The sequence below is a fragment of the Pararhizobium gei genome, from assembly GCF_029223885.1.
GTDB classification, from domain to species: domain Bacteria; phylum Pseudomonadota; class Alphaproteobacteria; order Rhizobiales; family Rhizobiaceae; genus Pararhizobium; species Pararhizobium gei.
Window position 1 is genome coordinate 2,426,862 of the sequence record NZ_CP119409.1, and the last position, 227,141, is coordinate 2,654,002.

At 60.0% G+C, this 227,141-nt stretch carries 216 protein-coding genes, 2 pseudogenes and 1 riboswitch (2 of these 219 cut by a window edge); of the genes and pseudogenes, 108 read left to right on the forward strand and 110 right to left on the reverse strand.

Annotation, left to right across the window (positions count from 1 at the left end):
• From PY308_RS11920 to PY308_RS11935, 4 genes are all read left to right on the forward strand, one after another.
• Positions 1-176, forward strand: the 3' end of a protein-coding gene (locus PY308_RS11920; RefSeq protein ID WP_275782677.1) for a TnsB C-terminal domain-containing protein. It extends 2,077 nt beyond the left edge of the window; only the last 176 of its 2,253 coding nucleotides appear in the window; the start codon falls outside the window, past its left edge; the stop codon is at positions 174-176.
• Between the two features lie 9 nt (positions 177-185).
• Entirely contained in the window at positions 186-1,238 is a 1,053-nt protein-coding gene (locus PY308_RS11925; RefSeq protein WP_275782679.1) for an ATP-binding protein, read from the forward strand.
• On the forward strand, positions 1,165-3,081 hold the full coding sequence (locus PY308_RS11930) for a TniQ family protein (protein ID WP_338051066.1): 1,917 nt from the start codon (positions 1,165-1,167) through the stop codon (positions 3,079-3,081). The genes PY308_RS11925 and PY308_RS11930 overlap by 74 nt, the downstream gene beginning before the upstream one ends.
• A gap of 480 nt (positions 3,082-3,561) precedes the next feature.
• Positions 3,562-4,227, forward strand: coding sequence for a hypothetical protein (locus PY308_RS11935; protein ID WP_275782684.1), 666 nt, complete (start codon positions 3,562-3,564; stop codon positions 4,225-4,227).
• Between the two features lie 444 nt (positions 4,228-4,671).
• On the opposite strand, the gene PY308_RS11940 is transcribed toward PY308_RS11935, so the two are convergent.
• Positions 4,672-5,055: a VOC family protein gene (locus PY308_RS11940; RefSeq protein ID WP_275782686.1), complete on the reverse strand. Its 384-nt coding sequence runs from the start codon at positions 5,053-5,055 to the stop codon at positions 4,672-4,674.
• A gap of 145 nt (positions 5,056-5,200) precedes the next feature.
• Here PY308_RS11940 and PY308_RS11945 point away from each other — a divergent pair, with 145 nt between their 5' ends.
• Positions 5,201-5,542, forward strand: a complete 342-nt coding sequence (locus PY308_RS11945) for an ArsR/SmtB family transcription factor (RefSeq protein WP_275782690.1) — start codon at positions 5,201-5,203, stop codon at positions 5,540-5,542.
• The gene (locus PY308_RS11950; RefSeq protein WP_275782693.1) at positions 5,526-5,957 is read left to right on the forward strand and encodes an SRPBCC family protein; all 432 of its coding nucleotides are present in this window, start codon (positions 5,526-5,528) and stop codon (positions 5,955-5,957) included. The genes PY308_RS11945 and PY308_RS11950 overlap by 17 nt, the downstream gene beginning before the upstream one ends.
• Positions 5,958-5,992: 35 nt before the next feature.
• Here the strand turns inward: PY308_RS11950 and PY308_RS11955 are convergent, their stop codons facing one another.
• From PY308_RS11955 to PY308_RS11965, 3 genes are all read right to left on the reverse strand, one after another.
• Positions 5,993-7,036, reverse strand: coding sequence for a L,D-transpeptidase family protein (locus PY308_RS11955; RefSeq protein WP_275782696.1), 1,044 nt, complete (start codon positions 7,034-7,036; stop codon positions 5,993-5,995).
• 142 nt (positions 7,037-7,178) lie between these two features.
• Positions 7,179-7,880, reverse strand: a complete 702-nt coding sequence (locus PY308_RS11960) for a L,D-transpeptidase (protein WP_275782697.1) — start codon at positions 7,878-7,880, stop codon at positions 7,179-7,181.
• Positions 7,881-8,131: 251 nt separating this feature from the next.
• A complete protein-coding gene (locus PY308_RS11965) occupies positions 8,132-9,046 on the reverse strand; it encodes a hypothetical protein (RefSeq protein WP_275782699.1) in 915 nt (304 codons plus the stop codon).
• Positions 9,047-9,275: 229 nt separating this feature from the next.
• Between PY308_RS11965 and PY308_RS11970 the strand changes: the two genes are divergently transcribed.
• Positions 9,276-9,629: a hypothetical protein gene (locus PY308_RS11970; RefSeq protein ID WP_275782702.1), complete on the forward strand. Its 354-nt coding sequence runs from the start codon at positions 9,276-9,278 to the stop codon at positions 9,627-9,629.
• 55 nt (positions 9,630-9,684) lie between these two features.
• Here PY308_RS11970 and PY308_RS11975 read toward each other — a convergent pair whose 3' ends face one another.
• Both PY308_RS11975 and PY308_RS11980 read right to left on the reverse strand, forming a co-directional pair.
• Entirely contained in the window at positions 9,685-10,662 is a 978-nt protein-coding gene (locus tag PY308_RS11975; RefSeq protein ID WP_275782704.1) for a copper chaperone PCu(A)C domain-containing protein, read from the reverse strand.
• A 75-nt stretch (positions 10,663-10,737) separates the two neighbouring features.
• Positions 10,738-11,127 (reverse strand): hypothetical protein, encoded by a 390-nt coding sequence (locus PY308_RS11980; RefSeq protein WP_275782707.1) that lies wholly within the window; start codon positions 11,125-11,127, stop codon positions 10,738-10,740.
• Between the two features lie 156 nt (positions 11,128-11,283).
• A riboswitch (glycine riboswitch) is annotated at positions 11,284-11,371 on the forward strand.
• 140 nt (positions 11,372-11,511) lie between these two features.
• Here PY308_RS11980 and gcvT point away from each other — a divergent pair.
• From gcvT to PY308_RS12005, 5 genes are all read left to right on the forward strand, one after another.
• Complete coding sequence (gcvT, locus tag PY308_RS11985) at positions 11,512-12,651, forward strand: glycine cleavage system aminomethyltransferase GcvT (protein WP_275782710.1); 1,140 nt, start codon at positions 11,512-11,514, stop codon at positions 12,649-12,651.
• Positions 12,652-12,666: 15 nt separating this feature from the next.
• Positions 12,667-13,029, forward strand: coding sequence for a glycine cleavage system protein GcvH (gene gcvH, locus PY308_RS11990; protein ID WP_275782713.1), 363 nt, complete (start codon positions 12,667-12,669; stop codon positions 13,027-13,029).
• Positions 13,029-15,893 carry an aminomethyl-transferring glycine dehydrogenase gene (gene gcvP / locus PY308_RS11995; protein WP_275782716.1) on the forward strand — a complete coding sequence of 955 codons (2,865 nt, stop codon included), beginning with the start codon at positions 13,029-13,031 and terminating at the stop codon, positions 15,891-15,893. Before gcvH ends, gcvP begins: the two co-directional genes overlap by 1 nt.
• Positions 15,894-16,346: 453 nt before the next feature.
• Positions 16,347-16,703 carry an ArsR/SmtB family transcription factor gene (locus PY308_RS12000; protein WP_275782719.1) on the forward strand — a complete coding sequence of 119 codons (357 nt, stop codon included), beginning with the start codon at positions 16,347-16,349 and terminating at the stop codon, positions 16,701-16,703.
• On the forward strand, positions 16,687-17,190 hold the full coding sequence (locus tag PY308_RS12005) for an SRPBCC family protein (protein WP_275782720.1): 504 nt from the start codon (positions 16,687-16,689) through the stop codon (positions 17,188-17,190). The genes PY308_RS12000 and PY308_RS12005 overlap by 17 nt, the downstream gene beginning before the upstream one ends.
• Before the next feature lie 312 nt (positions 17,191-17,502).
• Here the strand turns inward: PY308_RS12005 and sufA are convergent, their stop codons facing one another.
• The 8 genes from sufA to PY308_RS12045 form a co-directional block, all read right to left on the reverse strand.
• On the reverse strand, positions 17,503-17,895 hold the full coding sequence (sufA, locus tag PY308_RS12010) for a Fe-S cluster assembly scaffold SufA (RefSeq protein ID WP_275782724.1): 393 nt from the start codon (positions 17,893-17,895) through the stop codon (positions 17,503-17,505).
• A gap of 110 nt (positions 17,896-18,005) precedes the next feature.
• Complete coding sequence (locus tag PY308_RS12015; RefSeq protein ID WP_275782727.1) at positions 18,006-18,386, reverse strand: SUF system Fe-S cluster assembly protein; 381 nt, start codon at positions 18,384-18,386, stop codon at positions 18,006-18,008.
• A gap of 12 nt (positions 18,387-18,398) precedes the next feature.
• Positions 18,399-19,640 (reverse strand): cysteine desulfurase, encoded by a 1,242-nt coding sequence (locus PY308_RS12020; RefSeq protein ID WP_275782729.1) that lies wholly within the window; start codon positions 19,638-19,640, stop codon positions 18,399-18,401.
• Positions 19,641-19,679: 39 nt separating this feature from the next.
• Entirely contained in the window at positions 19,680-20,954 is a 1,275-nt protein-coding gene (gene sufD, locus PY308_RS12025) for a Fe-S cluster assembly protein SufD (RefSeq protein ID WP_275782731.1), read from the reverse strand.
• A gap of 11 nt (positions 20,955-20,965) precedes the next feature.
• Positions 20,966-21,721: a Fe-S cluster assembly ATPase SufC gene (gene sufC / locus PY308_RS12030; protein WP_275782733.1), complete on the reverse strand. Its 756-nt coding sequence runs from the start codon at positions 21,719-21,721 to the stop codon at positions 20,966-20,968.
• 43 nt (positions 21,722-21,764) lie between these two features.
• Positions 21,765-21,986: a hypothetical protein gene (locus tag PY308_RS12035; protein WP_275782735.1), complete on the reverse strand. Its 222-nt coding sequence runs from the start codon at positions 21,984-21,986 to the stop codon at positions 21,765-21,767.
• A complete protein-coding gene (sufB, locus tag PY308_RS12040; RefSeq protein ID WP_275782738.1) occupies positions 21,986-23,455 on the reverse strand; it encodes a Fe-S cluster assembly protein SufB in 1,470 nt (489 codons plus the stop codon). Before sufB ends, PY308_RS12035 begins: the two co-directional genes overlap by 1 nt.
• Before the next feature lie 142 nt (positions 23,456-23,597).
• Positions 23,598-24,764, reverse strand: coding sequence for a cysteine desulfurase family protein (locus tag PY308_RS12045; RefSeq protein WP_275782741.1), 1,167 nt, complete (start codon positions 24,762-24,764; stop codon positions 23,598-23,600).
• Between the two features lie 224 nt (positions 24,765-24,988).
• Between PY308_RS12045 and PY308_RS12050 the strand changes: the two genes are divergently transcribed.
• Entirely contained in the window at positions 24,989-25,666 is a 678-nt protein-coding gene (locus PY308_RS12050) for an alpha/beta hydrolase (protein ID WP_275782744.1), read from the forward strand.
• 61 nt (positions 25,667-25,727) lie between these two features.
• Here the strand turns inward: PY308_RS12050 and PY308_RS12055 are convergent, their stop codons facing one another.
• Together PY308_RS12055 and PY308_RS12060 are read right to left on the reverse strand one after the other, a co-directional pair.
• On the reverse strand, positions 25,728-26,921 hold the full coding sequence (locus PY308_RS12055; RefSeq protein WP_275782747.1) for a GGDEF domain-containing protein: 1,194 nt from the start codon (positions 26,919-26,921) through the stop codon (positions 25,728-25,730).
• Positions 26,922-27,035: 114 nt separating this feature from the next.
• A complete protein-coding gene (locus tag PY308_RS12060; RefSeq protein WP_275782750.1) occupies positions 27,036-28,181 on the reverse strand; it encodes an anhydro-N-acetylmuramic acid kinase in 1,146 nt (381 codons plus the stop codon).
• A gap of 136 nt (positions 28,182-28,317) precedes the next feature.
• On the opposite strand from PY308_RS12060, the gene tyrS reads away from it, so the two are divergent.
• Positions 28,318-29,571, forward strand: a complete 1,254-nt coding sequence (tyrS, locus tag PY308_RS12065) for a tyrosine--tRNA ligase (protein WP_275782751.1) — start codon at positions 28,318-28,320, stop codon at positions 29,569-29,571.
• A 47-nt stretch (positions 29,572-29,618) separates the two neighbouring features.
• Here the strand turns inward: tyrS and PY308_RS12070 are convergent, their stop codons facing one another.
• Complete coding sequence (locus PY308_RS12070) at positions 29,619-33,017, reverse strand: YhdP family protein (protein WP_275782754.1); 3,399 nt, start codon at positions 33,015-33,017, stop codon at positions 29,619-29,621.
• Between the two features lie 332 nt (positions 33,018-33,349).
• On the opposite strand from PY308_RS12070, the gene PY308_RS12075 reads away from it, so the two are divergent.
• The 5 genes from PY308_RS12075 to PY308_RS12095 all read left to right on the forward strand — a co-directional run bounded on the left by PY308_RS12075 (position 33,350) and on the right by PY308_RS12095 (position 38,228).
• A complete protein-coding gene (locus PY308_RS12075; protein ID WP_275782757.1) occupies positions 33,350-33,832 on the forward strand; it encodes a peroxiredoxin in 483 nt (160 codons plus the stop codon).
• A gap of 1 nt (position 33,833) precedes the next feature.
• Positions 33,834-34,661 (forward strand): ferritin-like domain-containing protein, encoded by an 828-nt coding sequence (locus PY308_RS12080; RefSeq protein WP_275782760.1) that lies wholly within the window; start codon positions 33,834-33,836, stop codon positions 34,659-34,661.
• Positions 34,662-34,758: 97 nt separating this feature from the next.
• Complete coding sequence (locus PY308_RS12085; RefSeq protein WP_275782763.1) at positions 34,759-36,063, forward strand: M23 family metallopeptidase; 1,305 nt, start codon at positions 34,759-34,761, stop codon at positions 36,061-36,063.
• Between the two features lie 196 nt (positions 36,064-36,259).
• Positions 36,260-37,783 carry a DEAD/DEAH box helicase gene (locus PY308_RS12090; protein WP_275782765.1) on the forward strand — a complete coding sequence of 508 codons (1,524 nt, stop codon included), beginning with the start codon at positions 36,260-36,262 and terminating at the stop codon, positions 37,781-37,783.
• Between the two features lie 16 nt (positions 37,784-37,799).
• Positions 37,800-38,228, forward strand: coding sequence for an NUDIX domain-containing protein (locus PY308_RS12095; protein ID WP_275782767.1), 429 nt, complete (start codon positions 37,800-37,802; stop codon positions 38,226-38,228).
• Here the strand turns inward: PY308_RS12095 and PY308_RS12100 are convergent.
• Both PY308_RS12100 and PY308_RS12105 read right to left on the reverse strand, forming a co-directional pair.
• Positions 38,212-38,529: a TfoX/Sxy family protein gene (locus PY308_RS12100; protein ID WP_275782769.1), complete on the reverse strand. Its 318-nt coding sequence runs from the start codon at positions 38,527-38,529 to the stop codon at positions 38,212-38,214. The two genes, PY308_RS12095 and PY308_RS12100, sit on opposite strands and share 17 nt — an antisense overlap.
• A gap of 54 nt (positions 38,530-38,583) precedes the next feature.
• Positions 38,584-39,033, reverse strand: coding sequence for a flavin reductase family protein (locus tag PY308_RS12105; protein WP_275791105.1), 450 nt, complete (start codon positions 39,031-39,033; stop codon positions 38,584-38,586).
• Positions 39,034-39,259: 226 nt separating this feature from the next.
• On the opposite strand from PY308_RS12105, the gene PY308_RS12110 reads away from it, so the two are divergent.
• The 8 genes from PY308_RS12110 (at position 39,260) to PY308_RS12145 (ending at position 47,541) form a co-directional block, all read left to right on the forward strand.
• Complete coding sequence (locus tag PY308_RS12110; RefSeq protein ID WP_275782772.1) at positions 39,260-40,336, forward strand: branched-chain amino acid ABC transporter substrate-binding protein; 1,077 nt, start codon at positions 39,260-39,262, stop codon at positions 40,334-40,336.
• 150 nt (positions 40,337-40,486) lie between these two features.
• Positions 40,487-41,164: a ribulose-phosphate 3-epimerase gene (gene rpe, locus PY308_RS12115; RefSeq protein WP_275782775.1), complete on the forward strand. Its 678-nt coding sequence runs from the start codon at positions 40,487-40,489 to the stop codon at positions 41,162-41,164.
• Positions 41,161-41,898 carry a DUF2259 domain-containing protein gene (locus PY308_RS12120; RefSeq protein ID WP_275782778.1) on the forward strand — a complete coding sequence of 246 codons (738 nt, stop codon included), beginning with the start codon at positions 41,161-41,163 and terminating at the stop codon, positions 41,896-41,898. Before rpe ends, PY308_RS12120 begins: the two co-directional genes overlap by 4 nt.
• On the forward strand, positions 41,895-42,446 hold the full coding sequence (locus tag PY308_RS12125; RefSeq protein WP_275782781.1) for a hypothetical protein: 552 nt from the start codon (positions 41,895-41,897) through the stop codon (positions 42,444-42,446). The genes PY308_RS12120 and PY308_RS12125 overlap by 4 nt, the downstream gene beginning before the upstream one ends.
• A 61-nt stretch (positions 42,447-42,507) precedes the next feature.
• Positions 42,508-43,809, forward strand: a complete 1,302-nt coding sequence (purB, locus tag PY308_RS12130; RefSeq protein WP_275782785.1) for an adenylosuccinate lyase — start codon at positions 42,508-42,510, stop codon at positions 43,807-43,809.
• A gap of 151 nt (positions 43,810-43,960) precedes the next feature.
• Entirely contained in the window at positions 43,961-44,266 is a 306-nt protein-coding gene (locus tag PY308_RS12135; protein ID WP_275782788.1) for a PilZ domain-containing protein, read from the forward strand.
• 109 nt (positions 44,267-44,375) lie between these two features.
• On the forward strand, positions 44,376-44,930 hold the full coding sequence (locus PY308_RS12140) for an RBBP9/YdeN family alpha/beta hydrolase (RefSeq protein WP_275782791.1): 555 nt from the start codon (positions 44,376-44,378) through the stop codon (positions 44,928-44,930).
• An 88-nt stretch (positions 44,931-45,018) separates the two neighbouring features.
• Positions 45,019-47,541, forward strand: a complete 2,523-nt coding sequence (locus PY308_RS12145; RefSeq protein WP_275782793.1) for a sensor domain-containing protein — start codon at positions 45,019-45,021, stop codon at positions 47,539-47,541.
• Between the two features lie 85 nt (positions 47,542-47,626).
• Here the strand turns inward: PY308_RS12145 and PY308_RS12150 are convergent, their stop codons facing one another.
• Positions 47,627-47,944 carry a DUF1476 domain-containing protein gene (locus tag PY308_RS12150; RefSeq protein WP_275782796.1) on the reverse strand — a complete coding sequence of 106 codons (318 nt, stop codon included), beginning with the start codon at positions 47,942-47,944 and terminating at the stop codon, positions 47,627-47,629.
• 229 nt (positions 47,945-48,173) lie between these two features.
• On the opposite strand from PY308_RS12150, the gene purC reads away from it, so the two are divergent.
• From purC to PY308_RS12175, 5 genes are read left to right on the forward strand one after another with little or no spacing between them, the layout of a single operon-like run.
• Positions 48,174-48,938, forward strand: a complete 765-nt coding sequence (purC, locus tag PY308_RS12155; RefSeq protein ID WP_275782799.1) for a phosphoribosylaminoimidazolesuccinocarboxamide synthase — start codon at positions 48,174-48,176, stop codon at positions 48,936-48,938.
• Between the two features lie 16 nt (positions 48,939-48,954).
• Positions 48,955-49,197, forward strand: a complete 243-nt coding sequence (purS, locus tag PY308_RS12160) for a phosphoribosylformylglycinamidine synthase subunit PurS (protein WP_275782802.1) — start codon at positions 48,955-48,957, stop codon at positions 49,195-49,197.
• An 18-nt stretch (positions 49,198-49,215) separates the two neighbouring features.
• Positions 49,216-49,473, forward strand: a complete 258-nt coding sequence (locus PY308_RS12165) for a hypothetical protein (protein WP_275782805.1) — start codon at positions 49,216-49,218, stop codon at positions 49,471-49,473.
• Positions 49,470-50,141: a phosphoribosylformylglycinamidine synthase subunit PurQ gene (gene purQ, locus PY308_RS12170; protein ID WP_275782808.1), complete on the forward strand. Its 672-nt coding sequence runs from the start codon at positions 49,470-49,472 to the stop codon at positions 50,139-50,141. The genes PY308_RS12165 and purQ overlap by 4 nt, the downstream gene beginning before the upstream one ends.
• A 50-nt stretch (positions 50,142-50,191) precedes the next feature.
• A complete protein-coding gene (locus PY308_RS12175) occupies positions 50,192-50,596 on the forward strand; it encodes a hypothetical protein (RefSeq protein ID WP_275782811.1) in 405 nt (134 codons plus the stop codon).
• Between the two features lie 71 nt (positions 50,597-50,667).
• Here PY308_RS12175 and PY308_RS12180 read toward each other — a convergent pair whose 3' ends face one another.
• A complete protein-coding gene (locus tag PY308_RS12180; RefSeq protein WP_275782813.1) occupies positions 50,668-50,907 on the reverse strand; it encodes a DUF1127 domain-containing protein in 240 nt (79 codons plus the stop codon).
• An 89-nt stretch (positions 50,908-50,996) separates the two neighbouring features.
• On the opposite strand from PY308_RS12180, the gene PY308_RS12185 reads away from it, so the two are divergent.
• The 7 genes from PY308_RS12185 to PY308_RS12215 all read left to right on the forward strand — a co-directional run bounded on the left by PY308_RS12185 (position 50,997) and on the right by PY308_RS12215 (position 58,808).
• Positions 50,997-52,415, forward strand: a complete 1,419-nt coding sequence (locus PY308_RS12185; protein WP_275782816.1) for an aminotransferase-like domain-containing protein — start codon at positions 50,997-50,999, stop codon at positions 52,413-52,415.
• A 177-nt stretch (positions 52,416-52,592) separates the two neighbouring features.
• Entirely contained in the window at positions 52,593-54,824 is a 2,232-nt protein-coding gene (purL, locus tag PY308_RS12190) for a phosphoribosylformylglycinamidine synthase subunit PurL (RefSeq protein WP_275782818.1), read from the forward strand.
• Between the two features lie 170 nt (positions 54,825-54,994).
• On the forward strand, positions 54,995-55,228 hold the full coding sequence (locus tag PY308_RS12195) for a BolA family protein (protein ID WP_018324712.1): 234 nt from the start codon (positions 54,995-54,997) through the stop codon (positions 55,226-55,228).
• Positions 55,229-55,231: 3 nt separating this feature from the next.
• Positions 55,232-55,444: a hypothetical protein gene (locus PY308_RS12200; RefSeq protein ID WP_275782820.1), complete on the forward strand. Its 213-nt coding sequence runs from the start codon at positions 55,232-55,234 to the stop codon at positions 55,442-55,444.
• Between the two features lie 134 nt (positions 55,445-55,578).
• Positions 55,579-55,914, forward strand: coding sequence for a Grx4 family monothiol glutaredoxin (grxD, locus tag PY308_RS12205; protein WP_275782822.1), 336 nt, complete (start codon positions 55,579-55,581; stop codon positions 55,912-55,914).
• Between the two features lie 358 nt (positions 55,915-56,272).
• Complete coding sequence (locus tag PY308_RS12210; protein ID WP_275782825.1) at positions 56,273-57,508, forward strand: multidrug effflux MFS transporter; 1,236 nt, start codon at positions 56,273-56,275, stop codon at positions 57,506-57,508.
• A 22-nt stretch (positions 57,509-57,530) separates the two neighbouring features.
• Positions 57,531-58,808, forward strand: a complete 1,278-nt coding sequence (locus tag PY308_RS12215) for a multidrug effflux MFS transporter (RefSeq protein ID WP_275782827.1) — start codon at positions 57,531-57,533, stop codon at positions 58,806-58,808.
• A gap of 65 nt (positions 58,809-58,873) precedes the next feature.
• On the opposite strand, the gene PY308_RS12220 is transcribed toward PY308_RS12215, so the two are convergent.
• The 9 genes from PY308_RS12220 to PY308_RS12260 form a co-directional block, all read right to left on the reverse strand.
• A complete protein-coding gene (locus tag PY308_RS12220; RefSeq protein ID WP_275782829.1) occupies positions 58,874-59,698 on the reverse strand; it encodes an inositol monophosphatase in 825 nt (274 codons plus the stop codon).
• On the reverse strand, positions 59,695-60,585 hold the full coding sequence (ttcA, locus tag PY308_RS12225) for a tRNA 2-thiocytidine(32) synthetase TtcA (RefSeq protein WP_275782831.1): 891 nt from the start codon (positions 60,583-60,585) through the stop codon (positions 59,695-59,697). Before ttcA ends, PY308_RS12220 begins: the two co-directional genes overlap by 4 nt.
• A 124-nt stretch (positions 60,586-60,709) precedes the next feature.
• On the reverse strand, positions 60,710-61,654 hold the full coding sequence (locus PY308_RS12230) for a glutaminase (protein WP_275782833.1): 945 nt from the start codon (positions 61,652-61,654) through the stop codon (positions 60,710-60,712).
• A 92-nt stretch (positions 61,655-61,746) separates the two neighbouring features.
• Positions 61,747-62,364 (reverse strand): 30S ribosomal protein S4, encoded by a 618-nt coding sequence (rpsD, locus tag PY308_RS12235; protein WP_275782834.1) that lies wholly within the window; start codon positions 62,362-62,364, stop codon positions 61,747-61,749.
• A 268-nt stretch (positions 62,365-62,632) separates the two neighbouring features.
• Positions 62,633-64,147, reverse strand: a complete 1,515-nt coding sequence (locus tag PY308_RS12240) for a helicase HerA domain-containing protein (protein ID WP_275782836.1) — start codon at positions 64,145-64,147, stop codon at positions 62,633-62,635.
• Positions 64,148-64,337: 190 nt separating this feature from the next.
• Positions 64,338-65,294 (reverse strand): IS481 family transposase, encoded by a 957-nt coding sequence (locus PY308_RS12245; protein ID WP_275782838.1) that lies wholly within the window; start codon positions 65,292-65,294, stop codon positions 64,338-64,340.
• Between the two features lie 120 nt (positions 65,295-65,414).
• Complete coding sequence (murI, locus tag PY308_RS12250; protein WP_275782841.1) at positions 65,415-66,212, reverse strand: glutamate racemase; 798 nt, start codon at positions 66,210-66,212, stop codon at positions 65,415-65,417.
• Complete coding sequence (locus PY308_RS12255) at positions 66,199-67,032, reverse strand: RNA methyltransferase (protein ID WP_275782844.1); 834 nt, start codon at positions 67,030-67,032, stop codon at positions 66,199-66,201. Before PY308_RS12255 ends, murI begins: the two co-directional genes overlap by 14 nt.
• A 67-nt stretch (positions 67,033-67,099) precedes the next feature.
• On the reverse strand, positions 67,100-67,633 hold the full coding sequence (locus tag PY308_RS12260; protein WP_275782847.1) for a hypothetical protein: 534 nt from the start codon (positions 67,631-67,633) through the stop codon (positions 67,100-67,102).
• Positions 67,634-67,833: 200 nt separating this feature from the next.
• Between PY308_RS12260 and PY308_RS12265 the strand changes: the two genes are divergently transcribed.
• Complete coding sequence (locus PY308_RS12265; RefSeq protein ID WP_275782849.1) at positions 67,834-69,048, forward strand: NADP-dependent isocitrate dehydrogenase; 1,215 nt, start codon at positions 67,834-67,836, stop codon at positions 69,046-69,048.
• Between the two features lie 346 nt (positions 69,049-69,394).
• On the opposite strand, the gene alaS is transcribed toward PY308_RS12265, so the two are convergent.
• Together alaS and recA are read right to left on the reverse strand one after the other, a co-directional pair.
• On the reverse strand, positions 69,395-72,058 hold the full coding sequence (gene alaS, locus PY308_RS12270; RefSeq protein WP_275782851.1) for an alanine--tRNA ligase: 2,664 nt from the start codon (positions 72,056-72,058) through the stop codon (positions 69,395-69,397).
• A 212-nt stretch (positions 72,059-72,270) separates the two neighbouring features.
• A complete protein-coding gene (recA, locus tag PY308_RS12275) occupies positions 72,271-73,362 on the reverse strand; it encodes a recombinase RecA (protein WP_275782853.1) in 1,092 nt (363 codons plus the stop codon).
• 237 nt (positions 73,363-73,599) lie between these two features.
• On the opposite strand from recA, the gene PY308_RS12280 reads away from it, so the two are divergent.
• Together PY308_RS12280 and PY308_RS12285 are read left to right on the forward strand one after the other, a co-directional pair.
• The gene (locus PY308_RS12280) at positions 73,600-74,547 is read left to right on the forward strand and encodes a carbohydrate kinase family protein (RefSeq protein WP_275782855.1); all 948 of its coding nucleotides are present in this window, start codon (positions 73,600-73,602) and stop codon (positions 74,545-74,547) included.
• A gap of 47 nt (positions 74,548-74,594) precedes the next feature.
• Positions 74,595-75,518: a pseudouridine-5'-phosphate glycosidase gene (locus tag PY308_RS12285; protein WP_275782857.1), complete on the forward strand. Its 924-nt coding sequence runs from the start codon at positions 74,595-74,597 to the stop codon at positions 75,516-75,518.
• Positions 75,519-75,585: 67 nt separating this feature from the next.
• On the opposite strand, the gene cckA is transcribed toward PY308_RS12285, so the two are convergent.
• Positions 75,586-78,189 carry a cell cycle histidine kinase CckA gene (gene cckA, locus PY308_RS12290; RefSeq protein ID WP_275782859.1) on the reverse strand — a complete coding sequence of 868 codons (2,604 nt, stop codon included), beginning with the start codon at positions 78,187-78,189 and terminating at the stop codon, positions 75,586-75,588.
• Positions 78,190-78,541: 352 nt separating this feature from the next.
• Between cckA and PY308_RS12295 the strand changes: the two genes are divergently transcribed.
• The gene (locus tag PY308_RS12295) at positions 78,542-79,573 is read left to right on the forward strand and encodes a flagellar biosynthetic protein FliO (protein WP_275782861.1); all 1,032 of its coding nucleotides are present in this window, start codon (positions 78,542-78,544) and stop codon (positions 79,571-79,573) included.
• A gap of 32 nt (positions 79,574-79,605) precedes the next feature.
• Here PY308_RS12295 and folK read toward each other — a convergent pair whose 3' ends face one another.
• The 3 genes from folK to folP are packed head-to-tail and all read right to left on the reverse strand — an operon-like array spanning position 79,606 to position 81,390.
• Entirely contained in the window at positions 79,606-80,088 is a 483-nt protein-coding gene (folK, locus tag PY308_RS12300) for a 2-amino-4-hydroxy-6-hydroxymethyldihydropteridine diphosphokinase (RefSeq protein WP_275782863.1), read from the reverse strand.
• Positions 80,089-80,146: 58 nt separating this feature from the next.
• Positions 80,147-80,515, reverse strand: coding sequence for a dihydroneopterin aldolase (gene folB / locus PY308_RS12305; RefSeq protein ID WP_275782865.1), 369 nt, complete (start codon positions 80,513-80,515; stop codon positions 80,147-80,149).
• Between the two features lie 8 nt (positions 80,516-80,523).
• Positions 80,524-81,390: a dihydropteroate synthase gene (gene folP / locus PY308_RS12310; protein ID WP_275782868.1), complete on the reverse strand. Its 867-nt coding sequence runs from the start codon at positions 81,388-81,390 to the stop codon at positions 80,524-80,526.
• Positions 81,391-81,608: 218 nt separating this feature from the next.
• Here folP and PY308_RS12315 point away from each other — a divergent pair, with 218 nt between their 5' ends.
• Positions 81,609-82,205 carry a DUF922 domain-containing Zn-dependent protease gene (locus PY308_RS12315; protein WP_275791106.1) on the forward strand — a complete coding sequence of 199 codons (597 nt, stop codon included), beginning with the start codon at positions 81,609-81,611 and terminating at the stop codon, positions 82,203-82,205.
• 77 nt (positions 82,206-82,282) lie between these two features.
• On the opposite strand, the gene PY308_RS12320 is transcribed toward PY308_RS12315, so the two are convergent.
• The 3 genes from PY308_RS12320 to PY308_RS12330 form a co-directional block, all read right to left on the reverse strand.
• Entirely contained in the window at positions 82,283-83,203 is a 921-nt protein-coding gene (locus tag PY308_RS12320) for an alginate O-acetyltransferase AlgX-related protein (protein ID WP_275782871.1), read from the reverse strand.
• Positions 83,204-83,364: 161 nt separating this feature from the next.
• A complete protein-coding gene (locus tag PY308_RS12325) occupies positions 83,365-83,685 on the reverse strand; it encodes a 2Fe-2S iron-sulfur cluster-binding protein (RefSeq protein ID WP_275782873.1) in 321 nt (106 codons plus the stop codon).
• A 177-nt stretch (positions 83,686-83,862) separates the two neighbouring features.
• Complete coding sequence (locus PY308_RS12330) at positions 83,863-84,231, reverse strand: Hpt domain-containing protein (protein ID WP_275782875.1); 369 nt, start codon at positions 84,229-84,231, stop codon at positions 83,863-83,865.
• 631 nt (positions 84,232-84,862) lie between these two features.
• Here PY308_RS12330 and PY308_RS12335 point away from each other — a divergent pair.
• Positions 84,863-92,488, forward strand: coding sequence for an apolipoprotein A-IV repeat region-like domain-containing protein (locus PY308_RS12335; protein WP_275782878.1), 7,626 nt, complete (start codon positions 84,863-84,865; stop codon positions 92,486-92,488).
• Positions 92,489-92,699: 211 nt separating this feature from the next.
• On the opposite strand, the gene dksA is transcribed toward PY308_RS12335, so the two are convergent.
• Positions 92,700-93,119, reverse strand: coding sequence for an RNA polymerase-binding protein DksA (gene dksA / locus PY308_RS12340; protein ID WP_275782880.1), 420 nt, complete (start codon positions 93,117-93,119; stop codon positions 92,700-92,702).
• A 421-nt stretch (positions 93,120-93,540) separates the two neighbouring features.
• Between dksA and PY308_RS12345 the strand changes: the two genes are divergently transcribed.
• The 3 genes from PY308_RS12345 to PY308_RS12355 all read left to right on the forward strand — a co-directional run bounded on the left by PY308_RS12345 (position 93,541) and on the right by PY308_RS12355 (position 96,719).
• A complete protein-coding gene (locus PY308_RS12345; protein WP_275782883.1) occupies positions 93,541-94,068 on the forward strand; it encodes a SixA phosphatase family protein in 528 nt (175 codons plus the stop codon).
• A 96-nt stretch (positions 94,069-94,164) separates the two neighbouring features.
• A complete protein-coding gene (locus PY308_RS12350; protein ID WP_275782886.1) occupies positions 94,165-95,640 on the forward strand; it encodes a YcjX family GTP-binding protein in 1,476 nt (491 codons plus the stop codon).
• A complete protein-coding gene (locus PY308_RS12355) occupies positions 95,637-96,719 on the forward strand; it encodes a YcjF family protein (protein ID WP_275782888.1) in 1,083 nt (360 codons plus the stop codon). Before PY308_RS12350 ends, PY308_RS12355 begins: the two co-directional genes overlap by 4 nt.
• A 6-nt stretch (positions 96,720-96,725) precedes the next feature.
• On the opposite strand, the gene PY308_RS12360 is transcribed toward PY308_RS12355, so the two are convergent.
• Both PY308_RS12360 and PY308_RS12365 read right to left on the reverse strand, forming a co-directional pair.
• Positions 96,726-97,517, reverse strand: a complete 792-nt coding sequence (locus tag PY308_RS12360) for a molybdopterin-binding protein (RefSeq protein WP_275782890.1) — start codon at positions 97,515-97,517, stop codon at positions 96,726-96,728.
• Entirely contained in the window at positions 97,514-98,377 is an 864-nt protein-coding gene (locus PY308_RS12365) for a cytochrome b/b6 domain-containing protein (RefSeq protein ID WP_275782891.1), read from the reverse strand. The genes PY308_RS12360 and PY308_RS12365 overlap by 4 nt, the downstream gene beginning before the upstream one ends.
• A 241-nt stretch (positions 98,378-98,618) precedes the next feature.
• Between PY308_RS12365 and PY308_RS12370 the strand changes: the two genes are divergently transcribed.
• A complete protein-coding gene (locus tag PY308_RS12370; RefSeq protein ID WP_275782893.1) occupies positions 98,619-99,170 on the forward strand; it encodes a hypothetical protein in 552 nt (183 codons plus the stop codon).
• A 151-nt stretch (positions 99,171-99,321) separates the two neighbouring features.
• Here PY308_RS12370 and PY308_RS12375 read toward each other — a convergent pair whose 3' ends face one another.
• The 5 genes from PY308_RS12375 to PY308_RS12395 all read right to left on the reverse strand — a co-directional run bounded on the left by PY308_RS12375 (position 99,322) and on the right by PY308_RS12395 (position 106,313).
• Positions 99,322-100,218, reverse strand: a complete 897-nt coding sequence (locus PY308_RS12375) for a cytochrome c1 (protein ID WP_275782894.1) — start codon at positions 100,216-100,218, stop codon at positions 99,322-99,324.
• A gap of 29 nt (positions 100,219-100,247) precedes the next feature.
• Complete coding sequence (locus PY308_RS12380; RefSeq protein WP_275782895.1) at positions 100,248-101,519, reverse strand: cytochrome b; 1,272 nt, start codon at positions 101,517-101,519, stop codon at positions 100,248-100,250.
• 14 nt (positions 101,520-101,533) lie between these two features.
• Positions 101,534-102,112, reverse strand: a complete 579-nt coding sequence (gene petA / locus PY308_RS12385; protein WP_275782897.1) for a ubiquinol-cytochrome c reductase iron-sulfur subunit — start codon at positions 102,110-102,112, stop codon at positions 101,534-101,536.
• A gap of 354 nt (positions 102,113-102,466) precedes the next feature.
• The gene (locus PY308_RS12390; protein ID WP_275782898.1) at positions 102,467-104,335 is read right to left on the reverse strand and encodes an ABC transporter ATP-binding protein; all 1,869 of its coding nucleotides are present in this window, start codon (positions 104,333-104,335) and stop codon (positions 102,467-102,469) included.
• A 127-nt stretch (positions 104,336-104,462) separates the two neighbouring features.
• Positions 104,463-106,313, reverse strand: coding sequence for an ABC transporter ATP-binding protein (locus PY308_RS12395; protein WP_275782900.1), 1,851 nt, complete (start codon positions 106,311-106,313; stop codon positions 104,463-104,465).
• Positions 106,314-106,679: 366 nt separating this feature from the next.
• On the opposite strand from PY308_RS12395, the gene PY308_RS12400 reads away from it, so the two are divergent.
• Positions 106,680-107,153 (forward strand): tRNA (cytidine(34)-2'-O)-methyltransferase, encoded by a 474-nt coding sequence (locus PY308_RS12400; protein WP_275791107.1) that lies wholly within the window; start codon positions 106,680-106,682, stop codon positions 107,151-107,153.
• 38 nt (positions 107,154-107,191) lie between these two features.
• Here the strand turns inward: PY308_RS12400 and PY308_RS12405 are convergent, their stop codons facing one another.
• Positions 107,192-107,452: a hypothetical protein gene (locus PY308_RS12405; RefSeq protein ID WP_275782901.1), complete on the reverse strand. Its 261-nt coding sequence runs from the start codon at positions 107,450-107,452 to the stop codon at positions 107,192-107,194.
• A gap of 189 nt (positions 107,453-107,641) precedes the next feature.
• Between PY308_RS12405 and hemF the strand changes: the two genes are divergently transcribed.
• Entirely contained in the window at positions 107,642-108,553 is a 912-nt protein-coding gene (gene hemF / locus PY308_RS12410; protein ID WP_275782902.1) for an oxygen-dependent coproporphyrinogen oxidase, read from the forward strand.
• A gap of 44 nt (positions 108,554-108,597) precedes the next feature.
• On the opposite strand, the gene PY308_RS12415 is transcribed toward hemF, so the two are convergent.
• On the reverse strand, positions 108,598-108,987 hold the full coding sequence (locus PY308_RS12415; protein ID WP_275782903.1) for a hypothetical protein: 390 nt from the start codon (positions 108,985-108,987) through the stop codon (positions 108,598-108,600).
• A gap of 23 nt (positions 108,988-109,010) precedes the next feature.
• Between PY308_RS12415 and PY308_RS12420 the strand changes: the two genes are divergently transcribed.
• Positions 109,011-109,274 (forward strand): BON domain-containing protein, encoded by a 264-nt coding sequence (locus tag PY308_RS12420; RefSeq protein WP_275782904.1) that lies wholly within the window; start codon positions 109,011-109,013, stop codon positions 109,272-109,274.
• Here PY308_RS12420 and PY308_RS12425 read toward each other — a convergent pair whose 3' ends face one another.
• From PY308_RS12425 to PY308_RS12440, 4 genes are all read right to left on the reverse strand, one after another.
• Positions 109,275-109,889, reverse strand: coding sequence for an ABC-type transport auxiliary lipoprotein family protein (locus tag PY308_RS12425; protein WP_275782905.1), 615 nt, complete (start codon positions 109,887-109,889; stop codon positions 109,275-109,277).
• A 208-nt stretch (positions 109,890-110,097) separates the two neighbouring features.
• Positions 110,098-111,468, reverse strand: a complete 1,371-nt coding sequence (locus PY308_RS12430; protein ID WP_275782907.1) for an MlaD family protein — start codon at positions 111,466-111,468, stop codon at positions 110,098-110,100.
• Positions 111,469-111,522: 54 nt separating this feature from the next.
• Positions 111,523-112,359: an ABC transporter ATP-binding protein gene (locus PY308_RS12435; protein WP_275782909.1), complete on the reverse strand. Its 837-nt coding sequence runs from the start codon at positions 112,357-112,359 to the stop codon at positions 111,523-111,525.
• A gap of 23 nt (positions 112,360-112,382) precedes the next feature.
• Positions 112,383-113,525 carry an MlaE family ABC transporter permease gene (locus tag PY308_RS12440; RefSeq protein ID WP_434064149.1) on the reverse strand — a complete coding sequence of 381 codons (1,143 nt, stop codon included), beginning with the start codon at positions 113,523-113,525 and terminating at the stop codon, positions 112,383-112,385.
• 140 nt (positions 113,526-113,665) lie between these two features.
• On the opposite strand from PY308_RS12440, the gene dgcA reads away from it, so the two are divergent.
• On the forward strand, positions 113,666-114,649 hold the full coding sequence (dgcA, locus tag PY308_RS12445) for an N-acetyl-D-Glu racemase DgcA (RefSeq protein WP_275782913.1): 984 nt from the start codon (positions 113,666-113,668) through the stop codon (positions 114,647-114,649).
• On the opposite strand, the gene PY308_RS12450 is transcribed toward dgcA, so the two are convergent.
• Together PY308_RS12450 and PY308_RS12455 are read right to left on the reverse strand one after the other, a co-directional pair.
• On the reverse strand, positions 114,619-115,821 hold the full coding sequence (locus tag PY308_RS12450) for an MFS transporter (RefSeq protein ID WP_275782914.1): 1,203 nt from the start codon (positions 115,819-115,821) through the stop codon (positions 114,619-114,621). The genes dgcA and PY308_RS12450 overlap by 31 nt on opposite strands.
• 91 nt (positions 115,822-115,912) lie before the next feature.
• A complete protein-coding gene (locus tag PY308_RS12455; RefSeq protein WP_275782915.1) occupies positions 115,913-116,746 on the reverse strand; it encodes a UDP-2,3-diacylglucosamine diphosphatase in 834 nt (277 codons plus the stop codon).
• A 200-nt stretch (positions 116,747-116,946) separates the two neighbouring features.
• Here PY308_RS12455 and PY308_RS12460 point away from each other — a divergent pair, with 200 nt between their 5' ends.
• Both PY308_RS12460 and PY308_RS12465 read left to right on the forward strand, forming a co-directional pair.
• Positions 116,947-119,259, forward strand: coding sequence for an NADP-dependent malic enzyme (locus PY308_RS12460; protein ID WP_275782916.1), 2,313 nt, complete (start codon positions 116,947-116,949; stop codon positions 119,257-119,259).
• A 214-nt stretch (positions 119,260-119,473) separates the two neighbouring features.
• Entirely contained in the window at positions 119,474-120,544 is a 1,071-nt protein-coding gene (locus PY308_RS12465) for a DUF2865 domain-containing protein (protein WP_275782918.1), read from the forward strand.
• Between the two features lie 45 nt (positions 120,545-120,589).
• On the opposite strand, the gene PY308_RS12470 is transcribed toward PY308_RS12465, so the two are convergent.
• Positions 120,590-121,411 carry an SDR family oxidoreductase gene (locus PY308_RS12470; RefSeq protein WP_275782920.1) on the reverse strand — a complete coding sequence of 274 codons (822 nt, stop codon included), beginning with the start codon at positions 121,409-121,411 and terminating at the stop codon, positions 120,590-120,592.
• Positions 121,412-121,485: 74 nt separating this feature from the next.
• Positions 121,486-122,679 (reverse strand): phytanoyl-CoA dioxygenase family protein, encoded by a 1,194-nt coding sequence (locus tag PY308_RS12475; protein ID WP_275782922.1) that lies wholly within the window; start codon positions 122,677-122,679, stop codon positions 121,486-121,488.
• Between the two features lie 103 nt (positions 122,680-122,782).
• Between PY308_RS12475 and PY308_RS23070 the strand changes: the two are divergent.
• Positions 122,783-122,914 (forward strand): annotated as a pseudogene (locus PY308_RS23070) (helix-turn-helix domain-containing protein); the annotation flags it as partial.
• Between the two features lie 87 nt (positions 122,915-123,001).
• Here PY308_RS23070 and PY308_RS22970 read toward each other — a convergent pair.
• The 3 genes from PY308_RS22970 to PY308_RS12490 form a co-directional block, all read right to left on the reverse strand.
• On the reverse strand, positions 123,002-123,742 hold the full coding sequence (locus PY308_RS22970; RefSeq protein ID WP_350339845.1) for an NYN domain-containing protein: 741 nt from the start codon (positions 123,740-123,742) through the stop codon (positions 123,002-123,004).
• Between the two features lie 97 nt (positions 123,743-123,839).
• Positions 123,840-124,670, reverse strand: a complete 831-nt coding sequence (locus PY308_RS12485; protein ID WP_275782924.1) for a TolB family protein — start codon at positions 124,668-124,670, stop codon at positions 123,840-123,842.
• An 18-nt stretch (positions 124,671-124,688) separates the two neighbouring features.
• The gene (locus tag PY308_RS12490) at positions 124,689-126,368 is read right to left on the reverse strand and encodes an NAD+ synthase (protein WP_275782926.1); all 1,680 of its coding nucleotides are present in this window, start codon (positions 126,366-126,368) and stop codon (positions 124,689-124,691) included.
• A 309-nt stretch (positions 126,369-126,677) separates the two neighbouring features.
• On the opposite strand from PY308_RS12490, the gene PY308_RS12495 reads away from it, so the two are divergent.
• From PY308_RS12495 to PY308_RS12505, 3 genes are all read left to right on the forward strand, one after another.
• A complete protein-coding gene (locus tag PY308_RS12495; RefSeq protein WP_275791108.1) occupies positions 126,678-128,576 on the forward strand; it encodes an LTA synthase family protein in 1,899 nt (632 codons plus the stop codon).
• 76 nt (positions 128,577-128,652) lie between these two features.
• Positions 128,653-129,204, forward strand: a complete 552-nt coding sequence (locus tag PY308_RS12500; RefSeq protein WP_275782927.1) for a DUF1003 domain-containing protein — start codon at positions 128,653-128,655, stop codon at positions 129,202-129,204.
• A gap of 130 nt (positions 129,205-129,334) precedes the next feature.
• The gene (locus PY308_RS12505; RefSeq protein ID WP_275782929.1) at positions 129,335-130,267 is read left to right on the forward strand and encodes a hypothetical protein; all 933 of its coding nucleotides are present in this window, start codon (positions 129,335-129,337) and stop codon (positions 130,265-130,267) included.
• On the opposite strand, the gene PY308_RS12510 is transcribed toward PY308_RS12505, so the two are convergent.
• Together PY308_RS12510 and PY308_RS12515 are read right to left on the reverse strand one after the other, a co-directional pair.
• Positions 130,243-130,641, reverse strand: a complete 399-nt coding sequence (locus PY308_RS12510; RefSeq protein ID WP_275782930.1) for a GFA family protein — start codon at positions 130,639-130,641, stop codon at positions 130,243-130,245. The two genes, PY308_RS12505 and PY308_RS12510, sit on opposite strands and share 25 nt — an antisense overlap.
• Before the next feature lie 113 nt (positions 130,642-130,754).
• Entirely contained in the window at positions 130,755-132,128 is a 1,374-nt protein-coding gene (locus PY308_RS12515) for a class II 3-deoxy-7-phosphoheptulonate synthase (RefSeq protein WP_275782931.1), read from the reverse strand.
• A gap of 512 nt (positions 132,129-132,640) precedes the next feature.
• Here PY308_RS12515 and PY308_RS12520 point away from each other — a divergent pair.
• Positions 132,641-133,534, forward strand: a complete 894-nt coding sequence (locus PY308_RS12520) for a LysR family transcriptional regulator (protein ID WP_275782934.1) — start codon at positions 132,641-132,643, stop codon at positions 133,532-133,534.
• Here PY308_RS12520 and gor read toward each other — a convergent pair.
• The 3 genes from gor to rpiA all read right to left on the reverse strand — a co-directional run bounded on the left by gor (position 133,512) and on the right by rpiA (position 136,469).
• Positions 133,512-134,900, reverse strand: coding sequence for a glutathione-disulfide reductase (gor, locus tag PY308_RS12525; protein WP_275782936.1), 1,389 nt, complete (start codon positions 134,898-134,900; stop codon positions 133,512-133,514). The genes PY308_RS12520 and gor overlap by 23 nt on opposite strands.
• A 150-nt stretch (positions 134,901-135,050) precedes the next feature.
• A complete protein-coding gene (locus tag PY308_RS12530) occupies positions 135,051-135,602 on the reverse strand; it encodes a DUF2059 domain-containing protein (RefSeq protein WP_275782938.1) in 552 nt (183 codons plus the stop codon).
• A 174-nt stretch (positions 135,603-135,776) separates the two neighbouring features.
• Complete coding sequence (gene rpiA / locus PY308_RS12535; RefSeq protein ID WP_275782940.1) at positions 135,777-136,469, reverse strand: ribose-5-phosphate isomerase RpiA; 693 nt, start codon at positions 136,467-136,469, stop codon at positions 135,777-135,779.
• Positions 136,470-136,703: 234 nt separating this feature from the next.
• On the opposite strand from rpiA, the gene PY308_RS12540 reads away from it, so the two are divergent.
• Positions 136,704-137,381 (forward strand): HAD family hydrolase, encoded by a 678-nt coding sequence (locus tag PY308_RS12540; protein ID WP_275782943.1) that lies wholly within the window; start codon positions 136,704-136,706, stop codon positions 137,379-137,381.
• Between the two features lie 51 nt (positions 137,382-137,432).
• Here PY308_RS12540 and PY308_RS12545 read toward each other — a convergent pair whose 3' ends face one another.
• Entirely contained in the window at positions 137,433-139,313 is a 1,881-nt protein-coding gene (locus PY308_RS12545; protein ID WP_275782946.1) for a L,D-transpeptidase family protein, read from the reverse strand.
• A gap of 205 nt (positions 139,314-139,518) precedes the next feature.
• Positions 139,519-139,803, reverse strand: coding sequence for a hypothetical protein (locus PY308_RS12550; protein WP_275782948.1), 285 nt, complete (start codon positions 139,801-139,803; stop codon positions 139,519-139,521).
• Positions 139,804-139,842: 39 nt separating this feature from the next.
• On the opposite strand from PY308_RS12550, the gene fumC reads away from it, so the two are divergent.
• From fumC to PY308_RS12565, 3 genes are all read left to right on the forward strand, one after another.
• Entirely contained in the window at positions 139,843-141,234 is a 1,392-nt protein-coding gene (gene fumC, locus PY308_RS12555) for a class II fumarate hydratase (RefSeq protein WP_275782950.1), read from the forward strand.
• 155 nt (positions 141,235-141,389) lie between these two features.
• The gene (locus PY308_RS12560; RefSeq protein ID WP_275782952.1) at positions 141,390-142,451 is read left to right on the forward strand and encodes a GGDEF domain-containing protein; all 1,062 of its coding nucleotides are present in this window, start codon (positions 141,390-141,392) and stop codon (positions 142,449-142,451) included.
• 155 nt (positions 142,452-142,606) lie between these two features.
• On the forward strand, positions 142,607-143,248 hold the full coding sequence (locus PY308_RS12565) for a L,D-transpeptidase (RefSeq protein WP_275782954.1): 642 nt from the start codon (positions 142,607-142,609) through the stop codon (positions 143,246-143,248).
• Between the two features lie 63 nt (positions 143,249-143,311).
• On the opposite strand, the gene mobB is transcribed toward PY308_RS12565, so the two are convergent.
• The 4 genes from mobB to moaA all read right to left on the reverse strand — a co-directional run bounded on the left by mobB (position 143,312) and on the right by moaA (position 146,711).
• Positions 143,312-143,824 carry a molybdopterin-guanine dinucleotide biosynthesis protein B gene (mobB, locus tag PY308_RS12570; protein WP_275782957.1) on the reverse strand — a complete coding sequence of 171 codons (513 nt, stop codon included), beginning with the start codon at positions 143,822-143,824 and terminating at the stop codon, positions 143,312-143,314.
• A complete protein-coding gene (mobA, locus tag PY308_RS12575) occupies positions 143,821-144,465 on the reverse strand; it encodes a molybdenum cofactor guanylyltransferase MobA (protein ID WP_275782960.1) in 645 nt (214 codons plus the stop codon). Before mobA ends, mobB begins: the two co-directional genes overlap by 4 nt.
• A gap of 21 nt (positions 144,466-144,486) precedes the next feature.
• The gene (locus PY308_RS12580; RefSeq protein WP_275791109.1) at positions 144,487-145,395 is read right to left on the reverse strand and encodes a DMT family transporter; all 909 of its coding nucleotides are present in this window, start codon (positions 145,393-145,395) and stop codon (positions 144,487-144,489) included.
• 326 nt (positions 145,396-145,721) lie between these two features.
• Positions 145,722-146,711, reverse strand: a complete 990-nt coding sequence (gene moaA / locus PY308_RS12585; protein WP_275791110.1) for a GTP 3',8-cyclase MoaA — start codon at positions 146,709-146,711, stop codon at positions 145,722-145,724.
• A 233-nt stretch (positions 146,712-146,944) separates the two neighbouring features.
• Here moaA and PY308_RS12590 point away from each other — a divergent pair, with 233 nt between their 5' ends.
• Positions 146,945-147,319, forward strand: a complete 375-nt coding sequence (locus PY308_RS12590; RefSeq protein ID WP_275782962.1) for a gamma-butyrobetaine hydroxylase family protein — start codon at positions 146,945-146,947, stop codon at positions 147,317-147,319.
• A 123-nt stretch (positions 147,320-147,442) separates the two neighbouring features.
• Here the strand turns inward: PY308_RS12590 and PY308_RS12595 are convergent, their stop codons facing one another.
• Positions 147,443-149,578 (reverse strand): OmpA family protein, encoded by a 2,136-nt coding sequence (locus PY308_RS12595; protein ID WP_275782964.1) that lies wholly within the window; start codon positions 149,576-149,578, stop codon positions 147,443-147,445.
• Positions 149,579-149,946: 368 nt separating this feature from the next.
• On the opposite strand from PY308_RS12595, the gene PY308_RS12600 reads away from it, so the two are divergent.
• From PY308_RS12600 to PY308_RS12615, 4 genes are all read left to right on the forward strand, one after another.
• Positions 149,947-150,729: an ABC transporter substrate-binding protein gene (locus PY308_RS12600; RefSeq protein ID WP_275782966.1), complete on the forward strand. Its 783-nt coding sequence runs from the start codon at positions 149,947-149,949 to the stop codon at positions 150,727-150,729.
• A 118-nt stretch (positions 150,730-150,847) separates the two neighbouring features.
• Positions 150,848-151,648 carry an ABC transporter permease gene (locus PY308_RS12605; RefSeq protein WP_275782969.1) on the forward strand — a complete coding sequence of 267 codons (801 nt, stop codon included), beginning with the start codon at positions 150,848-150,850 and terminating at the stop codon, positions 151,646-151,648.
• On the forward strand, positions 151,645-152,475 hold the full coding sequence (locus PY308_RS12610) for an ABC transporter permease (protein WP_275782971.1): 831 nt from the start codon (positions 151,645-151,647) through the stop codon (positions 152,473-152,475). The genes PY308_RS12605 and PY308_RS12610 overlap by 4 nt, the downstream gene beginning before the upstream one ends.
• Positions 152,476-152,620: 145 nt before the next feature.
• Positions 152,621-152,887, forward strand: coding sequence for an usg protein (locus PY308_RS12615; RefSeq protein WP_275782973.1), 267 nt, complete (start codon positions 152,621-152,623; stop codon positions 152,885-152,887).
• A gap of 25 nt (positions 152,888-152,912) precedes the next feature.
• On the opposite strand, the gene PY308_RS12620 is transcribed toward PY308_RS12615, so the two are convergent.
• Together PY308_RS12620 and PY308_RS12625 are read right to left on the reverse strand one after the other, a co-directional pair.
• On the reverse strand, positions 152,913-153,617 hold the full coding sequence (locus PY308_RS12620; RefSeq protein WP_275782975.1) for an SDR family oxidoreductase: 705 nt from the start codon (positions 153,615-153,617) through the stop codon (positions 152,913-152,915).
• A gap of 105 nt (positions 153,618-153,722) precedes the next feature.
• Positions 153,723-154,451, reverse strand: coding sequence for a DUF2270 domain-containing protein (locus PY308_RS12625; RefSeq protein ID WP_275782976.1), 729 nt, complete (start codon positions 154,449-154,451; stop codon positions 153,723-153,725).
• A 137-nt stretch (positions 154,452-154,588) separates the two neighbouring features.
• Between PY308_RS12625 and PY308_RS12630 the strand changes: the two genes are divergently transcribed.
• The 3 genes from PY308_RS12630 (at position 154,589) to PY308_RS12640 (ending at position 158,189) form a co-directional block, all read left to right on the forward strand.
• Entirely contained in the window at positions 154,589-155,404 is an 816-nt protein-coding gene (locus PY308_RS12630) for a class I SAM-dependent methyltransferase (RefSeq protein WP_275782979.1), read from the forward strand.
• A 173-nt stretch (positions 155,405-155,577) separates the two neighbouring features.
• Entirely contained in the window at positions 155,578-157,182 is a 1,605-nt protein-coding gene (locus PY308_RS12635) for a hypothetical protein (protein WP_275782982.1), read from the forward strand.
• Positions 157,183-157,319: 137 nt separating this feature from the next.
• Positions 157,320-158,189 (forward strand): NAD(P)-dependent oxidoreductase, encoded by an 870-nt coding sequence (locus PY308_RS12640; RefSeq protein ID WP_275782985.1) that lies wholly within the window; start codon positions 157,320-157,322, stop codon positions 158,187-158,189.
• 40 nt (positions 158,190-158,229) lie between these two features.
• On the opposite strand, the gene PY308_RS12645 is transcribed toward PY308_RS12640, so the two are convergent.
• The 3 genes from PY308_RS12645 to PY308_RS12655 form a co-directional block, all read right to left on the reverse strand.
• Positions 158,230-158,718, reverse strand: coding sequence for an Lrp/AsnC family transcriptional regulator (locus PY308_RS12645; protein ID WP_275782988.1), 489 nt, complete (start codon positions 158,716-158,718; stop codon positions 158,230-158,232).
• A 64-nt stretch (positions 158,719-158,782) separates the two neighbouring features.
• Positions 158,783-159,415 (reverse strand): uracil-DNA glycosylase family protein, encoded by a 633-nt coding sequence (locus tag PY308_RS12650; protein ID WP_275782990.1) that lies wholly within the window; start codon positions 159,413-159,415, stop codon positions 158,783-158,785.
• Positions 159,408-160,007 carry a thermonuclease family protein gene (locus PY308_RS12655; protein WP_275782992.1) on the reverse strand — a complete coding sequence of 200 codons (600 nt, stop codon included), beginning with the start codon at positions 160,005-160,007 and terminating at the stop codon, positions 159,408-159,410. The genes PY308_RS12650 and PY308_RS12655 overlap by 8 nt, the downstream gene beginning before the upstream one ends.
• Positions 160,008-160,135: 128 nt before the next feature.
• On the opposite strand from PY308_RS12655, the gene PY308_RS12660 reads away from it, so the two are divergent.
• Entirely contained in the window at positions 160,136-161,671 is a 1,536-nt protein-coding gene (locus PY308_RS12660; RefSeq protein ID WP_275782994.1) for a sensor histidine kinase, read from the forward strand.
• A 37-nt stretch (positions 161,672-161,708) separates the two neighbouring features.
• On the opposite strand, the gene PY308_RS12665 is transcribed toward PY308_RS12660, so the two are convergent.
• The 6 genes from PY308_RS12665 to cobT all read right to left on the reverse strand — a co-directional run bounded on the left by PY308_RS12665 (position 161,709) and on the right by cobT (position 167,759).
• A complete protein-coding gene (locus PY308_RS12665; RefSeq protein ID WP_275782996.1) occupies positions 161,709-162,095 on the reverse strand; it encodes an ester cyclase in 387 nt (128 codons plus the stop codon).
• 89 nt (positions 162,096-162,184) lie between these two features.
• The gene (locus PY308_RS12670) at positions 162,185-163,243 is read right to left on the reverse strand and encodes an ABC transporter ATP-binding protein (protein WP_275782999.1); all 1,059 of its coding nucleotides are present in this window, start codon (positions 163,241-163,243) and stop codon (positions 162,185-162,187) included.
• The gene (locus PY308_RS12675; RefSeq protein WP_275783002.1) at positions 163,240-164,907 is read right to left on the reverse strand and encodes an ABC transporter permease; all 1,668 of its coding nucleotides are present in this window, start codon (positions 164,905-164,907) and stop codon (positions 163,240-163,242) included. Before PY308_RS12675 ends, PY308_RS12670 begins: the two co-directional genes overlap by 4 nt.
• A 41-nt stretch (positions 164,908-164,948) precedes the next feature.
• A complete protein-coding gene (locus PY308_RS12680) occupies positions 164,949-165,974 on the reverse strand; it encodes an iron ABC transporter substrate-binding protein (RefSeq protein ID WP_275783004.1) in 1,026 nt (341 codons plus the stop codon).
• A gap of 147 nt (positions 165,975-166,121) precedes the next feature.
• Positions 166,122-166,532, reverse strand: coding sequence for a diacylglycerol kinase (locus PY308_RS12685; RefSeq protein WP_275783007.1), 411 nt, complete (start codon positions 166,530-166,532; stop codon positions 166,122-166,124).
• A 210-nt stretch (positions 166,533-166,742) separates the two neighbouring features.
• Entirely contained in the window at positions 166,743-167,759 is a 1,017-nt protein-coding gene (gene cobT, locus PY308_RS12690) for a nicotinate-nucleotide--dimethylbenzimidazole phosphoribosyltransferase (RefSeq protein ID WP_275783010.1), read from the reverse strand.
• A 169-nt stretch (positions 167,760-167,928) separates the two neighbouring features.
• Here cobT and PY308_RS12695 point away from each other — a divergent pair, with 169 nt between their 5' ends.
• The 4 genes from PY308_RS12695 (at position 167,929) to PY308_RS12710 (ending at position 170,970) form a co-directional block, all read left to right on the forward strand.
• Complete coding sequence (locus PY308_RS12695) at positions 167,929-168,717, forward strand: adenosylcobinamide-GDP ribazoletransferase (RefSeq protein ID WP_275783013.1); 789 nt, start codon at positions 167,929-167,931, stop codon at positions 168,715-168,717.
• Positions 168,718-168,765: 48 nt separating this feature from the next.
• The gene (locus PY308_RS12700; protein WP_275783016.1) at positions 168,766-168,990 is read left to right on the forward strand and encodes a DUF1289 domain-containing protein; all 225 of its coding nucleotides are present in this window, start codon (positions 168,766-168,768) and stop codon (positions 168,988-168,990) included.
• A complete protein-coding gene (locus PY308_RS12705; protein WP_275783020.1) occupies positions 168,987-169,688 on the forward strand; it encodes a retropepsin-like aspartic protease family protein in 702 nt (233 codons plus the stop codon). Before PY308_RS12700 ends, PY308_RS12705 begins: the two co-directional genes overlap by 4 nt.
• Before the next feature lie 145 nt (positions 169,689-169,833).
• On the forward strand, positions 169,834-170,970 hold the full coding sequence (locus PY308_RS12710; protein ID WP_275783023.1) for a ceramide glucosyltransferase: 1,137 nt from the start codon (positions 169,834-169,836) through the stop codon (positions 170,968-170,970).
• Positions 170,971-171,022: 52 nt separating this feature from the next.
• On the opposite strand, the gene PY308_RS12715 is transcribed toward PY308_RS12710, so the two are convergent.
• The 4 genes from PY308_RS12715 to ampC all read right to left on the reverse strand — a co-directional run bounded on the left by PY308_RS12715 (position 171,023) and on the right by ampC (position 174,992).
• The gene (locus PY308_RS12715; protein ID WP_275783026.1) at positions 171,023-171,784 is read right to left on the reverse strand and encodes an ABC transporter permease; all 762 of its coding nucleotides are present in this window, start codon (positions 171,782-171,784) and stop codon (positions 171,023-171,025) included.
• Complete coding sequence (locus tag PY308_RS12720) at positions 171,781-172,707, reverse strand: ABC transporter ATP-binding protein (RefSeq protein ID WP_275783029.1); 927 nt, start codon at positions 172,705-172,707, stop codon at positions 171,781-171,783. Before PY308_RS12720 ends, PY308_RS12715 begins: the two co-directional genes overlap by 4 nt.
• 102 nt (positions 172,708-172,809) lie before the next feature.
• Positions 172,810-173,631 carry a sulfite exporter TauE/SafE family protein gene (locus PY308_RS12725; protein ID WP_275783031.1) on the reverse strand — a complete coding sequence of 274 codons (822 nt, stop codon included), beginning with the start codon at positions 173,629-173,631 and terminating at the stop codon, positions 172,810-172,812.
• 203 nt (positions 173,632-173,834) lie between these two features.
• On the reverse strand, positions 173,835-174,992 hold the full coding sequence (gene ampC / locus PY308_RS12730) for a class C beta-lactamase (protein WP_275783034.1): 1,158 nt from the start codon (positions 174,990-174,992) through the stop codon (positions 173,835-173,837).
• A gap of 186 nt (positions 174,993-175,178) precedes the next feature.
• Here ampC and PY308_RS12735 point away from each other — a divergent pair, with 186 nt between their 5' ends.
• A complete protein-coding gene (locus tag PY308_RS12735; protein ID WP_275783036.1) occupies positions 175,179-176,048 on the forward strand; it encodes a LysR family transcriptional regulator in 870 nt (289 codons plus the stop codon).
• Positions 176,049-176,050: 2 nt separating this feature from the next.
• Here PY308_RS12735 and PY308_RS12740 read toward each other — a convergent pair whose 3' ends face one another.
• Together PY308_RS12740 and PY308_RS12745 are read right to left on the reverse strand one after the other, a co-directional pair.
• Positions 176,051-177,271: an extensin-like domain-containing protein gene (locus tag PY308_RS12740; RefSeq protein ID WP_275783038.1), complete on the reverse strand. Its 1,221-nt coding sequence runs from the start codon at positions 177,269-177,271 to the stop codon at positions 176,051-176,053.
• Positions 177,272-177,694: 423 nt separating this feature from the next.
• The gene (locus PY308_RS12745; RefSeq protein WP_275783041.1) at positions 177,695-179,509 is read right to left on the reverse strand and encodes a methyl-accepting chemotaxis protein; all 1,815 of its coding nucleotides are present in this window, start codon (positions 179,507-179,509) and stop codon (positions 177,695-177,697) included.
• A gap of 208 nt (positions 179,510-179,717) precedes the next feature.
• On the opposite strand from PY308_RS12745, the gene PY308_RS12750 reads away from it, so the two are divergent.
• Positions 179,718-180,098: an acyl-CoA thioesterase gene (locus PY308_RS12750; RefSeq protein WP_275783044.1), complete on the forward strand. Its 381-nt coding sequence runs from the start codon at positions 179,718-179,720 to the stop codon at positions 180,096-180,098.
• Positions 180,099-180,230: 132 nt separating this feature from the next.
• Here the strand turns inward: PY308_RS12750 and PY308_RS12755 are convergent, their stop codons facing one another.
• Together PY308_RS12755 and PY308_RS12760 are read right to left on the reverse strand one after the other, a co-directional pair.
• Positions 180,231-180,941: a DNA helicase gene (locus tag PY308_RS12755; RefSeq protein ID WP_275783047.1), complete on the reverse strand. Its 711-nt coding sequence runs from the start codon at positions 180,939-180,941 to the stop codon at positions 180,231-180,233.
• 225 nt (positions 180,942-181,166) lie between these two features.
• Entirely contained in the window at positions 181,167-181,520 is a 354-nt protein-coding gene (locus tag PY308_RS12760) for a DMT family protein (protein ID WP_275783049.1), read from the reverse strand.
• 262 nt (positions 181,521-181,782) lie between these two features.
• Between PY308_RS12760 and PY308_RS12765 the strand changes: the two are divergent.
• From PY308_RS12765 to uvrB, 3 genes and pseudogenes are all read left to right on the forward strand, one after another.
• Positions 181,783-182,999: pseudogene (locus PY308_RS12765) on the forward strand (MFS transporter).
• Positions 183,000-183,099: 100 nt separating this feature from the next.
• The gene (locus tag PY308_RS12770) at positions 183,100-185,115 is read left to right on the forward strand and encodes a putative bifunctional diguanylate cyclase/phosphodiesterase (RefSeq protein ID WP_275783052.1); all 2,016 of its coding nucleotides are present in this window, start codon (positions 183,100-183,102) and stop codon (positions 185,113-185,115) included.
• Positions 185,116-185,225: 110 nt separating this feature from the next.
• Complete coding sequence (uvrB, locus tag PY308_RS12775) at positions 185,226-188,393, forward strand: excinuclease ABC subunit UvrB (RefSeq protein ID WP_275783054.1); 3,168 nt, start codon at positions 185,226-185,228, stop codon at positions 188,391-188,393.
• Between the two features lie 583 nt (positions 188,394-188,976).
• On the opposite strand, the gene PY308_RS12780 is transcribed toward uvrB, so the two are convergent.
• From PY308_RS12780 to PY308_RS12790, 3 genes are all read right to left on the reverse strand, one after another.
• Complete coding sequence (locus PY308_RS12780; RefSeq protein ID WP_275783057.1) at positions 188,977-189,480, reverse strand: hypothetical protein; 504 nt, start codon at positions 189,478-189,480, stop codon at positions 188,977-188,979.
• Between the two features lie 121 nt (positions 189,481-189,601).
• Positions 189,602-190,702 carry a DUF262 domain-containing protein gene (locus tag PY308_RS12785; protein ID WP_275783060.1) on the reverse strand — a complete coding sequence of 367 codons (1,101 nt, stop codon included), beginning with the start codon at positions 190,700-190,702 and terminating at the stop codon, positions 189,602-189,604.
• On the reverse strand, positions 190,699-191,889 hold the full coding sequence (locus PY308_RS12790) for a DNA methyltransferase (protein WP_275783063.1): 1,191 nt from the start codon (positions 191,887-191,889) through the stop codon (positions 190,699-190,701). Before PY308_RS12790 ends, PY308_RS12785 begins: the two co-directional genes overlap by 4 nt.
• A 939-nt stretch (positions 191,890-192,828) precedes the next feature.
• Here PY308_RS12790 and PY308_RS12795 point away from each other — a divergent pair.
• Complete coding sequence (locus tag PY308_RS12795) at positions 192,829-193,215, forward strand: hypothetical protein (protein ID WP_275783066.1); 387 nt, start codon at positions 192,829-192,831, stop codon at positions 193,213-193,215.
• A gap of 175 nt (positions 193,216-193,390) precedes the next feature.
• Here the strand turns inward: PY308_RS12795 and PY308_RS12800 are convergent, their stop codons facing one another.
• Positions 193,391-193,975 carry a J domain-containing protein gene (locus PY308_RS12800; protein WP_275783069.1) on the reverse strand — a complete coding sequence of 195 codons (585 nt, stop codon included), beginning with the start codon at positions 193,973-193,975 and terminating at the stop codon, positions 193,391-193,393.
• A gap of 507 nt (positions 193,976-194,482) precedes the next feature.
• On the opposite strand from PY308_RS12800, the gene PY308_RS12805 reads away from it, so the two are divergent.
• A complete protein-coding gene (locus PY308_RS12805) occupies positions 194,483-194,695 on the forward strand; it encodes a cold-shock protein (protein ID WP_037095903.1) in 213 nt (70 codons plus the stop codon).
• Between the two features lie 83 nt (positions 194,696-194,778).
• Here PY308_RS12805 and dusA read toward each other — a convergent pair whose 3' ends face one another.
• On the reverse strand, positions 194,779-195,798 hold the full coding sequence (gene dusA, locus PY308_RS12810; protein ID WP_275791111.1) for a tRNA dihydrouridine(20/20a) synthase DusA: 1,020 nt from the start codon (positions 195,796-195,798) through the stop codon (positions 194,779-194,781).
• A gap of 168 nt (positions 195,799-195,966) precedes the next feature.
• Here dusA and PY308_RS12815 point away from each other — a divergent pair, with 168 nt between their 5' ends.
• From PY308_RS12815 to PY308_RS12835, 5 genes are all read left to right on the forward strand, one after another.
• Positions 195,967-197,064 (forward strand): tyrosine-type recombinase/integrase, encoded by a 1,098-nt coding sequence (locus tag PY308_RS12815; RefSeq protein WP_275783079.1) that lies wholly within the window; start codon positions 195,967-195,969, stop codon positions 197,062-197,064.
• Positions 197,065-197,795: 731 nt separating this feature from the next.
• Positions 197,796-198,041, forward strand: a complete 246-nt coding sequence (locus PY308_RS12820) for a hypothetical protein (RefSeq protein WP_275783082.1) — start codon at positions 197,796-197,798, stop codon at positions 198,039-198,041.
• An 80-nt stretch (positions 198,042-198,121) separates the two neighbouring features.
• Positions 198,122-198,361, forward strand: coding sequence for a hypothetical protein (locus tag PY308_RS12825; protein ID WP_275783085.1), 240 nt, complete (start codon positions 198,122-198,124; stop codon positions 198,359-198,361).
• Complete coding sequence (locus PY308_RS12830) at positions 198,358-199,527, forward strand: AAA family ATPase (RefSeq protein WP_275783088.1); 1,170 nt, start codon at positions 198,358-198,360, stop codon at positions 199,525-199,527. The genes PY308_RS12825 and PY308_RS12830 overlap by 4 nt, the downstream gene beginning before the upstream one ends.
• Positions 199,528-199,676: 149 nt before the next feature.
• Complete coding sequence (locus PY308_RS12835) at positions 199,677-199,946, forward strand: hypothetical protein (protein WP_275783091.1); 270 nt, start codon at positions 199,677-199,679, stop codon at positions 199,944-199,946.
• Between the two features lie 47 nt (positions 199,947-199,993).
• On the opposite strand, the gene PY308_RS12840 is transcribed toward PY308_RS12835, so the two are convergent.
• Positions 199,994-200,644 (reverse strand): hypothetical protein, encoded by a 651-nt coding sequence (locus tag PY308_RS12840; RefSeq protein WP_275783094.1) that lies wholly within the window; start codon positions 200,642-200,644, stop codon positions 199,994-199,996.
• Positions 200,645-200,737: 93 nt separating this feature from the next.
• On the opposite strand from PY308_RS12840, the gene PY308_RS12845 reads away from it, so the two are divergent.
• A complete protein-coding gene (locus PY308_RS12845; protein ID WP_275783096.1) occupies positions 200,738-201,043 on the forward strand; it encodes a hypothetical protein in 306 nt (101 codons plus the stop codon).
• 1,062 nt (positions 201,044-202,105) lie between these two features.
• Here the strand turns inward: PY308_RS12845 and PY308_RS12850 are convergent.
• Positions 202,106-202,606, reverse strand: a complete 501-nt coding sequence (locus tag PY308_RS12850) for a hypothetical protein (protein WP_275783098.1) — start codon at positions 202,604-202,606, stop codon at positions 202,106-202,108.
• Between the two features lie 630 nt (positions 202,607-203,236).
• Between PY308_RS12850 and PY308_RS12855 the strand changes: the two genes are divergently transcribed.
• The 9 genes from PY308_RS12855 (at position 203,237) to PY308_RS12895 (ending at position 210,343) form a co-directional block, all read left to right on the forward strand.
• Positions 203,237-204,127 (forward strand): hypothetical protein, encoded by an 891-nt coding sequence (locus PY308_RS12855; protein WP_275783101.1) that lies wholly within the window; start codon positions 203,237-203,239, stop codon positions 204,125-204,127.
• Between the two features lie 285 nt (positions 204,128-204,412).
• Positions 204,413-204,934, forward strand: a complete 522-nt coding sequence (locus PY308_RS12860) for a hypothetical protein (RefSeq protein WP_275783104.1) — start codon at positions 204,413-204,415, stop codon at positions 204,932-204,934.
• An 8-nt stretch (positions 204,935-204,942) separates the two neighbouring features.
• Complete coding sequence (locus PY308_RS12865; RefSeq protein WP_275783106.1) at positions 204,943-205,560, forward strand: hypothetical protein; 618 nt, start codon at positions 204,943-204,945, stop codon at positions 205,558-205,560.
• Entirely contained in the window at positions 205,557-205,748 is a 192-nt protein-coding gene (locus tag PY308_RS12870) for a hypothetical protein (protein WP_275783109.1), read from the forward strand. The genes PY308_RS12865 and PY308_RS12870 overlap by 4 nt, the downstream gene beginning before the upstream one ends.
• On the forward strand, positions 205,748-206,227 hold the full coding sequence (locus PY308_RS22975) for an HK97 family phage prohead protease (RefSeq protein ID WP_350339835.1): 480 nt from the start codon (positions 205,748-205,750) through the stop codon (positions 206,225-206,227). The genes PY308_RS12870 and PY308_RS22975 overlap by 1 nt, the downstream gene beginning before the upstream one ends.
• A 592-nt stretch (positions 206,228-206,819) precedes the next feature.
• Complete coding sequence (locus PY308_RS12880) at positions 206,820-207,251, forward strand: hypothetical protein (protein WP_275783113.1); 432 nt, start codon at positions 206,820-206,822, stop codon at positions 207,249-207,251.
• Positions 207,251-208,939, forward strand: a complete 1,689-nt coding sequence (locus PY308_RS12885) for a tape measure protein (RefSeq protein ID WP_275783116.1) — start codon at positions 207,251-207,253, stop codon at positions 208,937-208,939. Before PY308_RS12880 ends, PY308_RS12885 begins: the two co-directional genes overlap by 1 nt.
• Positions 208,936-209,616, forward strand: coding sequence for a hypothetical protein (locus PY308_RS12890; RefSeq protein ID WP_275783118.1), 681 nt, complete (start codon positions 208,936-208,938; stop codon positions 209,614-209,616). The genes PY308_RS12885 and PY308_RS12890 overlap by 4 nt, the downstream gene beginning before the upstream one ends.
• Positions 209,617-209,674: 58 nt before the next feature.
• Positions 209,675-210,343: a hypothetical protein gene (locus PY308_RS12895; protein WP_275783120.1), complete on the forward strand. Its 669-nt coding sequence runs from the start codon at positions 209,675-209,677 to the stop codon at positions 210,341-210,343.
• Positions 210,344-210,398: 55 nt separating this feature from the next.
• Here the strand turns inward: PY308_RS12895 and PY308_RS12900 are convergent, their stop codons facing one another.
• From PY308_RS12900 to PY308_RS12910, 3 genes are all read right to left on the reverse strand, one after another.
• Positions 210,399-210,629: a hypothetical protein gene (locus tag PY308_RS12900; RefSeq protein WP_275783122.1), complete on the reverse strand. Its 231-nt coding sequence runs from the start codon at positions 210,627-210,629 to the stop codon at positions 210,399-210,401.
• 600 nt (positions 210,630-211,229) lie between these two features.
• On the reverse strand, positions 211,230-211,514 hold the full coding sequence (locus PY308_RS12905; protein ID WP_275783124.1) for a hypothetical protein: 285 nt from the start codon (positions 211,512-211,514) through the stop codon (positions 211,230-211,232).
• The gene (locus tag PY308_RS12910) at positions 211,511-211,894 is read right to left on the reverse strand and encodes a hypothetical protein (protein WP_275783126.1); all 384 of its coding nucleotides are present in this window, start codon (positions 211,892-211,894) and stop codon (positions 211,511-211,513) included. Before PY308_RS12910 ends, PY308_RS12905 begins: the two co-directional genes overlap by 4 nt.
• 185 nt (positions 211,895-212,079) lie before the next feature.
• Here PY308_RS12910 and PY308_RS12915 point away from each other — a divergent pair, with 185 nt between their 5' ends.
• Both PY308_RS12915 and PY308_RS12920 read left to right on the forward strand, forming a co-directional pair.
• Positions 212,080-212,232 (forward strand): hypothetical protein, encoded by a 153-nt coding sequence (locus PY308_RS12915; RefSeq protein WP_434064150.1) that lies wholly within the window; start codon positions 212,080-212,082, stop codon positions 212,230-212,232.
• On the forward strand, positions 212,229-212,867 hold the full coding sequence (locus PY308_RS12920) for a hypothetical protein (RefSeq protein ID WP_275783130.1): 639 nt from the start codon (positions 212,229-212,231) through the stop codon (positions 212,865-212,867). Before PY308_RS12915 ends, PY308_RS12920 begins: the two co-directional genes overlap by 4 nt.
• Before the next feature lie 153 nt (positions 212,868-213,020).
• On the opposite strand, the gene PY308_RS12925 is transcribed toward PY308_RS12920, so the two are convergent.
• A complete protein-coding gene (locus PY308_RS12925; RefSeq protein ID WP_275783133.1) occupies positions 213,021-213,926 on the reverse strand; it encodes a hypothetical protein in 906 nt (301 codons plus the stop codon).
• Between the two features lie 625 nt (positions 213,927-214,551).
• Between PY308_RS12925 and PY308_RS12930 the strand changes: the two genes are divergently transcribed.
• The 3 genes from PY308_RS12930 (at position 214,552) to PY308_RS12940 (ending at position 218,480) form a co-directional block, all read left to right on the forward strand.
• Positions 214,552-215,667: an ABC transporter ATP-binding protein gene (locus PY308_RS12930; RefSeq protein WP_275783136.1), complete on the forward strand. Its 1,116-nt coding sequence runs from the start codon at positions 214,552-214,554 to the stop codon at positions 215,665-215,667.
• A 65-nt stretch (positions 215,668-215,732) separates the two neighbouring features.
• On the forward strand, positions 215,733-216,755 hold the full coding sequence (locus PY308_RS12935) for a Fe(3+) ABC transporter substrate-binding protein (protein ID WP_275783139.1): 1,023 nt from the start codon (positions 215,733-215,735) through the stop codon (positions 216,753-216,755).
• 51 nt (positions 216,756-216,806) lie between these two features.
• Complete coding sequence (locus PY308_RS12940; RefSeq protein WP_434064151.1) at positions 216,807-218,480, forward strand: ABC transporter permease; 1,674 nt, start codon at positions 216,807-216,809, stop codon at positions 218,478-218,480.
• Positions 218,481-219,146: 666 nt separating this feature from the next.
• Here the strand turns inward: PY308_RS12940 and PY308_RS12945 are convergent.
• From PY308_RS12945 to PY308_RS12955, 3 genes are all read right to left on the reverse strand, one after another.
• Positions 219,147-219,299, reverse strand: coding sequence for a hypothetical protein (locus PY308_RS12945; protein WP_275783143.1), 153 nt, complete (start codon positions 219,297-219,299; stop codon positions 219,147-219,149).
• Between the two features lie 426 nt (positions 219,300-219,725).
• Complete coding sequence (locus PY308_RS12950; protein WP_275783144.1) at positions 219,726-219,968, reverse strand: DUF982 domain-containing protein; 243 nt, start codon at positions 219,966-219,968, stop codon at positions 219,726-219,728.
• A gap of 247 nt (positions 219,969-220,215) precedes the next feature.
• Entirely contained in the window at positions 220,216-220,461 is a 246-nt protein-coding gene (locus PY308_RS12955; protein ID WP_275783146.1) for a hypothetical protein, read from the reverse strand.
• Positions 220,462-220,725: 264 nt separating this feature from the next.
• Here PY308_RS12955 and PY308_RS12960 point away from each other — a divergent pair, with 264 nt between their 5' ends.
• From PY308_RS12960 to PY308_RS12970, 3 genes are all read left to right on the forward strand, one after another.
• Positions 220,726-220,929, forward strand: a complete 204-nt coding sequence (locus PY308_RS12960; RefSeq protein ID WP_275783149.1) for a hypothetical protein — start codon at positions 220,726-220,728, stop codon at positions 220,927-220,929.
• Positions 220,930-220,996: 67 nt separating this feature from the next.
• Positions 220,997-221,683, forward strand: coding sequence for a fumarylacetoacetate hydrolase family protein (locus PY308_RS12965; protein WP_275783152.1), 687 nt, complete (start codon positions 220,997-220,999; stop codon positions 221,681-221,683).
• A 71-nt stretch (positions 221,684-221,754) separates the two neighbouring features.
• Complete coding sequence (locus PY308_RS12970) at positions 221,755-222,051, forward strand: hypothetical protein (protein ID WP_275783155.1); 297 nt, start codon at positions 221,755-221,757, stop codon at positions 222,049-222,051.
• Positions 222,052-222,087: 36 nt separating this feature from the next.
• On the opposite strand, the gene PY308_RS12975 is transcribed toward PY308_RS12970, so the two are convergent.
• Genes PY308_RS12975 through PY308_RS12985 form a run of 3 tightly spaced genes read right to left on the reverse strand, consistent with a single transcriptional unit; the run spans position 222,088 to position 224,232 of the window.
• Positions 222,088-222,489 (reverse strand): Fur family transcriptional regulator, encoded by a 402-nt coding sequence (locus PY308_RS12975; protein WP_275791112.1) that lies wholly within the window; start codon positions 222,487-222,489, stop codon positions 222,088-222,090.
• Positions 222,486-223,319, reverse strand: a complete 834-nt coding sequence (gene znuB, locus PY308_RS12980) for a zinc ABC transporter permease subunit ZnuB (RefSeq protein WP_275783157.1) — start codon at positions 223,317-223,319, stop codon at positions 222,486-222,488. Before znuB ends, PY308_RS12975 begins: the two co-directional genes overlap by 4 nt.
• A complete protein-coding gene (locus tag PY308_RS12985) occupies positions 223,309-224,232 on the reverse strand; it encodes an ATP-binding cassette domain-containing protein (protein WP_275783159.1) in 924 nt (307 codons plus the stop codon). The genes znuB and PY308_RS12985 overlap by 11 nt, the downstream gene beginning before the upstream one ends.
• A 116-nt stretch (positions 224,233-224,348) precedes the next feature.
• Here PY308_RS12985 and znuA point away from each other — a divergent pair, with 116 nt between their 5' ends.
• Entirely contained in the window at positions 224,349-225,323 is a 975-nt protein-coding gene (gene znuA / locus PY308_RS12990; RefSeq protein WP_275783161.1) for a zinc ABC transporter substrate-binding protein ZnuA, read from the forward strand.
• Between the two features lie 72 nt (positions 225,324-225,395).
• Here the strand turns inward: znuA and PY308_RS12995 are convergent, their stop codons facing one another.
• Together PY308_RS12995 and PY308_RS13000 are read right to left on the reverse strand one after the other, a co-directional pair.
• Positions 225,396-225,788, reverse strand: a complete 393-nt coding sequence (locus PY308_RS12995) for an RcnB family protein (protein WP_275783164.1) — start codon at positions 225,786-225,788, stop codon at positions 225,396-225,398.
• 141 nt (positions 225,789-225,929) lie between these two features.
• Positions 225,930-227,141: the 3' portion of a glycoside hydrolase family 43 protein gene (locus PY308_RS13000; RefSeq protein WP_275783166.1), read on the reverse strand. Its footprint extends 405 nt past the window's final position; only the last 1,212 of its 1,617 coding nucleotides appear in the window; its start codon lies off the right edge, out of view; its stop codon occupies positions 225,930-225,932.

Consider the following 227,141-nt stretch of genomic DNA (forward strand, 5'->3'; position numbering starts at 1 on the left):
TGAAGCCCCTTAGCGTCCATCGCACGATGCCGGAAGGACGCCAGGCCATCCGGCCCGCGCCTGACGACCTTGCTTCTGTCCCGGCTGCGCCCAAGCCGACGCCTGATATGGACACACCGCCAGTCAATCCAGATACGCAAACGCCTTCGAGGCGTTGGACTTTCGACAAGAAGTAGGAACGCGCGATGCCGGACGAAAGACTCAGCCCGCAAGACATCGTTATGCGCGCCATGGCCGAGGGGTTATCGGCGGAAGACGCCCGCATCTCGAGGATTATGGAGGCTGTCGAAACTACCTACGTCAACACCGAAAACGACGATATCGTCGGTAGCGAGATTCAACTTCTGGTGCGCGCCGCCTCGCGGAAAACACGCGATGGACACGTCCTCATCATCACTGGGGAGTCTGGTGCGGGCAAATCGACGACTATCATGCATCACTTAAACAAATTTGAGGCGCTGCGGCCGACGACGGATCAGTATGGCGACATGCTGTTGCCACTGGTAAGGGTAAAAGCGCCCACCGACTGCACCATGCGTGAACTCGGCTACGAGCTGCTGGCCAAGATGGGATATGATCTGAAAAGTGACCTTAGCGAAGCTGCCGTGTATCGGAGGGTTCGGGAGCGTATGAAGTTGCTCGGAACCAAGGTCGTTTTTATCGATGAGTTTCAGCACATTTTCGACGCCCCTAAGATTAAGGGCGTGCAGCATCTAACCGATACGTTGAAAAACCTTCTGCAAGAGGAGGGATATCCGATCTACGTCATCGTCGCTGGCCTACCGGAAATACAAGGTGTGGTGCATCGCGATCCCAAAGAGCAGATGGAGGGGCGGACAGTAGTCCGGAACCTCCCGGACCTATCGTTCGAGGGCCATAGAGAGCTCGTGGCCGAGGTGGTAAGGCACTATTTGACCGTGGCGGAGCTAGAGTTGTCGGTGGAGCCATCAGACGAATTTCTACGACGGATGCTGCATGCAGGGCGAAACAGGCTTGGTATTATCATCCGAATCGTCATGTTTGCTATCGAGGACAGTCTCGACCGTGGTGACCGGACGGTAGGCTCCGAACATTGGAAACGAGCCTACATGCGATTAGCCAAGCGCGGGCGCAATGTCTTCGATGACCCTGAATGGTGGACGATTGTGCGATCTGTGATGCGAGATGGCTCGCTCGGTCCTGAGGTGGTCGGTGCCACCGCCCCGAGCGCTCAAAAGAAATCTCGCAGGAAAGCCTGAGATTTTGCTCCTGCGATCCGCAAAACATCACGACGGAGAGACGCTAACGAGCCTGTGCTCGCGGGTCGCAGCAGCGAACGGCAGGACGATGAATGAATTCTGTCGTGACATCGGCCTCAAAACTCAGGATGTGATCAACGGCCAGGCAGATGCGGTCCAGATGGTGGCAGAAACGTTGCGGATGCCGATGATCGATCTAACGCGGATGGCGATTGTCCGCAGCGGAAATAGCTTCGGGTGTATGGGGGAAAGTTTCTTACCCAGATATTTCAATCGAACGAATTTCCGGTTTTGCCCTAAGTGCCTTGAACAGGATATTGATGACACATCCGCCAGGCCGAATATCAGAAGGTACGGTAGGGCAGTCTGGTCGTCCCGTTTCATTCGTACTTGTCTCACGCATCAGTGGACGATGGCGGATGCTGGTCCCGCTCCGAATGCTCGCTGGAACCATGACTTTTGCCTTCTGCTCGACAGATTGCGACCAGAAATTCAGGCGGTGTCGGAACAGTCGCACGCGCAGCTACCTACCGCATTTGAGTGCTTTGTCACTGATCGGCTCTCGGGGATTAAGGGGCACGGAGACTTCCTAGATTCTCTTGGGCTCCAAGCTGGAGCCGATCTATGTGAGCTGTCTGGCATGGCGCTTCGCGACGGTAAAGAATATGACAGCCTTGGGCGTTCTGAACAGGAATGGCACGAAGCCGCCCAGCTCGGATACGAATTTCTGAGTTGCGGTGTCGCGGGTTGGTGTCAACTGCTGGAGTTCCATTGCAATAGCGCCGATCGCAGTAAGGCCTTGCTCGGTGGAAACGCGATTTATGGTCAATTGCACCGCAACCTTGCCCGCGTGCGAACCGGAGCAGACTATGATCGCATTCGGCACGACATGCGGAGTTTCGCCATTGAGAATCTCAACCTGACGAGCGAAACCGTCATCTTCGGCAAAAAGGTTGCTACCTCACGAATCTCGTCCCGCCAGGTGCTTGAGCGTCACGGACGCGATAGTCGGGTTGTGCGTAAATTGCTGCTCGCAAGCGGTTCTCTAGGCGGCGCTGAAGACGGAGAAAGTGGCACGACCTTTGATGAAGTCGCCGCGACACTTGCAGCAGAGAAGCTCGCAAACGCGGTAAAGGGTCTCGAAGCTGGCAGGCTGCTTGGTGTCGGCATTGCGACCCAAAAGATCATCATGGACGACAAATATCTTGTGCCGGTGGTTGAGCGGAACCGATCCATTAAGCTTGGCAGGCTTTTCTCGCGAGCTGATATCCGAGACCTTTTAGACAGCCTTCTTCCCAAAAATCCGTGCGTAGACGTCGTCGGTTTGTATCAGTTTGAAATCGCGACACGACGGGCGAACGCCACGCAAAGCGAAGTCTTAAAGCTCTTGATTCAGCGGAAGCTCGTGCGTGTGGGGGTAGACAAAGAAGTGTACGGTATTCGAGGTCTTCTCCTCGATCCATCCGAGATCGCCCTCCACACGAGACTCCCTAATCACGGCTGCCTGACACTTGACGAGGTCAGGATCGCGATGACGACCAGCTGGTATGTGGTCAAAGCGCTCGTTGCTGAGGGCTGTATTGTGACACGCATCGAGCGGAATCCTGTGACCAGGATGCGTCAGACCGTCGTTGATCCAGCTGAACTTGACCGCTTTCGTTCCGAATACATTTCGTTCGATGGAATTATGACCGAGCGTGATATCACCAGACCGAAGCTTGTATCGCTCTTAAAGTCGAACTCGATCAAGCCTGCCCTTCCCGTCGAAACGATCAGGGTATCATTCTACCGGCGTTCGGATGTAGCGGTCCTATTCGCCGCTCAAGAGCCCCTGAAGTCCTAAGATCATCATTTTATGAAAGTTGGCGTTATTTTTAGCGCCAGATTGAAAACGTGCGAACTCGCGCCCGTCTCATTTTCCCAAACGCCACTCGATTGTTGTGTCAAACCGATCTGTCGTTGTGTCACCCGGCTTGTCGTAACCGATTCCGAAAAGCCTTGATTTCCGGGGGCTCGGTACTCGCTTTATGTCAAACTGCTTGTCGCTCCACAGAGGGACAGTGTCGAATCCACGCGTTAAATGCCCCTGCGAAATTTGTTTGGACGAATCCAGAAAAGACGGGCGTAGGGAATGAAATAGCGCCGCCGAGCAAACCAAACACAACTCTGGCCGGTACGAACGAAACTGGCCAGAGCTTCGGTAGTAATTACGAGATGAAAGACCCAGGCAGGCTTGCCCTGCCTGGGAAGACAAACAAAACAAGAAGCAGTTCAGGGATCGCGGGAGCCACTTCAGATCAATAGACCATAGGAATTCAGCAATATGAGCCAAGTGCCCAAGTTCGGATTTTCCGCCTTTCTTAAACTGATCAATGCCAATCCCAAGCCGCAGAAACGCCTTGTACGTGACCGCTTTCGTCCAAGCACGGGCGGGTACGATTTTCATAAAAGCCTTCGGAAACGCGTTCAGCGAATCGCGTTCGAAAATCTCGGTCTTCAGGAAGCGTTGGTGTCGATGGCTGAGATCGGCAAAAGAGCCGAGCGCGAGTCTGCCATTAGCGGTATTCGCCAATTCTTCGACTGGAGACAGAAGAACCTCGGCGACCTCTCGACTTGCGAGAGTTTCCTGTTCAGCAGCCCCAAGGGACTTTTCAAGGTTGAGTTTACGCCGAACTTCCTCATCGAGTTGAACGGCCGTCGCACAGCGGTCCACATTTGGAACACACGCCAAGCTTTGAGCGCTGGCCTGGTAAATGCGTCTCTTTGCATGGTAGCGAACCGCCATCCGGTCGAAGGCCGACCCGATGATTTTGCTGTGCTGTCTTTACAGGACGGGCGTCTTTTTAAGTGGTCTGACGCGACCAAGGAGACTGCAGCATTCGGCGAGAAATTGCTTGAGGTGCTTGATCTAGACTTTGCAAACGCGCGGCTGGAATTCGGCCTGCCAGGAGCGGTCGAAGGAGACTCGCCGGACACCCCGACCCCGTGAACGATTCGTGATGGACGGTTAAAATGTAAGGCGGGGCGGGCTCATAACATGCCTTGACTTTCTATGCTCTCACGTTTGAGGTGAGCCCGACGCCCTACGAATAGGCCGCCTCGAAAGATCAGAAGTATCATCGGTGATTATCAAGCATTCGAAGCTACTCGCCGAAGGGCCTGGATTTCCTAGGTCGGAGCGGCGTCCAGGCCATTTCTTGCCTGATTCGACAAGGACGATAGTTTGCGCTTGCTAACGAAGCTGCTGTAGCAACCAGACCAACCCGCCAGTGACTGGCGGGTTGGTTGGAAAAAAGTGAAGACATTTAAGAAATTAACGTTCAACACGTTTCAGGGGATTGTTGTCCTAACTGCGCTTCAGGTTGCGCTCGACAAACAAAAGCGGGAGGAGTGTTAGCTTCCGGGGGCCGTACAGGCGCTCCATTGAACCCCCTCACCCATTGTCATTCACCTCGACCCAATACCCATCCGGGTCCTGCACATAGGCCTGCCGCACCCCGTCGCCTCTTGTCCCGACCTGTCCCAAATTCCCCGGCCAATCGTAGAACGTCACGCCCTTTTCCCTGATATCGGCGACATAAGCGTCGAAATCCGCGACCCTCAGGGCAAAATGCGTGTCCTTGGTCAGCCGCGTCGTGCTGGCATCACCCTCGATCAGGTGGATCGCGTCGATGCCGCCGATGGTCAGCCAGGCGACATTTGGACTGCCTGCCCGTTCGATCAGCTCGAAGCCCATGATGTCGCGATAAAAGGCTGTGCTGCGCTCGAGATTGCTCACCAGAAGTGCGACATGGTCGAGGCTAAATGTGTGGCGCATGGCAGATCCCCCCGGTGGCAAGGCGCCATCATGCCGCCGGTCGCGCGGGAATGCCAGCTTGAAGAAGCCGCATGTCCGAAATAATATTCATCCAAACGGTTGACTATCAGCGATACCTACGATATTCAACCATTAGGGAGAACAAATGGACGAAGATGCGCTGTCACAGATCCTGAAGGCCGCCGGCGATACCACGCGGCGGAAAATCCTCACCCTGCTCGTACAGGAGGGGGCCCTGAGGGTAACGGCTGTCGCTGCCCATTTCGACATGTCGCTGAATGCCGTTTCCAAGCACATCAAGGTGCTGGAAGAGGCAGGACTTGTCACCCGCCGCACGTTGGGCCGCGAGCACTTCATCGCGGCCGAGCTTGAGCCGCTGACGCTGACGGAACGCTGGTTCACACAACTGAAATCCATCTGGGACCTGCGCCTGACGGCGCTGGAAACCACACTCTTATCAAAGGATGAAGATGATGAACGGTCTTGAACTCACAGTCCGCCGGACCATTGCCGCCCCGCGCGAAACGGTCTTCAACGCCTGGCTTTCGCCCGATCAGCTGGCGAAATTCATGGGGCCTCCGTCAGGCGGCGCTGCCCCGGCGCGGGTCGCCACGGATCCGGTGAAGGGCGGCCGCTTTTCGATCGTCATGATCACGCCGGACAAGGAAATTCCCCATGCCGGCACCTATCTGGAGATCGATCCCTATTCCCGCCTCTCCTTCACCTGGGAATCGCCCTTCTCCTTATCCGACAGCGTCGTCACCATCGATTTCGTCGAGCGCGAGGCAGGCACAACGGAACTGACGCTGAAACATGTCAAATTCCGCAGCGAGGAGGCCCGCGACGGTCACGAAAAAGGCTGGACAGCCATCATCGGCAATCTCGCTGGAAGTGTAGCCTGAAAGCCGAGATGGCCGCTCGCCCCTTGGGCTGCCTGTTACCGCCCGTCAAACGGGTCGGCCAAGGCCGCATCCGGGCGGCTGATCGGGTATTTCGTGGCCGAAATACTGGCGGCGAGCTGCTTGGCGCCCTTCTGCTTCAAAAGCGCCCTGAAGCTCGGATGCATGCCGCCATCGACATAGGCATTCATCGAACTGCTCATCGGCAGATCGCCGGTCACGGCACCGTCGGCCTTGCGGCTTTCGGCTTCGACGCGGGCCATCAGCTGCGTATCGATGGCGCTTTGCGCCGGCGGGCATGCGGCAAGCGGATCGGCGGGTTCGCCGCCCTCGAAGGTCCGGTTGAAGACATAGCGGCCGCCACAGACGGACACCGCCGGCTGCCGGCGCGTCACCTCGAAGGCATCATAGCCTTCCTTCAGCGTGCGCCAGAAGCTCATATTCTCATTGCCGCGATAGGTGGCCATGTTCTTGGCCGTCATGCGGAAGGGATAGGCCTGGACCTGAAACCGCTCCTGACCGCTCGACAGCGCCTTCTGGACGACCGCATATATTTCGCCGACACCCTGATCCGTCATGGCATAACAGCCGGAGGAGGAGCAGGCGCCGTGCACCATCAGGGCCTCGCCCGTATAGCCCTTGGCTTTTTCGAGCCTGTTGGGATAGCCGAGATTGAACGAGACGTAGAACTTCGAGTTCGGGTTCAGCATGCCAGCGGAGACATGGTAAAACCCTTCGGGCGCATGCCGGTCGCCGGTCTTGGTTTTCGGTCCGAGTTCGCCGGACCAGCGGCAGATCGGATAGGTCTTCAGAAGCGCATAGGCGCCTGTCCTGTCGACCTTCCAGACCTCCAGCTCGCTTTCCTGCTTGAAGATGCGCACGAGAACCGGGCTTTCCGGCTTCATGCCCTTCTTCGACATCTCGGCCATCATCTTGCCGGTCAGCTTGGGCGGCGCCTCGGAAAGATCGTCGAGCGACATGCAGCCGGACAGCGCCACACCCAGTGCAAGCACGGCCAGCGCCCGGGAAAGTTTCCAGCGGGACGGGGTTGCGGCGTTGCGAAGGGCTGATGGAAAACGCATGGATGCTCTATTGATCAGAATCACGACAAAGTTTGGACGAACGCACCGAATCGAAACATTCGGTGCGTCCCCCATGCAAATTCCCTCAACGCGGTTACCGCATCGTTAATCATGCGGCAGCACCTTTGGGCCTGCCCTGCCTCTATTGCCAGACGACGATCTTCGCCTTGGCCGGCACCCTCTCGTAGAGGTCGATGACATCCTGGTTCATCAGCCGTACGCAGCCGGACGAGACCGCCTTGCCGATCGACTGCCATTCCGGGTTGCCATGAAGTCGGTAGAGCGTGTCTTCGCCATTCTGGAAAATATACAGCGCCCGGGCGCCGAGCGGATTGTCGAGACCCGGCGGCATGCCGCCATTCTCTATCGAATATTTCGCAAGCTGCGGCTGGCGCGCCACCATCTCGTTCGGCGGCTTCCAACGCGGCCAGGGCTGGCGCCAGTGAATGATCCCGTCGCCCTGCCAGGCAAAGCCGTCGCGACCGATACCCACCCCATAGCGCATCGCCGTGCCGCCCGGTTCGACGACATAGAGGAAGCGCGACGGCGTATCGACAACAACCGTGCCCGGCGCTTGCCCCGTCCGGTCGTAAACGCGCTGACGGTAAAACTGCGGATCGATCTCGCGATAGGGAACGGCCGGGATCACATATCCGCCGTCTTCGACCGGCCCATACATGACCTGCAACTCCGTCTCGGAGGGCGGGCCGACCGGCCTCTGGATCACGGCTGGCGTGGGTGCCGGGCCGCCGCGCAGAGGCCCCGTGGTGCAGCCGGACATGGCTGCGGCAGATACCCCGAGCGCCGCGAGAAAACCGCGGCGCGACAATGTCTGTTCGTTCATAGGCTCTATCGATCGCTTTCCTGAGACGCCTGCCGCGCCCACCATCCGGCACCGAATCTCCACATGCGAAAACCGGCGCCCAGAATCCACATTGTCCTAACGTGGAAATGAAAGCATCTCAACAAAATGTCATCCAAGATTCGTCCGCTTGCGGATTGTTTCCGTCATTCTGGCGGCCCGCGTCGAGGCGACGCGAACCGGCAGGAACCCCTCGCGGATAGTTAAGAGCGGTATTGCATCGCCAAGACGCATTACGGCTTGCGCAGAGCTTCGAGTTCGGCCTGAACCTGCGCGACCTTTTTCTGTGCGGCATCCAGCCGGGTCAACTGATCCCTGATTTTATCCAGATCGAGTTCGGTGGCGAAGTCGTTGGCATCCACGAGGAGCTTCAACTCGCCCTGGATGCTGCCCTTGAGTTTTTCGGCAGTGGCTATCGCGCTGTTGATTTTTGCCTGATCCTCACCGGCAGCGGCAGGCTTCCCGATTCGGTCAAGCTGGGCGTTTATGACAAGCGAAGCACCATCGCCGAAAGCCTTTGCCTTCGCGATCGCCAGGCGATGATCCTTGACCAGTGTCATGGCGCTCGCCGGAAGAGGACTGCTCTCGCCCGAGCGGCTTCCGAAATAGAAGCCGATCACCGTTGTCAAAAGCGTCATGATCATCGTCAGCAACTGCTTTGCGATGTCGTTCCTGCTTTCGTCTGCCGTCAGGGAAATATAGGTCACCTGCTGTGTCTGATCATTGGCCTCCGTCCCCTTCTTTTCATAGACGACCATGACGCCGGCCGGTGCCTGGTTTTGTAAATCCTTGGCTTCGGCAATACTACCTGCAGTTACAACCCTGACGATGGGATAGGTTGTTCCCTTTCCGGATTCGAAATAGATGAATGTTCCGAAAACCGCGACCAGAGCAAACAGGCTGATAGCCAGAAATGCGCGGACCGACCCCTCCGGAAGCCCCAGGGCACCGACGGGCACGGAGGAGACATCCACGCCGAGAGAGTCTGAATAATGCAGCAATAACATGAGGAAAGCGGCAATCGATACAAACAGGCATATCACCGGTATGACGTAGCCGAAATTCTCGAAGGCGGAAGAGCTCCAGGCGACAATCCCCAGAACGGCCACGACAATAACAAACAGGCCTCCGAAGATGACATTTCCCATAAAGGAATTCGTTTTCAAATATTCGTTCACCACAACACCCCCGAACACGGCTAAATTAGATCGAATTATATTACCTTAAGTTGCATTAAGCAACAGGATTCTTTGCCTGGCTCACAGGTGCGGTGCGCGGAAAAACCGGTCGTTAAAATTCGACTTAAATGCCGGCGCGCGAATTGACGTTGCGGAAAACCGCCGGGGATAAGCTGCGCCCCTTCGTCAAAGGAGGCCCATGAGCGGGCACGCGCATTCGATGACCCAGATCGTTACCATGTCAGCCACGACGGCGGCCTATGCGGCGCAGGCCGTGAAGCCGTCTGCGCGAATCAGTGGCGATGGCCCGACCGAGGAAGCCATCACCCTTTTGTCGGCGCGGCCCAGGGACGAAGCCATTCAGACGCACACGGCAATCGCCGCACTGCGCAGTCCGACAGCCCTCTCGCTGATGCTGATGAGCGCCAATGGTCGGCCGCCGCAGGCGAGCCGCGGCGATGTGGTGCGGCGCTATATGGAATTTTCTTCCGACGATCAGGCGGCTATGGATGAGCCGGACGCTGGCGGCGAAACAGAAACGGTCGACGAATAGACAGCGGATTGCGGGTGCGCTGACGCACCTGCGGCGCCGGCGCACGGCATTTCAATCATTTATGACTGTGTGCGCCGCCAACGGCATTGCCGACGGGAAGCGCGTATTCCACGCGCCCGGCCTTCTCGAAAGTCAGAATGACGGGCACTGTGTCCCCCTCGGCAAAACTCTTTTTAACGTCAATGAACATCAGATGCAGCCCGCCGCCTGTCAGATCGAAGGTTTCGCCAGCGGGTACGGCAATTCCGTCCTCGATCTTGCGCATCTTCATGATATCGTTCTGCATGCTCATTTCGTGAAGCTCCACCCTGCCGGCGGCCGGGCTTTCCGCGGAAACCAGCCGGTCATTGACATTGCCGCCGTTTTTCACCGAAAAACTGCCGCCGCCGACCTTGGCGCCCGGCAGCATTGCCTTGACGGTACCGCCCGAAATCTCCAGAGATCCTGCTTTGACAGATGCCGCGTCCGCCGAACGAGCGGCTGTGCCGGCATGCTCTCCGTGCCCCGCCTGCATGGCTGCGGGTGTCACGGTAACAGTCGGTGCCGGGTGTTCGAGTGCGTGCGCGTCTTCTCCCGCGGCGGCGATCTGGTCCCAAGCGACTTCGGTCTCGCCGCAGAGTTGCGTAACCGGAAACGCGACCGCGGCCTCCTTGTCGAAACCGGAGAACTTACCCACGACAACGAACGTGTCGTAGTAGGCATCCGGCAGGTTGCCGTTCTTCCAGCGGATTTCGACAAGACCTGAGCGAACGGCTTTGCCGTGATTGTCATAGCTCCTGGCATAGTCGCCCTCGATGATCTCAAGCTCCCAGCCGGCTTTCGGCTGCGGCTTGGCGAAGACGAAACCCTCAGGCAGTTTCAACCTTACCTCGGTGGTGGCTTTGCCGTCGCAGCCATGGGGGATCTGCAGGATGGCCTTGAAGCTCCGGTCGTTTTGCGTCCTGTCGATTTCGAAACTGCTATGGGCTTGCGCGCCGCCCGCCGCTGCAAGGCTAACGAGGACGGTGGTGAAAATTGTGGTTCTGGTTTGCATGATGTGTCTCCGCGCCGGCCATGCCGGTCGATACCGCGTGGCGGCCTGAATGATCTGAAATGTGGAATTACCGATTCAGACGGACAGCGGAGGCGCTCGCGATTGCGGCAGACAGCGACGTTCGGCAACCCGGAAGATGGGTCGATCAGGGCCGGCTCCGGCAGAGACCGGAACGCGGATGAAGAGAACACCGTCATGCGGAGGGGACGGCAGAATGATGGATGCGGTCAGCCGGCAATAATCGCAGACCGGAGCAAGGCTTTCATGCAACGGATCGTGGCCCGCAACGCCGTCCGATCCGAAACAGATTTCGCCGATCGTCCCATCAGGCAGCACATACTCCGCCGAGACGAGGACCGGCAATGGCGTGGCAAAAGCCTTCGGATGGGCAAGGGACAGAACAAGCAGCGAAAGCGCAAGAAGCACTCGCCCTAGCCTCTCCAGCCGTTGCCCCGTCCTGGTCATGAAACATCCTTTTGTCCCGGCCGGGTTATCCCGTCCCGGCAAAAAATGCAAAGTCCGTTTTGCCGCGGCCCAGTCGCCGGCAAGCAAGGCGACAAAAATCTGCCCGAACGCGACAGTTTGCACTTGCCAAGCAAACCGGATCGCCGTTATCTGAGATCGATCTTGTTGGGAGAATCCGGCTTTTGCCGGTGCCGAAGGAGCAACCGCCCCGGAAACTCTCAGGCCAAAGGACCAGCAAGGTGCCGATAGGACTCTGGAGAGAAGCGCATCCGCTCGCCGAAGGGATAACAATCTCAGGCAAAGGGACAGAGGGGGCTCGAGGATACGACGCAACAGCTGCGCGTAGAAATGAGCCGGCGCGGAGCGCCAGACCTGGAGGCCAGATTGGACGATAGCACTTCCCTGAAACAGACCCCGCTGCATGCCCTGCATGTTTCTCTTGGCGCCCGCATGGTGCCTTTTGCCGGCTACGACATGCCTGTGCAATATCCGGCCGGCGTGCTGAAGGAACACCTTCATACGCGCAGCGCAGCCGGTCTGTTCGATGTCTCGCATATGGGGCAGATCATCCTGCGGCCGAAATCCGGGAAACTGGAGGATGCGGCACTGGCGCTCGAAACTCTGGTGCCCGTCGATGTTCTCGGCCTTGCTCCCGGGCGCCAGCGTTACGGGCTTTTCACCCATGATGCCGGTGGCATCCGCGACGATCTGATGATTGCCAACCGCGGCGACCATCTCTTTCTGGTGGTCAATGCGGCCTGCAAGCAGGAAGATTTTGCCCATCTTCAGGCGCATCTTGGCGAGATCTGCGACCTGACGCTGCTCGAAGATCGGGCGCTGATCGCCCTGCAGGGGCCTCGGGCCGTTGCGGTCCTTGCTGAACTCTGGGCCGATATCGCCACGATGCGCTTCATGGATGTTGCCGAAGCCGAACTGCACGACGTTTCTTGTATCATCTCGCGCTCCGGTTACACGGGCGAAGACGGTTTTGAAATTTCCATCCCCGCTGCCGCCGCCGAGGATGTGGCACGCCGCCTTCTCGAACACCCGGATGTTTTGCCGATCGGTCTCGGCGCCCGCGATTCGCTGCGGCTCGAAGCAGGCCTTTGTCTCTATGGAAACGACATCGACACAGGCACGACGCCGGTAGAGGCGTCGCTCGAATGGGCGATGCAAAAGGTGCGGCGTACCGGCGGCGATCGCGCGGGCGGTTTTCCGGGTGCCCGGACAATTCTTTCGCAGTTTGCGCAAGGCGCCGATCGTCGCCGGGTCGGCCTGAAGCCCGACGGCAAGGCGCCGGTGCGTGGCGGGGCCGCGCTCTTTGCCGATGCAAAAGGCGAGCAGCCAGCAGGTATCGTTACCTCGGGCGGCTTCGGTCCAAGCGCCGATCATCCCGTCGCCATGGGCTATGTCGACACAGCCTACAAGGATGCAGGCACATCGCTTTTTGCCGAAGTGCGCGGCAAATATCTGCCTGTGACCGTTGCCGCCCTGCCCTTCATCATCCCCACCTACAAACGCTGATCCGGAGCAAGCACCATGCTGAAATTTACCGATGAACATGAATGGCTGAAGATCGAAGGCGATGTCGCAACCGTGGGCATCACCGCCCATGCCGCCGAGCAGCTTGGCGATCTGGTCTTCGTGGAACTGCCCGAAGCCGGCACGGCGCTGGACAAGGGCGCGACCGCCGCCACGGTCGAATCCGTCAAGGCAGCCTCGGATGTCTATTGTCCGCTCGATGGCGAAATTGTCGAAAGCAACCAGGCGATCGTCGATGATCCGGCGCTGGTGAACAGCGATCCCCAAGGCGCGGGCTGGTTCTTCAAGCTCAAGCTCTCCGATCCCTCGGCTGCCAATGCGCTGCTCGACGAGGCGGCCTACAAGGAGCTGATCGCCTGATGAGCATGCCCAAGGACTTCACCTTCACCGATTACCAGCCCTATGATTTTGCCAATCGCCGGCATATCGGCCCGTCGCCGGATGAAATGAGCGCCATGCTGAAGGTCATCGGCTATCCGAGCCTCGACGCGATGATCGACGACACCGTGCCGCCGTCCATCCGCCAGAAGACGCCGCTCTCCTGGGGGGCCGCCATGACCGAGCGCGAGGCCCTCGACAAGATGCGCGAAACGGCCAATCGCAACAGGAAACTCGTCTCGCTGATCGGCCAGGGCTATTATGGCACGATCACGCCGCCGGTCATCCAGCGCAATATTCTGGAAAACCCGGCCTGGTATACGGCCTATACGCCCTACCAGCCCGAGATCAGCCAGGGACGGCTGGAGGCGCTCCTGAACTACCAGACCATGGTCTGCGACCTTACCGGCCTTGATGTCGCGAATGCCTCGCTTCTGGACGAAGCGACAGCTGCGGCCGAAGCCATGGCCATGGCCGAGCGCGTTTCGAAATCCAAGGAAAAGACCTTCTTCGTCGATGAAAATTGCCATCCGCAAACCATCGCGCTGCTGAAGACCCGCGCCGAACCGCTGGGCTGGACAATTCTTGTCGGCGACCCGGAAACCGATCTGGTCTCCGCCAATGTTTTTGGTGCAATTTTTCAATACCCGGGCACCTACGGGCATGTGCGCGACTTCACGGGTCTGATTTCCCGCCTTCATCAGACGGGCGCAATTGCCGTCGTTGCGGCGGATCCGCTGGCGCTTGCGCTCCTCAAATCACCCGGCGAAATGGGTGCCGACATTGCCATCGGCTGTACGCAGCGCTTCGGCGTGCCCGTTGGCTATGGCGGCCCGCACGCCGCCTATATGTCCGTCAAGGACGCTTACAAACGCTCCATGCCCGGACGCCTCGTCGGCGTCTCGGTGGACAGCCGCGGCAACCGGGCTTACCGCCTCTCCCTGCAAACCCGCGAACAGCATATCCGCCGCGAAAAGGCGACGTCGAACATCTGCACTGCGCAGGTGCTGCTTGCCGTGATGGCGTCGATGTATGCCGTCTTTCACGGCCCGCAAGGCATCAAGGCGATTGCCCAGAGCGTGCATCAAAAGGCTGTCCTGCTTGCTCGCGGCCTGGAGAAGCTTGGCTACACGGTGGAGCCGGACGTCTTCTTCGATACGATCACCGTCGATGTCGGCAAGCTGCAGAGCATTATCCTGAAGACGGCGGTGGCGGAAGAGGTGAACCTGCGCCGGATCGGCACCACGAAGATCGGCATCAGTCTGGACGAGCGCTCGCGCCCGGTCACGCTGGAGGCAGTCTGGCGGGCCTTCGGCGGCGATTTCAAGGTTGAGGATTTCGAGCCGGAATACCGCCTGCCGAAAGCCCTGCTGCGCACCAGCGAGTACTTGGCCCACCCGATCTTCCACATGAACCGCGCCGAAAGCGAAATGACGCGCTATATCCGCCGTCTCTCGGACCGCGACCTGGCGCTCGACCGCTCGATGATCCCGCTCGGCTCATGCACCATGAAGCTGAACGCAACAGCCGAAATGCTGCCGATCACCTGGCCGGAATTCGCCGAAATCCACCCTTTCGTGCCGGCGGATCAGGCCGAGGGCTATCGCCATATGATTACCGATCTCAGCCAGAAGCTCTGCGCGATAACCGGCTATGACGCGATCTCGATGCAGCCGAATTCGGGTGCGCAGGGGGAATATGCGGGTCTCCTCACCATTCGCGCCTATCACTTGGCCAACGGCGACGATCATCGCGATGTCTGCCTGATCCCGACTTCCGCGCATGGCACCAACCCGGCTTCGGCACAGATGGCCGGCATGAAGGTGGTCGTCGTCAAGGTCAGCGACAACGGCGACATCGACATGGACGATTTCCGTTCAAAAGCAGAGCGATACGGAGAAAATCTCTCCTGCTGCATGATAACCTATCCATCGACGCACGGCGTTTTCGAGGAGAATGTTCGCGAGGTCTGCGACATCGTTCACCAGCACGGGGGTCAGGTCTATCTCGACGGCGCCAACATGAATGCCATGGTCGGTCTTGCCCGCCCCGGCGATATCGGCTCGGATGTCAGTCACCTCAATCTTCACAAGACCTTCTGCATTCCGCATGGCGGCGGCGGTCCCGGCATGGGCCCGATCGGCGTCAAGGCCCATTTGGCGCCTTACCTGCCCGGTCATCCCGAAACGGATGGCGGCGACGGTGCGGTTTCGGCAGCACCCTTCGGCTCCGCATCGATCCTGCCGATCTCCTGGAGCTACTGCCTGATGATGGGCGGCGAAGGCTTGACGCAGGCGACCAAGGTGGCGATCCTCAATGCCAACTATATCGCCGCACGGTTGAAGGGCGCCTATGACGTGCTTTACAAGTCGGCCAGGGGCCGTGTCGCACACGAGTGCATTGTGGATACGCGCCCGTTGGTCGAGAGCGCCGGCGTGACCGTTGATGACGTTGCCAAGCGCCTGATCGACTGCGGCTTTCACGCGCCGACCATGAGCTGGCCTGTCGCCGGCACGCTGATGATCGAACCGACGGAATCGGAAACCAAGGCCGAGCTCGACCGCTTCTGCGATGCCATGCTGGCAATCCGCGCCGAGGCGCAGGCGATCGAGGACGGGACCATGGACCGTGCCAACAATCCGCTGAAGAACGCGCCGCACACGGTCGAGGATCTCGTCGGCGAATGGGACCGCCCCTATTCGCGCGAACAAGCCTGCTACCCGCCGGGCGCCTTCCGCGTGGACAAATACTGGTCCCCGGTCAACCGCGTCGACAATGTCTACGGCGACCGCAACCTCGTCTGCACCTGCCCGCCCCTGGAGGATTACGCCGAGGCGGCTGAGTAAGACAGGCAAAAAGGGCGCCCCGGCGCCCTCAAGTTGCTGACAGAGTCTAGAATATCTTTAGGACCCATGTTGCAACCTCCGTCTTGATCGCCCTTGTGGAGGGGATCCAGCGACCCGACGTCCGTCGGGTCAAAGAACGATTTTCGCCCAAGGACTTGGGCGGCTGGACTCCTGTGATAGGCACAGGAATTGACGGAGGATATGAAATCGCCATTTCCACGACTGACAGTCATCCCACACAGCAGAAAATAGGTTTGTCAACAATCTGAGGGGCTAAGCATTGTCTCACCCGCACCTTGTCCGCCATGCTTTGTCTTTTCGAAGGCTTGCCACCATTCGGGACGACAAGTTTGCGCTAGCAGCGGACATACGGAACGATCCAACGCACGGGGCGGACAGGAGAAGTTCGAGACGCTTGCGCCTTTTGCACGAGTGAGTTAAAAACTGAACCATATGGTTCATTATTTAACTCCTTCCCTCGACCTCTCGTTTGCGGCGCTGTCCGATGCGACCCGTCGCGGGATCATCGCTCAGCTTGCGCGAGGGGACGCGTCGATCACCAGCCTTGCGGACAAGTTCCAGATGACGCTGACCGGGATGAAAAAGCACGTGCAGGTTCTCGAGCGGGCGGGGTTCGTCGTCACGCAGAAGGTCGGACGCGTGAGGACCTGCCAGCTTGGGAAACGCGGTCTCAAGGCGGAGGCCGAGTGGATCAAGGCGCATCGCAAGCTCTTCGAAGCCCGCTTCGACGCTTTGGACGAAATCATCAGCGAAATGCAACAGGAGGGAAGCGATGAGCCAGCAAGCTAACAGTGCAAGCGGTACGCAGGACCGCACCTCAGTCGAACGCAGAGGTGATCGCGAACTCGTCGTAACCCGGACATTCAATGCGCCACCGAGCGCGGTTTTCCGGGCATGGAGCGAGCCCGAACTGTTCCAGCGCTGGTGGATGCCAAAATCGGTATCCGGCGTTTCCCTCGTATCATGCGATATGGATGTCCGTACTGGCGGAAAATATCGGCTGGAATTCAGCACCGGCGGTGAGGACACAATGGCTTTCTACGGCAAGTATCTCGAAGTCGTGCCGAACGAGCGCATTGTCTGGACCAATGACGAGGGCGAAGAGGGCGCGATCACCACCGTGATCTTCGAGGACCAGGGCGGGAAGACGGTGCTGCATTTTCACGAAGTCTATCGCTCCAGTGAGGCTCTTGAGGAAGCACTACAGGGCTCGGCGACCGCACTGCCGGAGCAGTTGGAGCAGCTCGCCAAATTGCTTTCCAGCCAAGGCGAGTAGAGCGAAAAATTACCCTCGGGGAGCGTCTGATCTCGAGAAATGACTCCACGGCCTTCCCGTCGGCGGGGAGCAAAGCGGCCATTCGTGCCGGATACCAAGATGGCAGGTTGGGGCCGAAAGCAGCCTTTGATCACAGTTACCCTGCGATGGCGTCATTCGGCATATAGATGATGTTTTTGCACATTTTTGCACAATCAAATCGCTGCGGCATCAGTGCCCCTGGCCGCAGGTGCCGTGAGCCGTAAAAACAGAAAGAGAGACGGGCGGCACCAGTCTCTCTTTCAACGTCCAGCCTTTGGACTTTGACAGGGCCTAACTTGCCCGCACCACCGCATCGCCTTTTGCGGCAAGCGCCGCGAGATCTGCCGGCTTCAGCTCGACCGATTCGCCACAACCGCAGGCGGAAGTCTGGTTCGGGTTGTTGAAGGTAAAGCCGGAGCGCAGTGTCGTCACTTCAAAGTCCATTCGGGTGCCGAGAAGGTAGAGCACGGCCTCGGGCGCAACCCAGACCCGCGCACCGTCATGCTCGACGAAATCGTCCTTCGCACTCGGGGATGTCACGAGATCGATGGCATATTCCATCCCCGCGCAGCCGCCCTTCTTGATGCCGACGCGGATGCCCTGCGCTTCCCCACCGGCATTTTCGACAATCGCTTTGACGCGGGCGGCTGCCGCATCGGTCAAACTCATGACTGCAAAGCCCATCGGCCGTTCTCCTTGTCACAACCGGGTTCAAGGCCCGATGCTTCCGCTTACACTGTAGTCTGTCGAAGCAACGGGATCAACAAGACAGAGGCCTGCGATAAACCTGCTTATCAGTACCAGCCGACGGCAACCTGGGCTTCTTCGGACATGCGATCCGGTGTCCATGGCGGATCGAAGGTCATGGACACTTCGACGCCGGATATCCCTTCGACCGCGCCGACCGCATTTTCCACCCAGCCCGGCATTTCACCCGCAACCGGGCACCCCGGGGCCGTCAGCGTCATGGCGATCTTCACCATGCGGTCGTCCTCGATGTCGATCTTGTAGATCAGGCCGAGCTCGAAAATATCGGCCGGTATTTCCGGGTCGTAGACCGTTTTCAGGGCGGAGATCACGTCGTCGCTCAGTCGCGCGAGCTCGTCCGCGGGTATTGCAGAGTGAACGATCCCGTCGCGCACGTCGATCTTGTCTTCGGTCGTATCAAGGCTCATCAGACTATTCCCTCACGCAAAGAATTTGCGGGCTTGATCCAGCGCGTCTACCAACGCATCCACCTCGGCCCGGGTGTTATAGAGCCCGAAGGATGCTCGGCATGTGGAGGTTACGCCGAAGCGTTTCAAGAGCGGCTGGGCGCAATGCGTCCCGGCCCTGACGGCCACACCCGCCCGATCGATCACCATCGACACGTCGTGGGCGTGAATACCCTCCAGTTCGAATGAGAAGATACCACCTTTGCCCGGCGCCGTCCCGAAGATGCGTAGCGCGTTGACGCCGGACAGCCGCTCATGCGCATAGGCGGCAAGATCGGCCTCATGCGCGGCGATGGCCGCGCGTCCGACAGTCTCCATATAATCCAGGGCATAGCCGAGCCCGATCGCCTGCACGATCGGCGGCGTGCCGGCTTCGAAGCGATGCGGCGGATCATTGTAGGTGACGGTGTCCTCCGTCACCTCGAAGATCATCTCACCGCCGCCCATGAAAGGACGCATCTCCTTCAAGCGGTCGGTCTTTCCGTAGAGGACGCCGATGCCGGATGGGCCATAGAGCTTGTGGCCGGTCATCACAAACCAGTCGCAGTCGATATCCTGCACATCCACCGGCATGTGCACCGCGCTCTGGCTTCCATCGATGAGAACCGGGATGCCGCGTTCATGGGCGATGCGGCAGATTTCCTTGACCGGCACCACAGTGCCGAGCGCGTTCGACATATGGGTGATGGCGACCAGCTTCGTCTTGTCCGTCAGGCATTTGACGAAATCGTCGATATAGAACGCGCCCTGGTCGTCCACCGGTGCCCAGACGATCTTTGCACCTTGCCGTTCGCGGATGAAATGCCAGGGCACGATATTGGAGTGATGCTCCATGATCGAGATGACGATCTCGTCGCCGGCGCCAATAGCCGGCATGCCATAGCCATAGGCAACCGTATTGATCGCCTCGGTCGAGGACTTGGTGAAGACGACATTGTCGACGGACGGAGCGTTCAGGAAGCGCCGCACCTTCTCACGCGCCCCTTCATAGGCATCCGTTGCAGCATTGGACAGGAAATGCAGCCCGCGATGAACATTGGCATATTCATTGGAATAGGCATGGGCCACCGCATCGATCACCACCTGCGGCTTCTGCGCCGAAGCGCCATTGTCGAGATAGACGAGCGGCTTGCCGTAAACGGTTCGCGACAGGATCGGAAAATCCCTGCGGATTGCCTCGACATCATAGCCGGGTACAGGCACGGTGTGTTCCATGTTCACTATCCAATCAGACGGCAACGTTACGCATACATCTCAGGCGTGCTTGTCGAGCCAGGCTTCGATGATTGCTTCCAGCGGCTCGATCATCGCCTCGTCCTCAAGTTCTTCAACGATCTCGTCGACAAAGGCGTTCACCAGCATGGCGCGTGCCTTGTTTTCCGGAATACCGCGGGCGCGCAGATAGTAAAGATGCGTCGGATTGATGTCGATCACCGTTGCCCCATGACCGCACTGAACGTCGTCGGCAAAGATTTCCAGCTCCGGTTTGGCCGAAAAATCGGCGTCGTCGGAGAGCAGCAGCGTGTTGCAGGCCATCTTGGCATCGGTTTTCTGGGCATCCGGCGCAACACGGATCTGGCCCTGGAACACGCCTTTTGCGCGGTCGAACAGGACATTGCGGATAACCTCCGTCGATGTCGTGTTCGCAACGTCATGGCCGAGTGTAAAGGTCACGTCAGTATGGGTGTCGCCGCCAAGCAGATTGATGCCGCGCAGCTTGAAATCAGCGCCTTCGCCCGTCGTGACGCCATGAATTTCCTGCCGCACCAGCTTGCCGCCGGCATTGATGATGAAGAGCCTTAGCCTGGCGTTTTCGGCGAGATCGAAATTCACCTGCGCGAGATGGCTGTCGGCTATCCCCTGCTGTTGCAGCACGATCCAGGTGATTTCGGCCCCTTCATCGAGGATAAGATCACAAACGGCCGTTACGAGGCTCGGGGCATCGCTGACGGACAGATGACGCTCGATGACGACAGCCTTGGAATGGGCACCGAACGTGACCGGGAACCGGCTATGGCTCTGGCCAGCGCTCTGGACGAGCTGTAGCTCAAGCGGCTGTTCGAGTTGTGTGCCTTCCGGAATTTCGATCTCGAAACCATCACGCACGAAACTGCCGTTGATACGGCCGATCGCGTCGTCGGCATCGCGCTCTATCAGGTCCGGCGCAGCCACGCCGTCAATCAGGCTTTCGGCATAGGTTCGCACGTTGACGCCGTCAGGCGCGCCCTTGGCATCGGCCTTGCCGTTCAAGACCGTCAGCACGGCGGCGCCCTCAAACAGCGGCTCCACACGCTCGGCGAAAGCCGCGGGATCGGCCGCCGGCACGGCGCGCAGCAATGCCCGCAAATCCGTGTAATGCCAAGCTTCGACACGGCGCGTCGGCAGGCCGTTTTTCCGGATGCCGGCAAGCAGCGCGTCGCGTGCCGACAAAACCGCACCCTCGCCAGGCAGGTCGCCGATCTCTGCGGTATAGGCTGCAATGAGAGCCGTCTCGGCGGCCGTCATTGTGATTGCCGTTTGCATGTTCATGATTGCGCTCCTCAGGCCGCCGCGCCGATGATGTCGGCATAGCCGTTGGCTTCAAGATCAAGCGCCAGCGACTTGTCGCCCGATTTGATCACCTGACCCTTGTAGAGAACATGGACCGTATCCGGCACAATATACTCCAGCAGGCGCTGGTAATGGGTGATGACGATCACGGCACGATCCGGCGAACGCAGCGCATTGACGCCGTCCGCGACGATCTTCAGCGCGTCGATATCGAGCCCCGAATCGGTTTCGTCGAGGATGCAGAGCTTCGGCTCCAGCAGCGCCATCTGCAGGATTTCCGCACGCTTTTTTTCACCACCGGAGAAACCGACATTGAGCGGACGCTTCAGCATATCCGGATTGATCTGCAGCCGGGCGGCCGCCTCCTTCACGCGGCGGATGAAATCCGGCGTCGAAAGCTCGGCTTCACCCCGGAATTTCCGCTGCTCGTTGAGTGCGACCTTGAGGAACTGCATGGTCGCGACACCCGGAATTTCCACAGGATACTGGAAAGCCAAAAAGATTCCCTTCGCGGCCCGCTCGGACGGATCGAGGTCGAGAATGCTCTCACCATTGTAAAGGATATCGCCTTCCGTCACCTCATAGTCGGAGCGGCCCGACAGGATGTAGGACAGCGTCGACTTGCCGGAGCCGTTCGGCCCCATGATGGCAGCGACCTCACCGGCCTTCACGGTCAGGTTCAGCCCACGAATGATCTCTGTGCCGTCTTCGGCGATGCGGGCATGGAGGTTTCTGATTTCAAGCATGATAACTACCTATTAAACATGGGTCACAACCCGAAAAAAACTTTCAGTCGGCTAACTCAAGCCGCTTTTCGAGGCGATCCAGCCGAACCTTCAAACCCGCGATTTCAACATCGTGAAGCGTTTGCGAGCCAAGCAGACCCGCCATATGCTGGCGGATAATAAGGATTTCGGCACGCATGCCGCCCATGTCTTCTTTCATGGAACTCATGTCCGCGCGGATAATCCTCAAATGCTCAAGAACAAGATTCTCGACATTCTCATTCATTATCCCACACTCCCCTCAAGCGAAATCCCGATCAGCTTCTGCGCCTCAACCGCAAATTCCATCGGCAGTTCCTGGATGACTTCCTTGACGAAGCCGTTGACGATCAGCGCGATCGCGGCCTCGGTGGGGATGCCGCGCTGCAGGCAGTAGAACAGCTGATCCTCGGAAATTTTCGACGTCGTCGCCTCATGCTCGAACTGGGCGGAGGAGTTGCGTGCCTCGATATAGGGCACGGTATGGGCGCCGCACTTGTCACCGATCAGCAGTGAATCGCACTGGGTGAAGTTGCGGGCATTCGTTGCCTTGCGGTGGGTCGAGACTTGGCCGCGATAGGTGTTCTGGCTGACGCCGGCGGCGATGCCCTTGGAGACGATGCGGCTCGACGTGTTCTTGCCGAGATGGATCATCTTGGTGCCGCTGTCGATCTGCTGGTGACCGTTGGAGACGGCGATCGAATAGAACTCGCCGCGCGAACCATCGCCGCGCAGGATGCAGGACGGGTATTTCCAGGTGATCGCCGAGCCAGTCTCGACCTGCGTCCACGAAATCTTCGAGTTCCTGCCGCGGCAATCGCCGCGCTTGGTAACGAAATTGTAGATGCCGCCCTTGCCGTCCTTGTCGCCCGGATACCAGTTCTGGACAGTGGAGTATTTGATCTCGGCATCATCGAGCGCAACCAGTTCGACGACAGCCGCATGCAGCTGGTTTTCGTCGCGCTGCGGCGCCGTGCAGCCTTCCAGATACGAGACGTAGGCGCCCTCTTCCGCGATGATCAGCGTGCGCTCGAACTGGCCGGTGCCCTTCTCATTGATGCGGAAATAGGTCGACAGTTCCATCGGGCAGCGAACGCCCTTCGGGATGTAGACGAAGGATCCATCGGTGAACACGGCGCAGTTCAGCGTCGCATAATAATTGTCGGAGGCCGGCACAACCGTGCCGAGATATTTCTTCACCAGATCCGGATGCTCGCGGATGGCCTCGGAGATCGACATGAAGATCACGCCGGCCTTTTTAAGTTCCTCCTTGAACGTCGTCACGACGGAGACCGAGTCGAACACTGCATCGACGGCGATCCGCGACGTTTTCACGCCAGCGAGAATCTCCTGTTCGCGCAGGGGAATGCCGAGCTTTTCATAGACTTTCAGCAATTCCGGATCGACATCGTCAATCGAGGTCGGACCGGGTGTGCTTTTCGGCGCGGCATAGAAGTAGATGTCACTGAAATCGATCTTGGGATAATTGACGCGTGCCCAGGTCGGCTCTTCCAGCGTCAGCCAGCGCTGATAGGCTTCCAGGCGCCATTCGAGCATCCAGTCCGGTTCGTTCTTCTTCGCGGAAATAAAGCGGATGATGTCCTCGGACAGGCCCTTGGGCGCCTTGTCCATTTCGATCGTCGTCTCAAACCCGTATTTGTACTGGTCCACATCGATCAGGGCGACCTGATCGATTGTTTCCTGCACAGCAGCCATGTCGTTCTCCAATCTCGCCGGATACAAGGTCCGGCAGCTTGTCAGTACGATACAATTTTCGTCGTATCGCTTATGTAATTGGCCGGAGCGCGATTTTCACCCCGCTTGTCGGCGGAAAATGCGTTTCCGCCACTTTGATATCTCAGGCGGCATCACCCGAAAGCCTGCGCCGCGCCGCAATTTTCGCGAAGGCCGCCCCGCATTGTTCGATCTCGGCCAGCGTCGTAGAGGAGCCTATGGAAATGCGCAATGCGCCCTGCCCGGGATCACGCCCCATTGCGGAAAGAACATAGCTCTGACCGACTTTGCCGGAGGAGCATGCCGAACCCGCCGACAGCGCGACACCCTCCAGATCAAACGCGATCTGTCCGGTTTCGGCTTTCAAACCCGGCAGCGTAAAGAAAATCGTGTTGCAGAGCCTCGGACCGCCTCTGCCGTGAATAATGACGTCGGGGGCCGCCGCCAGGATGGCGACTTCAAGGGCATCGCGCAAACCCGACACGGCTTCCATTCTGTCTCTCATCCCTTGACGGGCAGCTCGCGCGGCAGCGGCAAAGCCGGCAATGGCGACGGGATTTTCCGTGCCGGACCTGTGCCCTTTCTCCTGCCCGCCACCGCGGACCAGCGGAGACGGCATCAAAATCTCGCCGCTTGCAATCAGCGCGCCCGCACCTTTCGGGCCACCGATCTTGTGCGAGGAGAGGATGAGAAAATCCGCACCAAGCTCAGCGATAGACAGAGCCATGCGTCCCGCCGCCTGAACAGCATCCACGACGAGAACGCCGCCGGCTCGCTTCACCAGTCGCGCCACTTCGGCAATCGGCTGGATGATGCCGGTCTCGTTGTTCGCCATCATGACCGCGACCATCGGCGGTCCCGATGACCGGTCGTGGTTGGCAAGCGCACGTTCCAGTACATCAAGATCGATGATGCCATCGGCCGTCACGGCGATCTCGGAAATCGCCTCCTTCGAAAACCGTCCTCCCTCGCGAACGGCGGGATGCTCGATGGCCGAAATATAAACGCGGCCGATCCTGAGCGGCGTCCTGCCCATCCGGAAATCAGGCGTCAGCACCCAGTTTGCAGCTTCCGTGGCACCGCTGGTGAACGTGACGCCGGCCGGCACCGCGCCGCAAAGGGCGGCAACATCACGCCGGCTGTCCTCGATCATGCCCCGGATCTGGCGGCCCTCGCCATGAACGGAGGAAGGGTTTCCGAGACGATCGAGCGCGGACACGCACGCTTCCCGCGCAGCCGGCAAGAGCGGCGCGGTGGCATTCCAGTCCATATAGATGCGCGCTTGTCTCATCATCCCTTGCCGAATATCGATTCGCAGCCATGTAAAGCGTCAGGCCGGTGCATTTTCCTTGAATTTTTCAGGTCGCTTGCCGTAAGAGACGACACTCGCCACGGATGAACCGTGTTAAAGTTTTGAATGGTTCTAAACTGCCTTTTAGAAAAGCTGACTGCTTTCGTCAAGACTGCTGAGGCTTTCGAGGTGGTTTTAGCGCCATAAAATATGCCGGAGAGCCAATGCCCGAAATCATCTTCAACGGACCGGCCGGTCGCCTCGAGGGCCGCTACCAGCCGTCCAAACAGAAGAACGCACCGATCGCCATCGTGCTCCATCCGCATCCACAATTTGGCGGCACGATGAACAACCAGATCGTCTACCAGCTATTTTATATGTTTCAGAAGCGTGGCTTCACGACACTCAGGTTCAACTTTCGCTCGATCGGCCGCAGCCAGGGCGAATTCGACCATGGTGCGGGCGAACTGTCCGATGCCGCATCCGCACTCGACTGGGTGCAAAGCATGCATCCGGATTCAAAAAGTTGTTGGGTCGCCGGCTATTCGTTCGGCGCATGGATCGGCATGCAGCTTCTGATGCGCCGTCCGGAAATCGAAGGCTTCATGTCGATCGCCCCGCAGCCCAACACCTACGACTTCTCGTTCCTCGCCCCTTGCCCCTCGTCGGGCCTGATCATCAACGGCGATCTCGACAAGGTGGCGCCGGAGAAGGACGTCAACACGCTCGTCGACAAGCTGAAGGCGCAAAAGGGCATTTTGATTACCCACAAGACCGTGCCTGGAGCCAACCACTTCTTCAACGGTCAGGTCGATACGCTGATGGCGGAATGCGAGGATTATCTGGACCGCCGGCTGAACGGCGAGCTTACGCCGGAACCGGCTGCCAAGCGCATCCGTTGACACGACTGAGAGCCATTACAAAGCTTGGAAGGCCGGGGAAACCCGGCCTTCGTCATTCTGTTTATGCCTGAGACTGCCATTGATCGAAATTCGTGACGTTCGGGCGGGCATCCCTGCTTACCCGGTTGCGGCCGCTCTTCTTTGCGTCGTAGAGCGCACCGTCTGCCCTGCCGATGGCGTCTGCGATGGTTTGGCTCGATGCCGTCATTACCGCAACGCCGAAACTTGCCGTCAGACGAACACTGTCCGGCAGCGCCGGGAATGACAGCGACGAAAAATTATTTCGCAGACCCTGGGCAAAGAGATAGCCGGTGGTCTCGTCGGTTGAGGGTAGAAAAATCGCAAATTCCTCACCGCCGAGGCGGGAGCAGATGGCTCCGGAGGGGGAATTCACCGCGATCATGCGCGCGAAGAACTGGATGACCTGATCACCAGCCGCGTGCCCGTAAGTGTCGTTTACCGCCTTGAAGTGATCGAGGTCGCACAGAAGCATGCAATGCGGATATGCCGAGACGGGCCTTTTCAATATCTGGCCGATTTTTTCATGGAAAGCCCGCCGGTTGAACAGGCCGGACAGAGGATCGACCTCGGCGTTCGCCTTGGCTTCGTCCATGATTTCAACGACGATCACGGCCAGTAGCGTCAACCCCGTGGAGACGACGAGCACGGCACCAAGGCTCTGGGAGACCAGCGCATAGGTGCTGGAGAGGTAGGACTGGGCATCGCTGCCGCCGGCAAAGGCAACCGCGAAATAAATCTTGCTGGCAAAATGCACGGCCGTGACAATCAGCAGCGCCATCAGCGTCAGGTCAGGCGCCGCGCGACGGCCGGACCGGTACACCGTACCAGCAGCGATCAGTTCTGCAATGCTGAAGGGAAGTTGATAGCCCAGGGAATGCCACAAGCCGCCGCGTGGCAGATCGTAGATCGACAGATTGACAGCCAGGGACAGCGCCAGGAAGACCGTGATCGATATGACATCCGTCGGCACATTATAGAGCTTGCCCAGCCCGATGCGAATCATCAAAAGCGCGACCAGCAACGAGGAAAAAGCGCCAAAGCTTGCAAAACGGTCGATGCCGCCATATCGGATCGTCACTTCGAAGACGGCGGCGAGAGAGGCGACGAAAAAAGCACCGGCGAACCAGCGGCCGGCCGAGGGCACCGGGCTGCGGCGGGAGATGATCACGAAAAATACGCAGAACAGCTGCGCAATCAGGAAATTGACCGTCAGGAGAAAAAGGGCGCCGTTCATCTACAAGTCCATTTCGGGATGCATCCGCAAGCCCGTCTGCCGCTGCATCGATACCGTTTTGCACTTTACATCAAGCGAGGCGATTGAACGTAGCAGCCGGCCTCAAAGATTCGGTTAACCACCGATGGTCGAGAACTGCTCCTCCGGAAGACACAGCACTCCACCGGTCGTCGGCATCGTCACACCGGTCGTTCCCGGAAAGGTCAGCGGCAGTCCGAAGAGCGAGCGGACCGCGAGATAGGCCCAGGCTTCCGCCTCCATGGCATCGCCGTCAAATCCTGCCTCTTCCGCAGGCAACACGCAAGCGCGCTCGGCGCCGGCAAGATCTGCGAGATCCTGCATGATCACCCGGTTGAGTCGTCCACCGCCACAGACAATGTAACGCACCGGCGGCCGCGGCAGATGTTTGGCCGACTGCAAAATAGCGGCCGCCGTTACATAAGCCAGCGTTCGGGCGCCATCGGCAAGTCCGGCATCCGTCTTGTGAGGCGGAAGAAAATCGTTTCGGTCGAGCGACCGGCGGCGGTTGGCCGAAAAGAACGGGCTTTTCAGATAGCGCGCGGCCAGACTGTCCAGCACCTGCCCCTGTGAAGCGATGTGGCCGTCCTCGTCAAAAGCCTTGCCCGTGTGCATCTCGATCCATTGGTCGATCAGGCTGTTACCGGGGCCGCTGTCATAGGCAACAATATCGCCGTCGCTGCCGATATAGGTCAGATTGGAAATGCCGCCTACATTGACGAAGACCGTGGGCACTCCGCCGGCGCCTTCTGCCGCCAGCGCCGCATGATAGGCAGGGATCAGAGGTGCGCCCTGCCCTCCATGCACCATGTCATTGGCCCGCATGTCGCAGACCACCGGAATCCCCGTTGCGCTTGCAAGCAGCGCACCGTCACCAAGCTGCACCGTCAAGGCCTCGTCGGGACGATGCAGGACGGTTTGCCCGTGGAACCCGATCACATCGATATCGGCCGAGGAGAGGCCCGCCACGTGCAGGAAATCACTCACTGCAACAGCATGACGCAACGTCAGATTTCGTTCGATGGCAGCAAGATCGCCTGGCCGCGCCCGCCGGTCCTGCAGGTCTTTCGCATCCACCAACGCCTGTTTCAGACGCTCACGGAACGCCCGGTCGTAGGGCACGGACATGGAAGGGCCGCGATCCACGACGCCCTCCCCGTCCGTCTTCAGCAGCGCGATGTCGATTCCGTCCATGCTTGTACCGCTCATCAAGCCGATCGCGGTTTTCATCTTTGTTACCATTGGGTCGCGGTCCGGATTCTGGGAAATATTCGAAGACGAGTCAGGTGCACTTTTCGACAAAGAGTGCTAAACGCCCGCTCACACTTCACCAAGCTTAAAAATCGAAGAAAAACACCGCAAGCGAAAGATACAGGTCATGTCCGAGTTCAAGTCCGATTTCCTTCACACTTTGCAGGAGCGCGGCTTTATCCATCAAACCTCCGACAATGCCGGGCTGGATGCGCTCTTCAACTCGGAAATCGTGACAGCGTATATCGGCTTCGATCCGACGGCACCGAGCCTGCATGCCGGCGGCCTGATCCAGATCATGATGCTGCATTGGCTGCAGGCCACAGGTCATCGCCCGATTTCGCTGATGGGCGGCGGCACGGGCATGGTCGGCGATCCCTCCTTCAAGGACGAGGCGCGCCAGTTGATGACGCCCGAGACGATCGCCGCCAACATCGCCAGCATCAAGTCCGTCTTTTCCAACTACCTCACCTATGGCGAGGGTCGGAAAGACGCTTTGATGATCAACAATGCCGATTGGCTCCTGGGGATCAACTATCTCGAATTCCTGCGGGATGTCGGACGGCACTTCTCCGTCAACCGCATGCTGGCCTTCGACAGCGTCAAGACACGGCTTGAGCGCGAGCAATCGTTGTCCTTCCTCGAATTCAACTACATGATCCTTCAGGCCTATGATTTCGTGGAGCTTTACAAGCGCACGGGATGCCGCCTGCAAATGGGCGGTTCCGATCAATGGGGCAACATCGTCAACGGCATCGATCTCGGCCACCGGATGGGCACGCCGCAGCTCTACGCCTTGACCTCCCCGCTCCTGACCACATCGTCGGGCGCAAAAATGGGGAAGTCCGTCAATGGCGCGGTCTGGCTCAATCCGGACATGCTGTCGGCGTATGATTTCTGGCAATATTGGCGTAACACTGAGGATGCCGATGTCTCGCGGTTCCTGAAGCTCTACACGACGCTTCCGATGAATGAAATATCCCGCCTGTCACAGCTTGGCGGTTCGGAAATCAACGAGGTCAAGAAGATCCTGGCTACCGAGATCACGGCGATGTTGCACGGTCGCCCTGCGGCAGAGGAGGCTGCCGAGACCGCGCGCAAGACCTTCGAGGAAGGCGGGCTCTCCGCCAACCTTCCGTCGATCACTGTTCCCGCCGCCGACCTCGACGCCGGGATCGGTATCCTGACATTGCTTGTGCGGGCCGGCCTGGCGGAGTCCAACAGCAAGGCACGGCAGTTCCTGAAGGATGGCGCCGTGCGGATCAATGACATGACCATCAGCGATGATCGTCAAATTATCGGCACGGGCGAGGTCACGGCTGATGCCGTAATCAAGCTGTCGCTCGGCAAGAAAAAGCACATTCTGGTGCGCCCGGTATAAACGTTAAAAAACGGGCACAGATTTTAAAACCGGCTTGCGCCGGTTTTTTATTGGAACTCGAAAATACTGCGAAAGACGCCGGGCGCGATGATCGACAGCGGATTGATCGTCAGGCTCGGCTTCGTGAAGGGACCGGTCAGCTTGAAGGTGATGCCGAGCAGGCCACGGTCACGGCCATTGCCGAGCAGCGCGCCGATCAGCGGCAGTTCTCCGAACAGACGGTTCAGGCCATAGGCGGGCATGAAGGTGCCGGTCATGTCCATATTGCCGTTGCCGTCCCGCACCGTGCCCTGAAAGGTCGCGCCGATATCCGTGCCGCGAACCACGCCGCTGTCGATGGCGATCGCGCCTCCGTCCAGCATGACATTGGCAAAACCCCGGGAGAAATTCGCGGTGCTGACGTTGATGTCGCGCTTGACGGCCTGGCTGAGGCTTCTGCCGTCGTTTCCTGCCGGGGTGGAGACCATGGATTGCAGCCTCTCCTCGTTGACGAGCGAGAATTTGCGGATATCCACGCTGCCACGCCAGGAACTGCCGCCTCGATCACGCAGTTTTATGTTCAGGAGCCCGCCCCGCATATTGCCGTAGACATTTGCGAACCGCGCCAGGGATCCGGCGTCGCCGCTGGTGATCTCGAGCACGTCGTCGGCACCGCTCCCTGCCAGCTTGGCGACCACCGCCTGGCCGCTGTCAGTCACCGCGGAAAGATCGAGGGCAGCGATTCGGCTTCCCCGGGCAGTATAATTCAGTTTGATATTCGAAAGGGTTTCGTCATGAAAACCGGATCCCTGGTTGAGATCGGCGGAGAGGGAGATACGCAACGGGTCTGCACCGGATTTTCCCGATGACCCGCTGCGCAGGCGATCGATGACGGGTCGCAGATCGGCTGCACTACCACGAACATCGACAGAAAAACCACCCTTCTGCCGCTTTATACCGACGGTATAATCATCGCCTTTCGATAGCCTTACCGATGAAAACTGTCCGGCACTCAGCCCTGATTTGTCGATGACCATCTTGCCTTTAGCGCCGAAATTGTCGCCTGATAGAACCATGTCATCGACCGTTACGACCCCGTCCGCCGCGGCGGCGGTAAAGGTCGCTTTTGCAGCGATGCCCGGCCCTTTCGACCAGCCCACCCAAGGCAAGGACATCGAGGCATCCCCCAGATCGACTGTGACGGTTTGGCGATCGCTGTCGTCCATCTCGATATCGAGCCCTACAGGCCCACTGACGATGCCGCCTATGCCGGGCGCGAGCTTGGCAAGATCATCGCCGGAGACGGTTGCGGAAAGACTGCGGCTGCGCTTGACTTCGCCTGCCGCACCGACCGGCTCGGTAAGCGCGAGATCCATGGGAATACCATCTATATCGGCCTTCGCCTCCATCACCGCCTGCGCCGGGTCTATCCGCAACGTTCCCCTTATGTCGGATATGTTTCGGCCGGAGACCGGCTTGTTGAGCGTCACGCCGTCGAGCACCATCTGCGCCTGCCATTCCGGCGGCGGCGGGTTCTGATCCTTGACCAGACCGAAGCGGGCGCCGACCTGCGCTGTCATTGCGCCGGAGAAATCCTCCGGCTTGAAAGGCGTGCGCTTGAGCGCATCGATCGGCCGATAGCTGACAAGTTCGGCGATCGAATCGGCCGTGCCTGCCACGTCAATCTTCATTTCGGCGATCAGCGGCTTGGCATAGGTGTTGGGAATGACGAAGTTTCCGCCGGTGACGCTTGCCGAACGGCCTGAGGGGAAATAGGCGGTGCCCCGCTTCACCTCCACGTCGAGATGCTCGCCCTTCAACGTGAATCTGCCCGCCGCGTCGCGCAACGGGGGGATGTCGCCCGTCACATTGATGCGGGCGTCGTCAATATCGAAGCCGACATTGAGTTCATCACCGTTCAGGTCGATCGGTCCGACTGTACTTGAAATCCGCCCCATGGGCAGCGAAACTTCGATCTGACCGTTCGTGACCGTGCCGCCGAAAATATTGGCAACCACCCAGCGGCGCGCGTTTTTCCCGATCCACCACGGCCAGAGCTGCTTTACGGCAGCGGTTTGTAACGTGTTGCTGACAAGGGCGAAACTGATCTGGGGAGACGTTTCGCCAAACATCATGGACAGCGAGCCGGCGGCCGTCCCGAGCGCGCTCGATACGGTCAGTTCATTGAATTCCAGCTGCCGGCTGCCGGACAGGAAACGCCCCTGCGCCTTTGCGTCGAACATCAACGGTGCCTCGAGAACATCCAACGGTGCGGCCGTGGCTGACTGCAACAGGAAATCAAGAGAGTAACCCTGTGCTTGCGGACCTTCTGCCGGATCGAGATCGGAAATGGCACCGGTGAAGGGAAACACGGAGTGGCCGACGCGCATCACGGACGGCAGGATTTCCACGCGCTCTCGGCTGAAATCATAACTTACATTCAGTTCGGAGGGCTTCAGTTCCGAGGTCAGCCCCCCTGCGTCGAACACGCCTGCGCCCGAATGGACTTTGAGCGCCAGCGCCGGAGTCTGGCCCTGCCCTGCTGCGCGGGTCGCATCGACGCGCAATTCCGCGTTGCTGGTGATTCCAAAGGCTGTCTCAGAAGCGGTTACGGCACGGTGCAGGAAAGGCGCAAGCGGCAAGCCCGAGATGATTCCGGACAAATCGCCGATGCGCCCGTCTTTCCGGCCGGCGCTCAGATGGAGTTCAGTCGGCTCGCCGGCAATCGACAATTCGCCATCGATCTGCATGGATCCATCCGTGTTCCGCTGGAAATCAACGGCATCGACGATCACCGGGACAGGTCGCTGGCGCGGTCCCGCAAAAACCAGCTTCAGGTCTGCTATCCTGACGGCCCGCGTATTGCTCCGATCGATCACGGCAGACAGAGCGTCCATCCTGGTGAAAAACGATTCGAGCCCGCCCTCGACATCTGAAATGCGGATCGTGGTCAAGTCGAGCGGCTTGCCCTGAGGCAGCAGCGATGGATCGAGCGTAGCGCCCTGCGCCTCCAGCTTTGAGACAGCAATCCTGCCCCTGAGCAGGGCGAGAGGATTGAGCTCGATGGAGACCGAATCGGTCGTCACGATCCGCTTGGCGGACTGATTTTCGACGAGAGAGACATTTTGCGCGCGCAGGGCCAGGCCGCCGTTCGACGTCAGACGCAACACCGTACTGGCGACTTCCGCATGATAGCCTTCGCCGATCGCAGCGTTCAAAGCCGCCTGCGCCCTCGCATTCAGCGGACCGTCGAGAAAACCCCCTTCGATGACGACGACCAGTGCGGCAGCGACCAGGAGCAACAGCCCGGTTACCGACGCTGCCGCCATTGCGAGGATGCGAACCGTGCCGCGACGCTGCGGTGCATGCACGATGAATGGCTCATGCGCCTGCGCCGATGGCAGCGAATGCAGGGCAACGATATCTTGCTTGCGAAACGATATCTTCTCGCCGCGAATCTCATTCATCAGGGCAGGCAGTCTCCGGAATTCTCGGTCATCTCTGTCTTCTCCCTTCGTCCGTGTCTTGCACGAACACGCCGAAATCAGAATGATTCGTGGCCATGCAGGGAGTGTTTCCAACTGATTTTATTGAGCTTCAGCCGGAGGTCTTGCCGCAGGCACCCTATTCGCCTGCACAGAAGCCTAGTTAAAGAAGCACGGCAGGGCAAACGATCTCTGTAGATTGCTACGCCCTCGAAGGTACCGTCCGTACGAATTCCGGTGGACCCGGCTGGCCTGAATTGGCTATGCCTCTAGCTATCGATGCACGGCTCATGAAGCAGGAAAAAGGAAATTCCATGGCAAGACTTGCTGAACAAACGAAGGCGCCGGATTTCACGCTGCCGCGCGATGGCGGCGGCACTGTTTCGCTTTCTGATTTCAAGGGAAAAACCGTGGTCCTGTTTTTCTACCCGAAAGACGACACCAGCGGCTGCACTGCCGAATCGCAGGCATTCTCCGCTCTCGTCAGTGACTTCGACGCCGCGGGCGCGGTCGTCATCGGCATGTCTCCGGATTCCGCCAAAAAGCACGACAAATTCGTCAAGAAATATGATCTCACGGTGATCCTGGCGGCGGATGAAGAAAAAGCGACACTGGAAGATTATGGCGTCTGGGTCGAGAAAAGCATGTATGGCCGCAAATATATGGGCGTCGAGCGCACAACGGTTCTCATCGATACCGAGGGCACGATCCGCAGGATTTGGGAAAAAGTAAAGGTTCCCGGTCACGCCGAGGAGGTCCTCGTTGCCGTGCGTGGTCTTTCCGCAGGACAGTCGTAGCATGACTGACTTGCCCAGGATCGTCAGCCTGCGTGACGGCGCCGCCCGTGCCATTCGGGCTGACGATCTCGACGTAAAGACGTTGCTGACACAGGACGTCGCCCGCCGCTGGACGGCGCGCGGGCTGTCGCTTCGGTCTCCGCTCGACACGCAAGCTCCGGATCGCCCGGGCCGGCCCGCGAAGCCGGATCTCATCCCGCCGAGACAGGTGCCGAAGCGGGCATTGACGACGGAAAAGGGCCGGATCGCATTGCTCCACGCCATCGCCCATATCGAACTCAATGCCGTCGATTTGGCGCTCGACATCGTTGCCCGCTTTGCCAGCGAACCGGTGCCGCTCTCCTTCTTCGATGGCTGGATGACAGTTGCCTTCGAGGAGGCAAAGCATTTCCGGCTTGTCCGTGACCGGCTGCGCCAGCTTGGAGCAGACTATGGAGACCTGCCCGCCCATGACGGCCTATGGCAGGCCGCGCACGATACGCGCAACGACCTGACCGCGCGGCTTGCAATCGTGCCGCTAATCCTGGAGGCCAGGGGGCTTGACGTGACCCCGGCGCTCCAGGCCAAGATGCGGGAAGCCGGCGATCTTGAGAGCGCGGCCGTTCTGGACATCATCTACGAAGACGAGAAGGGGCATGTCGCGGTCGGTGCGAAATGGTTCCGCTTTCTCTGCGCCCGCCAGAAGAAGGACCCCGCCCTGACCTTCCAGGCTTTGGTGCGGACCAATTTCCGCGGACCGCTCAAGGCGCCTTTCAACGATATCGCACGGGCCGAAGCCGGCCTCACGCCATCCTTCTACCGATCGATGACAGCTTCGGTAAATCACTGACGAGCGGTATGAAATCACCATCTGCAAGGCTTTGTTAACCTTAACGGTGTCTAATCCTCCCATCAAGACGTGCGTGATCAATGCGGTGGGGGTGGCGGTGTCCAAGGCCAAAGGAAGCCAGGTTTTCGGCAAGCGCGCGCAAAAGCACGTCATCATCGTAGCCAGTGGCGACAAGGTCCGCCACATGACCGTCCAGCCCTGGATGGCCGCGCTGTCCGTGTGCTTCGTCTCTGTCCTTTCAATCGGTTACCTCGCCGCCACATCCTATCTGGTTCTCCGCGACGACCTGATCGGTGGCACGATGGCGCGTCAGGCACGCATGCAGCATGAATATGAGGACCGGATCGCCGCGCTCAGGGCGCAGGTCGACCGCGTCACCAGCCGGCAGTTGCTTGATCAGCAGGTGGTCGAAGACAAGGTGGAGAAGCTTCTGCAGCAGCAGATGGCGCTGTCGTCCCGTCATGGCAAGCTTGGCACCCTGCTCGACCGCGCCGAGCAGTCCGGTCTGACCGAGCCTCCAGCCGTCGAGCTTTCAAGACCACAGGCGTCCGGCAAGCGCGCCGACGCAGGCGGCGGCATCCATGCCATCGAGCGACTGATGGGCATTGCCGGCAAACGCAACCAGGAAACAGCGCTCGCCTACGCCCCGGGAAGCGCCATGGGTGGTGGCGAGACCGTTTCAGACAAAGCCGACCGGCTGTTTTCCAGGGTCACATTGTCCTTGAAGGACATCGAACAGGATCAGAAGCGCCGAATTGAGAGCCTGACTTCGGGTGCGGCGGAAACCTCTGACGCGATCATCGACATCGTCTCCCGTACCGGTCTTCGCGTCAGGGATGACGGCGATCAGGGCATGGCTGCACTCGAGCCGGCCGTTGGCGGCCCCTTTGTCGAACCCGAAACCACGGAAGAGTTCGACCGTTCGCTCATTGCCCTGGACACGGCGCTTGCGCGGCTGGAGCGCGTCAAAAGCGAGACAAGGAAACTGCCGTTCAGCAATCCGTCTCCATCCAGCGACATAACCAGCCGGTTCGGCAATCGTCCCGACCCGTTCTTTGGCCGGCTGGCGCTGCATGCCGGCATCGACTTCCGCGCACAAACCGGAACGCTCATCGTCGCCACGGCGCCGGGAACGATAATCGCCGCAGGCCGCACCGGCAGCTACGGCAATATGGTAGAGATCGACCACGGCAACGGCGTCACGACGCGCTACGCGCATCTGTCGAACATTCTCGTCAACATCGGCGACAAAATCGACGCCGGCGAAGCGATCGGTCGTTCCGGCAGCACCGGCCGATCGACGGGCCCACACCTTCACTATGAAGTCCGGCTGAATGGCGAGGCGGTCGATCCCATGCGTTTTCTGACAGCCGGCGTAAAGCTGAGCAGCTACATCAACTGAACCGGTTTCCTGACCCGGCTTTGGCGATCGGCACCTGACGCCGCCCCCGGCTCGCTTTATTCAACTCTGTATAACCTTAGAATCCCGGATTTCTTGACTTTCTCCGCTCATGGGACTAAGAGCCCCAGCGACGGCACCGAAAGCAGTTGCCGAGTCATCAGAGTTCGACTGAACCGGAACGGAAACAGATTTCCCTTTGACCACTTTTTCAGACCTTGGCCTGAGCCAAAAAGTTCTTTCCGCTGTCACAGACGCGGGCTACACGATCCCTACGCCGATCCAGGCTGGCGCTATTCCGCCGGCACTTCAACGGCGAGACATTCTCGGCATCGCTCAGACGGGAACCGGAAAGACGGCGTCCTTTGTACTGCCGATGCTCACGCTTCTGGAAAAAGGCCGCGCCCGCGCCCGCATGCCGCGCACGCTGATTTTGGAGCCGACGCGCGAGCTCGCCGCGCAGGTCGCGGAAAATTTCGAAAAATACGGCAAGAATCATAAGCTTAACATTGCGCTGCTCATCGGCGGCGTCTCTTTCGATGAGCAGGACCGCAAGCTTGAACGGGGCGCCGATGTGCTGATCTGCACGCCAGGCCGCCTGCTCGACCATTGCGAGCGCGGCAAACTTCTGATGACCGGCGTTGAAATCCTCGTCATCGACGAAGCCGACCGCATGCTCGACATGGGTTTCATCCCGGATATCGAACGTATCGCCAAGCTCATCCCGTTCACGCGCCAGACACTGTTTTTCTCGGCGACCATGCCGCCGGAAATCCAGAAGCTGGCCGATCGCTTCCTGCAGAACCCGGAACGCGTCGAAGTTTCCGTAAGGTCCTCGACGGCCCTGACGGTTACGCAGCGTTTTGTCGCCGCCCATGCCAAGGATTACGAAAAGCGGGCTATCCTGCGCGACCTCATCAACGCGCAGACCGATCTGAAGAACGCCATCATCTTCTGCAACCGCAAGCTGGATGTCGCCGAACTCTTCCGCTCTCTGTCGCGCCACGGCTTTTCCGTCGGCGCCCTGCATGGCGACATGGACCAGAGTTCGCGCACAAAAATGCTTGCGGGCTTCAAGGATAACGCGATTACCTTGCTGGTCGCCTCCGACGTAGCCGCCCGCGGCCTCGACATTCCCGATGTCAGCCATGTGTTCAACTTCGATGTGCCGATTCATGCGGAAGATTATGTCCACCGCATTGGCCGTACGGGACGCGCCGGCCGTTCCGGTGCCGCGTTCACCCTGGTCACAAAGCGTGATTCGAAATTCGCGGATGCGATCGAGAAGCTCATCGACAAGAAGATCGAATGGCTGAACGGCGACCTCTCTGCCCTGCCCGCGCCGATGGAAAGCCACGAAAGCAGCAAGCCCGATCGCAGCGGCCGGGACGGCAAGCGCGGCGGACGGCGCAGCGACCGGGACCGCGATCACGCGCCCCGTCCCGTGCACAGTCACAAATCGGACACCAAACAGGACGATAAAGTCATCGAACTCGAACCGGTCATAGCAAAGGCAGAACCTGTGAGAACTGAACGCAAGGCAGAAACGAAACCGCAGAATGCCGGCCGCCACAGCAACCGCCCTGCTCCGCAGCCCTATCCGGCCAATGACGACAACCGTGATCGCCGCAACCGCTATCGCCGCGATCATGACGATGGTCCGACCCCCGTGGGATTCGGCGACGATATTCCGGCCTTCATGCTGATCGCCGGTAAAGCCTGATTGCTTCGGCAATCGCATGGCACGTCCAGGCATTGATTTCCCCGGAGTGGGCTCAGGGCTTGCCGTTTTGAAAGACGGCAAGCTTTTGTTGTGCAAAAGAATGAAGCCACCGGAAGCCGGCCATTGGAGCATCGTCGGCGGTAAGGTCGATCATATGGAACCTGCCGCGGATGCCGCCCACCGCGAAGCGGAAGAGGAGAGCGGGCTCGTCATCCATTCCTCCCGCTTTCTCTGTGTGAGCGAGCAATGCATCGAAGCCGACGGGCAGCACTGGATCTCGATGATCTATGTGACCGACGATTTCTCCGGCGACGCTCAGCTCCTGGAGCCCGACAAACTCTCGGCCGTCTGCTGGTTCCCGCTCGACGACCTGCCACAGCCGCTCTCGCTGTTTGCGCGGGATGCGGTCCGTGCTCTTGAAGAATTGGCTATTTCCTCGCCCTGAGAGCCGCCTCATAGGCAAGCCGCACCCATCGCGCCATCTCGTCCGGATCGTCAAAGGCCTCGTCCGGAATTGACCAGTAAGGCATTGCGACTGGCTTCCCCTTGCCCGCATAGCTCCAGCGAACGCTGCCGGCCGCCTCGAATTCGGCCGCAGTCTCGGCATCCGCCTTCAACAGAATATCGCCGCCAACCTCCAGCGCCAGTATGCTGCCATCGCAATAGATGCCTTTGCCGCCGAACATGCGTTTGATGGTAACGGGGCCGAGGGAGGAAAACATCTCTTCGATGGCGGCATTGTCCATGGGATAAGTCCAAATGATAGCCGGCTAATTATTGAATTTCTGAATCGCTGAAGTTTACAATGTGCGGTAGTCGCGGTCGAGATAAAGGAGCGCCGGCCGCTGCGGGCCCAACGCCACCGCCACAACCTCGCCAAACAGCACGACATGGGTCGCGACCGTCTTGATGTCGATCAGCCGGCAATCGAAGGCGGCGACAGCCTCGCGCAGAACAGGCGCACCCGTCTCCAACCGGTCCCAGGTTCCATGGTCGAAGCGCTTGTCCGGATCGATATTGTTACGGCCTGAAAAGACATTGGCGAGATCGAGATGATCGGCCCCAAGCAGGTTGAGCGCGAAACTGCTGCTGTCGGTGAAAATCGCATTGCGCGGATTTGCGCTGTTTATGCAGACCAAAAGCGTCGCGGGATTGTCCGATACCGAACAGGCGGCCGTAATCGTCACGCCACGCCGTTGGCCGCCATGCGCTGCGGTTACGATATGAACATGTCCGGCGAGCCTGCTCATGGCGTCGCGATAGGCTAGCGGGTTCAGTTGGGTCTTGTCCAACACGACGGTCTCCAGAACGGCATTCGATTTTACACATAACCGCTGCCCCGGAATATGAAAGCCATGGGAAGGTTTTTCTTCGTCAAATCCCACAATCATCATTTGCCGGGCTCAAGCCGCTATCTTTTCCTTTGACGCCTGCGACCGCATCCTTAAACATGCAGCTGCCCAAATGGATCAGCTCATGTTTCGCGTCTGCCTCGTCACCCTGTTCTTCGCCACATTGGCTGCTCCTGCCATTGCGGCGGGCATCAAGGTCGCCGTGGTCGCACCGGTTGATGGTCCCTTCGCACTTCTGGGTCAGCAGATTCTGGACGGGGCGCGGTTCAAGGCAGAAGAGCGGGGATCGGAGATCATCGCCGTTCCCGAAAGCTGCGACACGAAAGACAGCGACGCTCTTGCCAAAGCAGTTCTGGCGTCGGGTGCCGAAGCCGCTATCGGATTTCTCTGCACGGAAAGCCTCGAAGCCGTGTTGCCGACGCTTGTCCAGACCGGCATACCGGGGATCAGCCTCAGCGTGCGATCCGGCATCCTGATGGAGGATGCGCTCAAACAGAAATGGCCCTTCTTCCGTTTTGCCCCGAGCGCCGATATGGAGGTTCGGGCGGTCACCGATATTATCCTCTCCCGCTGGAAGAACGAGCCTATCGCCCTCATCGAGGACGGGACTATCCACGGCCGGGAGCTGGTGGAGGGCGTCCGCGCCGCATTGGCGGACGTCGGCATGACTCCGGTCTTTTCCGATACCTACCGCCCCGCCCAGCAACAGCAGATCAGCCTCGTCCGGAGACTTGCGAAAAGCGGCGCGACCCATGTCTTCATCGGCGGTGATCGGAGTGATATCGCAATCATCGCCCGGGATGCCGCTTCGGAGAATCTTCCTCTGACCCTCATGGGCGGCGATGTGCTGAACGCCGCCGATCAGCCTGTTCCGCTCGCGGACGGCGTCCTCGCCGTCGCCGTGCCGGACTACGCGGCATCGCCGCAAGCGAGGGCCGTCACCGGCGAAATGCGCGCAGCCGATCTTATGCCAGAGGGTTACGTTCTCCCCGCTTTTTCAGCCGTAGAATTGCTGGAGCAGGCGAAGGACCAGGCTGGAAAGAATGATAGTCCGCTGTCGGCGGCCTTGCTGAAAGGCCCCTATCAGACGGCCATCGGCCCGGTGCGCTTCGATGCAGGCCATGAGTTGGGCGACAATCCCTACCGGCTGCTCGTCTGGCGAAACGGCCGTTTCGTCCCGGCGCCTGCACAGCCGGAGTGATGCGGCAGGAATCGGTACGTCTGTGGCCGATGAGGTCGGATCACGTGTCGTTGCCCGAGTTGCCGCCTGAACGGGCGGGCAGACGACGGACCCTGTTGTTCGCAGCCAGCAGCAATGCTATTGGCGGCGAAACAGTTGGAGCCACTTCTCATGCCGCTGCCGATCCGTATAGCTCCCTCCATTCTCGCTGCCGACTATGCCAAGCTCGGACAGGAAGTGCGCGACGTCGTGTCGGCCGGTGCCGACTGGATCCATCTTGACATCATGGACGGTCATTTCGTCCCCAATATTTCCTTCGGCCCGGACGTGATCAAGGCGTTGCGGTCTCACACGGATGCCTATTTCGACTGCCATTTGATGATTTCGCCGGCCGATGCCTATCTTGAGGCCTTTGCCAAGGCAGGCTGCGACAGCATTACCGTTCATGCGGAGGCCGGACCGCATCTCGACCGCTCGCTGCAAGCCATCCGGGCGCTTGGCAAGAAGGCAGGTGTGGCAATCAATCCGGCGACACCCGAAAGCACGCTCGACTACCTGCTCGACAAGATCGACCTTGTCCTTGTCATGACGGTCAATCCCGGTTTCGGCGGCCAGAAGTTCATTCCGTCGATGGAAGAAAAGCTCCGCCGGGTGCACAGGATGATCGGCGACCGGCCGATCGACCTGCAGGTGGACGGTGGCATAGCGCTCGACACCATCGCCCTGCCCGCGTCTGCCGGCGCCAATGTCTTCGTCGCGGGCTCGGCCATCTTCGGAGGCCGCCATGTTGACGCCTATCGTAAAACCATCGACACTCTGCGTGCCAATGCCAACGAGGGACGCGGGTGAAATTGAGACATGTCATCGCCGCGGCGATCATCGGATCGGCCGGTCTGCCTGGCCCCCTCCGTGCCGGTGACATAGCGGCGTTCCAGCCCATCGGCTTTTCTTCGGACGGCGGCCTATTCGCCTTCGAGGAATATGGCATCCAGGACGGGTCGGGATTCCCCTATTCGAACATCTTTTTCATCGACACCCGAAAGGATGCCTTCCTGCCGGGAACGCCGATCCGGCATCGGCTTGACGACGACAGCGCCGGACTTGCCAAGGTACGGAGATGGACACGCGACAAGGCGGCACCGCTGATCGACAGCCACGGCATGGCCGACAATCCCGGCCTGCTCGCAGCCTTCAACCCGGTCACGGAGAGCGTAGCGGCCACCGACCGGCTGACATACCGGCAATACGCCGTCGAGCCTCCCGTCGGCGGCGCATTCACGCTGGTCCTTAAGGACATTCCGTTTGCGCCGTCGGAGGCCTGTAAGGACATCACGCCGCAGTCGGCCGGTTTCAGTCTCGCTTTCGAGGCAGAAGATGGAGCCGCTTCGAAACGCATCATCCATATCGATACAACGGTGCCAGAGAGCCGCAACTGCCCGACCGGCTATCGCATCGGCGGCGTCATGGTCCATCATCCCGCAGGGAACGATCCTGTCCACATCGTCATGGTCCAGGTCCTGAGCGCCGGCTTCGAAGGCCGCGACGGCCGCTGGATCGCGGTACCCGTCGCCGGCGCACCATGATCGACGCCGAACTTGCGCAACGCCGACGACGTTCCCGTTTTGTCAGTTTCGGACAGCGCATTCACGCCTCCTTTCCGGGGAAAAGAGATATTTTCCTCGGTGCGCTGCTTTGGGCCGTCCTGATGTGCATGTCCGCGCTGGCCGGGCTTCTGTTGCGCAACGGCGCGCAGACAGCGAATTTGTCTGCCATCCTGCTGCTCTTTTTCGCCGGTGGCTTCCTCTCCTGGCCGGCCGCTCTTGTCCTCGGGCGCTTTTGCGCGCAGGGTCGCGATATCGAAACCCGATTTGCCGCCTATTTTCTGTGCCTGACCGTTTGCACCATCGCAGCAACTGCCCTTCTCTTCGCTCTCGACTACCGGTCTTTCTATGCCCGCTGGCACGGACCCGTGGGAAGCAGGCTCTGGCTTTACCAGTTCGCCTTTACCTCGGCGGGCGCCGTCTACCAGTTTCTGGTGATGGGGCTTCGGCTCTATCTGCCGCTTGGCTTCGTCGCGCTGGTGGCGACAAGCATGCGGCTCGCCTGGCAGCATCCCATTCAGCAACGTTGAGATTACCGCCCATCTTTGCTAGAGGCTCAGCAACGCCATTCCTGACGAAAGCTGAAAGCCCATGATCCCCCGCTACTCCCGGCCGGAAATGGTGGCCATCTGGTCACCCGAAACAAAATTCCGCATCTGGTTCGAAATCGAAGCCCATGCCTGCGACGCTCTGGCCGAGTTGGGTGTTATCCCGAAAGAGGCCGCAAAGACCATTTGGGAAAAGGGCGGAGCCGCGACCTTCGACGTCGATCGGATCGACGAGATCGAGGCCGTCACCAAGCACGACGTCATCGCCTTCCTTACCCATCTGGCCGAAATCGTCGGTCCGGACGCCCGTTTCGTCCATCAGGGCATGACCTCCTCCGACGTCCTGGACACCTGCTTCAACGTCCAGCTTGTCAAGGCAAGCGATCTCCTGCTCGCCGATCTAGACAGGCTTCTGGAAGCGCTGAAACGGCGTGCCATCGAGCACAAGGATACGGTCACCATCGGTCGCTCGCATGGCATCCATGCCGAGCCCACCACGTTCGGCATCAAGCTGGCGCTGGCCTATGCCGAGTTCGAGCGCTGCCGGAAGCGCCTGATTGCCGCTCGGGAAGAAATCGCGACCTGCGCCATTTCAGGTGCGGTCGGCACGTTTGCCAATATCGACCCCTACGTCGAGGAACATGTGGCAAAGGCCATGGGCCTTGCGGCGGAACCGGTCTCGACCCAGGTCATTCCGCGTGACCGTCATGCCATGTATTTCGCGACCCTTGGCGTCATCGCCTCCTGCGTCGAGCGCCTTGCAACGGAAATCCGTCACCTGCAGCGCACCGAAGTGCTGGAGGCGGAGGAATATTTTTCGCCGGGCCAGAAAGGGTCCTCGGCGATGCCACACAAGCGCAACCCGGTGCTCACTGAAAACCTGACAGGCCTGTCGCGCATGGTGCGCGCCTTTGCGCTTCCCGCCATGGAAAACGTGGCGCTGTGGCACGAGCGCGATATTTCCCACTCATCCGTCGAGCGCATGATCGGCCCGGATGCGACGGTGACCCTCGATTTTGCGCTTGCGCGTTTGACCGGCGTGATCGACAAGCTTCTGGTCTATCCCGATAACATGTTGAAGAACATGAACAAGTTCCGCGGGTTGATCCACTCCCAGCGCGTGCTGCTTGCCCTTACCCAAGCCGGCGCCTCGCGTGAGGATGCCTATCGTCTTGTGCAGCGCAATGCCATGAAGGTCTGGGAACAGGGCAAGGACTTCCTCGAGGAACTGCTTGCCGATAGCGAGGTTACGGCGTTCCTGTCGGAGTCCGTTATCCGCGAGAAATTTGACCTCGCCTACCACACCAAGCATGTCGATACGATCTTCCGCCGCGTCTTCGGCTGATCGCGCCCGAAGGGGCCGCGATGGCCCCTTCGCCTGTCTCGAATTGTTTCGAAGCGGACCGGTTTGCTCAATTGCGAACCAAATCTTCAAAACTATCCTCAGCCTTCGCTGCGATACTCGTCGCATTGAAATCGATGAGGTGGAGAGGAAGATGGCCTATCAGCAGACGATGCCGCGAACGACTGACCGGACGGAAGCGAAATTTACCGGAACCGTAACTGGCAAGGGGGGCTCGAGCAGCGGTACCGTCAAGGACTTATCGGCTTCTGGCATCTGCTTCAGGCTCAATTTCGATATCAACGCTAAAACCGGTCAGGAAGTGACCATCGAAAGCCCGGAGTTCGGTCATCTCACCGGTGTCGTGCAATGGTATCGCGGCGACAGAATCGGCATCCGCCTCGAACAATCATCCAACACCAAGGCGCAGATTTCGTCCTATTTCAAATTTTTCCGATAAGTGGACTCGACTGCGTGACAGTGTTACCGGCACCATGCAGCGGACGAAGACCTGCCTTGCATGTCTTTCTCTTGACTTCCGGTTCCAGCGGCCACACATCGCCGCTACCATGAAAGCATCAGAAGCAGACATCCTCATCGTTCCCGGCTACGCCAACTCCGGGCCGGATCATTGGCAAAGCCGATGGCAGAGCAAACTCGCCTCCGCCCGTCGCGTCGAGCAGGCAGAATGGGCAAAGCCCGTCCGTGAGGACTGGGTCAAGCGGATGATCGAGGACATCGACGCCGCCACCAAGCCGGTCGTGCTCGTTGCCCACTCGCTGGGCGTCGCGACGGCGGTCCACGCTGTGCAGCATGCAAAGAAGAAGATCGCCGGCGCGTTTTTTGTCGCACCGCCCGAGGTGAGCAGCCCGCAAATCCGGCCGAAGCACTTCATGACGTTCGGTCCTTATCCGCGCGATCCCCTGCCCTTTCCAAGCATGATCGTTGCCAGCCGCAACGATCCGTTCGGGTCCTACGATCACGCTGGAGATATCGCCAATGCCTGGGGCTCCATCCTCGTCGATGCCGGCGAATCCGGTCATATCAATGCCGACTCCGGCCATGGTCCCTGGCCGGAAGGCACCATGGTCTTTGCGCAGTTCATCAGCCGCCTGAAGCCCTGACACGGGCCTCTTTATGGTGAACCGACATTAAGACGGTTTTCATTGTCCTTCGCCATGATCCTCCAAATCGTGTGAAACACCGTGGGCCATGAAAACCGTCAAGGAAAACACATCCCTTTTTGCGGGAAGCCCGGCGGAGTTGCTCAGGCAAGCCACCGGGACGTTGGACGCGACCGTCGCGCTGTGCGTTCTGGACGCCGATGGCAAGATCCTGCAGGCAACCTCGGCATTTGCGGTAGCGCTGTCGGTGCCTGTTTCCGAATTGCTGCAACGACCGCTTTCCACATTTTTGCACGCTCAACACAAGCATTTCCTAACGTCTGCAAAGTCCGAAAATCCGCCCGACCCGACTGAAAGGCGATTGCGCTTCTCGACAAGCGACCGCCCATCGATGTGGTTCAGTGCAGCCCTCTCCCGTGTCCAGGAAAACCTGTCGTGCTTCTTGTTGAAGCTTACGCCGATAGACGACCTGATCCGCGAGCTTGAGCAGGCGCAGAAGAACGAGACCCGCTGGCGCTATGCACTGCAAAGCGCTCACCAGGGCGTTTGGGACCATGATTTTCGGTCAAACGAACTCTTCTATTCGGATGACTGGAAGCGAATCCGCGGCATGCGGCCCGATGATGTCGTGGACGGAAGCCTCAACGCTTGGATACAGCAAGTCCATCCCGCAGACCGGGAACATGTCCTTGAGCAAATCCGCCTGCAGGACGAGGGCGACGTCGATTTCAACGTGTTTCACTATCGCGAACGGCACGCCGACGGTCACTGGGTATGGATTGAAAGCCGCGGCTCTCGCGTCGAATGGGATGCTGACGGCAAGCCGGTTCGGATAATTGGAACCGATACCGATATAACCGAACGCCGCAAGGCGGAGACGGAACTCGAAGAAGTATCACGCCGGCTGCGGCTGGCGCTCGACGTGTCGCGGATCGGTGTCTTCGAGGCCAATCTCGATACTGGAAACGTTGTCCGCGACGACCGGCTCCTGCGCATCTATGGCCTGGATCCTTCAGCGCCCATGGATCAGCGTCACCTTCTGGAGGAACGGCTCCACCCGGACGACCGGGAAAAGGCGCTGGCGGCGATCGCGGCAGGTCTTTCCGCAAACGAACCCTTTGCGAATTCCTTCCGCATCGTGAGACCTGACGGAGAACTCCGACATATTCGGTCCATGTCGTTGACATTTATCGATGCCGACGGCGATCGCAAACTCATCGGCGCCAATTGGGATGTAACGGAAGACATCGTTCTTCGCGACGAATTGGCGCATGCCAAGCAACTGGCGGAAGCACGAAATCGCGAGTTGGAGGCAGCGCGCAGCAGCATCGAATACAACGCCCTGCACGACCATCTGACCAAGCTGCCAAATCGTCGGTTTCTCGATCAGCGTCTGGACGACTGGGATGCAGGAGCAGTCGCCTATACCGCGATCCTGCATATCGATCTCGACCGTTTCAAGCAGATCAACGATACGCTCGGCCATCAGGCGGGCGATGCCATGCTCGCCCATACGGCACGTGTTCTTTCGTCGATTACCGATGCCGAGGATTTCACGGCGAGAGTAGGCGGGGATGAATTTGTCATTCTCTGCAAAAGGCAGCGATCGCCAAATGATGTTCTTGCGCTCGCCGACCGCGTCGTCGCAGCCCTTCGCGAGCCGGTGTTCTATGAGGGTATCCCGTGCCGCTTCGGCGCGAGTGTCGGTATCGCTGCCAAAGCGGACGGCAAGACCGACGCGAAACAGTTGCTGATGGATGCGGATATCGCACTGTACCGGGCCAAGGGTCTTGGACGGAACCGCGCTCAAGTCTTCACGAAACAGTTTCAGACGCAAATTCACCACGCCAAACGTACCGCCGACGAAATCATCAAGGGGCTTGAGGATGGCTGCTTCATCCCGGTCTACCAGCCGCAGTTCGATGCGCAAACCCTCGATATCATCGGCGTCGAGACGCTGGCGCGCTGGCGCCACCCTCGAAAAGGGGTTCTCGCGCCGGATTACTTCCTCAAGATCGCCGAGGACATCAACGTCGTGACGGCCATCGACCGTGCCATCGCGGTTCAGGCGATCGGCGACTTCGCCCGGTGGGAGGAACGGCGGCTGGGCATTCCCAGGATTTCCGTCAATGTCTCCTCGCCGCGCCTTCGCGAGCCCGGGTTGATCGAGAGCCTGAAGGAGCTGAATATCCCCTTTGGTAGACTTTCCTTCGAATTGCTCGAATCGATATTTCTCGACGACCTCGACGAGGGCGTCGCGCAGACGTTGACAGCGCTGAAATCGCTCGGCATCGATATCGAGATAGACGATTTCGGCACCGGTCATGCCTCGATCATAGGTCTCATGAAGCTAACGCCCGCCCGGTTGAAGATCGACCGGGCGCTGATCAAGCCGATCACCACGGTCCTTGAGCAGCGGCAGCTCGTGCGGTCGATCATTGACATTGGACATTCGCTCAAGATCGACGTCATCGCCGAGGGTGTCGAAACGCTTGATCATGCGGAGATCCTGCGCGACCTTGGATGCGACGCCCTTCAGGGCTATGCTTTCGCCAAGCCGATGACGTGCGAGCAACTGGAACTTTTCGTTACCTCGAAAAGCTGGCGATAACGTCAAAGACTGGATTCGGCTCTACGGGCTCCAGCAACAGCCGGGAGCCGTCCGGAGACCGAACGGCTCACCAAGCGAAACGATATCAGTTGCCGTTCTGGACCTGCAATACGGCTTCGGAAAGAAGCTCGAGCATTTTCAGGCGGATTTGATCATCGGTCTGAACGATGCCGGCGGCATCGAAATCGGCGCGGATCTTGCGGACCACATCCTCGTGACCGGCCTCTTCGAAATCGGCGGCGACCACGTCCTTGGCGTAAGACGCCGGATCGCTCTTGCCAAGTAGTCCGGCGGCCCACAGGCCGAGCAACTTGTTACGTCGCGCTTCGGCCTTGAACCGCAGTTCCTCGTCGAGGGCGAATTTCGACTCGAAGGCCTTTTCCCGATCCTGTATATTGGTCATGTCTGATCTCCCATAATCCGGCGGTAAACGCTTTTTGCTCATAAACCAAAAGCGCGCCGAATGTGCAATGCGTAGTTTCCCGGCGACTGCACTTTAAAATCGCATCCGGTGAATTCGGGGGATCGGACCAGACGCCGATTGTGCAATAGTTCCTTTTGGGCTATGGACCGCGGTGGAAAATACCGATGGGCGCACGCATGGGCGCCGGCAACCATAGAGAACAATATTGATGAACCGTCGCCGCCGTATCTACGAAGGCAAAGCCAAGATCCTGTATGAAGGCCCCGAGCCGGGTACGTTGATCCAGTTTTTCAAAGATGACGCAACTGCATTCAATAAGAAGAAGCACGAGATCATCGACGGCAAGGGTGTTCTGAACAACCGGATTTCGGAATATATCTTCACACACCTGAACCGGATCGGCATCCCCACGCATTTTATCCGCCGCCTCAACATGCGCGAGCAGCTGATCAAGGAAGTGGAAATCATTCCGCTTGAAATCGTTGTGCGCAATGTCGCTGCAGGCTCGCTTGCCAAGCGGCTGGGTATCGAGGAAGGCGTCGTCCTGCCGCGTTCGATCATCGAATTCTATTACAAGGCCGATGCGCTCGACGACCCTATGGTTTCGGAAGAGCATATCACCGCTTTCGGCTGGGCCAGCCCGCAGGAGCTTGATGACATCATGGCGCTGTCCATTCGTGTCAACGACTTCCTGACTGGCCTCTTCCTCGGCGTCGGCATCCAGCTTGTCGATTTCAAGATAGAGTGCGGGCGCCTGTTTGAAGGCGACATGATGCGCATCATCCTCGCCGACGAGATTTCGCCGGACAGCTGCCGCCTCTGGGATATCGAGACCAAGGAAAAGATGGACAAGGACAGGTTTCGTCGCGACCTTGGCGGTCTCGTGGAAGCCTATCAGGAAGTGGCTCGTCGCCTTGGAATCATGAACGAGAACGAACCGCCCCGCGGCACCGGCCCCGTGCTGGTGAAATAAGCAGGAAGACAATACAGTGATCAATGCACGCGTAACAGTGACGCTGAAGAATGGCGTTCTCGATCCGCAGGGCAAGGCAATCGAGGGCGCGCTCAGTGCCCTCGGTTTCGACGGAATCGGCCATGTCCGCCAGGGCAAGGTTTTCGATCTCCAGATCGAGACGGCCGACAAGGCAAAGGCCGAGGCGGACCTTAAAGCCATGTGCGAAAAACTGCTGGCGAACACGGTGATCGAGAATTACACTATATCACTCGCCTGATGGTTGAATGAGGATGTGATGGCCGAAATCACCAACGAGTTGATGTACGAACTGCTGAAGCGCATTCACACGGACGTTGCAGGCTTGAAGGAAGGCCAACGGGAAATTCGATTGGAATTAAATGCGATGCGCGGAACAATGATTTCGATGCAGCAGGACATTCACAATATCTATGGAATTCTCGCGCGCCACGAGACCCGCCTCGACCGAATCGAAAACCGCCTCGAATTGCGCGAGCTTGCCGAGGCCCAATCCAGGTTTGACCCGCACCCATGAAATCCGCCGTCGTCCAGCTTCCAGGCCTCAATCGTGACCGTGATATGATCGCGGCTCTGACCAAGATCTCCGGCAAGGCGCCGGTGACCATCTGGCAGACCGAAACGGAAATCCCCGATGTCGATCTGATCGTCATTCCCGGCGGGTTCTCCTATGGGGACTATCTGCGCTGCGGTGCCATCGCGGCACGCATGCCGGTCATGCAGGCGATCAAGGCGAAGGCTGAGGCTGGCGTAAAGGTGCTGGGCGTCTGCAACGGATTCCAGATCCTCGTCGAAGCGGGCTTCCTGCCGGGCGCTCTGATGCGCAATGCATCTTTGAAATTCGTCTGTAAGGAAATCCAGCTCGAAGTCGTCAATGCCGATACGGATTTCAGCAGGGCATATCAGCAAGGCCAGATCATCCGCTGCCCGGTTGCGCATCACGACGGAAATTATTTTGCCGACGAAGAAACCCTGAGGACTCTTGAGGGCGACGGTCAGGTGGTGTTCCGCTATGCGGCCGGCACCAACCCCAACGGCTCGATGAACGACATAGCCGGTATCGTCTCCGCGAAAGGCAATGTGCTCGGCATGATGCCACATCCGGAAAACCTCATTGAGGCGGCCCATGGCGGTGCCGATGGCCGTGGCCTGTTCGCCTCCGCCCTCGACGTAATCGCCGCTTAACCTTCGCTCTGCTAGAAGGTCCGGATCGACAGAATCACAAGGGCCTTCCCATGCGCGCAGCCTCCATCCGTGTTCTTGCAACAGCGGGCATGATTGTCTCGCTGGCCCTTGTAGCGGGCTGTCAGTCGAAAAGCCCGCCGGCCCCGACCCAGAACACCGCCGCACTGCCGACCATGGAACGCGTGGCATTGGGTGCCAATGCCTGCTGGTTCAAATCGGGAGATCCAGCCTTCAAAGCCTATCGCCTCGCCCCGGAACTCAATTCCTTTTCCGGCCGTCCACGCATCTTGATCGTCAAACGCAATTCCCCGGAATCGCGTCCTCTTGCAGTGGTCCAGGCGGAAGGACATCCCGCCCGTCTCCAGGCTTTCGGCCCGCTCCTGAACGAGCCTGTCGGCGCGCGCATGGCAGTGGACATCAAACGCTGGGCCGCGGGTGGCACCGGCTGCCGTTAAACGAAACCAGCGCCGTCCGCACATCTTCGAGCGACAATTGCATTGATGTGTCGCCCGGATTCCAGACAATGTTACCTCCAGTAAGGCCTGGAAGCCTCTCGCCGTGCCTCTGCCGGAGTTATGCCGATATCAGCCAGCTGATCGTCCGTAAGCTCTGAAAGAGCGATGCGGCTGCGGCGCTTTGCCCCGCACGTTTCCATCCAATCCCATAGGCTTTTTACAAAAAGGATGACAATCGGCACAATGCTCAAAGGCACAGAAATTGTTACCCTTTTCGATTGATGCTCGCCGTCAACAGAAATTGTACTCATTGTACCCTCTCCAATATTGGATTGATTGTCACCGTATTGTGGAGTGTATCGATTGACACCGTAAGAAATGCAATTTATAAATTGTGACCATGACAACATGGATGCCAGACCCTGCACGTGGCCAAGGACCTCTTTACGCGCGTATTGCAGACCAAATCGAGGAGGCCATTACTGATGGTATACTGCCGGCCGGTGCCAAGCTGCCGCCGCAGCGAAATCTTGCCTATGACATAGGGGTAACAATCGGTACAATCGGGCGCGCCTATCATCTGGTGCGGGAGCGTGGCCTTGTCAGCGGCGAAGTCGGACGGGGGACATATGTCCTGGAGAGCCCCGATCTTCGCCCGGCCGAGCAGGGCGATCCGATGACGGCTGCCCTCTCCGGCACACGTCCGATCAAGGCGCCTCCTGGCAAGCTGCGATTCGACAGCACGGCGGCGCCGGATATTGGACAAGGCGCATCCCTCGAAAGACTGCTCGTCGCCATCAGCCGGGAACACCACGCGGATATTGCCAGCTACGCACGGGATTTCCCCGCCCACTGGTTCGAGGCCGGCAGCCGCTGGCTTGCGAAAGGTTCGTTCAAACCGCAGCCTGACCGCATCGTTCCGACGCTCGGCGCCCATGCCGGCGCAGTCGCCGTGATTGCCGCCATCACTGCCCCCGGCGACAAGATTGCCTTCGAGAATATCACCTATTCGCAGATCAGCCGCAGCGCCGGCCTGATCGGACGCCGGACGATCCTGTTGCGCACGGACGAGGGCGGCGTCGATCCCGAGGACTTCGAAAAGGTCTGCGCACAACAGCATCCGAAGCTTGTTTTCCTGATGCCGACCGCACAGAACCCGACCGTGGTTACCCTTTCGCTGGCAAGGCGACAGGCTATTGCGGACATTGCACGCCGCTATGGCGTCTGGCTGCTCGAGGACGATCTTTATGGCGCCATGACGGGCGACATGACGCCGTTGCTTGCCGAGTTGGCTCCGGAGCGGACATTTCTGGTCGGCGGCCTGTCGAAATCGGTTGCCGCCGGAGTGCGGGGCGGCTGGGTCGCCTGCCCGCCCCATTTCAGCCAGCGGATCCGCATTGCCCACAAGATGGTCAGTGGCGGCATGCCTTTTCTTCTCGCCGAACTCTGCGCGCGCCTGGTTCTGAGCGGCGAAGCTGCAATCCTGCGCTCCAAGAGTATCGATGAAATTCGCAGCCGTGAAAAAATGGCGCGCGACATCTTTAACGGCTGCGACTTCAACTCGCATCCTCATGTGCCGTTTCTCTGGCTGAAGCTGTCTGAGCCGTGGTTCTCCGGCACGTTCAAACATGCAGCCTTCGAGGACGGCGTGATGATCGACGACGAAGACGAGTTCAAGGCAGGACGGACGGACAGCGTTTTCCACCGGGTCCGGATCGGCTTTTCCTCCCCCGCCGACCGCGAGGAAGTCCGCCGCGGGTTCCTGATCCTGCGCCGCCTGCTCGATAGCGGCAGAACAGGTTACGACAGCTTCGCCTGAACACCTGGAGGCGCTGCGGAAAAGTGCGGCACCTTCCGCCTTTTTCCGGCATTTTCCTGTCGCATCCTCCCTGAGCTTCGGTTAAAGGAAGCCGACGCGATCTCTTTGTTTTGACGCAGCCTGCTGGCGGACGGCCGCATTGCCGCCGGACTGCTCCAACGGACCGAACGGACCCCGATGACCATTTCCAATTCCCGCCCCATCACGCCCGAACTCGTTGCCTCCCATGGTCTGAAGCCGGACGAGTACCAGCGCATCCTCGACCTCATCGGGCGCGAGCCGAGCTTCACCGAGCTGGGCATCTTCTCTGCCATGTGGAACGAGCACTGCTCTTACAAGTCATCGAAGAAATGGCTGCGCACATTGCCGACCAAGGGGCCGCGCGTCATCCAGGGACCGGGCGAAAACGCCGGCGTCGTCGATATCGATGACGGCGACGTCGTTGTCTTCAAGATGGAGAGCCACAACCACCCGTCCTATATCGAGCCTTACCAAGGTGCCGCGACCGGCGTCGGCGGCATCCTGCGCGATGTCTTCACCATGGGCGCACGGCCGATCGCCGCGATGAACGCCCTGCGTTTCGGAGCTCCGGATCATCCAAAGACGCGCCATCTCGTCTCGGGCGTCGTTGCCGGCGTCGGCGGCTACGGCAATTCCTTCGGCGTGCCCACCGTTGGCGGTGAAGTCGAATTCGACGCCCGCTATAACGGCAATATTCTCGTCAATGCCTTCGCCGCCGGCCTTGCGAAATCCGACGGCATCTTCCTGTCGGAGGCCAAGGGCGTCGGACTGCCGGTTGTGTATCTCGGCGCAAAGACCGGGCGCGACGGCGTCGGTGGCGCGACGATGGCTTCTGCCGAGTTTGACGAATCGATCGAGGAAAAGCGCCCGACCGTACAGGTCGGCGACCCCTTCACGGAAAAGTGCCTGCTGGAAGCCTGCCTCGAACTGATGAAGACAGGCGCCGTAATTGCCATTCAGGACATGGGTGCCGCCGGCCTCACCTGCTCGGCCGTCGAAATGGGGGCCAAAGGCGACCTCGGCATCGAATTGTACCTCGACAAGGTTCCAGTTCGCGAAGAGCGCATGACGGCTTACGAGATGATGCTGTCGGAAAGCCAGGAGCGCATGCTCATGGTTCTTGAGCCGGCTAAGGAAGACGTTGCAAAGGCGATTTTCGTCAAGTGGGGATTGGATTTCGCGATCGTCGGCAAGACCACGGACGACTTGCGCTTTCGCGTCAGCCACCAGGGTGAGGAGGTTGCCAATCTGCCGATCAAGGATCTTGGCGATCAGGCGCCGGAATATGACCGTCCGTGGACCCCGGCGAAAGTGCCCGCGCCTCTGGCTGCCGACGATATCCCGCAGGCCGACATCGCCGACGCGCTGCTCGCGCTTGTCGGCTCGGCCAACAATTCCTCGCGCCGCTGGGTGTATGAACAATATGACACGTTGATCCAGGGCAATTCCCTGCAACTGCCCGGCGGTGACGCTGGCGTCGTCCGTGTCGACGGCCACCCGACCAAGGCGCTGGCTTTTTCTTCCGACGTCACGCCGCGCTATGTCGAGGCCGACGCCTTCGAGGGCGGCAAGCAGGCCGTTGCCGAATGCTGGCGCAACATCACCGCCACAGGTGCCCTGCCCCTGGCGGCAACCGACAATCTGAATTTCGGCAATCCCGAACGCCCGGAAATCATGAGCCAGCTGGTGCACGCCATCAAGGGCATCGGCGAGGCCTGCCTGGCGCTGGACTTTCCGATCGTGTCCGGCAATGTGTCGCTTTACAATGAGACAAACGGCCAGGGCATTTTGCCGACGCCGACAATCGGCGGCGTCGGCCTGCTTGCCAACTGGTCGCAGATGGCCCGCATCCGCTTTGCCGCGGAAGGTGATCAGATCCTGCTTGTCGGAGCGCCGGAAGGGCTTGGCACGCATCTCGGACAATCCGTCTATATGCGCGATATTCATGGCAGAACAGACGGCCCTGCACCCCATGTCGATCTCGACCATGAGCGCCGGACAGGTGATTTCGTCCGCGCCCTGATCACCGAGGGCTTGACCACCGCAGTACACGACTGCTCGTCAGGCGGTCTGGGCCTTGCCATTGCGGAAATGGCGATGGCGTCCGGTATCGGTGCCCGCATCTCATCGGTCGACGGTCACGATGCCATTTCGGTCTTATTCGGTGAGGATCAGGGTCGCTATGTCGTCACCGTCAAACCGGAACATGCCGACATCGTCCGCAACAGAGCGAAACAAGCCGGGATCGCGGCACCCGTCATTGGCGCAACGGTCGGCACGGAGGTGGTCCTGGGCGCGGCGCGACCTCTGCCGGTGCTGGAGCTCCGGGCGGCGCACGAAGCATGGTTCCCGAGTTTCATGGACGCAAGCCTGCCCGAATCAAATTGAATGCAATGACGGGAAGGTCCGCCCCCTGACCGGCAGGCGCGCGCATAGTTCCCGGACTGCATCTGTGAGAATGAGGGAATTGGCGTAACGCGGCTTCCGGCTTATAGAATGAACTTGACGCGTGGCAGAATCGGAACTGCCATGGAGCAGACAGGAACAAGGAGCAGCCGATGCCGATGACACCGGGCGATATCGAAGACATGATCAAATCGGGCATTCCGGGCGCCAAGGTGACAATTCGAGATCTTGCCGGCGATGGCGATCATTACGCCGCCGAGGTCGTGGCGGAGGCATTTCGCGGCAAGAGCCGCGTACAGCAGCATCAAATGGTCTACAACGCCCTCAAGGGCAATATGGGTGGCGTTTTGCATGCTCTTGCGCTGCAGACCTCAGCGCCGGAATAAACCATGGCGGACCTGATAAAGGAACTGATGACGGGCGTCATCGACAGCGTTCTGAAGGAAATCCTGAAGAAGACCGGCACCCGCACGCCGACCAAGCGCAGCAAGAGGCAGAAGCGCTCCGCGACCACCGGCCGGTTCAAAAAGGCCGTTGCGAGACCGGCGAAAAGACAGGTCAGCCGACGCCGCACCGCTGCATCACGCAGCGGGAAGCGGTAGCGCCGGGACTTGTTGCTCTCCTGCATGCCCATCAATTTTTGTTGTGTCCCGGTGGTGAAAATCACGTCACCACATGTTATCTAGGAACAATCGACAAGCCGCGCCCTTGAAGCCGGAGCAGGAAGGACAGGACCATGAGCGGAATCAATGATTTCATCGATAACGAAGTAAAGAGCAACGACGTCGTTCTTTTCATGAAGGGCACCCCGCAGTTCCCCCAGTGTGGGTTCTCCGGCCAGGTGGTTCAGATGCTTGATTACATCGGCATCGACTACAAGGGAATCAACGTGCTTGCCGACGCGGACCTGCGCCAGGGCATCAAGGATTATTCCAGCTGGCCGACCATCCCACAGCTCTACGTCAAGGGCGAGTTTATCGGCGGCTGCGATATCGTGCGCGAGATGTTTCAGGCTGGCGAGTTGCAATCCCATCTTGAGGAAAAAGGCATCGCGGTAAAAGGCGCAGCCTGAGACGGCGTCTCCGCGGGAATACTGAAAAGGCGGGTCACCGCCTTTTTTGATTCGGGTGGTTTCTCGACGAATCCTAATGTTCGGCCGCCTTTGAAAGCGACTGCCAATATGGCCGTCCATGGTATTCGAGGCATATCCTGGCGGCATCCCTGACAAAATGCGTGGTCAGCCACCTCACTCTGTTGGTCGCCTGTGTCTTTCCCGTCGATCATGCAGCAGGCGTGCAAGCCGATGGTCGTCGCAAACCATTTAGAAACGATCCGACCGACGACGATCCTGCTCGACCTTCACACAGTATTCGTCAGCCGCCGCTAACAGCGTTGGCCTCTGATTCTGCCTCATCGCCAAGGATGATAAAATGACTGTCCAAACCGAAGCGCCGACACTGCCGGCTTTGTCAAAACCGCAGTTCGTCGCTCTCATGGCCATGCTGATGGCGATCAACGCGCTTTCGATCGACATCATGCTTCCTGGACTGCAGGAAATCGGGGCAAGCCTCGGCGTCGCCGATGAAAACGCGCGCCAACTGGTAATCACGAGTTATCTGCTGGGCATGGGTTGCGCCCAGCTTTTCTTCGGTCCCCTTTCAGACCGGTTCGGACGCAAACTGCCGCTGCTCGGCGGGCTGGGAATCTATGCGGTCTGCGCATTGGCGATCGTTTTCGTACCATCTTTCGCAGGTCTTCTTGCACTTCGTTTCGTACAGGGCATCGGAGCCGCTGCCACCCGCGTGATCACCGTGTCCATCGTCAGGGATGTCTATGGCGGACGGATGATGGCAGAAGTCATGTCGCTTATCATGATGGTCTTCATGATCGTGCCGGTTATCGCACCGAGTATTGGCCAGTTGATCATGATCTTTGCGGAATGGCACATGATTTTCGTCGTCATCTGCCTGTTCGGGATTTTCGTCATGGCCGCGGTCATGGCGCGCCTTCCCGAAACGCTTGCGCCGGAAAACCGCCGTCCGTTTACAGCCGCTTCCATCTCGGGCGCCTTCCGGGTCGTGCTGACCAACCGCGTGGCATTGTGCTATTCGCTCGCCGCCTCCTTCGTCTTTGGCGCCCTTTTCGGCTTCATCAATTCCGCCCAGCAGGTCCTCGTTGGCATTTATGGTCTGGGAAACTGGTTTCCGTTGGTCTTTGCGGGTTTTGCGGGTCTGATGGCCGTGGCGTCCTTTACCAATTCGCAACTGGTCAGGCGTTACGGCATGCGCCGCCTCTCGCATGGCGCGCTGATCTGCTTTCTGCTGGCAAGCTTCGTATGGGTCCTTGCCTCGCTTTTCGGCGTGCTGCCCTTCTGGCTCTTCCTCGCGCTCTACGGCTTTGCTATGTTCCAGTTCGGCCTGATCGGCGCGAATTTCAACGCCATGGCCATGGAGCCGCTCGGTCATGTCGCCGGCACGGCGTCATCGGTTCTCGGCTTCACGCAGACGATCGGCGGCGCGACGATCGGAGCGCTGATCGGCCAGGCTTTCGACGGAACCGTTACGCCGCTTGCAATCGGCTTCCTCGCCGTCTCCGTTATTGGCCTCGCCTTTGTGCTCATTGCCGAAAAGGGCCGGCTTTTCAGCCCGCACAATCCCTCCATTTAGTTTTTTCCGTTAGGTTTTCCCTATGTCCGCCTCTACGCCCCATATCGAGAATATTGGCTCGGCCCGTATCGGGCTCGGCTTTTTCGAATTCGTCGTCACCATCGCGCTGATGACGGCCTGCGTGGCCGTTGCCATCGACATCATGCTGCCAGCCCTGCCCGCGATCAGCCAGTCGCTCAACGTGACGAGCACCAATGATGCGCAACTCGTCATCGGCGTCTTCTTCTTCGGGTTCGGCGTTTCGCAGATTATTTTCGGCAGCCTCTCGGATGCCTTTGGCCGGCGTGCCGTGCTTCTGGCGGGGCTCGCCTTCTACACGCTGACCATGGTCGGGGCCGCCGCCACGGAGAGCTTCGAGATGCTGCTCCTCCTGCGCTTTGTGCAGGGTATCGGAGCGGCCGCGGTGCGCATTACCACCATGGCGATCGTGCGCGATTGCTTCGGCGGTCGCGAAATGGCGCGCGTCATGTCCTATGTGATGATCGTCTTCATGATCGTTCCAATCATCGCCCCATCACTCGGCCAGGCCGTAATCGTTTATGCGAACTGGCACTGGATCTTCATCCTGCTCGGCGTCATCGGCGCCGTTCTCCTGGTCTGGGCTAGCCTGCGCCTGAAGGAATCGCTGCCGCCGGAAGAGCGCCAGCCCCTGTCCGTCGCAAACATCGCCTCCGGCTTTCGCACCGTTCTGACCAATCGAATCACCTGCGGCTATATGATCGGCATGACGCTGTTCACGGCGGTGATCTGCGCCTATATCGTCACCGTCCAGCAGATCTTCGGCGAGGTCTACGGGCTGGGCGACTGGCTGCCGATCGCCTTTGCCGGGACGGCAGGCGGCATCGCGGTCGCGAATTTCGCCAATGGCTATTTCGTGCGCAGCTTCGGCATGCGCCGGATCTCGCATGTGGCGGTCATCCTGTTCACGCTGCTTTCCGCGGCCGGCCTGATGATCTCGCTCGGTGGGAGGCCTGATTTCGTCTTGTCCTACATCCTGTTTACGGTGCTGCTGATGATGTTTGCCGTCATCGCAACCAACTTCACCGCAATTTCGCTGGAGCCGATGGGCCATGTCGCCGGGACGGCAACGGCGATCACCGGCTTCGTCTCCACCACCGGCGGCGCCTTGCTTGGAAGCGTCGTCGGCCAGATGTTCAACGGCACTGTTCAGCCGCTGTTCGCCGGCTTCACAATCTTCGGGGCTGTGACCATCGCGGCAACGCTCTGGGCGGAAAATGGCAAGCTTTTCACCCACCCCGGCGATGACACCGCCACCCTCGAGGGCGGCGGACATATGTAGCCGCTCAAGAAAAAGCCCGTCGCGCGATTATCGCAGACGGGCTTTTCTCATGATGTTCGGGGTCGTCAGATGGTGAAAACCTCGCGGCGCAGCACGTCCCAGCAATCCCGATCGCAGGCAACAAGCAGGCCACCGTCGATATCGTGGGGGAGATAGGGAGAACCGTCGAAGCGCGCGACATAGGCGCCGGCCTCCTCGGCGATCAGCGCTCCGGCAAGATGGTCCCACGGCATCAGCTTCTGATACATCAGGAAATGGAAATGGCCGGCAGCGAAGGTGCGGTATTCGTGCGCGGCACAACGATAGCTGGTGGCAATCCTGACCTTCGCCATATTGCCCATGATGACGCGCCGGTTCTCAGGCGGATAAAATCCCGTCGAGGCGCAACCGACGAGGTTTTCCAGCGGCAGGGACGCCGCCACGCTCAATCGCTCCTGCGATCCGTCCGCCTTGCAGAGCCAGGCGCCCGAGCCTTTTTCGGCGATTACCCAGTCATTGCCCATGGGATCGTAGATGACGCCTGCGACGGTCTCGCCCTTGGATACCACGGAGGCCATGACACCGAACAGCGGCATGCCGGCCGCGTAATTGAAGGTTCCGTCGATCGGATCGACGACGATGGCCAAATCGGCGCCGGCAAGGCGATCAAGCAAGGCCGGATCGGCGGCGACCGATTCCTCGCCGATGAACAGCGCGGTCGGCGCCAGGTCCGCCATGCGGGCCTTAATCAGCCGCTCCGCCGCCTCGTCGGCTTCCGTGACGAGATCTATGGCTTCCGTCTTCATCCTGACGTCACCCGCATCGAGATTACGGAATTTCGGCAGGATTTCCTTCACCGCCGCCTCCTGCAGGATATTGGCGATGGCAGCGATATCGATGGCAGATGTCATGCTTTGGGCTCCGCAAACAGGGACTGAAAATCGAACAGTTTCGGGTCGAGCAGATGCGACGGATTGACGTGGCCCAGTGCCCTCAGCATCGTGTCCTTGCGGCCGGGCATGCGGCGCTCGATATCGGCGAGCATCGTCTTCATGGCGTTGCGCTCCAGCCCGTCCTGCGAACCGCAGAGATCGCAGGGGATGATCGGAAACTCCATCGCAGCGGCGAACTTCGCCAGATCGTCCTCGGCGGCATAGGCGAGCGGCCTGAGCACCATCAGGTCGCCCTCGTCGTTCAAGAGCTTGGCCGGCATGGTTGCGAGCCTGCCGCCATGGAAGAAGTTCATGAAGAAGGTTTCGAGGATGTCCTCGCGGTGATGGCCGAGAACCAGCGCATCGCAGCCTTCCTCCCGGGCGATCCGGTAGAGATTGCCGCGGCGCAGGCGCGAACACAGCGCGCAATAGGTGCCGCCGGCCGGCACTTTCTCCTTCACGATGGAATAGGTGTCGCGATATTCAATCCGATGCGGGACGCCGATGGTCGTCAGATAGTCGGGTAAAACATTTTTGGGGAAATTCGGCTGCCCCTGGTCGAGATTGCAGGCAATGAGTTCAATCGGCAGAAGTCCGCGCCATTGCAAATCCATCAGCAGCGCCAGGAGGCTGTAGCTGTCCTTGCCGCCGGAAAGGCCGATCAGCCAGCGCTTCTGGCCCTTGAGCATACCGAAATCCTCGATCGCCTGCCGCACCTGCCGCAGAAGCCGCTTGCGCAGCTTGTTGAAGGAAACGGAGGATGGCATTCTGGCAAAGATCGGATGTACGGCTTCGGCCGAAAGGTCGTCCGGGCCGTCCGGCCGGCTGTCGAAGCCGTGGTCCGGCGCTGGGGTAGAAAGTTCCATGACAAATCCCGGATTGAATGGAGCGCCGTGCCGCGCCAGAACATTCCCTGCACTTGCCCTTGTCGGGCTGCAAGATCAAGAAAAATGCGCCCCGCGGCTGTGAAACTTACGTGAAATCCGCGCGTCAGGCGCCGAACACGGACCAGCCCGTGCGGCTTGCCAGCATCTCCAGCGCCCGCGAACCGAGAAGCGAGTTGCCGTTGTGATTGAGCCCCGGCGACCAGACAGCCACCGATGCCTTGCCCGGGGCGACACACAGAATGCCGCCGCCGACGCCGCTCTTGCCCGGAAGGCCGACGCGGTAGGCGAAATCGCCCGACCCGTCATAATGACCGCAGGTGAGCATGAGTGCATTGATACGCCGCGCCCGCTGGCTCGTCACCACCGAATGATGCGAAAGGGGATTGGTCCCGGACGCGGCGAGGAACAGTCCGGCCTTTGCGAGCTGGACGCAGGTCATGGACAGGGCACACTGGTGAAAATAGGTACCGAGCACAAGTTCAACAGGATGATCGAGCTTGCCGAAGGATCGCATGAAGTTTGCGAGCGCGAAATTTCGATAGCCGGTCGCGGCTTCCGACTTCGCAACCTCGTGGTCGATGACGATATCCTCATCATCGGCGAGATAGCGGATGAAGCGGACGATCTCGCCAATCGCTTCCCGCGGCGTATGGCCCGCCAGAACGAGATCGGTGATGGCGATTGCGCCGGCATTAATGAAGGGATTGCGCGGAACGCCGTGCTCGTGCTCGAGCTGCACGATCGAGTTGAAGGCCGAACCCGACGGTTCGCGCCCCACCCGCTTCCAGATGTTTTCGCCGTGCTTGCCGAGCGCCAGCGTCAGCGTGAAAACCTTTGAAATGCTCTGGATGGAAAATGGAACCTCGGCATCGCCAGCCTTGTAGACCTGACCGTCGACCCCGACGATCGCGATGCCGAAGCTTTGCGGATCGACGCGTGCCAGCTGCGGAATGTAGTCGGCCACCTTGCCTTCGCCGAGTCGCGGCGTCAGGTCGCGATGGATGTCGGCGACAATCGACTGCAGGTCCAGATTTTCAATGCCCGACATCAATCATTCTCCGGATCACGGCAGCGCCATAAAAAAAGCCACCCATCTCTGAGTGGCTTTTTACTGTTTCACAAGGCCATAAAGCCCAGAAATTATCGCGAATAGAATTCGACGACCAGGTTCGGTTCCATGATGACCGGGTAAGGAACGTCGGCCAGGCTCGGAACGCGGGCGAAGGTCGCAACCATCTTGTGATGATCGACTTCGACATAGTCAGGAACGTCGCGTTCAGCGAGCGAAATGGATTCGAGAACGATAACGAGCTGCTTGGACTTTTCGCGAACTTCGATCACGTCACCCGCCTTGCAGCGATACGAACCGATGTTGACGCGCACGCCGTTGACGGTGACGTGGCCGTGGTTGACGAACTGGCGCGCAGCAAACGGCGTCGGCACGAACTTGGCACGGTACACGATCGCGTCGAGGCGCGATTCGAGCAGGCCGATCAGGTTCTCCGAAGTGTCACCCTTGCGGCGGTTGGCCTCGTCATAGATGGCGCGGAACTGCTTCTCGCGGATATCGCCGTAATAGCCCTTCAGCTTCTGTTTGGCGCGCAGCTGCACGCCGAAGTCGGAAAGCTTGGACTTGCGGCGCTGGCCATGCTGGCCCGGGCCGTATTCGCGGCGGTTGACCGGGGACTTCGGACGGCCCCAGATATTTTCGCCCATACGACGGTCGATTTTGTACTTGGACGATTCGCGCTTGCTCATCGCATTTCCCTTCAAACAGTTACACCGGATTGTTGCCATTCCGGATCAAGGAAACACGCCCTCCTCTGAACCTCGTTTTGGAAGCTCTGACAGGTCTCTCACATTACGCTAACGGAGAAGCCACGGGACATGTCGGTTAAGGCGCCAGCGGAAAGCCGATACGCCATCAAAAACAACACCGGGCATTTCGGCCCGGCGTTGAGCGGGTCTTTAGGTAAGTTTCACAAAATTGTCAACGACCGGCAGATACTATCTCGTGAATCTGCGGTTATTCCGCAGCGCTGCGCGCCGCCGCCTCGTCATAGACGGCGTCGGCAGCACCCGGCGCAGTCTCGACCTGCAGGTCCGGAAAGGCGACAATCCGCTTGCCGGAAAGATCGCTGTGAACGACGATCAGGCCCTGTTCCTCGAAATAGCCGAGAAGGCGCCGGGCCCTTCGGGCCGAATGGGTGCCATAGGCGCGCGCAATCATGGCGTCGGACGGACAGGGCAGATTGCGCACGGCCGATTGCGCCACCAGAAGAAAAACACCGTGCAGATCGTCCGTGACATTGCGCGACAGGTTGAGGGCAGACGCCCAGATTTCGCTTGTGGCAGTGTCCGGATCGACGCCGGAACGGGCGACGGCCATCTTGCGGCGGAAGGCGGACAGCGAGAGCGGTGCACCCGGCACGCGCCGGATGCGGCAGCGAACCAGAAAGTCCTGGAACAATTCGGCATCGGCCCGGAACGCCGCATCGGGGTTTTCAAGGATTTCCGCAAGCAAGCCGTCCAGCAACGCCTCCCGGTCCGCAGCCGGCATTTCAGCTACCTGCGCCTTCGGAACGGCAAGTCCCGCAGGCTCCGGCCGCGGCCGCGACAGTTCTGCCAGAATGTCGGTCGCCGGGCGCGGCTGTGCGCTGGCGCGGCGGGTTATCGGCCGGCTCAGTTCGTCCGGGTCCGGCGTGAAAATCAGGTCCTCGACATCCGCCACCGCTTCCGGCAGCGGCGTCAGCTTCGGGCTGGTGGACCGCGCCGAGGTCTCCACGGACCCGATCGTCACTGGCAGCGGCCGGCGCGACAGGGCCGGGCCGAGCGCCACGAAGGAACCGCGCTTGAGGTCGCGGAACATTTCGGCCGTGCGCCGGTCCATGCCGAGCAGATCGGCGGCGCGGGCCATATCGATATCGAGAAAGGTGCGGCCCATCAGGAAGTTGGAGGCCTCGGCCGCCACGTTCTTGGCCAGCTTGGCCAGACGCTGCGTCGCGATCACCCCGGCAAGGCCGCGCTTGCGGCCGCGGCACATGAGGTTGGTCATCGCGCCGAGCGAGATTTTGCGCGCTTCCTCTGAAACATCGCCGGCAACCGACGGCGCAAACATCTGCGCTTCATCGACGACGACGAGGACCGGATACCAGTAATCCCGATCCGCATCGAACATGGCGTTCAGAAAAATCCCGGCGCTGCGCATCTGCTGCTCGATATCGAGACCTTCCAGCGACAATATGCAGGACACGCGATGCTGGCGAATGCGGGTGGCGATGCCGATCAGTTCCGCTTCCGTGCGTTCACCGTCGATCACCACATGGCCGAACTTGTCGGCGAGTGTCACGAAATCGCCTTCCGGATCGATGATGCACTGCTGCACCCAAGGCGCCGACTGCTCGAGAAGCCGGCGCAGCAGATGCGACTTGCCCGAGCCGGAATTGCCCTGCACGAGAAGACGCGTCGCCAGAAGCTCCTCGATATCGAGCGGAACGGACGCGCCGTTCGACGCCGTCCCCATATCGATGCCGACTTTCATATTGACCTCGTTCAAACTGCCATGCCGGATGCGCCGCCACGAACCCGCATAGGAAAAGCTCTATCATCGTTTGGTGTCGCTTGCGCGCTCGTGCAAGCAAAACCCACAGAATAGAACTTGGCCCTCCAATCCCTAAGCCTGCCAAATTCGGATCGTTAAAGCCACGGGCGCACCAGTCTAGCCGATTCGTCTAGCTGTGGAGCCTCAACAGGTTGTCCCGGTTGAGACCGAGGCGACCGATGGGTGTTTTTGAGTTTAGGCTGCCGTGGGGGCGATGCCAGTTGTACATGTGGGTCCAGTTTGGCAGATTCGATTTGCGGTGCTCTGACGATGGATATGCGCATGCATAGGCCCATTCCCGCAATGCCGTCTGAATGAAGCGCTCGGCCTTGCCGTTGGTCTTGGGTGTGTAGGGTTTGGTGCGGACGTGCTTGAGACCAAGCGCCTTGCAGGCTTTTGCGAAGTCCCTGGCCTTGTAGCAGGAGCCATTGTCGGTCATCCCGCGCGTGACTGTGATGCCGAGGCTGTTGTAATAGGCGACGGCGGCCGTGAGGAAGGCAACCGCGCTGGCAGCCTTTTCGTCCGGGAAGATGTCGGTAAAGGCGATGCGGGAGGCGTCATCGATGCAGACGTGGACGTATTCCCAGCCGACACCACGGGATCTGCTCTGGCCCGTCCTGTTGCCGGTGATGCGGTGACCAACCCGGTCGAAGCGGCCGAGGCGCTTGATATCGAGATGGATCAGGCCGCCTGGCTCGGCATATTCGTAACGCACGACCGGCTCGGCGGGGGCGAGGTCCTTCATCCGTGACAGGCCGACACGTTTGAGAACCCGGCTGACGGTGGCAGGCGAAACACCAGTCTCCATGGCAATGTGCTTGCCGGTCAGCCGCTGCCTGCGAAGATCGGCGATGCGCTCGACCAGAGCGCCGCCCGTCTGCCGGGGACTGCTTCTGGGCCGCGATGAACGGTCCGCCATGCCGTCGCGTCCCGCCGTTTTGAAGCGCGCGACCCAGCGCGACACGACCTTCGGCGAGACGCCATAGATGCGCGCAGCTTGTGCCGGGGACACCCGCCCGCTCGTTACCGCCAAAGCCATTTCTTCTCGACGCACAGGCGTCAGTCGGGCATTCTTATGAATGTTCATTCGGAGCGATCCTGGAAAACTGAGGTGTGGTAACTCCAGTCTCCTAAATCCGCTCCGAATGGACAACCTCCTGAAAGCTCACATCTAGCGGCCTTGGCCAAATCAAGTCCGACCGGCCAGCTAACCCACCGTCAACCCGAACCCCTGCATCAGCCGCCGCGTATTGAAGTCCGGATTTCCCGAGGTGAAGATCGCGGGATCCACCCCGTGTAGCGGCGCGAACCCCTCCGGCAGCGGCACCAGCCGCCGCGTTTGCCGAGCAATCGCTTCAGCTGGGTCGAGCCAGTCTACGGGCCAGGGCGCGAGACGGCGAAAGACATTCGCCATGAAAGGATAATGGGTGCAGGCGAGAACGACGATATCGGTCTTGGCGCCATTTTTCTCGACAAAGCACTGCTCGATTTCGGCGAGAACCGCCGCGTCCTCGACCGGTTCGCCGCGAATATAGGCCTCCGCCATCCGTGCCAGATTTTCCGATCCGACCAGCCGGACATGGCATTGCGAGGCAAACGACTGGATGAGATCCCGGGTATAGGCGCGCCGGACGGTGCCGGGTGTCGCCAGCACCGAAACGAGCCCCGAGCGGGTGCGCTCCGCCGCCGGCTTGATTGCAGGCACCGTGCCGACGAACCGCATCTTTGGAAAGGCCGCGCGCAGCTCTGCGCCGACAAGCGTGAAGGCCGTATTGCAGGCAATGACGCAGATCTCCGGATCATGATCCGACAAAAGCTTGCCGAAGAGGGCAATGACCCGCTCCGTCAGCGCGGTCTCCTCCCAGCCGCCATAGGGAAAGCCGGCATCGTCGGCGACATAGATGAAGTGCCTTTCGGGCATCAGCACCCGGGCCTCGCGCAAAACCGTCAGGCCGCCGATGCCGCTGTCGAAAATCAGGATGGGTTTCAGCTCAGCTCTCGTCACCGGCATCCTCGGCCTTCGTCGCGCGCGAATTTTCCGGCGCTCCGGCGCCGCGCGGCGCCTCGCGGGTGAAGCGGTCAAGCGACGAGACGACGCCGCGCACCAGCCGGATTTCGGATTCGGTGAAGGCCGGACGGGTCAGGACAGTGCGGAGATTTTCGATCAATTTCGGCTTTTTGGCGACGGGCCGAAAATATCCCCGCGCATCCAGCGCTTCCTCGACATGATCGAACAGACCTTGCAGATGCTCCTTGGTCGCCGGCGCCTGCTCCAGCGCCTGGAACGAGGTCTCTTCCGGCGAGGCCATGCTGGTTTTCAACCATTCGTAAGACATCAGAAGAACGGCCTGCGCCAGATTGAGCGAGGCAAAAGCGGGATTGACCGGGAATGTGACGATCTCGTCGGCTAGCGCAATCTCCTCGTTGGTCAGCCCGGTGCGCTCACGCCCGAACAGGATGCCGGTCGCCTGCCCGGCCGTGAATTTCGCACGCAGCGTTTCGGCAGCGATCTCCGGAGAGCGAACGGGCTTATATCCGTAACGGTCGCGCGCCGTGGTCGCATACACGAAATTGAGATCGGCGATCGCTTCTTCGGTCGTCTCGTAAAGCTTGGCATTCTCGATGACATGATCGGCGCGACTGGCGGCCGATTGCGCCTTCTCGTTCGGCCAGCCATCGCGCGGATTGACGAGGCGCAATTCCGCCAGGCCGAAATTGGCCATGGCGCGGGCCACCATGCCGATATTTTCCCCGAGTTGTGGATGCACGAGGATAACCGCCGGGCCCTCGGTCAACAATACCCGCTCGCTGTTCGTTCCTGCCATGCTACGCGCCTTTACCAAATCCGGCGCTTCCCTTGCACAATTTGGCGTGCTTTGAAAGCCGCAAGCGTCACTGCTGGGTGCTGGCGCCTTCACTGGCGATCGCCTGCATCTCGGATTTCAGCGATCCCGCATCGCCCGAGCGCACGATATCGTCGATGACAGCTGTTCCTGCCTGCTCTACCACAATGAAATGCAACTCCGAGGGCTTCCAGTCTGCAGCACGCTCGCCGAAGCAATGCGTGTTGTCGAAAGTCACTGTGACGTCGGAGCGCCCGTTGATCGCTGCACCGGGCGTGATCGCCAGATCCTTTAGGGAGCAACTGTCCTGACCGGAAACGATGACATCGTAATCGAAGGGAGAATCGCCCTCCTCATAGGCCGGGAACTTGGCGGCTGCGCGATAGGCCGTGGCAAAGTCGTTACTGTAGAGACGCGTAAGACGCGCCTCGGAAAAGTAATCCTCACCGGGTTGCGGGTCTTCCGACCAGCCGTTCACGGCAGCCTGCATGATCTCCCTAACAGGTGCGACAGCATCCGCCGCCTGCACCGAAACAGCTGTCAAGGTAAGAAGAAGCAGTCCGCAGACCACCGACTTTGCCATTCTCATAAGCCTGAAACCTCCAGTTTCTGTGCCGTTCTAGCATTTTTTTGATCCACGTTAAGAGCGCATGACGTCCACGACGTCTTTGGCATCCTCCGCTGTCCACCGCAGCAATTTCCGGCCGCGATGCCTTTGCCTGCTGCGAACCGGATGCTATAGGGGCGCAACCATTCCCTTTTCAACCATGCAGAGGTTTGCACATGACAAAGATCAAGGTCGCCAATCCGGTCGTCGAACTCGACGGCGATGAAATGACCCGTATCATCTGGCAGTTCATCAAGGACAAGCTGATCCATCCCTATCTGGATATCGACCTTGAGTATTACGACCTTGGCATGGAAAATCGCGATGCGACGAACGATCAGGTGACGATCGACAGCGCAAACGCCATCAAGAAGCACGGCGTCGGCGTGAAATGCGCCACCATCACCCCGGACGAGCAGCGCGTCGAGGAATTCGGCCTGAAGAAGATGTGGAAGTCGCCGAACGGCACGATCCGCAACATTCTCGGCGGCGTCATCTTCCGCGAACCGATCATCTGCAAGAACGTGCCGCGCCTCGTCCCCGGCTGGACCAAGCCAATCATCGTCGGCCGCCATGCCTTCGGCGACCAGTACCGCGCCACCGACTTCAAATTCCCCGGCAAGGGCAAGCTGACGATGAAATTCGTCGGCGATGACGGCACGGAAATCGAGCACGAAGTTTACGACGCGCCGGCAGCCGGCGTTGCCATGGGCATGTACAATCTGGACGAATCGATCACCGACTTCGCCCGCGCCTCGCTGAACTACGGCCTGCAGCGCGGCGTCCCTGTCTATCTATCGACCAAGAACACCATCCTCAAGGTCTATGACGGCCGCTTCAAGGATATCTTCCAGGCAGTCTTCGACGCCGAATTTGCGGATAAATTCAAGGAAGCCAAGATCTGGTACGAACACCGCCTGATCGACGACATGGTGGCCTCGGCGCTCAAGTGGTCCGGCGGCTATGTCTGGGCCTGCAAGAATTATGACGGCGACGTCCAGTCGGACATCGTCGCTCAAGGGTTCGGCTCGCTCGGCCTGATGACCTCGGTTCTGATGACGCCGGATGGCCAGACGGTCGAAGCCGAAGCAGCCCATGGCACGGTCACCCGCCACTATCGCCAGCACCAGAAGGGCGAGGAAACCTCGACCAACTCGATCGCCTCGATCTTTGCCTGGACCCGTGGCCTGGCCCATCGTGCCAAGCTCGACGACAATGCCGAACTGGCCCGTTTTGCTGACACGCTGGAAAAGGTCTGCGTCGATACGGTCGAAGACGGCTTCATGACCAAGGATCTGGCACTTCTCATCGGACCCGATCAGCCCTGGCTCTCCACCACAGGCTTCCTCGACAAGATCGACGAGAACCTGAAGAAGGCCATGGCTGCCTGAGCGGCCAGCGGGATCTGGAGAACCCGGCCTTGCGCCGGGTTTTTTCATGGCGGCAATGCGTTCGTTGCGCAAGCACCCATTGCCGATTTTGGAACGGACGATATCGGAGAGCCGATTGAGGTCGAACTCTTTATCCGGGTCATCGCGGATATAGGCCGACATGCGCCGCGGACGCTGCTCGTGAATTGCTCAAATGCTGTCTTGCTTCAGGGCGCTCTTGAGACAAGTCGAACGACACGACAGAAACACAGGCCGGCTTGCCAAATGCTGCGGAATTGGCTTCGCCTTCGAACACAAAGAAAACCGGACCTTTCGATCCGGTTTCGAACTGTTTGGTATCTGAGGTTTAAGCCGCCAGCGCCGCGCCGACAGCCTGGATCGCATCCTGGGCCTTGTCGCCGTCGGGGCCGCCGGCCTGCGCCATGTCGGCACGACCGCCGCCACCCTTGCCGCCCAGCGCGGTCGAGGCAAGCCTGACCAGATCGACCGCGCTGAAACGGCTCGTCAGATCGTCGGTCACGGCGACCACCGCGCTGGCCTTGCCGTCCTGCGAGACACCGACGAAGGCAACGATGCCGGAGCCGAGGCTCTTCTTGCCATCATCGGCAAGGCTCTTCAGGTCTTTCGGCTCGACGCCGGTGACGATCTTGCCGAGAAATTTCACGCCGCCAATGTCCTGCACCTGATCGGCCGATCCGCCCGCTTCGCCGCCACCGAGCGCCAGCTTTTTCCTGGCCTCGTTCAATTCGCGCTCCAGCTTGCGGCGCTCGTCCATCAGCGCTTCGACACGGCTCAAGACCTCGGTCGGCTGAACCTTCAGCGCGCCTGCCAGCGCCTTCACCCGCTCATCCTGCTCGTTGAGATAAGAAAGCGCTGAAGGCCCTGTCAGGGCCTCGACACGGCGCACCCCGGCGCCGACCGCGCTCTCGCCGACGATGCGCACAAGGCCGATCTCGCCGGTGGCGCCAACATGGGTGCCACCACACAGCTCGACCGAATAGGGCCGGTTGGCCTTCGATCCGTGAAGACCCTGCCCCATGGACACCACACGGACCTCGTCGCCATATTTTTCCCCGAACAGTGCCATGGCCCCCTCGGCGATCGCGTCATCGACGCTCATCAGCCGCGTGGTGACAGCGGAATTCTGCAGAATGATCTCATTGGCCATGTCTTCCACGACCTTCAGTTCCTCCGCCGACATCGGTTTCGGATGCGACACATCGAACCGCAGCCGTTCGGGCGCGACCAGCGAGCCCTTCTGGGCCACATGCGTGCCGAGCACTTCGCGCAACGCCTCATGCAGCAGATGCGTTGCGGAATGGTTAGCCCGCAATCGCGCCCGGCGACCGTGATTGACGGCAAGTGCCGCCGCATCGCCGATCTTGACCGTGCCTTCATCGACGGTGCAGATATGGACGAAAACTCCCTCGCCGCGCTTTTGCGTATCCGTAACGGTGAGCTTGGCGTGCTCCGTCGAAACAGACCCGGTATCGCCCATCTGACCACCCGATTCTCCGTAGAACGGCGTCTGGTTGAAGACAAGCTGCACGCTTTCACCGGCCGATGCCGCATCGACCGCCTTGCCATCACGCACAATCGCAAGAACGACGCCCTCGGCAGTTTCCGTGTCGTAGCCCAGGAATTCCGTGGCGCCGAGCTTTTCTCTTAGCTCGTACCAGATGGTCTCCGTCGCCTTGTCGCCGGAACCCGACCAGGACTTGCGTGCCTCGGCCTTCTGCTTGTCCATGGCCGCAGTGAAAGCGTCCGTATCGACCCCGATACCCCGCGCGCGCAACGCATCCTGGGTTAGGTCGAGCGGAAAACCGAATGTGTCGTAGAGCTTGAAGGCCGTTTCCCCATTGAGGCGGTCGCCTTCGGCAAGATCTGCGGTTGCCTCGGAAAGGAGACCCAAACCGCGCTCCAGCGTCTTGCGGAAGCGGGTTTCCTCCAGCTTCAGCGTCTCTGAAATCAGCGATTCCGCGCGCATCAGCTCCGGATAGGCGCGCCCCATTTGCCCGACGAGCGCCGGCAGGAGCTTCCACATCAAAGGCTCCCGGGCACCGAGCAGTTCGGCATGACGCATGGCGCGGCGCATGATGCGGCGCAGCACATAGCCGCGGCCCTCATTGGACGGCAAGACGCCATCGGCGATCAGGAAGGCGGACGAACGCAGGTGATCGGCGATAACCCGGTGGCTGGCCCGCCTGTCGCCCTCGGCCTTGACACCGGTCGCCTCTTCCGAAGCGGCAATCAGCGCCCGGAAAAGATCGATATCGTAATTGTCATGCTTGCCCTGCAAGAGAGCCGCAACCCGCTCGAGCCCCATGCCGGTATCGATCGAAGGACGCGGTAGATCAATGCGTTCCTCCTTGGTCACCTGTTCATATTGCATGAAAACGAGGTTCCAGATCTCGATAAACCGGTCGCCGTCCTCGTCCTTGGAGCCCGGAGGGCCGCCCCAGATGTGATCGCCATGGTCGTAGAAAATTTCCGAACAGGGGCCGCAAGGTCCGGTGTCGCCCATCGCCCAGAAATTGTCGCTCGTCGGGATACGAATGATCCGGTCGTCGCTGAAGCCAGCGATTTTCTTCCAAAGGTCGAAGGCTTCGTCATCGGTGTGATAGACTGTCACCAGCAGCCGCTTCGCATCTATGCCGAATTCCTTGGTGATCAGGTTCCAGGCAAGCTCGATGGCGCGCTCCTTGAAGTAGTCGCCAAAGGAGAAATTGCCGAGCATTTCAAAGAAGGTATGATGGCGCGCCGTGTAGCCCACATTGTCGAGGTCGTTGTGCTTGCCGCCGGCCCGCACGCATTTCTGCGCAGTCGTCGCCGTCGAATAGGGGCGATGTTCCAGCCCGGTGAAGACGTTCTTGAACTGCACCATGCCGGCATTGGTAAACATCAGGGTCGGATCGTTGCGCGGGACCAGCGGGCTCGACTGCACGACCTCATGGCCGTTCCTGTTGAAATAGTCGAGGAACGTCAACCGGATCTCATTCACGCCACTCATATTGCGCCCTTACCTCTGCATCGCCCGCGCTCGAGCCGCGAACCGGAATTCTTCTTGAAAACAGCGGACCGGAAAAGCTCAGCCGATCCCCTCCCCACCATATGGAACACAGGCTTTTATCGCCCGGGCCAACCCCTGTCCAGACGGCAAAACAAAACCGGCCGCTCCTTAAAAAGAGCGGCCGGCACGGTCAAAGCGTGAATCATGCGATCCTATGCCAGAGCGGCATCGTCATCGCCATCATCCGCTTCGGGGCCGCCGTTTTCCAGGAATTTTTCGGCGATCAGGCCGGCATTCTGACGCAGCGAGAGTTCGATCTCTCGCGCCGTATCCGGGTTGTCGCGCAGGAACGACTTGGCATTCTCGCGACCCTGGCCGAGGCGCTGGCTGTTATAGGAGAACCAGGCACCCGATTTTTCAACAATACCGGCCTTGACGCCGAGATCGACGAGTTCCCCGGTCTTGGAAACGCCTTCGCCATACATAATGTCGAATTCGACCTGCTTGAACGGTGGCGCCATCTTGTTCTTGACCACCTTCACACGTGTCTGGTTGCCGATAACCTCCTCACGCTCCTTGACGGCGCCGATTCGGCGAATGTCGAGACGGACGGATGCGTAGAACTTCAGAGCATTGCCGCCGGTGGTGGTTTCCGGCGAACCAAACATGACGCCGATCTTCATGCGGATCTGGTTGATGAAGATGACCATGCAGTTCGACTTGGAGATCGAGGCCGTCAACTTTCGAAGTGCCTGGCTCATCAGCCGAGCCTGGAGGCCGGGGAGGCTGTCTCCCATCTCGCCTTCGATTTCGGCGCGCGGCACGAGTGCCGCAACCGAGTCGATAACGAGAACGTCGATCGCACCGGAGCGCACCAGCGTATCCGTGATTTCCAGCGCCTGCTCACCGGTGTCTGGCTGCGAAATCAAAAGATTTTCCAGATCGACGCCAAGTTTCCGGGCATAAATAGGATCGAGTGCATGCTCCGCATCGACGAAGGCGCAGATGCCGCCCTTCTTCTGTGCTTCTGCAATGGTCTGCAGGGCCAGAGTCGTCTTGCCCGAGCTTTCCGGACCGTAGATCTCGACAACGCGCCCCTTGGGCAGCCCGCCAATGCCAAGCGCGATATCGAGACTCAACGAACCTGTCGATACTGTTTCGATCTCGATAATGCTGTCTTTTCCACCGAGCTTCATGATCGATCCCTTGCCGAACGACCGTTCGATCTGGGACAGTGCCGCGTCCAGTGCCTTGCTTTTGTCCACCGATTTGTCCTCTACAAGCCGCAAAGAGTTTTGTGCCATGTGTCCCACCTTTAGGTTATGGAGGCTGCCGAGGCAATGAAACCGCCGATGAAAGCTGTGTACTCTTTTTGTTCTCATTTTGCAAGAGGCATCGATATCTTTGATTTATTTTTGTAAAGTGAAGCATGTTCCTTTCTTGTTCCTGTCCAGGCCGTCTAGCGGGTCAGGGCTCTGTATTCCGCCGTTCGAGGGCCTCTGTGACTGCGAATCGCACGGTTCCGGCAAGGTCGGACGATCATGACGCGCGCCAGAATCTCGGTTTTCGGCGGCGCGCATATCGACCGGCGCGGGCGGATCGCTGGCGAAACGGTGCCAGGCGCGAGCAATCCGGGTTCCTGGTTCGAGGAGGCTGGCGGCGGCGGCTTCAATGCGGCGCGCAATCTTGCACGGCTTGGTCTTGCCGTTACGATGGTCAGCCCGCGCGGCGGCGATGCGGTCGGGGAAGCGGTGGCAGATGCCGCGCGCGAGGCGGGTGTGATCGACCGCCCCTTCGTGTTCCTCGACCGCAAGACACCAAGCTATACGGCGATCCTCGAAAACGACGGAAATCTGGTCATCGCGCTGGCGGATATGGACCTCTACCGCCTGTTTTCGCCTCGCCGCCTGCGGCAGCGCCAGACCCGCGATCTCATTGCATCGAGCGATCTCGTGGTCATGGACGCCAATCTGCCGGCCGAGACATTGGCTGCTCTTGCCGGCTCGTGCCGGCGTCAGGGCCTATCATGCGCGGCCATTGCAATTTCTCCGGCAAAAGCCGTTCGATTGGCGGGCTCTCTTGCCGCACTCGACTTCGTGTTCATGAACGAGGCGGAAGCCCGCGCACTGGCGGGGCGCGACGTGGCCGAAGCCGCCGAATGGCCGAGCCTGTTGCGTGCGGCCGGTCTTTCGGGCGGTGTGGTCACGCGCGGCAGCAGGCCGGCCATCGCCTTTCGTGACGGGCAGGCGCTCACGGTAACGCCGCCGGCCCTGAAGGCGCTCGGCGATGTCACGGGTGCCGGCGACGCAGTTTGCGCAGGCTTTCTTCTTGCCTTTGCCGATGGCGCACCCCTCGATCTTTGTCTGCGATCCGGCGTGGCTGCGGCGGGGCTGACGGTGCGTTCGCCCTTGGCCGTGTCCGAAAAAATGTCGCTCTCGGCGCTTGAAGAGGCAATTGCGCTTGTGCCGCCCGCCGAAATCCTGTCATGAACGCGCGCTTGAACGTCAAGGTTCGCCTGCCCGAGAAGGACTGAAAGATGACCCGCCCGATCTCCCCGCTCCTGCCGATCGAATATTCCAGCGAAGTTGCCGCCGCCAAGGCGCGGGGCGCCGCAATCGTTGCACTGGAATCGACGATCATCACCCATGGCATGCCCTTTCCCGGCAATCTCGACATGGCCCGCAGCGTCGAAGCGATCATTCGCGAGGAAGGTGCCGTGCCGGCAACGATCGCGGTCATCGACGGCGTCCTGCATATCGGGCTTGAGGATGCACAACTGGAAGCCCTGGCGCAGATTCAGGGCGCAATGAAACTGTCACGCGCCGATCTCGCCTTCGCAATCGCCGAACGGCGCACCGGCGCGACCACGGTCGCGGCCACGATGATCGCGGCGGCCCGCGCCGGCATCTTCGTCTTTGCGACCGGCGGCATCGGCGGCGTCCACCGCAAGGCTGAAGAGAGTTTCGACATTTCGGCCGATCTGGAAGAGCTTGCCAGAACCGGCGTCATCGTCGTCTGCGCCGGCGCAAAGGCAATTCTCGATATCCCCAAGACCCTCGAAGTGCTGGAAACACGCGGTGTTCCGGTCATCACCTATGACAGCGATATCTTTCCGGCCTTCTGGTCGCGCGACAGCGGCCTGAAGAGCCCCCTGATGCTCAACAGCCCCGCGGCGATCGCCAATTTTCAAAGGACACGCGATCTCCTTGGCCTCGCCGGTGGCATGCTGGTCGCAAATCCCGTTCCGGAGGAATACGAGATTCCGCGCGACGAGATGGAAATCTACATTACCCGCGCGCTCGACAATGCCGCGCGGGACGAAATCGCCGGCAAGGCTGTCACGCCCTACCTGCTCGACAGTATTTTCGGCCTGACGGACGGCAGGAGCCTCGAGACCAATATTGCTCTGGTGGAAAACAATGCCCGCCTTGCGGCCGAGATTGCCGTGGCTCTGTTGTAAGGCTTGAAGCGCGAACCGACTTGGAAGGCTGGCCGATCTGCCAGCCTTTTCGCATTTTTATCGACCGTCAGCTATCGAGCATTTCGCGAACAGCGACCGCCAACTGCTTGAGAGAAAATGGTTTTGGCAGAAATCCAAATTTCGCATCGGCCGGAAGATTCTTTGCGAATGCATCCTCGGCATAGCCGGAAACGAAAATGAATTTCAGATCCGGATAGGTCTTGCGGATCTCGCGTAGCAGTGTCGGTCCATCCATTTCCGGCATGACCACGTCGGAAACGACGATATCCACCGCACCGTCAAGTTCCGCCATGATCTCGAGCGCCTCGACGCCAGACCCTGCTTCGTGGACGGTATAACCGCGTGTCTCCAGCATGCGCTTGCCGCCGCGCCGCACCGCCTCCTCGTCTTCGACGAGCAGCACGACGGCTGAATTTCCGGTCAGGTCGGTCGGCTCCTCCGTTCTCGACTGGGGCTTCGTGCCGAGCAGGCTTGCGGGCGGCGTTTCCGGCTCTTCGCCCGGAACCGGCGCCTCCTCGACATACCGGGGCAACAAGATGCGGAAGGTTGTTCCCTTGCCCACCTCGGATTCCGGATAGATATAGCCGCCGGACTGCTTGACGATGCCGTAGACCATCGACAGGCCGAGGCCGGTCCCCTTGCCGACTTCCTTCGTGGTGAAGAATGGTTCGAAAATCTTGTCGAGGATTTCGGGCGGAATCCCGGTGCCCTGGTCGGAAACCTCGACCATGACATAATCCTCCTCCGGGAGGTCACGCCGGTTGATGGCCGCGACATCCGCAGCCGGCAGATTGCGAGTCCGCAGCGTGATCACGCCGCCATTTGGCATGGCGTCGCGCGCATTGACCGCAAGGTTGAGGATGACCTGCTCGAACTGGCCAAGATCGGTGCGCACCGGCCAGAGATCACGGCCATAGTCGATGTCCAGCTTCACGTTGGTGCCCGTCATGCGGTCGACCAGCATGCGAAGGTCGCCGACCACATCCGTCATATTGAGAACGGTAGGCCGCATGGTCTGCTTGCGCGAGAAGGCGAGCAACTGCCGCACCAGCACCGCCGCGCGGTTGGCGTTGCGCTTGATTTCCATCAGATCGGCGAAACTCGCATCGGACGGACGGGCCGACAGCAGAAGATGATCCGATGACAAAAGGATTGCTGTCAGCACATTGTTGAAGTCATGGGCGATGCCGCCGGCCAGCGTTCCGACAGCGTTCATCTTCTGCGTCTGCGCCATCTGGGTTTCGAGCGCCTTCTGCTGGGTCACCTCCACCGCATAGACGATCGCGGCCTCTTCCGGCGCCTGATCGCTCTGGTCGATGACCGCGTTGACGTAGAAGCGGAAATGCCGGTTCTCGTCGGTCGGGTGCAGCGAATCGATCGGTGGGATGTCGCCTTGCCGGTCCTTTGCCGCATCCAGCGCCTCGCGAAGATGCGGCCGCTCCGCATCATGCACCACGGCTTCCAGCAGCGCGCCCTGCTCCATGTCGTCCTGCGAGACGACGCCGGAGAAGAGTTTTAGGAAAGGCGCATTGGTCCGCAGGATCCGCCCGTCACCATCGACGGATGCGATCGCCATGGGCGTATTGTTGAAAAAGCGCGTGAAGCGCATGGCGGCGATCGATGCAGACTGGTCGCTCTCGTCGTCGTTGGAGCGAGCAAGCACGATCGTCCGGCTTTCGCCCGGAGCGCCATCACGCGCCGAGGACACTCGGTGCACCATGCGCACCGCAAAGCTCTGGCCGTTGGCCTTGCGCAGATCGAGATCGAGTGTCTTGGTTTTTTTCAGACCTGGCTCTGCCTGCACCGATTGCACCAGCGCCAGCCCCTCGCCTGCGACGAGATCCGCGATGTTCATCGAGCCCGGCTGGAACTTTGTGAGGTCCAGACCAAGCCAATCGGCAAGCGTCGCGTTGACGTAGAAGATCTCACCTTTCCGACCGGCGGAAAAGAACCCGGCAGGCGCATGATCGAGATAATCGATGGCGTTCTGCAACTCCTTAAAAAAACGCTCCTGATCGTCGCGCTCGGAGGTGATATCGGAAATCTGCCAAAGATAGAGGGGATTTCGGTCGCCGTCCTCGAGCGGCAGCACCCGCGCCTTCAACCGGAACCAGTGCGCACCGGAGCCGGCGGTGCCGCCTGCGGGGCTGAGCGGCTTCAGCAGTCTGAACTCCTCGTGCCCGGCCTTGCCTTCATGCAGCCCGTTTGTCAGCCGGTAAATCGCCTCGGTCGCTTCGCGATTGCGCGAAAGAATGGTTTCAAGCGATTGAATCTCCGTCGCCTTTTTCGCGCCGGTCAACCCGCCATAGGCCGCGTTGGCGTAGATGATTCGCCCCTTGCGGTCGGTGATCAGCGTTCCGTCCTGATGTCCGTCAAGAAAAGCGCGGGCAAGATCGTCCGGTCGCGATTGCGGCATGACCTCGATGAAACCGATGACCGAGGATACGAGAAAGAAAATGCCGACCATGGCCAGAACGCCGAGAATGCCCAGCACGATCTCGTTTTCAAGCTGACTCTTGAACACCACGAAGGCAGCGGCGGAAGCTGTCAGCACAATAGCAAGCAAAATTATCCGCAGCACGGTGCCAGGCCGCGCCCCGCGGTCAACGATTGGCATGTGATAATCACCCGCCTGTCGCAATTTCGTCATATGCCCTCGCGTGCGTCTGGTGCCGGGCTTATCCGGAATGGATAGCTCGGCGCATTGGAGAAGCCGCCCGATCCCGCCGCTTCGCTACAAGGCGATGGCACGGATGGTCGAACCGCGCGGATCCGCGAACACCAAACAAGAATCATCTGTAACAGTAGCGGCCAAGTGCAGAAAGCACCTGCATGAAATGCTTTGCCGTCAATTCACAGGGAATGTCGGCCATACCCTCGCCAAAGCCGCCGTCCGCTCTAAATCAGGCTCAATCTAAGATGGACAATGGAACAGCAAGACTTGTGCCGCTGGTCGAAAAGCCGTCAAATGGTGCCGGATTGATATCTGAAGGATTACCCCCATGTTCGAAGAGATGGTCGGCAGCAATGGCACCCGGTTCGTGATCGCGGCCGGAGCCGTGGCAATCGGGCTTTTGTGCCTTGTGGGGGTTCTCTGGTTCCTGCGCAACCGCCCGTCGTCGCCCTTCATTCGCGGCGGCAAAAACCGGCAGCCGCGACTTGCCGTGCTCGACGCCGCGGCGGTCGATACCCGGCGCCGTCTGGTTCTCGTCCGCCGCGACGATGTCGAGCATCTCATCCTGATCGGCGGACCGACGGATGTCGTGATCGAAAGTCGGATCGCCCGGGACGAGATCGCCCAGTCCACCGATTCCGCTCCACAAGTTGCGGCAGTGGCCGTGCCACAAACCTCGGTTCGCCAAAGTGCCGAGCGGCGTCTTGCGCCGCAACCTGAAACGCGGACGGAACCGCAGGCAGCCGCCGTGTCCGCCATGGGACAGGTTCTTTACGGCGATGATACCCGCCCGGCGGTGCAACCGGTACAGAGAAGCGCACAGCCCGCACAGGCCCGTCCAGCATCGCAGACGACAGCGATTCCAGCCCGCAGGCCTGTCGAAGGGGTGGCAAGCCAACAAGCGCGCGCAGGCGCCGCGACACCCGTTACTCCGGCGGTCAGCGTGGCGAGCGCGAAGTCGCCCGAGGATATTCTGGACGCCGCCCGCGGCCGCGTGCTTGCTGCCAGCCCCTCCCAGGCCCAGCGCCCAACGCCCGAGATTGAAAAGGCGGCCGCCATTCTTCCGGCCAACACCGTTGCTCCCCGGTCGTCCGGCGTGGCGCCGTCCGCTCAGAAAGACCCGTCAACAGCGGAGTTCGAGCGCATCCTGGATGCGCAGATCACGGGGGATCTCGGCAAACTGACGGCAGACGACATTCGTGCCGCTCCACAGCCACGTACAGCAACTCCCGTGCAGGGCGCGCGGCAAGAGCCGCGGCTTGAGGCGCCCGTTGCCGTGGCAGGCGGGCGAACCGAGCCGTCACTCGAAGAAGAAATGAACAGGATGCTGAATGAAATTGCCGTCACGCGGAAGGACTGACGGCACCAAGCCGAACCGGCGTCTTGCCGCGTTCAAAGACCTGCACGAGGTTCCCGCCACCAGTCTGCGCGCGCATCCGCGACCTCTATTCCATCGACATCAGCCGCCTCGAGCCATGTTGCGACGCTTTTACCGCCAATTGTCATACCGGCCGCAAAATCGGCAAGCGGCTTCAGCACAAACCCGCGCGTCGTCATCCGCGGATGCGGTATATCGAGCGCCGGCAACCTGAGTTCGAGTTCCCCATATGTCAGGACGTCAATATCGAGTGTCCGCGGTCCCCAGCGCTCGCCCCGTTCGCGCTTCATCTGCAACTCGATCGAAAGACAGCAGGCAAGAAGATCCTGCGGCGCCAGACTGGTCTCAAGTGCTGCGCAAGCGTTGAAGAACCACGCCTGGTCAGTCTTGCCCCACGGCGGAGTGCGGTAAAGCTTCGAGACCTGCCGTATCGAGCAGTCCGGCCGCGCATCGAGAAGCGACAAGGCCGCCGCCATGGAGACCGCCGGATCACCCATATTGCCCCCCAGGCCGAGCGTCGCGAGATGTCGCGGCCTCAGAGCGTGATCCGCCGCGTCAGGCAAGATACTCGACCGCCACTTCGACATAGTCGAGAACACCCGGAACAGGTGCATTGGGTTTGCGGATGGCGATCCTGGCGCGACGAATTTGCGGAAAGATGCTGCAGAGCGTTTGAGCGACCTCAAGGGCAAGAGCCTCGATCAAATATCGGCGCCGGCCAGTAATGATCTTTTCAATTTCCTTGAAAACAAGCCCGTAATGCACTGTGTCCTCGATGGAATCATCAATCAAAGCGGTGCCTTGATCGACATCGAGCTCCGCATCGACGAAGAACCGCTGGCCAAGAAACTCCTCTTCGTCATGCACCCCGTGGCGCGCAAAGAATGCGCAGTTCTTAAGCGTGATCCTGTAGGTCGCTGTCATCGCCGCATTCATCCTTGCTGCACCGCTGCGTCTCGTCTTGACGCCAGAATAGCATCCGCGACCAGCAGCGCGTCCCTGTTGATTGCGACATCATGTACCCGGAAAACCGCAGCCCCCGCCAGTCTCAACACGGCAGTGGTGGCAGCCGTCCCCGCATCTCTTTGCTGCACGTCCCGGCCGGTAATCGCGCCTATGAACCGTTTCCGCGATGTTCCCGCCAGAAGCGGCAGCCCGAAACCAAGCAGTTCCTGGAAACGGGCCATCAGTTCGGTATTTTCCGCGCTGTCCTTGGCAAAGCCGAAACCGGGATCGAGAAGGATCCGCTCGCGCTCGATGCCGGATGCCTCGGCAATTTCCAGCGAGCGCCCGAGAAAATGGTATTGATCGGCAATCACATCCGGCAGTTTTTCCCGGTTGCGCCCTGTATGCATGATACAAAGCCCGGCGCCGGATACGGCAGCGACCGCCGCGATAGCGGGTTCGCGCTGCAGTCCGTGCACATCATTGATGACATGGGCGCCCGCGGCAATCGCCAGTCGCGCGGTTTCGGCGCGATAGGTGTCGATGGACAGGATCGCACCGGTGCGCTCCGACAGCGCCTCGATGACAGGAAGCACGCGCGCCTGCTCTTCCGCCGCCGGGACCGGCGCTGCATCGGGACGCGTCGATTCCCCGCCGATATCGAGGATAGCCGCCCCTTGATCGACACAGGCAAGCGCCGAAGCAATCACGGCGTCGATCCCGGAATAGGCGCCGCCGTCGGAAAAGGAATCCGGCGTCACGTTGATGATCGCCATCAATAGGCCGGCAGGACCAAGCACCAGGCTGCGACCATGCGCCAGTCGCCATGTTCTAGGCCCGAAAGGATCGGCCATATTGTCTCTCCATACGGTATGCGCGCAACATACAGCAAAACCGGAACCAATGCGCCACACACGGCAACAATCAGCATTGCTAAACCGTCTTTTCCGGTTTCCCGGCGCCGCCGCCTCTTTGTTGTTGCACTGCGGCTGGCTATGCCCCAAGCTTCACGCAAGTTCAACCGCCGGACCTGAAACCTATGCCGACTGGCCGCACTTTCCTCTCCGCACTCATGGTCGCTTGTATCGGGTCGGGTCATGCCCTGCCCGCACGGGCCGAAACCGCGATCAGCAAGAGCATCACCTATTTTTCCATCGGCGGCAGGACGGCAGAGGAGCTCGACAAGGCCCTCTCGGAAAACGGTCCAATGATGAATTCGACCGGCAGCCGGCATCCCGGCGCAACCAAGATCAAGTTCGGCGGCACCGTAACCTATGTGAAGCACGGCGAACGCTGCGCGGTCGGCAGCGCCAAGGTGACGCTTAACACCAGGCTTATCCTGCCGCGCTGGAAAAACCGTCGCAAGGCCGGCCGCGACCTTGCGCTCGTCTGGGATACGCTGGCCAGCGACATCAAGCGCCACGAGGAGCGGCATGCGGAGATCGCCCGCAATCACGCTCGCCAGTTGGAAAAGGATTTTCTCGGATTGAAGCCGGAGGCCGATTGCGAGCGCATGCAGGCGCGGGTTGCCCGGTTGAGCGAGACGGCCATCGAGGCACATGACCGCGATCAGGCCCGTTTCGACAGGACGGAAGCGGCTAATTTCGACCGGCGCATGGTCCGCCTTCTGAAATACCGGCTGGACTCGTTGTCCAAGCCGGCGCGCTGAAGCAGATAAGTCACACTGTCGGGAACACGCAGGCCCGGAGCGTCTCATCGAAAATGACATTCCGGGCGGATGTGAGTCTACCTGGTCGGGACCAACCGCAAAAACCGGTCGAGATTGATGTTGATCACCACATCCGGCTTCTCCTTGGCGATCAGATCAAAGTTCGGTTCGGGCTTCCAGACGTAGACGATCCGGGAAAAATGGTTGGACAGATACGGCATGAGAGCGAGCGCGAAAGAATCGCGGAACACCATGGCTGTCGGTAGCGAGCTGTCTTCCGTCTCGTGAACCACGGTATCCCGCGTTGGGGATACCTTCAGATAATCGGCCACCTCGCCAATTTTGTAGTTCATGGGACTGACGATCTTTGAAAAAGTTTCGTCATAGTCGGAAACCGGAATTGCCCCCTCGGCAACTTCAAGAAAACGCGGCACAGCGTCTGGAATGAGCACCATCTTGACCTTGTTCGCAAGGTCGCCCCGATAGGGTTGCGGTTCGGTCAGCTTTACCGCGTCCCACTCGATAACAGGTGTCAAGCTCATGACCTCGGAAAGCTGCCGGTGTACTTCGGCATAGGCCGCATGGCCTCCATAGAGGTTCCAATGGGTATCTGTACGGTAGTAGACTTCACCGCCGCTTCTGGCAGCCTTGACCACTTCCCTTAGATAGCCGCCGGGAACGCCTGCCTCGCGGGCCACCCTCAGCACGGGAGTGGACGGGAAAGTTTCGTAGATGATGTCGTAACCGTGCGGCAATCGATCCTCGTAGACCATCTCTTTCGTCGGCGCGACGAAGAAGAAATAGGGAATACCCAGGGCGTCGAACGTCGACTTCCGTTGACGGAAGACCTCGCCATATCTGGCAATGGCCTCATCAGACATGATTTGTCTGCCGGTAAGTTCGCTGAAAACGTCATTGGAATCCCCCACCAGGAACAGCCAGTTTTCTTTGCCGATCAGCCCTCTTGCGCCGCCAGGCGCCTTTATAATCCCGCTCACGAATTTACCCTATCGATTGCACTCTTCTTAACCGTTGTTAAGGTCTAAGAGGGTGGAAGTCTACCAAAGCGATTGCAGATTTAGCGGTGGCTTTCATGCTCGTGCCCGCTCGCCGATCGAACCCGGGAGAGCGTTCATGGCTGGGGCGTCACCAGATGCGACTATGCCTGCCGCTCCGGAACATGAACGACCAGACCGTCGAGACTGTCGTTCATCTTGATCTGACAGGAAAGGCGCGAGGTCGGCTTAACGTCATAGGCGAAATCGAGCATGTCCTCTTCCATGGCTTCTGGCGCGCCGACGGCTGCCGACCAGACCTCGTCGACATAGACATGACAGGTTGCACAGGCGCAGGCGCCGCCGCACTCGGCCTCGATACCCGGCACCGAGTTTCGCACCGCGTTTTCCATGACGGTCGAGCCGTTCTGGACGTCGAAATCATAATGTGTGCCGTCGAAGGCGATGATGGACAATTTTGGCATAGGTTTTCCGGATGCTTGGCGTTGATCGGCCGCAGGAGCGGTGAGGCCGCCCCTCGCGGCGGCAAAGATTTGGGATTTCTTCCAACAAATCCTTTTGCCAGTCAACTCGCAATGGATGTAAGCAACCGCGGTGCTCCCGACGCGATCAACGTCGGATGCATCGAGACGAGATTGGCTTTACCGGCAAAGCTTGAGGATGAACAGTTCGGCATCGATCACCGCCGCGCTAAGCGAGGCAAGATGCACGGGCTGCGTTGGATCCGCCTCGACGAGCCTTGCGGCCTCGGCAACATCAAAGGCGCCGATGGCGAGCGCCGCCCCCTTGAGACGGTGAGCGGCGGCAACCATTGGCAAGGTCTCGCCCGAGGACAGTTCCTTCATGATCTGGCGCGCCTGCCGGCCGAAGAGCTGTAGCACTTCGATTTCCAGCAGCTTGTCGCCCATGGTCTGGACGGCGAGATGCACGAGATCGATGGGACGGGAGGTCGAAGGGCGTGGCCCGTGAAAATTCTCGGGAGCTTCGAATGCAATCTTGAGTGCCGCCATGGGCCATATCCTTGATCTGTTTTCTTATGACGCAACCGATGCATCGGTTGCCCTGCTTTGTGCCGGCAAAATCCAAGTGACGCCGAGAGATGAACTGTCTGCGTACCGCGGAAGGCCCTGGATCACGCCGACCCGATCTCGCCTGCGCCTTGATCTGCTTCCATCTGTCTTCTTCGGACACCCATGAAGCCATCGGCGCGCTGCTATTCGATTAAAAGGCGGCTGAATGAGGGCAGGTTTCTGACGCCATGGTTAACGCGGGTTAAACTGCGCGATTTCAACGCTTTCGACAGAGGATAGAAGCAATTTTCATTAAGAAGTTGTTAGGATTTTAACGAATGGCCGGGGCCCTTAATTGTAAGGAACCGGTGAATGTGTCACTACGGTACGTTGAGGGATTTGTTTACGCCTGAAGGTGCAGACAATCTCGACAGAATGCGCATTCCACGGATTGCCCCGGACGAAATGCCGTTCCGCGGGGTCAGTGGTTGAAATGAGTGCATGTCGGGACGCGCGCGTATCGATGCGCAAAACCCGCCGTGGCGGTCCGGGTACCGGTGATGTTTCCGATGCAGGCGGTGCTGCAAAGGGAACCCTCCGGAAGGGCAGTTTAGTAACGAGGCGTATCCGCATGGCAACGAACAAAAGCAATGAGTCGATCGACGACAAGGCGTTTCAGGCGTTGGAAGACGCGCTGAAAATCGACTTCGACGAGCTTAAGTCCGCGCTGAACGAAAAGTCTCCCCCGGAAAAACCGTCTGAGGCGAAGGTCCGGACTCCGGGCTCGGCGCAGCCGGCGGCGGCATCGCCGCAGAACCAGGCCGCCCGGACAGGCGAAACTCAAAAAAGCGAGATACAGAAAAGCCTTTCTCCCGAACCCGCCCCCAAGGCCCCCTCCTTCGCGCCGGCCAATGATGGCGGACGCAAAAAACCGGCCGCGGTGCTGCGCTCTCTCGACGTCCGGTCGAGCCGCACCGCCGTACGGGTTGCAGCGGCGGTGTCGGCTTTGTGGATCATCGGTGGGCTTGGCGTTGCCAATCTGCTTTATGCGCCGGAAATCTGGCAGATCCGCTCCCTCGCCGATCTGTCTGCCATGCCGGGCGCTATCGGCGTCGCGATCTTCACCCTTCTGCCGGTGATGCTGTTCTTTTCCTTCGCCATCATGATCTCGCGTGCCCAGGAGTTGCGAAATGCGGCGCGCTCCATGGCGGAAGTCGCCTTGCGCCTTGCCGAACCGGAAACTACGGCATCCGAGCGCATCATGACCGTCGGCCAGGCCGTCCGTCGCGAAGTTTCAGCCATGAACGAAGGCATCGAACGGACGATTGCCCGTGCTACAGAGCTTGAAACGCTTGTTCATTCCGAGGTCAACGCGCTTGAGCGCTCCTATAGTGACAATGAGTTGCGCGTGCGCACCCTGGTGCAGGAACTCGGCCTTGAGCGTGAGGCGATTGTTGGCCATGCCGAGCGGATTCGCTCCTCGATTGCCGGCGCCCATACGCAGTTGCGCGACGAGCTCGCCACCGCTGGCGACGATATCTCAAACCGCATCGCAACCTCGGGTGAAGCTTTCGCTTCGATGATCGAAACCCGCGCCGCGGCCCTGATGGAGCGCTCCAACAGCGCGACGCAGACGATCGACGCAATGCTGTCGACCCGCACCGACGCCCTTTTGACCGGACTGACCACCGCGGGCGTCTCGCTTGGCAACGAATTCGATACGCGCCTCGACAATCTCAACCAGACGCTGACGAAGCGTGGCCAGCAACTGCTGACGCAGTTCGAAACGCGGGCCTCCTCTCTCGATGCCAATACGGACAAGCTGAACACAGCCCTCAACGAACGTGCACGCCAGCTGAACGAAACGCTGATCGCCCGCACGCGTGATCTCAACGAAAGCCTGAATGTCGGCCAGCAGGCGATCACCGGCGGTCTCGACGATATTCTGAGCAACCTGAATTCCGCCCTCGACGAAAAAGGAGCAAGCTTCCGCCAGAGCCTCAAGACAAGCGCTGACGACATGATCATGGATCTGGATCTGCGCTCGGGCTTTTTCGAGGAAAAACTGCAGACCACGGTCGGTCAGTTGTCCACGGCCTTTGATTCGCGGTTCCACGAATTCGCGACAGCCTTCGACAAGCGCGCCAGCATGCTCGATTCGAAGCTGATGGAAAGCCTCGCCCGCATCAACCAGTCTGTCAACGGCGGTGCCGAATCCATTGGCGGTATGCTGGACGGCGGCATCGAACGCTTCGAATCCGCCCTGTCCGAGCAATCCCTGACGCTTGCCACAGCCCTGGGAACGACCCAGGATTTCATCGAGCACACGATCAGCGGCAAGGCCGCCGAACTGAGCGACGCGTTGAGCGGTGCACATCAGAAGATCGACAGTGTCCTTGAAGAACGTTCGGGCACGCTGATGAGCGCTCTGACGGCAGCGCAGGATCGCATCGAGTCCGGTTTCGGCGAACGTGCCGGCCTGCTGGAGTCCGCTCTCATCGAGGGCCAGCAGCGTCTGGCCGAAACACTGGACGCCCGGGCAAGCGCAATCGCCGCTGGCCACCGCGGTGTTGTCGAAAAACTGAACACGCAGGTGAGCGGCCTGATGGAGGGCCTGCAGACCCTACATGGTCGGATCGAGGACACGCTGGCTTCCCGTGCGGACGAGATCACCAGTGCCGTTGCCTCAAGTCAGCTGAGACTGGACAACACGTTGGCCGAGCGAACCGTCGAACTCTCCGGCCTGCTTGCCGCCAGCTCCGAATCAATCGACAGCGCCTTCGAAGGAACTGCGGAGCGCCTGGATACGATCCTGTCCCAGCGCACGGGCGCCTTGGCCAGGGTTCTGTCCTCTTCGGTCGGCTCAATCGAAAGCGCAGTTGCCGGGACAGCGGAACGCCTCGATACGGTTCTTTCGGAACGCACCGGTACGCTCTCGATCATGCTGGCATCCTCGGCTGGTGCCATTGAGGCGACAATCGACACGACGGAACAGCGTTTGGACACGCTGTTGTCCCGGCGTAACGAGGCCCTGGCAACAACGCTGTCCTCCTCGGCCGACGCGATGGAAACGTCTGTCGAAACGACGGCTCGGCGCCTGGAAACAATGCTTACCGAGCGCGGCGAAGCCATCGCCACCACACTTTCTTCCTCGACCGGTGCGATTGAGGCCTCCGTCAATACAACGGCTCAACGCTTGGAAACGGTACTTGCCGAACGCGGCGAAGCCATCGCCATCACGCTTGCTTCGTCGACCGGCGCCATTGAGGCCTCCGTCGAAATGACGGCTCAGCGCCTGGAAACGATGCTTACAGAACGCGGCGAAGCCATCGCCATCACGCTTGCTTCGTCGACCGGCGCCATCGAAGCCTCCGTCGAAACGACGGCTGAGCGCCTTGAAACGATGCTTGTACAACGTGGCGAAGCCATCGCCGGCACGCTTGCTTCATCGGCCGGCGCAATTGAGGCGTCGGTCAATACGACGGCAAGACGCCTGGAAACAATGCTTACAGAACGCGGCGAAGCCATTGCCGGCACGCTTGCCTCATCCACCGGCGCAATCGAGGCCTCGGCGGAAACGACGGCTCAGCGCCTGGAAACGATGCTTGTCGAGCGTGGCGAAGCCATTGCCAGCACGCTTGCCTCATCGACCGGCGCAATCGAGGCGGCCGTCAACACGACGGCAAGGCGCCTGGACAGTGTGCTGGCTGCGCGCAGCGAGGCGGTGGCGAACACCCTCGCCTCCTCGACCGGGCAGATGGAAACTGCGCTCGATGGCACGGCACAACGCCTTGACGCAGTTCTTGCACAGCGCAGCGAAGCTTTGTCGAGCGTGCTTGCCGCATCGGCAGGCGCTATCGAAACTGCAGTGGATGGTACGGCGGAGCGGCTGGACGCGATGCTCGGACAGCGCACCGGCACCCTTGCGAATGTTCTTACCTCGACGGCCGGCGCGATCGAAAACACGATCGGCGGAACGACAGCACGGCTGGAAACACTGCTGTCGGACCGCAACCGTGAAATGAGCGATACGCTCGCCAGCCAGACGGCGACGCTCGACGCGCTGCTGTCGCAACGTTCGTCCGAGATCGCCGGTACCATGGCTGCCCGCGCCAGCGAGATGACCGAAACGGTTGCAAGCCGTACCGAAGAGATCGCGGACAGCCTCTCCTTCCGCGCCAGCGCCATCGCCGAAACCATGGCGGACCGCGTCGGCGATATCGAGCAGCAAATGTCGGGACGCTTTGCCGCGATCGCTGACAATTTGAGCGGCCGTGTCAACGAAATAGCAGTGACGATGACCGGCGCGTCGGCGGAAATTGCCGCCAACCTTTCCGGCCATGCCTTGGAACTCGCGGAATCGGTCACCGGCAGAGCCTCCGAAATCGAGCGGATGCTCACCAGCCGCGCCGGACATCTCGCCACGCATCTGGCCTCGACTCATGACCTGATCCAGGCGACGCTGGACGATCGTATCAACGCGATCAATCTTGCCGTGGCGCATGGTACGGAAACACTGAATGATGTGCTTTCCGAGCAGACCACCACGATCGCAACCACGATGGCCACCAGCGCCAGCATGCTCGAAATGACGCTGGACGAACGCCAGGCGGAACTCTCCGGCGCCATAGACAGGAGCAGCGTTGCGCTGGAACAGCGGATGCTGTCGAGCACCGGCCATATCGCCGACCGGCTTGGCGAAAGCGCCGAGCAGATTACCCGTGCGGCAGATACGCTGACCCACCGGATGGACGTTTCGATGTCCAACATCAACACCAGCGTCGATGTGACCGGCGCCCGTATTGAGGACTCGCTCGGCGCTCTGGAGTACCGAATCCGCGACAGCGTCGGCGGCGTCAGCGAGTTCGTCGACAGCGCCGGCCAGCGCATCGCAGACACGCTAGCAGCCAAGGTTTCCGAATTCGACATGGCCAGCGACCGTGCGGCAGCGCGGATTGCCAACAGCCTTTCCGGCCGCACCGAGGACATCGTCCGCGTCGGCGACGCTGCGGCGACCCGTATTGCCGAAAGACTGCTGGAACAGACAAATGGCCTCGATCAGGCCAGCACCGCGGCCGTTGCCATGATCAGCGACAGTCTGGGCGGTCGCACCGAAGAGATTGGCCGCATCGGCAACACCGTCGCGGCTCGGATCTCCTCCACTCTCGCAGAGCGGACTGCCGAACTGGAAAAGGTCAGCGCCGATGCGGCCGATCGCATAGCCGGGAGCTTGTCTGGACGCGGCGAGGAAATCGACCGGATTGGCAGCGCGGCTGCCGCCCGTATTGCATCGACGCTGTCGGGCCATACGGCCGAACTCGAACAGGCCGGCATGTCTGCCGCCGACCGCATCGCCGGTAGTCTCGCCGGACGGACGGACGAAATCGATCGCGTGAGCAGCCAGGCGGCTAGCCGGATCGCCGATACGCTTACCACTCATACAGCGGAAATCGGCCGGGTCAGCGGCGAAGCCGCTGCCCGGATAGAAGCCAGTATCGAAAGTGGCACCGGCCGGATCGGCGAACGGCTGGAAACGATGGACCGCGCCCTGGCCATCGGGCTCGATAATGTCAGCCGCACCATCGAAAGCAAAGCCGCCGGGCTGGTGACCAACCTTCGCGGCGCAGTCGGCGATGCCGCGCAGACCGTCGATGCCGAAGCCCTGCGCTCGGCGGAGCTTCTGGCCAGGGCCGGCGACGACTTCGCCCAGGCGATGGCAGCCCGCCAGGCTGACTTCCAGTCGAGCATCGAAAAGACGGCGGCAACCGCCGCCATGCGCAGTGCCGAGCTTGCCCGCTCCGTGGGCGAAGCGACCGACGGGGCAGCCTCGCGCATCGCCCAGACGCAGGCTCGGGTTAGCGAGCAGGCATCGTCCCTGCAGCAGAGCCTTGCCGATGTCGAAAAAGCCCTCGAAGTTCGCGGCAGTTCGATCCGCACGACACTCGACGACGGCACGCGCGAGCTGAATTCCATGCTGGCCGGCCGCTCGGCCGAACTGACGCGCCTGATCGATGAGAAGGCGCGCCCTGTTGTCGATGAATATGCAGCAACCGGCCGCGCATTGGCCGAGCGCATCGGTGAAGCCGCCCAGCAGAGCGCAGATCGTCTGCGCGCCGAGAACGAAGCCCTCCTGGAAAGCCTCGCCAGCCGCACGGGCGAGACCTTGAACGCCATCTCCAGCCGCGCGGAAGAAACCGCCAGGGCAATGAAGATGGTCGAGAACCGTCTGCAATCGACCGCAATGGGCCTGATCAACCAGCTGGCCGCCAGCAACAGTTCGATCGCCGAGGTTGTCGAGCAGGCAAGCGCCAATCTTGGTGCCATGGACCAGCAGCTGGGAACGACGACGGCGCAGTTCTCGGAATCCGCCACGCGCGCTTCCGAAATGTTGTCCACATCGACACGTCTGCTTGAGGGCAAGGTCGACAAACTGGCGGACATTTCCGGCTCGACCCTGTCACAGATCGGAAGCATCGTCGGCCGCTTCGAGGATCACTCGAAAGTGCTGGGCCAGGCTTCGGATCTTTTGGGCGCCGCACAGTCCAATCTGGTCAGCACGCTGGAAGAGCGGCAAGATGCGCTGCGCACCCTCTCCATCGGGCTCGTCAGCCGTTCAGAGGAAATCGAAAAGACCATGCACGCGCTCGAAGGCTTCGTCGATGGCGCCTTCCAGCGCGCAGAAGACCGCTCGACGCAGGTTGCTGGCAATCTGCGCGCCGGCATCCAGACCTCCTTCAATGACGTCGGCCGCATCCTCACGGATGCGGAACAGCGTGCGACGGCCGCAGCGAGCGCCATGCGCGACGCAGTGGTAAAAGCCGGCGACGAAGCAGGCAGTTCCGTCGAATCCGTCTTTGTGCGGGCACAGGAGAGGTCCGCTGAGGTCGCCGGTACGCTGCGCTCGAGTGTCCGCGCCGCCTATGCGGATGTGAGCAAGACGCTCGAAGAGGCGGAAGCCCGGGCTCTCTCGGCAAGCGAAGCCATGCGCGATGCTGTTGCCAAGGCCGGCGAGGCCTCCGGCCTGTCCGTCGAAGGAGCTTTTGCCCGGGCGGAGGAACGCTCGAAGGAGATCGCATCGCGGCTGCGCGGCAGCGTCGGCGCTTCGCTGTCGGATATCGACCGCCTGATGAACGAAACGGGCAAGAAGTCGGACGCATCTGCCCAGCTCATGGGCGAAACGATCCGCAAGGCCGTCGAAGAGGCGGTCGCCCGTTTCAGCGGCGCGACCGAAGAAATCCGCCGCTCGGCCGGGGAAATCAAGCGTGAGCTTGATACGACCCGCGAGGAGCTGAAGCGGGGAGCCTTCGACCTTCCCGAAGAAGCCAAGGAAAATGCCGCAGCCATGCGCCGCGCCGTTGCCGAGCAGATCAAGGCGCTCCAGGAACTGTCGGACATTATCGGCAAGTCCTCCGGGCAGCTCGAGATCGCTCACCCCGCGCCGCGCCAGCAGCAGCCGGCGTCTCAGGCGGCCGCGACACGGCAGCAGCCGGTCGCCGCCGTTCCTGTCGTCGCTGAAGCCGTGGCGCCAGAGGCTGCCCAGGCGACACCGAAGCAGACACCCGTCGCCGATATGCTTCCGCAGGAGCCGGCGACCGCCCTGCGCGGCAGCCTGGGCATTGAGCAGCCCCGGCCGGCCATGCCTGTCGCCCAGCAGCCTGTATTCCAGCAACCTGCCGCTCAACGCCCCGTTACCCCGACGCCAGCCCTTCAGCAGCCGCCCATCCGGCAGCAGGAATCCGTCCGGCAGCAGGAGCCGGCAACCATTCGGCAGGTCTCGGAAGAAGGCAGCGGCTGGATGCAGGACCTGTTGCGCGGCGCCTCGCGGGACGAGGCAGCCCCGGCAGCGGTTCCTGCACAACGGACCGCAGAGACACAAAGCCCGCCTCGCGCCGGCGACACCCGCAATCCGCGCCATGTGATGGAATCATTGAATTCGTTGTCGGTCGATATCGCCCGCGCCATCGACCACGACGCCTCGGTCGACCTCTGGCGTCGGTATCAGCGCGGCGAACGCGATGTGTTCACGCGCCGCCTCTATACGCTGAAGGGCCAGCAGACCTTCGACGAAATCAAGCGCAAGTATGACCGGGAGCCCGAGTTCCGGACTGCCGTTGATCGTTACATCGCCGATTTTGAAAAGCTGCTGGGCGATGTTGCCCGCAACGACCGCGACAAGGCGATGACGCAGAGCTATCTGACCTCCGATACCGGCAAGGTCTACACCATGCTGGCCCACGCAGCGGGACGCTTCAACTAAAACTGCTTGAACATCAAGGAGCCCTGCCGCACAGAATGCCGGCAGGGCTTTTTTGTATCCGGCTGGTGGATCCCGGACAGGCGTCGATCAGCCGAGGCCCGGCAGCCCTTTGAAAGTGTGTCTGTCTGCCTCACACCACAGCTGGCAAAACAAAAAAGCGGCTCCGGGATGCCCCCGAAGCCGCTCGAAATCACGACATGAAAGCGTGATGCTATTCGTCGCGATAAACCTTTTCGCGGCGCTCGTGACGTTCCTGGGCCTCGATCGACAAGGTGGCGATCGGACGGGCGTCAAGCCGCTTCAAGCCGATCGGCTCGCCTGTTTCCTCACAGTAACCGTAGGTTCCCTCATCCAGCCGCTGCAGGGCGGAGTCGATTTTCGAGATCAGTTTGCGCTGACGGTCCCTTGCCCGAAGCTCGATGGCCCGGTCAGTTTCGGAAGACGCCCTGTCTGCGAGATCGGGATGATTTGCGCTTTCTTCTGCCAGGTGGCCAAGCGTTTCCCGCGCTTCGCGAAGGATATCATTCTTCCATGCGTTCAGTTTTGCTCTAAAATAAGCTCGCTGATTGGTATTCATGAATTCCTCTGTCTCCGAAAGGACGAAGGAACTAAGATCGATCTTCTCACTCAACGCGATTCTCCTGAAGAACATCTCATATTCGGCGGTGTATAGACCCATGCAGGTCCTGTTTCAAGCCTCTGAAAAACAGCGCGGCTTTTTTAAAGCTTTGCTTCATTGCAAGGCTAACAGTCTAATATTTCATCAGAATTACAGGATTTCGATTTCTCGGCGAATTGCCGTGTCAGTGAGGGGCATCCAACCGTGCGAAACTCGCATTGGCCTTGAAAAGCGACCGGACGGAACCGTTTCCCGGAGTTCAGCGCGTAAAAAATAGGCAACATGTTGTTCAGCCTTTTCCGTCTCCAACCGTCCAACCAGAATTCGCGCAAGGTTTTCGCGCTTTCGATCCCGAGAAACCGGTTGTCATGACTTGATCTTTCCGCTTGCGCGGCTGACAACGCTTCAGTGTATCAGCGTCCGGGATCCCATCATGTCAGCGTCGCCTGCTCCGGCTTTCCGGCTCTATCTTCTCCGCCACGCGAAGGCCGGATCGACGCAGCCGGGCGAGACGGATTTCGACCGGGCTCTGGATGAGGCAGGTCGCCGCGAGGCTGCAATTACGGGGCGCATGGCCGCACGCGCGTCCTACGTGCCGGAGTGCATCCTGAGTTCCTGCGCCCGCCGCTGCCGCGAAACCACGGCAGCCTTCCAGGCGGCGATCGGCGATGCGGTCGAAACGCGCTATCTGGAAGAACTCTATACCGGGACCGTCGAAATCTACTGCCACGCCATCACCGAGAATGCCGAGGGCAGATCCTTGCTGGTCGTCGGCCATAATCCGGTGATCGAAGAAATCCTTCAGGAAATCGTCGGCGAAGAAGCGTCTGCCGAAGCGATGCCATTCGGATATTCTCCCGGCATTCTTGCGGCCATTGACCTCGAAGACCACCCGCGGCCGGGCGTCAAACCGCGGGGAAGGCTTGTCGGCCTGATCGATCCCGATTGCCATCGCGGCTGATAAAAGCACGGTTCTTTCATCCCAGGCCTTTCAGCCCTATATCGGCTGTGGGCCGCCAGGCCGAAACCCGTTTCAACGCTTGTCGAGGCCTACAGATTGCCTTCTTTTCTGACCCAACTTTCCGACGATGCCAAGCTTGCCTTCGATGCGCTGACGGATCGTGCCACCGGCTTTGTCAATCCGACTCTGCGGCTGGGCGTTACCGGCTTGTCGCGTGCAGGCAAAACGGTTTTCATCTCGTCCCTTGTCCACAATCTGTTGAATGGCGGGCGCCTGCCGGTCTTCGAAGCGGTTCGCTCCGGGCGCGTCTCTCGCATAAGGCTGGAACCGCAGCCGGACGATACGGTGCCGCGCTTTCAGTACGAGGATCATATCGCGGCCCTGGTGCGAGATCGGTTGTGGCCGGATTCGACACGGGCGATCTCACAATTGCGGATCACGCTGGACTATGAAAGCGCCAGCGGCTGGAGCCGTATGCTATCGCCTGGCCGGCTGTCGATCGATATCGTCGACTATCCCGGCGAATGGCTCCTCGACCTGCCGCTGCTGGCGCAGGATTTCAGAACTTTCAGCGCGAAAACGGTCGAAAGAGCTCAACGGGGCGTTCGTTCCGAATTGTCGGCCGACTGGCTGTCTGTTGCCGCTTCTCTGGACATCCAGGCGCCGGCAGACGAAGCCGACGCCCAACAGCTTGCCGCCCGCTTCACGCGCTACCTGCAAGCCTGCAAATCCGACGAACGCTCGCTCTCGACGCTGCCTCCGGGCCGTTTTCTGATGCCGGGCGATCTTGAGGGCTCACCGGCACTGACCTTCTCTCCGCTCGCCGGCCTGCCCGACGGCCGGGCGCCAAAAGGGTCACTCTGGGCGATGATGGAACGGCGCTACGAGGCCTACAAGACCTATGTAGTCAAACCCTTCTTCCGCGAGCATTTCGCCCGGCTCGACCGCCAGATCGTTCTCATCGACGCCCTGCAGGCGATCAACCGCGGCCCGGAATCCCTTCTCGACCTGGAAGAGGCTCTGGCCGATGTGCTCGCCAGCTTCCAGCCCGGAGTAAACTCCTTCCTGTCCTCGTTCCTGAGCAAGCGCATTGACCGGGTGTTGATTGCCGCGACAAAGGCCGATCATCTGCATCACGAGAGCCACGACCGGCTGGAGCGCATCACCGCCCGCCTCGTCCAGCGGGCCGTGGACCGCATCGGCATGAGCGGTGCGGGTCTGGATGTCATGGCGATCGCATCCGTGCGCGCCACCCGCGAGGCGACCGTCAACCATGACGGCCACGTCCTGCCCGTCATCGTCGGCACCCCCTTGGCCGGCGAGACCATCAATGGGGAGACCTTCGACGGAGAGCGGAAAACGGCAATCTTTACAGGGGACTTGCCCAGGAATCCGGATTCGATGTTTGAAGACCTTGAATCAAAACCGGAGGAAAGCCTGGTGCCGGACCTGAACTTCGTGCGCTTCCGCCCGCCGCATATCGAGGAAACCCGCGGAGGACTGAAACTGTCCGTGCCACATATCCGGCTCGACAGGGCGATGCAATTTCTGTTTGGAGACCGGTTGGCATGAGCAATACGCCGCAAATTCCCGGACGCAGGCCCGCCGCCTTTACAATCGGTGGCGAAGCCGCGCCGAAACCTCCGGCCGTCGATACGCCTCGCCGGCGCCCGGGCAGCTTCGGCGAAAACATCGTCATGACGCCGGACACTGACGATCCCTTTGTCGCCACCACGAGCAACCTGCCCGTGACGGCAATCGCCACGCCGCGCAAACGGCGCTTCTCCTTCGGCAAGCTGGCGTTTGCAGCGCTTGGCATCCTATTTTCCCTGGCGCTGGGCCTGTGGGTCGACAGCCTCGTGCGCGACCTGTTCACCCGCGCCGACTGGCTGGGCTATCTGGCAATTGCAACGGCGGCGGTGGCGGTTCTTGCCTTCCTGGTGGTCGTCAGCCGGGAACTGGCCGGGCTTATGCGGTTGAAGGCCGTGCAAGCCTTGAAGCAGCAAGCCGTGGAGGCGGGCCTCGCCCCGACAGCCAAGCCCGCCCGGCAGGTCATGGCAAACCTGGTTCACCTGCTGGCCGCCAAGCCGCAGACAGCCCGTGGGCGCCTGCGGCTCAAGGAGACCGAGACCGACATTATCGACGGCCCGCATCTTCTCGAGCTGACGGAGCGGGAATTGCTGGCGCCGCTCGACCGGGAGGCGCGCACGCTCATCCTCAACGCGTCCAAGCGCGTGTCCATTGTCACCGCCGTCAGCCCCCGCGCCCTGGTCGATATAGGCTATGTCGTCTATGAAGCGGCGCGCATGATCAGAGCCATGGCCGACCTCTATGGCGGGCGACCGGGCACGCTGGGGCTGATGCGGCTGATGCGTGACGTCATTGCCCATCTCGCCGTGACCGGTTCCATCGCCGTTGGCGACAGTCTTGTCCAGCAGGTGCTCGGCCACGGACTGGCGTCGAAGCTTTCCGCAAGGCTGGGCGAAGGCGTCATCAACGGTCTGATGACCGCGCGAATCGGCATCGCCGCCATGGATCTGTGCCGGCCCATGCCCTTCAGGGCACTGAAACGGCCGGGCATAGGCGATTTTATCGGCGATCTCGCACCCGGTGCCACAAGAGGCCGGACGCCGGAGGACGATGCTGGCTAGGGCATTTCATATTCCGGCGTACCAGTCGTAACCCACATCTTCCCAGAACCCGCCCTTGCCGCGCCCGATCGGCGCGAGTGTCGAAACGAGTTCGATCGCCTTGATGTATTTCGCCATCTTGTAGCCGAGCTGCCGCTCGATCCGGACGCGAAGCGGCGCGCCATTGGCGACGGGCAGCGCCTGATCGTTGCAGCCATAGGCGAGAATCGTCTGCGGATGGCGCGCATCCATCAGATCGATCGATTCGTAATAGGGCACCGTCCCCGCCAGGCCGAGATCCATGCTGTCGTAGCAATGAAAGACCACGAAGCGGGCCTCCGGCTTCACCTTCGCCTCGTCCAAAACCTTGGCCAGAGGGACGCCGGTCCATTTGGCGATGCAACTCCATCCCTCGACGCAGTCATGCCGGGTGATCTGCGTGCGCGCCGGCATATTGCGCACGTCTTCGAGGCTGAGGTTCAGCGGCTTCTCGACCAGCCCGCCGACTGTCAAACGATAAGCCCCGAAATTCCCGGCCTTGAGGGCCAGATAATCGGCGCCATCCGGATCGGTCGAGCCGTTGGGCCGCTGGCCTTGGCGCACCTCGCTCTGCGAAAATTCCGGAGCCAGAGCATCGGCGCTGATCAGCATCCGCTGGACACGATAGGTCAGCCCGTTTGCCGATGCCATGATGTCGCGGAGCGAGCTCTGGCTGGACAGGGCACCATCCAGCATGTCGCAGCCGGCAAGCGGAACGGTAGAGGCAGCGACTCCTGCCAGACTAAGAAATCTGCGGCGATTGATCGCAAAGCCACTCATGCGGAATGCTCCTCTTTCTTCGCAGCATCGGCCCGATACCAGCCGGTAATGATCGAGCGCATCTCATTCAGCGGCCCCGCCGCGATGACCATCACGATGTGGACGAGAAAGAACAGGACGAGCAGCACCATGCACAGAAAATGGATCGTGCGCGCGGTCTGTCTTCCGCCGAAGATGTCCAGGAGCCAGGGCCAGGCGGCATTCATTCCCGGAGACATGGTCAGCCCTGTCAGAATGATCAGTGGAAAGACCAGAAGGAGGATGCCCGCATAGGTGAGCTTCTGCAGCCCGTTGTAACGGCCGTCATGGTGGAACCGGAAACGCAGATGATCCATGACACTGCGTGGGAGCCCTCTGATATCCGAAAATGACGGCAGGATATCCCGCCGCAGATGGCCGCTGATCAGGCTCGTTGCGAACCAGATGAGGAAGGCCGCAACGAAGAACCAGGCGAAGAAGAAATGAACGACGCGGCCGGTCGCCAGATCCTGATAGGATGGTACCGTCGCCCAGGCCGGAAAGCCGCGATAGGACGGGCTTTCGTCTGGACCGCTCACCCCCAGAATACCTGTCGTCGTAAACGTCTTGCCAAGCACGGTCGTATAGCCGCCGACAGTGCCGTCCGTGTTGCGAAGGGCTTGTATTGCAAGCACGCTGTTGTCGAAGGAAAATCCCGACTGCTCCCCGACATAGAGTTTCGGATGGGCGTTGAAAATCTGCAGGCCGCTGAGCAACAGGAAGAACAGGGCAATCGCCCAGGTCCAATGCGTGAGGCGTGTCGCAAGCCTGTGCCGGTATACGAGCCTGCCGCCGTCGCCGCGCTCCTTCGACCGCAGCTTCATGTCGTCAACGATGGTCATGGCGCGCCTCCCTGTCGAAGCCATTACGTAACCGTGCGGGCAAATGTTTCAATGCAACTTGCGTCAACCCGGCGCACATCAAGGTGATTGTGCCGTGAGCCAAACTGTTTCCATGGATGCAGCCCAGCAATCACTTCTATGGGCCGGAAAGACGGCCCGGACGCTGCCGGGCAACGATCCATTAACCATTTAAGTGCAAACCTAATCTCACATTCCGGACGCTGACCTTCAAGGATCGTTTATGTTTTCGCGCCCCTCTTTGATCGCCCGCGGCATTGCCGCAGCCTCGCTTGCCGCCCTCGCCTGCGCCGCCACGCCAGCATATTCGGGCAGCAGCGACAAGGCATTTTTTGAGCAGGTCGCCGGCCAGTGGAAGGGACCCGGCGAAATCGTCGCCGGCAAATACAAGGGCACGAAATTCACCTGCGACCTGATTGGCGAAGCAACGGATACCGAGGCCGGCATCAAGCTCGATGGCTTCTGCCGCGTTGGGGTCTTCAAGCAGCCCATGTCGGCCGTAATCACACAGTCCGGCAGAAGCTACGGCGGCAAATTCCTGGATGGCGCCAACGGCAAGGGCCTCGACATCGTGTCGGGCAATGTCGCTAAGGACAAGGTCGTGCTCGGCATCAACCGCAAAAAGCTGAACGGTGCCATGATCGCCCGGCTGCAGGATCCGAAAACACTCAACATCACCATTTCGGTCAAGGTCGAGGACACGATGGTGCCGGTCATCGGCGTCAGCCTCAACCGTCAACTGGACACGCTGGCCGTCGGCTCGATCAGGAAATAGCCAGCCGCATTACGTGATGACAGTATATCGGGAGCCGGCATGTCCGGCTCCTTTTGCAATTTGGGGACCTTGAAATTTCCGGAGCCCCGCGCGAATCAGAAAGGGCGGCCCTATGGACCGCCCTTCGCATTTTCAATATTTGCCTGCCTGCTCAGTGTTCCTTGCTGGCGTAGACCGACTTCTTTGTCAGGTAGATCAGGCCGGTGAAGATCAGAAGGAAGATCATCACCATGAAGCCTGTGCGCTTGCGCTCCTCCAGATGCGGCTCGGCAGCCCACATCAGGAAAGACGCGACGTCGCGCGAATACTGCTCGACGGTCTGCGGTGCACCGTCGTCATAGGTCACTTGATCGTCCGACAGCGGCTTTGCCATGGCTAGCGCCGCGGCGCTGGCGAAATATGGATTGTAATGCGTGCCTTCGGCAACTTCCGTCCCGGCCGGCGGCTCCTGATAGCCGTTCAGCAGGGCGTGGATGTAATCCGGGCCGCCTTCCTGATACTGCGTGAACATGTCGAAGATGAACAGCGGGAAGCCGCGTTCGATGCCGCGTGCCTTGGCGATCAGCGAGAAATCCGGTGGTGCGGCACCATTGTTGGCTGCGGCGGCGGCTTCCGCATTGGGGTAAGGCGACGGGAAATGGTCGGATGCAACAGCCTTGCGGGTGTACATTTCGCCATCGGCGTTCGGGCCGTCCTGAACTTCATAATTCGCGGCGAATGTTTTCACCTGCGCTTCGGAATAACCAAGGCCTTCCAGAGTGCGGAAGGAAACCAAGTTCATGGAATGGCAGGCGGAACAGACTTCCGTGTAGACCTTCAGCCCACGCTGCAGCTGGCCCTTGTCGTAATGGCCGAAGGGGCCGGCAAAGCTCCACTCTTCCTGTTCGGGCTTGTGGATCGGAAAATGCGGCGTGCCGCCGGCGGCATGTTCGCCTTCGGCAGCAGTGCCCTCTGCCTTGTGTTCGCCCGCTTCCTGGGCGAACACCATGCCGGCGCCGAGGCCGGCAACGACTGCGAGCGAAAGAATGCCTGTAACAAGCTTTTTCATTGTTGTGGGTTCCTTAATCTTCGCAGTCATCAGGCGGCAACGGGCTTCTTCGCAGCCTGCTTTTCCAGAACCGCCTCGGTAATGGAATTCGGGATGCGCTTCGGCGTCTCGAACAGGCCAAGCAGCGGCATGATGACGAGGAAAAAGCCGAAATAGTAGAGAGTGCCGATCTGCGACATCACAACATAGAGACCTTCCGCCGGACGCGAACCGAGCCAGCCGAGCAGGATGGCGTTGACCACGAAAATCCAGAAGAACAGTTTGTACCAGGGACGATAGACGGCCGAGCGAACCTTGGATGTGTCGAGCCAGGGCAGGAAGAACAGCACGATGATCGCCCCGAACATCACGAGAACGCCGCCCAGCTTCGAGTCGATCGGGCCGACATTGAAGGTGATGGCGCGCAGCATGGCGTAGAACGGCAGGTAGTACCATTCCGGAACGATATGAGCCGGCGTTTTCAGGGCGTTCGCCGGAATGTAGTTGTCCGGGTGGCCGAGATAGTTCGGCATGTAGAACACGAACCAGGCATAGATCAGCAGGAACACCGATATGCCCAGAGCATCCTTCAGCGTCGCATAGGGCGTGAAGGCGACCGTGTCGGTCTTGGTCTTGACTTCCACGCCCGTCGGGTTGGTCTGACCGGTGACGTGCAGCGCCCAGATATGCAGCACGACGACGCCGGCGATCATGAAGGGCAAAAGATAATGCAGCGAGAAGAAGCGGTTGAGCGTCGGCTGGTCGACGGCGAAGCCGCCGAGCAGGAACTGCTGCAGCCATTCACCGACCAACGGGAAGGCCGAGAAGAAGCCGGTGATGACGGTCGCGCCCCAGAAGGACATCTGACCCCAGGGCAGAACATAGCCCATGAAGCCCGTTGCCATCATCAGGAGATAGATCACACAGCCGAGGATCCAGAGAATCTCACGCGGCGCCTTGTACGAGCCGTAATAGAGCCCTCGGCCAATGTGGAGATAGACTGCGATGAAGAAGAATGACGCGCCATTGGCGTGCATATAGCGCAACAGCCAGCCATGGTTCACGTCGCGCATGATCTTCTCGACGGAATTGAAGGCAACCGTCGTTTCTGCCGCGTAATGCATGGCCAGAACGACGCCGGTCAGGATCTGCACGATCAGCATGACCGACAGCATGGCGCCGAATGTGTAGGCATAGTTCAGATTGCGCGGAACGGGATAGGAGATGAAGCTGTCATGGATCAGCCGTGGCAAGGGCAGACGCGAATCGACCCACTTCTCGATACCGGATGTCGGCATATAGGTTGAATGATCACCACTCATAATCAGTATTCCCCTCAACCGATCTTGATGACTGTGTCGGACGTAAACGAAAAGGTCGGGACCGGGAGGTTTTGCGGTGCGGGGCCCTTACGGATACGGCCAGCCGTATCGTAGTGAGAGCCGTGGCACGGACAGAACCAGCCGCCGAAATCGCCGGCCTGGCCGAGCGGCACGCAGCCCAGATGCGTGCAGGAGCCGATCATGACGATCCAGTTTTCCTTGTCCTTGCCGGCGGACCGATCCAGATCGGTGGCTTCCGCTTCCGCCGGAAGGTTGGCGTTGCGCGCAACCGGATCCTTGAGATCGGCGAGCGCCACGGCATTGGCCTCTTCGACCTCCTTGGCGGTGCGATTGCGGATGAAGACCGGCTTGCCGCGCCATTTCGCCGTCAGCGACATCCCCGGCTGCAGGCTGGAAACATCCACCTCGATCGAAGCGAGCGCCAGCGTCGATGCATCCGGCCGCATCTGATCGATGAAGGGCCATGCGACCGAAGCGGCGCCGACGACGCCTGCCATGCCCGTTGCCAGATACAGGAAATCGCGGCGAGTGGGCTCGCCCATGGTTTCGCTTGATGTCTCGTGTTCGCTCACGGTTAAACCATCCTCTCACGCAATGTTTGCGGAAACCGCATGTCCCCCGGCGTTGGCCCGCCCAGTGCCGACACTTGAGCGAAAGAACAGCGCCAAATCAATAAGCCGATACCCGATTCGGAGAAAACTTTCGCCCCTACGCCCCATGCATCGAAACCGGGCAAATCCGGCACGTCAAAAAAACGGCAGATTCCCCGGCATTCCGGCGCGTTCTATGCTTGATCGCAAGGGATGTCTAGCCTAGAGGCCGGCAGGTGAGCCAGAATGTCGCGGGAAAACCGAAGCCGATGTTCGCAAACCGCTTTTGGCGGTCAAGGGCCGGCTGAGCAGGCTCTTCGACAAGATGTGTTCCCTCTATTCGGCCGCCGCATCGCGGGCCAGGAAACCACCCGATTGGCGGTGCCACAAATCGGCGTAAAGGCCGCCTGCGGCGATGAGGTCGTCATGCGTGCCGTCCTCGACGATCCGCCCTGCATCCATGACGATGAGACGGTCGAGCGCCGCGATCGTCGACAGCCGGTGGGCGATGGCGAGCACGGTCTTGCCGCGCATCAGACGGTCGAGGTTTGACTGGATGGCCGCCTCGACCTCCGAATCGAGCGCCGATGTCGCCTCGTCGAGAACGAGGATCGGTGCATTCTTCAGCATGACGCGAGCGATCGCGATGCGCTGGCGCTGGCCGCCCGACAGCTTGACGCCCCGCTCGCCGACATGGGCGTCGAAGCCCAGCCGTCCGCGCTGGTCCTGAAGCTTCTCGATAAAATCGAGAGCCTCCGCCTGTCTTGCCGCGTCCTGCAACCGCTCCTCGTCGGCATCCGGACGACCGAACAGGATATTGTCGCGGATCGAGCGATGCAGCAGAGACGTGTCCTGGCTGACCACGCCGACCTGACTGCGCAGCGATTCCTGCCGGATTTCGGCGACATTCTGCCCGTCGATGAGAATGCGTCCGCCTTCGAGATCGTAGAAGCGCAGGAGCAGATTGACGAGCGTCGTCTTGCCGGCGCCGGACCGGCCGACAATCCCGACCTTTTCGCCCGGCCGGACGAACAGGGAGAGATCCTCGATGACGCCTTTGCCCTTGCCGTAGTGAAAACGGATGTTTTCGAATCGGATAGACGGGCTGGCAATGACCAGATCGGCAGCGGCCGGCACGTCGGCAAGCTCGATCGGCTGCGAAATCATGTCAGCGGCGTTCTGGATCGTGCCGATATTGCGCATGATGCCGTTGAACTGCACCATCATGCGGCTGAGCAGGAAGTTCAGCCGCAGCACGAGCGCAAGTGTGAACGCGACCGAACCGGAGCTGATCAGTCCAGCCAGCCAGAGATGGATGCTGAGGCCCGCCATGGTGACGATCATGATGCCCGACAGAAGCGCCATCGATGCGCGCACGCCGGTGATGAACCGGGTGAAGCGGATGGTCGTGTCCTGGTAGATGTCGAAGCCCTGCCGCATATAGCGGTCGTTCTCCTCGTCCCGGGCGAAAAGCTTCAGCGTCTGGATGTTGCTGTAGGCATCGACCATGCGGCCGTTCAACATGGACGCGGCCTCCGCCGTCGCGCGCGAATGCTCGCGGATACGCGGCACGAAGAACCGCGCCAGGAAGGCGAAGCCGATCAGCCAGAAAAGGACGACGATCGCCAGCCAGATGTCGAGCTGCCCGACCAGAACCAGCGTCGAAACCGAATATATTCCAACGAACCAGACGCTTTCCATCAGCGATGTCACGACATCGCCGACCGCCTGTCCGCCGGACCAGACCTTTGTCACGATCCGGCCGGAAAAGTCGTTCTGGAAAAAGGACAGGGATTGCCTGGCGACATGCAGATAGGATTGCCAGCGCACCAGATTGTAAAATCCGGGCGTGATGATCTGCTGGTCGACCAGCGCCATCGCCAGCGACACGACAAAGCGCACCACGCCTATCAGCACCAGCATACCCAGCAACTCGGTCCCATGCGTGGCGAGCAGGCCGCTCCAGCCCTCGCCCGGCTTGACCGTCGCCAGGATATCCACCAGCCGGCCCACGAACCAGAACAGCGCCGCCTCGATCGCCGCGGTCAGGCCGCCGAGAACCAGCATTGCGACAAACGGCGCCTTGGCCTGCCGGATGTAGAACCAGACATAGGATAGCAAGCCCCGCGGCGGCTGCAGCCCGTCGCGGGCCGCAAAGGGCTGTATCCAGTTTTCAAAGGCTATGAACAGGCGGCGCAGGATCATGGGCCGAGATATAGGCGGTTTGGTTCATGCGGCAACGCAAAAAAGAACGGGTGCCGATTACATTTCTGCAATCCGCACCCACTGTGTCTGAAGATGGCGGGATACCCGAAACTCTGCAGCCGCCGCTCTATTCCGCAGCAGCGTCCCGATCTTCATCGGCGAGAAACCCGCCTGATTGCCGGGACCAGAGGTCGGCATAGAGCCCTTTGCGCGCCACCAGTTCGGCATGGTTGCCGGTCTCGACGATTTTTCCCGCTTCGAGGATGACCAGCCTGTCCATCTCCGTCAGCGTCGACAGACGGTGGGCGATGGCAATCACCGTCTTGCCGGCCATCAGGGCAAACAGGTTCTCCTGGATCGCGGCCTCGACCTCCGAATCAAGCGCCGACGTCGCCTCGTCAAGGATCAGGATCGGCGCGTCTTTCAGGAAAACGCGGGCAATGGCGATCCGCTGGCGCTGGCCGCCGGAAAGCTTGACGCCGCGCTCGCCGACCTGCGCATCCAGCCCCCTGCGGCCCTGGTTATCCTCGAGAAGCTCGATGAAGTCCCAGGCATTGGCCCGCTTGGCGGCAGCGATGATATCGGCATCGCCGGCTTCCGGGTGGCCATAGGCGATGTTTTCGCGGATCGACCGGTGCAGCAGCGACGTGTCCTGCGTCACCACGCCGACCTTGGCGCGCAGGCTGTCCTGCGTCACACCGGCAATATCCTGCCCATCGATCCGGATCGTACCCGCTTCGAGATTGTAGAACCGCAGAAGCAAATTCATCAGCGTCGTCTTGCCGGCGCCCGACCGCCCGACGAGACCGATCTTCTCGCCCGGCCGGATCGTAAGCGACAGATTGTCAATGACGCCCCTGGCCTTGCCGTAGTGGAAGCGGATGTTTTCGAAGGCAATCGCTCCTTGCGGAGCAGACAGGACCGGAGCGCCCGGTGCGTCGAGAATATCCTGCGCCTTCGTCATCATGCTCATGCCGTCATAGACGGTGCCGATATTTTCGAACAGCGCCGAGACTTCCCACATCACCCACTGAGACATGCCGTTGATGCGCATGGCGAGCGCCACGGCGATGGCGATCGATCCCACGGACATGCCGCTGGTCAACCAGAAATAGATGCCGAGCGACGAGATCGCAAACAGCGCTATGCAGTTGTTCGTATAGACGAGCACATGAAACAGCGTCACCTTGCGCATCTGCCGTTGCACGGTCTGCAGGAAGGCGTCCATGCTTTCCTTGGCGTAGACCTCCTCGCGCCCCGCATGCGAAAACAGCTTCACGGTGGCGATGTTCGTGTAGCTGTCGACGATACGGCCCGTCATCATCGAGCGGGCATCGGCCTGCTCCTTGGAAATCTTGCGAAGGCGCGGAACGAAATAGCTGACGATGCCGGCATAAACCGTGATCCAGATGACCAGCGGCGCCAGCAGCCGCCAGTCGGCGGCCGCGACGACAACCAGCATCGAGACGAAGTAGCTGACGACGTAGACGAAGACGTCGAGGATCTTCATCACCGTTTCGCGCACGGCAAGCGAGGTCTGCATGACCTTCGTCGCAACGCGGCCGGCAAATTCATTGGCGAAGAAGGTCATGCTCTGGCGCAGAAGATAACGATGCATCTGCCAGCGGCCGATCATCGGGTAATTGCCGAGCAGGATCTGATGCATGATCAGCGAATCGAAGGCGACGAGTGCCGGCAGGCCGATCAGGATCAGCATCGCCATCCAGAACAGCTTTGTCCCCTCTGCCTCCAGGAACGTCTCGGGTCTCGCCGCAGACAACCAGTCGACCACATTGCCAAGAAACTGGAACAGTGCCACTTCCCCGACGGCAATCAGCGCGGTGCAGATCGCCATGGTCAAAAGCCAGGGCGCCGCCGGCTTGCTGTAGTGCCAGCAAAAGGCGAACAGGCCCTGCGGCGGCGCCTGGGGCTCCTCGGCGGGATAAGGATCGAGGCGGGATTCAAACCAGCCGAACATGATCAGACTCCATCAGACGATCTGTGAAGGAGGCGGACGGTCCGCCTCATAAGGGAAACTCAAACCGGCAAACAACGAAAAACAGGCGAAGCGACTGTCTGGAGAGCGGACGATCATCCGCCGGAAAAGCGGGAAGTGCGGAACCGATCAGCCCACCAGGACTGGAGAAACAACCCGGAGACGGTCGATCATCGGGTAATCCATGCATGCCTCCGGTGGTTCGCGTTGACGATGCCCGCAGACTTAGGGGGTTTTGCGGGGATAGGCCAGATTGCATTGCACATTTTCTGCGCATCGCGATCTACAAAACGGCTCTGTTGCGATAACGGCACAGATCGATTACGAGCTTTGATCAACGCCATGAACATGATTGATATGTCACGATATCCGCTTCGCATCGCCCTCTATCAGCCTGACATTCCCGGCAATACAGGCACGATCCTGCGCCTTGCCGCCTGCCTCGACCTCGCCGTAGATATCATCGAACCCGCCGGCTTCGACCTGTCGGATCGCAATCTGAAACGCGCCGGCATGGATTACATCGCGGCAGCCGCCCTGACACGCCATATCAACTGGGAGCGCTTTCTGGAAGCGCAAGCCGCGCAGGGGCGCCGTCTTGTGCTGGCGACGACCAAGGCTGCCGATCCCTATACGCGCTTTGCCTTTCAGCCGGGCGATACGCTTCTTTTTGGCCGCGAAAGCGCCGGCGTGCCGGATCATGTCCACGAGAGGGCGGACGGACGAATCGTCATTCCGATGGCCAATGGTCAACGATCCCTGAATATCGCCATGTCGGTCGCAATGCTCTGCGGCGAGGCGATCCGCCAATTGTCCGTTTGAACGGCCACCGCACGGCAAGCCGCGACAGCGTCGCCTGTTCAATCGGCGGTCGGCAGTCTGCGCATCGTGAACTCGATTTCATCGCCGTCCAGCTGCCGCCAGCTTTCAACCTCGGTCCAATAGGCCGCCTTGGGCCAGGTATCGAACCACTCCTTTGCTTTTTCCCGCGCATGAAGGCGGTTAAGGCGATAGGTCTCCCGCACGAACGGGCTCTGGGCAGCCCGTCCCTCACTCTTTCGCTGTCGAGCTATCTGTTGCCGCAATCCTTCGAGCGGCGGCCGCGCCGGTATTTTTGCCATGGAGCCCACCTCTTTGCAGTCGAGCCTGTCTGCGCAAGATAGGAGATATGCAGGAATTTGCCAGTCCCGTCACGCGCCGCTGCCCCTGCGGCATTTTGCGTCCGGTGGCGCGTTGCCAAACACGACGGAAATATGGTCTTTCGGTTCAGAGGAATCACGCGGCGGCACGCCGTGAACAAGGACGCACCCATGGAACGACCGGAGTTGCCGCAGGGCTTGCCTGCCGATATCGAAGACAAGAAGGCGAAGGCCGCGGCCTGGTTCGAAAGCCTGCGCGACACGATTTGCTCATCTTTCGAAATGCTGGAAGACGACGTGACGGGTCCGCTGTCAGACGGCGAGCCCGGCCGGTTCGAAGCAAAGGACTGGCTGAGGGATGAGGGAGCAGGCGGCGGTGGCCGCATGTCGATGATGTCCGGCCGCGTCTTCGAGAAAGTCGGAGTGCATACCTCCACGGTGCATGGCGAATTTTCACCCGAGTTCCGCAGCCAGATACCGGGCGCCAGCGCAGACCCGCGCTTCTGGGCTTCCGGCATCTCGCTGATTGCCCATCCGGTCAATCCAAACGTACCCGCCGTGCATATGAACACGCGCATGGTCGTGACGACCAGTCATTGGTTCGGCGGCGGCGCCGACCTGACGCCTGTTCTTGGACGGCGCAGGACGCAGACGGACCCGGACACCGTCTTGTTTCATCGCGGCATGGAAGTCACCTGCAAACGCCACGCGGTGGCCGACTACCCCCATTTCAAGCAATGGTGCGACGAGTATTTCTTCCTCAAGCACCGCAATGAAGCGCGTGGCATCGGCGGTATTTTTTATGACTGGCTGCATTCGGATGAGGAAAAGGGCGGCTGGGATGCCGACTTCGCCTTCACCCAGGATGTCGGCAAGGCCTTCAACCTCGTCTATCCGAAAATTGTCCGGACGAACTTCAACACGCCCTGGACGGAAGAGGACCGCGACGAACAACTGGTACGGCGCGGTCGCTATGTCGAATTCAATTTGCTCTACGATCGAGGCACGATCTTCGGGCTGAAGACCGGCGGCAATGTGGACTCGATCCTGTCTTCCATGCCACCCGTGGTCCGCTGGCCGTAACGGCGATCCCGGCTGTCCGGCGGCCGGGTCGTCCATCGACGGAATCAATCGCAGAACTTGATTTTCTTGAAATACAGATTGCCCCACTTGTCCCAGCGCTTCACCTTCTTGACATAGCATGACGGCTCGTAATGGCCGCCACCATAGTAGCCGCTGTTGTAGAAACCGACTGAAAAGCCGCCGAATGGGTTACCGTGATAACCATGGTGGTGGTGATGATTTTTGTGTCCCGCATAGGACGGAGCTGCGAACGAGACAGCGGCGATGATCGCGACGGTGGCGGAAATGATGATCTTACGCATGGTATTCTCCTCTGGCTGTAGCGGATGACTTTTGTCATCCAGTGACCAGACAATCGCACGGCCGCCGCCTTCGCGCTGTTTCGGATGGAACAGGGTGAACAAAGCAGCGCTTGCGGCGTTATCTTCTGGCAATTGCTGTCAGGAGAACGAACGTAGTGGTTTTCAAGGAACGCACATTTCATGGTATTGCACCCGAAATGATTTTGCCCGACGGTACGGCTGAACTCGAGAGCCGGGTCGCCAATTGCCTGGCGGCCGTCGATGGCATCGATGCCACCGCCATCTCGGTAACGGCCAAGGGCAACATCATCGTGCTCACCGGGAATGTGCTGAGCATCGAAGAGGTCGAGCGGGCCGAGGAAGCCGCCAGCACTGTAGAAGGCGTCGATGAAATCCTCAATCAGCTCATCGTAACCTGATCAGATCGCCTTCAGGGTCCAGGACACGATGTCGGCTGCGACGGTTGCAAACGCACTGTCGAGCGACGCAACCAATGCGGCGTTGCCGCTTCCCCGAACAGGTATGACTGCCCGGAATGCTTTTTGTCGGGCGACGGTACCGTTCTTGTCGTTCAGTATCTTAGCAAAAATTTCCACGATGGCCGAATCCGCACCTTCGGTCGAGACTTCGAAAGCCCGGATCTCGGTGACGATCTGGTAGTCGATTGCCAGTCCCTCGCCAGGCTTGCCGACGCCGCCGATTTTCCCGGTATTCTCGAACGCCTGGACGAGTTTCGCCTGCACCACTTTGGGCAGCCGGTCGCTCCACTGGGAATTGGCGAGATACTGGATTTCGGAGGCTGACAGCCGCACGACGATCTGCTCGCTGTCGATCGCCTTCAGTGCCGTCGGTTCGGGAACGAGGATCTGCTTTCCGCTTGATGCCGGACCTTCGACGAGCGGGGACGCGGAGAGGCTGTAGGTATCGTTGTTCGCCTTGCCGCCGCAGGCAGCCAGTCCGCCTGCGACCAGAAGAAGAACAGAGGCCCGGAGCAACCCTGCCGCAGAAACACGAGAAACACCGGAAAAATTCATTTCAAATACTATCCTTCGTCAGTCAGCAGCAACTTAGAAGCTCATCGGCTGAAAACAAGCCGAAAGCAGCCGTAGGCTTGCAAGTATAAGCAAAATACCAACGAGGCTTGCAGCATTGCCACGCACGAACCCTGCGCCTGCGCTGTCCTTAAGCGATTCGCCCTGCGGACAAACATGAAATCAGAGGTGAAGCAGTCCGCGGTCAGGTCTATCTGCGCGTTCTGCCGTCATACTGCTTGACGGTCTCGCCGCCGAACAGCAGGCGTTGTGGATCCTTGTCGAAGGTCGAGATCGTCGTATCCAGCGTCTTGACCGCCCGCCGCGTGTCGCTGACCAGAGCCTCGATATCGCGCAACCCGGATCCGGAGAAGCGCTTCAAATTGTCGGCGATGGGGCCGATCTGTGCGTTGACATTGTCGGCCACCCTGCGAAAGGAAGCCAGCGTTGCGCGCGCGTCGGCCGAAAGCGACGGCGCGTCGGCGTCGCCGAGGAAGCCGTCAAGCTTCACCAGAATGCCATCGACGCGGGTGGACGCGGCGTTGAGCGTGTTGGCCATCTGCGTGACATCGGTGATCGTCTGGTCGATATCGTTCTGGCGGCCCTTGATCCTGTCCGCCAGATCGCCGATCGAGGCGGCGGCACGGCGCGCATCGGCGCTCGCGGCCGAAACATCATTGACCACGCCACCGACTTTCTGGGTATCCACAGCCGCCAGGAGCGTATCGACGCGGCCGAGCGTTGCAGTCGCGTTCACGCCAAGACGCTCATAGGTGTCGGCGGTCTTGCGGAAACTCGCAAGCGTGTCCGCGACATTGCCCGATGCAGCAGCGAGATCGGTGCTCATCTTTTCGACGTTGGTGACGATCTGGTTGATTTTCGCCGGATCCACCGACTTCACCAGCGCCTCCGCCGAGGTCAGCGTCGTATCGAGCTTGCCGGCAGCACCCGTAATAGATGTTGAAAGCGCGCTGACGCTTTTCAAAAACGTATCGATCCCATCGGCATTGTCGGCGAGCGACTTGGTAAAGCGGTCCGCATTCGAGATCGTGCTGGTCAGCGGCCCCCGCACATCCTTGACGAAGCCCTGAACATCGCTGATTGCCTCGTTGGCGCGATCAAGGATTTTATCGGCGGTCGCCAGAAGGCTGGTGACGCTCGACTGGTCGGCCGTGAGTTGCGCGGGTTTGCCCTCGTCGAGCGCCTTGCGCAGAATATTGTCGTCGCCCTTGTTGCCGCCGCTCAGTTCGATATAGGCGGCGCCGGTCAGACCCTGGATTTCCAGCGTCGCCGTGGTCGATTTCAGCACCGGCGCATCGGCAGATACTTCTGTGACGGCAACGGAATAGCGGGGATCGTTCGAGTTGATCGCGAGGCTGCGGACGGAGCCGACGGGGATACCGTTGAAGCGTACCGGCGAGCCGACGCTCAAGCCGTTGGCAGAGCCCGGAATGCTGATGACCAGTTCGGCCATCTCGCCGCTGCGGCCATATTGCGACATCCAGTAGACAAAGCCGAACGCGGCAAAAATGACCGCAACGGTGAAAAACCCGACGATGGCATAATTGGCTTTAGTTTCCATTGCTACCGCTACCTTTGGCAAAGCCGCCGCCGCGGCTTCCTGCTTTGAACAATATCATTCATGGACCGGACTGCGCCGGTCCTCCTCGCGGACGATCGAACGCGCCCGCTTGCCGCGGAAATAGGACTTTACCCAGTCATCGTCACAGACGAGCATGTCCTCGATCGTGCCTTCGACAAGCACCCTCTTCTGCCCTAGCACGGCGATGCGGTCGCAGACGGAAAACAGACTGTCGAGGTCGTGAGTCACCATATACACGGTCAAACCCAGGGTGTCGCGCAGTTTGGCGATCAGGTTGTCGAACTCGGCAGCGCCGATCGGATCCAGGCCGGATGTCGGTTCATCGAGGAAAACCAGGTCCGGGTCGAGCGCCAGCGCCCGGGCGAGAGCGGCGCGCTTGATCATGCCGCCGGACAGTTCGGACGGATATTTGTCGGCCGCCTCCGGCGCCAGACCGACCATTTCGATCTTCAGCCTTGCAAGCTCGTCCATCAGGTTTTGCGGCAGGTTCAGATATTCGCGCATCGGCACCTGAATGTTTTCCTTCACGGTCAGCGAAGAAAACAGCGCTCCATGCTGGAAGAGGACGCCGAGCCGCATGTCGAGATCGATACGCTCCTCATCGGTGACCGCGTCATATTCCGAACCGAGGATCATGATGGACCCCGAACGGCGGGGAAGCAGACGCAGAACCGTGCGCATCAGAACCGATTTACCCGTCCCGGACGCGCCGACGAAGCCGAGGATTTCCCCGCGGTATATGTCCAGGTTGAGCTTGTCGAGAACGACATTGGAGCCAAAGGCAACCGTGAGATCCTGGACGGAGAGCACGATTTCCCGCTCGCTCCCGCCATCATTTGGCGCAACGCCCGGTTCTGTCCTGTTTTCCATGTCCACAGCGTTAGCCTTTTCCATCAGAAGTCGATCGACGCGTAGAAGATGGCAAAAAGGCCATCGACCAGAATGACCACGAAAATGGATTTCACCACGGATTGCGTCACATGCTTGCCGAGCGATTCGGCGCTGCCCCCCACTTTAAGCCCTTCCACGGCGGCAACGACGCCGATGATCAAAGCCATGAACGGCGCCTTGATCATGCCGGCCAGCACCGAGGAAAAATCGACCGCCTCCTGCAGGCGGGCGAGAAAAGTGGAAAACGTAATGCCCGAATAACTCCACGTCACCACGGCAGCCCCGGTCAGCGCCGAAAAATTGGCGATAATGGTGAGAAGCGGCAAGGCGACCGTCAGCGCCACGAGCCGGGGGAAAACGAGAACCCCGACAGGGCTCAGCCCCATGACCTTCAGCGCGTCGATTTCCTCGCGCATTTTCATCGAGCCGACTTCGGCAGTGATCGCGCTGCCCGAGCGGCCGGCGATCATGATCGCCGTCAAAAGCACGCCGATCTCACGCAATTGCAAGATACCGACGAGATCGACGACGAACAGTTCGGCGCCGAAATAGCGCAGCTGAAAGGCGCCCTGCTGGGCAATGATCGCGCCGATTAGGAAGGACATCAGCGTGATGATCGGCACCGCCTGCACGCCCATCTTGTCGATCTGGTTGACGATGGCGGCCGGCGACAGGCCGCTATGGCGCCCAAGCTTTAGCTGTGCGCCGCGCACGGCCGAGCCGAGAATGAACATGGCCGCGATCGTGTCTTCCCAGGTGGACGTAACGGCCCGGCCGATGGGCGAGAAAATCCGCGCAAAGGCCGATTGACGCTCATCGTTTTCGTTGCGCGGCTCTGGAAGGTGCTCCGGCAGAGCCTTGAGCAGCTCCAGATAGCGCGGCTTGTCGCTGATAAGTTCGGTATCGCCAAGCTTCGCCTTGAAGCGATGGATGATCCAGGCGCCCGCCGTATCGAGAGCGGTAATGCCGCTAAGATCTATTTTTGCGGACGATCCTGCCTTGGCGCTCATGCCGTCGAGGCGTTCGGTCACAAAATGCACGGAAGCGCTGCGCCAATCCCCGACCAGCCGATAAATGGGACGTCCACCCTCTCCGGCTTCGTCGAGTTCCACGTCGGTTTTGGCTGTCACTTGCGAGGGCGTCACGTCTGCTGGATCTTCCGGGGATGGCTGCATCTGATAAAAGGTGAGCGACTCATAGCCGTTCGGGCCGCTTCTGTCACCGATTCAAACGGTTCTGTACCATTCCGGCTGCGGCTGAGATAAGCTTGCCACAGGAGAGGCCGATGAAAAGCTCGCTTAAAGTAGCCGTCGAACATTTCCCGATCGCGGGAAGCTTCACAATTTCACGCGGCAGCAAGACCTCCGCTTCGGTCGTCACCTGTGAGATCGGAACTGGCAATAATAGCGGCAGGGGAGAATGCGTTCCCTATGGCCGCTACGGCGAAACAATCGATAGCGTGGTGGCGGAAATCGAGGCCGCCCGCGTCGCAATCGAAGCAGGTATCGATAGGCCGGGCTTGCTGGCGGCCATGAATCCGGGCGCGGCGCGCAACGCCGTGGATTGCGCGCTCTGGGATCTCGCCGCGAAATCCACCGGCCGCCCCGCCTTCGCACTGGCCGGGCTTTCCGATCCCCTGCCCCTGACGACCGCCTATACGATCTCGCTCGGTGAGCCCGACATCATGGCGGCACAGGCGGCGGCGCAGAGCCATAGGGCGCTTTTGAAGGTCAAGGTGGGAACCGCCGACGACACGTCCCGCATCCGCGCCGTGCGCGCAGCAGCGCCCGGCAGCGTCCTCATTCTCGACGCCAACGAGGGCTGGACCGAGGACAATATCGCCGCGCATTTCGCCGTCTGTGTCGAAACGCGCATCGCGCTGATCGAGCAGCCGCTTCCGGCCGGGCGCGATTCGGCCCTGGCCTCCATCGCCCGCCCCGTTCCGGTCTGCGCCGACGAAAGCGTCCATAAGACCGACGACTTGTCGGAACTCGCAGGGCTCTACGACGCGGTGAACATCAAGCTCGACAAGACCGGCGGCCTCACGGAAGCGTTGCGCATGCGGGACGCCGCCCGGGCGCTTGGCCTGAAGATCATGGTCGGCTGCATGGTCGGAACGTCGCTGGGCATGGCGCCGGCCGTGCTTCTGGCTCAGGGCGCGGATTTCGTCGATCTCGACGGCCCGCTGCTTCTGGCCCGCGACCGGGAACCCGGCCTGCGCTACGATGCCTCGCTGGTCTATCCGCCGCGTCCGGATCTCTGGGGCTGAAGCATCCAGGCGGCCAAAGCGGCGCCGCATCCGGCCAGGGCGACGACGGACATGGAATAGAACCCGTCCACGCCGAAGCGGGTGTAGAAATAGCCCGAGGTAAAGGTGAAAATCGCCGTGAAGACCCCAGTATAGAAGAAATAGAGCCCCTGCGCCGAGGCCTCCTGCTCCTCCGGCACGCGCTGAACCAGCATGTTTTGCATCCCCGTGTGCATGATCGCATAGGTAAAGGCGTGAAAACACTGGAGCGCGAAATAACCCCAGAAGCCGATATCCATCGGGAAAATGACCCAGCGGACGACGGCAAGCCAGCAGCCGGTGAAGATCATCGTCCACAGGCTGAAGCGCCGGATGATCATCCGGGCGCAAAAGAACATTGCGACTTCGGCAGCGACGCCGGCGCTCCAGAGAAGCCCGATCTCGGTGCCGCTGAAGCCGATATGCTGCCAGTAGATAGCCGAGAAGGCGAACAGCATCGCATGACTGCCGTTGATCAGCGTCACGCCAACCAGGAGCAGTTGCAGATCGGGTTTTCTGAGTGCTTTCGGCGGCGCCTCGGTCAGGGTCGTCAGTGTCGAGGGACGGCGCGGGCGCCCGACGCGCGGGGCGAGAAAGGTGAGCAGGATCATCAGCGCGAAGCCGCCCGCCATGGCCGGCAGCACCATCCCGCCGCCATAGATGCCGATCAAGGCGCCGCCCAGCATCGTCGCACCGATGAAGGCGATCGATCCCCACAGGCGCATCATCGCGTAATCGAAACCCCAGCGCCGCACACCGGTCAGCGCGATCGCCTCGACGATCGGCACATAGGGCGAGTAAACCGCGCCCTGCAGCGCATAGATGATGAGCACGCACCAGAAACTGGGGGAAACGAACAGCGCAAGCGCCGTGAAAAACGAGAGAACCGCCGACCAGATCAGCACTTCCGCGCGCTCGCCGATCCTGTCCGCAAGGACGCCGACCAGCGGAGCGGTCACCACGCGCACGAACATCGGCACGGACAGGATGATGCCGATTTCCAGATCGTTCAACGACAGCGTACTCAGCCACACCGGAAAATACGGCATTGCAAAGCCATTGACGATCAACGGCGCACAGAAAAGCAGGGCAATGCGCGGCACGAAATAAGCCGGCGCATCCTCGCGATAGGAAGGCGGAGACGCGGGAATCATGAAGGGACCTATGAACGAAGCCCGACGATTACCACGACGACTTGAAGCCGCACCATAAGCGAGATTTCACGACAGCCCGGAAGGCGGATTTTTAAGCAGCCTGTTGCGAAAGTGCCCGTGCCAGCAAAGTGTCGATGGCAACGCCCTCGTCGGGCGCGGCGGCGACACCGCTCAACTGCCGCCAGGTGATCAATTCCATGCGCCCGTCGTGGTGCTCGACCACAGCCGTGCAGCTTTCCACCCAGTCGCCCGTATTGATGTAGCGAACCCCGTCGATATCCTCGATCACTGCGTGATGAATATGGCCGCAGATCACCCCGTCGGCGTTTTCTTTACGCGCCTCTTCGGCGACGACGCGCTGGAACTCGCCGATGAAGTTGACGGCATGCTTGACCTGCAGCTTAGCCCAGGCCGAAAACGACCAATAGGGCATGCCGAGCCGCCGGCGGATCGCCGACAGGCCGATATTGATGACGATCGCTGTGTCATAGGCCCAGTCGCCGAGATAGGCGAGCAGGCGCGCATTGCGCACCACCACGTCGAACTCGTCGCCGTGCAGGACGAGATATCGCAAGCCATCGGCGCTCTCGTGAATATAGCGCTGCGCAACCTCTATGCCGCCGAAATGAACGCCGGGAAAATCCCTCAGGAATTCGTCGTGATTGCCGGGAATGTAGATGATTCGGGTTCCCTTGCGCGCTTTGCGCAACAGTTTCTGGACGACGTCGTTGCAGGATTGCGGCCAGTACCAGCTGCGCTTTAGGCGCCAGCCATCGACAATGTCGCCCACCAGCACGATGGTCTCGGCGTCGGTGACGCGCAGGAAATCGAGGAGATAGTCCGTCTTTGCAGCTTTCGATCCCAGATGAACGTCTGATATGAAGATTGTCCTGAAGCGGCTGACGGCTTGATCTTTCTCGGTCATGTTGCCTCACGGGTCTGTCGGGCTTGTTTCGATCCTGTCAAAATCAGACTCTTGTTTCAGGAGAATGACAGCCGGCGCGCGCGCGCCGCCATGCTTTGCGCCGGACAGGACTGCAACCGCTCGCGAACCGACCGTTCGAAACTATACGCCACGAAATTTTCGTGCAAAAAGAGCCGCCACGACAAGCGAGGAACACGATCATGAGCAGTGGCGACAAAACCAGGAACCCCACGGTTCCCGCAAGCGGCGATCTGGACGAGCAAGCCCTGTTCTTTCATCGCTATCCGCGCCCCGGCAAGCTCGAGATCCAGCCGACCAAGCCGCTGGGGAACCAGCGCGACCTGGCGCTCGCCTACTCGCCGGGCGTGGCGGCACCCTGCCTCGCCATTCGCGACGATCCGTCGAAAGCTGCCGATTACACGGCCCGCGCCAATCTGGTTGCCGTCATATCCAACGGAACGGCGGTTCTCGGCCTTGGCAATATCGGTCCGCTCGCCTCGAAGCCGGTGATGGAGGGCAAGGCCGTCCTGTTCAAGAAATTCGCCGGCATCGATGTTTTCGACATCGAGATCGATGCGCCCGAGGTCGACCAGATGGTCAATGTCGTTTCGGCGCTCGAGCCGACCTTCGGCGGCATCAATCTGGAAGACATCAAGGCGCCGGAATGTTTCGAGGTCGAGCGCCGTCTTCGCGAAAAGATGGATATTCCCGTCTTCCACGACGATCAGCACGGAACGGCGATCATCGTCGCGGCGGCCGTCCTGAACGGTCTGGAGCTAGCCGGCAAGGATATCGCCAAGGCGAAGATCGTCGCATCCGGCGCGGGTGCTGCGGCGCTTGCCTGCCTCAACCTGCTCGTCACACTTGGTGCGCGGCGCGAAAACATCTGGGTGCACGACCTCGAAGGCCTCGTCTATATCGGCCGCGAAGTGCTGATGGACGAGTGGAAGTCGGTTTATGCCCAGGACAGCGACAACCGCGTTCTCGCCGACAGCATTGCCGGTGCCGACGTGTTCCTTGGCCTGTCCGCTGCCGGCGTGCTGAAGCCCGAGCTTCTCGTGCAGATGGCGGAAAAACCGCTGATCATGGCGCTCGCCAATCCGAACCCGGAGATCATGCCGGAGCTTGCCCGCGCTGCCCGCCCGGACGCGATGATCTGTACCGGCCGCTCCGACTTTCCCAACCAGGTCAACAATGTCCTGTGTTTCCCCTATATCTTTCGCGGCGCGCTGGACTGCGGTGCCCGCACGATCAACGAGGAGATGAAGATGGCCGCGGTGCGCGCCATCGCGGCGCTCGCCCGCGAAGAACCGTCGGACGTCGCCGCCCGCGCCTATTCCGGCGAAACCCCCGTCTTCGGCCCGGACTACCTCATCCCCTCGCCCTTCGACCAGCGGCTGATCCTGCGCATCGCGCCGGCCGTGGCGAAGGCTGCGGCCGAAAGCGGCGTCGCCAACCGGCCGATCGCTGATTTCGACGCCTATCTGGATCAGCTCAACCGCTTTGTCTTCCGCTCCGGCTTCATCATGAAGCCGATCTTCGTCGCCGCCAAGAATGCGCAAAAAAACCGCGTGATCTTTTCCGAAGGCGAGGACGAGCGCGTTCTCCGCGCCGCCCAGGTGCTTCTCGAGGAAGGCACTGCCCGTCCCATCCTGATCGGTCGCCCGCAGATCATCGAGACGCGCCTCAAGCGTTATGGGTTGCGCATCCGTCCCGATGTCGATTTCGAAGTCGTCAACCCCGAAGGAGACCCCCGCTATCGCGGTTACGTCGATGAATATTTCGCGCTGGTCGGCCGCCTCGGAGTCATTCCGGAAGCCGCACGAACCATCGTCAGAACCAACCAGACGGTGATTGGCGCGCTTGCCGTTCGCCGCGGCGACGCCGACGCCCTGATCTGCGGTGTCGAAGGCCGCTACAGCGCCCATCTGCGCGCGGTCTCCCAGATCATCGGCAAACGCGACGGCGTTCTCGACTTCTCCGCACTCAGCCTTCTGATCTCCCAGCGCGGCGCGACGTTCCTCACCGATACCTACGTGACCTTCAACCCGACGGCCGAGGAAATTGCCCAGAATACCGTGATGGCTGCACAGGAAATCCGCCGTTTCGGCATAACGCCGCGCGCAGCACTTGTGTCGCATTCGAATTTCGGATCACGGGACTCAGAGAGCGCCTTCAAGATGCGCCGGGCCATACAGTTGGTGCGGGAACTGGCGCCGGATCTGGAGGCGGACGGCGAAATGCATGGCGATTCCGCCATATCCGAAATCCTGCGCAAGCGGGTCATGCCAGACAGCACGCTGCACGGCGAGGCGAACCTGCTTGTCTTCCCCAATCTTGACGCCGCCAATATCACGCTGGGCGTCGTCAAGACCATGACGGACAGCCTTCATGTCGGCCCGATTCTGCTTGGCACGGCGTTGCCCGCTCACATCCTGTCGCCGTCGGTGACCTCGCGCGGTGTCGTCAACATGGCGGCCCTTGCCGTCGTCGAAGCCTCCTACCCGGCTTGATTTCTTCCGGGCGGTCCCTGTGGCTGCCCGGTCTGTTCCAGCCACCGGTGCCGGCGTTGCGGCACTTCCGCCACGCACAAAAATTATCCGGCTCTCGCGTTAACGCTGAAAGCCGAAGCGCATTGTGCGGGCATGGATTGGCGCTATGATGAACTCGGGTGGACATGCAGCGCAACCCTGCTTGCTCCGTCCGGTTTTCGATAGGCGAGAGAATATGATGATCCGTTCGCTTCGCGCGGCGGTGCTGATGGCGCCGCTTGTCATGGTCATGACGACCGCAGCCGACGCTTCGACGGTATGTGAGCGGCTGAACGCGCAACTGTCCAATTTGCCCCGGACGATTGGCTGGAATACCAGTCTCAGGGACTATTCCGGTGCGATTTTCCGCCAGAACCTCGACATCCGCAAAGCGCGCAGCGAGCGCCGCAGCCTCGGCTGCAGTTCCGGCAGCGTGATTATCGTCAATGGCTACAACGAGGAAGCCTGCGCTGCCATTGAAGGCAGCATCGCCCGCATGGAGGCGGAACTCGACGATCTGAAGGCCCGTCGCGAAGAGGTCGCCACAGGCGGCGAAACCGACATGGTCCGCCGGCGCATTCTGGCGGCGCTCGAAACCCACGGCTGCGCCGACGAACAGGACCAGTTGTTAAGCGCAGCGGCAGAACAGCCGGAAACCCACCGCAATATCATCGAAGATTTGCCGCCGATCGGCGAGGATCGGCCGATATTGCGCGGCAGCAGCGACATTGTCGATTTCAGCCTCGATGGCGAAGCCTATGACGGAAATCTTCGGACCATGTGCGTGCGCACCTGCGACGGCGCTTTTTTCCCCATTTCATCGAACGCCTCGCCTGCGGACTTCCAGCGCGATGCCGAGGCCTGCCAGCGGCGCTGCCCCGGCACCGAGACGGCGCTTTATTACCATGTGCTGGAAACCGAAGAAGCCGACCAGATGATCTCTGCTGCAACAGGCGAACCCTATGCCGACTTGCCGACCGCCTTCATCTACAAGACCCGTGATGTGAGCCGACCCGGCCAATGCGGCTGCGCGCCGGTCAAGCCTGTTGTCGCCAACCAGAGCACACCGTCGCAGAAGAGCATCGTGCAGATCAGGACGCGCCAGCCGGACAAGAAGCAGGTTCAGCCGATCATTGCCGAGCGCCCCTACGACCCCGCCAACAGCAAGGTCAGGGTCGTCGGCCCGAGCTTCCTTCCAGCCCAGGAATCGGCCATAGACCTCAGGCATCCCACCGGGCCGGGCTACCAGCAATTGCAAACCAACTGAACTTGAGGCTTGCCCCGGCCGTTTCGTCCGGCAATGTCGGGACGCTCAGAGAGCGGCAACCGGATGCGGTGACCCGTCATAGGCGCCCCAGATCGACTGGTCGAAACAGATCATCGATCCCGTCATCAGCCCAGATTCGGTTGAGGAAAGATAGGCACAGGCGCGCGCCACCTCGGCAGGATCGACCAGCCGCCCGAAGGGCTGGCCCGCCGCCGCCGCCTCCAGCCAGTCGGAGGGGGCGCCGTGAAATTCGCGCTGGATGCGGTCCTCGCCTTCCGACGCCATCCAGCCGATGTTGAGGCCGTTCACCCGGATGCGATTGCGCAGAACCGCATAGGCGGTGTTTTTGGTCAGGGTCTCCAGCGCACCCTTCGAGGCGCAATAGGCGGCGATGAACGGCTGGCCGGCCATGGCCGACATCGAGCCAATATTGACGATCGTGCCCTCCGTTTTCTCCCGGCGCATGAGTTTGATCACCTCCTGCATCAGGAAAAACGGGGCGCGCACGTTGATGGCGAACATCCGGTCGAAAAGGGCCGGCGTCGTGTCGAGGATCGTGCCGCGATCGGTGATCGCCGCCGCATTGACCAGCGCGTCGACGCGCCCGAAGGCCTGATCGCATGCAGCCACGACCTTGCTCGCGTCTTCGACATCCGAGAGATCGGCCGGGACATAGATGACCCTGGTTCCGGTCGCGTTGCCGATCTCCGCTGCCTTGGCCTCGCCCTTGACCGCGTTACGGCCGCAAATGACGATGCCTGCCGCACCGCGCTCGGCAAACAAAGCGGCGATGGTTGCGCCCAGACCTTGCGTCCCGCCTGTGACGATCGCGATCTTGCCATCGAGCCGACCATGGTCCGTGCTCATTGTATCCTCCCTGTCCTTTTGTTTGCGCCATAGCGTCCGGCGCCACGCAGGCGGCCATTGGCCGCCTCGTCCGTTCAACTCAGCTTTTTGTCGGCTTGCTCCGCCAGCGCCTGTTCGAAGGCATCCGCCGCCCACCCGCCGTCGAGCGCCTCCCGCATCAATTGTGCCTGCGTCTTCGGTGCGAGCCCGCCGATGGGTGGATCTCGATCGAGATTGGTGGGGAAGGAATACCCTTCCGCACAGGCTGCAATGGCATTCTGCGCCTCCCACACCGTCAGTCGTTCGTCAGCCAGCATGGTCTTTATAGCGGGATAGAGCACCGTGCTCATGCGCCCGCGATTGACCGTCTCCATGGCGCGGCCAAAGGCCGACGACACCTGCAGCAGGTTTGCCACCCGCTTGATATTCGCCGACCGGTTCGTGCCGGCGGCATGGAAGAGTGCCGGATTGAAGAAGACCAGATCGCCCTTTGACAGCGGCAACTGCACATGGTTGCGGTCGAAATAGTCGGAAAATTCCGGCCGCTTCAACGCGAGATAGCCGGGAACATAGGTCTGGCTATAGGGCAGGAACAGCGTGGGTCCGGTTTCGATCGGCATATCGCAATGGGCGACCGCCCCCTGCAGCGTCAGCACGGGCGACAGCCGGTGCACATGGGCCGGAAACCGTTCGATGATCGCTGGCGACTGGAAGCCGAGATGATAATCGCGGTGCGCCGATTGCGCCGCCCCGCCCGGATTGACCCGGTTCACCTGCGCCGTCATCTGGTAGCTCGGTCCAAGCCAGGCTTCGCTGGCAAGCGAGATAAGGCCGTTGCCGAAATAGGCGGCAAAATTTTCCGGATCTTTCAAGCAATGCTTTTCCAGCGAGTTCCAGATCCGGTCGTTCGCACCGGGCTTGGCAAAATGGTCGCCGCCGCCGCTATCGGTGCGACGCTGCTCCTCGATGATGGCTTCGAAGATCGCACTTGCTCCATCGATCACCGTCATATCGGTAAAAGCGCCTTTCAGAACAATGACGCCGGGACCGGTGGCGAAGGCCTCGCAGAATTCGGCCAGCACGGCGCGCCGCCCCTCCTCGTCCGCTGCCGCGCGCAACACGTCCGCCCCGTCATAGATCAGGATGTTCTTCTCGACCGCCGAGGCGAAGGGGTAATCCGAAAGCTCTGTCGTCCGTTTCACCTCGGCCTTGAAATCCTCCAGATCGCATGCAGCCTGCGTCAGCCATACCCGGCCGGCGCGCAGTTCCAGAATATTGTCTGTTTTCATGCCGTTTTCCTCCCGGCGGTGTTGGTCGATGTCTGCACTATACGCGTCTGGAAAAGCTGATATAGAGCAGGCACACATCAAAAACTATCGGAACGGACTTGGCATTGCGCACGCGTTTCCGGTCAAAGACATCGCATTTCAGGCCGGTCTCAGCATCACGACCGTCGACCGCATACTGAACAGTCGAGAGGACGTGAGAAAAACGGAACTGCGCATGCGCGCCGACATCGGCGAATTCTCGCTGTCAAAAGACGCCCGAACTCGACTTCAGCCGATTCTTTTTTGGCCGCGTCGAAAAGATCAACGCGTTCGTCGGTCTGGTTCAGCCAGAAACGAGCGCAATGCCGCGCCTGACACGCACGAAGTCGCTGCCTTCCCGCGTTTCGATTTCGAGCGCCGGTTCTTTCAGCAAGACCTTCTTCAAGCTGACCGAGCCGTAGCGTTTTGGCTGAAAACCTGGATCGACGACGCGCAGGGCGGCACCGAGCCTGCCGAGCGTAATCCAGCCGCCATTCCCGTTCAGTTTGCCGATCGCTGCCTGGACAAGCGGCAACAGGTCAGAGCCGGCGTGAACCGATGCCGGCCTGACCGGGGATTTGGCAACTGCCTGCGACGGTGTTTTGTTCGGGGCGCTCACGACATGAAACGCGGTGCAGCTTTGTCGAAACGAAACCGACGCGCGCTCGCCGCCAATACCGATCACACGCTTCCCAGCACCCCGCAGATGAACAGCGAGCGGCGTAAAGTCCGCATCTCCGGAAACGAGGCAAAACGTGTCTGCGCGGTCGGCTATCAAAAGCTCGACCGCATCAATGGTCATACGCATGTCGCCTGAATTCTTGCCCTTCGTCGGGCTGCAGACCTGCACCGCATCAATCGCATGCAATGGGACCATTCCGAGCCAGCGGATGCCGCAGCCGCCCGCGAAGTCGCCATAGGCGCGCCGTATCGTCGTCGCGCCATGGGCGCTTACTGCGTCGAAAACCTGTTTCGCACAAGCAGCGGACAGATTTTCCGCATCAATCAAAACTGCGACCCGAGCCTGCATGATCCTGTTCCCCATTGCAACGATTACACTGGGAAGAGCATGAACTACGCGCAAGCATCGAGACACAACCTTGGCGGGATATCGTTAATGCCCTCCTAGCGCATTCGTTAGATTATGACGACTCGGGCTCGTATCGCACGAAGGCGAATGCCGTTCCATCAGGCGACCAGTTCGGAACATTGATCGTCCCCTGCCCGCCGAACAACTCGAAGAGAATGCGCGCATTGCCGCCGTCAGGGTCCATCAGCCGCAACCGCACAGTCAGGTCGCGCGGATGATCGAAGACATCCCCGTCATAGGAAATGACCAGCAGGTTTCGCCCATCCGGAGACGGATGCGGAAACCAGTCGCCATAGTCGCTGTTGGTGACGCGCTGCACCTCGGTTCCATCGGGCCGGACGCGCCAGATCTGCATGCGGCCGGTGCGGCTCGAGTTGAAATAGACCCATTGACCGTCGGCGCTAAAGTCCGGCCCGTCGTTGCGGCCTTCGCCGAAGGTCAGGCGGGTCTCGTCACCGCCTCTGACGCCGATCGTGTAAATGTCGAAAACCTGGTTGCGGATGCCGCAATAGGTCAGCGTCTTGCCGTCCGGTGACCAGCCATGCCAGTAGGACGGCCGGTTCTGGGTGATCAGGGTCGGCGTGCCGCCCTCTGCCGGCAGCGTGTAGATCGTCGAGATGCCGAATTCGGTCTTGTCGGTGATGGCGATCGTCTTGCCATCGGGCGAGATGCCGTGGTCGTTGTTGCAGCGCGCGGCAAAGCCCGTGTCGATCGTCGCAGGCTCGCCGCCGCTGACCGACAGTCGGTACAGCAGCCCGTCGCCGTTGAAGACCAACGACTGTCCGTCCGGAGACCAGTTCGGTGCCTCCACGAGCTTGTCCGTTTGCCACACCACGCGGCTCTCGCCGGTCGCGAGTGTATGGATTTCCACGGAACTGCGCATGATTCTACCTTCCTGCGATCAGCGGTCCCGGAACCGGTTGGTGATCGGATAGCGCCGGTCGCGACCGAAATTCTTCCGGGTGATCTTGACGCCCGGCGCCGACTGCCGACGCTTGTATTCGGCGATGTAAAGCAGATGCTCGATCCGGTGCACCGTCGCGATGTCATGGCCGCGCGCCACGATCTCCTCGGTGCCCATTTCCAATTCGACGAGGCATTCAAGGATATCGTCGAGGACGGGATAGGGCGGCAGCGAATCCTGGTCCGTCTGGTCCGGCCGCAATTCGGCCGAAGGCGCCTTGTCGATTATGTTCTTCGGAATCACTTCCCCAGAGGGGCCGAGCGCGCCGGGCGGCACCATGGTATTGCGCCAGCGTGAAATCGCATAGACCTGCATCTTGTACAGGTCCTTGATCGGGTTGAAACCGCCATTCATGTCGCCGTAGAGCGTCGCATAGCCGACCGACATTTCCGACTTGTTGCCTGTCGTCACCACCATCGAACCGAACTTGTTCGACAGCGCCATCAGGATCGTGCCGCGCGTTCGGCTCTGCAGGTTTTCTTCCGTGATACCCGGCTCCGTCCCCTCGAATGTTTCAGACAGGGCGCCGAGAAAGCCGCGCACGGGCTCCTCGATCGGGATGATATCGTAACGGCAGCCGAGCGCCTTCGCACATTCCTCGGCATCCTTGAACGAATCCGACGAGGTATAGCGATAGGGAAGCATCACCGTGCGCACCCGTTCCTCACCCAGCGCATCCACGGCGATCGCGGCGCAAATCGCCGAATCGATGCCGCCGGACAGGCCGAGCACGACATTCTTGAAGCCGTTCTTGTTGACGTAGTCGCGAAATCCCAGAAGGCACGCCCGGTAATCGGCCTCTTCCCGCTCCGGAATATGCGTTTTCGGGCCGGCGGCACAGACCCAGCCGCTATCGGTCCTCTTCCATGTGGATACATCGACCGCGTCCTCGAACTGGCTCATCTGGAAAGCCAGGCTTTTGTCGGCATTGAAGGCGAAGCTCGCCCCGTCGAACACCAGTTCGTCCTGTCCTCCCACCTGATTGGCGTAGATGATCGGAAGTCCGCTTTCGATCACCTGGCGCAGCACGACCTGGTAGCGGACATCGACCTTTCCGCGGTAGTAAGGCGACCCGTTCGGCACCAGCAGGATTTCAGCGCCGCTTTCCGCCAGCGTCTCGCATATGCCCATGTCGTTCCAGATTTCCTCGCAGATCGGCACGCCGATGCGTACCCCGCGAAAATTCACCGGCCCCGGCATCGCGCCCGCCACGAAGACGCGTTTTTCATCGAATTCGCCGTAATTTGGCAGGTCGATCTTGTCGCGCAGAACCAGGATCTTGCCGCCGTCGAGCACGGCGCAGGAATTATGGCGCCCGGCCGTGCCCTGGCGCGGAAAACCGACGATTACACCCGGCCCGCCATCCGCCGTGTCCGCTGCCAGATCCTCGACCGCCTTGGCACAGGCCTTCAGGAAAGCTGGCTTCAGCACCAGATCCTCGGGAGGATAGCCGGAAAGGAACAACTCCGTCAGAAGCAGCAGGTCCGCCCCCTGCCGTGCTGCATCCGCCCGCGCCTCACGCGCCTTGGCAAGATTGCCGGCGACATCGCCAACCGTCGGATTGATTTGCGCGACGGCGATGCGCAGCGTGGTCGGTGGGGTTTGTTGCTCGGTCATGGGCAGGCCTGTGTTCGGATCAAATCGCGGATGCAGTCGTATTTCGCCGAAAGATGTATCGTATTTCACAGCGAAAACATCATGTCCGTGCCTGCAGACGGCAAAAAATCTTGCCCTGCCCGGATATTTCCAACGCGCTGCCACGCAGCATCGCGCTTCGGCTTCCTTCTTTCACGAACCAAACAAAAAAGCGGGGGAAAACCCTTATCCGGCTCATTCATCTTCCATTCAAGATGACATCTGTATGACACTAGGACGACAGTTTTGTAAAATTTGGAGATGGCCTTGGCCAGTTTTGAATCGCCGGTGATGGCCGTCACAGCCACCGATCGCCCGCTGGCCGATATCGGTGTTCGCGGCAGCAAGACCATATCGATTGCCGGCCGCCTCTCTGTGTCGCTCATCCTGTCGATCCTGTTGATTTTTTCCGTAGAGTGGATGACACGGGATTCGGCGCCGGAAGCCTTGGCCTATTTTCTCGATCCCATGCGTCCAGGCTGGACGACCGTGGGCGTGTTCTTCCTGCTGTTCCTTGCGCTTGATGCCGCATTTGGGCGCGAGAACTACGGCGCCATTCTCGTTGCGCCGCTGGCGCTCGTCCCGGCGTTGATCAGCCGTCAGAAGCAGATTTTTCTGTCAGATCCGCTCTATCCCACCGACTTTCTGTTTGGCCGCCAGATCATGGAACTCATGCCGGCCCTGGTACGCGATCGCCCCTGGACAGCCGTTGGCATGGCGGTCGGTCTCGTCGCCTCCGTCCTCACGCTTGCCTGGCTGCTGCGCTTTGCGTGGCGCCGCTTTCCCCTCATGAGCCGCCGGCAGCGACTGACACGGCTTGTCGTGGCGCTACCGCTGCTCGCCTCCTTTTACCACATGATGGACTACAACACCTTCTCTTGGGTGCGGGATCGGCTTCGCGTCATCCCCATCATGTGGGATCAGACCGAAAACTATCGCCATAACGGCTTCATCATGGCATTCGCGCTGAACCTGCCGATGGCCAATATCACGGCTCCGACAGGCTATATGTCCGACGCGATCGACAAGATCCCGACCGAGCCCGTCCCCGCGGGGACAACCCATCGTGGCAAGCCTGATGTCATCGTGCTGATGAGCGAATCCTTCTGGGATCCGACCCGCCTGCCCAACGTCAAGCTGTCGCCCGATCCGATGCCGACGATCCGTGAGATGCAATCCGGCAACGTCTTCTCGCCCGAGTTCGGCGGCATGACCGCGAATGTCGAATTCGAAGCCCTGACCGGTTTCTCGAACGCTTTCCTGCCCTATGGCAGCATCCCCTATCAGCAATATATCCGCAACCCGATCCCTTCGCTCGCCACCTTCTTCCGCGGCGAAGGCTATGTGGCGCGTGCCGTGCATCCCTTCCAGCGCTGGTTCTGGAACCGCAGCGCCGTCTACAAGGCGTTCGGCTTCGAGCAGTTCAAGTCGGAAGAGAACATGCCCGTCATGCAGAAGCGCGGCATTTTCGCATCGGACGAATCGCTGACAAAGGAGATCATCCATCAGGCCGACCAGTTGCGCGATCCCTTCTTCTTCTTCACAGTGACGCTGCAGGGCCATGGTCCTTACGAAGCCAACCGCTACGCGAAGAACACGATCAAGGTAGAGGGCAACCTGCCGGAAGCCGACCGTCAGGTTCTTGCAACCTATGCGCAGGGCATCAAGGAAGCCGATGACAGCCTGAAGATGCTCATGGACTGGGCCAGGGAGCGTGACCGCGAAACGATCATCGTGCTTTTTGGCGATCACCTGCCGCCGCTTAACACCGTCTATCCTAACACCGGTTTCATGAACGACGTCACCGCGTCGCGCAAAGGTCCGATGGAGCAGATGAAAGCCCAGCATGAGACGCCGCTTGTCGTCTGGTCCAACAGGACCGGTCCCGTGAAGGATATCGGCACGATCAGCCCGGCTTTCCTCTCCTACCAGATCCTCAAGCAGGGCGGCTTCGAGCATCCCTACTACACGGGCTTTCTCGGCAACGTCTTCCAGAAATATCCGGTCATCGACCGCTTCATGCTGATCGACGCCGCCGGTAAGGAAACGCCCTCCTGGTCGCGGCAGAAGACGACGCCGGCCCTCATCCGCGACTACCGGTTCCTGCAGCATGACATGATGTTCGGAGAACGGTTCGGCACAGAGCGGTTTTTCCAGTCGCATGCCGATCTTTTTGCCGGAGCGCTGTGAAACCGTCTGTATTGGCATTTCCGCAATGCGTCGGCTTGGGATAGAACAGCCCGGCATTGTCAGCCGGAGCCAGCCCATGCCGCATCTCGATGAAATCTCCCATATTCTTTTCGGCAAGCCCAGCGGCGAACTCGGTGCCGTCGAGCGGCTTGTGCTTCACCGCAGCAAGGAGCGAAAGACACTTTCCCAGGATACGAATGCGGCTTTCGTGGCAAATCAGGGCGTCGGCGATCGGCTGGCAGACAGCATCGCCCGCGTCGGCGGATCCTGGGGCTTCATCATAGCCTTCCTGACCTTTCTTGCCGTTTGGACCACGGCCAATACGATCCTTCTCTCCCGCACGGCATTCGATCCATACCCGTTCATCTTCCTCAATCTGCTTTTGTCGATGATCGCGGCCCTTCAGGCGCCGATCATCATGATGTCCCAGAACCGGCAGGCGACGAAGGACCGTTTTGATGCTGCAAAGGACTATGAGGTCAATCTGAAGTCGGAGGTCGAATTGATTTCGCTCCACAACAAGATCGATACGGTGCTCTTGCGCGAGATCGCCGAACTGCGCGACGACGTCCGCAGGCTGCACGCCCAGTTGGAACGCGAACGGAATTCCGGCCCGTCCGGGACTTGAATCCGAAGTGCGCGACGACCACGTCCGTAACTTGCACCGCCACTTACTGAACCTTATTTTTTAAACCTCTTCAACTATGGTCATTGTCTGACATTCTTCTCGACTCAGACCGCTGGCAGTGACTGAACGCATGACAGGCAAGCTAAGAATTCTGATCAACAATACGCAGCCCGGCTCCCCGATGGACGTCGCGACCGTTTTGGCAAATCCGGAATTGCTTGCGGTTCTGCAGGTGCACGCGCGGCACATGATCGGGATATTCGATCTTTTCCCGCGCGTTGCGCGGCTGACTTCCGCCCAACAGAAGTGGCTTCTCACGCAGGCCACCTATGCACTCCATCTCCAGCGCGACCCCGCCGACCCTTCGTCCGGCATCACGGCGTCGCGACTGCTCGACTGGATTTCGCAATACGGCGCAGCCAGCCGCAACACGACAACCGCCTTCCTTGCCGAACTGCTTGCCTACAAGCTGGTCCGCGATATACCGGGACTACCAAGCGGTCGCAGCCGGCCGCTGGAGCCGACGGAGACCGGCCACGAAGCGATGAAGCTCTGGTTTCGCGGCCAGATGCACAGCCTGGATTTGTTGGACGACGGCGGCCGCGTCTCAAGATTGGAGGCCAATCCCGCGATATTTTCCTATGCCCAACCGAGTGCCGCTCGAAAGCTGATCGCCGACAGTTCGTGGCGCGAGCCGCCGCCGAGCGTTTCCTGCTTTGTCTGGACCGAATATGGCGGCATGATCCTCGACGATCTCGTCTCGCGCATCACCCACCTTGCGCCCGCAAAGGGTCGCTACAGCATCGGCGATCTGCACTTTTCAGAGCTGTCCAGCCATTACTCCCTGTCGCCCACCCATATCCGTCGCCTGTTCTCGCGTGCGCTGGAACTCGGCCATCTCGGCGGCAATGAAAAGAGCACGCGCGGCAGGAGCTTTTGGGCGACGGAAAGCTTCATCGAGGATTACAAGCGCTGGCAATCGGTCAAGTTCAGCGCGCTCGATCACGCCTTTCACGAAGCGCTGGCAGCAATCGAGGGTCAGAGGTCCGATTGCGCAAACTGAGGCAGCCCGTCCTCGATCGCATAGAAATCACCCTTGTCGGCGCAGAATATGTGGCGACCGATCGCAAGGCCAGTCGGCAGGTCGAAGACGCCTGCCATGATCGAGGTATAGTCTTGCCCATCCATCTTCCAGAACAACGCCGAGCCGCAGGTTCTGCAAAACCCGCGCTGCGCTTCCGGGCTTGACCGGTACCATGTGACATTGCCGGCTCCGGTAACTTCCAGATCGCGGTCGAGAACATTGGTCGCGGCATAGTAGAGGCCGGTCTGCCGTCGGCACTGGGAGCAATGACAGGCAACGACCTCCCGCAACACGCCGCGCGTCGAGAATCGCACAGCGCCGCAATTGCACGATCCGGTATGCATGTCAGTCATCGAGGCTCCATCTGGCTTTGCCATCATCGGGCACGAAAAAGCCGGGCCACCATGAGATAAGTGGCCCGGCTCCGTCAAATGCAATCGCCTCAAGCGTGGATCAGCGCCGCTGATCAGCCATTGACGACCATGCGCTTCTCGTCGCGTCCGCCCTTCATACGCTCGGCAAGCAGGAAGGCCAGCTCCAACGCCTGATCGGCGTTGAGGCGCGGATCGCAATGGGTGTGGTAGCGATCGGCAAGGTCGGCGCCGGACAAGGCCCGGGCGCCGCCCGTGCATTCCGTCACGTCGTTGCCGGTCATCTCGATGTGGATACCACCCGGATGCGTGCCTTCGGCGCGGTGGATCTGGAAGAAGCTCTCGACTTCCGACAGGATCCGCTCGAACGGGCGGGTCTTGTAGTGGTTGAGCGTGATCGTGTTGCCATGCATCGGATCGCAGGACCAGACGACCTTGCGGCCTTCCTTCTCGACAGCCCGGATGAGACGCGGCAGATGCTCGGCAACCTTGTCGTGACCGAAGCGGCAGATCAGCGTCAGGCGGCCGGCCTCGTTCTGCGGGTTGAGCAGGTCGATCAGTTCGATCAGGCCGTCACCTGTCAGAGACGGTCCGCATTTCAGGCCAAGCGGGTTCTTGATACCGCGGCAATATTCGATATGGGCATGGTCGGCCTGACGTGTGCGGTCGCCGATCCAGATCATGTGGCCGGAGGTCGCATACCAGTCGCCGGACGTCGAATCAACCCGCGTCAGCGCCTGCTCGTAACCGAGCAGAAGCGCCTCATGACTGGTGAAGAAATCGGTCTCGCGCAGGTTGGGATTGGTCTCCGGCGTGATCCCGATCGCCTTCATGAAATCCATCGTCTCGGAAATCCGGTCGGCGAGCTTGCGGTAACGCTCGGCCTGCGGGCTATCCTTGACGAAGCCGAGCATCCACTGGTGCACGTTGTCGAGATTGGCATAGCCGCCCATCGCGAAAGCGCGCAACAGGTTCAGCGTCGCAGCTGACTGGCGGTAGGCCATGACCTGGCGTTCCGGGTCCGGAATGCGGGCCTTGTCGTTGAATTCGATGCCGTTGATGATGTCGCCGCGATAGCTGGGCAGTTCCACCTCGCCCTGCTTCTCGATATTCGAGGAACGCGGCTTGGCGAACTGACCGGCGATGCGACCGACCTTGACGACCGGCTGCTGCGCGCCAAAGGTGAGAACGACGGCCATCTGCAGGAAGGCGCGGAAGAAGTCGCGGATCGTGTCGGCACCGTGCTCGGCAAAGCTCTCGGCGCAATCGCCGCCCTGCAGCAGGAAGCCCTTGCCCTCGGAAACCTTGGCAAGCTGGCTCTTCAGACGGCGCGCCTCACCGGCAAACACCAGCGGCGGGAAGGTCGCAAGCTGCGCTTCGGTCGCGCTCAGCGCCGCCAGATCCGGATAGTCCGGAACCTGCTGGATGGGCTTGTGCCGCCAGCTGCTGGGTGTCCAATTCTGTGCCATCATACTCACCTGTTCATCGGCCGGCCGTGAAAGCCGGACGCACCTGCCTCAAAAGTGCTGGGCTTATAGACCTTGTCGGCAGGCTTGTATAGTCGCACGGCGCCGAGCAGGGAACTCACCGATGCACAGGCAACCGCAGGCTCATCCGCGGTTGCGCGGCAGCCTTTGCATGCCTCTTCTTTCCCTTCGGCGATCCAGGCCGATGCAGAAGGCCCGCGAACCAGATCGACACCCCGATCAGACCATCCCACTCCGGCGACTCCAGCGGATCGGCAAAACTCTTTTCCCCGTGTCTGACGGCACTTCGTCTGACGGCACTTCGGCCTTTGCTCGTCGGCATAGCCATGATCCATTCCAGGCTCATCATCTGCACTCCTTCTCTTGAGGACGTGCACTGCAGATAAGCGCCATTGCCGTTCCGTCGTAGAGCTATGGATGAAACGCGTCTTTCATCCGTAGTCGATGCGAAAGGTCGATCTTTCAATTATGATGGGGTCAAAGGGAGCCGCCGCGTGAACGAAGTCGATTGGGACGATCTGAAATTGTTCTTTCAAGTTGCGTCGGAGGGCGGCCTTGCGGGGGCCGCGGCCCTGACGGGCATCAGCCCGCCGACGATCGGGCGGCGAATGCTGGCTCTGGAGCGCACCATGGGCCGGACCTTGTTTATCCGCAGTCAACAGGGTTACCGCCTCGCACCCGACGGCCTTGTGCTGTTCGATCACGTCCAGTCGATGCGCAAGACCGTGTCCGATATCAGCCGGTGGCATGGCGATGCGTTCTCGCTGCCGATCGTCTCGATCGGCGGCCAGATCTGGACGACGGGGTTCGTGGCACGGCATGCGGGTGCGTTGCGCAACAGGCAGGACAGGTTCCGTCTCTGCTGCAAGCTTCTGCTCCCCGAGGAGGATCTCACCTTCCGGCGTGGTATGATCGGGATGCTGTCGGCGCGGCCCGCCAATGGCAATTTTGCCGTTCGGAAATCCGTATCCGTCGCCTACTGCACCTACCGGGCCGCAGACGATGGGATCGAAGACGAGCTTCCCTGGGTCTCGATCGGCACGGAGGTGGCAAATGCGCCAGCGGAAACATGGGTATTCCGCAACCACGAGCCCGAAATACACACATGGACCAATGCGCCTGAATTGCTCCCTCACCTTCTCTCGGCCGGCGCGGGCCGTGGTGTCCTGCCGACGTTCATGGGCGACGCCGTGCCGTCGCTCAAACGCGACGGTGTTCCGATCGATGAGCTTGCGCATCCACTGTGGCTTGCCGTCAACGACGACGATCGCCAACTGCCCGAGGTGCGGCTGACGATGGACCGGCTCGCTGACCTCCTAAGACGCAACGAGGACCTGTTTTCTGGCGACCGCCCATCTCTCGCCGCTACAGACGCTCGCCGTTCCTGATGCGGTAAGTCGGCGTATACATGGTCACCAGTTCTTCGGACGCTGTCGGATGCACCGCCATGGTCCGGTCGAAATCATCCTTCGTGCAGCCGGCCTTCAGGGTGATACCCAGCAACTGCGCCATTTCACCTGCCTCGTGCCCGAGAATATGGGCGCCGATGACCTTGCGATCGGCAGCGTTGACGATCAGCTTCATGATGGTCTTTTCGCTGCGACCAGACAGCGTCGCCTTCATCGGCCGGAATTCCGCCCGGTAGATCTCGATCTCGTCATGCTTCTTGGCGGCCTCTTCCTCGGAGAGACCAACCGTGCCGATCTCGGGCTGCGAGAAGACTGCGGTTGCGATCAGGTCGTGATCCGGAGAAACGGGATTGTGCTTGTATTCTGTCTCGATGAAGCACATCGCTTCGTGGATCGCGACGGGTGTCAGTTGCACCCGATCCGTCACGTCGCCGAGCGCGTAGATGCCCGGCGCGCTGGTGCGCGAAAAGGCGTCGACCACAATCGCGCCGCGCTCGTCGACGGTAACACCCGCCGCCTCCAGTCCCAGTCCACGGGTGTTCGGCACGCGGCCGAGCGCCAGCATGATCTGGTCTGCCTCAAGGAGACCATGTTTCAGCGTTTCCGCCGCCAGCCGGCCGTCCGCCGTTCTGGTGATTGACTGGAACAGGTCCTCGCACAGGATGCGGATGCCCTTGTGTTCCATCGCTGCATGCAGGCCTCGGCGCATGTCCTGGTCGAAACGCGATAGAATTTCCCGTCCGCGGTAGATCAACGTCGTCTCGACGCCCAGGCCGTGGAAGATATTGGCGAATTCCACCGCGATATAGCCGCCGCCGGCAATGATGATTGACTTTGGCAGTTCCGGCAGATCGAAAGCCTCGTTCGAGGTGATGCAAAGCTCATGGCCGGGCAGTGCCTCATGCGGCGTCGGATGCCCGCCGACGGCGATCACGATGCGCTCGGCCGTCACCGTCTTGCCGCTGGCAACGAGGCGAATGCTGTTCGGCCCGGTCAGTTCGGCCCGCGTATTGAGAATCTCGACCCCGGCATTGGCAAGCCCCTTCTGATAAAGCCCCTCCAGACGGGTGATCTCCTTTTCCTTGGCCGCAACCAGCGCCTTCCAGTCGAAGCTGCGCTCGCCAACACTCCACCCAAATCCTTCGGCATCTTCAAAATGCTCCGGAAACTGGGAGGCGTAGACATAAAGCTTTTTCGGCACACATCCCCGGATCACGCAGGTGCCGCCGTAGCGATATTCCTCCGCCACGGCCACCTTCTTGCCCAGGGACGCCGCAACGCGCGCGCTGCGCACGCCGCCGGACCCGCCGCCGATGACGAAGAGGTCATAATCGAAAGAAGCCATGCTGAAACTCCGGAATGGGCATTGGGAGAAAAGACGGGATGGCGGGAGAGGTGTCCCGCCATCTGCCGCTGATATAGTGTCGGTTGCCGCCAAATGAAAAGCCCGGAATGATCCGGGCTCTCGATTCGTTCCGATGTCGCCGGCGGCGCTTTACTGCGCCGGCGTTTCCGTGACGGTGCCGGGAACCGGCTGCTGGCCGGCGGTCAGGGTCGCATTCAGTTCCTTGCTTGCCGCCGCGTTCAAATCGCGGGAAATACCTGCGGCCCAGATGTCGGCTGCCTTGAGCATTTCGCGCGATGCGATCGGTCCGTCGTTCAGGAGCTTCTTGCCGGCATCGGAATTGTAGAAGGTCGAGATCGCATTGAGCTGCTCGACGGTAAAGGTCTTGGCGTAGATGGTCGCGGCTTCCCGCTCCAGATCCGAACGACGTGCCGCAAGCTCCAGCGCCTTGGCATCGATCGTCGTGCTGATCAGGTCCTCGTGGTTCGGGGATGACTGGATCAGCGTCGTCTTCAGACGCTCGGCGAGATTGGGCAGGATATTGTCGAAATTATTGGTTGCACCGACCGCGGCGATCGCGGCACGGGCTGCCTTCAGCTGCTCGTCCGACACGTCCTGAGCCTGCAACGCGGGAATCATGACGGTCGAAAGCAGAATCGCGCTTGCCGCCACTGTGCGGCCGAGACCTGCAAAATTGATCATATCCGAAATGCTCCTGTCAGTTGACGCCGGCCTCACCGGCTTTTCGCGCCTGACGGGCCTGCATATGGTCCAATGTCCAAGACGCTACCACCGGTAAGGCCCTCAGCCCGGTTGTAACGCCGTGATGATCGTTTCGCCAGCCTGCAGAACGGCAAAGCCGTCCGGAGAATGGTCTTATTTCGTCATGACCCTTGCGCCTGCCGGGCCGGCGATGATCGCAAGCGATGCGATATTGATAAACAGCCCATGCTCGACCACGCCGGGAATGGCGTTCAGTTCGCATGAAAGGGCATCTGCATCAGGAATACGGCCAAAAGATGCATCCAGAATCAAATGACCTCCGTCCGTCATGAATGGGCCGTCATCCGATGACCGCACCGCAATCCCTCCCGAAAGCCCCAGGCGGGCGGCAAGCTTCTCGACCGCGATCCGTGTCGCCGTCAGACCGAACGGATTGACCTCGATCGGCAGCTTGAACGCACCAAGCGTCCCGACAACCTTTGTCTCGTCGGCGATCACGATCATCCGCGACGAAGCGCAGGCCACGATCTTCTCGCGCAGAAGCGCCCCGCCCCCGCCCTTGATCAGACGCAACGAAGCGTCCACCTCGTCGGCCCCATCGATGGTCAGGTCCAGTTCAGGCAGTTCGTCCAGCGATTTCAGGGGAATGCCGAGGTCGAGGCAGAGCCGCGCGGTGCGTTCCGATGTCGGCACGCCTTGGACACGCAGGCCGGCCGCAACCTTTTCGGCAAGCAGCCGGACGAATTCCTCGGCCGTCGAACCTGTCCCTATGCCGAGCCGCATGCCGTCTTCGACATAGTCGAGCGCCACCGCCGCGGCCTTGATCTTCATTTCACGGGCGTCCATGCGCCACGCTCTCCCTGACAATTATCCGACGACCCGTCGCACGCGACCGGTCCGCCTTTCGCGCAGACGTTTACACATCTGCCGCAGCAAACGAAAGCCCCATTGGAAACATGACGCGCAAAACCTCGCCCTGTCCGCGGGAACGAGGCCTTTTCGGCGAAAAAAGTCACGATTGCTTTTTTCTGCGCCTTCCCCTACCCGGACGACTGCAATCCAGTGCCAGAGAGATTTTTCGTGTCCGATTCCGTCGTTGTCTTTGATCTTGATGGCACTCTGGTCGATACCGCACCGGATCTGGTGGCCAGCCTTAACCATGCCGTCACCCAGGCAGGCCTTGATCCCGTCACCTATGACGACCTCACCCATCTCGTCGGGCATGGCGCCAAAGCCATGATCGAGCGCACTTTCGCCTTGCGCGGCAAGTCTCTCGACGCCGTCGACCTCGAATGGCAGATGCGCGAATTCATCGATTTCTACCAGGGATCCATGCCTGGAGGCTCAGCCCCCTATCCCGGCGTCGTGGCGGCGATGGAGCGCCTCGCCGGGGCCGGCTACACACTCGCCGTCTGCACAAACAAACTCGAAAGTCTGGCCAGGACGCTGCTCGACAGCCTGGGACTGACCGGACATTTCGCTGCCATCACCGGCGGCGACACATTTTCCGTCCGCAAACCGGATGCCGAACATCTTCTCTCGACGATCAGGCTCGCCGGCGGCGCGCCGGAAAAATCGGTCATGATCGGCGACAGTCTCAACGACATCCTGGTGGCGCGCAATGCCAACGTCAGGTCGATCGGCGTGCCCTTCGGCTATTCGGACGTGCCTGTGGAAAGCCTGTCGCCCGATCGCATCATCAGCCATTTCAGCGAACTGACGCCGGACCTGATCGAACAGCTCATAACGAGGCCATGAAAAAGGCGGCACCGACGCCGCCTTCAACACAATCAAACCTGAGACGAACGCTCAGCCTTCGGCGCGCCGCGCGGCCCGCGTCGCCTCGAATGCCCGGCCCATATACATGTCGCGCTCGTAGACATCGTCGAAATATTCAATCACGCCGTCCTTGTTCGGCCAGGCCGTGAAATAGGCGACGTAAACCGGGATTTTCTCCTTCACCGAGACACCCTTGTTGCGGCCGTCGGCGATCTGCTTTGCGACGTCCTCGACGGTCGTTCCGAGCACCGCCGCTGCCATCCTGCGCGGATCGGCAAGGCGGACGCAGCCATGGCTGAGCGCCCGCTGATCCTTTTTGAAGAAGCTCTTCGAAGGGGTGTCATGCATGTAGATCGCATGGCTGTTGGGAAACAGGATCTTCAGTTCGCCCAGCGCATTGTCGCTGCTCGGCGGCTGGCGCACGGCCACGCCCTTGGTCGAGCCGCCCCAGTTCACGTCATAGGAGGAAACCGGCCGGCCGCCGACTTCGACCTGATAGCCAAGCCGGTCGAGATAGCCCGGGTCACGCCTCAGCTTCGGCAGCATTTCGTTGATGATGATGGACTGCGGCACGCCCCAATAGGGGTTGAATTCCACGGTCTGGATCTCGTCCTCGAAGAAATAGGTCTGGTTCGATTTCGAGCCGACCACGACGCGCATCGAGAACTGCTCGGCACCCTGCTCGTGATAATAGACCATGAAGGCCGGCTGGTTGATGAAGACGTAGCGATCGCCAAGGTCGGCCGGCAGCCAGCGCGCCTGCTCCATCGCAACGCGGAGCTTCTCGATCTTGCTCTGGGTCGTGTCGCCACCCGTCAGTATCCGGATCGACGCCTTGCCGACAACCCCGTCGGGCTTCAGCCCGTTCTCCTTCTGGAAGCCTTCGACCAGCGCCACCAGGTCCGGCGTGTAATCCGGCGTGCCCTGATAGGCCGCAAGCGTCGCCGCATGTTCGGCTTTCAGCGCCTCGGAGCCCTTCTCGCGAACGGCCGCGATGATATTGGCAAGCTCCGGATTGGCGATACCCGGCTTCAGCAGCGTGCCCGGCGCAATGACGATGCGCGGAGCCTCGCCGGTCTTTGCCTGCAGTGTCTGGAACTCGCGCTGCAGCGCCAGGAACGCGGGGCTCGAGGGACTCTGCGCCTTGAGATAGGCGGCAACATCGTGGCTCAGCGCAATCGCCGTCATCTTGCCGGCGAGGTTGACCGGCTTGCGTTTGAAGTCGTGATAACCGGAAATCTTGTTCGGATCGATCCGGCCGCGCACCGTGTCCTGCACATAGGTCAGCACCGCCGCCGACATGCGGATTTCGAAGTCGAGCAGCGCTTTTACGCGCGCGACGGGATCGTTCCCGTTGCCGGTCAAGTCCGGAACGGCCACGCTGTAATCCTGCGGGTCGAGACCGACGCTTTCGGCCTGCGCCAGCACACCAAGCGCCGCACGGGCTGCCGCATTCGGCGCGTCGCCTTCCACCCAGATAAAGCGGTCACGCCCCTGATAAAATGCCTCGACCGCCGCTGCGACATTGCCGGTCGCGGTGGCGGAGACTTCGGGAAGGAACTGACGGGCACCGCCAAATGACACCGGGATGGCCGGCATTGTCGCCGTTGCAGTCACGGATCCCGTGACCACCGGATCGGCAAGCTTTTCTGTCGCGATGCGGCGCAGCGGCTCTGCCTTGTAGGTGTAGTATTGCGGCGAGGAAACCCTGGGTAGCGCTTTCGGCTTCTGCTGTACGGTAGCCTGCGGCACGCTGGCGCGGGGCATTTCCTGCAGCTCTTCGAAAACCGGCTCCCGTTTTTTGCGGAAGTAATCCATCAATGTCAGCGCTTCCGCCTGCTGCACACCGAAAGACGTGATCGCGCATCCGGCCAAGAGCGTCATGATCGCTGCAGTTTTCATCAATTTCATATGCTCACACGTCCTCGTATCGCCTTGCCGCCGAAGCAGTCCGCGCCCGATGCCCATCATGTCATCGAACTCTTGTCCTTATAAGAAAGGATGGTGAATGAAAAGCAAACGCCCGCCCCGCCTTAACCGCTCCCAAGCTTGCCAACGAGCAAGCATATCTGCGAAATCATACGGTTGAGGCCGGTGAAAAATTTGATTTCCCTCGTTATTTTTTTCCACCCACCGAAAAAACCTGCACCTGTCGAAAATTCAAGCGCACAACCGAAAAAACAATGACGCATGATGTGTCACAAAAGGCACAACCGGGCCGTCGAGGGCCTTGCAAAATCTCCTTCCCGCGACCTCTGGAGGCAGTGCAGCCCATCACCGGTATTTTAAACGATTGTAGCATGCTGCCTGCCCAGCCGCCCTCTTTACAAGCACCGCGCAACTGGGCCAGAGAGAACCGTATCAACGGCTTGGCCACCGGTTCGAAGGCCGCAATATCCATCTGCGGTTTTCCATGCCGCGTGACGAAAGCAGGATTGCGATGACAGCAACACGCACGGAAACAGATACGTTCGGCCCGATCGAAGTCGCCAGCGACCGCTACTGGGGCGCGCAGGCCCAGCGATCCCTCGGCAATTTCAAGATCGGCTGGGAAAAGCAGCCGCTGTCCATCGTGCGTGCGCTGGGTATCGTCAAACAGGCCGCCGCCCGCGTCAACATGGAGCTGCAGGGTCTCGACCCCCAAGTCGGCAACGCCATCGTCGCTGCGGCCCAGGAGGTCATCGACGGCAAGCTCGACGACCACTTCCCGCTCGTCGTCTGGCAGACAGGTTCCGGCACGCAGTCGAACATGAACGCCAACGAGGTCATCTCCAATCGCGCGATCGAAATGCTCGGCGGCGTCATGGGCTCGAAAAAGCCCGTGCATCCGAACGACCACGTGAACATGAGTCAGTCGTCCAACGACACCTACCCGACGGCCATGCACATCGCCTGCGCCGAACAGGTCGTCCACCATCTCCTGCCGGCTTTGAAGCATCTGCACGTCGCGCTGGAAGCCAAGGTGAAAGCCTTCGACCACATCATCAAGATCGGCCGGACCCATACGCAGGACGCCACGCCGCTGACGCTCGGCCAGGAATTTTCAGGCTATGCCGCGCAGGTCGCCTCCTCGATCAAGCGCATCGAAATGACGCTGCCCGGCCTGTGCGAACTTGCGCAGGGCGGCACGGCCGTCGGCACCGGCCTCAATGCGCCGATTGGCTTTGCAGAAAAGGTTGCCGAAGAGATTGCCGGGATCACAGGCATCGCCTTCGTGACCGCCCCGAACAAGTTCGAGGCGCTGGCAGCCCATGATTCCATGGTCTTCAGTCACGGCGCGATCAATTCGGCCGCCGCCGCCTTGTTCAAGATCGCCAACGATATCCGCCTGCTCGGCTCCGGACCCCGCTCCGGCCTCGGCGAACTGTCCCTGCCGGAAAACGAGCCCGGCTCGTCCATCATGCCCGGCAAGGTGAACCCCACCCAGTGCGAAGCGCTGACCCAGGTCTGCGTTCAGGTTTTCGGCAACAATGCCGCCCTCACCTTCGCCGGCAGCCAGGGCCATTTCGAACTCAACGTCTACAATCCGCTGATGGCCTATAATTTCCTGCAGTCGGTGCAACTGCTGGGCGACGCGGCGGTTTCCTTCACCGACAACTGCGTCGTCGGCATCGAGGCGCGGGAAGACAATATCAAGGCGGCACTCGATCGCTCGCTGATGCTGGTGACGGCGCTCGCCCCGAAGATCGGCTACGACAATGCCGCCAAGATCGCCAAGACCGCCCACAAGAACGGCACGACCTTGCGCGAGGAAGCCGTTGGCGGCGGCTATGTCACCGATGCCGAATTCGACGCCGCGGTGCGCCCCGAAACCATGATCCATCCTTCCTGACAGGACGCGCGGGCAAGGCGGCAGAAGGCTGCCTTGCTCATCCGGGCCTGCGGTATATCGTTCGACTTCGACCGTTCGATTTTGCAAAACGTTAAGTCTTCCAAAATCTTTTACCCCTAGAACTGGTGATGGAAACAACGGAACGGGAGCCCGCGATGCAAGCGGCGTTAAGCAAGGTGCCGGATATTGCAGCGCAGGTGACCTATGCGATGCGTATCATGGGGATCGCGCCGCTCCCGCGCAATTACGAGCTTTACTACGAGGCCTATCTCGGCTCGAACCCGAAGCTGACCAAGGAACTGGCCGCGCTCGGCAGCAAGGCGACGCAGGAAGAGCTGGACGGGATCGCATCGCGCTATTTTGCCCATATCCACCATGCCGCCGGCGTCGATCGTGCCCATAGCCACCTCGCCCGCGAACTCGGCGATCTCCTGAGATTGCTGCAGGATGAACAGTCTGCGCTCGAAAACTACAATCGGCTTCTGGGCGAAACCTACCAGCACATCACCAGCAAGAGCACCACCAGCGTCGAGCTTCTGCGCCAGGCCGTGACCATCCTCACCGAGGCCACCGCCGACACGATGACGCAGGGCAAGGAACGCGTCGAATGCGTCTCGCTCAAGTCCTTCGAAATGGACGTGATCCGCCAGGAGCTCGACGAATACAAGCGCATTGCCAATACCGATTCCCTGACGCGGCTCGCCAATCGCCGTGCCTTCGATGAAAAACTGGCCTCTGTCTACAATTCTGAGCATATGCGTGCACAGAGCAGCCTGCTCGTTGCCGATATCGACCATTTCAAAAAGATCAACGACAGTTATGGCCACCCTGTCGGCGACAAGATCCTGGCGACCGTGGGCACCGTCATTCGCACGAGCCTGCGCCGCGACGCCTTCGTCGCCCGTACCGGCGGCGAGGAATTCGCGATCATCCTCAACGATACCACCTTCGAGGAAAGCTTTCATCTCGCCGAACGCATCCGCAACACGCTGTCGGGCACGCCGTTCAAAAACTCGAAGACCGGTGTCAATTACGGACCGATCACGCTGTCTATCGGCCTTTGTCAGGCTGTCCAGGCCGACGATCCGGTCGATCTCTACAACAAGGCCGACATCGCTCTTTATTGCGCCAAGAACACCGGCCGCAATCGCTCGATGGTGTTCGAGGACGGCATGAAGAAGGACACGAGTCGCAGCTGGCTCATTTATCGTAAATAGCGGTCGGTCCGCATGGGATCGCCAGCGATTTTCGTCTTGCGTCCCGTTCCCAGGGAAACAGCGGCAGCGCTCCCGGTTGCCTAGAAAGGCTCCACAAGAGGGAGCCCACCGGACGAACCGGACCATCTCCCCCATGACAACCGGGAGATATTCTCATGAAGACCATCCTTGCAGCGCTGATCGCAACAGCCATCCTCGCACCTGCCGCCAACGCCGCCGACAGGAACGGCGCCTATGACGTAGCATCCCTGCAATCGTCGACCGCCAAGACCGGCTGGCTGCAGGTTTTGTCGGACGGTAAGCCGGCAAAGACGAAGGCCGTCCAAAAGGACATCAGCACATCGCCGATCCCACGTGAACTGATTGCCTTTTCCGAGAATGCGGCGCCCGGCACGATCATCGTCGATAACTCCGATCGCCGCCTCTACCATGTTTTGGGCAATGGCCTTGCAATGCGCTACGGCGTCAGCGTCGGCCGCAGCGGCTTCATCTGGACCGGCAGCAACACGGTCAGCCGCAAGGCCGAATGGCCGACCTGGAACCCGCCGCAGCAGATGCGCGTCCGTGAGGCCAGAAAGGGCCATATCCTGCCGGTCACCATGAAGGGCGGCATCAACAATCCGCTCGGCGCCCGCGCCGTGTATCTGGGCGCAACCATCTACCGCATCCACGGCACCAACCAGCCGTCCTCGATCGGCAAGGCCATGTCGTCCGGCTGCATCCGGATGGCCAACGAAGATGTCGAACATCTCTATGCCAATGTCACCATCGGCACGAAAGTCATCGTCCGCGACTGATCAGGACGAGTATCGGCGAACAGTAACCTGGCCTTCGTCAACCTTCCGAAACCCGGAGGAAATTCAGGTGCGCAGGCCGGTCGTCGCCTCGATGAAATCGGCGATGGCTGCGGTGTCGTCGAGATCGAACAGCGCAAGACCTCGATCGTCGACGGGATGGTCGGCGGCGATGGCGAGAATATGCGGATCTGCGGGGGCAAGCGGCTCGCGGTTGGCCGCCTGAAGGCGTCGCGCCTCGATCTTCGGGATCGGCTCGCGTTTGTAACCTTCGATCAGGACGAGGTCGCACGGCGCCAGACGCGCTAGAATGTCCTCGAATGACGGCTCCGCCGCGCCGCGCAACTCGTGCATGATCGCATAACGGGCGCCGGACACGATCGCGACCTCGTGCGCCCCCGCCTCGCGATGGCGGAAGCTGTCGGCGCCCACCTTGTCGATGTCGAAATCATGATGCGCATGCTTGACCGTCGAGACCCTGTAGCCGCGCCGCGTCAGTTCGGTGACGAGGCGCACCGCAAGCCCGGTCTTGCCGCTGTTCTTCCAGCCGGCAATGCCGAAGATTCTGGGTGCCGTCATCGTTCCATCTCCTCGACCAAGGGAAGCCAGCCTTCCGCCGTTTCAAGATCGGCCGGTGTGTTGATGTTGAAAAACGGATCGACCGGCCCCCCCGCCGTCTGCAGCAGTGAAAAATCGACGGCGACCATGGGGTGCTTTCCGATAAAGGCCCGCACGCGGCGTTTTGCGTCTGTCGCCAGCCAATCCTGAAGGTCGTCGGCCAGACCAACGGGCCAGAGCGCGAACACAGGATGCATGATGCCGACGGAAAAGGCGACGGCGATCTGATCCTGCCGCGAAACGGCACTCTGCAGACGGGCAAGCAGATCAAGCGGCAGGAACGGAGTATCCGTGGGGACGGTGGCGACATGGCTCTCCCCGGGCAAACGCATCGCGACATGCCGCATCGCCGACAGGACTCCGGCCATGGGGCCGGCCTGGCCGGGGAGAGTGTCCTCGAAAACCGCCACTCCGGGAGGAGACGATCCACTGTTGCGGTTGACGGCGACAAGGCCGGCCTGTGGCGCGAGCCGCGCGGCGATGCGACGGATAAGCGGGACGCCGCCCAATGTCACGTCCGCCTTGTCGCGTCCCATGCGCATAGAGCGGCCGCCGGCGAGGATAACGGCAGGCGGTCCGTTTGTTTGCGGATTGACAGCCATCGCTTTCCGGTATCCCTTCATTCATTTCGGCGACAAGGTCTGCGATGTCTGCGCCACCGCCGCGGTTCGCCGCTTGTTTTCGCGGGCAAATGCATAGAGCCCGGAGGCAATGATAATGGCGACGCCGGTGATCATCCAGACATCGGGTTTTTCGGAGAAGAACAGGACGCCGATGCCGATCGACCAGATGAGGCTCGTATAGCGGAAGGGTGCGACAACCGCGATTTCACCGTTGCGCATGGTCAGCACGATGCATTGATAACCCACCAGCAACAGCAGGCTTGCCCCGGCAAGGTAGCCGATGGAGACCGGCGTCATCGGCTCCCAGCCACCCAATGGCACGATGAGCACGGCACCGATCAGGGTAATGGCGATCGCGGTGATTGACGAGATAAAGAGCGACGGTACCGCCGGATCGATGCGCCGCGTGCAAAGATCGCGCAAGGCCGCGCAGAGGACCGAGGCAACCACGCTCAGCGCCGCCAGTGTAAATCCCTCCGGCCCGGGCCTTAAAACGACAAGCACGCCGGCGAAGCCCGCCAGGATCGCCAGCCAGCGCCGCCATCCGACGGACTCCGACAGGAATAGCGCCGCGCCAAGCGTGACGGCCAGCGGCAGGGCTTGCAGGATGGCGGACGCATTGGCCAGCGGCAACTGTCCAAGTGCCGAGATATAGGTGATGGAGGCGCCGACCTCTGCGAGAATACGCAAACCGATCATAGGGTTCATGAGAAGCCGAAGCGGGCGAAGCGCCCCGAAATGCCGGGCGATCAGGAGCACCAGTATAGAGGTGAAAGCCCCACGCACCATCATGATCTGACCGAGATTCATGACGCCGGTGACGGCTTTCACGAGCGCGTCGTTGCAGGTAAAGCCCGCCATGGCGAGACACATGAACAGGGAACCGCGAAAATTGCCGGAGCGCTGCATTCTTTTTTTCTTCATTCCGTTTCGCCGCGGCACGATCGTCAGCCACGGCATGGACGGTCGCCGGTTCGCGAGCGCACTTCTTGCCCAACTCTAAAGCATCGGCATCGAACTTATGCAACAACCATCACTGATCCACCCATGCTGGAAAGAGGCCGCATGAGATTCTGTTGCCGATTTCGTTGGTGAAATATTGATTGCCGGTGCCTGTCACTCCCGCTCAACTTTGCATAAGGCGAAGCGTTGTCGCCGTGCAGAAGCCTTTGCGTTCGATCAGCCGCGCGGCGGCATCGGGCGCTTCGACAGGGCACCCTTCCCTCCGGGCGAGTTCACCCGCCCGTGACGCTCATGTGGCGACCGACAGCCGGCTTGTTGCGCGTACGGTCGATGATGAAATCATGCCCCTTCGGCTTGCGGCTGATAGCCTCGTCGATGACGCGCGACAGATAGGCGTCGTCATCGGACGCGCGCAGCGCGGTGCGCAGATCGGCGGCATCGTTCTGGCCGAGGCACATATAGAGCGTCCCGGTGCAGGTCAGCCGGACGCGATTGCAGCTTTCGCAGAAATTATGGGTCATCGGCGTAATCAGCCCAAGCCGCCCGCCGGTTTCCGCGACACGCAGGTAGCGGGCCGGACCGCCCGTCTTGTAATCCAAGTCGGTCAGAGTGAAGTCGTTTGCCAGACGCTCGCGCATTTCCGAGAGCGGCAGGTAATGATCGGTGCGGTCCTCGTCGATTTCGCCCATCGGCATGGTTTCGATCAGCGTCAGATCCATGCCGCGGCCATGCGCCCAGCGCAGCATGTCCGGAATTTCCAGGTCGTTGAAACCCTTGAGCGCGACGGCGTTGATCTTGACGTGAATGCCGGCTGCCTGCGCCGTGTCGATGCCTTCCATCACCCGTGACAATTCACCCCAGCGGGTAATCTGCCTGAATTTGACCGGATCGAGCGTATCGAGTGAGACATTGATCCGCCGCACGCCTGAATCGGCAAGTTCCGCCGCAAATTTCGAGAGCTGCGAGCCGTTGGTCGTCAGCGTCAACTCGTCCAGCGTTCCGGCATGGACATGTTTTCCGAGTTCCCGGACCAGAAACATGACGTTCTTGCGCACCAGCGGCTCGCCGCCGGTCAGTCTCAGCTTGCGCACGCCCTTGGCGATGAAGGCGGAGCAGAGCCGGTTCAGTTCCTCCAGCGTCAACAGATCCTTCTTCGGCAGAAAGGTCATGTTTTCCGCCATGCAATAGGTGCAGCGGAAGTCGCAGCGATCCGTCACGGAAACCCGCAGATAGGTCACGTTCCGGCCAAAGGGATCGACCATCGGCGCTTTCGCGTCGATCAGCCCGCTGGCGCCGCTCCTGTTGATGGTCACATCGTTCAAAGACATTCTCCTGCTGCCCTACTTGTCGGGGCCAAATCCGGCAGCGTCAAGACGAAAGGTCGTGATGACAGCGAAAAGGCGCTGTCTGGTCTTTGGTTGCCGCTTGCTCGATAGAGAAGAATTCCCTCTCTGGGGAAATTGCGCTAGGGATCGGCCGAGCAGGAGAGCACACCATGAGCGATATCTGGCCCACCGAACTGCGCGTGTCGAAGGATCGCCACCGGCTGACGGTCGCCTTCAACGACGGCGGCTCTTATGATCTGTCGGCTGAAATGCTGCGTGTGCTGTCGCCTTCGGCAGAGGTGCAGGGGCATGGCCCCGGCCAGGGACTGACGGTACCGGGAAAGCGCAATGTGGCGATCGTCTCGATGGCACCGACGGGCAATTATGCGGTGCGGATCGGCTTTGACGATGGCCATGACACCGGCATCTTCACCTGGAGCTTTTTGCGCGAACTTGGCGAGACCGGCGGCGCGCAATTCGAAGCCTATGAACGCAACCTCGCAGAAAAGGGCATGACGCGCGACAGGGCCGAAAAACCCCGATAGCCTCGCACGGTTGCTATCGAAAGCCTGATTATCAGGAGCGCAATTGAAAACGGCGGGCTTTCGCCCGCCGTTTCAAGTTCTGGAGCAGCTAACGAACCGCTCTCCTGCCGAGGACCGGCCGGCTTAGTTCTGAGCCACCGGGCGCACCAGCGGTGTGACGCGACGGATCGTGACGCGGCGGTTTTCCTGTTCCGCCGCCTCTGTGCGAACCTTGAGGAAGCGCTCGCCATAGCCCTGGGTTACGAGATTCTCGGCCGGAATCTCATAGACTTCCGTCAGCAGCGAAGCCACCGATTCGGCCCGCTCGTCGGACAGGACGAGGTTCGGCTGGTCGCCGCCGACCGCATCCGTGTGGCCTTCGATGAAGAAGGTCTCGCCCGGATCCTTTTCAATGACCTGCAGCATGGCATCGGCCACCTTGCGCAACGTCTTCGCCTGGGACAGCGGCACTTCGGCACTGCCCGACGCGAAGGTGATCGTGTCGAGATCGATACGGCGGACCTTGTCTCGGATACGGGCGGAGCTTCTGACCTCATCTATCGAATAGGTGCGCTCGACCTGCTCGACCGGCGGTTCGGACAGAAACTCGTAATAGTCCCGGTCCGGCTCGCTCGACGTGTCGATGATGTAGTCCCGCACCGGCACCTGCAGGCGCATCGGCGGCAGGTCGTCGCCGACATCATAGGCAGGCGGACGCGGACCTTCATCCACCTCCGGCGCGTAGATCATCAGATATTCCGCGCCTTCCCGATCGATACGCGTCCTTTGCACGATATCGCCGTACTGGTTGTAGATCGTCACGATCCGCACGCCGTTCGGACGCTCGATCGTCTCGCGGTGACGGCCGCGCGGCAGTTCCTCGTAGAAGGTCTCCTGCGCGTTGCGGCGCAGACGCGGCCGGTCGTCGCCGCGCACGATGATCTGGTCGCCAAAGTCCAGCACGACCCGGTTGTCGCGCGATTCTTCGACGCGCGGGCGGCGGCGATCATTGCCGGTAAAGGCATCGATCAGCCCCTCGACGCCGAATTCCGGCACGCGTTCGACCCGACGGCCCTCCTCGCGATTGGCGGCGTCCAGTTCATCGCGGCTCGGACGGCGATCCCGGCGGCCGCGCTGTGCGTCTTCGTCGCTCTTCGGCACTTCGACATTCCGGTTTTCTGCCCGGGCGCGTTCACGCTGCGCACGGCGCTTTTCGCGTGCGTTGCCATCGCTGTTGTCGGCATCCTTGTCGCTGTCGAGAACAGCCGCACCGTTATCGACAGGCAGAACGACGGTTTCGTCCGATCTGGCAGGATCGCGGGCGAGCTCTTCCTTCTGCTGCTCGCTACGCTTGTCGACCACTTCCGGCGCCGGCTTGCGACGATCCGGACGTTTGCGATCCGGATTAGCGGCCTCGCCGTCGGCCGCCGGACGTTGCTCTCCTTCGGCCGCCGGCTTCTCATTCTGCCCCTCGGCCTGCTGCTGCTTGCGCCGCTCGGCACGAATCCGGGCCCGCTCCTCGGCTGTCTTTGCCGCTTCGTCATTGGTGGACGGCTTTGCCTCTTCGGCAGCCGGCTTTGCGGATTGATTCTTCTGCTCTTCCTGGCGCTTGCGACGCTCGGCGCGGGCTTTGAGGCGATCCTCGGCAGCCCTTTCCGCTTCGGCATCCGTTGCAGGCTTTGCCTGTTCCTGCTTCCGCTGCTTGTCCCGCTCGGCCTGCTGTTGCTTGCGGCGTTCAGCGCCGCTTGGCTCCTGCTGTTCCTCCGCAGGTTGCGCTTCCTGCCGCTGCTTTTCCTCGGCCTGGCGCTTGCGGCGTTCAGCCCGGCTCGGTTCCTGCGTTTCCTCGGCAGGCTGCGCCTCCTGCTGTTGCTTTTGCTGTTCAGCCTGACGCTTGCGGCGTTCAGCCCGGCTCGGCTCCTGCTGTTCTTCAGCAGGCTGCGCGTCCTGTTGCTGCTCCGCCTGACGCTTGCGGCGTTCGGCGCGGCTTGGTTCCTGCTGTTCCTGGGAAGGCTGCTCTTCGGTCTGACGCTGCTTGCGGCGCTCGGCGCGGCTCGGTTCCTGCTCCTGACCGGACTGGCCTTCTTCCGCCGGCTGCTCGGCGCGCTGCTTGCGCTTGCGGGGCAGCTCTTCCGGAGCGACTTCGCCCTGCTGCGCGCTGCTCCCCTCCTGTGCGACCTCGAAGGGCTTCATCAGGCTGTCGGCCAGCGCCGGCTGGATGGCGATAGACAACGACAACACAGGCAGCGCCACGGTCGCGAAAAGTTTGGATCGGATGGTCATTTTATCTTCCTCCTTCAGAGGTCCTGTTTGTCGTCCCGGCCTGCAACGCCGCCAAGCCTCTTTTGTTGCCTCTGCCTTACACGCAAGGCGAAAAAAGGGGTTCAAATATGGCAATCCGGTCGAAACGTTCCTCGTGGATTAGCGAAAACTGCATTAACCCGCGATGAATGCTCCGTTCATGCGGCCATGAGCCCCGCAACGCGCCGTACAGGCATGACGCGTGTTTTCATGAGGACATGGATGCTTTTCCTGTTGATTTCTTGGCAGAAGGCATAGGAATATCAGCGCAGCCCGACCGCAGCGACGGTCGGCATCGCGTCAGTCGAACAGAAGAAAAAACCGGCTGGATGCCAACAGAGAGGATCACAATGCTTATTTCAAAACGTCTTGCCATGGCCGCTTCGGCAGCACTCTTTACACTCATGGCGGGCTCCGCCATGGCCGAGGGTGAAAAAATCGTCTTCGGGACGGATGCAACTTACCCGCCTTTCGAGTCCGCCGGATCCGGGGGCGAGATCGTCGGCTTCGACATCGATGTTGCCAAGGCATTGTGTGCGGAGATGAAAGCTGAATGCACCTTCGTCAACCAGGATTGGGACGGCATCATTCCCGGACTGATCGCCAAGAAATTCGATGCGATCGTATCGTCCATGTCGATTACGGAAGAGCGGCTGCAAAAAGTCGACTTCACCGACAAAGTTTACAACACGCCCCCGGCAATCGTCGTGCCCAAGGATTCGGCGATCACAGAAGCGACCGAAGCTGCTCTTGCAGGCAAAACGATCGGCGCCCAATCTTCAACCACGCACTCCAACTACGCCGAAGCTCATATGAAAGACGCGGAGCTGAAGCTCTACCCGACAGCGGACGAATACAAGCTCGACATCGCCAGCGGTCGCATTGACGCGGCCATTGACGACGTTGTCGTTCTGTCGGAATGGCTGAAAACAGCCGATGGCGCTTGCTGCAAGCTGCTCGCAACGTTGCCGGTCGATCCTGTCATCAACGGCGCAGGCGCTGGCATTGCCGTGCGTAAAGGCGACAATGCTTTGCGGGAAAAATTGAATGCCGCCATCAAGGCCGTCCGTGCCAGCGGTGAATACAAGAAGATCAACGATAAATATTTCGATTTCGACGTCTACGGCGGCTGATCTCGGGATAGAATCGAAATGCGATGGCGGAAGGCTTGCCCTTCCGCCATTTTTGTTTGACAAATGCTGCCCAAGAATATGCGTGCCGTAAAAATCGGTCGCAGGGGAAAACAGACATATGCAGGCTGCGTTTGCCGCGCTCTCTTCCGCCGTGTCCTGGTTCGCGGCGATCATCGATCCGTTGTGCGGGCCGGTCGGGATCTTCCGGCTCTTTGCATCCGGCACGCTCGCTTGCGGCGATACCGGCTGGGGCGACGAGGTCGCCTACGGTCTTCTGATCACCGTAAGCCTCGCCATCTGCACCCTGCCGGTCGGGCTGGTTCTCGGCTTCTTCATCGCGCTGGCAAAGCAGTCGGACGAACGATCCCTGCGGCTCGCCACCAACATCTACACGACGGTCTTCCGCGGGCTGCCGGAACTGCTGACGCTGTTCATCGTCTATTACGGCCTGCAAATTCTCGCCCAGCAGGCCATGGCCTCGCTGGGCTATGAGGGGCCGGTCGAAATCAATGCGTTCGTCGCCGGCATGATCGCGCTCGGCGTGGTCTTTTCGGCCTATTGTTCGGAGGTGCTGTTCTCCGCCTTCCAGGCCATTCCACGCGGCCAGTACGAGGCGGGCGACGCGCTCGGCCTGCACCGCGGCCGCACCATGCGGCTGATCATCCTGCCGCAACTCCTGCGTATCGCCCTTCCGGGCCTTGGCAATCTGTGGATGGCGCTTCTGAAAGACACGGCCCTCGTCTCGGTCATCGGTCTGCCGGATATTTTGCGCCAGACCGGGGTCGCCGCGCGGGTCACGAAGCACGCCTTCGAATTCTTCTCGCTGGCCTGCCTGCTGTTCCTGGTGCTCTCCATGGTGTCTTCCATCGTCTTTGCAGGTTTGGAACGCTGGACCAAGCGTTCGGAGATGGGCCGATGAGCCACCGCGAAACCATGCTCCCCGCCCTGCCCGCACCGCCGGAGGCACTGCGCCGGTACACGCTGTCGCGCTTCGTCGGCAGCGCCGCGCTCGGCATCTGGCTTGCCGTGTCAGTCGGCATCCTCCTCTTCATTGTCCAATCGTGGAGCGTCGAGAAATTCACAAAATACGGTCCAAGCCTGATTTCCGGGCTCGGCGTCACCCTGACGCTCGTTGTTATATCCGTCGCGCTGGGAAGCCTCCTTTCCCTGCCGATCGCCTATGGCCGCATGACGAAGAACCGGCTTCTCTCCTGGATCGCCTATGCCTATGTCTATTTCTTCCGCGGCACGCCGCTGCTGACCCAGCTTTTCCTCGTTTATTACGGGCTGGGCAGTTTCCGCCCTTATCTGGAAGCCGTCGGCCTGTGGGTATTCCTGCGGGATGCCTGGTTCTGCGCGCTTTTGACTTTTACGCTCAACACCGCCGCCTATCAGGCCGAAATCCTGCGCGGCGCCATCGAAAGCGTTCCGCGCGGCCAGCACGAGGGATCGGCAGCGCTTGGCCTGCCGAAGCGTATCGCCTTCTTCAAGGTCATTCTGCCGCAGGCCCTGATCGTTGCGTTGCGCCCCTATGGCAACGAGATCATCCTGATGATCAAGGGCTCGGCCATCGTCGCCATCGTCACCGTCTTCGACCTGATGGGCGAAACCCGCCGCGCCTTCTCGCGCACCTATGATTTCCAGATGTATCTCTGGGCGGCCATTCTCTATCTCATCATGGTCGAACTGTTGCGCAATCTCTGGGCCTACATCGAAAACCGGCTGACCCGCCACCTGAAGCGCTAATCCTGGCAGCACTCATCTGTATGGGCTGCTAACCCTTTGTTTCTCTAAGAATTTTTCTGGTTTTTCCGCAGTTTTGTTAATGTCGCGTTAACCAAGTGAATGTTTCACTTGCAAGGACCATCACCGACAAAGATGAGGTCCCGGAATGCATACTGAAATGGAATTGCAGCTCAAGGGCTACGGCCTGACGACCGCCCAGATCCTCTATCGGATGCCCGATCATCAAAGCCTGCTGCAGACCTATATCTGGCAGCATTACGATCTTGAGCCGCATTTTCCGGAAATGAAGAGCTTTCTCAAATTCTGGCAGGAAACGCTGGAAGGCCCGCTGCATTCGGTGCGCTATGTCCACCGCAAGCTGATTTCCGCAACGGACTGGCGCGCGCTGCAGGGCGAGTTCGTCATCAACTGACCGCTGGCCCTGCAGGCTCCGGGCATCAAACGGATCGTGTGATGCCGCCATCGATTCGAATGTTCTGGCCGGTGATATAGCCGCCGCGGTCGGACGCCAGAAGCGCCACCAGTTCGGCCACTTCTTCTGACGTGCCGTAGCGTTTCATGGGGATGCGCTCGCGACGCTCCTCCGTCTCCGGCAGGCTGTCGATAAAGCCCGGCAGGACATTGTTCATGCGGATATTGTCGCCGGCATAGCGATCGGAAAACAGCTTGGTGAAGGCGGCAAGCCCCGATCGGAAAACGCCCGAGGTCGGAAACAGCGGATCGGGCTCGAAGGTGGCATAGGTTGAAATATTGACGATGCTGCCGGATTTCTGCTCCAGCATGATCGGCGTCACCAGCCGCGTTGGCCTGACGACATTGAGGAAATAGACCTCCATGCCCTTGTGCCAGTCTTCGTCCGTCAGATCCAGAACAGCGGCGCGGGGGCCATGGCCGGCCGAATTGACCAGCGCATCCACCCTGCCCCATCTGTCATAGGCCGCGTCCACCAGCCGCTTCAGATCGTCATTCGACTGGTTGGAGCCGGTAATCCCGATACCGCCCAGTTCCTGTGCCAGCGCCTCCCCTTTTCCGGACGAGGACAGGATCGCCACAAAAAACCCTTCCGCCGCGAGCCTTCTCGCCGACACCGCGCCCATGCCGGACCCGCCCGCCGTAATAATCGCCACTTTCTGATCCGTCACGTCTGTCTCCCTCTTGGTTGTCACCGCGATACAATCAGCCGAATCGGCGTGCGGCAATCGAGAAATACTGCACATGATATCAGCGGCAATCCTTGAAGGCGCGCGTCAGACATGAACCTCGCCATGCGCCAGTTCCCCGTCGCCAGGCTCCCGATGCACGGCGCCGTAGACGATGAAGGCATAGAAAATCGCGATAAGGGCGATCACCACCCAGCCGGAGACGGGGCCAAGCGCCGCGTTGGAGGCGACCTGTGACAGGTAGCTGCCATGACGCGCCTCGTCGCTACCGTCTGGCTGCATGGTCTGTGAAGAGATCTTGAGGCACCAGGCAAGCAGCAGAATGAAATACATCCAGCAATAATTGCGCCTGAGGCGACGGCAAAGCGCCTCGCGATAACTCATCAGGAATGCCGGCCGGCGCAGGCTGTCGGCGATCGGCACGGCCCATGCGGCGGAAAACGAATCCTGTGGATGAAGCATCTGCGCAAAATATCCCCGCTCCAACTGTCTTACACGCGCCCGGTAGACATCGAAGAAACGATAGCGGCGCGCTTCGATGTAGAGCAGCAGTGACACGAGCAACATGGCAAACAGCATGACGCTATGATGCGAGGCCGGCGCCGACAACGTCACCGACATAAGAGCCGCAACCACTGTGATGGCCCAGTTCGAGGTCCTGTCGATCCGGTCGCGCCAGCCGGCCATGCGGGCCATTTCGCCACGATAATAATGAATCAGTGCCGTGATCGCCTCCGAAGACGTCGCAGGCAGTGGCGGCCCCTTCGGCTCGCTGTTCTTCGTCAAGAGCCCGAGCGGGCTGAACTCCGTCGCCATGATGTCTCTCCCGTCATTTTGTTCTTTTGGTCATCATGGGCCGAATCTCGGTCGCGACAACCGGTTTTCAAGCTGCCACTCCGGATTTGCCGGTTTTTGATTTGCCAAACCGCGAGCCGCCTCGTAAAAGCGCGGCCATGCAGAAGATCGATGAAGAAGCCCTCGCCGAAGCCTACAACCGCGCGCTCGCCCTGGAGAAATCCGGTGACGTCGATGCTGCCGTCAAAGCCTATGCGGAGGTGCTCGCCATCGATCCCGAGGATCACGGCGGTGCAGCGGTCCGCATCGCATCCCTCGGACACGGGGAAACGCCCGACAAAGCGCCGGACGCCTATGTGACGACCCTCTTCGACCAGCATGCCGGGGTTTTCGAGGACGTCTTGGTCGAGCAGTTGAATTATCACGTGCCGATGATGGTGCGCCAGCGCCTTCAGGCACTGAAGCTCGGTCCCTTCGAGCGCGTGCTCGACCTTGGCTGCGGCACGGGACTCACCGGCGGCGCGCTGCGCGACATGGCCACCGATCTGACCGGCATCGATCTGTCGGAAAACATGGTCGAAATCGCCCATGAAAAAGATATCTACGATACGCTCTATGTCGCCGAAGTGGTCGATTTTCTCGAGGACAATGACGACGCGCCCTTCGACCTCATCACCGCCACCGACGTACTGCCCTATCTCGGCGGGCTCGAGGCCCTGTTCTTTGGCGCCGCGGAAAACATGAACCCGGGCGGTCTGCTGGTTTTTTCGAGCGAAACACTGCCGGACGAGACTTTTGCCGGCCGCAATTTCATGGTGGGCCCGCACCAGCGCTTCGCCCATCACGAGGCCTATGTCCGCCAGCGCCTCGATGCCATCGACTTCGACGTGGTCGAACTGACGGAGATCACCGTGCGCATGGAGGACGGTGCGCCGATCGCGGGCCATCTGGTCATTGCCCGATATCGTGGCTGATCCGCGTCTCCGGTTGCACGGGCGCAAACGCGAAAAGATATCACAAGCCGGTATCAAATACGTCTTCGAAATGCAGCCGGAAATAGATTTCACCACCCTGACGAGCATCAGGTTTGTAGAAGAACACTCGTTATTCCCGTTACGTTGCCCACACAACTTAAGGGGGAACGGCAATGGAATTTTATTCATGGCTTATCGCGGCTGGCGGGCTCGTCGGCGCCCTGTCGAGCTTTTTTAGGGAAACGCTGGGATTGCAACCCGTACCCCTGTTGATCGCACTGCTCACCCCGGCCCTTTTGCTCTACGGCCGGCATGAAGTGCGCCTCAACCGGCTTCGTGCCATCCAGGAATTTCTGCTCTCGTTCGGCAGCAAGGCCGAAGCGCAGATGGCAACCAGCAAGGACGACAAAGGTGCCGGCGAGCAGAATGCGGCGGCCAAGCCCGACGCCAATCTGCAGCAGTCTCCTCAACGCGACAAGGACGTCCGGCTGTCGTCGAACCCCTCCTTTGAATTCGTCAAATCAAAATATACCTCCGACATCCGTGTTGAGGACCCGAAGGACGGCAGGAAATACACGGAGTTGAACCACGTCGAACAGATCGACCGCATCATCGACACCATCGGACCTTTCGGCGCCGGGCGGGACCGGAAAATGTTCCTGTCATCGCTTGGTCTCATCCTCCTGTCCTATTTCGGCTTCTCGGCGCTTCAGGATACGCTGACCTGCGGTTTCGGGATGCAAAGCTGCCCTGCGGCCGTCGGACGGGATGCCTATGCTGTGCAACTGGTCGTTATCGGCTCTCTCGCCTTTGCCGGAGCCTATGTCGCCGCTATTCGCACCTTCGTGCGTGCCGTTGCGGTCTTTGATCTGTCGCCCTACACTTTTTTGCGGCACACGGCGGAGATCGTGGCATCGGTCATCTTCACCATCTTCCTGTTTGCTGCCTTCCGCGATCCCGTCGCCACCTTCACCGGACAGTCTGCAGCCGAACAGCAAAACGCCAATATTCCCGTCATCTGGTACGGTCTGGCACCTCTGCTCGGGCTCCTGCCGCAGAGCGCGACGAAATTCGCGATGGTTAAGTTCCAGTCGCTGATCAACTGGATCAAGACGACAGATGATCGCTTCATAGAGGTCACCAAGATCACCTCGCCTGATATCATCGACGGAATCGACTACGAGACGCGGTTCAGGCTTGAGGAATGCGGCATCTACGACGTCCAGAATCTTGCGACCTATAATCCGATCATGCTGCACATCGAATCGCCTTACGGCATCTACCAGACCATCGACTGGGTGGCCCAGGCCCAGCTATGTCACATCCTGGGACCGGAAAAGTTCATGATCTTCCGCGAGTTGAACATCCGCACTATCTTCGATCTGGAGCGTGCGATCGGCAGCGAACATTCGCCCAAGGAATTCGACGAAATCTGCGCCGGCATTCTCTTTGCCTCGACAAGCAACCTCAGGAAAACGCTCGATATCAGCAAGATCAGTCCGATGGTCTTCGAGGACGGACAGGCAAAGCAGGTGACGGGCGACGCATTCTGCCTCTGGGCCCGCAGCCGTATTCAGTCGGACGATCCTTCGGAGGCTGCCGAACATGTCTTGCGATGGATCGCCGACGATCTCCATGTACGCCGCCTGCGCCGGATCTGGCTCGACATCTCCGCAAGCCTGGGGCCGGACGCCGAAAGATTGCCGGATACGGTGCTTCCGAAGCCGCGCCCGGTCCCGCTTCCCGTCCCGATCCAGGCCAACGCCAACATCGGATAGGACCACGTCTCATGGCCCTGAGCGCCGTGGATGGCCCGTCGCGAGCAATAGAAAGGACATGCTGCAGGGGAAGACTTCCCCCGATCCGCCACATCGGCTAAGGCTCGACATGAACACAGCAAACCGGGAGTGTCGGGATGGCGAAAGTTGCATTTATCGGTCTGGGCGTGATGGGTTACCCCATGGCTCGGCACCTGAAGGTCAAGGGCGGCCATGATCTCACCGTTTACAACCGCACGATCGCCAAGGCACAGGCCTGGGCTGCGGAGTTCGGCGGCCGCGCGGTCGCAACCCCGGCCGAAGCCGCCGCCGGTGCGGACTTCGTCTTCTGCTGTGTCGGCAATGACGACGACCTGCGTTCGGTGACCACAGGCGCCAACGGCGCCTTCGAGACGCTGGAAAAAGATGCCGTCTTCATCGATAACACCACCGCCTCGGCCGAGGTCGCCCGCGAGCTTGATGCGACGGCACGGGAAAGAGGCGCCCATTTCATCGACGCCCCGGTCTCCGGCGGCCAGGCCGGCGCCGAAAACGGCGTGCTGACCGTCATGTGCGGCGGCGATCCCGAGGTTTTCGCGCGCGCCAGGCCCGTGATCGACGCCTATGCCCGCATGGTCGGCCTGATGGGCCCGGCCGGCAGCGGTCAGCTGACCAAGATGGTCAACCAGATCTGCATTGCCGGCCTGGTGCAAGGGCTGGCGGAAGGCATCCATTTCGGCAAGCGCGCCGGCCTCGACATCGAAGCCGTCATCGAGGTCATCTCAAAGGGCGCCGCCGGCTCCTGGCAGATGGAAAACCGCCACAAGACCATGGCTTCAGGACAGTATGAATTCGGCTTCGCCGTCGACTGGATGCGAAAGGATCTCGACATCGTACTCACCGAAGCCCGCCGCAATGGTGCCACCCTGCCGGTGACGGCCCTGGTCGATCAGTTCTACGCCGATGTCCAGTCCCTCGGCGGCAACCGCTGGGACACGTCCTCGCTTCTGGCACGGCTGGAAAAATAGGCATCAGAACTGCAGCGGGGCGAGATCAGCCTCTCCCTGCTCAATCCTCGCCGGATTTCGCCTGGTCGATCTGCATGTAATCGAGCGGCAGCTGGGTCGTATATTTGATCTGCTCCATCGCAAAGGATGACGATACATCGCGGATTTCGATCTTGGCGATCAACCGCTTGTAGAAGGCGTCATAAGCGGCGATATCGGGCACGACGACGCGCAGAAGATAATCCACGTCACCGCTCATGCGATAGAACTCCACGACCTCAGGAAATTCCCCCACCACTTCCGAGAAGCGCTTCAGCCATTCGATCGAATGCGTGTTTGTGCGGATTGAGACGAAGACGGTGACCTTGGTGTTGATCTTGGCCGGATCGAGCAATGCAACCCGGCCGCGGATGACGCCGTCTTCCTCCATCTTCTGGATGCGCCGCCAGCATGGCGTCGTCGACAGGCCGACCTTCTTGGCGAGATCGGCAACAGCCAGTGTGGAATCCTCCTGCAACAGGCGCAGGATTTTGCGATCAAGACGGTCCATAGGGCTCCCCTTCGAATATTATTCTGTTTATAGCGAAAAAATATTTCATTAAAAGAATTTTGTTTCACTTCGTCAGGTTTTTGATAGCCTGCCGAAGGACCGGCAGAACCTCGTCCCCGAACCATGGATTGCGCTTCAGCCACGCCGTGTTGCGCCAGCTTGGATGCGGCAACGGCAGAATGGCGGGCCGGCTGTTGGATCCGAAAAAGCCGCGCCAGTTGCGCACGGTCTCGGTCATCGTCGCCGCCTGCCGCCCGCCCAGATGAAAGGCCTGCGCATAGTGCCCGATCGCCAGCACCAGTTCGACCTGCGGCATCGCCTCCAGCACCGCCCGGCGCCAGAGTGGCGCGCATTCGCGTCGCGGCGGCAGGTCGCTGCCCTTGTCGTCATAGCCCGGAAAACAGAAGCCCATCGGCACGATGGCAAATAGATCGCGGTTGTAGAACTGATCGCGGCTGACATCGAGCCATTGGCGAAGCCGGTCGCCGGACGCGTCGTCGAACGGCAGGCCGCTTTCATGCACACGCAGGCCCGGAGCCTGCCCGGCGATCAGGATCCGGGCCGAGCCGGAGAGCACCGCCACCGGCCGCGGTTCGTGCGGCAACCGGAACGCCGTGCCGCGCAACGGCGTATCACGGCAAACCCGGCATGCGGCGATCGCCCGGCGCAGGGCCTCCAGCTCAGGCTCCCTATCCATTGGCAATCCACGACCACAACCGCGTCAGCCAGTCCCGGACTGCCATCGCCAGAACCTCCCCCGGTCCCTCTTGTCCGTGCGGCCCGTCCTCCATGCCGCCATGGGTCTTTCTCCAGACGCGCGGCTTGTCAAAAGGCCCGGCCCACACACCAAGCCGCATGCGGCGCGCGTCGGCTTCCTCGGCTTGATAGTCACCGAAGGCGACGGCATAGCCGCTGGCAACCATTGCCGCATTGAGGTCGCGCCCGCCGGCCTCGCACACACCCAGCAGGCGGCCGTAGCGGTCGTTCCCGTTTGTCCGGCACATTGCCGCAGCACCGGCGATCAAGGCGCTGAGCCTGCCCCGCGCCTCCCGGCCGCAAGGCCAGCCGCCGCCGTCTTTCCGGCAGACCTGAAGCAATTCGGGCGCATCGATACCGGCCAGCCGGATCCGCTCCCGCGCAACAACGATGGTGTCGCCGTCGATCACCCTTGCCGCGCCGCCAAGCCGCCTTTGCCCGGCATCCTCAAGCCGGACCACGATCAGCCCGGCGAGCAGCAGCAGGGTCACCGTCAGCAGACCATTGCGGAGAATGCGCACCAGACGCCCCATGTTTGATCCTGCCGTTCCCCTTGCCGTCCCCATGAACGCCGCTCTTGTCGATGCCGCCGGGAAACGCAGCAACTTCTTAAGGATTCCTCTCTAGTGTTTAATGGATTCCGCTAAAGCGTAAAAAGATTATGACCACGGGCGTCAGCACCTCGACCGACAAGATCATTGTCGACAAGTCGCGCAGCCACCGCAACAAGGCGGTGTCGAAGGCTGTCCGCACGACCCGCGAGCGGTTGCAGGCCGGCGGATCGACCGCATCCGGTTTCGCCAGGGAAATGCTCGGCCTGCACGTCGATCAGGTTCTGCACGGCGCCATCGTCATGCCGATACTTCTCGCGCTGATCACCGGCGTCAGCATCTATCTTTCTCAACACCTCGACGTTGTCGCCTGGGGTCTTCTGACACTTTGCGTCCATGCTGTCGGCATTCTTCTGGCGCGCCGCGCCGCAAGCCGCGATATCACGGCGGAAAAGATCGTCTTCTGGCGCCGCCGCTTCTTGATTGTCCAGGCCCTGCTCGGCTGTTGTTGGGCAGCCTTCCTGTTCCAGGATTGCGACCGCTGCGGCCAGATGGAATATGAATTCTACAAGGGCGCCGTGCTGCTGATCGCGCTCGCGGTCACTGCGACCGGCACCTTTATGTTGCGCGATGCACTGCTCGTCACCTTTTCGCCTGTTATCGTTGCACTCTGCGCGCTCGCCTTAAGGACGGGAAGCCCGGCCTATTACGCCCTGACGACCGTCATCGCCACGTCGCTTGTCTTCCTGATCTTCATGACCAACCGCATGCACAGGGCCAATATCCATATCCTGTCCATGCAGTCGGAAAAAGACGACCTGATCGCCGAGCTCGAAGTCGCGAAATCCATGTCGGACGAGGCGCGCCGCCGGGCGGAAGAGGCGAACCTCGCCAAATCCCGCTTCCTCGCCTCCATGTCGCACGAACTGCGCACGCCGTTGAACGCCATTCTCGGCTTCTCCGAGGTCATGTCGACGGAGGTTCTGGGACCGCTCAACAATCCGATCTACAAGGAATATACCGGCGACATCCATCGCTCGGGCCAGCATCTGCTCGACCTCATCAACGAGATCCTCGACCTCTCGCGCATCGAGGCGGGCAAATATGATCTGAACGAAGAGGCCATCCATCTGGCGGAGATCACCGAGGACTGTATCGGCATGGTGCAGTTGCGGGCCCGCACCAAGAATATCAAGATCAGCGAACAGTTCGAGCGCGGCATGCCGGCTGTCTGGGCCGATGAAAAGGCGATGCGTCAGGTCACTCTCAACCTCCTGTCCAATGCGGTGAAATTCACCCCCTCCGGCGGCGAGATTTCGGTCAAGGTCGGCTGGACGGCAGGCGGCGGTCAGTATCTCTCTATCAAGGACAATGGTCCGGGCATTCCCGAAGACGAAATTCCCGTCGTGCTCTCGGCCTTCGGCCAGGGCTCGATCGCCATAAAGAGCGCCGAACAGGGAACCGGCCTCGGCCTGCCGATCGTGCAGGCGATCCTTGCCAAGCACAATGGCGATTTCATCCTGCGTTCCAAGCTGCGCGAAGGCACTGAAGCAATCGCCATTCTGCCCGCCAAGCGCGTGCTGCAAAGCATCCCCGCCGTCGAGGATGCTCCGACCATCGAGCGCCGCAGACGAAGCTTCGCCTGACCTTCAGGCAATCTCGGCAAGGACTTGCAGTCGTTTGCTAAAGCTGCGCTTCGATCGCCGCCTTGTCGATGATCGACCACACCGATGCGATCAGACCCTCACGGAATTCATAGAAGACATTTTCGGAGAATGAGACGCGCTTGCCGTTGACGAGCAGGCCGAACAAAAGCCCCTTCGGCGTGCAATCGAAGCTCAGACGGCTCGCTATATGGGGCGGATCGGCAATCAGCAGGCGGATATCGAAACGAAGATCCGGAATAGCGCGAAAATCGTCCTCCAGCATGGCGCGATAGCCCGACAGGCCGATCCGTTTGCCGTTGTAATGGACGTCCTCCCCGACGAACCGCCGCAGGTTAGGCCAGTCCTGTTGGTTGAGGCAGCCAATATAGCCGCGGTAAAGGTCGCTGAGCTCTGCTTTCGTCATCACGGTCACCCTTGTTCCTGAAACCGGCATAAGGCAGCGAAGGTGTTCACCGGCCGGCCGTAACCCCCGGCGGCTCGCGGTGGCATTCGTCAGTCCGCAAGCACATGCGCTTCGCCTTGTACGCTGATCCGCACCCGGTCGCCGGGTTGCGGGATATCGAAGCCGACACAGCGGATCGACAGGAAGTCGGGCATGGCGCGATCCTTGCGGTCGATGCGCACCAGAACCATGCAATTGCCGCCGCCAAACTCGACATCATCGACATGGCCGGTCGGTCCATCGGAGACCGTCTCGACCGGCGCCGTTGCCAGGCGGATCTGTTCAGGGCGCAGCATGATGGTCGCCGGCCCGGCTTTCGAGGCCGACGCAACCGGAACCGGGCCGAGCAGGCAGCTTGCCAGGCCGGAAGCAATGGTCGCATCGAGCAGCACCGCCTCGCCGAGAAAGGTGGCGGTCTCGCGGTCGCGCGGCCTGCCGTAAAGCGATCGTGGCGAGCCGAATTGCACCAGTCGGCCTTGCCTGAGAACAGCGACTTTGTCGGCAAAGGACAGCGCCTCGGCCTGATCATGCGTCACCAGGATCGCCGTCGTGCCGGCAGCCCGCAAAACCCGCGCGACCGTTCGCCGCATCGTGTCACGCAGCCCGGTATCGAGCGCGGAAAAGGGCTCGTCGAGCAGCATCAAGCGTGGTTTCAAGGCCAAGGCCCGCGCCAGTGCAACACGCTGCTGCTGGCCGCCGGAGAGCTGATGCGGTCTGCGTCCGGCCATGACGGTTTCCAGTTCCACCATTTCCATCAGCTCGGTGATGCGCCGGGCACGATCGCTCGCCTGCCTTGCAATGCCGAAACCGATATTTTCGGCAACAGTGAGGTGTGGGAACAGTGCGCCGTCCTGCGATACGATGCCAATGCCGCGCTTGTGGGCCGGCACAAAGAAGCCGCTTCCCGCCAGTGGTTGACCGTCGAGAAAAAGGGATCCGCGATCCGGCGTCTCGAAGCCGGCGATGATGCGCAGCAACGTGGATTTGCCAGACCCGGAAGGGCCGACGATTGCCGTGCGGCCACCTTTTTCGAGCGCCATGGAAACAGCATCCAGCGCCACGGCAGGACCGTAGGATTTGCTGATCCCGTCGATGGTCAGAAATGTCATTGTCCGGCAGTCCGTCTGGATTGGCTGTAGAGAAGAAAGGTCAGGGGCAGCGACAGAACCACCATCATTACGGCATAGGGCGCTGCCGCGACATAGTCGATCTCGCTGGTCAGCGACCAGAATTTCGTCGCCAGCGTTTCCACGCCCGTCGGCGACAGCATCAGGGTTGCGGTGAGTTCATTGGTAATCCCGAGCGCCACCAGAGCGGTGCTCGTTGCAATGCCGGGCGCTGCCAGCCGCATGGTTGTCTGGCGCACAGCCTGGAACGGCGTGCGCCCAAGCGCCATGGCCGCTCGCTCGAGTTCGACAGGCGCCTGCGCGATGCTGCTGCGCAATCCGACCATGGCGCGCGGCAGGAACAGAAGCACATAAGCAAGGAACAGGGTCGCAAATGTCTGGTAAAGCGGCAGCACCAGCCGCACCGTGACGGTGACCAGGGCGAGCGCCACGACGACACCCGGCAGGGAGCCGACATAATAATGGCAGGCCTCGAAGACTCGCTGCAGCCGGCCGGGAGCCCGCACCGAAAGCCAGGCCATGGGTGCGGCCGCAATGGTGGCCAGCACGCCGCCGGCCACGGCGAGAAAGATCGTCTGCCCGAACGCGCCGCCGACCAGGTCCAGCCGCCAGATCTCCGCGCCGCCGATGAACAGCCAGCGCGTCAGCGTCACGAAGGGAACACCGATGGAAAGAGCCGCGACCGTGATATGCAGCGCAAGCGCCGGCACGCGCATCCGGCCGAGCCGCCGCCGGTCCGCCGGTCGCGCAGCCCCGGAGCCGACCCGGGCATAGCGCTCGCCGCCGCGCAGCAACACTTCGACAAGAAGCAGAAGCAGGCAACAGGCAACGAGCACGCCCGCCAGCATATTCGCCGCCGGCCCGTTGAAGGCCGACTGGAACTGATCGACGATCGCCGTTGAAAACGTGTCGAAACGGATCATTACATAGAGCCCGTATTCCGCCAGGAGATGCAGTCCGACGAGCAGCGAGCCGCCGCAGATCGCCAGCCGCAGCTGCGGCAGAACCGCCCGGAAAAAGACCTCCCACGGATTGAGCCCGAGCGAAGCCGCCGCATCCTCGATGGCCGGGTCCAGCCGGCGAAGCTGCGCCGCTACCGGTAGGTAGAGAAAGGGAAAATAGGCGATGACCGAAACCAGAACGCCGGCGGGAAGTCCGTGCAGGCCGGGCACCAGGCTGACCCAGGCATAGCTGTGGACGAAGGCAGGGACCGCGAGCGGCGCGACCGCCAGCCAGGCCCACAGCCGCGCACCAGGCAGGTCCGTCCGCTCCGTCAGCCAGGCCAGGGCGACCGACAGGATGATCGCGATCGGGATAGTGGCGATTTCGAGCAGCGCCGTATTGATCAGCAACTCCCCGACGCGGCCGCGAAAAATCAGCCTCGCTGCGGTATCCCACCCGGTCTGGACCGAAACCCAGGCGATGAAGCCGAGCGGCAGCAAACTCACGATCGACACAAGCGCCGCAACGACGGTTATCCAGAGATAGGGAATGCGGGCGCGGCCCCGCGCCACCGCGATCAGTCGCCGGACGGAGTTATGAGAATCGCTCGAAAACGCGGTAGCACTCAACGTCTCTGCTTTCAGGACACTGACATTCGCAACCCTTGGCAAGGCTGCGAATGTCGCCGGTTGCCCGGATGACATGACCTAAGCGGACAAATCCGTTCAGGTTTGCGTTCTGCCTATCACAGCAGACCGGCAGCCGTCATCATGTCTGTCACTTTGGCGCTGTTGAGCGATGCCGGATCGACCTTCGGATAGTTCAGATCCGCCAGCGGGGTCAGCGCCGCATTGGACGCTTCGCCGTTCGAGACCGTATATTCGAAGGACGTGCCTTCCCTCAGGACCGCCTGACCGCCCTTGCCGGTCAGCCATTTCAGGAATGTCTGGGCATGTTCCTTGTGCTGGCTGGCGGCTAGTATGCCGCCGCCCGAAATGCTGACGAAAGCGCCCGGATCCTGACTCTTGAAATAATGCAGCCCGATGTTCTGGCTGTTCTCGCCGGTCTTCGCCTGGTCGCCGAAATAGTAGTAGTGATAGATCACCGCCCCCTCGACCTCACCGGCATTGACCGCCTTCATCGCGGTCGAGTTGCCCTTGTAGGCGGTAAAATTCTCCTTCATCGCCGCCAGCCAGGACGCGGTCGTTTCCTCGCCCTTCAACGCCAGAAGCGCGCTGACGATCGCCTGGAAATCGGCGCCGGCTGGAGATGCGGCCCAACGGCCCTTCCAGCTTGGATCGGCAAGGTCCAGCAGCGACTTCGGCAGCTTGTCTTCGGTCAGCTTGGTCTTGTCATAGGCAAAGACGGTCGAGCGGGCAGCGACACCGATCCAGTGGCCGTTCGAGGGCTGGAAATCCTTCGGCACCTGGGCCAGCGTTTCGGCTGCTACGGGTTCGAAGAGCCCTGCCCCGTCGACGAGCGCCATGGCCGGGGAGTTTTCGGTGAGAAAAACGTCGGCCGGCGATGCAGCGCCTTCCTGAACGATCTGGTTGGCGAATTCCATGTCGCTGCCTTTGCGCAGCGTCACGGGAATGCCCGTCTCCTTGGTAAAGGCTTCCGCCCAGGCAACGCCGAGGCTTTCATGCTGGGCATTGTAGACCACGATGCCGATGTCATCCTGCGCCAGGGCGATGGAAGCCCCCACGGGCAAGGTTGCAAACACGGCAGCCAGGACGGCGGCGCCAGCGGAGCGGGAGACGGGAATGGTCATGAAAGCCTCATCGATTTCTTAAAGGGTTCGGGCAGTCCGGCTGCACCCCTACAGAATCATGATGCGGTTGGTCAACTTTGGATGCGCCAAGAGCAACGGGCTGCGCTCACATTAAATTGAGCGCCGACGGCGTCGCATCTGTCGGTCTCAGATACCGAAGAAGGGCGACACGATCACCACGTAGCCGGCATAGCCGGCATTGGCGAGGATGACGCACAGGCAGGCGAGCGAGCCGAGATCCTTGGCATTCTTGCCCATCTCTGAAATTTCTGGCGACACCCGGTCCACGATCTCCTCGATCGCCGTGTTCAGCGCCTCGAACGCGACCATCAGCAGGAAGAGCACGAGCATGGCGACATATTGGAAGAATGTCGCGCCGACGGCGATGAATGCGATCATCGCGACGGCGAAGCCCCCCAGTTCGTGGCGAAACGCAGCTTCGCCGAGCAGGCGCCGGGCACCGCCAATCGAATAGGTGGCTGCAGCAAAGAAATGCGCGATCCCCGTCAGCTTCTTTACCGGCTTGCTCATCCCGCGATAGTCCTCGTCCAGATACATGTTTGCTCCACGCGTTTTCAATGAGCGCCAGGGAACATGCGATACTGACGCCAGCCTGAATACGGCGTGAATATTGGCCGGTGAAGACCCGGCCAAACATCGCCGCACCGGAATAGGCGAGAAGGCAGGTCCTATCAAGCCAAAAGGTCCGGTGCGGCCTTTTGATCGGCGGGTTTACGGTGTCCACGGCCTTTGAAATGGAAAGCGCAATCAGATCTTGTTGCTGACGCCCGCCTGCGCGAAGGTCGCCATGCCGGAATGGCATGCGGCCGCCGCCTTGACGATACCGGCCGCAAGGGCTGCCCCCGTCCCCTCGCCGAGCCGCATGCCCAGCGCCAGAAGCGGCGTCTTGCCGAGCATCTCGATCGCCTTCATGTGCCCCGGTTCGCCTGACACATGGCCGATCAGGCAATGGTCGAGCGCCGCGGGATTGGCAGCCTGAAGGATCGCGGCCGCCGCCGTCGCCACATACCCGTCGATGATCACCGGAATCTGCTGCATCCTTGCGGCGATGATCGCGCCTGCCATGGCCGCGATCTCGCGTCCGCCAAGGCGCCTGAGCACTTCCAGCGGGTCGGACAGATGCGCCGAATGCAGCGCCACGGCTGTCTCCACCGCCGCGATCTTGCGCGAGAGAACCTCGCCCTGCGACCCGGTTCCGGGGCCGACCCAGTCCTGCGCCGTGCCGCCATAGAGCGCCAGGTTGATCGCCGCCGCGATCGTCGTGTTGCCGATCCCCATTTCGCCGATGCACAGGAGGTCGGTGCCGCCGGCGACCGCCTCCATGCCAAACGCCATGGTCGCTGCGCAGTCGCGCTCTGACAGGGCTGCGTCCTCGGTAATGTCGGCCGTCGGATATTCCAGTGCCAGGTCGAAAACCTTCAGCCCGAGATCGTGGCTGACGCAGATCTGGTTGATGGCAGCACCCCCGGCCGCGAAGTTCTCGACCATCTGCGCGGTGACCGATGGCGGGAACGGCGTGACGCCCTGCTTGGTCACGCCGTGATTGCCGGCGAAGATCGCCACCAGCGGCCGGTTGACGGCCGGTGCCCGGCCCGTCCAGGCCGCCAGCCAGAAAGCGATCTCCTCCAGCCGGCCAAGCGCGCCCGGCGGCTTGGTCAGTTGCGCGTCACGCTCGCGCGCCGCCGCAAGGGCTGCGCCATCGGGACCGGGCAGACTGCGCAGCAATGCGCGGAAATCGTCAAACGGCAGACCGCTGGCACTCATGTCGTCATCCTCTTGATCATCATCGGTCCGGGCGCTGCGCCCGGCAAAGCTGCCCTCTCATAATGGCCCGCATTGAATCGGGCAACGGCATTTGCGCCCTCTCCGGTCGCTGGCGCATGATCGGCAGCATCACATCGATTCGCGAGGGGCGGATCGCCGGGGAGACACTATGTTCGATATCCGCGAGTTCATCGACGATCTGGCGCGCTCCGTGGCGTTCCTCAGCCGCATCCATATGCCGCAACGCCATTTCGTCGGTTTCGACGGCCGTCTCAGCCGCGCCGTCCGGGCTTTCCCGCTCGCCGGCATACTGATCGTGCTGCCGGCCGCGGCCCTCGTTTCCGTGTTCAGCGCCATCGGTGCATCGCCTCTCTTCACCGCCTTCACCGCCATCGCCGTGCAGGCTCTGATCACTGGCGCCCTGCACGAGGACGGGCTCGGCGATACGGCAGACGGGCTCGGCGGCGGCAGGACCAGGGAAAGCGCGCTGATCATCATGAAGGACAGCCGCATCGGCTCCTATGGCGCGGTCGCGCTGATCCTCTCATTCGGCCTCAGAAGCTCCGCCCTTGCCGCTGTCATCCCGTTGCTTTCGCCCAGCGGCGCCGGCCTGCTCGTGCTGGCAGTCGCCGCAATCAGCCGCACGGCCATGGTCTGGCACTGGTCGAAGCTGCCGCCCGCCCGCCGCGACGGCGTCGCCGCCTCGGCCGGCGAGCCGGACGCCACGGCTGCAAATGTCGCCCTCGGGCTCGGCATCGTCTCGGCGGCCCTGCTTCTGCTTCTCTCCGGCGCGCCCCTGCTGGCCGTCGTCCTGGCCATCGCCGCCTCCGCTGCAACGGTCGCCGCCTTCCATCCGATCGTCGACGGCAAGATCGGCGGCTACACCGGCGACACGATCGGCGCGACCCAGCAGTTAACAGAAATCGCCGTTCTCGCCGCCCTTGCGCTGACCGTCTGAAACGCCGATATAAATTCAAGCTTCATTTTGACGGACGCCACACCCTCTATGGAATCGCCTTGCATCCTCGTCTGTTCGATCGACATGAAGACCGGCTATTGCTTCGGCTGCGGCCGCACGAGCGCTGAAATCGGCGCATGGACGCTGTACTCCTCCGAGGAGCGCCGCAGCATCATGGACAGCCTCCCCGCCCGCATGGAAACCTTGGAACGAAAGCCCCGCCGCGAAACGCGCCGCACCCGCATGGCTCGCGAAAGGGTCGGTGGCGAATGAGACTGCTGGTCGTTCTTCTCGGCGTGCTTGCCGTCGGGCTCATCTTTCTCATCCTCAACCATGACAGCGGCCGCACCTTCGGAATTGTCAATGACGATTTCGGCCGGTTGCTGACACTGGGAGCGCTGGGAGTTCTGTTAAGCGCGGGTATCGTGCGAAGCCGCCGCACAATTGGCGAGAGCCTGCTTCAGTTCGCAATCTGGGCTTTGATCGTCCTCGCCCTGGTCACCGCCTATCTCTACCGCAGCGATCTGGAATCCTTCGGCAGCCGCCTTGCCGCCGGCCTCGTTCCCGGCCGCGCAACCGTCTTCACGGACAATGAAGGCATACAGGAAGTCGTTCTGCACAAGGTAATGAACGGGCATTTCGAGACACCGGTCGAGATCGATGGAAAAACCGTGCCGATGCTCGTCGACACAGGCGCCAGCACCGTCGCCCTGTCCTACGAGGATGCCGAGACGCTCGGCCTTGACCCGGCAAGCCTCGCCTTTACCCAGACCGTCATGACTGCCAACGGCATGGCGCTTGCAGCCCCCGTCACATTGGCGCGGGTATCGATCGGCCCCATCGTCCGCACCGATGTCCGCGCCACGGTCGCGGAAGAAGGCAAGCTCGACCAGAGCCTGCTTGGCATGAGCTTTCTCTCGACGCTGGATTTTCTTCAGATGCAGACGGACGAGCTGCGGCTGCGGGATTAGCCCACAGGAAAACCGTTCATTGCTGCTGATGGCTTTGTGCGCAAGCGCCGATGTCATCCGCCTGTCATGTGACAATGATGTCTCTTGGGCCATCATGCGCTGCCGCGCATTCCTTTCAGGTGGCGGCGCGAGCAAGGACATGCCTATGGCTATCGCTTTCGCCGCCGCAGCGGCCATCCTCATCGCCATCAATCTTCTCAGCATCATCATCGCCGGCTGGCGAATGGTGCGAACAGGAACCCCCGCCCCGCCGGTCATGGAGCGCTCGCCCGTCTCGATCGTGGTTCCATCTAACGGGATCGAGCCTTTCACGACGGAAACCCTGGCGCGCGCTTTCGCGCTCGACTGGCCGCAATATGAACTGATTTTCTGCGTCGCCAGCCCGCGCGATCCGGTCATCGCCGAGATGCGCAAGGCGATGGCCGCACATCCTGCGGTTCACGCCCGCATCCTCACCGGCGAGGACCGGATCAGCGCCAATCCCAAACTCAACAACTGCGTCAAGGGCTGGAAGGCTGCACGGCATGACTGGGTGGTCCTTGCCGATTCGAACGTGTTGATGCCGAGGGATTATGTGGCCCATCTGATGGCAGGCCGGCGCAAGAATACCGGCCTCGTCTGCTCGACACCGATCGGCGCGCGACCGCAAGGTTTCTGGGCCGAGGTCGAATGCATGTTCCTGAACACGCAGCAGGCCCGATGGCAATATGCCGGTGAAGCCGTTGGCTTCGGATTCGCGCAGGGCAAAAGCATGCTCTGGTTCAAGCCGCTGCTGGACGGCAATGGCGGCATTGAGGCGCTGGCAAACGAAATCGCCGAGGATGCCGCCGCGACAAAGCTGGTCAATCGCCTCGGCTACAAGGTGCATCTGGTCTCCTCGCCCTTCGACCAGCCGCTTGGCCGCCGCAGCCGTCACGAGGTCTGGTCGCGTCAGGCCCGCTGGGCGCGCCTGCGGCGCGTCACCTTCCCGCTGTTCTTCGCACCGGAAGTTCTGCTTGGAGCCCTGCCCCCGCTTCTTTTCGCCGTCACCGCCGCCATTCTTTTCGGCGTCAATGCCTATGCGGTCGCCGCCGCCGTCACTGCGGCGATCTATCTGCCGGAACTGGCGCTCGGCCTTGCCAAGGGTTGGCGCGTCTCGTTCCTGTCCCTGCCCGCCATCATCGTTCGCGACGTCATGCTGCCCCTGGTCTGGATCCGAAGCTGGGGCAGCGGCGCCTTTGTCTGGCGCGGCAATGCCATGACGATCGGCACGAAAGATTGCGAATTGGAGGAGGCGGTGTAGTAAAGGTGGCGAACAGCGAATAGTTCGCCACCTACTATTCGCTAACCGCTCCCTACGCCCTTAACCGGTAACCCGTCCTGAAGATCCACGTCAGCAGCCCCATCAGCAGCGCCAGAAAAGCGACGATGATGGCAAAACTCACGACCGGGTTGACATCCGCGATCTCGAAGAAGCTCCATCGGAAGCCGCTGATCAGGTAGAGCACCGGATTGAAATGGCTGACGGCCTGCCAGAAGGGCGGCAGCATGTTGACGGAGTAAAAGCTGCCGCCGAGAAACACCAGCGGCGGAACGACCAGCATCGGGATGAGGTTCAACTGCTCGAAATCCTTCGCCCAGATGCCGATGATGAAGCCGAACAGGCTGAAGGTCACCGCCGTCAGCACGAAGAACAGCAGCATCACGAAGGGATGGGCAATCGACAAATCAACGAAGAGCGAGGCCGTCGCAAGGATGATCAGCCCGATCATCATGCCCTTGGTCGCCGCCGCCCCGACATAGCCGAGCACGATCTCCGTCATTGACACCGGCGAGGACAGAAGCTCGTAGATCGTGCCGGTAAATTTCGGAAAATAGATGCCGAACGAGCCGTTGCCGATGCACTGCGTCAACAGCGTCAGCATGATCAGCCCGGGGGTGATGAAAGCGCCGTAGGACACGCCTTCGATCTCCTGGATGCGCGACCCGATCGCCGCGCCGAAGACGATAAAATAGAGCGAGGTGGAAATGACCGGCGAGACGACGCTCTGCAGAAGCGTGCGCCGCGTGCGGGCCATCTCGAAGAAATAGATCGACTTGACCGCTTCGAAATTCATGCGTCGGCTCCCACCAGTTCCACGAAAATATCCTCGAGCGAACTTTGCCGCGTCGAGATGTCCTTGAGCCGGATCCCGGCTTCCGCCAGCGCCGTCAAAAGCGTGGTGATGCCGGTGCGTTCGCCGGCCGTGTCGTAGTCGTAAATGAGGAAAGATCCGTCATCCTCGATCTTGAGATCATAGGCGGACAGGGTCTCGGGAATGACGGTAACAGGATCCTGCAGCTCGACGCGCAGCTGCTTTCGGCCGAGCTTCTTCATCAATGCGCTCTTCTGCTCGATCAGCAGGATCCGGCCGCCATTGATGACGCCGACGCGGTCGGCGATCTCCTCGGCTTCTTCGATGTAATGCGTTGTCAGGATGATGGTCACGCCGGTTTCCCGGAGCCGCTCGACAACCTGCCACATGTCCTTGCGCAGGTTGACATCAACGCCCGCCGTCGGTTCGTCGAGGAACAAAACGCGCGGCTCGTGGGAAAGCGCCTTGGCGATCAGGACGCGCCGCTTCATGCCGCCGGACAGCTCGCGCAGCATATTGTCCTTCTTGTCGTAGAGCGACAGGTCCTTCAGCACCTTCTCAATATGTGCCGGGTTCGGCTTCTTGCCGTGCAGCCCTCGCGAGAAGGAGACTGTGTTCCAGACCGTTTCGAACTGGTCGGTCGTCAGTTCCTGCGGCACCAGCCCAATCAGCGACCGGGTCTGGCGAAAATCCTTGACGACGTCATGGCCGCCGACAAGCACGGTTCCGCCGGAAGGATTGACGATGCCGCAGATGATCGAGATCAGCGTCGTCTTGCCGGCCCCGTTCGGGCCGAGCAAAGCAAGAATCTCGCCTTCTTCTATGTCGAGACTGACGCCTTTCAGCGCCTGAAAACCGCTCGCATAGGTCTTCACGAGGTTGGAAACGGAAACAATGGGCGCCATGGAGTGGGTTCCGGGAGAACTGATGCGGAAGGAGACGCTCTATATGGAGCGTCGCGCCGAAAATTTCATCCGCTAAATCGCCGGAATCAGCAAACAGATCGTTCAGCCAAGGATTTCGTAGAAAAAGCGCAGGGAAATCAGTGTGAGAAACAATCCGAAGCCGACTTCCAGCTGACGCTTGCTCATCGCATGGGCCAGCCGCACGCCCAGCGGTGCCGTGAGGAGCGTGATCGGAATGATCAGGACCACGGCGATCCAGTTGATGAACCCGGTCGAAAAAGGCGGCAGACCCGCATCGCCCCATCCCGCCCAGATGTAACCGGCCAGTCCGGGGATGGAGATCAGCACACCGAGCCCGGAAGACGTCGCGACGGCCTGGTGGATCGTGCGCCCATGGCTCGTCATGAAGATATTGTTGAGCACGCCGCCGCCGATGCCCATCAGCCCCGATAGGATGCCGATGACCACGCCTGCCAGCCATTTCACCGGATTGCGCGGCAGATCGTCGGCGATCCGCCAGCTGTCGCGGTTGAAGAACATGCGCAGCGCCATCAGAAGCGCGATCACCGCAAACACCGTCATCAGCGTTTCGCCCGAGACATAGGCGGCGATGGCGGACGCGATCAGCGTGCCGAGCGGCACGGCCACCACCCAGCTGCGCAGCAGCGCCATATCAACCGCACCGCGCTTGCGATGCGAGAGGAAGGAGCGCATCGAGGTCGGTACGATGATCGCAAGCGAGGTTCCGAGCGCCAGTTGCATGCGCACCGAATCATCGACCCCGAGCAGGCCGAACACCTGGTAGAATACCGGCACCAGGATCGCCCCACCGCCAATTCCGAAGAGACCTGCCAGCACGCCGGCGACAACGCCCGCTGCTGCAAGCGTGAGAATAAAGGGCAGGAGTTCGGAAATAGGAGGCATGACAACCGTGGCGGTGCTGTGGAGATCCGGCGATTGCCGGATTTCTGGAAAGGCCTGTTCCTGTCATGAAACGGTGACCATCTTCAATCATTTTCGCGCCGTGGACATTCCACGCTCGCATGATTTGCACGAACCGTCCCAATCCCCTTTCGGCACGGTTCCTTTGGGCCGGCTCTCGCCGGCCTCTTTTTTTTGCCGTTCGTTCAGTGGCTCTCGTCCAAAGACCTCAGGATGCTGTAGGCCGCCCTAACGCGCTCGGTGTTCGGGTAGGGCGTGTTGGCCAGCATGACGATGCCGATCCGCTTTGCCGGGACGAAAGCCGCATAGGCGCCGAAACCGCCCGTTGACCCCGTTTTGTTGATGAGCACGTCGCTTTGCGGCGGCAGCGGCGGCTCAAGCTTTTCCACGCGATGCGGCTTCAGCGCCATATCCTGTGAATTTCCGGCCAGAAGCACGTCCATATCGGCGGGATAGGGATAGATTTCCCACCCCAGCCCCTGCGTCATCCCGTTCACCCGGTAATATCCGGTCTGGGTCAGATCAACGGCGCGCTTAATGGGGTCCGGCAGCTCGCTGCTGTCGATATTGGCTTCCACGAACCGGATGAGGTCAGCCGATGTGGTCTTGACGCCATAGGCCTCGATGTCGAGCATGCCGGGGGTCACCCGTACCGGCTTGTTTTTCTTGTTGTAGCCATAGGCATAATGGCTCATCTCGCTTTTGGGCACCGTGACATAGGTGTGGCTGAGACCGAATGCCGGAAAGATCTCTTTCTGCAGCAGCTCCTTCATCGGCTTGCCGAGGCTCTGGGCCGCAAGATGCCCGAAGAGGCCAATGCTGGGGTTCGAATAGCGCCGATGGGTGCCGGGGTCGAAATCCAGACGCCAATTGCTGAAGTAGTTGATCATCTCTTTCTCATTGCCGACTTCGTCGGGAAACTGCAACGGCAGCCCGCCTGCCGTATAGGTTCCGAGTTCCAGGAGGCTGATCCTGTCGAAGCTGCTGCCCTTCAGGGATGGCATGGACTGGCTGGCCTTGTCGTCGAAAGACAGTTTTCCTTGCACCTGAGCGTAGGCAGCGACTGTCGCGCTGAAAGTCTTGCTGATCGAGCCGATCTCGAAGATCGTCTTTTCGCTGACCTTCTGACCGCTCTCCTTGGAAGCAAGGCCAAAATTGAAAAAGTGACGCTCGCCGTCAATCGTCACCGCCACGGCCATGCCGGGAATGTTGTGCTCTTTCATCAGTGGGACGACGGCCTGCTCCACGACCTTCGCGAGTGCTGCACCACTGTCTTCGGCATAGGCAGCGCCGGCAAGCGGTAGGGCTGCAAGAAAAAGCGACATCGAAAGAATGTTCTTCATGAGCGGTGGAAATCCTCTTGCGGGGGAACCGGCTTCCGGTAGCGTCCGGGCCGGGAGAAGCCGTGCCGCCTCGCCGGTTCCGGGCGTCGGCGCATCTCCCGGCCTGGACTATGGGCCCCGCGTAGTCCCTGGACAAACGATCAATTCTGGGCTCAGACATGAGAAAAATTTGGCCTCGGAGGATCGATGGACATTTCCCAGCTACCGCTGAATGCGTTACGCGCCTTCGAAGCCTCCGCCCGCCATACCAGCTTCACCCGCGCCGGACTGGAACTGCGGGTGACGCAGACCGCGATCAGCCATCAGGTGAAATCGCTGGAGGAGGTGCTGGGCGTCACCCTGTTCAAGCGCCTGCCGCGCGGGCTGACGCTGACCGACGAAGGACAGGCGCTGCTGCCGGTGCTGACAGATGCCTTCCAACGGATGAGCGCGACGCTGAGCCAGTTCGAGGAGGGCAATTTCCACGAGATCCTCACCCTCGGGGTCGTCGGCACCTTTGCCATTGGCTGGCTCCTGCCCCGGCTTGCCGCCTTCAAGGTGCTGCACCCGCATGTCGACCTGCGCCTCAAGACCAACAACAATCGTTCCGACATCCTCATTGACGGCTTGGATTTCTTCATCCGATTCGGTGACGGCGCCTGGCATGGCACGGAGGCGATCCACCTGATGGAGGCACCGCTCTCGGCCGTCTGCGCACCCGCGATCGCCGCAGACCTTCGATCCCCGGCGGATCTCGCCAGTGTCGAACTCCTGCGTTCCTACCGGCTGGATGAGTGGTCGCTGTGGTTCCGGGCAGCCGGAATGGACCCGCCGGGCCGGCGTGGCTGGGTGTTCGATTCGTCCCTGACCCTTGTGGAGGCGGCGGCCCGCGGCGTCGGGGTGGCGCTGGTGCCCGTCGCCATGTTCGGCCACGATCTGGACGCCGGCCGGATCGTCCGGCCTTTCGCGATTACTGCGCTGACCGGAAGCTACTGGTTGACACGGCTGAAATCACGCGGCGAGACCGCCTCGATGAAGGCCTTCCGCCACTGGCTTCTTTCGGAACTGGAGCGGTAGTGTCAATCGCAGTGCCGGTAGCCGGACTTGCGGTCTCTGAGATCGAAGTGGAAATGGTCCTTGTGCTGAGGATCGCTACCGGGGCCGAGAACGGTGTTGAAATATTTGCAACTGTCGCTGCGCACCGCCTTCAACAGCCCCTTTTCGCGAAAGGCGAAGAAGCCGGGCTTGCGCACGTCGATCTCCTTGCCGGACTTCAGCACGAACTTGCCGACATCGATGGCATTGCCGCGCGCATGCTCCGACATCGGATTGCCGCGCCGCGAATTCATCGTCCGGCAGGAATAGCCGCCGAGCGGCTTGATGGTCTTGATGCCGGAGAGATAGCGATAGCGGGCCGAGGGCGCGAGTTCGTTCTTGACCCAGAGCGCAAAAGCTTCCGTGACCTCGCAGTTCAGCTTGACCGCTGGCTTCACGTCGATGCCGCCGGAGAGGCCGGACAGTTCGATCGGATGATCGATGCCGCAGGCCTTACCGTTGGAGATCCTTGGAACATCGCGAAATTCGACGCGCAGCTTTTTCAGCCGCTGCCGGCATGCCGCCTCGTCGGCCGGCATCCGCCCGGTAAAATCAGGCTCGGACAACGGATTGTCTGCCCGCGGCAGAAAGGCCACCTGCCGCTCTTCCTCCGCCTTTCTCTTCTGCAACATCACCCGCTGCTGCTGCTCCAGCGCCTGCACCTTGCGCGCTTCCTCCGCGGCAAGTTTTTCCGGGCTGAGCGGTGGCAGGTCGGGATCATAGCCCGGATCTGCGCTGGCCACGGCAACCTCTGCCGGTCGGCTTGTACCAAGCTGCTGCACCGTGTCACCGCCGATGCCGCCGACGACGGGCTGGCCGACATTGCCCTCAGCAATCTCCCGGCTCTGCTCCTCGGCGAGCCCCGTCACGGAAGCAGCCGGCGCGACGCCCAGCATGGCGTCCATATCCACCCCCTCCGGCGGCACCGCCATCGGCTGCACGCTGGCCGTCTGGAAGGACGTATCCGGCTCGCTGTCGATCATCGGCAGCCGCTTTTCGGCCTGGCGAACGGGCTCGACAGGTCCGGTATCCATCTCTGTATCAGCGGCTGTCTCGACCGGTTGCCGCACAGGCGCGACGGCACGGACGCGCGCCGTGGGCTCCATGCGTGCCGAGGGGCTGAGATCGTCCGTCGAGCAGGCCGCAAGCGGCAGCGACAGCGCAAGAACCAGCACCTGCCGCGTGAAAGGGAAACCATACGCCATACTCTTTGCCGCCCTTCGCCATGCCGCAGGTTCCGCCCGCCGGAAAACCGCCCGCGATTGCGCTGCGCTACCACGCGCTTCCAGCCTGCAGCCGAAGCTCCCATCCGCCTGTGTCAAAAGGCGGGCACGGACCCGGCTGCCTGTCCTGAAACGGGATTCTATGCAAACAGGGTAAACGAAGCCTTTCGCTCGGCCAGCACGGCAACAAAGCGCGAGGAAAGAGGTGGGACCGCCGTGCCTATCGGCACTCCCCGTTGCCGGACACCCTGAATCCCTCGGCCTGCGCCACGCAGAAATTCTGATTGTCTGCTCGCGACGCCCTGCCCGGCTCAGACTGGCGCGAACGGCTGCGGCATGTCCCTTCGGCATAAAAATACCCGCGTCCTTTCGAACGCGGGCAAGCGCAATGCGTCACAAATCGAATCACGCGGCGCGGCTGTATCCAGTTTGCCGGTTCGTAGCAGTCAGCTGGAACGTCTGAAGCAGGCTGCGCAATTCGCGGCTTTCCTGCGCCAGTGTCTGGCTTGCCGCTGTCGTCTCTTCCACCATTGCGGCATTCTGCTGGGTCATCTGGTCCATGCTGTTGACGGCCGTATTGACTTCTGCAAGCGCTGTCGCCTGTTCGCGTGCGGCAGTGGCGATCGAAACCACGTGGTCGTTGACGCGGTTGACCAGATCCTCGATCTCCTTCAGCGCGTCCCCGGTCGAGCGTACCAGCGTTACGCCGGTTTCGACTTCCTTTGCCGAATTGCGGATCAGCTCCTTGATCTCCTTGGCGGCGTTGGCCGATCGCTGGGCCAGTTCGCGCACTTCCTGGGCGACGACGGCGAAACCACGGCCGGCCTCCCCGGCGCGTGCAGCCTCGACGCCGGCATTCAGCGCCAGAAGATTGGTCTGGAAGGCGATCTCGTCGATGACGCCGATGATCTGGCTGATCCGGCTGGAGGAGCCCTCGATCCGGCTCATCGCGGAGATCGCATTGCTGACGATGTCGCCGGATTTCGCGGCACTGCCCTTGGTTTGCGTCACCATGTTGCGCGCTTCCGCAGCCCGCTCCGACGAGTTCCGCACGGTGGAGGTGATCTCGTCCAGCGCGGCCGCCGTTTCCTCGAGCGCCGCCGCCTGCTGTTCGGTCCGGCGCGAAAGGTTGTTCGCTGCTTCCGAAATATCGCCGGCGCTGTCATGCACCACCTCGGTCGATTGGGAAATCGACTGGATGACGCCCCGCAGCGCGGCGACCGCCGTGTTGAAGTCGTCCTGAAGCTTGGAATATTCGGGCGAGATGTGATCGATCTCTGCCGTCAGGTCGCCGCTCGCCAGTTTTTCCAGGGCCACGCCGACCACCGCCATCGCTTGTGCCTGCGCCTGCGCACCGGATTGCGTGCGATGTTCGTTGATGCGCCGCTCTTCGTCCATCTGCATCTGCTGCGCGGTCTCGCGGTGGCGAAGCTCGATGCGCTCCTTGACGGAGCCGCGCAGGATTTCCAGCACACCGGCCATCTGGCCGATTTCGTCGCCACGATCCGTCTCGGGAATGTCAGCCGAAACATTTTCGTCGGCGATTGCCCGCATGGCCGTTTTCAACCGTTCGATCGGACCCACGACACTGCGCACGATGGAGAAGGCGGCGAGCAGGATGAGAAGAGCCGCGAAACCGCAGATGACCGCAACCTGGATCAGCCCCTCGCGGAACATGGCGGCAAGGTCATCGCCATAGACGCCAGTGCCGACCACCCAGCCCCAGGGCTTGAAGCCCGCCACATGCGAATATTTCAGCACCGGCTCCTCGGCGCCCGGCTTCGGCCAGTAGTAATCGACGAAGCCTTTTCCATTGGCCTTCACCTCGTCGACGAAGGCGACGAACAGATGCTTGCCGTTCGGATCCTTGTTGGCTGTCAGGTCCGTGCCGTTGAGCGCTGGCTTGATCGGATGCATGACCATTGTCGGATGCATGTCGTTGATCCAGAAATAGCCGCTGTCCTGATAGCGCATCGCGCTGATCGCCTCGATCGAGCGGGCCTGCGCGTCCTTCTGACTGAGAAGGCCAGACTGCTCCTGCTTGTAGAAGGCGTCGAACACCGTAATTGCGTTTTCGTTCATGGCCTCCAGCATGGCCTTGCGCTCCGTGACCAGCCTGTCCTGCTGCTGAAACAGGCCGAAGGTCATGGCGGCAGCCAGCGTGGCAAGCGCCAGCGCCACCAGCAAGTAAAGGCGCACCGAAATACTGAGATGCTTCATTGAAAAAATCCCCTTTGTCTGAAAAGACGATAGCGTGGGGCATTTTCTAATTTCCTAACGCGCGACTATTAAATTCCGACCGGGGTTTTACTCGTTCATGACGATGGCGACGCGAAGGCGGCCGCAGTTGCATGTCAATTATGTGCAGGTCACCCTTTTCCATCGGCAAAGGCCGGGCTACATGCTTAGGGAACGGAGAGCACTGATCATGTCCAGACCGAACGGCGACCTCACCTTGCGAACCCTTGCCATGCCGGCCGACGCCAATGCGGCCGGCGACATTTTCGGCGGTTGGGTCATGGCCCAGATGGACCTGTCCTGCGGCATCCGCGCCGCCGAACGCGCGAGGGGCCGTGTCGTCACCGCGGCGGTGAAGGAAATGGCTTTCGAAATGCCGGTGAAGATCGGCGACACGCTGTGCATCTATACCGACGTCGTCAAGGTCGGCCGCACCTCGATGACGCTGAAGGTCGAGGCCTGGGCGCAACGCTATCTCTCCGACCGCATGGACAAGGTCACCGACGCCTTGTTCGTCATGGTGGCCTTGGACGAGAATGGAAAACCGAAGGCGGTTCCTCCCGAGACGTGAAAACAATCGGGATGCTGCTTTGACAAAGCCGACAACAAGCTCCCGTCATACCTGTGTTCGTCAGAGGGATGACGGAGGTTTGGGAAACCCGCTACACAAAATTCAGTCCCTGCAATGCGGTAGACCGCCACGTCAGTCTGCGCCTTGAAACCGAACCTCACCATTGCCGAGGAAACACGTCTTGTCGAAGAGCCGCAAATCGAGCGGGTTCGGCAGCCGCACATCGCTGAGATCGGGATACGGCTTCAAAGACGGATTGTAAGAACGATCAATCTGGGAAATGAAGACCATAATCAGATCCCGATCGCGCGAGAAAGTACGAAGCGCACGAACTTGCTCCCCCAGATCTGGATGCCTGCGCTTTTGATCGAGCAACTGTAGATAGTCTATGACGACCAGCGTTCGGGGTGGCGCAGACGCGAGAACCCGGATGATGTAATCGGCATGTATGTCGTCCGAGCAGTCGCAAGCGAACAATCCGGCATATTGAGCGTGATCAGCGCCGATTGCCTGAAAGCGGTCGGCGATATCCCGCTCGGTATATTCCAGTGTGAAAAAGGCAGCCCGGTTGCCGGACCTCATCGCTTCCAGAGCCAGTTTGAGGGCTAACAGTGTCTTTCCTTGGCCCGGACGTGCGGCTACCAGGACGAGGTCGCCGGGTTTCAATCGAGCAAATAACTCGGCATGCGAGCTGGCGCGTGACTTCGCCACGAGCAGGCTCCAATCGGTATATCCCTCCTCCACGGCGACACGCCGCAAAGCTTCATGAAGCCGAATGCTTTCGGAGCGCGACAGAAGCTTTGCCTTGCGCTTCAGGCGGAAAACAGATTCAGACAGTTTCATCGACAACCTCCCGTCGCGAGCAGGTTCTGCAGTCCCTCCTTGTGCTGAATGCTCGAACGGTGGGTTCGGTGGATGGAGACAGCCCCGTATGAAATGATACTTTCCCGCGTGGAGGGAGGAGGCGTGGGCTCCGCCTGAATCAGACGATAGCGTAAATTCAGGCCGGTGAAAATCACCCCTTCCAGGAAACCAAACGATCGCGGGAGAGGGATAACCTACCCGCAACTACCCCTTGAACACGAAGGCCGCGCCGCCGGCGATCAGGCAGAAGCCGATCGCATGGTTCCAGGTCAGCGATTCCTTCAGCCAGAACACCGAGAAACCGGCAAACACGATCAGGGTAATCACCTCCTGCAAGGTCTTCAGCTGGGCAGCGGAATAAACCGTGTGGCCGATGCGGTTGGCCGGTACGGCAAGGCAATATTCGAAGAACGCGATGCCCCAGCTGGCGACGATGGCCATGTAAAGCGGTGACGACGTGTATTTCAGGTGTCCATACCAGGCGAAAGTCATGAAGACATTGGAGAAAACCAAAAGCACGATCGGCCAGACTGCAGCCGCGTTGATGGCAAAAGGCATGAGGCGATTCCTTGAACAGGATGAAAGAAAGCGCGAAGCATTTACCGTTCATTCAAGAGACTGCAAGACATCAAACGACAGGCGTTGCAAACTTATCAAACGGAGTTTGGACGGGAACATTTTTCGCAGGCTTGCCGTTACGGGTGTCCGCCCACAAACTGCTCTTCAGGATCAACCCATCGTAAAAACCGTTGTCTCGCCCACATGAACCCGGCAGACGGGTTTCAGCAGCATTTCGGGTCAACATCGTTAGGAGAAATGCGTGCAGCGATCATCCTCTTCTGCCGTGGCGGGAACACCTCTCGTCGCTCTTGCTGCACTCAACTTCTTTCTTGCCGATGCCCGCGATGGTCTCGGCCCCTTTCTGGATGCCTATCTCGCCACAAATGGGTGGTCGCCGTTTTCTCTCGGCATGATCGCCACCTTTGGCGGTATTCTGGGCATGATCTCGACGCCGTTGTTCGGCGCGCTGGTCGACGGCACGCCCTACAAGCGCCTGCTTGTCGTCGTTCCGGTCGTCCTTGTCACCACGGCCGCTCTTCTGACGCTGGCCATCCCGAGCGTCGCCATCGTCATCGGCGGGCAGACCGTCACCGCGATTGTCGGGGCGGTGATTGGCCCGGCGCTGATGGGTTGACACTGGGCCTCGTCGGCGAAGCGGCATTTCCCGAACAGGTTTCGCGCAACGAATTCTGGAATCATGCCGGCAATGTCGTATCGCTTTGCGGTGTCTATGCCGCGACGGTTTTCTTCGGCATGGGCGGTATCATCGGTCTGATGATTGTCACCGCGATCGGCGCGGTCGTAGCCGCCCTGATGATCGACCCGGCACGGATCGACCACAAGGTCGCCCGCGGCCTCGGTCATGACGATGGCGCGCCCGGTCCGTCTGGGCTGTCCGTGCTGCTGAACACGCGGGGCCTGATTGTTCTCGCAGTCGTTATGCTGGTGTTTCATTTTGGTAACGCGCCGATCAGCCGTCTGGTCGCGCAGCAGTTTTCCGTCCAGCTCGGCACCCCCTTCCGGACCACAGCGCTGATCACGGGCGTCGCCCAGTTGACCATGATCGCCGCAGCGGTTGCCACGCCCTGGCTCATCCGCCGCTTCGGGCTTGCTGCCGTTTTCATCATCTCGCTGTCGGCTTTGCCGCTGCGCGGCGCTATCGCCGGCAGCATTTCCGACTTCTGGATGATCTATCCCGTCCAGATCCTCGATGGGATCGGCGCGGGCCTGATCGGCATTGCAACGCCGATCGCCGCCGAACGCATCCTCTCCGGGTCGGGCCGCTTCAACGTCGGGCTGGCGGCGGTCATGACAGTACAGGGCATCGGCGCATCGACCAGCAATGTTTTTGCCGGATGGCTGGTTCAGACGGAAGGTTTCTGGCTTGCCTACTGGGTCCATGGCAGCATCGCGGTGCTGGCGCTGGTCCCGTTCCTGATCTGGCGGAACGAGGTCGCACCGCCGTCGTCGGGATGAGCGACCGACCGGCTCGATATTTCGGTTAAAGCAAAATTAGAGGACCGGGAGCATATTGCGACGGGCGGGCCGGCAGGTGCCGGTACGACACGGAGCGACCATGGTGCAAATGATCCGGATGATGCCGGACGATACGACCATCGCTAGGCAGATAAAGACCGCACAGGCCGTCTCCGTGCTGGGCGGCATCGTGCTGTCGCTCGCGTCAAACTGTTTCATCGCGATTACGACTGCAATCGTGCTTTGGCTCTACCAGCCGGACGGAAGCCTCGTCATCTGGCTTGCGGCGATCATCACGCTGAATCTGGTCCGGCTGATTGCCGTGATTTATATCAAGCGGAAAAAGGTGCACGAAAGAAACCCGGAGAAAGTGCTCCTCATCCTGTCCGTTACCGCCTTCATTGCCGGCGTGCTCTGGGCACTTGCACCCTTTCTTCCCGGCGGCATTGCGACCGATGGCGCGAATGCCTATGTGATTTTCATTGTTGCCGGCATTTCGGCCGGCGCCCTGATGCAGAATACCGCCTACTCCCCGACAGCCCTGCTGTTTGGCGGCCCGCCGCTTGCCGCCACGCTTTGCCTGATGGTCAGTCAGGGAACGCTGGTGTCGAGCGTGATCGCAGCCGATGTTCTGTTGCTCATGGTCATGATGGTGCGCGCCAGCGGCCTGAGCCAGGCGAGCTTCATCCGCAGCGAGGAGGATCGGTTGCAGGCAGTTACGCTGGCCGGTTCGTTGTCCAATGCCAATCACGAAATCAAGCTTTCAAACACCCAGCTTGAGACGCTCGCCAGGCTGGATCCATTGACGGGGCTTGGCAATCGCGCGCTTTTCAACGGCCGACTGCATGCGCTCGTCGTAGACCAGGGTGCACAGCCGCATCCGATCGCGCTGCTGATCATCGACCTCGATCGCTTCAAGGCGATCAATGACACGATGGGTCATGGCGCCGGCGACAAGGTGCTTGTCGAAATCGGCGTCCGCCTGTCGCAGCTTTCCGGTCCGGGCGACTGCGTGGTCCGGCTCGGCGGCGACGAATTCGCCGTCATTCTCCATGGCGTGGACGCAGCGGAGCGTGCGCAGACCATCGGAGCCGGCATCCTTGCATCGGCGGAGCAACCGATTTTCATCTATGGCCGCCCCACCACCGTTGGCACCAGCGCCGGGCTGGCCCTCTTTCCCGATCATGGGCAGACCGCCGAGGAGCTTTTCGCCAGCGCCGACATCGCGCTCTACGCCGCCAAGGAGGGCGGCCGGCGCCGGCTGAAAATATTCAACCCCGACCTCAAGGCCCAGATCGACCGCCAGCAACTCATCGAAACCGGCCTCGCCGATGCGATCGCAACCGGCGGCATCCGGGTCTTTTTCCAGCCGCAGGTCGCGCTTTCGGACGGCCATATTGTCGGCTTCGAGGCGTTGCTGCGCTGGAGCCATCCGACGCTGGGGCCGGTCAGCCCGCCGGAAGTGGTGCTGGCAGCCCATGCGCTGCACATGTCGGAGCGGCTGACCCGCCATATCGCCACCGCCGCCGCCGACCTGATCCGGCGCCTGCCGGGCTTCGGCCTTGCCGACACCGCCGTCGCCATCAACGTGTCACCGCGCGAATTCTCCAGCTATAGTCTTTCGGCCATGCTGGAACCGATCATTGCCGAGTTCGGCATCCATCCGTCGAAACTCGAGATCGAGATCACCGAGGAGGCGACGCTGGACGCCGTCATCGCCGGCGAGGAGCTGGCGCGCCTCGAACAGGCCGGCTACCGGATCGCCGTCGATGATTTCGGCATGGGTCATTCCTCGCTCGCCTACCTCGTCAGCCTGCGCATCGACCGGCTGAAGATCGACCGCAGCTTCGTCACGGGCATCGCCGCCAGCCGCCAGAACCAGGCGCTGATTTCCGCGCTGATCGGCATCGGCCATGCGCTGCACATCGAAATCGTCGTCGAGGGCGTCGAGACCGCCGAGGAAGCCGAGATCCTGCGCATGCTCGGTTGCCGCATCGTCCAGGGCTATCACTATGGACGGCCCATGCCGCTGGAGGACATACCAGCCTGGATCGCCGGGCATCGGGGACCGGAGAACGGCAGGCCGCATCTGACGAAAGAGTCGATCGGCGACTGACGCGCGATCTGCATGTGGCCGCCGGTTCCGCGCCGGCCACGACGGATACCGTTGCCTTTTTGTACTCATTCCCCCTTCCCTTTCCGCCGGACTCTCTCCATATTCCCGGCATGTCGAAAGCACCGAAAAAATCCGCCCGCCCCGACCAAGGCGGCTTCGAGGAAGCCCCGCAGGCCTCGTTCGAGGGCGCACCGCTGTCAGGTTCCGTCTCCGACTGGGCCAACGAGTTGCAGCGCATGGCCGAAGCCGAGACGATCGAGACCCGCCACGACGTCGCCTCCAAGGCCGGCAAGCACCGCAAGAAGGTCGAGATCGCCGCGCAGAAGGCCCGCGACGCCGAAGGCGCGCAAAACAAAAAGACCAACGCGAAGTCCAAGGACGGCGTTGCCGCAAGCAGAAGCGCCCGCGGCACCTCCATGGGCGGAACGTCGGATCCGAAAGCGCGCGCGGCGGCCGGCCTCAACCCCGTCTCCGGCATGGACACGTCGCTGGAGGACGCCGAAAGCCTCGCATCCGGCGGCGTCACCGCGACCGTCGAGGCGCTGTCGGCGCTGATCGAGAGCGGCAATCCGCTGTTCAAGGACGGCAAGCTGTGGACGCCGCATCGGCCGGCCCGCCCGGAAAAATCCGAAGGCGGCATCCGGATCGTCATGCAGTCCGATTTCGAGCCCGCCGGCGACCAGCCGACGGCCATCAAGGACCTCGTCGAGGGCCTCGCCCACCACGATCGCACCCAGGTCCTGCTCGGCGTCACCGGCTCGGGAAAAACCTTCACCATGGCCAAGGTGATCGAGGCCACCCAGCGCCCCGCCGTCATCCTCGCGCCCAATAAAACCTTGGCCGCCCAGCTCTATTCCGAGTTCAAGAACTTCTTCCCCGACAATGCGGTGGAATATTTCGTCTCCTACTACGACTACTACCAGCCGGAAGCCTATGTGCCGCGCTCGGACACCTTCATCGAGAAGGAAAGCTCGATCAACGAGCAGATCGACCGCATGCGCCACTCCGCCACCCGCTCGCTGATCGAGCGCGACGACGTCATCATCGTCGCCTCGGTCTCCTGCATCTACGGTATCGGCTCGGTGGAAACCTACACCGCCATGACCTTCCAGATGCAGGTCGGCGACCGGCTCGACCAGCGGCAGCTTCTCGCCGACCTCGTCGCCCAGCAATACAAGCGCCGCGACATGGATTTTCAGCGCGGCTCGTTCCGGGTTCGCGGCGACACGATCGAGATCTTCCCGGCCCACCTGGAAGACGCAGCCTGGCGCATCTCGATGTTCGGCGACGAGATCGACTCGATCACCGAGTTCGACCCGCTCACCGGCCAGAAGACCGACGACCTGAAATCGGTAAAAATCTACGCCAATTCCCACTATGTCACCCCGCGCCCGACGCTCAACCAGGCGATCAAATCGATCAAGGAGGAGCTGAAACTCCGCCTCGCCGAGCTGGAAAAGGGCGGCCGCCTGCTCGAAGCCCAGCGGCTGGAACAGCGCACCCGCTACGATATCGAGATGCTGGAGGCCACCGGCTCCTGCGCCGGCATCGAGAATTATTCGCGCTACCTCACCGGCCGCCAGCCCGGCGAGCCGCCGCCGACTTTGTTCGAATATGTCCCCGACAACGCCCTGCTGTTCATCGACGAGAGCCACGTCTCCGTCAGCCAGATCGGCGGCATGTATCGCGGCGACTTCCGCCGCAAGGCGACGCTGGCCGAATACGGTTTTCGCCTGCCCTCCTGCATGGACAATCGTCCCTTGCGCTTCGAGGAATGGGACGCCATGCGCCCCGAAACCATCGCGGTCTCCGCCACCCCCGCCGCCTGGGAGATGGAACAGGCCGGCGGCGTCTTCGCCGAACAGGTTATTCGCCCCACGGGCCTGATCGATCCTCCGGTGGAAGTCCGCCCGGCCAAATCCCAGGTCGATGACGTCTTGGGCGAGATCCGCGAGACCGCCGCCGCCGGCTACCGCACGCTGGTCACCGTGCTCACTAAGCGCATGGCCGAGGACCTCACCGAATACCTGCACGAGCAGGGTGTCCGCGTCCGCTACATGCACAGCGACATCGACACGCTGGAGCGCATCGAGATCATCCGCGACCTCAGGCTCGGCGCCTTCGACGTCCTCGTCGGCATCAACCTGCTGCGCGAAGGCCTCGACATCCCCGAATGCGGCTTCGTCGCCATTCTCGATGCCGACAAAGAAGGCTTTTTGCGCTCGGAGACCTCGCTGGTCCAGACCATCGGCCGCGCGGCGCGCAACGTCGACGGCAAGGTCATCCTCTATGCCGACCAGATCACGGGGTCGATGACCCGCGCCATGGAGGAGACCGCCCGCCGCCGCGAAAAGCAGGTCGCCTACAACACCGAACACGGCATCACCCCGGAATCCGTCAAGGCCCGCATTTCCGACATCCTCGACTCGGTCTACGAACGCGACCATGTCCGCGCCGATATCGGCATCAAGGGCGTCAAGGGCGGCATCACCGACCTCGTCGGCAACAACATGGCCGCCCATCTCGAAGCCCTCGAAAAACAGATGCGCAACGCCGCCGCCGACCTCGACTTCGAAACCGCCGCCCGCCTCCGCGACGAAATCAAACGCCTCAAGGCCGCCGAACTGGCTGTCATGGACGATCCGATGGCACGGCAAGAGGCGAAAGCGATGGAAGGGTCTGCAAAGAAGAGCAAAACCAGCCGCGAGTCGATCTCCCCCCTTGAGGGGGAGATGTCCGCCAGGACAGAGGGGGGGAAGCCCACCCAGACCTCCGAACCCGCCGCCCCCTCTGCCCCTCTCGGGGCATCTCCCCCACAAGGGGGGAGATCATCCGATGGTCCGAACGCCTTGGACGGAGCAACCGGTCAAGCGAGCGAGCCCGGCCCGTCAAAAAGCCTCTTCGCCAAACCCGATCTCGACAATATGGGCCCCGGCACAGACATGACCCGCCCGGCCCGCTCCCTGTTCCGCAAGAACAGCCTCGACGAAATGACCGTCGGCCGCACCGAAAAACCGCTGAACACGACGGGGGCCCTGCCCGCCAAACCCGACGCCGCCAAAAGCGCGAAACGCTTCTCGCCGCTCATGGAGGGCCAGCCCGAACGCGCCTCTTCTCCCCAGCGGGGAGAAGGTGCGCGAAGAGCGGATGAGGGGGAAGCCCGCGACGACCCCAGACCCCTCGTCCGCGCCAAGGCCGGCGTCGGCTCCTATGAGGATGCGGGGGATGTGAAACGGCAGAAGAAGACGAAGGGCAAGACGGGGCGGCCGGGGAAGTAATCCGTCGCCCTGACGGCAACACGCGCACCGATCTGGCGTAACGGCCAACCCCACCCAAGGACCCGATCTCCTCCTCTTGTGGGGGAGCAAAGCTGGCAGAGGGGGTGCCGCCGCAAACGCCGCAACTAAGCGCGCGCCTCTCATGCACCCCGCCCCTCATCCGCCCTGTCGGGCACCTTCTCCCCGTCCAGACGGGGAGAAGGGACAAGCCGCACCCTCTCGTCCCTTCAAAGATCAAGATGGACAGAAACACCAGAGACGACACCCACGGTCGTCCCCTCTCCCCGCAAGCGGGGAGAGGGCTAGGGTGAGGGGCAAGCCAACCACCGGAGATCCAGCCAAGCGTACAGCCCCCCTGAACTCCAGGTCGGCGAACAGATCATCCTCGGAAAGACCGCCGCACTCGAAGTCCAGTTCCGCAACTTCGACCCCGTGACGCTCTATTACACCCCGGTCAAGGAACACGGCAGCTGGAAAGTCGATTATATCACCAACCAGTAGGGCGAGTATCTGTGGAGTTTGCGAGGGTCGCTTGAGGGGGCGGGGCAATAACACAAAGACATCAAAATCAACAAATCAAAGCTTAGGCTACAGAAAAAAAGTCATCATATTCAGACCACCATGTTATAAATTTTGCCTCCGACGAGCCCGGTAGGATATTTTCTAAATAATCATCGGGATGATTAATAATACCGGAGCTAAATATCGGAAGCGCTGCCTTTAATTTCAACATCGTATCTTCGCAACGGTGAGCGTAAAAATGCCTAACTATTTTTGTCTCATAAAATACACGACAATTTAGTGCTATTGCATTATTTAACTCTACCGGAACTGCTCCACAAACTCCTTGAATAATTTTGGCTACATCTTTGGGGTCACGAATAGACCACTCATGCTCCCGGCTCAAAACGGTCGGGCTGTGAAGTTTAACATATTTTGCTGGGCTTAAAATCCTGACGAAGTGGGCGGTGTATTCGGCGCTACTCATAAATTTACGGTCAATTTTAGCAACTATGCCAGAGCGTTGACCTTGCCAAATTCGACAAAAAGCATACGCACGCAATGACTGAATAAGCAAATTATCCAACTCAAGGACAAGTGTTCCTATTAGGAAGCTTCGATATGCTTCCGTTCGCCAGCGATTATCATTGTAAGTGTCTAGCAAACGCTTCGCTCGGCGCTGCGAATGATTTCGAAACGCACTGATATCAAGATATGGCCGAGTCATATTCCTGCAACGCCGATGAAAAATATGAAAATCTTATGAGTTTTTGATGCGCAACATTGGTCTTTTCCGCACAAGCAGCGACGAATTCAGACAGAGATGGATCGGGCGTGAGCGCACCTACATCTTCATCACCATCCTCAGTACTAATTTCGGACCTTAGACTAGCATCAAGCTGGTCTAGTGTTACATGAGTACCCATGATTTTCTCATAGATAGCTCTCTGGTCTGCACTCATATGCTGCACAACCAATCCAGGATGAGTACGTTCTGCTACGGCACATAACAGTGTGTAAAACACATGCTTACTACTAAATCTTCGAAATTCTACGAGCTTATTCTCGTGCCAATATATAAACGAGGATCTCAAAGTCTTTTCAAGGGACTCCTCACTAGGGAAATCTGTATTGAACTCCCTATAAAGCGAGTCAATATCAGGCGGTCTTGTAGTAAAAAAACCCTTTTGTATAATATGTACTATATCGGAAATTAATCTCGTATCAGCCATACGAATAACATCGCGACGCGATATAATTCCAGCATCCAGCATCAATTCTCTAAACGCCCGCGTCATTCGGAAAATAAAAATTTTGAAAGGGCCCTGAAATTTTGCGTTCCGCAACTCTTCAGAATTTAGTGTAGCATTATGGACATTCATTCTTGCGAACGATTCGCGAATTTCGTCTTCTGTTACACCAGTAAATTCATCTATAGCAAGAGAGTAAGACAAAAATACTCCCTGCAGGCGATCGTCTAAATCTTTGTATCTTTTTCCTCGAAGTTCTTCAGTCTCAACCTTTGTTGAAATCCGCATCTTGTTTTCATAAAACAGCCTTAGCGCTTGACTGCGCTGCTGCCCGTCCACGATTTCCTTTGTGCTAGTCCTTGTTTTAAGATTGTAGCGGACATATAAAAATATCTTTGGTATCGGATACTCAAGAAGTATACTTTCGACAAAGTAAGATTTTACATAGGAACTCCAGACACGATCATCCCTTTGATAATCCCTATTAACAGTTATTTTGTTAGCTATAAGATCCTGGCAAAAATCGGCAACTGACGTTGGAGATAACGTGGCCTTCATTTAGAAACCTCAAATATAGAAACAGTCTCATCCGGCAAAATTTGTGCCGACGCGTAACTAGATCTGTTGACAGTCACAATCGAATTCAGCGGGGTAAACGATAACCTGCTCTGCTCCTTAAATCCACAAGAAAGGAAAAATTCAGAAATCACCAAAGGAAGATCAACATAAATTTCTTTATAGTAAGAAGCCTGCGTGACACAGACAACACTTTTTACCTTCGATTTGGCTATTTTACGTATAGAATCCTGCATGCTCTCGAAATAATTTTTATAAAATTTCAGATAATAACCCTTGGACGCTTTAGAGTGATGACCTGATATTTGCTTCAATATTTGAGTTGCCGTAAGGCTATCGCCTATATACACGACTTCATGATCGACTGAGTAGCGTCCTGTCAGCACACTTCCTGTCATGCTTTCACGGAGCGCCGCAATATCGACACCGACCATCTCATTCAGATAAAGAAGTTCCGGAAGAGTTTTTTTAACATAATCAAGCCGCGTTAGATATGGCGGCGATGTAATGATGTGGCTGACTTCGCTTGGAATAAGCCATTCTTTAAAATTGGCAGTTTCAAGCTTCGGCCGCATCAAGACAGGTTCTTTTTTAAATTGAGAAAACCGATCACGCGTTTGCTTCAATTCGAGTTTTATAGAATCCAACAGTTTCTCGCCGGAGTGTGGAATGCCTGTTATTATGTCCGATGAAAACCAGGTTGGATTTTTCGTTTTGGCCTGCTTGTAGACCCGGCGAACAGAGTTGGCCAACAAAAACTTAACTACATTTTCATTTGAGTTATTTTTCTGCAAAACCTCTCTCGTAAAGGTCGCAGCCGCTTTGTGGGCAATATTCTCATCACCGACTATATCTTGAAAAGAATTCAAAAGAGCTTCTACAGAAAAACAAGAATTCGATATCTCGGACAATGACAATGATTTCACATCTGAAACAATATTCATAAACGGATTTATATCTACACCTATCGAATTTATACCAGCATCTGCACATACTTTCGTAGTAGTACCAGATCCATTCCATGGATCCAACACTACATCTCTTTTGGTAATACACAGGTGTTCCAAAATTGTTTCAACAAATTTCGAGCTAAATCCGGCATAATAAGGATACACCTGATTCCGCTTTTGCTGCGCGCTTAATTTACTTGTAGAAACTATTTCGAGCATAAGAATTCACCCAGCTAACGGCCCTCCAAAAATTTGACGGCTAAGTTCCGGTTTAACACGGGCACTCTCCGAACGTTATACTAACCGCGCAATAATGAGAAATTTCACACATCATTTTCTCCGCCACCATCACCCATGCCATAATCCCCCATACCGCCGCGGATACACTGCCAGCCGTGGCAGCGAGGCGGAGACGGCGCCGGGTTTGGGGAAAATGGTCTCCCTCCGGCGACATGGGGAGGCTGGGCCTCGGCCCTTGCTTCTTGAAGCCTGCAAGAGCGCGCCGGGGTACCCATAATGCGTACCCACAATCCAACAACGGCCAAGTACACCATTAACTCGGTTTGCCCGGAGGCAATCGCCAATACGTACCTCTTGCACTCGCACGTCTTGAACCGCGAAAACCCGCCCAAACCGCGCATATCACATTCGCGTGATCCCCCTCCCCACCAACCCCCCGCGCCAAGATCACCAACCAAAACAACCCCTTCCCCATTCCCCCACTTCAAAAATTCCTGTGTAAAACTTTTTCCCCCTCAATTTCATCGGCGCCCCCGAAAACCCGCGTACACTCTTCCCGTCCCGCCACGGATACACTGCCAGCCGTGGCAGCGAGGCGGGACCGGCGCCGGGGGTGGGGGAAGGACGGACGTCCCCATCACCGGGGTTCGCAGAAAATGGCGTCCCCCCGGAGGCAGAAGCGGCTCCGGGCGTGCCTGTGAGGCACACAGGACCCGCTGAACAAGCAGGTCTCAGAGACGCCGGAATTGCGGGCAGAAACCGCCGAACGGGGCGCTGGCGAGAGCCATTACCCACACACCATAAGGCTCTTGCGAGCGCCCCGACCGACCTGCCCGGCGCGGCAGGACACCAGAACCGAAATCGCGGGCCAAAAAACCGGCCGCGCGACCGCAAAACCGTGCCAGCCGAGGAGGTATCATGCCCGACGCACGCTTGGACGAGGCGCTGCAGCGCTCCTGCATCGAGATGATCCGCTGTCCCGGCACGTTTTGCCCGCGCCGCCGGTGCCGCCGGCGTCGGCGCTGCAGCGTCGGGTCGGCCGCGCCGCCGCCCTGCCTCGCTTTGCTGACGCCGCCGGAGCGGCAGCTCTACGACCGGCTGCTGGCAAAAACCCGGTATTATGCCCCGCGCCTGTCGGCCCTGGTCACCGCCCATATCGGCGCCACCGCCCGGCAGGACGTCTTTGCGCTCGCCGTCGCCGAATGCCTGCGCCGCATCCAGCCCCGCACCCACTGGCTGCACCGCGCCCTGCCCTTCTGGGCCAACCGCGACGCCCCCGACAACCGAAACAGCCATGATGGATAGAAGCCCGCCCCAACCACCCTCTTCTCCCCACCGGGGAGAAGGTGGCGCAAAGCGCCGGATGAGGGGGGGCCGAAGGCCGCTTCGTTGTGGCTCCGGCTGCGCCTACGCCCTCCCTCATCGCCTCGCCCGCGTCCGCGCCGCCCAACCTGGGATGACCAGCCGGGCCACAAAAACCCTACTCCGCCGCCTTCACCTGCGGCAGCGCTTCCAGCTCGTAGGAATAGCCTTCCAGCATCGTATAGGCCTGCTCGATCGCCTCGATCTGCGCCTCGGCGTTGCGGATCGCCTCGGCAATGGATTGCGAGCGGGTGCGCAGCATCGAGCCCAGCACGTCAGCGCCCGGACGGCGGCCGAGCCGGTCGATATGCTGGCGGACACGGGCGCGGTGGCGCTCCAGTTCGAGAATGTGGAAGCGGCTCTTGACGATATCGTCGGAGAGTTTTCGACGCATGGCGGAGAGCGGATCGAAGCTGCCGGGCTCGCGCTCGTCGAGGATGAAGTCGTTCACCAGCGTTTCCAGCATCAGGATGCCCTTGAGGTCGCGGGGATCGGCAAGCTCGGGGTCGTAGCCGGTGCTGTCATAGACCCTGCGGCGCACCGGGTCGCGCAGCAGGTCGTAGCAGGCCTGCAGCCGGCCGAAGGCGTCGGCATCGCCGCCCTGGTCGGGATGGGCGGTCTTGGCCGTTTTCCGCCAGGCGGCCTTGATCGCCGCCTCGTCGGCCTCGCGCTCCACGCCCAGCGTCTCGTAAGGGTCGATCACCGCGCCACCCCGCCCATCACCCGCATTGCCGTCACCTGCGTTGCCCTCGCCTGCATTGCCCTCGCCTACCGCCTCTCAAGCCCGCCATCAAGGGACAAGGCGAAGCGCCGCCCCTTCTTCCGCCATTGCCGGGACGAAATTGTGGAGACGGCGCGGCAAAAATGGCCTTTCCCCGGCGGCCTGTGCCGCTTCGGGACGCCGGAAACGGGTTGCAAAGCACGACCGCCAGCCGCGACGAAGCGTCGCATTCAAGGGGAATATTCGCTTGCAATTTTCACGAATTGCTGCCAATTGTTACAGCGTTCGGGCGTTTGCATCCCGGAGACTGGACTGGCTGTATGGTCCCGGAATACCGGGCGTGCCCGTGAAACGGCACTGTAGACGTTCTTTCCCCGATATCGACTACTCCGACTGGCCTTTCGGAATAAAGACAAAACCGGAGGGAAAAAAGGTCTCCACCCTGGCAGGGGTGAGGACACATCAACAAGGGAAATAAGGACTTCTCCCATGGCCACCAAGGGCACCGTAAAATTCTTCAACCAGGACAAGGGCTTTGGCTTCATCACGCCGGAAGGCGGCGCCAAGGACGTGTTCGTTCACATCTCCGCGCTGCAGGCCGCCGGCCTCCAGACCCTGAAGGACGGCCAGCAGGTCACCTTCGACACCGAGCCGGATCGCATGGGCAAAGGCCCGAAGGCCGTCAACATCCAGGCTGACTAAGCCGGATCGGATCGCTTGGCGATCACCCCATTGAACGGCGTCCTCGGGCGCCGTTTTTTTATGCCGCAGGTCGCAGCCGACAGTCACTCCGCCGCCTGCCGCGCCTCCGCCGCGGCAAAAACAGCCTCGAAGGCCGCCGCGATGACCGCCGGCCCCGCCCCGGCCCGCGTCGCATCCGCCGACAGGATCTGCCGGAACCGCCGTGCACCCGGCCAGCCCTGAAACAGTCCGACCATGTGCCGTGTCACATGAACAAGCCGCCCGCCCGAAGCAATATGCCGGTCCGCATACCCCATCATCGCGTCACGAACATCGGCCCAGAATTCCAGCGACTGCCGGTGACCGGCCGCGGTAAAATCCTCTTCATCCGCATCGACTGGTAAGGCTCCCGTCATCGGATGCGGAAAAAACCGGTCCACCCCCGTCAGCAGCCCGCTATCGTGATAGGCCGCCCGGCCCAGCATGACGCCATCCACGTGATGCAGTTCCTCACGAGCCTGATTCAAAGTCGCAAGACCGCCATTGATCCCGATGAAAAGACCAGGATTTTCAGCCTTCAGGCGATGCACCAGGCCGTAGTCCAGCGGCGGAACATCGCGGTTCTCCTTCGGCGACAACCCCTGCAGCCAGGCTTTGCGGGCATGGACCCAGACCCCATCCGCGCCGGCGTCCTTGACCAGCGAGACCAGATCGCGAAGCGCCTGTTCTGGATCCTGATCATCCACCCCGATCCGGCATTTCACCGTCACCGGGACCGAGACCGCAGCTTTCATCGCCGCCACACATTCAGCGACCAGCGATGGCTGTCGCATCAGACAGGCGCCAAACGTACCGGATTGCACGCGGTCAGAGGGACAGCCGACATTCATGTTGATTTCGGCATAGCCGAATTGTTCGCCGATCTCAGCCGCCTCGGCCATCCGGCTTGGATTATTGCCCCCGAGTTGCAACGCAACGGGATGCTCGGCGGTCTCGAACCCGAGAAGCCGATCCCGGTCGCCCCGAAGGATGGCTTCCGAGACGATCATCTCGGTGTAGAGCAGCGCGTGCTTCGACAATTGCCGCGCCAGGAACCGATAATGACGGTCCGTCCAGTCGATCATCGGGGCAACGGCGAAGACGGGAGCCCCTGCTTCGCGGGCTTTTCTGTAGAAATTCAATTCGTTAGGTGTCGCGTGTTGTGTCAAGTTTTGTCAGGCTTTTTCCACGTGTTGCACCATTTTTCATGGTGAGGTACAACATTGTCGTACTCGGCAAAGGAGTGTTGTACCATGGGAACGATCACGGCTCGCAAGCGCAAGGACGGGACGACGGGTTATACCGCGCAAATCCTCCGCAAGAAAGGCGGACAGATTGTTTTGCGAGAGGCGCAGACCTTCGACAGCAAGCGCGAGGCGAACTCTTGGATAGTTCATCGGGAGACCGAACTTGATAAGCCCGGCGGCCTAGAGCGCGCCTCAAGGACGTCCGCCACGCTTGCCGAGGCAATTGACGCATACACGGCTCGCGTAACGGATATCGGGCGTACAAAGACGCAATGTCTCAAGTCCATCAAGGACTATCCGATAGCGTCGAAGGCATGCGAGTCGATCACGGCAAAAGACATTTCCGACTTCGCGCATAGCCTTCGCCTTGGCGGCAGGAAGCCACAAACAGTCGCAAACTACATAAGCCACCTATCCGCGGTGTTTCGCGCCGGAAGGCCGTTGTTGGGCATGCCCCTGCCCTTGCAGGAGATGCGTGATGCGCAGCAAGCCCTGCTCGCCAGCAACGACATCAGCAAGTCTTCCGAAAGGACACGGCGCCCTTCCCTCGCCGAACTCGACAAGATCATGCAGCACTTCGTCGACCGACAAGAGCGCGCTCCGCTGTCGGCCCCAATGCACAAGATAGTCGCTTTCGCTATGTTCTCCACGCGTCGGCAAGAGGAGATAACGCGAATTGAGTGGGCAGACCTTGATGAACCCCATAGCCGCATTCTTGTTCGCGACATGAAGCACCCCGGCCAGAAGCGGGGCAACAACGTGTGGGTTGAACTGCCGCCGGAAGCGTTGCGCATCGTCAAGACGATGCCAAAATCGAAATCAGAGATTTTCCCATACACCACGGACGCCATTAGCGCTGCATTCACCCGCGCATGCCAGTTCTTGCAGATTGACGACCTGCACTTTCACGATCTTCGCCATGAAGGTGTCAGCCGTTTATTTGAAATGGGCCGGACTATCCCACTCGCTGCAAGCGTTAGCGGGCATCGAAGCTGGAACAGCCTCAAGCGCTATACGGACATTCGAGAGAAAGGCGACAAATTCGCCGACTGGCCTTGGCTAGAGAAAATCTGCCAACAAAGAAAAGGAAGTGACACGCATTGACAACCGCAGCCGAATAAACTATACACCTACGGCTTTGCATAAACGCACAGCGAAAATCTTAATGTCGTGGTCAAGTTCTATCGGAGGAAAAATCAATTGTCAAGCGTTAAAATGAAAACAATCGAAGCGGCGGCATATATCGGCAAGTCACCTAGTTGGCTGAATAAGACCCGCCTTACCGGCACTGGGCCGGTTTACATGAAGGTTGGCGGCGGCGTCCTGTACGCCTCATGCGATCTTGACAACTGGCTGACCGGTACGCGTCGCACCGCGGTATATGCGCACGCCAATGACAATGTCCGCGCTGCCGCGAGGGCATCCGAGTGACGCGGGAAACGATCAGGATGTGCCCGCCACCGAACGATCCAGTTTGGCAACATGTCGCGAGACATGAGGCAGCCCATGCTGTCGCACACATACTCGCTGCCATCGAAATTTTCGGTAATCCTCATAGTGTCCACAGTTTGCAAATCAGGCCCGGTCGGACGAACATGGTCTTCGGTCGGAAGGCGCTACCTGTTATCTGTTGGGGGCTCTGCGAGTCCATCCCTGTCTACGGTGGAGTTGGCCGACAGATCGCGGAAGCATACGTCAGACACACTCCAGAAGCTGTTCCTGCCCGCATCAAAGCCGCCGAATGGGAAATCGTGTCCTGTATAGCGGGACCATTTGCGGATGTGCTTTCGCAAGGATGCAGGAGCTTGCTGGCAATGCGATGGGAATCCCGATTGATGCGGGTTGGCGTCAGCGATTTCGAAGCAGCGGAAGCCATCTTCGAGGATCTGCGCATTCTCGCCGGAAGGCGAGCCGGATGGGTGAAACTGCTAGAGCGGACCCGCCGCCTGGTGCTCGACAATTGGACTGCAATCGACATCCTAGCCTTGGCATTGCTTGAACGTAATTACCTTGAGCAAGACGAAGTGATTGACTGCATATCGCCATATTTGCCCGCCGTTGCGGCCAAGGCGGCCGCCTAACCCTTTCCACCCCACCACCACCGACCACCTGCCGGACAACCCGGCGGGCGCGCCTTCGTGCGCTTTAACAGGAGACAAATATGAAAATACTCTATTGCCACCGCCTGGCCGACGCCAAGCCCCGCGACGCCATCGCGTTCGTCGATGTCCAGATGACCGACGATCTGCGCCTATATGGACTTAGACTTATACGGCACCCCGATGGCCGCCACATGATCTACGCGCCGCAATGCGGTCAGCGACAGGCCGCAAGCTTCGGCAAGCCACTGGCCGAACAACTCACCGCTTTGGCCCTCGAAGCGTATGAGGCGGCAGTATGAAGCCGCGCCAGGAGTACGACCCATTCACGCCAGGTTGGCGCCAGCCGAAGCCCGCGATGGCCTGGCGCTCGCCAGATCTGTTCGAGGCGCGTGGCCCGAAGCAGTTCGTGATTGACGGTCTCGTGGCACTGGACGAGTTGAGCGTTGTCTATGGCGACCCCGATGCAGGCAAAGGAAACTTCGCACTGAACATGGCTATGGCCGCCGCTACCGCGCAACCGTGGTTCGGACGCAACGCTGGCATGCTACAGTCAAACGGCGAGTGGTGGCCGGCTGGTGTCGTCTACTTTGCACTTGAGCGCCCTGCACAGGTCGAGCGACGGATTTATGCCTATCGCCAGGAACGCGAAATTGAATTCGAACCAGCCATTGCGGTTTGCGAAGAAGTCTTCGACATCCGCGATCCAGACGCTGGCGAGTTGATTGCCGAGACAATGTTCGATGCTCGCAAAGGGACTTACATGTGCACGGATCCGTCTGGAGTGGGGGTGTGCGACTATCAGCCGGATTTCAATCTGGCTATCATCGACACGTTGGCCATGGCACTGCAGGACGGCAGCGACAGCGACCCTAGAGACATGGGCGCCGCCCTGCGCAGCTTGCACACAGCGCGCCGCCTGACGGGCAGCCACATCATGCTGATCCATCATAGCCCGGTTAGCGGCGATGATCGCATGCGTGGTTATGGCAGCTTGAATGCCGCGATCGACATGAGCATCCACGTCGCCAACAAGCGCGGCCAGCGTATCGCCAGCGTGAAGAAGAACAGCGACAATCCCGACCGGCCGAAGTTTTACTACTCGCTCAAGAGCTTCGACACCAAGCTATGGGACGATGAAGAAGGCGACTACATCGGCACCGCTCCGTCGCCGGTTCTGGTCGAAGAGGCTGGACCGAAAGAGGTAGCGGCAAAGGCAAAGGTAGCTGCAGCCGCACCGGCTGCAAGCGCCAGTGAGAAGCCCGTCCTCGACGCGCTCGCCAGTATCGACCAGCCGGCAACGGAAGCCGCATGGCGTGAAGCGTTCGATGGATTCCGAGATGCCGACATAACTGCAGGCGCACACCGCAAGCGTTTTTCAGTCGGCAAACCCAAACTCGAAAGCAAGGGTTTAATTAGCAAAGACGAAAATGAAATGTGGACCGTTACCGCGTTACCAACGGTGTGATGGTAACGCTCTTGGTAACGTAACGTTTTTTACCACGGGGTTCGGCGTCACGCGTTACCACTGTTACCGTTACTCCCCCACCCTTTAGGGGGGGGGTATCAGTAACGTAACACGTAACGATGCGCCCCGTCAGCAGATGGGAATCTGAAATGGAAAGAGAAGATATTTACGATGCAGTCGAAGATGCAGTCTCGAAAGCATTTTCAAAGCATGAGGCCGAGGAAATAGAAAATCCTCAGATGACGGCCATTGAGGCGTTTGATGCCTTCAATGAACTCGACGAGCCAGTGCGGGTGGTGGGCGTCATCAACTCAAGCACCGGCCTGGACTTCGTCGTCATCCGTGAAGATCCGGACGGTGATGGCGAAATATACCCAACAACGGCCGGCGGTGTCTACCGGAAGAAATCGACGGACTAAAATGTCGCAGTCAGCTTGCCCAACAGGTGCAGCAGTAACACCAAATGCTACGCGCCCCCTCTGCAGCAGTCTGGGGTTGTCTTAGGGCCGGGGAATGGATTTTCCGTAGGTTGACCAGTATCAGGGCCTCCGTTTCCACCATCGTCTTTAGGCTGCGGGCGACTTGGGCCGCTGGTCACACGCCCAGATAGACCCGAGTCAGACTCAGAAATTGTGATATCTGAGAGGTCGTTATTTACAGATCCCGCGCCAAGTATTGCGCGCAAATTGTCTTCGGTCCAGACAAACCTGTCAAATGTTCCCAACGGTATACCCTGAATTGCCAACTTCCCGGTTTGGCCGTTCAGGGAAAGATCCACATCAATTTTTCTGCAATCGACAATTGGGCTGTCAGGCAGGGTTTTGGTTTCGATTGAAAGGCCTTCCCTGCCAACAAACATCGGGCCACCGCTGGTTGGGAACTGCAGTCCAGAAGCGTGACCGATGGTGTAGCCATTTACGTTGATGGCACTAAAATCTTTCCGTATGCGGATTATGTCTACTCTAGGGCACTGCCTCGGGAACTGTTTCGGCATAAGCGTGGAAATGCTAAACGCTTTTCGGTCAAAATTGAGCTTTGAAAGATCGGTTGGCTTTAATTCTTGAGCGAATGATGTCGAACAAATCGACAACATACTTAGCAGATACAAACCTCTCATCTACCTTCTCCTTTAATCGTTAAATGCAATCCTAGACTGCTTCGTTTGCAAGAAGCAAGATGCACGCATCAGCGCTGGCCATCGAAGGACGCCATGGCCGAAAGGTTGGCTGCTGACCGGGCCGCCCTTGTTGAGGAGGTGCCCGCGGACACGTTTGCCGGCTTCAAAATGCGACTGGCTGGGAGCGACTACAAAGCCAGCGAGCAGGCTGCCAACTGGGCCGGTAAGCTTGTCGGTGAGTTCTTTGACCTCGACGTCAGAGACCGGGCGGACAAACGAAAGGCAAAGGAAATGCTGGCCGCTTGGATAGATGCTGGCGAACTTGAGGTCGTCCAGATGCAGGACGCATACCGCCGCGTGACACCGCATGTAAAACCGGTTGCGGCACCACCCAATTGAGGTGACGCAAAAGCAGTGCCGCAGGTCTCACAAATACTTGCGGCACCACCCCCCAATCCCTTGAGGATGGGGGTGTGCCGCAGTGTGTTGTATCAAAAATAGTGGTGCCGCAAAATCGGGGTGACGCAAATTATCGCGGCAGCATATATTCGATTGTCAGAGAGGCACCCTTGCCCTTGAGTGGTGTGGAAATGACGCGATCGCCTGACCTTTGAAATGAGTACATAGCATCGCAGCACATCGGCATCCTGTGATTAGTGCCTGGGTAGCCACCGACCTCCCGGTGTACTTCTCCGGAATTGACTCGGACAGAACTAGCACCGCGTTTGGTTGCCGCGATCAGTATATTTTTGATTGTGCCTTGAAATGTATTGGTGTTCATGTTCGTCTCCTGTTGTTGAGACTTCCTATTCAGAGCATTTTCTACACGCTGTCTACGTTAGAAATGCATTCGGACAGCACGATTGTCCAACATGCTGTTACCGTTCTGCAACGCCCTCCTTCCCCAACTATGCTATAATCCCGCTTATGAGCAACCATCTTCTTCATTTCCGACACACGCTCGGGCGGCATCGGGCCGCACCGGCAAATGTCGGAGACATCAATGCATCACAAACGAAAGCGCCCTCGCATCGCGGCGTGCGGACTGTGCAAACCGCATAAAACCAACGGAGCCTGCGCCCGTCATAAGGATATGCGGGGCGGCGATAGACGCCGTTATCTATCGGGTAGCGAGCAATTCCGGTGCGAGGGCCTGAAGGCGCCAAGCCGAGACAAGTAGCCCAAAAAAAACGGCCTGCTCGGTTTGTGAGCAGGCCGAATATTCATCGCGAGTGGGAGAAACCCCGCGGAAAGCGCCGCTGGAGGGGAAAACGCTGCGCTTACCTAAAAGATGCGCCGAAATGGTTAACGAAAGATTAGGCGCCACTCGGAAGGAAGACAGAGTGCCAGTTCTTCTTCTGCTTGTCCTGCTCGCCGGCTGCCAAAGCGACGCCGGCCGGTACCAATGCACGACCCACAACGACCTCACGGAATGCAGCAGGCGGTGATAGAAAGCAGCACCTATTTAGGCAGGCGTCCAGCTTCGCGTTCGGCATTCAGAATCCGCGCAGCTTCAGCCTCGATCATAGCCCCGAATTGTTTTGGCAAAAGATTTCCGCGCTGCTTGATGATGGCGATACGGAAGGTATACCAAAACCGGCGTATCACCTGCTCGAAGTCTCGATAACTGTCAACGGTGCAAAAGTAACTGCTATGGCATCGAATGAGAGCTTCCGCAGCATCTACGCCACTTATCAATTTGCCGTATAGTTTTTCTGTTTCGACCAAGTTTTCGACCGACAATTCGAAAGCCGCCGGATCGTTCGACACGATGGCTTGATTCATTTCGGCCGTGCCAGCGTCGGCAATCACAACCAGAGGGAGAACGTTGTCCGTGAACCGATCGGTTAGTTCACCAGTACGATTCGCGAAGATCGTCACCCCGAACATGAACTGTGCGGCAACTAGGAGAATGGCTGCAATACTTAATATTTTCGTGAGTACATCAAGGTATTCGTTCAATACAGTTCTGGTGATCCACATAACTACGTCAGTGACTGTTGTTGCAACAGCGAGGGCATCCGGCGCAAGGATCCATAGCGTCGCTGGTGGGTATCGACCCGGTTAACAAAAAAATGCTTGCGATCGCCACCAAAAAAATCCGCATTTTACCCACCGCATTTTGAAAGTAATTGTCCCATTGAGATTATCCTATCCATTGCAGAATGCAACTGAACCCACCGGGGGCATCCAAACTTCCTCACTTCCAAAACCCCATACCGGTCGGGAAGAACAGCGCTAACCCAAATACAGTTTTTCCATCGCGCGCACGCGATCGCGCGTAACGCGCGCGCGAGAAATCATTACATAATTTAGGAAAAAGCCCGGTCGCCAGGAGGCGCGACCGGGCAGTTCGGCCGCGGGGATTGCGGCCGGCTGCGGTTCAGGGGGGTTGTCGCAGCGCCACTCGAACTTTCAATCGGCAGTGCGGTTCCATGGCCCGTTAGGTTCTCCCAAAAAAAAGGCGCGGCTTTTATCACATCTCATATTCAAACGCAATACTATCTTGACAATTTTGTAAATTTAAACTATTGTCAAAATTCTAGCAGCCCGCCGCATTGGCATCTTCCTCTTTCCGAAAGGGTGCGACCTTTGGAAAAACCTATCTTCGACGTAGCAAATGATAACGCCGAATTCGATTTCCGCCTCCCGAACGAGATCCCCGCAAACAAACAGGAAGCCCGATCCTTCCTTACCGAAGCGATGTCCGCCACGTCGGTAGCTATCACTGTCGTGAAGCCCACCGAGCGGCCCGTACAGCGCGCATGGAAGCCAAGCCCTAAGCCAGCCAACGATAACCGCGAGCCGGTATCCTGGCCCTTCCTCGACAAGCTACGGCGTGACGGTCAGCACGAGGATGCGCAGATGATCGAGCATTACCGCGGCCTCGTCGCCATCATGGAAGCGAACCCTCTTCAAGGGCAGGATCCGACCACGGCAGCGGATGGCATAGAGGTCGAACAGCGATCGACCGTGACAGACAAGGACATCGACAAGGCGGCCGAAAATGAGTGGCCGGACGATCAGGTCGCTGGGGGCGATCTGATCCGGAAGGGAACGCGGCAACTTTCGAAGTTTGCGGGATCCTCTGGGCAGGCCAAGCAGGCCGGCGAGAAAACGGTTGTCCGGATGCGCTGCATGGGCGTCAGGTTCAACGAGCGAGTTCTGATCGCGCAGATCGACTTGCGGGAAGTGCTGCCTCGTTTGCAGCGCGCTATGGGTCCGCTCGTCGCACCGTTCGAAGATGCTGTACTTGGCGGGCTCACTATGGGTGAAATCGGCGAGGCTCGCAGCTTCAAGGGAAAGCAGGCGGAATCGGCCGGCAAGGCCTTGGTCTATGCCGCGCTTGATGCTGTCCGCGAAGAGTGGGGTTCGATCAAGGCAGAGCAGCGGGCCGCCGAAGCCCAAGCCGACCGAAATGTAGAACGACGTCGGGCCGAACTGGCTGCAGATCAAGCACGCTTTCTGGGTCGTGCCGCATAGGTACACCTAAAACACACCGCCAAGGTAATACACGGGAGGATCGCTTAACGGCGGTCCTTTTTTAGTTTCGGCTGTGTCGCATCACAGCCTTCGGCGCTCCTAATCCCACAAAGGTAGTCGCCGTCAAATTCCTAGTTTCACGCGCGAAGTCATTTTCCAGTTTCGGTGCAACGACAGCGCACCCGCCCTGCATGAGGCTGCCCCTCTGCAGGGCATTTTCTTTCCCAAAACATCCATTCAAAATTTGGAGGCTCCAATGCCACATATGAAAAGCGGTGCCTCCTAATGGCCACCGCTAAGCAAACTTGTGCAATCATCGATGATGTTTTGCGGCTTCCGGAAAACACTAGCCGCTGGCACGCCGACCGACTTCGCGGCGAAGGGTTGCTGCGGGGAATACAAGGTCGTCCAGAGCAAATCGACAGCGCGGAGACGGCGACCCTCCTGCTGGCCGTCCTCATAGGGACGACTAACATTCGGCCGTATCTGGCCATGACACCTATCTCGCGCGGCACGGCATTCGCCGAAACGCTTGCCAACTTCATCGATGCACCGAACGACCTGCTAGAGCTTCGGATTGACGCGGCGGCACCGGGCGCAACGCTGACCTTCCGCGGCGATGACAACGGTGTTCGAACCAGCACCTTCGCCACCGCAGAGCGGCACGCACGGCCGGCCTTCGATCGAGAAATCCGCGTCGGCCCGGAAATCTTTGTCCGCTTGGCCAACGCGATCCGCAATGCGCCCGAAGTCCGCGCCGGCCGCCGTCGGCTGTCGGAGCGATACGAAACCGCAGTCAAATTTTAGGAACCATAATGTTGAAGAAACCAACACCAGCGCCTGCACCAATTGTCCGCAGCCTCGCCGACGCCGACCCTGGCTATGCCGCCGCAAAAGACCTCGTTGCTCGCCTCCGTGCCGCCAGTTCGAAGCTTGACCAGGAAGAGTCGGAGCTAATGCACCGACTTGCAAACCGTCCTGCCATACCGGAAAAAACCGGTCGCGTTGCCGCCCTGCTAGGCGACGCGTTGCCAGATGACGACGAGGCGCCCGATGGTCTCCGAAGCCGCTTGAAGGCAATCGCCGCTGAACGTGTCGACCTCCGCGCTGCCATCGACATCGCGCAACAGCGCCTAACCACAGCCCGCTTTGGGGCCAGCAAGACGATCTGCGACGAGGTGCGGCCCGTCTACGCGGCACGGGTCAAAGCGGTTGCTGACGCCCTGCTGTCGGCTCACGACGCTCATTCCGAACTGCTGGTGCTGATCGACGAGCTGAACACGAACGACATCGCCTGGACCGGCGCCATGGCGCCAATGCATGCCGACCGGATCCTCGGACATCGCTCCGACCGCCTGGCTATCTGGTTGAAGGATGCCGCTGACGGCGGCTTCATCTCAAAGTCCGAAACTCCAAAGGAACTGCAGCAATGAGCAGAATCGAACACGCAGACCGCCGCGAAAACGGTGCCGATAAGCGGTGGACCTTTGTGGACGGAAAGCGTGAGCTTTTGCCGACCGACCCCCATGAAGTCGTCGCCATTCTTCGCGAGCGCCGCAACAAGCCGGCCGCGAGAGCCAAGGCCAAGATGCAGGCGGCAGCCAAGGCTCGCGGGCTCTGATGTGGCTGACGGAGAGCGGCCGGCCGCCTACACCTGGCAGCCGAACGGTCTGCGGCTATGCGCTTCGTTGGGGTGTTCCCTCACCTGTGCGGCCCGACTATGACGAGGTCTTTCGCCCCCGGTCGCTAGCCTTTCCACGTCCCGTGCCATTGCGCATCAACCATGACAAGGGCCAGACTATCACCACGACTGAGGACAAGGCGTTTCGCATTCGGTGCGATGAAGTGGGGCTGTGGGTCGAATACGACTGCCCGTTCACTGACATAGGCGATGACGTGCTGCAGGGCGCTCGCCTTGGGCGTTTCAAGGCATGGTCGATATCGTTCGGGGCAATCGACCAGAGATGGGATAGGACGGGCCACAGACCGCTCCGTATCATTGCGAAGGCAAACCTTGGCGAGGTATCAATAGCCGACCGCGGGGCGCATGCGACCACGATAGGCATCTTGTCTAGGATGCGGCCGGCAACTTCGAACTAGCCAAGGGTCATATTCTCAATTGCGGGAGCGTGTGTTCTTGTCCAACGCCGATACCCAACCGGGGCGGGTTTGCGCGATTTGATGCACCCCTCCGGGGGTACATCGCCGCTCTACCGTCGTCTGCCTCCTTACCGTCGGCCCAAGCAGATTCTTGCGTCCGCAAAATTTGAAATTTGGAAACGCAGGTGGGAGGGGTGTCAACGATCCCCTTCGCCTCCCAAACCGCATACCGGTCGTGGTCAAACGCACGCATTTTTTTGATTGAAATGTTGAGGTCGGCGGCTGTCATCGACGTTAATTTGGCTGCGATGTCGGTACACACCAACCCCGGCGCTCAATGTTCCGCCAACGCAAATTGACAGCTCCGAGCGCACGCGTGCACATTTCCATCGTTGAGAACTGTGCGACAGTATTCACCTGCGAGCTTTGAACAAGCGCTGTCTTAGGATCAGCAGTAAAAATTAACGTTGTCACAATCAGCGAAACCATGTTTCCCAACCCCCATTGACCGCAGCATATCATGACTCGCTTATAATTGCGTGTCCAGCATTTTAACTTCTGGTTGCGGCGCCCAACTAACAGGACATTCAAAATGACCAACTCTTCCATCGCCACCCCGGCGGACAGCAAAGCCGTGCTCGCAACGGGCATTAGCGCCAAGATTAACGGCGAGACATATCATTGCGAGATTCATCGCTCCGACTTGCGGCACTTCGAACGCGTGTTCGGACCAGCGTTGTATAACTTGAATCGAATTCGCGAAAACGGATGGGATTCCGAACTCGTCCGATCCGTCCTTGAATTCTCGACCGGACCGCGCCCAAAACCGGAAGACACGCCAGAAACGTTTCAGATGATGTTCATGACGTCGTCTACCCGCCGTCGGGGCGCGTCGTCGTGGATAGATGATGCATTCGCTGCCAACGGCCCGCTCCGATACGCGGGGCTCGCTGGCCTGATCCTCGCCGCTGCCCTTGCTGGCGTGCCACCAGAGGATGCTACCTTCGACGATGGGGAGATGTAATGTCCGACAAGACAGATGACCTGATTCTTTCCATCAGCACTGACGTTGCCACCCTCCGCCGATCCTTGAAAAAGGTCGAAGCGGCGATCGGCGACACGACGGGCGTGGCGGCCAGGAAGTTCGACAAGTTGGGCCAGGACATCGACCGCTCGATGTCGAAATCGCTGGGCAAGGCTGGCAGCGCAATCAACCGGCTTGGTGGCGTTGCTGGCGCCGCGGCTGGCCGCATCGCTGGTGTCTTCGCGGCCGGCGCATCCCTTCAGGCGGCAAGCCGTTTGGCCGATGCTGCCAAGAACGCCCAGAACGCACTGAAAGTGGCCGGGCTAGAGGGCGCGGCACTCACTGACGTTTACGACAAGTTGTTTGCTTCGGCACAGCGTAACGCGGCACCAATAGAGGCCTTGGTGACACTCTATTCGCGTGCTTCCGGCTCTGCGCGCGAGCTTGGTGCCAGCCAGGCGGATCTGTTGAAATTCAGCGACAAAGTGGCCGTCGCGCTGAAGGTGTCCGGCCAATCGGCTGGCGAGGCAAGCGGCGCTTTGCTGCAATTGTCACAGCTCCTTGGTGGCGGCACCGTCCAGATGGAGGAATTCGGCAGTCTGTTGGATGGTGGTCGGCCAATCCTTCAGGCAGTAGCCGCTGGATTGGAGGATGCTGGCGGCTCCGTTGCCGCCCTGACGAAGTTGGTAAAAGACGGAAAGGTTTCGAGCGAGGCATTTTTCAGGGCATTTCTTGAAGGCTCAAAGACGCTAGACGAGAAGGTCGCCGGAGCCGCAACGACGACAGCCCAACAGTTCGTCCGACTGCAGAATGTGCTTGTTGATACGGCCGGCAAGATCGATACGGCTACGGGTGCTTCCGATCGCTTCGGCAGCACCATTGAAGAACTGGCCTCAACGATCGAAGGCTTTGGCAAGATCGTTGTTCAAGCGTCGGATTCGGAATTGGGCACTTTCGTTGGCTGGCTTTCTGAAGGCGTCGACAAAGCGTCCGAATTCAAGAGAATGATGGGCGGCATTCCCGGCATTTTCGACAAGCTGGGAAAGCTGAACCACGATTTATTCAACGGCAAGCCTCTTGGCACCGCAATTACGGAAGACGCGATTCAGGGTCGCATAGAAGGCGCCTTTGAAGGGACTGGCGCAGCGCCAAAAACCAGCCGCTTGCCCGCCGCGGTGCCAACTGTACCTGTAAAGCCGGTGAAGCTGTCCGACTATCCCGTTGACGACGCGAAGTCCAAGCCGGGCAAGGAAAAGAAAGTCGAGCTGGACGATTTTGCTCGTGAACTAGCGCAAATCAAGGAACGCACGGCCGCGCTCAACGCCGCGTATGCCGCACAGGCTGCGCTGAACCCGCTCGTCGATGATTACGGTTTTGCAGTCGACAAGGCAGCGGCTGCTCACGAACTGCTGGCCGCCGCTATGGCTGCCGGTAAGGCCAACACGCCAGCACTTGCCGCTGAGATAGACGCGGCAGCCGAAGCGTATGCCCGCGCCACATCGGCCGCGGAGCGGTTGGCGGAGCAGCAGCAAAAGGTTCGCGACAAGGCGGAGGAGGCAGGCGAAGCCGTGAGCGGCGTCCTGATGGCTGGCATCAAGGCCGCTGTTGACGGTGAAAAAATCGGGCGTGCGATTGCGGATGCAGCGATTGGCGGCCACTTTGTATTGAAATTGGAGTTTCTAAAATGAGCGCAATCTTATCCGTTGCCACTCCCGAGGCGGTGTACCTTTTGACGGACGGTGCAACCTATGACCGGGACGGCGTCGTTCATTCAATCAGTTGCAAGGTTACAGCAGCCCGAACCGTACCGTTCGTGGTGGCCACGCGCGGCGACAAAGCTCAGGGCGACCGATTTGACGCCTGGATCTCCGAAGGTGCAGACCGGTTTGGAATTGAAGACATCCTTGCCGCATTGTCGGCAAAAATGCCGCAGTGGCGCAAGAGTGAAGAATTTCGCGCGGCTGTTTCTGGCGAGAATATGGTTGAAGTCACACTTGCCGGCTGGACTGAGCAACGTGGGGGTTTTTGCCTGCGGTTTTCTACCGAAGGGGATGACGCGTTCGAGATGGTGTCTCTTGACCTTGCGGACTATGCAGGCCCATTCGACGGTGGCGATTTGTCATGGATTCGGATGCCCGAGCACGGCGAAAACCCCGAAACCTGGATCCGCACCCAAGGCCTGGAGATGATGGAGCATTTCCGTAGTCACCTCGGAAAAAGCGTTGCTGGCTGGCCGCAATTTTACGGCATCGGCGGCCAGTGTGATCTGACAACCGTCACCGCAGAGGGCGCTCATACCGAAACGCTGCGCACATGGCCCGATGTCGTCGGCGAAAAGATCAACCCAGACAGAAAGGCCGCCTAGACCCACCCACCCACCAACACAGCCCGCCATCGCGCGGGCTTCTTTGTGAGGCTTACAAATGCCACAACTACTGCAAAACGGAGTCAGATGGCTCGACGGCATGCTGGCCGATTTGAATGCTAAGTCAGCCAAAGGCAGTGCCTCTATCACCAGCACAGCCGATAGTATCGCCCTGCGAAACGGGCAGGCGCCGGCCAAGCGGACAGCGGCCACAAACATTCGGGCTCTTGTCGCGGGCGGCACGATTTCGAATCCAATTGTTTTGGCAGAGCTAACGGCCGACGCCACCAAGCTCGACGCGGACGCAAATAAGTTCGACGCGTACGTCGAGCAAAACCTCCCGGTTCTGGCCCAAACTCAGTCGTATGTGGCGGCAGTTGGTTCTGTCATTGCATCGCTGGCGACGATTACAACCGGCCCGACTGCGCTGACCGCTTTTACGTTCACCAGCAAGACGGCCGGACATGCAACGTTTTCAGCCACGACCAGCGCGAATGCGAAAAACGCCCTGGTTACCCTATGGCGCATGGAGGAAGGCGAAGACTTCGATTCCAACAAAGCGGTGTTGTCAACTTCAACCGCGGCAACGCCATCGACGACGTATTCGCTGACCGACGGCAACGCGACGTTAGTGCCGGCAGGTACATGGGACTTCTTCGCGGTGCCGTCCAATACCTACGGCTATCCCGGACCGGTGAGCGGGCCGGTTAGGGTCACGGTTAGTTGATGTGGGTGTACATAGGGCGTGACGGACAAGTTGTCCGTCACGTGCGAGGGGTCAGCTAGGCGTCTTCCATGAATGGCGGATCGCCGGGACCGGGGCCGTAGATGTAGTTGCCGCTGATGTACCATCGGCCAGATTGATGCGGCCCAAAAATGTAGTTGTTATCGATATAGAAGCGTCCGCTGTTTTTGGGGCCGTAGATGTGGTTGCCGTCGATATAAAATCGACCGCTGTGGCGAGGGCCATATATATGATTGTCAGCAATGTAAAATTTGCCACTTCCGCTCATCACAGCATCCTCTCATTCACGCCGTGCGAAGTCTATGGGAATGCCACACAACCTCATCCTAATACACAACAAAAAAGCCGCCACCTCTTTCGAAGTGACGGCTGGCAGCGCGCGTCTTTTGTGGGCGACGGCGGTATCGCGCTGGCCACTGGTAAAGAAAAACCCCGACGGCCGGACATGCGGTCAACAGCCGACGGGAAACTCTATTTGTTCAGGGGGCAATCTGGAAAGGTGCGGGGTTTGCGGCAGAACGCTTGACCGATGTCGCAGGTCCTGATGTTTTTACAAGCGAGGCATTCCATCGCTCGGAGCGCCAGTTTCCGCTCCGGCGGGGTGAGCGCTGCGAATTTGGCGAAAAGCATTGCGTTCCGAGTGGCTTGTTCTGTGGAAGGCGTCATTGAACCGCCCCCCTTGTGGAACGCGGGCAGACGGGCAGCGTGCGCAATTCCTCAAGGAATAACTGACCAGCACGACAAGTCGTTTCTGCGCCGCATGAGCGGCAGCACATGACCTGCCGGGCGAGAACCTTCTGCGGCTCGGTCATTCTCGCGAATTTGAGGAAAAGCGATGCGGTGAGGACGGCGCGTTCGGTGGAGATGTTCATTGCCGTGCACCCGCGATCAGGGCGTCGAGGTCATTCACCAACATGCGAAAGGCCTCTTGCTCGCCGTCTAAGCCTGTGCCGTTTTCGGTCATCCAAGCGAGCTTGGCGCGTATCTCAGGAAGCGTCCGGCAGCGGAAGGCCATGATGGCATGGTGCGTAGTGATCTGGCCGATAGGCAACCCTGCGGCATCCGCCTCGTCCACTGCGGCGCACGCGTCATTATCGGCTTGGATCAGATTGGCGAGGGAGAGCGTGAATTTGGAATGATTGAGCGCGTTCATGCTGCCACCGCCCTGAGCATATCGGTGCCGATTGCGTTGCGAGCCGTGATGTCGGCAACCACGAGCGCTAAGGCACGTTCGTTGAACAGGTCGAGGTGGATCCGGTATCGGGTCCATGCCGGATTGTCGCGCCACATTTCGATATAGTTGCCGTCTCGTTGGCAGCGGAATAGCTCTCCGTCGATGAGGTAAACGCCCTCGCAGACATAGGCATCGACCGGGAGGCAGATGACGCTGCTGTTGTGCGCGATGTAGGTTGGTGCCATCGTGTCGCTGGTGATGGGGTGGACGAAGGGGGCTGCTTGCCGCGGTCTTCTTGGAATCAAACGTCTTGGCAGCGCCAGTCTGTCTGTGGGCAGGGCATGGGTGGTCGTTCGCATGGTGGGTGCGTCCTTTGTTGTGCAAATCACGAATACACTCTAAGGGTATTCGAATGCCCCTGGGGTGTCAACACCTGACGTGCATTCTTTTATACTTGGGGTGGAATATGATTACATCAGCGCAGCTTCGCGCAGCTAGGGCGCTTAAACGGATGGACCAATCGACACTTGCCGAGAAGGCTGGAGTGTCAGTTGAGACTGTAAAACGCCTAGAAAAAATTGAAGGGGCGCTCTTCTCCGCTAACGGCAAGACGCTTGCTGCCCTCCAATCCGCCCTTGAGGCGGCCGGTGTGGAATTCATCGACAATGGCGTCCGTCTGCGGGACGGCACGAAGTGAGCCTGAAATACACCATCCGTCTGTATGAGCTTGTTGAAGACAGCTCAATCGAATCGTTGGGTGGTGGGGAAATCACAAGCTATGGCGGCTCCTGCCCTAACGTTGGCGATACAATCGCCCGCTACGACGTACTGGCTGAAGCTTTTAAGTTTTACAACGTACAGCGCCGAATGTTCATAGACAGTGCCGACAGCGACGAGGGGTGGGCCATCATAGTGCGGGCCACTGCCGCCTCCTCCCTCATGCTAAACGTCACAGATGAATGGCTAGACGAAACGAAATTCTGGCGTGACGTGGAAGACCAGGAGCGCCAAGAGAAGCATGACGAAGCCGCGCGAACGCCAGGCACTTTGGAATATTTCACGTGGCAAGCTGAGGAGCGAGCCAAGCATAGGCCGCTGTTCGGCCTTAACGGTCGCGAGATGGACGTTCTGCGCTACATGGTAAAACATCCACGCCGGAAGCTTATCGATCAGATTCCGCGAGCAGGTCTAAAGACGATGGAAAAGCTAAGCGCAATTGGTGTTGTCATAAACGGCGGCACAAGCAGCAAGGGCGAGCAGGAATGGTCCATAACGAAGGAAGGTCGTGCAGAACTCAAGCGGTTTGAGAAATGGGACAATTGGGGGAAATGAGCTCGACGTGGGGGCGGCCGAATCTTTTCTTAAAATTACCTCGAATCGAGAGAGAAAAGATAGAAAAAATATCAATCGGGGGGTACTAGGCGGAGGACGTTGCGCAAGGCGGTTTAATGCAGACAACATCAATGAAATCCGCAAAGTAATGCGTCAGAGCTTCACTCGCTTTATGTGCAAATTGGTCAATGGGTCGGTTTTTTGCCTTAGACGCAGACGATATTCATCCAACTGAGGCCCGATATAAATAATCGGAAAAGCTTTGTCCAGAATCTCTCCTTCGAAGCGGACTGCACATATTCCGACTAGGCGTTCGCTCCCTGTAACGGATGTCCACTCTTCTTGCCAACGTTTCATCACTGTCTCGGCATCGGCAACTTCGTGCTTTGCAAGTTCTTTAACGGAACTGTGAATGTCACAAATGTCTGCAAAATATGTACGTACCGCAGATTTTAGGCTAACTGTGCCGCCGCGATCTGCAACTTCTGATCTAATTGCTGTCTTAAATTTGTCGTCAACCACTTTAGAGACGTCAAAAGTGAATTCCGTCTCATATGTAATCTCTGACATTTCTTTATTCATATTTCCGCCGTACTTTGAACTATGGACAGGGAAGGAGCGGTGCTGCGAGTAGTTTCTAACTGCTTCCATGAAGCGGTATTCGAAACTTGTGTCGTACTTGTCGGACTTTAAAGATTTGGCCTTTTCCAGCGCTTTGTCGCTGCCGGTTATCTCTCGAAAATGGCTGCCCATCGTGTCCTGATACATTCGGATAGAGGAGAGCAGCAAAGATGTAACCCGGCCGAATTCCGCTCCTACTCCGCGGATGCCTGGAATGTCGATCTGGCGACCGAGAAGCGTGTCGAGGGTCGCCTCATGTATGAATTGCTCCACCGTTTTATAGCTTTCGCTTACGGCAAAAAACTTCTCTTCAAAAGATGTCATTTCAGTCAGAACATATCGAGCGTTTTTTAAAGCTTCATATTCCTCCAGGGAAATATCGATGAAATCCTGCTTACCCAACGCGTGTCGCCAAATCCTAAAACCATCTTCATTCACACTGCGGCTCCTTTGCATGGGTACCTACCCCGCATCTCGTGTTGCATCGACCGGTACAACAAAAAGTACAACACGACCCCGCAATCCCCTGCCCTGCGGCCTAGTCCGTCCAGTCGATCATCGGTGCAACGGCGAAGACGGGAGCCTTGAAATATCCGGTATTTTTTTCTGGTACAGGCTCTTGCAGCAAGTTCTTCTCCGTATTTTTGATGCTCATTTTGGACCAACTCCAATAATCCAGCAATATCCGTGGATCAAATTGGGAAGCGATCAGTGCGCACAAGCGAAAGGACGGCAGTGTGGTCTACCGGGCGCGAGTGCCGATTATGCAGGATGGTGTGCCTTATCACGAGACGGAAACGTTTGACAGACGCCCCGCGGAGGCGGCTTGGCTCAAAAACACGCGAACGGGAACTTTCCAGATCAGGACAGTCGTTAAAGCCGTGCTCCCAAGCATGCGCGTCGGGTCGCCCGCTGGTGCCAGAACCGCCCATTTGACACTGCTACGATACCCTCAGGTGAGCGGAGTAGACGCGTTTGTCAGCCGACGCGAGTTGCGAACCTTGCCGGGAGTTGGGTATCAACATCAGCAGGGCGGTGCCGTTCCGTCAAGAGGATATGAATTGTGGTTACAAACACCAGAGATTGCGCCGTTGTGATCCAGCATCTGACACGTCGCTTCGGATCGGCGGCCGCGGTGGCCGATGTTTCCCTGTCCGTAGACAAAGGCGAGATTATTTGCCTCGTCGGTCAATCCGGCTGTGGCAAATCAACCTTGCTCAGACTGATCGCCGGGGTAGACACGCCTGATACGGGTAGAATATTGCTTCATGGCAGGGAAGTGTCGGGACCGGCGACATTTGTTGAGCCCGAAGCTCGCCGCATCGGCTTTGTTTTCCAGGATTATGCCCTGTTCCCACATCTAACCGTGGAACAGAACATCCTCTTCGGCCTGAAGCGTCGCAACAGGGCCGAGGCCGCCAGGAGGACATCCGACGCTATTCAACTGATCGGGATAGCCCATCTGGCGGACCGCTTTCCCCATATGCTGTCCGGTGGCGAGCAACAGCGCGTGGCGCTGACACGGGCCCTTGCGCCGCAGCCTGATCTCCTGCTGATGGACGAGCCCTTCTCCAATCTCGACCAAGGCCTCAGAGATAGGGTTCGCAACGACACGCTTTCACTGCTCAAATCGCTTGGCACGACCGTGATCCTGGTCACTCATGATCCACAGGAAGCCCTGTCGGCAGGCGACCGGGTTGTTCTTATGCGCGCCGGCGAGATAGTGCAGATTGGCTCGGGCTACGACCTGCATGACCGGCCTGCAAGTCCCTACGCCGCGGAATTCTTCTGCGATTTCAACAAGGTGTCCGGCATTGCCAGGGCGGACCGAATCGAAACGCCGATCGGCAGTTTTCCGCATCCGCTGCAGTTGAAGGAGGGCCAGCGATCGGTGGTTTATATCCGTCCCCAGGGGATTTCGATTTCGCCGGACAAGGGCAATATTCCAGGTGCGATCGAGGCGCGGAGCTTTCATGGCGAATTCGAGCAGTTTCTCGTCCGCGTCGCCAGCCTCGAAGCGCCGCTACGCGTGAAAACGACGCGCCGACTGCCGGAAAGCACGCGCTCGGTGCAGCTTTCCATTGGCGATGAAGGGGTATTGTTCTTCCCGGAAGCATCCAGGAATTGGATTTCCACAACAGATAGCGATCAAGATTCCGTGATACGAACGCTGAGATGAAGTAAGAACTTGACGAAATCAGTCATGAAATGCTGCTAGCAAGGCGTATTCAATTGGAGGGACATATGAAAAAATACGCCATCACGACGACCACATTTCTCGCCACTTCGCTTCTGCTGGGCGCTGTTGCGGCCTCTGCCGCAGAGATCAATATCTACACGACCCGCGAACCCGGCCTGATCCAGCCGTTGCTCGACGCCTTCACCAAATCGACTGGCACGACGGTCAACACCGTGTTCCTGAAGGATGGCCTGGCCGAACGCGTCGCCACCGAAGGCGCAAGCTCGCCTGCAGACATCCTGATGACTGTCGATGCCGGAAACCTTGTCGACCTCACGGAAAAGGGCGTGACCCAGCCCATTGAATCCGACGTGCTGAAAGCCGCTATCCCGGCCGAACTTCGCGACCCCGCCGGCAACTGGTTCGGCCTTTCGATGCGCGCTCGCGTGCTCTACGCCGCGAAGGATCTCGACCTCGCCGCCTTCAACTACGAAGATCTGGCCGATCCCGATTGGAAGGGCAAGGTATGCATACGCTCTGGCCAACATCCCTACAACACCGCGCTGTTTGCCGACTACATCGCCCATTACGGCGTTGAGGAAACCGAGACGTGGCTGACCGGCGTCAAGGCGAACCTGGCACGCAAGGCCGGCGGCGGCGATCGTGATGGCGCCAAAGATATCCTTGGCGGCATCTGCGATATCGCCATCGCGAATTCGTATTATGTCGGACTGATGCGCTCCGGCAAGGGCGGCGAAGACCAGGTTAAGTGGGGCGAGGCCATCAAGGTTATCCTCCCGACCTTCAAGGATGGCGGCACCCAGGTGAATATCAGCGGTGCGGCCGTTGCCAAGCATTCGCCAAACAAGGCCGAAGCCGTCAAGCTCCTGGAATATCTCGTCTCCGACGAAGCCCAGAAAATCTATGCCGAAGCCAATTTCGAATATCCGGTCAAGGCGGGCGTTGCTGCCGATCCGATCATCGCCTCCTTCGGTGCGCTGAAGATCGACTCCAAGCCGTTGGCTGAAATCGTTGGCCACCGCAAGGACGCAAGCGTGCTTGTCGACAAGGTAGGCTTCGACAACTAAGACACGGAACGGCGCCGCGACCCCGCGAGCGCCTTTTCCCAAGGCCTGCCGGTGCCGGACGTGATTTCCCATATTGCTGCGATTTCCAAGCCTCGCCGACGTGACGTCAGTCTATGGCTGATCACCTCCGGCGTCGTCGCGTTGTTGGTCGCCCTGCCCGTCGGCGCGCTGGTCCTGCAGGCGATCCAGGGCTCGCCCGGCCTCTGGACCCATCTGATTTCCACCATCCTGCCGGTCGCCTTGGTCGATACGCTCATCCTGCTCTGTGGTGTTGGCGCGGTGACGGCGATCGTCGGCACGATGACGGCCTGGCTGGTGACCGCCTACAGCTTTCCCGGTCGGCGTTTGCTGGAATGGGCGCTTTTGCTGCCGCTGGCCGTTCCCACCTACATCATCGCCTATGCCTATCTCGATATCCTGCACCCGATCGGCTCGGTTCAGGCGGCGATCCGATGGCTGCTTGGCTATTCCAGCCCGCGGGAATTTCGCCTGCCGGATGTGCGCTCGATGACCGGCTGTATCCTGCTGCTCGGCTTTGTTCTTTATCCCTATGTCTACATCCCGACTCGGGCGATGTTCATGACGCAATCGGCCAATCTCATCGATGCGGCACGAACCCTCGGGGTGTCCCGGCGCGCCATTTTCTGGACTGTGGTCCTGCCGCTGGCACGCCCGGCGGTCGCAGTCGGCGTCAGTCTGGCATTGATGGAAACCCTGAACGATGTGGGAGCCGCCGAGTTTCTCGGCGTGCGCACGCTCACCGTCTCGATCTACACGACCTGGATCACCCGCACCGATCTACCCGGTGCCTCGCAGATAGCGCTGGCGCTGCTGCTGATCGTCGTTGCGCTGGTGGCAACAGAACGCTGGGCAAGGCGAGAACAGCGGTATTCGGCCAACGCGCAGCGTAATCGGGGCTTCGAACCACGCCGCGTCGGCGGAAGCAGGGGCATGCTGCTGCTGTTGATTGGTTTCGCTCCAATCCTGATCGGCTTTATCGGCCCAGCAATCTATCTTGCCAACGAAACGTGGACGCGCATACAGTTCGCCGGCGTGTCGCCCCGGCTGATCAGCGAGGCCGCGAGCACGATCGGCCTGGCCACGGGAGCGACGATTCTTACCGTCGTTTTCGGAATCGTTACCGCCTATGCCATCCGCCTCCGTCCGGGTGCACTCTCCACGTGGTTCTATCGCCTGGCGACGATGGGTTACGCTGCCCCCGGCACTGTGGTCGCCATCGGTGTCCTGATCCTGCTGGCCAGCCTTGATCGCTTCATCGACCGGACAGCGATCGAATGGTTCGGCGTTTCCACAGGCCTCGTGTTCATGGGATCGGGAGCGGCGCTCCTCTACGCCTATGCGGTGCGGTTCCTCGCCATTTCGGCGGGCGGCGTCGATGCCGGCCTTTCACGCATTCCCCTCTCCCTGGATCAAGCATCACGGACGCTCGGCCAAACCGCTAGCGGCACGCTCCGCTACATCCACCTGCCAATGTCGAAGGCGGCGATCACCGCGGCCGCTCTGCTGGTCTTCGTGGACTGTGTCAAGGAACTGCCCGCCACACTGCTATTGCGACCGTTGAACATTGAGACATTCGCCACCCATCTCTATGGCGAATCAGCTCGCGGGACCTATGAAGAGGCCTCGGTGGTAGCCCTTGCCATCGTCCTGATCGGTATCATTCCCGTCGTTTTACTCTCCCATGTCGGCCGCGCGAAATGGTGATTGCATCGGGCGCTCCGATCTTGTCGGTTCAGCGGGTCGGTAAGAATAAGCGCCGCACAGGGGCAAAAGGCATTGACGTCGATGAGAGAACATATTTTCCGCTCACGCTTCCAGCCCAACTGGAGCCACTCCGGTTGCGAGGGGCGACTGCCGCCCTCGCCGTCAGGCTTGATGCTATTGACGGCCCCTGATCGTCATTCGGCGGCAGGCGGCCGCAGCAGAGGCTTTCTTTAGCCATTCCAAAGAAAGGCGGTGCTCTGTCGTCTCGTGAGAAACAAGACCTCTGACGGGAAGAATGGGCCGGGCCTCTCACACATCTTGAGAGATAGGACGTGGGTCCAAAAAAACGGCCTGCTCAGGTGTAGAGCAGGCCGAAATTGTCAACGTGGGTGGGAGGAACCCGCTGAAGTCGCAGCAAGGGAGATAAACTGCGATAGCTGGAGGGTGCACCGATATGGTTAACGTCGAGTTAATCAATCACGGCAAGTTTTAGCCTGTGCTGCTCGCCTGCCCCAAGCAACGCCAGCGACCAAGCTGCTGGAGCCGCTCATGAGCGTCATGGCGAGATCCTGATCGACACTGGAGGTCCAAATTGCCGCAACACTCGAGGTTGGCACGGGTAGACGTTCTTCAGCGCAAGGCGCGAGTAACCTACTGTCGCTCGAATTAAACTGCGACGCGGCGTGCCTCCCGATCCGCAGCCTTACGGTCATCACCATGCTGTGCGAGGATCCTTTGGGCATCTTCAATGTCGATTCTGTGCTTGTTTGCAAACGTCTTCACGTCTTTAGGGGCCGCTACCGGCTTTTCGTTCGTCATGAATGTCTCCTGAAGGGGGCGGCGTGTAAGGGCATACCGACGCTGGGCCGTGAGCTAGTTACATAAGGATCGTCAACCTTAAATACCAGATGCAGCGATAAAAAGGCCCGTTTATCGCCGTGATGCCTTGAAAATCAGTGGATATGCCGGGCTTGCAAGCCCAAATGCGCTGGCGCGATGAGGGTTGAGCCGATCTTACCAAGCGCAAACGGCATTGCCGATGCCGGGTAGCCGCAACCGATAGGTTGATCGCGAAAAAAACTCGATCATCGAAACAGGTTCCCGATCACTGCTTCGGACACTGTTTATCATATCCAGAATACTCCGGACGTGCCCGCGGTCTGCATGGGTCGGCGCGAGCATCGGTCAAGTCGTTTGAAGCAATAGTGACCCATCCGCGGCTCACCACGCACCGCCGACGGCGACTTAGTGTGCGCTCAATCGCGCTTCCTGGGCAGCGGAAATGAAGACCTCTCTTGCCTCTTCCGGCGAGCGGCGTCCATCAATTGCCGCGCGGCATAGGCTTCGTGCGGCGACATAGCGCGGGCCGCGCAGATCTGGCCATGTGTTCAGAAGGCAGGTCAGTGCCTCGGCAGGTCCCTGGACGACCTGGGCTCCTTCCTGAGCGAATCCGACTTCTACAGGCTGGGACCATTTGGCATGTGGCATGAATTTCTCCTCCGATTGTCTTGCCAGACCAAACACAGCATAACAGATTTGGTTCCCCATGGGCAAACCGGAAAACAAAAAGCCTGCCGAGTGAGAGATACGGCAGGCCTCTGAAAGCAATGTACAGCCGGGATGAAGTCACCAGTCATCATCTTCATCTTTATATGCACGACGATGGCTGCGGTAAATATTATTTATTTGCTGCATTGCACATATTTAAGTAGACTTTTTGTGCGCAGCACAACACTTACCAATAACGGCCGCGCTGCGGCGGATTCGACGTTGATCCCATCAAATAGCCGGCGACAAAGGCCGAAATGCCGAACACAAGCAATGCAGTGCTTGTCGCGGACGGATGATCCTGAGCAGTCCGGGCTACCGCGCTCGCTTCATCTTTTACGTAAGTCGCTGCCTGCCGTGCCTTGGACGCGAGGCCGCTCGCGTCGTCGAGTTCTCCGGTAAAACCAGTTCGCAGATTTTTTACGTTCGCCATTATCCGCTCCTTTCGCTTTCGCAACAAACGCGGACAAAGCAAGAAAGTTCCATGCCGGAGAAATTGCCCAGCCGCCGGTCATATGCTGGAAGCAAAATGTCGTGATCGTCTAAAGGGCAAATTGCCTTTTAAATCGGCGTTCTACTATAAAAACTGCTGTCACATTTCCTTATAGTGTGGCATGTTGTTAAAAACACCTCATAAAAACAAGTTCGACGCAGTCAATGCATCCGCTTGAATAAGAAACGAATTGGGAGAGGAAACATGCTTGAGGACCACCTTTATCGAATAGTCGAAGTCAGTGTCAAACGCGGAGCGGACCGCCGTGATGTCGGCATCATGACAGTGCGGCAGGCGCTGGAACTGCCGAATGTCCCAAGCCTGGAATACAGTGATCCAGCTTATAATTCGCGCCAGGGAAGCCGTTTCCTGACGCGCGATCAACTTCAGGCCTATGCCTGCAGCTGATACGGCTTTCGGGTGAGATGCCGGAGTGCTATCGTCAGATGTCCCAGAAACATCTGTATGGTTTGATATGTCTTACGTCGTCCCTGTTCCCGGCCTTGTTCTTCTTCCCATCATTGACAGCGACCGGCTTTTCCCGGTGCGCCGGGTCTATTGCGTCGGTCGCAACTATGCGGCTCATGCGATAGAAATGGGTCATGATCCAGACCGAGAAGCACCGTTCTTTTTCCAGAAGAATCCGGACAACCTTGTGCTAAGCGGCTTGGACTTTCCATATCCACCCTTGTCCGGCGATGTGCATCATGAGGTCGAACTGGTGGTTGCACTGAAACAGGGCGGCAGCGATATTTCGCCGGAAGAGGCCTTGGAATGCGTGTATGGCTATGCCGTTGGCATCGATTTTACCCGTCGTGACCTTCAGGCTGAAGCCAAGGCATCCGGCAAGCCATGGGCCGCAGCCAAGGCCTTCGAGCATTCCGCTCCGATCTCCCCGCTTGTGGCTACCGATATCGCGGGCCATCCGACGACAGGCCGGATCTGGCTCTCGGTCAATGGCGAGCGCCGACAGGACGGCAGTCTCGACCAGATGATCTGGAAAGTACCCGAGATTATCGCCGAACTGTCCAAGCTTTTCACCCTCGCCCCGGGGGATGTCATCATGACAGGCACTCCATCGGGCGTCGGTGCCGTCGTCCGCGGCGACATCGTATCGTGCGGCATCGACGGCGTATCGGCGCTGGACGTGAAGGTGGTGTGAGTTCCGCGCGAACTAGCTCCTGTCGGGTTCGAGCCTGTCCAAGCTTCCACTCCACGTGACGGAGACGATCCATGTATGATTTTAACGACCTGGAGCGTCGCGCAAGGCAATTGATCGCTGAGGGCGCGTTCGCGGATGCCATCAGGATCTATCTTTTCATGGTAGATGGCGATCAGTCCCTGGACGGCGGATATTTGGGATGGCAATTAGGGGAATGTTACGAAAAGATCGGCGACGTGTACGCCGCGAAATACTGGCACGGACGAGCCGTTGAAGAAAATCCTGATGTAAGGCTTGCGTCTTCGGAAGCTCGGCGCAGGCTCCATTACGTCAACATTGATGCTCTGCTGAATTCAGAGGATACATGAACGCATGGAGGATGTTTTCGCCGACATCCATAAAGCCTAATCGCCCGTGCAATTCTGGCAGTGTCCGCGAATTTCGATCGTCGTCTTTTCCGTCTTGAAGTGTTGCCTGCCCGCCAAAGCCGACAGCCGCTCTTCCATGCCGGTGTCGTGCATCTCCGTCACCTGACCGCAATCGTCGCAGATCGCGAAGGCCGTGACGCCATGGCTGTGGTCATGGTCGTGCGGATGGGTGCAGGCGACGAAGGAATTGAGACTTTCCAGCCTGTGGACAAGGCCGAACTCAAGCAGCTTGTCGAGCGCCCTGTAAACCTGCAGCGGCGCGCGAAATCCATGGTCGCGCAGTTTGTCGAGGATCGTATAGGCGCTGAGCGGTCCCTCGGCATGGGTCAGCGCATCGAAAACAAGCGACTGGTTCTTCGTCAGTTGTCGCACCATCAGTGACCCCCTCCCCGCGTCGAGTGAGTAACCGCTTCGCTTCCCCCCTTGCGGCCCAAGGGAAGCAGGCTCAACACAAACAGCACCATGGCAGCGACCACGATCGAAGGGCCGGAGGGCGTATCGAAATGCAGCGAGCCGAACAATCCGCCGGTGACGGCGAGTACGCCGATGACGGAGGCAAGCACGGCCATGACTTCGGGCGACGCCGCAAAACGCCGAGCGGTGGCAGCGGGTATGATCAGCAGCGACGTGATGAGGAGGATGCCAACGATCTTCATGGCAATCGCAATCACCACCGCCATCAGCAGCATGAAATAGAGCCGCGCCCTTTCCGGCTGCAGTCCTTCGGCCTCTGCCAGTTCGGCGTTGACGGTCGATGCGAGCAACTGACGCCAGAGATAGACGATTGCGAAGAGAACGAGAATGCCGCCACCCCAGACCAGGTCAATATCAGCCCTGGAAACAGCCAGAATGTCCCCGAAAAGAAAACCGACAAGATCGATCCGTACCCAGGTCATGAAGGCGACCAGAACCAGTCCGATCGACAGGGCGGAATGCGAGAGAATACCCAGCAGCGCGTCAGTGGATAGGGCGCCGCGCCGCTGCAACAGCAGGAGCAGGAGCGAAACCGCGGCCGCCACCAGAAAGACGCTCAGCATCAGGTTGAGATCCAGAAGCAGCGACAGCGCGACGCCGAGCAGGGCCGAATGTGCCATGGTGTCGCCGAAATAAGCCATGCGCCGCCAGATCACGAAGCAGCCGAGCGGGCCGACCGTGATGGCAAGGCCAATGCCGGCGATCAGGGCGCGAACGAAGAAATCATCGAGCACGGTGTCGATCCTTATTGTCGTAACCCTGCAACCGGCTGTGATGGCCGCAGCCGCAATCCGGACCATGCGCATGGCCGTCAAGCTTGTGCTCGTCGTCATCCGCAAGGGGGTGATGGCCGTCGTCCGGATGGCAGTGTTCCGTGACGCTGCCATCGGCATGGACCACCCGGCCATCGGGAAGATGCGTGTGGTCGTGATCATGGCTATAGACGGCCAGCGATTGCGCGGCGCGGCTGCCGAACAGTTTCAGATATTCCGGACTCTGGCTGACGACCTGCGGCGTGCCGCGGCAGCAGACATGGCCATTCAGGCAAATGACTGTATCCGTCTCGGCCATAACGACGTGAAGATCGTGCGAAATCATCAAGATACCGCAGCCGGTACGATTGCGGATCGCCTTAATGAGATCGTAAAGGGCAATTTCACCGGAAAAATCGACGCCCTGTACCGGCTCGTCGAGAACCAGAAGATCCGGCTTGCGGGCAATGGCACGCGCAAGCAGCGCCCGCTGAAACTCGCCGCCAGAGAGATGCTGGACCTCGGCGCGTGCGAGATGAGAAATGCCTGTGGACTGCAGCGCCTCCTCAACCTCGCGCGCCTTCAGCGGGCCCGTAAGCGTCATCAGACGCTCGACCGTCAGCGGTAGCGTCCAGTCGATGGAAAGCTTCTGCGGGACGTAGCCGACCCTCAGACCCGGAACCTTCTCCACCCAACCCTCGTCCGGCTTGAGCACGCCGATGGCCATTTTCGCGGAGGTCGATTTACCCGAACCATTCGGGCCGATCAGGGTGACGATCTCGCCGCGCCGGATCGAAAACTCGATGCCCCGTGCAAGCCAGCGTCCGTTGCGGCGAACGCCCGCATTGTTCAGAGAAACCAGCGGCGCCTCGTGGGGCTTTGAGACATTCAGCATCGGGAAATCCGGATTTCGGTGTTGCCAGCCGCTATGCCACACGTTATAGCATAACGCAATTGATGTAATAACATTACATCGGTATTCAAGCCCGGATTTTAAAACAGGAGCCCCACATGACCCTCAAACAGTCCGTTCTTTCGTCCCTCGCCTTCCTGCTGGTCACCAGTGTCTCCCACGCGGCCGCGCCGCAGGTGGTCGTCTCGATCAAGCCCATTCATTCGCTGGTCGCATCGATCATGCGGGGTGTTGGCGAACCGAATCTGATCGTCGAGGGCGCCGCCTCCCCCCACACCTACAGCATGAAACCCTCCAACGCCTTGGCGTTGCAGAACGCCAATATTGTTTTCTGGGTCGGGCATGGGCTCGAGGCGTTTCTGGAAAAGCCGCTGCAATCACTCGGGAGCAGTGCGAAGATCGTCGAGCTCGACGATGCCCCAGGACTGAAGAAGCTGAAATTCCGCGAAGGCGGCGCGTTCGAAGTCCATGACGATGGCAACGAGCACAAGGCAGAGACGGCGGGCACCGACGATCATGCGCATGCTGAAGGACATGATCACGGCGAAGGCGCGTTCGATATGCATCTCTGGCTCGATCCGACCAATGCCAAGGCGATGGCGGCGGAGATCGAAAAGACGCTCGCCGCCGCTGATCCGGACAATGCGGGAGCCTACAAGGCCAATCTCGCCGCGCTGAATGCGCGGCTCGATACGCTCGACAGAACGCTCGCCGAGACGGTTGCGCCGATCAAGGACAAGCCCTTCATTGTCTTCCACGATGCCTACCAGTATTTCGAACATCGCTATCAGGTAAAGGTCGCGGGCTCGATTACCGTCAGCCCGGAGACCTTGCCGGGAGCGGAGCGCCTGTCGGAAATCCACAAAAAGATCGAGGAATTGGGCGCGACCTGCGTCTTTGCAGAACCGCAGTTCGAACCGAAACTGGTCAATGTCGTACTGGAAGGAACGGTTGCAAAATCCGGGACGCTCGATCCCGAGGCTGCGACGCTCGCAGCCGGGCCGGATCTGTATTTCCAGCTGATGGAGACTATTGGCACATCTTTGAAAACCTGCCTGTCTTCGCCAAGCTGACATGGTCGCGATGGGCTAATGCCCACCGAATGCGAAAGGCGGCAGGATGATGCCGCCTTTCGAGAGCAGGACTCAGCGGGATGCGAGGCCGACGATGACGCCGGTGGCAGCGGTGATCAGCAGGAACTCGTTGTCGACGCGAACCCACTGCTGGCCACGTGGCGGGGCTCGCAGCTTGTAGCGACGATAATCGTTGACGGCGGCGATGCGGCGGCGCTCGGCTGGCGACAGGCGGTTGCCACGTGCCCAGCGTTTTTTGATGACGACGCGCTTTTCGACAGTTCTTCTGTTGTCCTGCTTGTAAACGCGCTTTTCTACAATTTTCTTGTTGCCGTGCTTGTACACGCGCTTTTCAACATGACGGTCATTCGACTGAGCAACTTCGAACGGCTTTGCCGGCTGGGCATAGGCCATGGGCGCAGTGAGGAAGGAACTTGCGACCAAGGCGATCATAAGACGTTTCATCGGGGTGTCCTTTCGTGTTTGACACCCCGAAACTATGGTTGCGAAGATGAATGAAACCTGAAAGTAAAAGTTACAAAATTGTAATCATATCAGCTAATTATAAGAAAAATCTGATAAACAACACTATCATTCAACTGGCGATTACAGCACCTCATAGGCAAAACGGCTGAAGTCGGCCACCTGTTTGCGGCCTGTTATGTCGAAGGCAAAGACGCCTGCAAAGGCCCCCGTGAAGGACCCGTGTTCGCCACGTCCGCCCTCGTCCGAGACGACGCCGGCGTCAAGCACCGGACCGATCGGATTCCAGCTCTCCTCGGCTTCCGCGCGCCAGAAGAACTGCAGGTCGTTGTCGCGGATCTCCATGGCCAGATCAATGCAACCGGACGGAACAGCAATCCCGCTGCCCGCCGGAAAGATGATGCGACCATTCGGAAAATCGCCCGGGCAGGAAAAGACGGTCACGACGCGGCCAAGCGTTTCATGAAAGGAAACGACCAGCGCGTGAAACTTCTGGCGGTTGTAGTAATGCGTCAATCCGGCAGCCTGCTGGTAGGTGTCGGGCTCGAATTCGATCGCGGTTTCCGCGCGAAAGGCGTGATGTTCCTGACGGCGGGCGACCAGCGCCTGCTCGAACCAGCTGCCGATACTTTCGCGGCCGAACAGGCGAAGACGACCCGGCTTCTCCGTCAGGGAGAAAATGCGTTCCGGCACCGGCGTGCGCAGCCACTGAAATTCGGCAGGCAGATCCGGCCTGTCGAACGTCGTCTCGATTCTCGCAGGCTTCTCCACCACGGCAGCCTCACCGGGCGTCGGAACCTCGAGCGCCGGCACGACGCCGCCCTGTTCGAGATAGAGCCAGCCATCATCGCCCCAGACGCATTTCTGCAGGGCGGTTTCGCGGCCGAGCGTGCAACGGCGGTGCGGCGGCAGCGGCCTGCCCGTCAAGTGCGTATGGTAGGCCTGTCCGTCCGGCGTCTCGACATATTGTCCGTGCCCTGCCTTCTGCAGCACGGCGTCCGGTGCATCCTTCGATGTGATCAGATGGGTCTGCGGGTGCATGTCATAGGGGCCTTCGATGGAACGTGACCGTGCCATCGTGACGGCATGATTGTAACCCGTGCCGCCCTCGGCGGTGGTCAGGTAGTACCAGCCGTCGCGTTTGAACAGATGCGGCCCTTCGACCAGACCGAGCGAACTGCCAGGGAAAATATTGCGGATCGGCCCGACCAACTGCCGGGTCGCCGCATCCCATTCCTGCAGCAGAATGCCATCAAAAGCTGGCGATTTCGGCGACCCACCATAGCTTTCCGTGCGGTGATTCCACTGCATGTTGGCGAACCATTTGCGGCCGTC

What these genes read in the sequence shown, in the direction of transcription:
- PY308_RS12000 (WP_275782719.1), top strand. Translation starts at nt 16,347, where the DNA reads ATGGTTCATTATTTAACTCCTTCCCTCGACCTCTCGTTTGCGGCGCTG.
- sufA (WP_275782724.1), bottom strand. Translation starts at nt 17,895, where the DNA reads ATGGGCTTTGCAGTCATGAGTTTGACCGATGCGGCAGCCGCCCGCGTC.
- PY308_RS11950 (WP_275782693.1), top strand. Translation starts at nt 5,526, where the DNA reads ATGATGAACGGTCTTGAACTCACAGTCCGCCGGACCATTGCCGCCCCG.
- PY308_RS12955 (WP_275783146.1), bottom strand. Translation starts at nt 220,461, where the DNA reads ATGGCGAACGTAAAAAATCTGCGAACTGGTTTTACCGGAGAACTCGAC.
- znuA (WP_275783161.1), top strand. Translation starts at nt 224,349, where the DNA reads ATGACCCTCAAACAGTCCGTTCTTTCGTCCCTCGCCTTCCTGCTGGTC.
- PY308_RS22975 (WP_350339835.1), top strand. Translation starts at nt 205,748, where the DNA reads ATGTGGCTGACGGAGAGCGGCCGGCCGCCTACACCTGGCAGCCGAACG.
- PY308_RS11975 (WP_275782704.1), bottom strand. Translation starts at nt 10,662, where the DNA reads ATGCAAACCAGAACCACAATTTTCACCACCGTCCTCGTTAGCCTTGCA.
- PY308_RS11970 (WP_275782702.1), top strand. Translation starts at nt 9,276, where the DNA reads ATGAGCGGGCACGCGCATTCGATGACCCAGATCGTTACCATGTCAGCC.
- PY308_RS12475 (WP_275782922.1), bottom strand. Translation starts at nt 122,679, where the DNA reads ATGAAAACAGACAATATTCTGGAACTGCGCGCCGGCCGGGTATGGCTG.
- PY308_RS12515 (WP_275782931.1), bottom strand. Translation starts at nt 132,128, where the DNA reads ATGGCACAGAATTGGACACCCAGCAGCTGGCGGCACAAGCCCATCCAG.
- PY308_RS12485 (WP_275782924.1), bottom strand. Translation starts at nt 124,670, where the DNA reads ATGCGCAGTTCCGTGGAAATCCATACACTCGCGACCGGCGAGAGCCGC.
- alaS (WP_275782851.1), bottom strand. Translation starts at nt 72,058, where the DNA reads ATGAGTGGCGTGAATGAGATCCGGTTGACGTTCCTCGACTATTTCAAC.
- mobA (WP_275782960.1), bottom strand. Translation starts at nt 144,465, where the DNA reads ATGGCTGTCAATCCGCAAACAAACGGACCGCCTGCCGTTATCCTCGCC.
- PY308_RS12935 (WP_275783139.1), top strand. Translation starts at nt 215,733, where the DNA reads ATGAAAAAATACGCCATCACGACGACCACATTTCTCGCCACTTCGCTT.
- PY308_RS11965 (WP_275782699.1), bottom strand. Translation starts at nt 9,046, where the DNA reads ATGGGAAATGTCATCTTCGGAGGCCTGTTTGTTATTGTCGTGGCCGTT.
- PY308_RS12490 (WP_275782926.1), bottom strand. Translation starts at nt 126,368, where the DNA reads ATGACCGAGCAACAAACCCCACCGACCACGCTGCGCATCGCCGTCGCG.
- PY308_RS12845 (WP_275783096.1), top strand. Translation starts at nt 200,738, where the DNA reads ATGGCCGAAAGGTTGGCTGCTGACCGGGCCGCCCTTGTTGAGGAGGTG.
- PY308_RS12795 (WP_275783066.1), top strand. Translation starts at nt 192,829, where the DNA reads ATGCCCGACGCACGCTTGGACGAGGCGCTGCAGCGCTCCTGCATCGAG.
- PY308_RS12725 (WP_275783031.1), bottom strand. Translation starts at nt 173,631, where the DNA reads ATGCCTCCTATTTCCGAACTCCTGCCCTTTATTCTCACGCTTGCAGCA.
- PY308_RS12665 (WP_275782996.1), bottom strand. Translation starts at nt 162,095, where the DNA reads ATGACGAAAGCAGAGCTCAGCGACCTTTACCGCGGCTATATTGGCTGC.
- PY308_RS12015 (WP_275782727.1), bottom strand. Translation starts at nt 18,386, where the DNA reads ATGAGCCTTGATACGACCGAAGACAAGATCGACGTGCGCGACGGGATC.
- PY308_RS11925 (WP_275782679.1), top strand. Translation starts at nt 186, where the DNA reads ATGCCGGACGAAAGACTCAGCCCGCAAGACATCGTTATGCGCGCCATG.
- PY308_RS12450 (WP_275782914.1), bottom strand. Translation starts at nt 115,821, where the DNA reads ATGATTCCCGCGTCTCCGCCTTCCTATCGCGAGGATGCGCCGGCTTAT.
- PY308_RS12150 (WP_275782796.1), bottom strand. Translation starts at nt 47,944, where the DNA reads ATGACCAATATACAGGATCGGGAAAAGGCCTTCGAGTCGAAATTCGCC.
- fumC (WP_275782950.1), top strand. Translation starts at nt 139,843, where the DNA reads ATGACAGCAACACGCACGGAAACAGATACGTTCGGCCCGATCGAAGTC.
- PY308_RS12700 (WP_275783016.1), top strand. Translation starts at nt 168,766, where the DNA reads ATGGAATCGCCTTGCATCCTCGTCTGTTCGATCGACATGAAGACCGGC.
- PY308_RS12195 (WP_018324712.1), top strand. Translation starts at nt 54,995, where the DNA reads ATGCCGATGACACCGGGCGATATCGAAGACATGATCAAATCGGGCATT.
- PY308_RS12805 (WP_037095903.1), top strand. Translation starts at nt 194,483, where the DNA reads ATGGCCACCAAGGGCACCGTAAAATTCTTCAACCAGGACAAGGGCTTT.
- PY308_RS12985 (WP_275783159.1), bottom strand. Translation starts at nt 224,232, where the DNA reads ATGCTGAATGTCTCAAAGCCCCACGAGGCGCCGCTGGTTTCTCTGAAC.
- sufD (WP_275782731.1), bottom strand. Translation starts at nt 20,954, where the DNA reads ATGAACATGCAAACGGCAATCACAATGACGGCCGCCGAGACGGCTCTC.
- PY308_RS12655 (WP_275782992.1), bottom strand. Translation starts at nt 160,007, where the DNA reads ATGGGGCGTCTGGTGCGCATTCTCCGCAATGGTCTGCTGACGGTGACC.
- PY308_RS12215 (WP_275782827.1), top strand. Translation starts at nt 57,531, where the DNA reads ATGTCCGCCTCTACGCCCCATATCGAGAATATTGGCTCGGCCCGTATC.
- PY308_RS12345 (WP_275782883.1), top strand. Translation starts at nt 93,541, where the DNA reads ATGTCAGCGTCGCCTGCTCCGGCTTTCCGGCTCTATCTTCTCCGCCAC.
- PY308_RS12900 (WP_275783122.1), bottom strand. Translation starts at nt 210,629, where the DNA reads ATGAGCGGAAGTGGCAAATTTTACATTGCTGACAATCATATATATGGC.
- PY308_RS12910 (WP_275783126.1), bottom strand. Translation starts at nt 211,894, where the DNA reads ATGCGAACGACCACCCATGCCCTGCCCACAGACAGACTGGCGCTGCCA.
- PY308_RS12710 (WP_275783023.1), top strand. Translation starts at nt 169,834, where the DNA reads ATGGCTATCGCTTTCGCCGCCGCAGCGGCCATCCTCATCGCCATCAAT.
- PY308_RS12055 (WP_275782747.1), bottom strand. Translation starts at nt 26,921, where the DNA reads ATGAACGGCGCCCTTTTTCTCCTGACGGTCAATTTCCTGATTGCGCAG.
- PY308_RS12110 (WP_275782772.1), top strand. Translation starts at nt 39,260, where the DNA reads ATGTTTCGCGTCTGCCTCGTCACCCTGTTCTTCGCCACATTGGCTGCT.
- purC (WP_275782799.1), top strand. Translation starts at nt 48,174, where the DNA reads ATGAACCGTCGCCGCCGTATCTACGAAGGCAAAGCCAAGATCCTGTAT.
- PY308_RS12905 (WP_275783124.1), bottom strand. Translation starts at nt 211,514, where the DNA reads ATGAACGCGCTCAATCATTCCAAATTCACGCTCTCCCTCGCCAATCTG.
- PY308_RS12680 (WP_275783004.1), bottom strand. Translation starts at nt 165,974, where the DNA reads ATGACCATTCCCGTCTCCCGCTCCGCTGGCGCCGCCGTCCTGGCTGCC.
- PY308_RS12600 (WP_275782966.1), top strand. Translation starts at nt 149,947, where the DNA reads ATGCTTATTTCAAAACGTCTTGCCATGGCCGCTTCGGCAGCACTCTTT.
- tyrS (WP_275782751.1), top strand. Translation starts at nt 28,318, where the DNA reads ATGTCCGAGTTCAAGTCCGATTTCCTTCACACTTTGCAGGAGCGCGGC.
- PY308_RS12645 (WP_275782988.1), bottom strand. Translation starts at nt 158,718, where the DNA reads ATGGACCGTCTTGATCGCAAAATCCTGCGCCTGTTGCAGGAGGATTCC.
- PY308_RS12945 (WP_275783143.1), bottom strand. Translation starts at nt 219,299, where the DNA reads ATGACGAACGAAAAGCCGGTAGCGGCCCCTAAAGACGTGAAGACGTTT.
- PY308_RS12660 (WP_275782994.1), top strand. Translation starts at nt 160,136, where the DNA reads ATGACCACGGGCGTCAGCACCTCGACCGACAAGATCATTGTCGACAAG.
- gcvH (WP_275782713.1), top strand. Translation starts at nt 12,667, where the DNA reads ATGCTGAAATTTACCGATGAACATGAATGGCTGAAGATCGAAGGCGAT.
- PY308_RS12185 (WP_275782816.1), top strand. Translation starts at nt 50,997, where the DNA reads ATGACAACATGGATGCCAGACCCTGCACGTGGCCAAGGACCTCTTTAC.
- PY308_RS12500 (WP_275782927.1), top strand. Translation starts at nt 128,653, where the DNA reads ATGCCGCATCTCGATGAAATCTCCCATATTCTTTTCGGCAAGCCCAGC.
- PY308_RS12840 (WP_275783094.1), bottom strand. Translation starts at nt 200,644, where the DNA reads ATGAGAGGTTTGTATCTGCTAAGTATGTTGTCGATTTGTTCGACATCA.
- PY308_RS12865 (WP_275783106.1), top strand. Translation starts at nt 204,943, where the DNA reads ATGTTGAAGAAACCAACACCAGCGCCTGCACCAATTGTCCGCAGCCTC.
- PY308_RS12005 (WP_275782720.1), top strand. Translation starts at nt 16,687, where the DNA reads ATGAGCCAGCAAGCTAACAGTGCAAGCGGTACGCAGGACCGCACCTCA.
- PY308_RS12140 (WP_275782791.1), top strand. Translation starts at nt 44,376, where the DNA reads ATGAAAGCATCAGAAGCAGACATCCTCATCGTTCCCGGCTACGCCAAC.
- purL (WP_275782818.1), top strand. Translation starts at nt 52,593, where the DNA reads ATGACCATTTCCAATTCCCGCCCCATCACGCCCGAACTCGTTGCCTCC.
- PY308_RS12960 (WP_275783149.1), top strand. Translation starts at nt 220,726, where the DNA reads ATGCTTGAGGACCACCTTTATCGAATAGTCGAAGTCAGTGTCAAACGC.
- PY308_RS12145 (WP_275782793.1), top strand. Translation starts at nt 45,019, where the DNA reads ATGAAAACCGTCAAGGAAAACACATCCCTTTTTGCGGGAAGCCCGGCG.
- PY308_RS12380 (WP_275782895.1), bottom strand. Translation starts at nt 101,519, where the DNA reads ATGAGTGGTGATCATTCAACCTATATGCCGACATCCGGTATCGAGAAG.
- cobT (WP_275783010.1), bottom strand. Translation starts at nt 167,759, where the DNA reads ATGAGTGCCAGCGGTCTGCCGTTTGACGATTTCCGCGCATTGCTGCGC.
- PY308_RS12355 (WP_275782888.1), top strand. Translation starts at nt 95,637, where the DNA reads ATGAGCAATACGCCGCAAATTCCCGGACGCAGGCCCGCCGCCTTTACA.
- PY308_RS12370 (WP_275782893.1), top strand. Translation starts at nt 98,619, where the DNA reads ATGTTTTCGCGCCCCTCTTTGATCGCCCGCGGCATTGCCGCAGCCTCG.
- PY308_RS12735 (WP_275783036.1), top strand. Translation starts at nt 175,179, where the DNA reads ATGGACATTTCCCAGCTACCGCTGAATGCGTTACGCGCCTTCGAAGCC.
- PY308_RS12825 (WP_275783085.1), top strand. Translation starts at nt 198,122, where the DNA reads ATGAAAATACTCTATTGCCACCGCCTGGCCGACGCCAAGCCCCGCGAC.
- moaA (WP_275791110.1), bottom strand. Translation starts at nt 146,711, where the DNA reads ATGGTCGATCCCTTTGGCCGGAACGTGACCTATCTGCGGGTTTCCGTG.
- PY308_RS12060 (WP_275782750.1), bottom strand. Translation starts at nt 28,181, where the DNA reads ATGGTAACAAAGATGAAAACCGCGATCGGCTTGATGAGCGGTACAAGC.
- PY308_RS12280 (WP_275782855.1), top strand. Translation starts at nt 73,600, where the DNA reads ATGACGCGCGCCAGAATCTCGGTTTTCGGCGGCGCGCATATCGACCGG.
- mobB (WP_275782957.1), bottom strand. Translation starts at nt 143,824, where the DNA reads ATGACGGCACCCAGAATCTTCGGCATTGCCGGCTGGAAGAACAGCGGC.
- PY308_RS12560 (WP_275782952.1), top strand. Translation starts at nt 141,390, where the DNA reads ATGCAAGCGGCGTTAAGCAAGGTGCCGGATATTGCAGCGCAGGTGACC.
- PY308_RS12245 (WP_275782838.1), bottom strand. Translation starts at nt 65,294, where the DNA reads ATGAACATTCATAAGAATGCCCGACTGACGCCTGTGCGTCGAGAAGAA.
- PY308_RS12465 (WP_275782918.1), top strand. Translation starts at nt 119,474, where the DNA reads ATGATGATCCGTTCGCTTCGCGCGGCGGTGCTGATGGCGCCGCTTGTC.
- PY308_RS12360 (WP_275782890.1), bottom strand. Translation starts at nt 97,517, where the DNA reads ATGAGTGGCTTTGCGATCAATCGCCGCAGATTTCTTAGTCTGGCAGGA.
- PY308_RS12695 (WP_275783013.1), top strand. Translation starts at nt 167,929, where the DNA reads ATGTTCGATATCCGCGAGTTCATCGACGATCTGGCGCGCTCCGTGGCG.
- PY308_RS11930 (WP_338051066.1), top strand. Translation starts at nt 1,165, where the DNA reads ATGGCTCGCTCGGTCCTGAGGTGGTCGGTGCCACCGCCCCGAGCGCTC.
- PY308_RS12530 (WP_275782938.1), bottom strand. Translation starts at nt 135,602, where the DNA reads ATGATCAATTTTGCAGGTCTCGGCCGCACAGTGGCGGCAAGCGCGATT.
- PY308_RS12260 (WP_275782847.1), bottom strand. Translation starts at nt 67,633, where the DNA reads ATGGCAAAGTCGGTGGTCTGCGGACTGCTTCTTCTTACCTTGACAGCT.
- rpe (WP_275782775.1), top strand. Translation starts at nt 40,487, where the DNA reads ATGCCGCTGCCGATCCGTATAGCTCCCTCCATTCTCGCTGCCGACTAT.
- sufB (WP_275782738.1), bottom strand. Translation starts at nt 23,455, where the DNA reads ATGGCTGCTGTGCAGGAAACAATCGATCAGGTCGCCCTGATCGATGTG.
- PY308_RS12400 (WP_275791107.1), top strand. Translation starts at nt 106,680, where the DNA reads ATGATTGATATGTCACGATATCCGCTTCGCATCGCCCTCTATCAGCCT.
- PY308_RS12885 (WP_275783116.1), top strand. Translation starts at nt 207,251, where the DNA reads ATGTCCGACAAGACAGATGACCTGATTCTTTCCATCAGCACTGACGTT.
- ampC (WP_275783034.1), bottom strand. Translation starts at nt 174,992, where the DNA reads ATGAAGAACATTCTTTCGATGTCGCTTTTTCTTGCAGCCCTACCGCTT.
- folP (WP_275782868.1), bottom strand. Translation starts at nt 81,390, where the DNA reads ATGGCCGATCCTTTCGGGCCTAGAACATGGCGACTGGCGCATGGTCGC.
- PY308_RS12180 (WP_275782813.1), bottom strand. Translation starts at nt 50,907, where the DNA reads ATGAGTACAATTTCTGTTGACGGCGAGCATCAATCGAAAAGGGTAACA.
- PY308_RS12790 (WP_275783063.1), bottom strand. Translation starts at nt 191,889, where the DNA reads ATGCTCGAAATAGTTTCTACAAGTAAATTAAGCGCGCAGCAAAAGCGG.
- PY308_RS12510 (WP_275782930.1), bottom strand. Translation starts at nt 130,641, where the DNA reads ATGACTGACATGCATACCGGATCGTGCAATTGCGGCGCTGTGCGATTC.
- PY308_RS12615 (WP_275782973.1), top strand. Translation starts at nt 152,621, where the DNA reads ATGCATACTGAAATGGAATTGCAGCTCAAGGGCTACGGCCTGACGACC.
- PY308_RS12880 (WP_275783113.1), top strand. Translation starts at nt 206,820, where the DNA reads ATGACCAACTCTTCCATCGCCACCCCGGCGGACAGCAAAGCCGTGCTC.
- rpiA (WP_275782940.1), bottom strand. Translation starts at nt 136,469, where the DNA reads ATGGACGCCCGTGAAATGAAGATCAAGGCCGCGGCGGTGGCGCTCGAC.
- PY308_RS12035 (WP_275782735.1), bottom strand. Translation starts at nt 21,986, where the DNA reads ATGAATGAGAATGTCGAGAATCTTGTTCTTGAGCATTTGAGGATTATC.
- PY308_RS12895 (WP_275783120.1), top strand. Translation starts at nt 209,675, where the DNA reads ATGCCACAACTACTGCAAAACGGAGTCAGATGGCTCGACGGCATGCTG.
- PY308_RS12460 (WP_275782916.1), top strand. Translation starts at nt 116,947, where the DNA reads ATGAGCAGTGGCGACAAAACCAGGAACCCCACGGTTCCCGCAAGCGGC.
- PY308_RS12470 (WP_275782920.1), bottom strand. Translation starts at nt 121,411, where the DNA reads ATGAGCACGGACCATGGTCGGCTCGATGGCAAGATCGCGATCGTCACA.
- PY308_RS12785 (WP_275783060.1), bottom strand. Translation starts at nt 190,702, where the DNA reads ATGAAGGCCACGTTATCTCCAACGTCAGTTGCCGATTTTTGCCAGGAT.
- PY308_RS12125 (WP_275782781.1), top strand. Translation starts at nt 41,895, where the DNA reads ATGATCGACGCCGAACTTGCGCAACGCCGACGACGTTCCCGTTTTGTC.
- PY308_RS11960 (WP_275782697.1), bottom strand. Translation starts at nt 7,880, where the DNA reads ATGAACGAACAGACATTGTCGCGCCGCGGTTTTCTCGCGGCGCTCGGG.
- PY308_RS12295 (WP_275782861.1), top strand. Translation starts at nt 78,542, where the DNA reads ATGTTCGAAGAGATGGTCGGCAGCAATGGCACCCGGTTCGTGATCGCG.
- PY308_RS12200 (WP_275782820.1), top strand. Translation starts at nt 55,232, where the DNA reads ATGGCGGACCTGATAAAGGAACTGATGACGGGCGTCATCGACAGCGTT.
- PY308_RS12650 (WP_275782990.1), bottom strand. Translation starts at nt 159,415, where the DNA reads ATGGATAGGGAGCCTGAGCTGGAGGCCCTGCGCCGGGCGATCGCCGCA.
- PY308_RS12330 (WP_275782875.1), bottom strand. Translation starts at nt 84,231, where the DNA reads ATGGCGGCACTCAAGATTGCATTCGAAGCTCCCGAGAATTTTCACGGG.
- PY308_RS12550 (WP_275782948.1), bottom strand. Translation starts at nt 139,803, where the DNA reads ATGGATATTGCGGCCTTCGAACCGGTGGCCAAGCCGTTGATACGGTTC.
- hemF (WP_275782902.1), top strand. Translation starts at nt 107,642, where the DNA reads ATGGAACGACCGGAGTTGCCGCAGGGCTTGCCTGCCGATATCGAAGAC.
- PY308_RS12770 (WP_275783052.1), top strand. Translation starts at nt 183,100, where the DNA reads ATGGTGCAAATGATCCGGATGATGCCGGACGATACGACCATCGCTAGG.
- PY308_RS12505 (WP_275782929.1), top strand. Translation starts at nt 129,335, where the DNA reads ATGACAGGCAAGCTAAGAATTCTGATCAACAATACGCAGCCCGGCTCC.
- recA (WP_275782853.1), bottom strand. Translation starts at nt 73,362, where the DNA reads ATGGCACAAAACTCTTTGCGGCTTGTAGAGGACAAATCGGTGGACAAA.
- PY308_RS12455 (WP_275782915.1), bottom strand. Translation starts at nt 116,746, where the DNA reads ATGACCGAGAAAGATCAAGCCGTCAGCCGCTTCAGGACAATCTTCATA.
- PY308_RS22970 (WP_350339845.1), bottom strand. Translation starts at nt 123,742, where the DNA reads ATGGGGAACAGGATCATGCAGGCTCGGGTCGCAGTTTTGATTGATGCG.
- PY308_RS12430 (WP_275782907.1), bottom strand. Translation starts at nt 111,468, where the DNA reads ATGGAAACTAAAGCCAATTATGCCATCGTCGGGTTTTTCACCGTTGCG.
- PY308_RS12175 (WP_275782811.1), top strand. Translation starts at nt 50,192, where the DNA reads ATGCGCGCAGCCTCCATCCGTGTTCTTGCAACAGCGGGCATGATTGTC.
- PY308_RS12075 (WP_275782757.1), top strand. Translation starts at nt 33,350, where the DNA reads ATGGCAAGACTTGCTGAACAAACGAAGGCGCCGGATTTCACGCTGCCG.
- PY308_RS12365 (WP_275782891.1), bottom strand. Translation starts at nt 98,377, where the DNA reads ATGACCATCGTTGACGACATGAAGCTGCGGTCGAAGGAGCGCGGCGAC.
- PY308_RS12835 (WP_275783091.1), top strand. Translation starts at nt 199,677, where the DNA reads ATGGAAAGAGAAGATATTTACGATGCAGTCGAAGATGCAGTCTCGAAA.
- PY308_RS12635 (WP_275782982.1), top strand. Translation starts at nt 155,578, where the DNA reads ATGGAATTTTATTCATGGCTTATCGCGGCTGGCGGGCTCGTCGGCGCC.
- PY308_RS12715 (WP_275783026.1), bottom strand. Translation starts at nt 171,784, where the DNA reads ATGAATTTCGAAGCGGTCAAGTCGATCTATTTCTTCGAGATGGCCCGC.
- gor (WP_275782936.1), bottom strand. Translation starts at nt 134,900, where the DNA reads ATGGCTTCTTTCGATTATGACCTCTTCGTCATCGGCGGCGGGTCCGGC.
- PY308_RS12240 (WP_275782836.1), bottom strand. Translation starts at nt 64,147, where the DNA reads ATGAAAGTCGGCATCGATATGGGGACGGCGTCGAACGGCGCGTCCGTT.
- PY308_RS12605 (WP_275782969.1), top strand. Translation starts at nt 150,848, where the DNA reads ATGCAGGCTGCGTTTGCCGCGCTCTCTTCCGCCGTGTCCTGGTTCGCG.
- PY308_RS11935 (WP_275782684.1), top strand. Translation starts at nt 3,562, where the DNA reads ATGAGCCAAGTGCCCAAGTTCGGATTTTCCGCCTTTCTTAAACTGATC.
- PY308_RS12640 (WP_275782985.1), top strand. Translation starts at nt 157,320, where the DNA reads ATGGCGAAAGTTGCATTTATCGGTCTGGGCGTGATGGGTTACCCCATG.
- PY308_RS12495 (WP_275791108.1), top strand. Translation starts at nt 126,678, where the DNA reads ATGGCCGTCACAGCCACCGATCGCCCGCTGGCCGATATCGGTGTTCGC.
- PY308_RS12830 (WP_275783088.1), top strand. Translation starts at nt 198,358, where the DNA reads ATGAAGCCGCGCCAGGAGTACGACCCATTCACGCCAGGTTGGCGCCAG.
- PY308_RS11980 (WP_275782707.1), bottom strand. Translation starts at nt 11,127, where the DNA reads ATGACCAGGACGGGGCAACGGCTGGAGAGGCTAGGGCGAGTGCTTCTT.
- PY308_RS12950 (WP_275783144.1), bottom strand. Translation starts at nt 219,968, where the DNA reads ATGCCACATGCCAAATGGTCCCAGCCTGTAGAAGTCGGATTCGCTCAG.
- PY308_RS12335 (WP_275782878.1), top strand. Translation starts at nt 84,863, where the DNA reads ATGGCAACGAACAAAAGCAATGAGTCGATCGACGACAAGGCGTTTCAG.
- PY308_RS12630 (WP_275782979.1), top strand. Translation starts at nt 154,589, where the DNA reads ATGCAGAAGATCGATGAAGAAGCCCTCGCCGAAGCCTACAACCGCGCG.
- PY308_RS12325 (WP_275782873.1), bottom strand. Translation starts at nt 83,685, where the DNA reads ATGCCAAAATTGTCCATCATCGCCTTCGACGGCACACATTATGATTTC.
- purQ (WP_275782808.1), top strand. Translation starts at nt 49,470, where the DNA reads ATGAAATCCGCCGTCGTCCAGCTTCCAGGCCTCAATCGTGACCGTGAT.
- folB (WP_275782865.1), bottom strand. Translation starts at nt 80,515, where the DNA reads ATGACAGCGACCTACAGGATCACGCTTAAGAACTGCGCATTCTTTGCG.
- PY308_RS12265 (WP_275782849.1), top strand. Translation starts at nt 67,834, where the DNA reads ATGACAAAGATCAAGGTCGCCAATCCGGTCGTCGAACTCGACGGCGAT.
- dgcA (WP_275782913.1), top strand. Translation starts at nt 113,666, where the DNA reads ATGAAAAGCTCGCTTAAAGTAGCCGTCGAACATTTCCCGATCGCGGGA.
- PY308_RS12390 (WP_275782898.1), bottom strand. Translation starts at nt 104,335, where the DNA reads ATGATCCTGCGCCGCCTGTTCATAGCCTTTGAAAACTGGATACAGCCC.
- PY308_RS12210 (WP_275782825.1), top strand. Translation starts at nt 56,273, where the DNA reads ATGACTGTCCAAACCGAAGCGCCGACACTGCCGGCTTTGTCAAAACCG.
- PY308_RS12890 (WP_275783118.1), top strand. Translation starts at nt 208,936, where the DNA reads ATGAGCGCAATCTTATCCGTTGCCACTCCCGAGGCGGTGTACCTTTTG.
- PY308_RS12675 (WP_275783002.1), bottom strand. Translation starts at nt 164,907, where the DNA reads ATGTCATCCGGGCAACCGGCGACATTCGCAGCCTTGCCAAGGGTTGCG.
- PY308_RS12285 (WP_275782857.1), top strand. Translation starts at nt 74,595, where the DNA reads ATGACCCGCCCGATCTCCCCGCTCCTGCCGATCGAATATTCCAGCGAA.
- PY308_RS12375 (WP_275782894.1), bottom strand. Translation starts at nt 100,218, where the DNA reads ATGAAAAAGCTTGTTACAGGCATTCTTTCGCTCGCAGTCGTTGCCGGC.
- PY308_RS12860 (WP_275783104.1), top strand. Translation starts at nt 204,413, where the DNA reads ATGGCCACCGCTAAGCAAACTTGTGCAATCATCGATGATGTTTTGCGG.
- PY308_RS12995 (WP_275783164.1), bottom strand. Translation starts at nt 225,788, where the DNA reads ATGAAACGTCTTATGATCGCCTTGGTCGCAAGTTCCTTCCTCACTGCG.
- PY308_RS12045 (WP_275782741.1), bottom strand. Translation starts at nt 24,764, where the DNA reads ATGAGACAAGCGCGCATCTATATGGACTGGAATGCCACCGCGCCGCTC.
- PY308_RS12405 (WP_275782901.1), bottom strand. Translation starts at nt 107,452, where the DNA reads ATGGCAAAAATACCGGCGCGGCCGCCGCTCGAAGGATTGCGGCAACAG.
- PY308_RS12255 (WP_275782844.1), bottom strand. Translation starts at nt 67,032, where the DNA reads ATGGCAGGAACGAACAGCGAGCGGGTATTGTTGACCGAGGGCCCGGCG.
- PY308_RS12970 (WP_275783155.1), top strand. Translation starts at nt 221,755, where the DNA reads ATGTATGATTTTAACGACCTGGAGCGTCGCGCAAGGCAATTGATCGCT.
- rpsD (WP_275782834.1), bottom strand. Translation starts at nt 62,364, where the DNA reads ATGAGCAAGCGCGAATCGTCCAAGTACAAAATCGACCGTCGTATGGGC.
- PY308_RS12815 (WP_275783079.1), top strand. Translation starts at nt 195,967, where the DNA reads ATGGGAACGATCACGGCTCGCAAGCGCAAGGACGGGACGACGGGTTAT.
- PY308_RS11940 (WP_275782686.1), bottom strand. Translation starts at nt 5,055, where the DNA reads ATGCGCCACACATTTAGCCTCGACCATGTCGCACTTCTGGTGAGCAAT.
- PY308_RS12750 (WP_275783044.1), top strand. Translation starts at nt 179,718, where the DNA reads ATGTCCAGACCGAACGGCGACCTCACCTTGCGAACCCTTGCCATGCCG.
- uvrB (WP_275783054.1), top strand. Translation starts at nt 185,226, where the DNA reads ATGTCGAAAGCACCGAAAAAATCCGCCCGCCCCGACCAAGGCGGCTTC.
- PY308_RS12435 (WP_275782909.1), bottom strand. Translation starts at nt 112,359, where the DNA reads ATGGAAAACAGGACAGAACCGGGCGTTGCGCCAAATGATGGCGGGAGC.
- grxD (WP_275782822.1), top strand. Translation starts at nt 55,579, where the DNA reads ATGAGCGGAATCAATGATTTCATCGATAACGAAGTAAAGAGCAACGAC.
- PY308_RS12705 (WP_275783020.1), top strand. Translation starts at nt 168,987, where the DNA reads ATGAGACTGCTGGTCGTTCTTCTCGGCGTGCTTGCCGTCGGGCTCATC.
- sufC (WP_275782733.1), bottom strand. Translation starts at nt 21,721, where the DNA reads ATGCTTGAAATCAGAAACCTCCATGCCCGCATCGCCGAAGACGGCACA.
- PY308_RS12080 (WP_275782760.1), top strand. Translation starts at nt 33,834, where the DNA reads ATGACTGACTTGCCCAGGATCGTCAGCCTGCGTGACGGCGCCGCCCGT.
- PY308_RS12745 (WP_275783041.1), bottom strand. Translation starts at nt 179,509, where the DNA reads ATGAAGCATCTCAGTATTTCGGTGCGCCTTTACTTGCTGGTGGCGCTG.
- PY308_RS12565 (WP_275782954.1), top strand. Translation starts at nt 142,607, where the DNA reads ATGAAGACCATCCTTGCAGCGCTGATCGCAACAGCCATCCTCGCACCT.
- PY308_RS12545 (WP_275782946.1), bottom strand. Translation starts at nt 139,313, where the DNA reads ATGAAATTGATGAAAACTGCAGCGATCATGACGCTCTTGGCCGGATGC.
- PY308_RS12580 (WP_275791109.1), bottom strand. Translation starts at nt 145,395, where the DNA reads ATGCAGCGCTCCGGCAATTTTCGCGGTTCCCTGTTCATGTGTCTCGCC.
- dusA (WP_275791111.1), bottom strand. Translation starts at nt 195,798, where the DNA reads ATGATCGACTGGACGGACCGTCATTATCGGTTCCTGGCGCGGCAATTG.
- PY308_RS12720 (WP_275783029.1), bottom strand. Translation starts at nt 172,707, where the DNA reads ATGGCGCCCATTGTTTCCGTTTCCAACCTCGTGAAGACCTATGCGAGC.
- cckA (WP_275782859.1), bottom strand. Translation starts at nt 78,189, where the DNA reads ATGACGAAATTGCGACAGGCGGGTGATTATCACATGCCAATCGTTGAC.
- PY308_RS12315 (WP_275791106.1), top strand. Translation starts at nt 81,609, where the DNA reads ATGGTCGCTTGTATCGGGTCGGGTCATGCCCTGCCCGCACGGGCCGAA.
- PY308_RS12965 (WP_275783152.1), top strand. Translation starts at nt 220,997, where the DNA reads ATGTCTTACGTCGTCCCTGTTCCCGGCCTTGTTCTTCTTCCCATCATT.
- PY308_RS12755 (WP_275783047.1), bottom strand. Translation starts at nt 180,941, where the DNA reads ATGAAACTGTCTGAATCTGTTTTCCGCCTGAAGCGCAAGGCAAAGCTT.
- PY308_RS12135 (WP_275782788.1), top strand. Translation starts at nt 43,961, where the DNA reads ATGGCCTATCAGCAGACGATGCCGCGAACGACTGACCGGACGGAAGCG.
- PY308_RS12020 (WP_275782729.1), bottom strand. Translation starts at nt 19,640, where the DNA reads ATGGAACACACCGTGCCTGTACCCGGCTATGATGTCGAGGCAATCCGC.
- PY308_RS12625 (WP_275782976.1), bottom strand. Translation starts at nt 154,451, where the DNA reads ATGGCGACGGAGTTCAGCCCGCTCGGGCTCTTGACGAAGAACAGCGAG.
- PY308_RS12610 (WP_275782971.1), top strand. Translation starts at nt 151,645, where the DNA reads ATGAGCCACCGCGAAACCATGCTCCCCGCCCTGCCCGCACCGCCGGAG.
- folK (WP_275782863.1), bottom strand. Translation starts at nt 80,088, where the DNA reads ATGGGTGATCCGGCGGTCTCCATGGCGGCGGCCTTGTCGCTTCTCGAT.
- PY308_RS12590 (WP_275782962.1), top strand. Translation starts at nt 146,945, where the DNA reads ATGAGCGATATCTGGCCCACCGAACTGCGCGTGTCGAAGGATCGCCAC.
- PY308_RS12595 (WP_275782964.1), bottom strand. Translation starts at nt 149,578, where the DNA reads ATGACCATCCGATCCAAACTTTTCGCGACCGTGGCGCTGCCTGTGTTG.
- PY308_RS12165 (WP_275782805.1), top strand. Translation starts at nt 49,216, where the DNA reads ATGGCCGAAATCACCAACGAGTTGATGTACGAACTGCTGAAGCGCATT.
- ttcA (WP_275782831.1), bottom strand. Translation starts at nt 60,585, where the DNA reads ATGGAACTTTCTACCCCAGCGCCGGACCACGGCTTCGACAGCCGGCCG.
- PY308_RS12105 (WP_275791105.1), bottom strand. Translation starts at nt 39,033, where the DNA reads ATGAGCAGGCTCGCCGGACATGTTCATATCGTAACCGCAGCGCATGGC.
- PY308_RS11945 (WP_275782690.1), top strand. Translation starts at nt 5,201, where the DNA reads ATGGACGAAGATGCGCTGTCACAGATCCTGAAGGCCGCCGGCGATACC.
- PY308_RS12820 (WP_275783082.1), top strand. Translation starts at nt 197,796, where the DNA reads ATGCGGGTTGGCGTCAGCGATTTCGAAGCAGCGGAAGCCATCTTCGAG.
- PY308_RS12395 (WP_275782900.1), bottom strand. Translation starts at nt 106,313, where the DNA reads ATGTTCGGCTGGTTTGAATCCCGCCTCGATCCTTATCCCGCCGAGGAG.
- PY308_RS11955 (WP_275782696.1), bottom strand. Translation starts at nt 7,036, where the DNA reads ATGCGTTTTCCATCAGCCCTTCGCAACGCCGCAACCCCGTCCCGCTGG.
- PY308_RS12685 (WP_275783007.1), bottom strand. Translation starts at nt 166,532, where the DNA reads ATGTATCTGGACGAGGACTATCGCGGGATGAGCAAGCCGGTAAAGAAG.
- PY308_RS12870 (WP_275783109.1), top strand. Translation starts at nt 205,557, where the DNA reads ATGAGCAGAATCGAACACGCAGACCGCCGCGAAAACGGTGCCGATAAG.
- purB (WP_275782785.1), top strand. Translation starts at nt 42,508, where the DNA reads ATGATCCCCCGCTACTCCCGGCCGGAAATGGTGGCCATCTGGTCACCC.
- PY308_RS12740 (WP_275783038.1), bottom strand. Translation starts at nt 177,271, where the DNA reads ATGGCGTATGGTTTCCCTTTCACGCGGCAGGTGCTGGTTCTTGCGCTG.
- PY308_RS12230 (WP_275782833.1), bottom strand. Translation starts at nt 61,654, where the DNA reads ATGTCGGGCATTGAAAATCTGGACCTGCAGTCGATTGTCGCCGACATC.
- gcvP (WP_275782716.1), top strand. Translation starts at nt 13,029, where the DNA reads ATGAGCATGCCCAAGGACTTCACCTTCACCGATTACCAGCCCTATGAT.
- PY308_RS12670 (WP_275782999.1), bottom strand. Translation starts at nt 163,243, where the DNA reads ATGACATTTCTGACCATCGACGGGATCAGCAAATCCTACGGTCCTGCC.
- PY308_RS12220 (WP_275782829.1), bottom strand. Translation starts at nt 59,698, where the DNA reads ATGACATCTGCCATCGATATCGCTGCCATCGCCAATATCCTGCAGGAG.
- PY308_RS12070 (WP_275782754.1), bottom strand. Translation starts at nt 33,017, where the DNA reads ATGAATGAGATTCGCGGCGAGAAGATATCGTTTCGCAAGCAAGATATC.
- PY308_RS12095 (WP_275782767.1), top strand. Translation starts at nt 37,800, where the DNA reads ATGGCACGTCCAGGCATTGATTTCCCCGGAGTGGGCTCAGGGCTTGCC.
- PY308_RS12760 (WP_275783049.1), bottom strand. Translation starts at nt 181,520, where the DNA reads ATGCCTTTTGCCATCAACGCGGCTGCAGTCTGGCCGATCGTGCTTTTG.
- PY308_RS12425 (WP_275782905.1), bottom strand. Translation starts at nt 109,889, where the DNA reads ATGAATTTTTCCGGTGTTTCTCGTGTTTCTGCGGCAGGGTTGCTCCGG.
- PY308_RS12050 (WP_275782744.1), top strand. Translation starts at nt 24,989, where the DNA reads ATGCCCGAAATCATCTTCAACGGACCGGCCGGTCGCCTCGAGGGCCGC.
- PY308_RS12100 (WP_275782769.1), bottom strand. Translation starts at nt 38,529, where the DNA reads ATGGACAATGCCGCCATCGAAGAGATGTTTTCCTCCCTCGGCCCCGTT.